The sequence below is a fragment of the Pantoea eucalypti genome (assembly GCF_009646115.1).
Taxonomy (GTDB): Bacteria; Pseudomonadota; Gammaproteobacteria; order Enterobacterales; family Enterobacteriaceae; genus Pantoea; species Pantoea eucalypti.
This window is the reverse complement of record NZ_CP045720.1, coordinates 170,814-401,499: the sequence shown is the minus strand read 5'-3', so window position 1 is coordinate 401,499 and position 230,686 is coordinate 170,814. Positions and strand designations below refer to the sequence as shown.

Here is a 230,686-nt window from a genome sequence, read left to right as displayed (position 1 = left end):
AGTGCCGCGCCGTTTTTTTATCCCGACACGCTGTTGCTGCCGTTGTTGTGGCTCAGCGCCATGCTTTCCACTAACGGCAACCAGGCACGAATACGCAAACCTCCGCGCTCGCTCTCGCCAATCTCCAGCGAGCCCTGATGAGCATCGATAATACGCTGTACAATCGCCAGACCGAGACCGGTACCGCTGGTGCTGCGGGCACTGTCGCCCCGCACAAACGGCTGGAACAGATGCGCCAGCTGATCCGGCTTGATGCCAGGGCCATCATCTTCTACCTGAAACCACGCGCGATGCAGTTCCCGTCCGCTGCTGACCTTGATCCAGCCATTGCCATATCGCGCGGCATTAACCACCAGGTTAGCCAGCGCCCGTTTAATCGACAGCGGGTTGATATCCAGCATAAGCTCTTCCGGCATCACTGCATTTTCGATTTCACGTTCATAGCCACTTTCAGCCGCCACCACTTCGCCCAGCACGCTGTTCAGATCCGCGCGCTCGGTCTGCATCTCCTGACCAGTGCGCAGATAGTCGATGAACTGCTCAATGATGGCGTTGCACTCTTCGATATCTTTATTAATCGATTCGGCAAGATAGCCATCCTGCTCGCTCATCATCTCGGTGGCGAGGCGAATACGGGTCAGCGGCGTTCGCAAATCGTGGCTGACGCCCGCCATTAACAGCGTGCGGTCATCCGCCAGCTGCTTCACCCCCGCTGCCATCTGGTTAAAGGCACGGGTCACCGATCGCACTTCTGACGCGCCATACTCGCGCAGCGGCGGCGGAATAATCCCGCGCCCGACCTGCAGGGCGGCGTGCTCCAGATCCACCAGGGGTCGGTTCTGGATACGGATAAACAGCCAGGCACCGCCTATCGCCAGTAGCATAATCGCCAGGGTATAGCGGAACAGCGGGGAGAAGTCGCCCTGATGAATCTCAGTCAGCGGCACCCGCACCCAGATGTCGGGCGACAGCCAGGTTTTCAGCCAGACCACCGGCGAGTTTTTGTTAACCTCAACCCGGACATCGGTCGGACCGCCAAGCTGCTGTCCCATCTGCTCGCTCAGGAATTCATAATGCTGCGCCCAGCGCAATCCGCTCTCTTCTGCTGCTGCATTGGTGTAGAGCGAGATCCCCAGTTCGCGATAGATTTCCCGGCGAAACGCCGGTGGCACTTCCAGCTGCGTGCCATCCTCCAGCTGCAACCGGTCGGTCATCAGCATACGAACTTCGTAAGCGAGCACCTTATTGAACTGTTGCAGACTGGGAAGAATGGCGAAGTTCAGCACCACCAGATAGGTCGTTACCAGGCTGACGAACAGCAGGGTAACGATCAGCAGCAGGGTGCGGGCAAACGAACTCCGTGGCGAGAAGCGCAGTCGCTTCATGCTTTACTGCCGTCCGGCACAAAGACGTAGCCCAGACCCCAGACGGTCTGAATATAACGCGGATGCGCAGGATCCTCTTCCACCATGCGACGCAGGCGGGAGATCTGAACGTCAATCGAACGTTCCATGGCGCTGTATTCACGGCCACGCGCCAGGTTCATCAGCTTGTCGCGAGACAGCGGCTCACGCGGGTGGCTTACCAGTGCTTTCAGCACGGCAAACTCACCGCTGGTCAGCGGCATCGGCTCATCTTCACGGAACATCTCGCGAGTGCCGAGGTTCAGTTTGAATTTGCCAAAGGCAATAATCGCCTCTTCCTGCGAAGGTGCGCCTGGCAGTTCATTGGCCTGACGACGCAGTACCGCCCGGATACGCGCCAGCAGCTCACGCGGGTTAAACGGTTTGGGAATATAGTCGTCAGCGCCGATCTCCAGCCCCACGATACGATCCACTTCTTCACCCTTAGCCGTCACCATAATGATTGGCATCGGGTTGCTCTGGCTGCGCAGACGACGGCAGATAGAGAGGCCATCTTCACCTGGCAACATCAGGTCGAGCACCATCAGATGGAAGGATTCACGGGTTAACAGGCGATCCATCTGCTCAGCATTAGCGACACTGCGCACCTGAAAGCCCTGCTCGGTGAGATAGCGTTCAAGCAGTGCACGCAGACGCATATCGTCATCGACGACCAGAATTTTGTAGTTCTCTTGCATTTTCAACTCCCAAAGGCGCTATTGCCTGAACCAACATTGTTAAAAAAAGATGCCTTATAGTGACAGTCATTATTGGTTTATATTCTAGCCAAAATTGTTACAAAGCATATTAAACAGGGGCTTATATTTGATTTAAGGCGTTTTGGGGTCAGTTTTAGCGCTTTTAACCCCGCCCGACAGCCGATACGGCAAATCTGAAAAAAAGGCCCTATTTCTCTGAATCGCTGGCGTTGGAAGCGTGCCAGCTTTTAATCAATGTATTAATTCAGTGAGTTAGCAGGCAATTTGACTTAATGATCAGCCATCACTGTGAATATGCTCCAGATAATCTACCTCAACCACAGCCAGACAGCATAATATTCCAGCAACCCCGCATAATGCACGACGCTCCTCTCGGATTAGTTTCAGTCGTGCCATCAGCAAGGCCAGTTGTAATTAAAGTCCTTTAAATCAATCAGTAAAGCCAACTTTTCGCCTTCCCCTTTTTAAACCAGACTGCTCAGGCAACATTCGATGTCTCAACGGGGATTACATACAATGAAAAAAACAATTTTACTGCTGAGCGCGCTGGCCTTAGGCAGCGTCAGCCCAGGTTATGCAGCCACTGCAACCGGTGAAGCGGCCGGCGCAGCAGCGACAACAACAGCACAAGGTAACTCTAACGCCATCGGTGTTGGCGCAGTCGCAGCCCTGCTGGGCGTAGCACTGGCCACCATGGGCGGCGGCGGCGGTGACGGTCACAGCACCGGCACATCGACCACCACGGCGACCCACGCCGGAAAATAAGTTTACGCACGCTTTTTCGCCGGCTTCAGATGACTGGCTCTATTTCAATCACAGCACCAACCCTTTCGCCGCCGGGGAAATCAACGTGGGTTTTTAACCTTTAAAAACCCTTTCCCCGACTCTTTTTTGCCGCGCCCTCTTTGCCTTACACTGTCGCTCTTTAGATCTCTCTGGCCGGTATAGCATGAAAACCCGACTCATTACCCGCGAAGGCTTCGACAAACTGAAAGCGGAACTCGACTATTTATGGCGTGAAGAGCGACCGGAAGTGACAAAGAAAGTCACCTGGGCTGCCAGCCTTGGCGATCGCAGTGAAAATGCAGACTACCAGTACAACAAAAAACGGCTGCGTGAAATTGATCGCCGCGTACGCTATCTGACCAAAAGCCTTGAGCAGCTGCGAATCGTTGATTACTCACCCCAGCAGGATGGCAAAGTATTCTTTGGTGCCTGGGTGGAAATTGAAAACGATGAGGGCGACCTCAAACGCTTCCGCATTGTGGGCTACGACGAGATTTTTGGCCGCAAAGATTACATTTCCATCGACTCACCTATGGCGCGGGCGCTGCTGAAAAAAGAGGTCGGTGATGCCGCCACTGTTGAGACACCCGTGGGTCCGGCGCTGTGGTATGTCAACGCCATTGACTACCCGCAATAACGATTCAGATTATCGCTGAAAGCCGCCCGCTTCTCTGGCAATTTTAACCATCAATCCGTATAACTGTCGGCTATTTCTCAACCCGGAAAGCAAGACAGTCCTGATGATGAAAGTTCTGAGCCAGATAATTGCCAGTGAGCTACAGGCGCGACCAGAGCAGGTTGACGCCGCCGTTCGCCTGTTAGATGAAGGGAATACCGTGCCGTTTATCGCACGCTATCGTAAAGAGGTAACCGGCGGGCTGGATGACACCCAACTGCGTCAGCTGGAAACCCGTCTCAGCTATCTGCGCGAACTTGAAGATCGACGCCAGTCGATTCTGAAGTCGATTGACGATCAGGGAAAACTCACTGACGACCTCGCCCGCGCCATCAACACCACCCTCAGCAAAACCGAGCTTGAAGACCTCTACCTGCCCTACAAACAGAAACGCCGGACGCGTGGACAGATCGCTATTGAAGCCGGTCTGGAACCGCTGGCGGACACGCTCTGGCAGGAGCCCTCTCACATCCCTGAGCAACTTGCTGAACAGTATGTCGATGCGGACAAAGGCGTTGCTGACGTCCGTGCCGCGCTGGATGGTGCCCGCTATATTCTGATGGAGCGTTTCGCCGAGGATGCCGCGCTGCTGGCCAAAGTGCGTAACTATCTGTGGAAAAATGCCCATCTGGTGTCACGTGTGGTGGAAGGCAAAGAGGAAGCGGGCGCGAAGTTCCGTGACTACTTTGACCACCACGAAGCGCTGAGCAGTGTGCCGTCACACCGTGCGCTGGCGATGCTGCGTGGCCGTAACGAAGGCGTACTGCAACTGTCGCTGAATGCTGACCCGCAGTTTGATGAAGCACCACGTGAAAGCCACGGCGAAACGCTGATCGCTGAACACCTGAATCTGCGCCTGAACAACGCGCCAGCCGACAGCTGGCGTAAAGCGGTGGTGAGCTGGACGTGGCGCATCAAGGTGATGCTGCATCTTGAAACGGAGTTGATGGGTACAGTGCGCGAACGCGCAGAAGATGAAGCCATTAACGTCTTTGCCCGCAACCTGCACGATTTGCTGATGGCGGCGCCAGCGGGCATGCGCGCCACTATGGGACTGGATCCCGGCCTGCGCACCGGCGTTAAAGTCGCGGTGGTCGATGCCACCGGTAAAGTCGTGGCGACCGATACCGTCTATCCGCACACCGGCCAGACTGCCAAAGCCGCCGCTGCCGTCGCCGCGCTCTGCATTAAGCATCAGGTTGAGCTGGTGGCGATTGGCAACGGAACCGCCTCACGTGAAACCGAGCGCTTCTTCCTGGATTTGCAGCAGCAGTTCCCGCAGGTGACGGCGCAGAAAGTCATTGTCAGTGAAGCCGGCGCCTCCGTTTACTCGGCCTCTGAACTGGCGGCGCTGGAGTTCCCGGATCTCGATGTTTCACTACGTGGCGCGGTGTCTATCGCACGACGTCTGCAGGATCCGCTGGCTGAGCTGGTGAAAATCGACCCGAAATCCATCGGTGTCGGTCAGTACCAGCATGACGTCAGTCAGAGCCAGCTGGCGAAGAAACTCGACGCCGTGGTAGAGGATTGCGTGAACGCCGTCGGCGTTGACCTCAACACCGCCTCGGTGCCGCTGCTGACCCGCGTCGCGGGCCTGACGCGCATGATGGCGCAGAACATTGTCGGCTGGCGTGACGAGAATGGCCGCTTCCAGAACCGCCAGCAGTTGCTGAAAGTGAGTCGTCTTGGGCCAAAAGCCTTTGAACAGTGTGCGGGCTTCCTGCGCATCAACCACGGTGATAACCCGCTGGATGCCTCAACGGTTCACCCGGAAGCGTATCCGGTCGTCGAACGTATTCTGGCCGCCACCGAGCAGGCCCTCAGCGATCTGATGGGTAATGCTGGCAGCCTGCGTAACCTCAGCCCGCGCGATTTTATTGATGAGCGTTTTGGTCTGCCGACCGTTACCGACATCATGAAAGAGCTGGAGAAACCGGGTCGCGATCCGCGTCCTGAGTTTAAGACTGCGCAGTTTGCGGAAGGCGTTGAAACACTGAACGATCTGACGCCGGGCATGATCCTTGAAGGTGCCGTCACCAACGTCACTAACTTCGGTGCGTTTGTGGATATCGGCGTGCATCAGGATGGCCTGGTGCATATCTCGTCGCTTTCTGATCGCTTCGTGGAAGATCCCCATCAGGTGGTGAAAGCCGGCGATATCGTCAAAGTGAAAGTGATGGAAGTCGATCTCCAGCGTAAACGTATCGCCCTCACCATGCGTCTTGATGAGCAGCCAGGCGAAGGCAATGCACGGGGTGGCGCGAAGAATGCCGCGCCGCGCGAAGAGAAACGTCCGGCTGCAGGTAAAGGCCGTCCGCGTCCAGCCAGCGCATCCGCAGGCAACAGTGCAATGGGTGATGCACTGGCTGCGGCATTCGGTAAAAAACGCTAAGCTTTTCAGGGGGCCGCATCAGGCCCCCTCTTCACACGCTTTCCCCCGGTTGAAAATCCCCATCATCGCGCTACGCTAAAAAGAAGCCTGTCATAAAAACAACACCTGCTGTGGCACCCAATTCACGATGGAAACGATCACCGATCTGATTGATAAGATTTATGCTGGCACATTCCCGGAGGCGACCTTAGCGCGCCTGAAGGCTGACATTGCCACAGCCCGCGAGGCGATTAAGCTGCCGCGCAAGGCCCACTGGGATGAGCAGGATGTGGTGCTCATCACCTACGCCGACCAGTTTCGTGAAACCGATAAACCCACGCTCAATACCTTTTCCCGTTTCTATCAGCAGCACCTGCAATCCACCTTTCCGTTGGTTCACCTGCTACCTTTTTTCCCCTGGTCGTCCGACGACGGATTTTCGGTGATTAATTACCACGAGGTCGATCCGGTGTGTGGCGACTGGCAGGATATTTCGCGTTTGCATCAGGAAACCCGCCTGATGTTCGACTTCGTCTGCAATCATATGTCGGCAAAAAGCGCCTGGTTCAGCCACTTTCTGGCGCAGGATCCCGGCTGGGACGATTTCTTTATCAGCATGCCACCCTCCACGGATCTCAGCGCCGTGACGCGCCCACGCACCTCGCCGCTGCTGACACCGTTTAAGATGGCGGATGGTGATACCCGCTTCATCTGGACCACCTTCAGTGCCGACCAGATTGATCTTAACTTTGCCAATCCTGAGGTATTGTTGCGCATGGTCAACGTGTTGCTCGACTACCTGGTCCGTGGCGCCGACTATGTGCGCCTTGATGCGGTCGGCTATATGTGGAAAACGCCAGGCACGCGCTGTATTCATCTGGAAAAGACCCATCAACTGGTGAAGCTGTTCCGCGCGATTGCCAACCATGTCGCGCCAGGTACGGTGATTATTACCGAGACTAACGTGCCGCATCAGGACAACATCAGCTACCTGGGCAACGGGCACGATGAAGCGCAGATGGTTTATCAGTTTTCGCTGCCGCCACTGGTGCTGCATGCCATTCACACCGGCTCGGCGCGCGCGTTGCGGCAGTGGGCCAGCTCATTGGATCTCAGTAGTAATGACACCACTTTCTTCAACTTCCTGGCGTCACACGATGGTATCGGGCTGAATCCGGCGCGCGGCATCCTGTCTGAAGTGGAGATTGTGTCGCTGGTGCGCGACCTGGCGCTGGAGGGCGCGCTGGTCTCCTATAAAAATAACCCTGACGGTAGCACCAGCCCCTATGAAATTAATGTCACGTTTCTGGATGCGCTGAACCGTGAAGCGGATGATGATGCCACGCGGCTGAAACGCTTCCTGCTGGCCCATGCGATTCTGCTGGTCTTTCCTGGCGTGCCGGCCATCTATATCCAGAGCATTCTGGGCGGTCGTAACCATTATGATGGCGTGCGGGCCGCCGGACATAACCGGGCGATTAACCGTCAGAAGTATGATTTACAGCAGATTGAGGCGGCCCTGGCGGGTGGTGACTGGCTGCGTCAGCAGATTTATACCCGACTCAGCCAGTTGATCCAGCTGCGTCGTCGTCAGCCCGCATTCCATCCTGATAATCCGATGACGATCTATGACAGCGAAAACGCCCTGCTGGTGCTCAGCCGTCATCAGCCAGAAAGCGGCGGCGGATTGCTATGCGTGTTTAATCTGAGTGGCCGGTCAGTGGAAACGCGATTGCCGGTGGCGCATACGTTGCAGGATGTGGTGAGCGGAGAGAAGATTGATGGCACCCAGCCGGTTAAGCTGGATGCCTGGCAGTTCATGTGGCTGCGTTAATTACTTGTAGACTTCAGCCGTTGCACTGAATTTACCGTGTTCGCGACCGGCGATCACCAGGTAGTATTTCCCGCCTTTTTCGTCAGCGAGCTTAGACAGTACTTTTTTAGCATCCATTGGCGAGGTGGTTTCCGCTGTGGTGTTAACGGTGCCAATTTTCTGCAGGTTCATTGTCTTAACTTCTTCTTTGGTGACTTCCTTCGCTGCCATCGCAGAAAATGAAATCGCGCCCATCATCATTGAAGCCACAACCCATTTAAAAACCTTCATTATGTTTACCCTCATTCATGATCCATTGTGAGATGTAAGCAGCCGCTAAACGCGTAAGGCAGTATGGAACGGCATAGTCATTTCCGTGACTAATCACATAAAATTGCAGCGGCCTTGCTCACAAAGAGAAGTATTGATGCTGTTAACGATTTTTGCCAACCCATAGCACGACTATCCCTCTAAACTGCTGATAAAATTAATAATGTGCTGACAAAACATCTCTGGATGAGAAATAAAAGGTGCATGTGCTGCTTTTTCGATAATCACAGAGGGCGAGGCTGGCAACATTTCATCGATCTCCGCAGCAATCCGACGCGGCACCAGACCATCTAATGCCCCGTAGAGTCGCAAAAACGGCAATGTGATCTGCGGTAACGCGTCGCGCAGGTCGACCTGACGCAGAATGTCGAGCCCGCCATCCAGCACCGCCACCGCCGGCACGGGTTGTGACAGTACCACCTCTTTCAGCTGTCGCGCATCGGCACGCGCCGTTTCGGTGCCCAGCGTCTGCAGCGCCAGAAAGCGCTCCACCGTGCGCTGAAAATCATTACTGAGCATCTGCTGAAAGTTCTGCAGCGTTTCCGGTTTAATGCCGGGCCAGTGCTCTGTGGCGGTGAAACAGGGTGATGATGCAACGGTAATCAGGGCGTCCAGCTTTTCTGGCGCGGTCAGCGCAAGCTGCGTCGCGACCAGTCCGCCCAGCGACCAGCCCACCACAATGGCCTGCGGTGGCAGCAAAGGCATTATCTGCTCAGCCATCTGCTCTAGTGTCAGCGCGTCAACGTTCTGGCTGCGACCATAACCGGGCAGGTCGACCAGATGCAGACGGTAATGCGCGCTGAGTCGCGGAATAATGCTTTGCCAGACTTCGGCATTCAGTCCCCATCCGTGCAGCAGCACAAGATCGCGTTTTCCTTCTCCGCAGGTGTGCCAGTAGAGCGACGTCATCAGTTACTATCCCGAAAATGATAAGGAGGTCGCTATGCTAGCAATGCCCGCCCTGTGTTGGCTATGCCGGATGCCGTTGCGGATAGCCCGGCACGGTATCTGCAGCTTATGTTTACGCAAATTACCGCCATTACCGCGGCTCTGCCCACGCTGTGGGTTACCAGCAGGATCAGAAAAGGTCGCCTGTGGCCGCTGCCAGCTTAAACCGCCCGCCTGGCAGGCGCTGGTCTGCGTTAATGACTATTGTCTGCCGTTCAGCCAGTGGGTTAATCAGCTTAAATTTTCTCACATAACCGCACTCAGGGTGATGCTGGCGCGGCTGATTTTGCTAAGCTGGCTTAATGTTTACCGACGCGGTGATGTGCCGCGTCCTGATCTGCTGCTGCCGGTTCCGCTGCACCAGCGACGACGCTGGCAGCGCGGCTTCAACCAGACTGTCCTGCTGGCCGCACCGCTGGCGCACTGGCTGGGATGTGAATGGCGTGAAGGGCTTTCCCGCACGCGCAGAGGCGCATTACAGCATCAGCTCAGCGCCCGCCAGCGCCGCACTAACTTACGCGGTGCTTTCCGCCTTGAAATGGCGGTGCAGGGACGCCATATCGCTTTGCTGGATGACGTCATTACCACCGGCAGTACCGTAGATGAAATCAGTCGTCTTTTACTGGCGCAGGGTGCTGCCAGCGTGCAGGTCTGGTGTCTGTGCCGTACCTTGTAGCGCGTCATTGATGGGCGTATTATAACCAACTAAATTAGTCAACTATTGAGCAATCGACATGATCCGAATTACTGACTCTGCCCAGGAACATTTTTCTAAACTGCTATCCAAACAAGAAGATGGCACCCAGATTCGCGTATTCGTGATTAACCCGGGTACGCCAACAGCCGAGTGTGGCGTCTCTTACTGTCCGCCCGATGCTGTTGAAGCCACCGATACTGAACTGAAGTTCGAGAAGCTCTCAGCGTATGTTGATGAACTGAGCAAACCTTATCTGGAAGATGCGGAAATCGACTTCGTGACTGACAATCTGGGTTCTCAGCTGACGCTGAAAGCGCCGAATGCCAAGATGCGCAAAGTCTCTGATGATGCGCCAATGGTTGAGCGTGTTGAGTACCTGCTGCAGGCGCAGATCAACCCACAGCTCGCTGGCCACGGCGGTCGCGTATCGCTGATGGAGATCACCGAAGATGGCTACGCCATTCTGCAGTTTGGCGGCGGCTGTAACGGCTGTTCGATGATCGACGTGACCCTGAAAGATGGTATCGAGAAAGAGCTGCTGGCTGCCTTCCCGGAACTGAAAGGCGTGCGGGATATTACCGAGCATCAGCGTGGCGAACACTCGTTCTACTGATGATAAAGCGCGGCAGCCTGACTGCCGCGCTATTTTTATTGCCCTTTCTGTCCTGACTGACGCTGCTCACTGACCACCTTCAGCAGCGTATTCACCTCCTTGTCCGCAAAGATCGCCTCCAGCGTTTTGCTCAGCTTGCGTCGCCAGTTAGGGTACTGATCTACCGTGCCCGGCACGTTGACCGGCGTGGTCATACCGAGCCAGTCTTCAGGCTGCAGGCCAAGCAGCGCACTCTCGGTATCCGCCAGGAAGCGATGGATGGCCCGGTTCAGCGCAGGCGTCATGGTCAGCTTCTCCGCCTTCTTCTGACTGCGGGCCGGTAAGGCACCTGCCTGATGCAGCGCATCCAGCAGCGCCTGTTTCTGCGCGGCACGCTGCTGATGCAGCGCTTTCACTGCATCGCCCGGATAAAGGCCCAGCTTCTCACCCAGATCCAGGTCGCCCTGCTCCCAGAAACCGGTCAGCGTCGGCAGATCATGGGTACTGGCGCTGGCGATAGACTGGCGTGGATAGTCCTGCGGCGCGCGATAACGCTGATCTTTCTCCTGCTCAAACCAGAGCACCTTCCATGAAAAGACACCGCTTTTACGCAGCAGGCTGATAATTTCCTGAGGCACGGTGCCCAGGTCTTCACCAATCACCATGCAGCGCAGCCGATGGCTCTCCAGCGCCAGGATGCCCAGCAGGTCATTGACCGGATAGGCGACATAGGCGCCTTTATCCGCTGTCTCCCCGGCCGGTACCCACCACAGACGCAGTAGAGACATCACATGGTCGATACGCAATGCGCCGCAGTCGCGCATGTTGGCGCGCAGCATGTCGATGAACGGCTGATAGCCCCGCGCCTGCATCACATGCGGGTCCATCGGCGGTAAGCCCCAGTTTTGTCCCAGCGGACCCAGACGATCGGGTGGCGCGCCCACTGAGGCTTTAAGGCGATAAAGCTCCGGGTCGTGCCAGGTTTCCGCACTGCCCTCTGCTACGCCCACCGCCAGATCACGATAAAGCCCCACACTCATGCCCAGCGCCTGACTGTGCGTCCAGCAGGCCGAGAACTGCTGCTGTGCCAGCCATTGCAGCCACTGCCAGAACGCGATCTCCTCTTCATGCTGCTCACACCACTGCTGCACCTCGGGCAACTGGCTGTTACGCCACGCTTCCGGCCATGCAGGCCAGCCGCCCTGCTGCGTCTTGTCCGCCTGCCGCTCCAGCTGGATACCGTCGTAGGCCGCCTGATAACGCAGGCTGTCGCCGCCTTGACGTACAAAAGCTGCCCAGGATTGATGCTCTTCGCTCTGGTTATCACGCGCCTGGAAGTGGGCCCAGGCGTGCCGCAGCGCAGTGAGCTTAAGCGCCATCACGGCCTCGTAGTCAACCCACTCTGCCTCTCGCGCTTTGGTCAGCGCCTTCTGGGTTTTGGCACTTTTCCACCACTTCTGTGCTGCCGCGCTTTGCTGAAAATCGGCGACCTGACTGACGTCGATATAAATCACATTCAGCCAGCGGCGGGATGACGGACTGTACGGGCTGGCAAAACCGGCGCTGGCGGGATAGAGCGCATGCAGCGGATTCAGCCCGACAAAATCGCCGCCGCGCTCAGCCAGTTGCACCAGCAGCTGGTCAAGGTCGCCGAAGTCGCCAATGCCCCAGTTCTGTTCAGATCGCACCGTGTAGAGCTGCACCAGCGCGCCCCAGCGTTTCTCTCCCGCCTCCAGCGCTGGCGGCAGATAGCAGCGGCGCGGCGCGACAATAATCCGCGTCTGCCAGCGCTTCTTTCCTTTAGTGAGCGTGAGCTGGTGATAACCCTGTGTCAGCGGCCCCGGCAGCGAAAAAGGCTCTCCGGCGGTTAACTCGCCGCTAAACTGCTTGCCCTTTTCGGTCTGCAACTGCCAGCTGTAGACGCCGCTGCCCTGTGGCGTCAATTGCCGTTTGCCACTGCCGCTGAACACCGCGACCGGCGGCAGCGGTGATTTTTTGGCATCCTGCGGATCGTCCATTACCGCCAGCAGCGCGCGTTTGGTCTCATCGCTGATCGCCGCTTTCTCGCCGTTAACGTTGATGTAATCCAGTGAAATTCCCGCGGCACGGGCGGCCTGATCGAGTGCATTTTGCTTCATTGCTGCTCCTTAGCGCGGTGCCTGCCAGATACGTTGCTGATAGTCACGAATGGAACGGTCCGAACTGAACATGCCGGTTCGGGCCGTATTGAGGATAGCGGCGCGGGTCCAGCCTTCCGGGTCACGCCACAGGGCTTCCACCCGTTGCTGTGCCTCGACATAGGCCTGAAAATCAGCCAGCACCAGCCAGGGATCGCCATTTTTGGTCAGGCTCTCCAGCATCAGGTCAAACGCATGTTTATCCCCGCCGCTGAATTTGCCTTTCTCCAGCGATTTCAGTAAATCGTCCAGCGGCTTGTTCTGCTTACGCACCTTTTTCGGGTTGTAGCCTTTCGCTTTGAGCGCCTTCACCTCATCCACGGTGTGACCGAAGATAAAGATATTCTCCTCACCCACCTGTTCAGCAATTTCGACATTCGCACCATCCAGCGTGCCAATGGTCAGCGCGCCATTCAGCGCCAGCTTCATGTTGCCAGTGCCGGAGGCTTCATAACCGGCTGTAGAGATCTGCTCGGAGAGATCGGCCGCCGGGATCATCAGTTCAGCCACGGTGATGCGGTAGTCCGGGATAAACACCACTTTGAGCCTGTCACCCACCCGCGGGTCGTTGTTCACCACCTCCGCAACCTTGTTAATGGCGTAGATAATATTTTTTGCCAGGTAGTAACCCGGCGCGGCTTTGGCCCCGAACAGGAACACCCGCGGCGTGAAGGTGACATCTTCCGGGTTGTTCAGAAGCTTCTGATAGCAGTAGAGGATATGCAGCAGGCTGAGGTGCTGGCGCTTGTACTCATGCAGACGTTTGATCTGTACATCGAACAGCGCCGCCGGGTTCACGATGATGCCGGTATGGCGGGCGATATACTCTGTGAGCTGCGCTTTGTTCTGCTGTTTGATGCTGCGATAGCGCTGACGAAACGCCTGATCGTCGGCATACGGCTCCAGACCGGTTAACGCATCAAGGTTATTGGCCCACTCCGTTTTCAGCGTCTCATCAATCAGTGCCGCCAGCGCCGGATTACACTGCTTCAGCCAGCGACGCGGCGTAATGCCGTTGGTGACGTTGTGGAATTTTTGCGGCCAGAGCTGGTGATATTCCGGGAAGAGATCGCTGACCACCAGGCGGGAGTGCAGTGCCGCCACGCCGTTGACCGCAAAGCCACTCACCACACAGAGATTGGCCATGCGCACCTGTCCGTCCGCCACCACCGCCAGCTTGTGCCACATCGCTTTGTCATCCGGCCAGTGCTGTTTCACCTGCTTTTTCAGCCGCTGATTAATCTCTTTGATAATCAGCATATGGCGCGGCAGCAGGCTGCGCATCAGCTTCTCATCCCAGCGCTCCAGCGCCTCCGGCATCAGCGTGTGGTTGGTGTAAGCGAACAAGCGGCTGGTGATATGCCACGCCTCATCCCAGCTCAGCTGATGTTCATCCAGCAGCACACGCAGCATCTCGGGGATGGCGATGGTCGGATGGGTATCGTTGAGCTGGATCACCTCAAAGTCCGGCAGACTGTGAATGCTGCGGCCCGCCAGATGGTGACGGCGCAGGATGTCGGCTACGGCGCAGGCACACTGAAAATATTGCTGCATCAAACGCAGCCGCTTGCCGGCCTGATGGTTGTCATTGGGATAGAGCACTTTGGTGAGTTTTGCCGCCTCAATACCAGGCTGCTCCGCCTGAAGGAAATTGCCGTCGTTAAAGGCCGTCAGGTCAAACGGGTGCGCACTCACGGCCTGCCACAGGCGCAGCGGCAGTGTCACGCCGTTGCGGTAGCCGGTCACCGGCAAATCCCAGGCCTCACCACGCAGCGTAAAATCGGGAAGCCAGCGTACACCGCCATCCTCACGCTTTTCCACCCGGCCGCCCATCGCAACGTCCACATCCAGCGCCACATTGTGACGAAACCACGGATAGCGTTCACGCTGCCAGTCATCGGGCGCTTCAATCTGCTTACCCTCCTCGAAAGACTGGCGGAACAGGCCATACTGATAATTCAGCCCGTGGCCGGTGGCGGACTGCCCCACCGTTGCCATCGAATCCATATAGCAGGCGGCGAGTCGCCCCAGCCCGCCGTTGCCGAGTGCCGGGTCGATCTCCTGCTCCAGCAATTCGGTTAAATCAAGTTGCTGCTCAGCCAGCGCCGCTTTGACCTCGTCATACCAGCCGAGATTCAGCAGATTGTTGCCGGTCAGACGACCAATGAGAAACTCCATCGACAGGTAATTTACGTGACGCTGCTGCTTAGCCGGACGCGGTGCCGGCTGGGTATCGAGCAGTTCTGCCAGTGCCGCACTGACCGCCTGCCACGCCTGGTGCGAGGTCATCTGTTGGGCGGAATGGAGACTCAACTGTTGCCACTGTCGGGTCAGGGCAGCGGTAAAACGGGCTTTATTAAATTTTTGCTGCGGCATATCACTCCCTTCTGTTACGCAATGAGGTGAAGCAAAACAAAAATAGAAAGCGCACGGGCTGGCAACCGGGTGCCAGCAACCGTTAAGTTAAGACGTGAGTGGGGGAAAAAGCGACAACAATCAAAGAAAAACGCCAGCCGGGCGGCTGGCGTCGCAGGAATCAGCAGAGTTCGAGGTGAACCTCATGCTGCTCAATCACTTTCATGACGCTGGCTGGCGGCATTTTATCGGTGTAGAGATAATCCAGCAGACTCATGTTGCCAAGGTTAACCATGGCATTTCGGCCAAATTTCGAGTGATCCACCACCAGCATCGCGCAGCGTGAATTTTCTATAATCGCGCGTTTGGTGCGGACTTCGTGATAGTCGAACTCCAGCAGCGACCCATCCATGTCGATGCCGCTGATCCCCAGGATGCCGTAATCGAGCCGGAACTGAGAAATAAAGTCGAGCGTCGCTTCCCCCATCACGGCGCCATCGCGGGTGCGCACTTCACCGCCCGCGATAATCACCCGGAAATCGGGTTTGCCCATTAACAGCATCGCGACGTTAAGGTTATTGGTCACCACACGTAAATTGCTGTGGTTGAGCAGCGCATGCGCCACCGCTTCCGGCGTGGTGCCAATATCAATAAACAGCGTAGCGCCATCCGGGATCTGGCTGGCAACACGCTGCGCAATCCGCGCTTTTTCCGCTGACCACATCATTTTGCGATCGTGCCAGGCGGTATTCTCAGAGCTGGAAGGAAGCGCCGCGCCGCCGTGGTGGCGCTGAATTTTGTTTTGATCGGCCAAATCGTTGAGGTCGCGACGAATGGTCTGCGGGCTGACCTCAAAATGATCTACCAGCTCCTCAGTACTGACATATCCCTGACGACGGACTAAATCGATAATCGCGTCATGACGTTGCGTCTGCTTCACGTTCCTCTCCTGTTAACCCGCTAAACCTGTCTATCGACGCGTGACGTTACGCGTATCGACCAGCGCCATCGCCAGCCCGACCACCAGACCAGCAACGTGCGCCGCGTTGGCAATCGCCAGACCAAAGACGCCGAACCAGCCAATCACCAGCCAGACCACCGCAAAACCGATCAATCCCCGTTCAAGATAGACGCCGCTGTCGGGATCGCGCTCACCGCGTAGCCAGCAGTAACCCATCAGGGCATAGACCACGCCCGACAGACCACCAAACCAGATGCCACTGAACTTCGCCTGCAGCCAGCCGCTGAGCAGCGCCGAAATCAGCATAATTACAAACAGTTTGCCGCTGCCCAGACGCTTTTCAACCGCGCCGCCGAGATACCACCACCACATCAGATTAAACAGGATGTGCAGCAGTGAAAAGTGCAGCAGCGCATGACTGAACCAGCGCCAGACCTGAAGATGCTGGTCGGCATCCGGCCAGGAGAGCCACGCCATCACGGCCTGATCGCCCATGACCTGCATCAGAATAAAGACCGCGATGCAGAGCACCATCAGGGTCATGGTCAGCGGACCGGCACGCTCGCGGATGTTCGCCCAGATATTGCTGCGCTCATAGCGCAAACCGCTGTCAGTCTTGCCGCTGTGCCAGCTGGCGGCCTGATAGCGCGGATGGTTAGGGTCGTGCAGAAACTGCTGAAGTTCGTTTTCGACCACTGCAATCTTGCTCTCATCATCCAGCATGATGACGTAGTGATTTTCATGCTCGATACGCAACGTGATGCCCTGCGTCGCCATGTAGTCAACAAACGCCTGCGCCATGCGCGGCTGATTAAATTGGGTAATGCGCATCATTAACTCTCCATGTGACGAGCAGCAAGCTATTCACTGCCAGAGGCAACCTGCTGAGGGAAGGCGGCACGCCAGGCATCAAAGCCGCCATCAATGCTGTACGCCGCGCTGAAGCCCTGTCCCAGAAGATACTGCGCCGCACTTTTGCTGCTATTACCGTGATAGCACATCACCAGCACGGGCAGGCTTTGATCCGCGCCACTGACAAACTCGCTGAGGTTGGCGTTGGTCAGATGCAGCGCGCCCGCCGCATGGCCAAGGGCATAACTTTGCGGATCACGGATATCCACCAGCAGCGCACCCTGCGCCAGACGCGCCTGCGCCTGCTGCACATCAATACATTCAAACGTTTCCATGGGATCTCTCATAACAGCATCACAATAGCGCGTAGTGTAACCCGATAATCCGCGCCGATAACCTGACAATCGTTACGGCTATCTGTTTTTTTGGTGGGCAGAATGTTAGCTATATCACGCAAAAATGTTTTTACCGGGTTAAAGACTGGCGTAAATGTTGGTTTGCGATTATGATTATGCTCGAAAACGAACATAAGAGAACTATTCCGAACATCGGAGGAGATGACGTGGAAACCAAAGACCTGATCGTGATCGGCGGCGGCATCAACGGTGCCGGCATTGCAGCAGACGCTGCAGGACGCGGACTGTCGGTGTTAATGCTGGAGGCGCGGGATTTGGCTTGCGCGACCTCTTCAGCCAGCTCAAAACTGATTCATGGCGGCTTGCGCTACCTTGAACACTACGAATTCCGCCTGGTCAGTGAAGCACTGGCCGAGCGTGAAGTCCTGCTGAAAATGGCGCCGCATCTGGCGTTTCCGATGCGCTTCCGCTTGCCGCACCGTCCGCATCTGCGTCCGGCGTGGATGATTCGTACCGGCCTGTTCATGTATGACCATCTTGGCAAGCGTACCAGCCTGCCAGGCAGCAAAAGTTTGCGATTTGGCGCGGATTCGGCCCTGAAGCCAGAAATCACGCGCGGATTCGAATACTCCGACTGCTGGGTAGATGATGCCCGCATGGTCGTTCTGAATGCGCAGGAAGTGGTTAAGCATGGTGGCGAAGTGCGTACCCGTACTCGTGTCACCCGCGCCTGGCGTGAAGGTGGCCTGTGGATGGTCGAAGCCGAAGATGTTGATACCGGTAAAACCTTTACCTGGCAGGCGAAAGGTCTGGTCAACGCGGCAGGCCCGTGGGTCAAACAGCTGTTCGACGACAGCCTGAAGCTGAAATCGCCTTACGGTATCCGCCTGATTAAAGGCAGCCATATTGTGGTGCCGCGCGTCCATACCGAGAAACAGGCTTATATCCTGCAGAACGAAGATAACCGCATCGTGTTTGTCATTCCCTGGATGGATGAGTTCTCAATCATCGGCACCACCGATGTGGAATACAAAGGCGATCCGAAAAGCGTCCATATCGATGACAGCGAGACCGAGTACCTGCTAAAAGTGTTCAACGGACACTTTAAAAAGCAGCTGACCGCCGACGATATCGTCTGGTCTTACTCAGGTGTCCGTCCGCTGTGTGATGACGAATCTGATTCGCCGCAGGCGATCACTCGCGATTACACGCTGGATGTGCGCGATGATAACGGTCAGGCACCGCTGCTTTCCGTGTTTGGTGGCAAGCTGACCACTTATCGCAAGCTGGCAGAACATGCGCTGGAGAAACTGGCGAAGTACTATCCGAAAGCCGGCCCAGCCTGGACCAAAAACTGCGTGTTGCCGGGCGGTAATATCAACGGCACCAGCGATGATTACGCGGTCAGCCTGCGTCGTCGTTATCCGTTCATCACTGAAAACATGGCGCGCCACTTCTCACGCACTTACGGCAGCAGCACTGAAACCCTGCTGGCGGGTGCGAAAAGTCTGGACGATCTGGGTGAGAACTTCGGTCACGACTTCTATGAGGCGGAGTTACGCTACCTGGTGCAGCATGAATGGGTACGTGAGCTTGACGATGCTATCTGGCGTCGTACCAAACAGGGTATGTGGCTGACCAAAGAGCAGCAGGCCCGGGTGGCAGAGTGGCTGGCGGCGAAAGCCAAACCGGCACTGTCCCTGGCGTCATAAGCGAGCAATACAACAACAGAAAGCAGGCTTCGGCCTGCTTTTTTATTGGCTGCTTATTCGGTTAATATTCAGGCCAGCCGCATCCTCACACCTCATCAGAAGAAACGCCTGTCAGCGAGCAAACCGGTATGACTGGCTTTGTTCATCATGAATACCGATTCAGGCTTTTGCCCCCCTGCAACCTTTTCTTCATGCTTCCCCGCGTAAACTCGACGCATCCTGACTGCGTATCCCCCTTTTCGCCATTGTTACCTTAAATCTAACGTTCCGTTTTTTTGCTTAATTGAACACCGTTTTAAGAAAGCTCAGACTTCCCTCAGCATAAACGTCAACAGAGCGATTCAAATCCGGAGGTTGAAATGAACACAGGCCAAACGCCTGCCCGGGAGTGGAACACACGCCGCAGTGAAAAAGCGCGTCGTCTGGCCTCCTTTCCCCTTGATGGCAAAGTTATTCCTGCTGAAAGAGCCGTTGAAGCATTTGAACAGTTAATCGCACCAGGCGACCGCGTGGTACTGGAAGGCAACAACCAGAAGCAGGCTGACTTTTTATCCCGCACCCTTGCGGCGGTGAATCCGGCGAAAATTCACGACCTGCATATGATTATGCCCAGCGTCGGCCGCAGCGAACATCTCGATATTTTTGAAAAAGGCATTGCCCGCAAACTCGACTTCTCCTTCTCCGGTCCCCAGAGCCTGCGCATGTCTCAGCTGTTGCAGGATGGTCAGCTGGAAATCGGCGCGATTCACACCTATATCGAACTCTATTCCCGTCTCTACGTTGACCTCAGTCCGAATGTGGCGCTGATTGCCGGCTATAAAGCCGACCGCAAAGGCAACCTTTATACCGGCCCGAGTACCGAAGATACCCCGGCGCTGGTGGAGGCCGCCGCATTTCGTGACGGTATCGTGATAGCCCAGGTCAACGAACTGGTCGATGACGAAACCGACCTGCCGCGCGTCGATATTCCTGGCTCCTGGATTGACTACATCGTGGTGGCAGATAAACCGTTCTTTATCGAACCGCTGTTTACCCGCGATCCGCGCCTGATTAAGCAGGAGCATATCCTGATGGCGATGATGGCGATTAAAGGCATCTACGCCGAGCATCAGGTGCAGTCGCTTAACCACGGTATCGGTTTTAACACCGCCGCGATCGAACTGCTGCTGCCCACCTACGGCGAACAGCTTGGTCTGAAAGGCAAAATCTGTAAGCACTGGGCGCTGAACCCGCATCCGACGCTGATCCCGGCCATCGAGAGCGGCTGGGTGGAGAGCGTGCACTGTTTCGGCGGCGAGCTGGGGATGGAAGAGTATATCCGCGCCCGTCCCGACATCTTCTTTACCGGCAGCGACGGTTCAATGCGCTCTAACCGTGCGTTCTGTCAGCTGGCAGGTCAGTACGCGGTCGATATGTTTATCGGTGCCACCCTGCAGGTTGATGGCCTGGCCAACTCCTCTACCGTCACCCGTGGTCGTCTTTCCGGCTTCGGTGGCGCGCCAAACATGGGTCACGATCCCCACGGCCGCCGCCACGCAACACCCGCCTGGCTGAATATGATCACCGAGCCAGACCCGATGCAGCGCGGTAAAAAACTGGTGGTGCAGATGGTCGAGACCTTCCAGGCCGGTGCAAAACCAACCTTCGTTGAAACCCTCGATGCGGTTGAGGTGGCGAAATCCTCCGGTATGCCACTGGCGCCGGTGATGATCTACGGCGATGACGTGACGCACGTGCTGACCGAGGAAGGTATCGCCTATCTCTATCGGGCAGAAAGCCTTGAGGAACGTCGCGCCATGGTCGCCGCAGTCGCCGGAATTACCGATATCGGTCTGGGTGTGGATGCAGCACGCGTCGCTGCCCTGCGTAAAAGCGGCAAAGTAGTTTACCCGGAGGATATGGGTATTCGTCGCTCCGATGCCACCCGTTCACTGCTTGCCGCTGGCAGCGTCGCTGACCTGGTTGAATGGTCAGATGGCCTGTACAACCCGCCTGCTAAATTCCGGAGCTGGTAATGAAACTCCTGTCACAGACTCATGCCGAGGCGCAGGCCAGTCATCTGGCGACGATTGCGCGCGATTGCCTGATTGATGAAGCACGCCTGAGCCCCAAGCCGGGTCTGGTAGACAGTCGGGGAAACGGCGCACATCGGGATCTGACGCTGGCGCTGATGGAGCGTTCTGCCCACAGCCTGATGCCCACCTTTCTGGCGCTGGCCCGTCACAGCTGGCTTCGTCCCGCCGACATCGCCCTGCGCGAAACAGTCGGTCGGCTCGGCCGCGATGGCGAACAGCAGATGATGGCAGCAACCGGCGGCGTGAACACCCATCGGGGCGCGATCTGGGCGCTGGGATTGCTGGTCAGTGCCGCTGCCATGCAGGGTGGCACAGCCACGGCTGACACGCTGGCCCGCACCGCTGCCGCGCTGGCGAGCCTGCCCGACAGCCACGCCCCCAGAGTGTTCAGCAAAGGGTTAAAAGCGACGCACCGCTATCAGGTACCCGGCGCACGCGAAGAGGTGCAACAGGCATTTCCTCACGTGATGAAGCTGGCGCTGCCGCAGTTGCTGATCAGCCGTGCGGTTGGTGCCAGTGAGAGCGAAGCCCGGCTGGATGCGCTGATGGCAATCATGACTTCACTCAGCGATACCTGCGTGCTGTCACGTGCAGGCATGACCGGACTCGACGCCATGCAACAGGGCGCACGCGCCGTGCTGCTGGCAGGCGGCTGCCGTACAGCGGCGGGTCAGAGGGCGCTTCAGCAGCTTGACCGCCGGATGCTGGCGCTCAACGCCTCGCCGGGCGGAGCCGCCGATTTGCTGGCCGCAACGCTGTTTATCGATCGGGTCTGTTCGCCTGAACATTCTTATTTTTAGAGGCCATTATGGAACACATCACATTATCTCTACCTGCTAACCGCCTGCTCAGTGGCAGAGCGCTGGCCGGGGTCGTTGGTTCCGGTGATATGGAAGTGCTGTACACCGCAACTGAAGGCCAGACACTGAACGTCAATATCACCACCTCACTGGATAACAGCGACGCCCGCTGGAAAGCGCTGTTTGACCGCCTGAACTTAATCAACGGCCTGCCCGCCGGAGAGATGATTATCCACGATTTCGGTGCGACACCCGGCGTGGCGCGTATTCGTATTGAACAGGTTTTTGAGGAGGTGAGTCATGCGTAACGATGCCAGTTTTATTGAATTACGTGCCCGCGAACGTGCGCATGCGCTGCTGGATGCGGGCAGCTACCGCGAACTGCTGGATCCTTTTGAGGGCATCATGTCGCCCTGGCTGGCTCCGCAGGGCGTGGTGCCCCAGTCCGATGATGGCATGGTCGTGGCACGCGGCACGCTGAACGGTCAGTCTGCGGTGGTGATCGCCATCGAAGGCACCTTCCAGGGCGGCAGCATGGGCGAAGTCTCCGGGGCGAAAATGGCGGCGGCGCTGGAGCTGGCGGCAGAAGACAATCGCAACGGCATCCCGACACAGGCGGTGCTCTGCCTTGAGACCGGTGGCGTGAGGTTACAGGAAGCGAACCTGGGGCTGGCAGCGATTGCCGATATTCATGCGGCGATTGTCGACCTGCGTCGCTACACCCCGGTGATCGGCATCGTCAGCGGCACCGTTGGCTGCTTCGGCGGGATGTCTATCGCCGCCGCGCTCTGCAGCTATCTGATTGTGACCCGTGAAGCCCGTCTGGGCCTGAACGGCCCGCAGGTGATTGAGCAGGAAGCGGGAATTGAAGAGTACGACTCTCGCGATCGTCCGTTTATCTGGAGCATGACCGGCGGCGAAATCCGCTACGCCAGTGGCCTGGTCGATGCGCTGGTGAATGACGGTATCAATGCCGTGAAAACCGCGATGCATGACTTTATTGCCAGAGGCGTTCCGGCGCAGAACCGCAGTGATAAGTATGACGACTTCCTGTCACGTCTGACGCAGTTCGATACCCGCCAGCAGGCGGACACCGCGCAGATTAAACAGCTTTTCGCCCAGGAGGAGAAATAATGACGCAGACAAGCAGCCGTGGTGCAACCTGGCTGGAAAAACTTGCACCTGATGCACAGCGCCTGAGCGGTCTGTGCGCCTCTGTTCAGGTGGCTGACGGCCAGCTTAATGGCGAAGATGTCCGCTTTATCGCCGTCGTGCCCGATGCCCAAAACCACTATCCGCGCGCCGCGCAGGGTGAAGTGGGTCTGCTGGAAGGCTGGACGCTGGCGAAAGTGGTGAATGAAACGCGGGAAGCTGACAAAAACAGCGCTGTGAAACGTCCGATTGTGGCGGTGATCGACGTCCCCAGTCAGGCCTACGGTCGCCGCGAAGAGGCGTTTGGCATTCACCAGGCGCTGGCAGGTGCAGCAGGCGCCTATGCGAATGCGCGCCTTGACGGTCATCCGGTGATTGGTCTGATTGTGGGTAAAGCAATGTCCGGTGCGTTCCTGGCACACGGATATCAGGCCAACCGCCTGATTGCGCTCAACGATCAGGGCGTGCTGGTCCATGCCATGGGCAAAGCGTCAGCGGCGCGCATCACACTGCGTTCGGTAGAGGCGCTGGAGAAACTGGCCGCCACCATTCCCCCAATGGCATATGACGTGAATAACTTCGCCACGCTGGGTCTGCTCTCTGATCTGCTGAACGTTGCCAATCCTGATACGCCGTCTGACGCCGATGTGGCGATGGTTGAGATTGCATTACAGAAGGCGATCAGTGACGCGCGTCAGGATCCTACCCTGAAAAACCGCCTTGGCGCCTCTAATCGTCAAAGCTCCTCCCTGGTTCGCGAACGTATGCGCGCGACCTGGTAATGACATAAAAAAAACCAACCTGCCGAAACCGGTCTGACGGGGCGCATAGCGACGTGCGCCCCGGAGCAGTGGCCGTGTTCAGAATTATAAACATCGCTGTTTTTAAAGAATTTTTCTCTTAATTACAGGTGATTTATGATTTACATAATTGTTCATGCCCTTGCTCCAATTTTTATCATTATGCTGTTAGGTTTCTGGGCCGGTAAGGCCGGAATGGTCAATAACAGAGATGTCTCCCTGCTCAATATTTTCGTGATGGATTTTGCGCTGCCCGCTGCGCTGTTCAGTGCCACCGTTCAGACACCCTGGTCGGGTATCGTGGCGCAGTCGCCATTGATTGTCGTCTTAACCGGGGCGATGTGGATAACCTATGTGGCGCTCTATTTCCTGGCGACCCGCCTGTTTAAAAAGTCGCCTCAGGATGCTGCGGTATTAACGCTGACTGTCGCCCTGCCCAATTACGCCGCGCTGGGGCTGCCGATTCTGGGCAGCGTACTGGGAGAAGGTTCATCAACCTCACTTTCTGTTGCGGTTTCAATTGCCTGCGGCTCGGTGCTGATGACACCCTTCTGTCTGCTGATTCTGGAACGGGAAAAAGCGCGCATTGCCGGTGAGAATGTGGGTTCGACAGTGACCATGCTGCCGGTGCTGATGTGGCGCTCGCTCAAAAAGCCGATCGTTCTTGGCCCGCTGCTGGGTGTGGTGTTGTCGGCGCTGGGCTTCAGAATGCCGGAGCTGGTCATCTCAGCGATTAAGCCGCTGGGGCTGGCAGCCACCGCCGCCGCGCTGTTCCTGACCGGCGTGATCCTCTCCGCACGTCAGCTGAAACTCAACGCCATCGTCGGCGTCGGGACGGTTGCCAAACTGCTGATTCAGCCCTTTATCGCTTGGGGTCTGGTGCTTGCGCTGGGACTTCACGGGTCAGTGGCAATCACCGCTATTCTGATGATAGCGCTGTCAGCCGGTTTCTTTGGCGTGGTGTTCGGCAACCGCTTTGGCGTGCAGTCACCCGATGCTGAGGCCGTGCTGCTGCTAAGCTCAATTCTGTGTATTTTATCTTTACCGTTGTTCATTACGCTGACATCAGGAATGTAATATGCGTGCGCCGCGTCCCCACGATTTGCTCTGGCTGCGACACAGCAGTGCTTTAGCCACGATTCAGGAGAGCTGGGTCAGCCCGTTCTGGCATCCCGACATGCCGGTGGTGGTGCGGCGCGATCGCCATGAATCCGGTTTGATCCCGATTGGCGTGCGCGGTGAGCGACGTGAGCAACGCGCCGCTGGCTGGATCACGTCAGACACTATTATCCGCGTGGTGACGCCAGAATGGCTGGCTGAACGCACACGGCTGCTGGATTCGCCCTTTACGGCTTATGCGCCTGTCAGCGCGGCGATTTCGCTCAGCGAGACCGCCTGGCCGTGGCGCTGGGGCATTACCGGCAGCACCGGTTATGCGCTGGCAACGCAATGCCCTGTGTTGCACGCCACCAGCGATCTGGATGTCATCATCCGCGCCCCGCAGCCACTGCCACGCGATGCGCTGCAACGCTGGCAGACAGCAACCGACGCGCTGAGCTGCCGGGTGGATACGCAGGTGGAAACGCCGTCTGGCGCCTTTGCCCTGAACGAGTGGCTACGCGAGGAGCGCGTACTGTTAAAAACCGACACCGGACCGATACTGACCGCTTCACCCTGGAGCAGGGAGAATCCATGAAAATACTCTTTACCTTCCCCGGCCAGGGCACCCAGCGTGCCGGGATGCTGCAACATCTGCCTGAGGGGGATGCGCTGAAAAGCCGCGTGCGTGCGGTGCTGGGCGACGAAGCTGACCGGCTCGACAGTGCCGATGCACTGCGCCACACCCGAGCCGTGCAGCTCTGTCTGCTGATTTCAGGTGTTGCCTGGGCGCGCGAACTGATCCGCCGTGGGGTGAAACCCGATATCGTCAGCGGTTTATCGATTGGCGCGTTTCCTGCGGCGGTGATTTCCGGCGCGCTGGATTTCAGCGACGCCCTGCGGCTGGTTGCGCTGCGCGGCGATCTGATGGAGCAGGCGTATCCGCAGGGATATGGCCTGACCGCGATCACTGGCTTAACGCTGAGCCAGCTGGAGAAACTGCTGCCCGGCAGTAACACCTACATCGCGAACCTCAATGCGGAAACGCAGATTGTGATTGCTGGCCGCGACGAGGATATGGCAGTGGTCGCGCAGAGGGCGCTGGATGCGGGAGCCAGTAAAGCGATTAAGCTCGCGGTGAGCGTGCCGTCGCACTGCGCGCTGCTGGATAAACCCGCCGCCGAACTGGCTCGCGCCTTTGCGTCCGTCACCCTCTCCCGCCCCGATTGTGCCTACCTCAGCGGCTCAACCGCGCGGGTGATTTGGGAGCCGGAGAAAATTGCCGACGATCTTGCCTTTAATATGGCGCGCACAGTGCAGTGGAATGATGCGATGGTTGCAGCGAATCAGCGTGACGCCCGACTGGCCATTGAGATGCCGCCTGGCAGTGTGCTGACCGGTCTGACGCGTCAGGCGAACTGGCAGGGCGAAGCGATTTGTCTGGAACGTAACAGCGTGGAGGTGGCACTGCATCTCGTTAAACGGTTACATCAGTAAGGCTGCGGGCGTACATTCGCCCTTCTGCCGCCAGGGCCAGCAGGTCATTGTCACGTTCGCGGTGATGTGAGTAGACAATCGAGATCTGCTGACGCATCTGGTAAGGCTCAGCCAGCCTCAGCAGCTGGATGTTATTTTCATACACCTTCTTCATCCGTCCCGGAATCAGCGCCAGACCCACGCCCGCCTGCACCAGGCTTATCATCGAGAAGATGTCATTTACCTGAGTAACCATGCGCGGTTCAAATCCGGCAATCTGAAATGCCTCCTGTGAACCGGCATAAGTGGCGAATCCCTCTGCCAGTGAGACAAAATCACGGTCAGCATAATCACGCAGATCCACCGGTCCGGTTTCGCTCTGCGATTCTTCAGCCGGCATGGCCAGAAAGATGCTGTCTGTGAACAGCGGAATCACTTCAAATTGCGCATCACTGAGTTCGCCCTCATCGGTGGCGATCAGAATCGCATCCAGCGCGTCATCTTCCAGCATATTGAGCAGCATCTGATTCGACCCCATAGTCAGGTCAAGCTCCAGTGCTGGACGACGCAGCTTCATGCCCATGATCAGGCGGGGAATGGTTTCAAGCGTCAGCGAGTAGAGTGTGCCAAGCCGCAGGCGACCCCCGCCGATACCCGCCACTTTGCGCGCCTCTTCAATGCCTTTGCCCATCAGTGTGGTCACGTCGCGACAATAGTCCAGCAGCGTCCAGGCAGCCGGCAGCGGCACCAGGTTGCGGCCTTTATGAATAAACAGCGGGCAGTCGATGCCCTCTTCCAGCGTGTGCAGGGCGCGATGCACGCTGACGCTGCTCAGCTCCAGCGCTTCCGCCGTGCGGGCGATATTGCCTTTGCTCATAAACATCATGAAGACGCTGAGCTTACGGAAGGTAATTTCCTGGTTAATGTTGTCACTCATTGGCTGCGGTTGCCTGTAGGGTCGTTTTGCATGTCCGCATAGTAACGATTCTTCACCAGGGTGTAATGATCACGCTCGCACAACGGGCATTTACAGGCCCGGAGTCGATAAGCGGCTGAATTTTTTAGAGGTGTGTGGCGTGGGAGAGAAGCAGAAAGAGGAAGAGTGCGGCCGATCCCTCGGCCGCAGAGAAAACAAAATTTACTGCAGGAGCCTTACAACCTTACCGGCGAGATATTCCAGATCTCGTCAGCGTACTCCTGAATAGTACGGTCCGACGAGAAGTAGCCCATTCCGGCGATGTTTTTCGCCGCGCGGCGCTGCCACTCATCCGGCTTACGGTAGAGCGCATCCACCTTATCCTGGGTATCTACGTAGCTGCGATAATCCGCCAGTAACTGATAGTGATCGCCGAAGTTAACCAGTGAATCGAACAGATTGCGGTAGCGGCCCGGATCCTGCGGACTAAACAGACCTGAAGCAATCTGGGTCAGCACCTGGTGCAGTTCCTCATCGCCTTCGTAATAGTCACGCGGGTTATAGCCGTTCTTACGCAGCGCTTCGACCTGTGGCGTGGTATTCCCGAAGATAAAGATGTTCTCTTCACCAACGTGATCCAGCATCTCAACGTTAGCCCCATCCAGCGTACCGATAGTCAGCGCGCCATTCAGCGCAAACTTCATGTTACTGGTGCCGGAGGCTTCAGTGCCTGCGGTGGAGATCTGTTCAGAAAGATCGGCCGCCGGAATGATGATCTGCGCCAGACTCACGCTGTAGTTCGGGATGAAAACGACCTTCAGCTTGTTCTTCACCTGCGGATCATTGTTGATCACATTCGCGACATCGTTGATCAGGTGAATAATGTGCTTGGCAACGTAATACGCTGATGCCGCTTTACCGGCAAAGATATTCACGCGCGGCACCCAGTTCGCCTGCGGATCGGCCTTGATTCGGTTGTAGCGGGTGATCACATGCAGCACATTGAGTAACTGGCGTTTGTACTCGTGAATACGCTTGATCTGCACATCGAATAGCGCGTTCGGGTCGAGCACCACGTCCAGATTCTTCGCGACCCAGTCAGCCAGGCGGCGCTTATTCTGATGCTTGGCGACCGCCACTTTTTCAATAAACGCCGGATAGTCGATCTGCGCTTTCAGTTCGCTCAGTTGACTGAGATCGGTGCGCCAGTTACGACCAATCTCCTCATCCAGCACCTCTGACAGCGCCGGGTTGGCCAGCGCCAGCCAGCGACGTGGCGTCACGCCGTTGGTTTTATTACAGAAACGGCCCGGGAACAGACGCGAGAAATCGGCAAACAGAGACTGCACCATCAGATTGGAGTGCAGCTCAGACACGCCGTTCACTTTGTGACTGACTACAACCGCCAGCCAGCCCATGCGAATCCGGCGGCCGTCGTTCTCATCAATGATCGAAATGCGCGACAGCAGATCCAAATCATCCGGGTAGTGATCCTGAATGGTCTTGAGGAAGAAGTCGTTAATCTCGAAAATAATGCTGAGGTGACGCGGCAGGATCTTACCGATCATATCAACCGGCCAGGTCTCCAGCGCTTCGGTCATCAGCGTATGGTTGGTATAGGAGAAGACCTGACAGCAGACATCAAAGGCGCTGTCCCAGCTGAACTTATGGTCGTCAATCAGCAGGCGCATCAGTTCAGGGATCGCCAATACCGGATGGGTATCGTTGAGGTGAATGGCGATTTTGTCCGCCAGGTTGTCCCAGGTCTGATGCATCCGCCAGTGACGATTCAGGATGTCCTGCACCGTCGCGGAGACCAGGAAATATTCCTGACGCAGACGCAGTTCACGGCCGGAATAGGTAGAGTCATCCGGATAGAGTACGCGCGACACGTTCTCAGAGTGGTTTTTATCTTCCACTGCCGCAAAATAATCACCCTGGTTAAACTTACCGAGGTTGATTTCGTTGCTGGCCTGCGCACCCCAAAGTCGTAAGGTGTTGGTGGCGTCGGTGTCGAAGCCCGGGATGATCTGGTCATAAGCCATCGCCAGAATCTCTTCGGTCTCCAGCCAGCGCACTTTCGTGCCTTCATGCTGCACGCGACCGCCGAAACGCACTTTGTAACGGGTATTGAAACGCTGGAATTCCCACGGATTACCATACTCAAGCCAGTAATCCGGAGACTCTTTCTGCTCACCTTCCACGATGTTCTGTTTGAACATGCCGTAATCATAGCGGATGCCGTAGCCACGACCCGGCATGCCCAGCGTCGCCAGCGAATCCAGGAAGCAGGCCGCCAGGCGACCGAGACCGCCGTTGCCCAGTCCCGGATCGTTCTCCTCTTCCATCAACTCGGCCAGATCCAGACCCATCTCATCCAGCGCCTGGTTGAGATCGTCATAAATCCCCATCGCCAGCAGCGCATTGCCGAGGGTGCGGCCCATCAGGAACTCCATCGACAGGTAATAAACCTGGCGGACATCCTGAGAGAGCTGGGCACGGCTGGAACGCAGCCAGCGCTCAACCATCCGGTCGCGCACTGCCAGCAGCGAGGCGTTGAGCCACTCGTGCTTGTTGGCAATAGAGGGATCTTTGCCGATGGTAAACATCAGTTTGTAGGCAATCGAATGCTTTAAGGCATCAACCGTCAACGTTGGTGAGGCGTAAGTGAAAGGTGCATTCATATCCAGTTTTCCCAATCCGTTACATCAAACGTTGGTAGAGATCACGGTAGGCTGTTGCTGCCACCTGCCAGCTAAAGTCCATTGCCATCGCCTGGCGCTGAACATAGCGCCATAACGAAGGACGGGACCACAATACGAACGCACGTCGGATGGCCCGTAACAGCGACCAGGCATTGGCATCTTCGAAACTGAATCCACTGGCGATACCGTCGGCCAGATTCTCTAACGAGCTATCATTAACGGTATCGGCCAGTCCACCCGTACGTCGCACTAACGGCAACGTACCATACTTCAGGCCATAAAGTTGTGTCAGACCGCAGGGCTCAAAGCGACTCGGCACCACAATGACGTCCGCGCCACCCACAATGCGGTGTGAAAATGCTTCGTGATAGCCAATCTGCACGCCTACACTTCCGGGATGTTCTGCCGCCGCCGCCAGGAATCCCTGTTGCAGTTCGGCATCGCCCTGACCCAGCAGCACCAGCTGTCCGCCCTGCGCCAGCAAGCCAGGCAGCGCCTCTAAAACCAGGTCCAGACCTTTCTGTTTAGTCAGGCGGCTGATCACGCAGAACACCGGCGCTTTATCATCCACTTTCAGGCCCATCGCAACCTGCAGCTGACGTTTATTTTCTGCTTTTGCTTCCAGCGTGTCGCGGTTATAGCGTGCGCTCAGCAGCAGGTCGTGCGCCGGATCCCAGATAGAGGGATCAACGCCATTAAGAATCCCGCTAAGACGACCTTCCCGCATCCGCTGCGCCAGCAGGGTTTCCATGCCGTAAGCATATTCAGCAGAGGTAATTTCATGGGCGTAAGTCGGACTGACCGCCGTGATATGGTCGGCGTAAAAGAGCCCCGCTTTCAGGAAAGAGATCTGACCGAAGAACTCCAGCCCATGCATGTTAAAGAATGACCATGGCAGGCCAATCTCATCCATATGATGCGCCATGAACAGGCCCTGATACGCCAGGTTGTGCACCGTGAACACCGACTTAGCCGGACGTCCTCGCGCTTCCAGATAGGCGCAGGTCAGGCCTGCATGCCAGTCGTGCGCGTGCACGATATCGGGACGCCACATGGAATCCATGCCACACGCCAGTTCGCAGCCAACCCAGCCCAGCAGCGCAAAGCGCAGATAGTTGTCGACATACGCAAACTGCGACTCATCATGATAAGGACTACCAGGACGATCGTAGAGGCCGGGCGCATCAATTAAGTAGATGCCCACACCGTTAAATTCACCAAATAACAGACGTATATGACCAGCAAATGTCTCTCGCTCCGTCACTACCTGGAGATCAGGTATGCCTTTGCGCAATGCGGGAAAAGCAGGCAACAGCACCCGCGTATCCGTACCGCCCGCAATTTGCGCCTGAGGTAATGCCCCGACTACATCAGCCAGTCCGCCCGTTTTCAGCAGCGGGAAAAGTTCTGAACAGACATGTAAAACCTGCATCCTCGACCTCATTAAGTTATCCGGCACGCTCCGCGTGCCGATTGCGTAAGTTCCGCTTATCGCTTACAGCCCCGCTTTGGCCAGTCTGGCCAGCATGGCGCGGGTTACCAGTACGATCCCTTCATCCGAACGATGAAACCGGCGACTGTCTTCATCGGGGTTTTCGCCAATCACCATGCCTTCCGGCAGTTCGCAGGCGCGATCAATCACGCAGCGACGCAGACGACACGATCGGCCAACGACCACATCAGGCAGCAGTACAGTTGAATCGATATTGCAAAACGAGTTAACGCGTACCCGTGGGAACAGCACCGAGTTGACCACCACCGAACCGGAGATGATGCAGCCGCCTGAAACCAATGAATTCATGGTCATCCCGTGACTGCCGGAACGATCCTGAACAAATTTGGCTGGCGGCAACGGCTCCATATGGGTACGAATCGGCCAGGTGACGTCATACATATCGAGTTCCGGCATCACCGATGCCAGGTCGAGATTGGCGCGCCAGTAAGCTTCCAGCGTCCCGACATCACGCCAGTAAGGTGGCGCGTTGTCGTCGTTCTGAACGCAGGAGAGCGCGAAAGAGTGTGCATAGCCTTCGCCGCTTGCCACAATTTTCGGCAGAATATCTTTGCCAAAGTCATGGTTAGAGCCTGGCGTCTGCAGATCTTCCTCCAGCAGCGCATAGAGATAGTCCGCGTTAAAAACGTAGATCCCCATACTGGCCAGCGCCTGCGTGTCATCACCTGGCATGGTAGGCGGCTTCGCAGGTTTCTCCACGAAGTCGATCACCATGTTCTCTTCGTTCACCGCCATCACACCAAACGCCGTGGCTTCATGTACCGGCACGGGCAAACAGGCAATGGTACATTTCGCCTCGTTGACCACGTGATCCAGCAGCATGCGTGAATAATCCATCTTATAAATGTGGTCCCCGGCAAGGATCACGATGTACTGCGCCTGATAGCGGCGAATCACATCAAGGTTTTGCGTCACGGCATCGGCCGTACCGCGATACCACTGTTCGGTCGAAAAGCGCTGCTGCGCTGGCAGCAAATCGACAAACTCATTCATCTCTTCATTGAAGATGGACCAGCCACGCTGGATATGCTGAGTCAGGGTATGGGACTGATACTGCGTAATTACGCCAATCCGTCGGATACCGGAGTTAACGCAGTTGGAGAGGGCAAAGTCGATAATGCGGAACTTGCCGCCGAAATGCACCGCAGGTTTGGCACGCTTAGCCGTTAAATCGACCAGTCGCGTGCCGCGTCCGCCGGCGAGGATCAGAGCAACCGTCTGTGTAGGGAGCTGGCGGGCCAGCATCAGGTGATCTGTTCTATCTAACTTAACCATGTCTGACTCCTTATGATTGCTTTTGGAACACGCACACACCGTGTGCGGGACCATGCCAGACAGTTAACAGGATGGGGTTGTCGTCCCCGGCGAAAGGAGGAAGGGCACGCCATTCTCCGTCTGGTAACACGATGTCATTCACCGTATCCGTGGCGTTTATTGTTATTAACCAGCGGCCGGACAGCAGGATCTGCAATCTGTGCATTCCCTGTGCCCATTCATCGTGTTGCAGTGGCTGGCCACCGGCATTGAGCCACTGCACATTGCCGTCACCGTCCTGCCACCAGCGATCTGCGGTCAGCGCCGGAATGCGCTGGCGCAGAGCAATCAGTGCTGCGGTGAATCCGACTAATCCTTTCTCATCCGCCTGCCAGTCAAGCCAGCTCAGCGCGTTGTCCTGACAGTAAGCGTTGTTATTACCGCGCTGGGTGTGGCCACGCTCGTCACCTGCCAGCAGCATCGGCGTGCCCTGTGACAGCAGCAGCGTCGTCAGCAGTGCCCGTACGCTGCGGCGACGGCGTTCAATGACGTCAAAGCTGACGTTCAGCCCCTCTTTGCCGTGGTTGTGACTGTAGTTATCACCATGGCCATCGCGGTTATCTTCCCCGTTCGCCTCATTGTGTTTACGTTCAAAGCTCACCACATCCCACAGCGTAAAGCCGTCGTGGGCGGTGATGAGATTAACCGTGGCGTGTGGCGGCCGGTCGTCGTGCTGGTAGAGATCGCTGGAGGCGGCAAAGCGGCGAACGAACTCGCCATTGCTTAAGCCGCCATGGAGCCAGTATTGACGCGCGGTGTCGCGAAACTTATCGTTCCATTCGGCAAACGGTGGCGGAAAGCGGCCAACCTGATAGCCGTCAGGGCCGATATCCCAGGGTTCCGCAATCAGCTTGACCTGAGAGAGCAGCGGACAGGCGCGTATCGCGTCAAAAAAGGGCGCATCACGCTGATAATCGGGCGTGCGGCCCAGCACCGGCGCAAGGTCAAAGCGGAAGCCGTCGACGTGGCAGACCCGCACCCAGTAGCGCAGCGCCTCCAGGGCCCACGTCATCACCTGCGGATGGTGGATATTCAGTGTGTTGCCGCAGCCGGTCCAGTTCTGGTACTCACCCTGCTCATCCAGCCAGTAGTAGCTGGCGTTATCGATGCCGCGCATTGAAATCGTCGGGCCAATCACATCCAGTTCGGCTGTGTGGTTAAACACCACATCCAGCACCACTTCGATACCCGCAGCATGCAGGTTTTTAACCGCCTGCTGGAACTCCTGAAGCGGTGTTACGCCCGGCTGACCGGAGGCGTAGCGGGGATCCACCGCCCAAAGTGCAAAGGGGTTGTAGCCCCAGTAGTTACTCAGGCCAAGCTGCAGCAGTCGCGGTTCACTGGCAAAGTGGGCAACCGGCAGCAGCTCAAGGGTGGTAATCCCCAGATCGCGCAGGTAATTCACCATAACAGGATGACCCAGCGCCGCGTAAGTCCCGCGTAACGTTTCCGGAATTTCCGGATGCTGCTGCGTCAGGCCGCGCACGTGGGCTTCATAAATCACTGTGTTACCCCACGGGATACGTGGTGCGACATCACCCTGCCAGTCAAAATCCTCCGCGACGACCCGGGACTTCGGCGCAATCGCTGCGTTGTCATGCGGATCGGGCTGCGCTTCACCGCCATGAAACAGCAGATCATCAGGCACATCGCCTTCTACGGCGCGGGCGCAGGGGTCAACCAGCACCTTCGCCGGATTAAAACGATGCCCCTGCTGCGGCGCCCAGGGGCCATGCACCCGGTAACCGTAGCGCTGTCCCGGTTTTAACGCCGGAACATAACCGTGCCAGATATCCCCACTGCGGCCAGGCAGGTCAAGACGCTGTTCTGCGCCCTGTTCATCAAACAGGCAGAGCTCTACGCGCTCTGCATGCTGTGAGAACAGGGTGAAGTTAACGCCTTTGCCATCGTAACTGGCACCCAGCGGTTCGGGATCGCCGGCAGTGATGGTCATTCAGCCTCCCGCACCAGCCATACTGTTGCCAGCGGTGGCAGATTGAGACTCAGCGACTGCGGTCGTCCGTGGCTCTCCTGCTCATCGGTATGTACCCGCTGATTTCGCACGTCACTGCCGTGATAATCATGCTGGTCGGTATTCAGCACCTCGCGCCAGTAGCCCGGCTGGTTGACGCCAAAGCGATAACCCGGGCGCGGCACCGGCGTAAAGTTACTGACCACGATCACTTCGTTGCCTTCACGATCGCGGCGCACAAAGGCGAAGACGGAGTGCTCTGCGTCGTCTACCACTAACCACTCAAAGCCTGCCGGATCAAAGTCGAGCTGATGCAGCGGCGTGTAATATTGATAGGTATGGTTGAGATCACGCACCAGACGCTGAACGCCGTTGTGCCAGTTATCCTCCCCTTCCAGCAAATGCCAGTCGAGACTGACGTCATGGTTCCACTCACGGCCCTGGGCAAATTCATTGCCCATGAACAGCAGTTTTTTGCCCGGGAAGGCCCACATCCAGCCGTAGTAAGCACGCAGGTTGGCGAACTTCTGCCAGGCATCGCCCGGCATACGATCCAGAATCGAGCGTTTACCGTGCACAACTTCATCATGCGATAGCGGCAGCACAAAGTTTTCAGTGTAGTTGTACATCATGCCGAAGCTCATCAAATTGTGATGATGCTTGCGGTAAATGGGATCGACTTTCATGTAGTCGAGGGTGTCGTGCATCCAGCCCAGATTCCATTTGAACCAGAAGCCCAGCCCGCCACCTTCGGTTGGACGCGTCACGCCAGGATAGTCTGTAGACTCTTCAGCCATTGTCACCGACCCGGATGCTACCGTGCCGAGCGTGCGGTTGGTGTAGCGCAGGAACTCAATCGCTTCCAGGTTCTCACGGCCACCGTACTGATTTGGCACCCACTCCCCTTCACTGCGGCTGTAGTCGCGGTAAATCATCGACGCGACCGCATCTACACGCAGGCCATCGATGCCAAAGCGCTCCGTCCAGTAGAGCGCATTACCCGACAGGTAGTTGCTCACTTCGCGGCGGCCAAAGTTGTAGATCAGAGTGTTCCAGTCCTGGTGGAAGCCTTCACGCGGATCGCTGTGCTCATAGAGCTCTGTTCCGTCGTACTTCGCCAGACCGAAATCATCGCTGGGGAAGTGGCCTGGCACCCAGTCGAGCAGCACGTTGAGGCCCGCTTCATGGGCAGCATCAATGAAGGCGCGAAACTCGTCACGCGTACCAAAACGGCGGGTCGGCGCATACATGCCCAGCGGCTGATAGCCCCAGCTGCCGTCAAACGGATGTTCGTTAACGGGCAGCAGTTCGATATGGGTAAAGCCCATCTCTTTAACGTAAGGCACCAGCTGTTCAGCCAGCTCTTTGTAGCTCAGCCAGAAGTTGTTGTCGGTGTGACGACGCCAGGAACCCAGGTGGACTTCATAGATTGAGATGGGCGCGTCGAAAGCGTTGGCGGCCTTGCGCTCCTCTTTCATCTCAACCGGCTCCGGCAGACCACAAATCATCGACGCCGTCTGCGGACGCATCTGTGCCTCAAAGGCGTACGGGTCCGCTTTGATGCGCAGCTCACCATTGGCATCGATAATTTCATATTTGTAGAGCTGGCCGTTAACCGCACCTGGCACAAACAGTTCCCAGATACCTAACTCCTGACGCAGACGCATCGGATGACGGCGGCCATCCCAGAAGTTGAAATCGCCAACCACGGAAACGCGACGGGCATTGGGTGCCCAGACGCAGAAGCGGGTGCCGAAGACGCCATCAATCACGTCGCCGTGCGCGCCCAGCGTCTCATAAGGGCGCAGATGCGTCCCTTCCGCCAGCAGCCACAGATCCATCTCCTGCAGCAGTGGCCCGAAACGATAGGCATCATCGACGAGGTTTTGCTGACCATGCCAGTTGACCGCCAGTTGATAACGGAATGGATTTTTACGGCGTGGAATGACGCCACTGAAGAAGCCGCGTGCATCTTCACACACCAGCTGAGCCAGTTTACGCCCGGTGGAGGTTTCAATGACCCACACTTCAAGCGCTTCGGGGAGCAATGCCCTGACCTCAAGGCCTTGCTGAGTTCGGTGCATCCCTAGTAACGAAAAAGGGTCGGCATAATTACCCGCAAACAGGGCATTGATCGCATCGCGATCGGGAAGCTCTGACATGACTTTCTTCCTGTGATAATTGGCAGCCGAAATGAACGCAACATAGCCTGTCGCGCTTCACCTGCGCTGCTCTTCATTGAGCCATACGTACAACGACAAAGCAGTCAGGCCATTCCATGGGAAAAGTGTTTTGTCGCGTACCACAACCATTTAATCCGGAAAGCACAAGGGTTACCTGTGGCACATCATGGTTAAATCATAGCTTGGTCACGGCAGTTGCTATGGACTTAAGCAAAATATTCTTTAACGGCTGGCAAAAAAGGGAAGCTGATCACTGAGTAAGCGAAACGGCAGGTTGTTTTGCATACGACAAAAACAAAAAAGGCCGGGTAAATCCGGCCTTTGGTGCTATTTCTGTTTAGCTGATTAACAACCGCAGCATGCGACGTAGCGGTTCGGCTGCGCCCCATAACAACTGGTCGCCCACCGTGAAGGCCGAGAGATATTCCGGCCCCATATTGAGTTTCCGTAACCGGCCAACGGGTGTGGTGAGCGTGCCGGTGACAGCGGCAGGCGTCAGTTCACGCATCGTCAGCTCACGGTCATTTGGCACCACCTTGACCCACTCATTGTGAGAGGCCAGCAGCTGTTCGATTTCCGCCAGCGGCAGATCGCGTTTCAGTTTCAGCGTAAAGGCCTGGCTGTGACAGCGCAGCGCACCGACACGTACGCACAAGCCATCAACCGGGATGACTTTAGAGGTGGCAAGGATTTTGTTGGTCTCTGCCTGGCCTTTCCACTCTTCGCGGCTCTGGCCGTTGTCCAGCTGCTTATCAATCCACGGAATCAGGCTGCCCGCCAGCGGTACGCCGAAGTTGTCGGTCGGTAACGTGCCGGAACGGGTGAAGTCGGTCACGCTACGCTCAATGTCGAGAATGGCGGAAGCCGGGTTCTGCAATGCAGGCGCAACGTGATCGTGCAGCATGCCCATCTGGGTCAGCAATTCGCGCATGTGGCGCGCACCGCCACCCGAGGCTGCCTGATAGGTGGCAACTGAGGCCCACTCAACCAGATCCTGAGCAAACAAACCGCCCAGTGACATCAGCATCAGGCTGACGGTACAGTTACCGCCAACAAAGGTTTTGATGCCACGGTCGATGCCGTCACGAATAACCGCGTGGTTAACCGGATCGAGGATGATGATGGCATCCTCTTTCATGCGCAGCGTGGAGGCCGCATCAATCCAGTATCCCTGCCAGCCGCTGGCGCGCAGCTTAGGATAGACGTCACTGGTGTAGTCGCCACCCTGGCAGGTAATAATGATATCCAGCGCGCGCAGCGCCTCAATATCAAACGCATCCTGCAGTGTGCCCTGCTGTTTGCCCGCAAACGCGGGTGCCGCCTGACCATGCTGCGACGTCGAGAAGAAGACCGGATTGATTGCATCAAAATCACGCTCTTCACTCATGCGGGACATCAGCACTGAGCCGACCATGCCGCGCCAACCAACAAAACCTACATTCTTCATGTCGTGTCCGTCTAAGGCAGTTACACCTGCTTTTCATTTCAGAGGAGAGAGCGGCGTGCTATTTTCACGCCGCTCTGCGTAATAATAAGATTTACCTGTGTCCCCTCACTCTACAAAATGCAGGCCGGGTAGCAAGTGAATTAATTCGATTACGCTAACTTTTTCAGCAGCGTAACTAATAACTCTGCTTTTTCGCGAACAACATGGCGTAAAACCGATGACTGAAATGATTTCGGCGACAATATTATTGTTGTTAATTATGGATCCGCTGGGCAATCTGCCGATTTTTATGTCGGTTTTAAAGCATCTGGAGCCGAAAAGGCGGCGGGTTGTGCTAATCCGTGAAATGCTGATTGCCCTGATCATCATGCTGCTGTTCCTGTTTACCGGCGAACGCATTCTGGCATTTTTAAATCTGCGCACCGAAACGGTATCGATTTCTGGCGGGATCATTCTGTTTCTGATCGCCATCAAAATGATTTTTCCGTCGGCGGAAAGCAGCAGTTCAGGCTTACCGGCGGGTGAAGAGCCATTCCTGGTACCGCTGGCGATTCCGCTGGTCGCCGGGCCATCGCTGCTGGCAACGCTGATGCTGCTATCGCATCAGTATCCACATCAGATGTCGCATCTGGTCGGTGCGCTGTTGATCGCCTGGGGCGTGACGGTCGGCATTCTGCTGATGTCAGGACTGTTCCTGCGTCTGCTGGGTGATAAAGGCGTGAATGCGCTGGAGCGGCTGATGGGATTGATACTGATTATGCTGGCCACCCAGATGTTCCTGGATGGCATTCGGGCTTATCTGAAGTTGTAAGCGCACCTGTGTCCTTTTATCCTGGCAGGCGAGCAGGCTGCCGCCTTCATTCAGCCGGCTTATCACAACGTTACGGCATTGAAATGAATAATAATATTTATATAATGCCGCAAAAAGAGATATCCATGGCAGGCAGTATCGAAAATTAGATGCAGCGTCTGAAAACGCGGGGGAAATGTAATGAGGTTGGGCCTGACCGTACTATCCTTCCCGGGCCAGAAAGCGGCGCTGAATGACGCGCAGCTGATGCAGGTTGACGTTACTGATTTTGCCTGGGTTTACTTATCTGCCGCCGCCATCACGCTGGTTCTTTTTGCTCTGATAAGAAGAAAATGGGCATGAACAGTCTGCTGCAGATCATCAAAAGCTGTTTTTTGCGCACCTTTAATTATCAAGGGCGTGAAGGCAGGACGAGCTATTTTATTTTCCTGCTGTTCCAGCTGGCCTGGTTCTGCAGTTATCTGCAATGGTTTACCGGGCCATTGCATGAAATTGGCTTAATCGCGCTGCTGCTGTTTATTTTGCCTGTTTTTTCCTGCGGGGTGAGAAGAATAAATGACGCTGGCTATTCATCCGGCGTCATTGTCCTTTTGGTAGTAGCGCCTTATCTGCTGTTCCCTTTTTTACTCTTCCCCCGCTCGCGGGAAAAAAACTGACGGGCAGTTAGCCCGTCAGGTTGGTCAGGAAAGCAGTTCGAAAGCAATCATCCCGACCACCGCGCCAACAGTGCCAAGAATGGTCTCCATCAGCGTCCAGGTCTTCAGCGTTTCCGCTTCGCTGGCCCCGGTGAAGCGGCCAAACAGCCAGAAGCCGGCATCGTTCACATGGCTGATAATGATTGAGCCACCGCCGATGCAGATCGACAGCGCTGCCAGCTGAGCACCGCTGTAGTGCAGCGGTTCAATCACCGGCATGATTAGCCCGACGGTGGTCAGACAGGCGACCGTCGCCGACCCCTGAATAACCCGCACCGCGCCCGACAGGATAAAGCAGGCCAGCGCAATCGGCAGTCCTGCGCCGGTCAGCGCATTGCCCAGCACCGGACCGACGCCAGAATCCACCAGTACCTGCTTAAACACACCGCCCGCGCCAATCACCAGCAGGATAATCCCGGCCGGTTGCAGCGCGCTGCCACACACCTGCATCACCCGCTCTTTATCCATACCCTGACGGTAAGCCAGGCCATAAATCGCCACCAGCAGCGCCAGCAGGATCGCAGTGAAAGGATGGCCGATAAATTCCAGCCATTCATACAGCGTGGTGCCTTCGGTTGTGAAGCGTGCGCCGATGGTTTTCAGGCCAACCAGCACCAGCGGGAAGAGGATCAGTGAGAGGCTGAAACCAAATGACGGCAGCTTGCTCTCATCGACATCCGGCTGATGATCTTCCGGCGGCGCGCTGAACGTGACGTGGTTGCCGATAAAGTTGCCAAACAGTGGCCCGGCAATCAGCATGCCGGGAATCGCCGCACACAGACCCAGCAGGATCATCCAGCCAAAGTCCGCGTGCATCTGCGAGGCCAGCAGCATCGGGGCCGGTCCGGGCAGCAGGAAGGCCGCCGACGCCGCAACGCCCGCAAACAGCGGGATCACCAGTTTCACCAGATTGCCGCCGGTACGCCGCGCCACCGCAAACGCGATGCTGATCAGCAGCACCACGGCAACTTCAAAGAAGAGCGGCAGCGCGCAGATCAGACCGGCAATGCCCATCGCATAATGGGCACGACTCTGACCAAAGGTTTTCAGCATCCGGATAGCAATCTGATCGACGGCGCCGGTTTCATGCAGGATTTTGCCGAACATCGCGCCCAGCGCAACCACAATGGCAAGGAAACCGAGCGTGCCGCCCATCCCCTTTTGCATGGTTTCCGCGATTTTGTTGAGTGGCATGCCGGAGAAAAGTCCGGCACCAATGGAGACTAACATCAGCGCGACAAAAGCGTGCATGCGCGCCTTCATCACCAGAAAAAGCAGCAGCAGGACAGAGCCTGCTGCGGTCAAAACGAGTGTTGCGGTATTCATCTCTAACCCTGGCTGATAGCGTCCTGGATAGTGGCAACCGTAGCTGCCACCACATCGTCCAGTGAATGCGCGATATCCACCACCAGTACATCCGACTCATCGCTGCCTGGCTCTTCCAGCGTGGCAAACTGAGTTACCAGCATCTGCGGCTTGAAGAAGTGGCCTTTACGCGCTTTCAGACGGGCTTCGATAGTGTCGAAATCGCCTTTCAGGTAAACAAAACGCAGGTTGTCATTTCCCTGACGCAGAATGTCGCGATAACTTTTCTTCAGGGCTGAACAGACAATGATAGAGATCGCCTGGGTGCGCTGCATGGCAAACGCGGCATCGTTCAGCGCCTGTAACCACGGCTGACGATCGCTGTCATCCAGTGGATGACCATCGGCCATTTTCAGGATGTTGGCACGCGGGTGGAGAAAATCACCGTCAAGAAAGGCCGTGTTGAGCTGGTGAGAAACCTGGTTGGCGACGGCAGACTTTCCGCTGCCTGAAACGCCCATCAGGATGAAGACGTGATGTGACGGGGATTGCGTTGTCATTTTTCTGCTCCGGCAGGTGAGAATTTGCCAATGTTACCGATAACAATGTCGTTTCTCATTCTCCTGGCCGGTTAACAGCCTGGCAACCTTTTTACCAGGAAAAGCATGAAAGTGTGAGCTGACTCATAAAAACGCCACAATCAGATGCTGCCACCTTCACTGATTTCAAAACCGACATCCAGCAGCCGATTATCGCTGCTTTCACCGGCAATGCGCGCCAGTAGCCGCGTCGCCGCTTCACGCCCCATGCGGTCACGTGGCGTGAGCACGGTCGCCAGTTGTGGCGTCACCACCTGGCTGATGTCATGGCCGTGGAAACCGGCAATGGCCATCTGCGAGGGCACCTGTAATCCCTGCCGCTGGCACTCAAACATCGCCCCGACCGCCAGATCGTCATTGGTACAGAACAGGCTATCCGTTTCAGGATAAAGACGCTGCGCCTCACGCAGCAGATCGCCACCGGCGCTGAATGAAGAAGCCTCTTCCATCATCACGCTGCGTGGCGTCAGTCCCGCTTCGCGCATGGCGATTTCATAACCCTGCTGCTTCTGCAACGTACGTTCATCAAGGCGTGCGCCGAGGTAGACAGTGTGACGATGGCCTTTACTCAGGATAGTCCGCGTCATCTGCCGGGCTGCTTCAACGTTATCAAAGCCGACGGCCATATCCAGGCAGGGTGTGACGCTGTCCATCATCTCTATCACCGGAATACCGGCCACTTCCAGCATGCGCAGCGTGCCTGGCGTATGGGTACGTTCGGTGAGAATCACGCCATCGATGTTCCAGCCCAGCAGCGAGCGCAGTTGCCGCTCCTCTTTTTGCGGGTTGTAACCAAAGTGGGCGACCAGCGTCTGATAGTTCGCTTCGTCGGTGACGGCTTCAATGCCGCGCAATACGTCGGCGAAAACCTGGTTGGTGAGTGACGGCAGCAGCACGCCAATGGCGCGACTGGTGGCGTTAGAAAGCATATCGGGGGCGCGATTGGGGATATAACCCAGCTCATCCAGTGCCACTGCAATCTTGTCCCGCAGGGCAACAGAGACCTGCTCAGGATTACGCAGGTAACGGCTGACGGTCATTTTAGTAATGCCGACGCGATCGGCAACATCCTGTAATACCGGTCTTTTCTTCTTCATCGTAGCGCCTGGGATCGCCCTGAAAGCTAAAGTACGATGAGTCTATCACTTTTCTGTCACAAAATTGCCAACCGGGCGCGATGATGCGCGCCCGTAATCTGCTTAGACCGGTGGCAGATCAAACAGCAGGACTTCTGCAGCCGTGCTGGCTTCAATCGTCAGCGCGCTTTCGTCCCAGATCGCCAGGGCGTCACTGGTTGTCACCGCGTTACCGTTAACAGTCACATTGCCTTTGACCACCTGAATCCAGATACGACGTCCTGCCTCAACGGCGACATTGTCCTGCTCACCAGCAGCCAGTACCCAGCGCGATAAGGTCATGTCCTGATAAACTTTCAGCGACCCTTCACGGGCATCCGGGCTTAACACCAGCTGACGCCCTGTAACATCCGGGAAGCGGCGCTGATCGTAGCGTGGCTCAATGCCGGTACGCTCAGGAATGATCCAGATCTGATAAAGGTGCAATGGCTCGCTTTCACTGGCGTTGTACTCAGAGTGACGTACACCCGTGCCGGCGCTCATGATCTGGAACTCCCCTGCCGGGATCTGCTCTTTGTTACCCATGCTGTCCTGATGCTCAACGGTACCGGAAAGCACGTAGGTCAGGATTTCCATATCTTTATGAGGATGGGTGCCAAACCCCTGACCACCATCGATCACATCTTCATTGATGACACGCAGCGCGGAGAAACCCATGAAGTTCGCATCGTGATAGCTGGCGAAAGAGAAGGTATGCCAGCTATCCAGCCAGCCATGGTTTGCGTGACCGCGTTCTTCAGCTTTGCGTACATAGATCATGTTTAATTCTCCTCAATGTTTTTTATAGTGTGTTCCCGAGGCGGTATGATTGATAGCTGAAAAACTTCACTTCTCTGTTCAAATTCGTTGAACAAAATCGGGCTTCTCACTGAAACAGATCGAAGGAAAAGGAGGTGATGCAGGAATGAAAGATATTAAGGGAAAGCCTGAAATAAAGGTTAATCTGATAAACCCGTAAAATAATGAAAGCCGGATAATCCGCGGTTACTTTATTTTCCGTGTCATCATCCCAGGCTAATTTAGCCTCTGGATTTGACACACACAACGTGATTAACGCATTAAAAATGATACCTTAAAAAATAGAGTCAATAAGGTATTACTTTTGATGCTTTAAAACTTCACCTGTAAATTAAAGAATGTGATCGCCGTAAATAACCCACCTTCATAAATCCCACTAAAATAGCCGATAAATAAAAACCTTTCGTTTTAAACACCCTCCGATTCATTTTATTTTAAATTATTATCAGGAGCCCGATTATGGATGCCGTTCAAAATACGCTGATATCAGATGAAACGCCACGCTGGAGAAGAAGTGATACCGTCTGGATGCTGGGATTATATGGAACTGCAATTGGTGCTGGCGTTTTGTTTTTGCCGATAAATGCAGGCACTGGCGGTTTGCTGCCGTTAATCATTATGGCTGTGCTGGCTTTTCCGATGACATTCTTTGCCCATCGCGGGCTCACCCGTTTTGTTCTTTCCGGCAAAAATCCGGGGGGAGATATTACTGAAGTGGTGGAAGAACATTTTGGTATCGGCGCGGGAAAACTCATCACTCTGCTCTACTTTTTTGCTATATACCCTATCCTGCTGGTGTATAGCGTCGCGATTACCAACACCGTCGACAGTTTTCTCACTCACCAGCTTCATCTGATATCGCCGCCGCGTGCGGTACTGGCTTTCATTCTTATTGTCGGCATGATGGCTATCGTACGCTTCGGCGAAAAAGCTATCGTGAAGGCGATGAGTATTCTGGTGTTTCCGTTCGTGGCCGCACTGATGCTGCTCGCGCTGTATCTGATTCCACAATGGAACGGCGCTATTCTGGATACGCTCTCAATGAGGGGTTCTGAAACGACCGGTAGCGGATTATGGCTCACACTATGGCTGGCTATTCCCGTCATGGTCTTCTCCTTTAATCATTCTCCCATTATTTCATCATTTGCAGTAGCCAAGCGTCAGGAGTACGGCGATCAGGCGGCGTCAAAATGTTCACGCATTCTGGCCTGTGCTCATATCATGATGGTGCTCACCGTCATGTTTTTCGTTTTCAGTTGTGTGCTGAGTCTCTCTCCGGAACACCTGGCGGAGGCAAAGGCGCAGAATATTTCTATCCTTTCCTACCTCGCTAACCATTTTAACGCGCCGTTAATTGCCTGGATGGCCCCCATCATCGCAATTATCGCGATCACCAAATCTTTTCTCGGCCACTATCTGGGGGCGCGTGAAGGTTTCAATGGCATGGTGATCAAATCGCTTCGCAGCAAAGGCAAGTCGATAGAAATCAATAAACTGAACCGCATCACCGCCCTTTTTATGCTGATCACCACCTGGATTGTCGCCACCCTAAACCCCAGCATTCTGGGCATGATTGAAACCCTGGGCGGACCGGTTATCGCCATGATCCTGTTCCTGATGCCGATGTACGCCATTAATAAAGTCCCGGCGATGCGTAAATATAGCGGTCATTTGAGCAATCTTTTCGTCGTCATCATTGGCCTGATTGCTATCTCCGCCATCGCCTTTTCTTTACTTAACTGATGCCGTCGCTTGCCATACTGGTCAGCGCCTCTTTCATATTGCAATCCGCATGGGTGAATCATGATTAGCGTTTTCGATATTTTTAAAATCAGCATCGGGCCATCCAGTTCGCATACGGTGGGCCCCATGAAAGCGGGTAAACATTTTGTTGATACGCTAAAGGAAAAAGGCCTGCTGGATAGTGTGAGCCGGCTGGTCGTGGATATTTATGGCTCTCTTTCCCTGACGGGAAAAGGCCACCATACAGATATTGCGATTATTCTCGGCCTGAGTGGTTATCTGCCTGACACGGTAAATATCGATCAGATCCCCGCCATCATTCGCGATGTGAATACGCAGCAACAGTTACGTATCGAAGAAGGGCACCGGGAGATTGCCTTCCCGGTGGCAGAGTGCATACGCTTTCACAGCGAGTTTCTGCCGTTACATGAAAATGGCATGAGCATAACCGCCTTTTGTGATGGAAAAAGCGTTTACACCCAGACCTATTATTCTGTCGGAGGCGGCTTTATTGTCACCGAAGACGATTTTGGTAAAAGCCTGGATAGCGAAATCGATATTCCCTTCCCCTTCTATTCCGCCCGTAACCTGCTGGCACATTGCCATAGCAATAACCTTTCGGTTTCGGCCGTCATGATGAAGAACGAGATAGCGCGTCATGGTCGCCGTGAGGTCGAAGAGAACATGGCACAACTGTGGCAAACCATGCGCAATGCGATAACACGTGGCATCAGCACTGAGGGCGTCTTACCCGGTCCGCTGAAGGTGCCACGGCGGGCTTCTTCCCTGCATCGCATCCTGGCGCCACTGAGCCAGTCCATTAATCCCCTGAGTGCCATGGATTGGGTGAATATGTTCGCGATGGCAGTGAGTGAAGAGAATGCCGCTGGAGGACGTGTGGTCACCGCACCCACCAATGGCGCATGCGGGATTATTCCGGCGGTACTGACTTATTATGATCGCTTCATCAAGCCGGTAACGCCTGAACTCTATATGCGCTATTTCCTCACAGCAGGCGCAATCGGCATTCTTTATAAGATGAATGCGTCGATTTCTGGCGCTGAAGTCGGCTGTCAGGGAGAGGTCGGCGTGGCCTGTTCCATGGCGGCGGCGGGACTGGCTGAACTGCTGGGGGCCGATGCGGAGAAAGTCTGCATCGCCGCTGAAATTGGCATGGAGCATAATCTTGGTCTGACCTGCGATCCCGTAGCGGGTCAGGTCCAGGTGCCCTGTATTGAGCGGAATGCGATTGCTGCCGTCAAAGCCATTAACTCAACCAGTATGGCGATGTACCGCACCAGCGATCCCAAAGTGTCACTGGATAAGATTATCGAAACCATGTTTGAAACCGGCAAAGACATGAACGCCAAATACCGTGAAACCGCCCGCGGCGGTCTGGCGATCAAAGTGGCGATATGTGAATCGTAACGATCTGAAAACCGCTGGCTGTGAGGCTGGCGGTTTCTTCATTGCTCCGGTTTTGCTGAAGATGGGCTTTGAGCAGGATTATTTTGATTCGTTTTCGCGGGGCAGACTGGACCAGACCATACTCCGCATTTCAGAGGAGGTGTACCACTCATTTATCGTTGCGCTGACAGACTGCTCAGCAACAGCTTCAGTGTTATTCGCCGCCGGTGACTGGCTGCGCTGTTTTTTTCGGATGCGAATACGTGCAGGTGGCGAGTCGGTAAACTGCGCATTAAAGGTTCGCATATGAGAATCGGACAAAATGGACTCCAGCTGATGCAACCGTCCAAGACCCCGCAATATTCCTATTAAGGTGCTCAGCGTAACGGACTCACCTAACTCTGCCCGTTTAATGGTGGCCGTACCAACGCGTGCACGTTCAGCCAGTTCAATCTGAGAGATCCCAAGCTGCATACGGGTTTCTTTAATTCTGCAGCACAATTCAGCAATTATTGCGCCATCGGAAAGAGTATTAAAACGCATAGCAATATCTCATTGCGGGATATACAGAATAAATTATTGAGTAAACCCGCCGGCAAATAAAGAAGATAATTTTAAAATAACAGCACCTGCATCAAAGTAAGTTATTTATTAACAACGTAAGCGATGAAATATAACCTTCAGGCTTTATTTTTATTGAATTATGGCTATGTCTGAAAAGGGGCGAAAAGGGAAACCTGTTCCGCTGTCGGTCAGGCTCATATTACCGGCTTAAAACCAAATGATGAGTGAGCTTACCGCCTCTCTTTTCCAGTCAGTGAGTGGCAGGCAAAAAAAAGCCAGCGGATAAGCTGGCTAAATAATACTGGAAGCAATGTGAGCAATGTCGTGCTTTCTCAGACTGTCGATGACTGCCCGGGAACGCATGACAATAATAATCATTATCATTCGTATCTGTAAAGCTGTTTTCACGTTTTTTTCGCTTGATTATTGTGGTGAATACCTTGATGTTTAAAGGGTTTTTATCGGCAAAAGGAGAGCACATGAGTGACATCGTTATCCGCCACGTTACGCCAGAAGATGCCGCTGCACTGCACAGAATTTATGGTCAGCCAGATACTCAGGCCAGCACATTGCATCTGCCTCACGCATCCCTGCAGATGTGGCATACCCGTCTCGCTACGCCTCAGCCCAATGCGCATCTGCTGGTCGCCTGTATCGACGAAGAGGTTGTTGGTCAGTGTGCGCTGCACACAGAAGAGCGAGCAAGACGCCGTCACGCTGCCTCTTTAGGGATGGGCGTGGATGATCGCTACCGGCAGCGCGGCGTCGGCACGGCGCTGATGCGTGAGATGGTCTCGTTGTGCGACAACTGGCTGCAGGTGAGCCGGATGGAGCTGACGGTGTTTGTCGATAATGGCCCGGCCATCGCCCTTTATCAGCGTTTCGGTTTTGAGATTGAGGGAACGGCTAAAGGCTTCGCTATGCGACACGGTGAACTGATCGACGCGCATTATATGGCGCGGGTTAAAGCCTGACGATTGGAAGCATAAAGGGCACCGAAGGTGCCCTTTATGCTGATAAACCTGCCAGGATTCGCTGTCAGTTAGCGCCTGCGCAGGAAACAGGGTCAGATCGGAAAGACGCAAAAGCTGTCATCCATGACACGCTCGTCCCGCGCCGTCCTGCCGCGGGACGCTTTCCTCTTCTGACCCAGTTCCCTGCACATTGAGCTTATTTATTGCTGTCAGATTCACCTGGGTTTAGGTTTGTCAGCAGTCCTGGAAATTAATAACCCGCACTCAAATCATCAATGCTACGCGGATCAGACGCGCCATACAGCATGCCATCCGGCCCAATCATGATGCTCTGCGTACTGCCCATCGATGGCAGCACCTTCACATGCTGACCTTTGGCTTCCAGCAGACGCAACGTATCAGGACTGAAGCCCTTCTCCACTCGCAGCTGGTCCGGCAGCCACTGATGATGGAAGCGCGGCGCATTAGTGGCTTCCGCCACATTCATCCCGAAATCGATACTATTTACCACCATCTGCAACACCGTAGTGATAATGCGGCTGCCGCCAGGACTGCCGGTGACCAGCCAGGTTTTGCCGCCTTTGGCGACGATGGTCGGTGACATCGATGACAACGGACGCTTCGCCGGTTGCACCGCATTCGCCTCACCGCCCACCAGTCCGTAGACATTTGGCGTGCCTGGCTTGGCAGAGAAGTCATCCATCTCGTTATTCATCAGGATGCCGCTTTTGCCCGCCACAATTCCGCTGCCGAAATAGGTGTTCAGCGTGTAAGTCACCGCAACCGCATTTCCCTGCTTGTCGACCACCGAGAAATGGGTCGTCTGATTGCTTTCATAAGGTTCGAGCTTGCCGGGTTTGATCTCACTGGAAGGCCGCGCTTTCGCCACATCGATCTGCTGTGCCAGGCTTTTAGCATAGGCTTTACTGGTCAGCGCCTGCCACGGTACCTTCACGAAATCGGGATCGCCGAGATATTCCGAGCGGTCCGCGTAGGCATATTTTTCCGCTTCAGCCATCACCTGCATGGCGTCTGCACTGCCAAAGCCCATCTTCGCCAGATCGAAGTTCTCCAGGATATTCAGAATCTGCACGATATGGACACCACCGGATGACGGAGGCGGCATTGAGAAGACTTCATAGCCACGGTATGTCCCGCTGACGGGCTTACGCTCGACCGCGCGATAGGCTGCCAGATCAGCTTTGTTGATCAGGCCGCCGTGTTGCGCCATCTCTCCGGCGATCTCATCTGCAATTTCACCTTTGTAAAAGGCATCCGGTCCCTGACGGGCAATCAATTGCAGGCTGTGCGCCAGGTTCTTCTGCACCAGCCGGTCACCCTTCTGCCACGGCGTGCCGTCCGGTTTATAGAAGATCGCTTTGCTGTTGGGATGGGTAATCAGGACCTCTTTGCCGTAGGTTTTCAGGTCATCCGCCAGTGCGTCATTGACCGGAATACCGTCACGCGCCAGTTTGATCGCCGGTGCCAGCAGAGTGCTCAGCGGCAGGGTGCCATATTTCTGCGCAGCCAGCGCCAGTCCGGCCACAGTGCCCGGCGTACCTGAGGCAAGATGTGATGTCAGCGACAGCTTACTGTCGGCATTACCCTGCTTATCCAGGAACATATCGCGCGACGCGTGGCCCGGTGCCATTTCACGGAAATCAATAGCCGTCGCGCGTCCCGATGCGGTGCGCAGCAGCATAAACCCGCCGCCGCCCAGATTGCCTGCCTGCGGATGGGTCACGGCCAGCGCAAAGCCCACAGCGACCGCGGCATCCACTGCATTCCCGCCCTGACGCAGGATCTCCACGCCGACCTGGGTTGCCATCGCATCCACCGACGCCACCATGCCGTGCTGCGCTTTTACCGGATGAAAGGTGTCACTGTCCACGCCGTAAGAGACCGGCGGTGCCTGAGTGGGTGCGGCGTTCGCCCCTGCCACCACGGTGAAACTCATCACCAGCGACCAGCTAAGCTGACGCACTGTTTGCTGCATTTTCATCCTGCCACCATCCCGTATAGTTATTTACATTTTTTTATCATTTCTGCAAGTCTCTACAAATACAGCAAAATAACCGGGGTTAAGTCAAATCAGGAATACATCTGAAAGTAAGGTCTGTGATATCGGGTAAACTTATGGATGCGACCCTGATATCGGGGTGCGCGATTGTGCACCCAAAACCCTGTCGCGTTTACGGAAGGAGGAGTGATGAAAAAGTGGATAATTGTTTTAGCGGCCCTGCTGCCATTCGCCAGCCAGGCGAACACGCTCAACAGCACCAATGATCCCAATAAACCGGGCTATAACCCGAGCCAGCAGCGGATGCAGTCGCAGATGCAGACCGATCAGCAGCAGCAGCAGCTGAAGCTGCGCCAGGATCAGCAGCGTCAGACGCAGGATATGCAGCGCAAAATGCAGGAACAGCGAAATAGCGCCCAGCAGCGGGTTATTACCTCGCAGCCGGGCCAGCAGAATCAAAACCAGAACTAATGAAAATCGGGGCCAATGATGTCGATGCTGTCAGTACAGATGGCATCGACGCCCCATTTCAGCAATTCCCGCGCCCGATCCGGGTTGTTCACGGTATAAACCAGAATTTTCAGTCCGGCCGCTTTCAGTTCGGCGACCCGCTCAGCGGTCAGCACCTTGTGATTCAGATGGATCGAGACGCAGGCCAGCGCTGTTGTTTTTGCCTGCCACTCGGGATCCCAGCTGTGCGACAACAGACCACGCGGCAGTTGTGGTTCGGCCTGCATTGCTGCCTCCAGCGCCTCAAACGAGAATGAAGAGAGCAACGGCGCGGTCTGTCCCTGCCACAGGATTGCGGCTGCCTGCGCCACCGCACGTCCGGTTTCGGCATCACTGCCGGTGGTCGGTTTGATTTCGATGTTTGCCATCATCTGATGCTGACGGCAGCGTGCTGCCACCTCATCCAGCCGCGCCAGCTTCTCGCCGGTAAACGCCTTGTCAAACCAGCTGCCTGCATCGAGCTGCGACAGCTTCTCCCAGGGCAACTGACCTGCCACGCCCCAGCCGTTGCTGGTGCGATCCAGTGTGTCGTCATGCAGCAGGAAGATTTGGGCATCCATTGATAATTTGGCATCAAACTCAATCATTTGATGGCCATATTTCGCACCCGTGTCGATGGCTGCCAGGGTATTTTCCGGTGCCAGTTTACCGCCGCCGCGATGAGCGACGATGCGGGGATAAGGCCAGTGTTGTGTGCTCATTCCAGACGCTTTCCATGGGTTGAATCGAAGAAGTGTAACGCATCTGACGGCAGATGCAGCCACAGCGTACTGCCTGGCTGCGGCCGTTCGCTGTGGGCTAAGCGTACCACCAGTGGCGTCTCCCCGATGCGACCATGTGCCAGATTATCGGCACCCAGCATCTCCAGTGTATCGACCCGCAAAGGCACGCCGCCCTGCTCGCGGCTACTGAGTTGAATATGCTCTGGCCGGATGCCCAGCACCACCGGGCGGTTAGCCCATTTCGCTTTTGTGTCGCTGAGTGGCAGCGCGTGTGAGGCATCAAGCTGGAAGCGCGAGCCGTCACTGCTGAACTGTCCTTTCAGCAGGTTCATGGCGGGCGCACCGATAAACGAGGCCACAAACTGGCTGGCCGGACGTTCATATACGTCGACCGGCGTGCCAAGCTGCTCGACCACGCCTTTGTTCATCACCATCACCCGCTGTGCCAGCGTCATCGCCTCGACCTGATCGTGCGTCACATAGAGACTGGTGGTCTGTAAGCGGCGGTGCAGCTGCTGCAGCTCCAGCCGCATCTGCACCCGCAGGCGGGCATCAAGATTCGACAGCGGCTCATCGAACAGAAACACCGCCGGTTCACGTACGATGGCGCGTCCCATCGCCACGCGCTGGCGCTGACCGCCCGAGAGTTCGCGAGGCCGACGCATCAGCAGGTGATCCAATTCCAGGCTGCGCGCTGCGTCCAGCACCCGCTGGCGAATCTGCTCTTTGCCCATGCCGCGGATTTTCAGGCCATAGGCCATGTTCTCCTCCACCGACATGTGGGGATAAAGCGCGTAATTCTGGAACACCATCGCAATGCCGCGATCTTTTGGCTCTTCCTGAGTGACGCGCCGGTTGTCGATGTAGATATCACCGGAGCTGACGCGCTCCAGTCCGGCTACCATGCGCAGCAGCGTCGATTTACCGCAGCCGGATGGCCCCACCATCACCATAAACTCGCCGTCATTGATGGTGACGTTCAGCGGCTGAATGATCTGATTTTTGCCATCGTAGGACTTGGTTACTGCCTGAAGGGTTACGCCTGCCATCTTATTTCTCACTCTCAACCAGACCGCGCACAAAGGCACGCTGCATGACTAACACCACCACCAGCGGCGGGATCAGGGTTAATAACATTGCCGCCATCACTTCATTCCACTGGGTCGGCGATCCACTGGTGGAGATCATACTTTTGATCCCCGCCACCGCTGTGCCGAGGCTGGCGTCATTGATGATCAGCAGCGGCCAGAGATACTGGTTCCAGCCGTAGATAAAGGTGATGACAAACAGCGCCGCCAGATTGGTTTTCGACAGCGGCAGAACAATGTCGATAAAGAAGCGCATTGCGCTGGCACCGTCGATACGCGCCGCTTCTACCAGCTCATCCGGCAGCGACATAAAAAACTGACGGAACAGGAAAGTCGCGGTGGCCGACGCCATCAGCGGCAGAGTTAATCCGCTGTAGCTGTCGAGCATATTAAGGTCGGCTATCACCTGCACCGTGGGGAAGATACGCACTTCAACCGGCAACATCAGGGTGATGAAGATCAGCCAGAAAAAGAGCGTGCGCAGCGGAAAGCGAAACCAGACCAGCGCAAACGCCGACAGCATTGAGACGGTAATTTTGCCGAAGGTGATACCCAGCGCCATGATCATGCTGTTGAGCAGCATCAGGCCAAACGCTGGTCCGCTGCCGTTGACGCCCTGCGTCCAGATGCGCGAGATGTTCTCCCACAGGTGCGTGCCGGGCACCAGGGTCATCGGCACCTGATAGACCGCCTCGTTATCCAGCGTTGCCGCCACAAAGGCGACATAGAGCGGAAAGAGGATAGTGAGCACGCCCAGCACCAGCACGATGTGGCTGAAGATATCCAGCCCGCGTCGATTCTCAATCATTGGTATTGCACCTTACGTTCAACAAAGCGGAACTGAAGCACCGTCAGCCCGATCACCAGCAACATCAGCACCACCGACTGCGCCGCGGAAGAGGAGAGATCCAGACCGGTAAAGCCTTCGCGATAGATTTTGTAGATCAGCGTGGTGGTCGCCTGCACCGGCCCGCCGCCGGTTGCGGCATCGATCACCGGGAAGGTATCGAAGAAGGCGTAGATCAGGTTCACCACCAGCAGGAAGAAGCTGACCGGCGTGATCAGCGGCAGTGAGAGGTTGAAGAAGCGACGCACCGGTCCGGCTCCGTCGATGGCAGCGGCTTCCACCAGCGATTTAGGGATAGATTGCAGTGCGGCAAAGAAAAACAGGAAGTTGTAGCTCATCTGCTGCCAGATCGAGGCCAGCACCACCAGGAACATCGCCTGACCGCTGTTCTGCGCGAAGTTCCAGTTGTAGCCGACGTGGTTCAGCAGGTAGCTGAACAGACCCAGGCCAGGGTTAAACAGAAACATCCACAGCACCGCAGCCACCACCGGCGCAACGGCGTAAGGCAGCAGCAGCAGGGTCTGATAGAGGCGGCGGAGTCGTACCACATAATCCACCAGCGCCGCCAGCAGCAGCGAGAAGACCATGCCGAACACCGTGACCATGCCGCTGAATTTGATGGTAGTCCAGAACGAATCGAGATAGTAAGGATCGGCAAATAGCCGTCTGAAATTTTCCAGCCCGACAAAGCTGCTGGAGATGCCAAAGGGATCGAGGCTTTGCAGCGAGTACCACAACGCTTCACCCGCAGGCCAGAGAAAGAAGATGGCGGTAATCAGCAGTTGCGGCAGTACCAGAAGATAGGGCAACAGGCTGGTGCGAAAGACCGGACGGGATGAAGACATGGCATACCTGGCGTCAGAAAGAGCGGGCCAGCCTGAGCGGGCCCGCAGGAAGAGATTACTTCACCTGCTGCTGAAAGCGGCGCAACAGCTCGTTGCCGCGTTTCACGGCGTTATCCAGTGCGCTTTGTGGCGACTGTTTGCCGGTCCAGACACTTTCCAGCTCTTCGTCGATCACGGTACGAATCTGCGGCATGTTGCCCAGACGCATGCCTTTAGTGAAGGGCAATGGCGGCTTGTTCATCATCTGGCGGGTCGCGATATCCGCACCCGGATTTTTGTCGTAGAAGCCCTGCTGTTTCGTCAGCTCGTAGGCGGCGGTCGTAATCGGCAGATAGCCGGTTTTCTGGTGCCATTCCGCAGCGATTTCCGGTTTAGCCAGGAACTGCATGAACTCAGCTACGCCTTTGTACGTTGCTGCATCTTTGCCTTTCATTACCCACAGGCTGGCTCCGCCAATCAGGGCGTTCTGCGGCGCATTCGGTACAGTGTCGTCATACGGCATCATGCCAACGCCGAAGTTGAATTTGGCGTAGTGACGGATATCGGCCAGCGAACCCGATGAGGCAGTGGTGATACCGCAGTCGCCGTTGTAGAACTTGGCGGTGGATTCATCTTTGCGGCCAAAGTAGGTGAAGTCCCCTTTCTTGTTCATCGCTTCCAGCAGTTCGATATGACGAACCTGCACCGGCTTGTTGAACTCCAGCACCGCATCGAGTCCGTCAAATCCGTTGTTTTCCGTCGCGACCGGCAGAGCATGCCAGGCACTGAAGTTTTCAATCTGGATCCAGCCCTGCCAGCCGCTGGCGTAGCCACAGCTCATGCCCGATTTACGCAGTGCGGCGGCATCTGTCGCCAGCTCCTGCCAGGTTTTAGGCGGCTGGTCCGGGTTCAGGCCCGCTTTTTTAAAAGCGTCTTTGTTGTAGTAGAGCACCGGCGTCGAGCTGTTGAACGGCTGAGAGATCAGCTGACCTTTGCTGTCGCTGTAGTAGCCCGCCACCGTTGGCACGAACTGTTTTTCATCGAAGGGAATGCCGGCGTCTTTGAATACCTGATGCACCGGCACAATCGCCTTTGAGGCCATCATGGTCGCCGTACCGACTTCATAGACCTGCAGCACCGCTGGCGCTTTGCCGCTGCGCACGGCCGCAATCCCTGCTGCCAGGCTCTGCTCGTAGTTACCTTTGTAGGTCGGAACAATTTTGTAATCGGGATGCGTCTCGTTAAAACGCTGTGCCAGCGAATCCACTTCTTTGCCAAGCTCGCCTTCCATGGAGTGCCAGAAAGGGATCTCAGTGGCGGCCATGGCATGGCTGCTGAGCATCAGACCGAGCAGCGCGCTCATCAGGCTACGACGAAAGGTAACGACGGACATAGAATTTTCCTGTGCAGGTAAATACGCGTGAAATCACGGATTTCTGTTTCGCGAAGTAACATGACACGGGGAAATGACGGATTAATAACAGGGAGATGACAGCCGGATGACAGGCGAAAAAGAGGAAAAGCGGAGCAGCTAACTATTGTTGAGATTGTTGACAAAGTCTGGCTTGCTTTAAGACTGTGCCCTGCGCAGAGAACACGGTCAGATCGGAAAGACGCAAAATCCGTCATCCATGACACGCTCGGCCCGCACCGTCCATGGCGCGGGACGCTTTCCTCTTCTGCCCGTGTTCCCTGCGCGTTAAGTTTATGTGTTGCGGCCAGATTCACCTGATTTGAGTTTGTCAGCAACCTGAGCTGCTATACATCATTATTACGTCGAATTTATTACCAGAAGCTGCAACGGCCTCTGGCAATGGCAGAACTTGCCCCTACTTTCAGGCAAATTTGAAGGCCGTCGGCACCACCACCCACACCGACACTCAAGGCCGTCGGCGTCGCAGGCAGTTCGGCACCGGCCAGCGCACAGCATCCGGAGCGTACTGAAGTACGTGAGGAATGCGAGCACTGCCCGGTGTCGAAATGGCAAGTAAGCCAGGCCTCTAAACCTTAAGCGCCGAGGTAAGCGCTGCGGACGGCTTCGTTGGAGAGTAGCGCTGCACCTGTGTCTTCGAGCACCACATGCCCGTTCTCCAGCACATAGCCCCTGTCCGCCAGCTTCAGCGCCTGGTTCGCATTCTGCTCCACCAGGAAGATCGTCATCCCCTCGCTACGCAGTTGCTCAATAGTGTCGAAGATCTGCTGAATAATGATCGGTGCCAGCCCCAGTGACGGCTCATCCAGCAGCAGCAGTCGCGGCTGGCTCATCAGTGCACGGCCAATTGCCAGCATCTGCTGTTCGCCGCCTGACATGGTGCCAGCGCGCTGGATTTTACGCTCTTCCAGACGCGGGAAGAGTTCATAAACGCGTTTGATCCGCGTCAGATAATCCGGACGGCTGGCAAAAAAACCGCCCATCGCCAGGTTCTCTTCCACCGTCATGCGTGAAAACACCCGCCGGCCTTCCGGCACGATGGCAATCGCTTCACGCATAATGCGCGCCGTTTGCCAGTCGGTGATGGCTTTGCCATCAAAGGTAATGGTGCCCTGCGTGGCGCGTGGCTCACCGCACAGCGTACCCAGCAGCGTGGTTTTTCCGGCGCCGTTAGCGCCAATCAGGGTAACGATTTCACCCTGATTGATATAGAGGCTGACATTGTGCAGCGCCTGAATTTTGCCGTAGTGGGCGCTGACGTTCTCAATGGTTAACATCGCATTTGCCATCTCAGGCCTCTCCTAAATAGGCACGGATGACATCCGGATTATTACGAATCTCTTCCGGCGTTCCGTTAGCCAGCGGCGTTCCCTGATTAACCACATAAATACGGTCAGAAATGCCCATCACCAGCTTCATATCATGTTCAATCAGCAGCACTGATACCTTATGTTCGCCACGCAGCTCCGCAATCAGCGCATCCAGCTCGTGGGTCTCTTTAGGGTTAAGGCCTGCTGCCGGTTCATCCAGCATCAGGATCTCCGGGCGCGTCACCATGCAGCGTGCAATCTCCAGCCGACGCTGCTGACCATAGGCCAGATTGCCCGCCTGACGGTTAGCCAGCTCCAGCAGACCGACCCGCTCCAGCCAGGTCGCCGCGCGATCCAGCGCCTCGCTCTCACTACGGCGAAACGCAGGTGTTTTCAGCAGGCCGGAAAACACGCCGCTTTTCAGATGCTGATGCTGAGCGACCAGCAGGTTTTCAATTACCGTCATCTCACGGAACAGACGCACATGCTGGAAAGTACGCACAATGCCCATCTGCGCAATCTTCTGACCCGTCAATCCTTCCAGATGCTGTTCACGCAGTTTAATCGTGCCGCCAGTGGGCTTATAAAAACCGGTCAGGCAGTTAAACACGGTGGTTTTACCGGCACCGTTAGGGCCAATCAGCGAAACGATCTCCTGCGGACGCAGCTCCAGCGCCACATTGTTCACGGCTAACAAACCGCCGAAGCGCATCATCAGGCCTTCAACGGCTAATAAAGGCTGGATCATGCCTGCTCTCCTTTTTTACCGGTTCTGAGCTTCAGATGCGGACGCTTCATCGGCAATAATCCCTGCGGACGCCAGATCATCATCAGCACCATCAGGCCACCCAGCACCAGCATGCTGTATTCATTCAGATCACGCATCAGCTCGCGCGACACCACCAGCAGAATGGCCGCCAGAATCACTGCAAACTGCGAACCCATTCCGCCCAAAACCACAATCGCCAGCACAAAAGCCGATTCGACAAAGGTAAAGGACTCCGGGCTGACAAAGCCCTGGCGCGCAGCAAACAGCGTGCCCGCGAAACCAGCAAACGCGGCACTGATGGTAAAGGCGGTCAGCTTGATGCGGGTCGGGCTCAGGCCCAGTGAACGGCAGGCAATCTCATCCTCACGCAATGCTTCCCAGGCACGGCCCAGCGGCATCCGCAGCAGCCGGTTGATCACGAACAGCGTCAGCACCACCAGCAGCAGCGCCACCAGGTAGAGATAAATCACGCGGTCGCTGGGATCGTATTTCAGGCCAAAGAAATCGTGGAAGGTGTTCCAGCCCCCTTCAGAGACTTTGCGGCCAAACTCAAGGCCGAACAGTGACGGTTTGGGGATCTGCGCAATGCCGTTGGGACCGCCGGTAATCGCCGTGTTATTCAGCAGCAAAATACGCACAATCTCGCCGAAGCCCAGCGTGACGATCGCCAGATAGTCTCCGCGCAGGCGCAGCACCGGAAAGCCGAGCAGCAGCCCGAACAGCGCCGAGACAATGCCCGCCAGCGGCAGACACTCCCAGAAGCCGAGACCAAAATAGTGGTTCAGAAGAGCAAAGGTGTAAGCGCCAATGGCATAGAAGCCACCATAGCCGAGCACCAGCAGCCCCGACAGGCCGACCACCACATTCAGGCCCAGACCGAGCATCACGTAGATCAGCGTCAGCGTGGCGATGTCTACCGTGCCGCGCGACACGAAAAAGGGCCAGGCCACAGCGACCAGGATCAGCGCCAGCATAAACAGCTTCTGCTTCGGCGTTGAGCCGTCGATGCCAGGCAGCACCAGCGCCGGACCGGAAATCTTTTTCAGACCGCGCTGCCAGAACGGACGCAGCAGCTGAAACAGAAAGACCACGGCACAGCCGACGAAAATCCAGTTCCAGCGCACGTCACCCGCGCTCTGCACCACCAGTCGGGTGCCGTCGAGGCCGAGACGCATGCCCATAAAGAAGCTGGCCAGCACCAGCAGCATGACAGAAGAGAGCAGCGCGTTGATAAAGGAAGATTTCATACTTTCTCAACCTCCGGGCGACCCAGAATCCCGGTCGGCATTACCAGCAACACCACGATCAGCAGAGCAAACGACACCACATCTTTGTATTCCGTGCTGAGATATGCGGAGGTCAGTGCTTCAGCAATGCCCAGAACCAGGCCGCCAATCATCGCGCCCGGAATACTGCCAATGCCGCCCAGCACGGCAGCGGTAAAGGCTTTCATGCCCGCCATAAAGCCGATGAAGGGGTTGATGGAGCCGTAGAACTGGCCCAGCAGCACGCCCGCTACCGCCGCCATGGCAGCACCAATCACAAAGGTCAGCGAGATGACGCGGTCGGTGTTAATTCCCAGCAGGCTGGCCATTTTCAGGTCTTCAGCGCAGGCGCGACAGGCGCGGCCCATGCGGGAATAACGGATAAAGGTGGTCAGCGCCAGCATCGCCAGGAACGTCACCACCCAGATCACAACCTGCATGGTAGAAATTGTGGCGGCAAAACCGTTGCTCTCGCCTACCGTCCACTGTCCGGTGATCAGGCTCGGCAGCGCCAGGTCGCGTGAACCCTGCGTCAGGCTGACGTAGTTTTGCAGAAAGATCGACATGCCGATGGCGGAGATCAGTGCGATCAGACGCTTCGACGATCGCACCGGCTTATAGGCGACGCGCTCTATGCTCCAGCCGTAGGCGCTGGAGATCAGTATCGCCATCACGAAGCCAGCGGCAATCATCAGCCAGCCCGTGTCGATACCCATCATCATCAGGGCGGCAATCACGATAAAAGAGACATAGCTGCCGATCATATAGACTTCGCCGTGGGCGAAGTTGATCATGCCGATAATGCCGTAAACCATGGTGTAACCAATGGCGATCAGCGCGTAGGTGCTGCCGAGAGTGACCCCGTTAAGCATCTGCTGAATGAAATAAAGAAACTGCTCGGACATAGTGAAGACCTGCATGAGAACGGGAAAATCCTCTGCCGACGCGGCAGAGGATTGGTCTGTCGATGGAACGATTACTTAACTGCGGTAGACGAACCGTCTTTGTGCCATTTGAATACGCCGAACTCGAAGCCTTTCAGATCGCCTTTCTGATCCCAGCTCAGGTTGCCCATCACTGTTGGTACCGGCTCACCGGTTTTCAGGTTTTTCGCGATCGCGTCTGGCTCGTCGCTCTTACTGCGTTCGATACCCGCTACCAGCGACTGGATTGCCGCATAAGTGGTCCAGACGAACGGGCCGGTCGGATCCTTGCGATTCTGTGCGCTGTTGGTTTTGATGGCCTCAACAATCGCCTTGTTCTCCGGCAACTGGTCGTAGCGCTTCGGCAGCGTCACATAGATACCTTCTGATGCATCACCCGCGATATTGGAGAGTGAAGCGTTACCCACGCCTTCCGGTCCCATAAAGCCCGCTTTCAGGCCAGCCGCTTTCGCCTGACGCAGAATCTGACCCATTTCCGGGTAGTAGCCACCGTAATAAACGAAGTCGACGTTCTCTTTCTTCAGGCGCGTAATCAGCGTAGAGAAATCTTTATCGCCTGCAGTGATGCCTTCAAACAGCACCACGTTGCCGCCTTTCGCTTTCAGCGTTTTCTGTACTGATTCCGCCAGACCCTGACCATACTGCTGCTTGTCATGCACCACGGCGATACGCTTAGGCTTGATCTGATCAAGAATATAGTTCGCGGCAGTCGGGCCCTGATCGGAGTCCAGGCCGGTTGTACGCATAATGGTTTCGTAACCGCGTGCCGTCAGCTCCGGTGCCGTGGCTGCCGGGGTAATCATCAGCACACCTTCATCGTTATAGATGTCGGACGCAGGCTGGGTAGAAGAGGAGCAAAGATGGCCGATAACGTATTTAATGCCGTCGTTAACAACCTTGTTTGCCACCGCCACGGCCTGTTTCGGATCGCAGGCATCGTCATACTCTACGCCGACCAGCTTGTTGCCGTTTATGCCGCCTTTGGCGTTAATGTCCTTAATCGCCTGCGCGGCACCAGTGAACTGCATATCACCGTACTGCGCGACCGGGCCAGTTACGGCACCAACGATAGCGATTTTAATGTCGGCAGCCAGGGCGGCGTGGCTCATTGCCAGCGCAACGCAACCCGCCAGTAATGCGCGGCCTTTACTCATTTTCATGCGGACTTCCCCATCTTGTTGTGACTGTGAGTTGTGGTTTGCTGTTGCTACCGGATAAAGCCGAAAAATGATGTTTATGAATGGCTTAGCGCACTTTTCCGGTATTTTTTGATAATAAGGCTTTATTTTTCAGGTTATTAAACAGGAATTTTCTTCTTTAAATCAACTGACATATTCAGAATTGACTGAGTGAAACAGCATAATACACTGGAGGCAATGGCCGGTTTTTCACCATTTTGCCAGCGCGTTGTGCTGGATTGATCGTCTGATTTCCCTGTTTACAACTATCATCCTGGCATCCAGGCCATCTTTTGACCTGTTTTATTGATGAAAATGTGGTGGCACTCTGGTTGTATACTTTCGCTGCACTTTCCCCTATTACAGAGGTTTTTGTTATGAAGCTCACTATTCAGCGTTTAACCACGCTGACCGCGCAGGACCGCATCGATCTGGGCAAAGTCTGGCCGGATCTGGAGATTGAAAAACTGGAGCAGCACCTGGATGAGCGTCATCGTCTTTATGCCGCACGCTTTAACGATCGGCTGCTGGCGGGTCTGCAGCTGGAAATCTCAGGGATGCATGGCAAGGTCCACCGGCTGACGGTGCGCGATGTCACCCGGCGACGCGGTGTGGGACAATATTTGCTTGAGGAGACGATCAGGCAGAACGGGTCGATATCAGACTGGTGGATTGCCGATGATGGCAGTGACGATCAGCAGGTGCGGGCGGCATTTATGCAGGCGTGTGGTTTCAGGGCTCAGAGTGATGGGTGGATACTGGCGGTAGAGTAGCCTGACGCAGAAAACAAAAAGGGCGACATCATCTGTCGCCCCTTGAGGTGTCGAAGTGCGTTACGCTTCGATCGCCATACGCAGTTTCTTCATGGCGTTCTTTTCCAGCTGCCGGACACGTTCCGCTGATACGCCGTATTGATCGGCCAGCTCCTGTAGCGTGGTTTTGTTGTCTTCATCCAGCCAGCGGGCGCGAATGATGTGCTGACTGCGCTCATCCAGACCTTCCATCGCATAGCTCAGCTTGTCAGCGGCATGCGCGTCCCAGTTATCCTCTTCAATGCCGTCAGCAAAGTCAGAGGTTTTATCCTGGAGATAAAGCACCGGCGCCATCGAACGGCCTTCGCTGCTCTCATCGTCGGCAGACATATCAAAGGTCATGTCCTGCGCGGCCATACGCGATTCCATTTCACGCACATCTTTGCTGCTTACGCCCAGCTCACGCGCAACCATCTCGACTTCGTCCTGATTGAACCAGCCCAGACGCTGCTTGGTTTTACGCAGGTTAAAGAACAGCTTACGCTGTGCTTTGGTGGTCGCGACTTTCACGATACGCCAGTTACGCAGCACGTATTCGTGAATCTCCGCTTTAATCCAGTGCACGGCAAATGAAACCAGACGCACGCCCACTTCAGGATTGAAGCGACGCACCGCTTTCATCAGACCGATGTTGCCTTCCTGGACCAGGTCAGCCTGTGGCAGACCGTAGCCGGAGTAATTACGAGCGATATGAACTACAAAGCGTAGGTGAGACAGGATCAGCGTCTTTGCTGCTTCCAGATCGCCCTGGTAATGCAGCCGTTCAGCCAACGCTTTTTCCTCTTCAGCCGAGAGCATCGGCCAGGTATTCGCAGCCCGGACGTAAGACTCCAGGTTGCCAAGAGGAGCAATAGCTAAAGTTTGCATTTCTTTGGTCATTCAAACCCTCACAAATTTAGTGGAATTGCCGCACATTTCCCTGCGCAGACGATACATTACGTCAACGTCGCGCGAAATCCGAAAGCAATCTGTGCTACTTAGAGTGCTAAAGTTATCCACAAGTTCAATTATAGCGGTGAATATTTTACACACAGATGACAGGAAGGGAAGAGGGAGAAATCCTCTGCACCCACCATCGGTAGCAGAGGACCATTATAACAAAAAAATGTTGCAGGCGTTTACTGCGGCGTAAATCGACGTAAATGTTGTACCGTTGCCAGCCACGCAGCCACCCAGCCGATGATTGCTGCAATCAGTAACAGCAGCAGCGCCTCATCCCAGGAGAAGCCTTCCAGCGAGAAAGTGGTACCAAATACGGTCGCCACACTGGCGACGACAGACTGGAGACGCAGCACCAGCACTTCCGACAGCAGCAGCGACAGCACCGCGCCGCTGAACCCCAGCAGCGCCCCGCCGTAGAGGAAAGGACGCAGGATAAAGCCGTCAGTCGCACCAATCAGCTTCTGCACGTTAATCGTGTCGCGTCGGGCAAAGATACTGAGACGAACACTGTTACCGATCACCAGGAACACCGCCACGATCATCAGCACACCAATCATCGACGCGATTTGCCCCACCAGTCCGGTCAGTGCGGCCAGCCGCGCAAACCAGCTGTCATCCATCCGCACTTCATCCACGCCCTGCACTTTGGTGACCCGATCGCGCAGGCTCTGCATGGTGTCAGAGTTCTGGAAATTGAGTTTCGGCGTAATGATGGCTACCGCAGGCAGCGGATTCTGCTCCAGCATATCCATTGCGCCGCCAAAGCCTGACCAGTTGCGGAACTCATTCAGCGCCTCTTCCCGTGTCAGGTAGTTAACGTTATCCACGCCTTCGACCTGCTTGAGCTGCGCCACGACGTTTTCTGCTGCCGTGTCATCAAGCGTTTTGGAGAGATAAACGGTTAACTGCGGCGCCGGATACCATTGCGTGGCCGCCTGGCTAACGTTTTTCCACACCATGTAGCAGACGCTGGGCAGCGTCAGGGAGATGGCAATAACCATCACCGTCAGCAGCGTGGCCAGCGGCTGACGCCACATGTCTGAGAGCGTACCACGCAGTGCATAGCGCCACTGCTCCTGCCAGCCGCCCTTCAGCGCTTTACTCTTCGATGGCTGCTTCGCTTTCGGTGCAGCCGGACGTTTAATGCGTTTATTGACCATCGTGGCCTCCGTGCAGACGTCCCTGATTCAGCGTCATCATCCGGTAATTACGCCGGGCGATCAGGCCGCTGTCATGCGTTGCCATCAGAACGGTGACGCCAACGCGGTTAAACTCTTCGAACAGGCGCAGAATGTCTTCTGACAGCGCGTCATCAAGGTTACCGGTCGGTTCATCTGCCAGCAGCACGGCTGGCTTGTTCACCACCGCCCGGGCGATGCCCACACGCTGCTGTTCACCACCCGAAAGCTGAATCGGATAACTTTTCGCTTTGTCGAGCAGGCCGACTTTATCCAGCGCCGCCGAGACGCGACGACGGATATCTTCGCCGCTGGCACCGGAAATAATCAGTGGGATGGCCACATTGTCGTAAACAGAGCGATCCATCAGCAGGTGGTGATCCTGGAAGATCATGCCAATCTGACGACGCAGGAAAGGCACCTCACTGTTGCGCAGGCGGGAAATGTCATGGCCGCTGAACCAGATTTTTCCGGCACTCGGGCGCTCAATGCCACAAATCAGCTTCAGCAAGGTACTTTTACCGGCACCGGAGTGGCCGGTCAGAAACGCCATTTCGCCAGGACGCAGACGGAAATCTACTCCCTGTAGCGCCTGACGTCCGCCGAGATATGCCTTACTGACCTCTTCAAAGCGAATCATCCTAATTAGTCCTCTCGGGCAAACAATGCCTCAATAAAATCTTCCGCCTTAAACGGCCGTAAATCTTCAATGCCTTCACCGACGCCGATGTAGCGAATCGGAATACCGAACTGATCGGCCACCGAGAAGATGACGCCGCCTTTAGCGGTGCCATCCAGCTTGGTGAGCGCGATACCGGTCACGCCAACCGCTTCGTTAAACAGTCGGGCCTGGCTGACCGCATTCTGTCCGGTGCTGGCATCCAGCGTCAGCATTACTTCGTGTGGCGCTGAATCATCCAGTTTTTTCATCACGCGGGTGATTTTCTTCAGCTCTTCCATCAGGTGCGATTTGTTCTGCAGACGACCGGCCGTATCAGCAATCAGCACGTCAACGCCGCGCGATTTCGCTGCCTGAATGGCATCGAAGATCACCGACGCCGAATCTGCACCCGTGTGCTGAGCAATCACAGGAATGTTATTACGCTGGCCCCACACCTGCAGCTGCTCAACCGCCGCTGCACGGAAGGTATCACCAGCCGCTAACATCACCGTTTTGCCTTCGGCCTGATACTGGCGCGCCAGCTTACCGATGGTCGTAGTTTTACCCACGCCATTGACGCCAACCATCAGGATGACAAACGGCGTTTTGCCTGAGACTTCCAGTGGCGCATCCACTTTTGCCAGAATCGAGGCCATTTCCGCTTTCAGCAGGCCGTAGAGCGCTTCGGCGTCACGCAGCTGCTTGCGGTTTGCCTGCTGAGTAAGATGGGTAATGATGCGGCGCGTGGTATCCACACCGACATCCGCAATCAGCAGCTGCTCTTCCAGCTCATCAAACAGGTCATCATCAATCTTTTTGCCACGGAACAGACTGATAAAACCGGAACCGAGGTTCTGACGGGTTTTGACCAGGCTGCGCTTCAGGCGGGCAAAGAAGCCCTCTTTGCTGGGACGTTCCTGCTCCTGCACGATGAGTGGCGCGGCGGCCAGCGGAAGATCGCTGACGGTGTCGGATAATGTGTCTGCCGGTTCCGCGTCAGTGACGTCGGCTTCGCCCAGTGCCAGCGCGGTCAGCTCTTCTTCGGTCAGCGGTGATTCCGCTTCACTGTGAGAGATTTCAGCGGTGGGTGCGTCATCCCGTGCCAGCGCGGCCAGCCCTTCGTCGTTTAATGGCGCGTCTGCTTCACTGTGTGGCGTTTCAACGATCGGGGCGTCGCCCAGTGCCAGCGCAGTCAGCTCTTCGTCGCTTAATGGCGCGTCTGCTGATGCGTCCGGGATTTCAATGATCGGAGCGTCGCCCAGCGCCAGCGCGGTCAGCTCTTCTTCGCTTAACGGCGCGTCTGCTGATGCGTCGTCCGCGATCGGCGTGACCACGTCGTCGGCATCGATAACCGGCGTCGCGTCATGTTCAGGTGCGGAGACGTCCAGTAATGCTTCAGGATCGGCCTCAATCGGCTCAGCCTCATCCAGCACCGCCGGTGCTGATTCGTGCGGCGCAGCCGCGGTGACGTCCGCCTCACGCTGCTGTTCGGCCACCGTTTCGGTGATAGCGACAGTCTCTTCCGCTTGCGCTTCAGCCTGGCTTAATGCCGGCGCTTCCTGTTCAGTCTGCTGCTGTGCGGGTTCTGCGACCTCGTGTGTCTGCTCCTCCGCTACAGGTTGTTTCTCTTCCTCTTTGCCAAATCCCAGCCAGGAAAAAAAGCCACGTTTTTTCTCTTTTGCCATTGTGTGACGACACTCCTCGATGGCTTTGTCCCGGTCGCGCGTGGTTTCCAGGGGTAAATCAATGAAAGTCGGTCAGCGCCAGACCGGCGTAAACCGCAGAATAATGCATGACTTCAGCAACTCAGTAGTCTAACACTTTCCAGCCAGCTCACCACAGCACCCTTTTTTAACGTTTCTTCTCACCGATTCGCCCGTTAAACTACGCAACAAATTATGACGAGTTGTGAGCAAGATGAATAAAAACCCCCGCAGTACAGGCGGTGCCGGGCAGATTCGCATCATTGGCGGCCAGTGGCGCGGACGTAAATTGCCGGTGCCGGACAGTGCCGGACTCCGCCCGACCACCGATCGGGTGCGTGAGACACTGTTTAACTGGCTGGCCCCGGTGCTGCCAGAGGCGCGATGCCTCGACTGCTTTGCCGGTAGCGGTGCATTAGGACTGGAGGCGCTATCGCGTTACGCGGGATCGGCTACGCTACTGGAGCTGGAACGGCCTGTGGCACAACAGCTGACAAAAAATCTGCAGACGCTGCGCGCGAGCAATGGCACTGTGATTCAGACCAATGCGTTAAACTGGCTGGCACAGCCGGGTACCCCGTTCGATGTGGTGTTTATTGATCCGCCGTTTCGTCAGGGATTGCTGGAGCAGACGTTGCAGTTGCTGGAGCAGAATCACTGGCTGGCCGACCAGGCACTGATTTACGTCGAAAGTGAAGTGGAAAATGGCGCACCGCCGGTGCCGCCCGAGTGGGATCTTTATCGCGAGAAAATAGCCGGACAAGTGGCTTATCGTTTGTATCAACGTCAACAGGAGACGCAGGATGTTACTTAATTTGGGGCGTCTGTTGATGCTATGCGTGTGGGGATTTTTACTGGCTAATCTGGTTCATCCCTACCCGAAACCGCTGACGTATTTTATCAACGTTGCGCTGATTTTCATGATCCTGATGCATGGCCTGCAGCTGGTTTTACTGCGCACCACGCAGACCAAAGATGCGCCGCCAATTGACCGCGTCACCCAGGCCAAAGTGTTTCTGTTCGGGGTGTTCGAACTGGTCGCCTGGCAGAAGAAAAACTTCCCACGCAAGAAATAGTGTCGTGCGGGCGCTATGCCCGCCCGTTACTGCAGGGGCGTGAAGCTGATAAAGCGCGTGCCCTGCATCTTCAGCTCGCCTCTCGCGCCTTTATCCAGCTGATGATATTCCGCCTCCTTCAGCTGCACCTTGATGTCGCTGGCCCCGTTCAGTGGATGAAACAGCACCTCATACCGCATCTCTTCTCCGGCGATCACCTCACGCTGCCGTGAACGGCGATTGGGAGAAGGAAATTCACGTTTAGTTTTGACCTCGGCCTGCAGAGAACGCACCGGTGAGGCATCATTGACCGCCACTTCACGGCGTTGCTTAATGAACTGACGGGTCGCCAGCACGGCGATTATCGCCAGGACAATGATAAAGATTAGCGGCGGTTTGCTCATAGTGCTCTTGTGCCTGCGGGGAAAATTAATCAGGCGGTAAAGCATACAACCAGAGTTGACCGATTGTCACATCTCAGGGGCTTAACCTAAACTGGAAGGGATATTTTGGGATCTTTCACCACTTTGAGTAAAAAAGGGAGAAACAATGCTCTGGTCTTTCCTCGCTGTACTTTTCTCCGGCTGGCTCTATGTCGACGCCACCTATCGCGGCCCTCAGTGGCAACGCTGGCTGTTTAAACCGGTCACACTGCTGCTGCTTGTCGGGCTGGCCTGGCAGGCGCCGGTGCTGCAGACCACGGACTACCTGATTCTGGCCGGTCTGGTCGCGACACTGGTCGGTGATGCGTTAACGCTGCTGCCGCGTCAGCAGATGCTCTATGCCGTCGGGGCTTTCTTCCTGTCGCACCTGCTTTATACGCTCTGCTTCGCCGCCAGCATGACCATGACCTTCTTCTGGCCGATTCCGCTAACGTTGCTCATTATCGGTGCCGCCCTTACTGGCATCATCTGGAGCCGACTGGAAGATCTTCGCTGGCCTGTCTGTACGTTTATCGGCATGACGCTGGTGATGACCTGGATAGCGACCGAGCAGTACTTCTTCCGTCCAACCGATTACAGCTTCTCTATCATGGTCGGTGCCGGCCTGCTGCTGCTGGCAAACGCCGTCTGGTTTATCTCGCACTATCGCCGTCGCTTCACCGCTGACAGCGCGATCGTCGCCGCCTGCTACTTTGCCGGTCATTTTATGATCGTGCGCTCATTGTGGGTCGTCTGAGAAAATAGCCTTGACTCTGGAGTTCACTCCAGAGTGTAGGATAGCGGGATGAGCCGGGTTGCTCATCCCGCTTTTTTTTACACTCTGGAGGTCATATGCATCAACATCACGCCTGTGGCTGCGGCAAACCGCGTGCCAGCCACGCCGCAGCGAAACCGCTGTGCCAGGTTCGTCAGGCCCGTCCCCTCTCCCTTTCTATTCATGCTGCTACACCCGTAACGGCGGATACAGCGGGCTGTTGCTGTGACAGTAACAGCAGCCCTGGCAATGACGCCGACGCCGCTGAGGAAAGTGACCGGCGAGGCTCCTGGCCCTTTAGCTGGCAGGTCAGCGGGATGGATTGCCCGAGCTGCGCCCGCACCATTGAAACCGCCGTCCGTCAGGTAAAAGGCGTGACCGACGCCCGCGTGCTGTTCAGCAGCGAAAAGCTGGTCGTCAACGCCGATCAGGATGTGCAAAACGCCGTTGAACAGGCGGTGAAAAAAGCCGGTTTTCAGCTCGCCATTCCATCAGCCTCGTCACCCGCCACGGCAGCCACTCCGGGCTGGCAACAGAACCGGATGCTGATTTTGCTGGCATTGCTGGTACTCGTCAGCAGCGTCGTCAGCCAGTTCGCGCCCGCCTGGGGCGATCGGCTGTTTGTGCTGACCACGCTGGTCGGCCTGATCCCGGTCGCGCGCGGTGCATGGCAGCGCATTCGCAGCGGATCGCCTTTTACCATTGAGACATTAATGACACTGGCGTCAGCCGGTGCGCTGATTATTGGCGCGCACGCTGAAGCCGCGATGGTGCTGGTGCTGTTTCAACTGGGCGAACAGCTGGAAAGCTATGCCGCTTCCAGGGCGCGCAGCGGCGTCACCAGCCTGATGGCCTTGCGGCCTGAGTCGGCTATTCGCCTTGAACAGGGCAAACGTCGTGAAGTACCGCTGGCGGCGCTGCAACCCGGCGATGTGATTGAAGTCGCGGCGGGCAGCCGCCTGCCGGTCGACGGCCGTTTAATCAGCCCGCTTGCCAGTTTCGATGAGAGCGCGCTGACCGGAGAATCATTACCGGTCACGCGGGCCAGCGGCGAAAAGATTCTCGCCGGCGCCACCAGCGTGGATCGGCAGGTAATGCTGGAAGTGGTGTCGAAGCCGGGTGAAAGCGCGATTGACCGTATCCTGCAGCTGATTGAAGAGGCGGAAACGCACCGTGCGCCGGTAGAACGCTTTATCGATCAGTTCAGTCGCTTCTATACGCCACTGGTGATGCTACTGTCGCTGCTGGTGATGGTGGTGCCGCCCCTGCTTTTCGCAGGCGACTGGCAGCCGTGGATCTACAAAGGTCTGACGCTGCTGCTGATTGGCTGCCCCTGTGCGCTGGTGATCTCCACGCCCGCCGCGATTACCTCCGGGCTGGCGGCGGCGGCGCGACAGGGCGCGCTGATTAAAGGCGGTGCGGCGCTGGAGCGGCTGAGTTCGCTGCGCAGAATGGCGTTTGATAAAACCGGCACACTGACGCTGGGCAAGCCACAACTGACGCAGATCCTGCGATTTGGCGAGGCCAGCGAATCAGAGATGCTGGCGCTGAGCGCCGCTGCGGAACAGGGTGCGACCCATCCACTGGCCAGCGCTATCGTGGCGGCCGCGCAGGCGCGTGAGCTGGTGACTCCTGACGCGCAGGATCAGCAGGTGCAGGCCGGACGTGGTATCCGTGCGCAGGTCTCAGGCCAGCAGATTCAGCTGCTGACGCCAGGCCATGCTCCCGGTCTGACGCCGAAGCAAAATGCGCAGATAGCGCAACAGGAAGCCGAAGGTGAAACGCTGGTAGTGCTGATGCGCGATGGCGAAGCGCTGGGTGCGCTGGCCCTGCGCGATCAACTGCGCGACGACGCCGTGGAGGCGTTAAAGGCGCTGAAAAAGCTGGGCATTGAGAGCCTGATGCTGACGGGTGACAATCCTCGCGCCGCAGCAACCATTGCCCGCCAGCTCGATATCGATTATCGCGCCAGCCTGCTGCCCGCCGATAAGGTGGCGGCCATCCGTGAACTGAGTCAGCAGCAGCCGCTGGCGATGGTCGGAGATGGTATTAACGACGCCCCGGCGATGAAAGCGGCGACGCTGGGCATTGCCATGGGTAGCGGCACTGATGTCGCGCTGGAAGCGGCCGATGCGGCCCTGACGCGAAATCAGCTCAGCAATCTGGCCCCGATGATTGCGCTGGCACGCCGGACACGGCGCATCATCCGCCAGAATATCGGTATTGCGCTGGGTCTGAAGGCGATTTTCCTGGTCACTACCCTGATGGGCCTGACCGGACTGTGGCTGGCGGTGCTGGCAGATTCCGGTGCGACCGCGCTGGTCACTGCCAACGCCTTGCGGTTACTGCGTCGTCGCGCCTGAGTGTGAGGCTTCTGATCGATGAGTAAAGTTAACGACGGCCCGAACGGCTGTCGTTAACCCGCCATGCCTTTACGAATCAGAAACTGATAAGGCAGCGTGTCGGTCTGCTGCGCCAGCAGGCCATGTTCCATAAAGCGGCAGAAGCCGGGAATGTCGCGCGTCGTCGCCGGATCGTCGGCGATAATCAGCAACGTCTCGCCATCCTGCAGGCCGCGTACGGTTTTGCGCACCATCATCACCGGCTCCGGGCAACGCAGGCCACGGGCATCCAGCTGATGATCGGCAGAGGAAAAAGCATCGCTCATAATCAACTCGGTTCAGCAAAAGGGCGCCTATTCTAGCGCGTGCTGGCGGTGAAGCAAGGCGATAACGATTGCGTTAAAATTAACCATTGCATAAAAAGCACAACGCGGTAAGATGCCGCCGCTTTTTGCTCATAAAACTGCCAGGCGCTGCCCGAACGGCGTCCCGCAATGGGTTCCCTCACCCCAACAATAAAAAGGTTGAATATGCTCGCATTTTCTTCACGTCAGCGCATGCATGCGCTTTTCTGGTTGTCGCTGTTTCACCTGCTGGTGATCACATCAAGTAACTATCTGGTACAGCTGCCAATTTCTGTCTTTGGCTTCCACACCACCTGGGGTGCATTCAGCTTTCCCTTTATCTTCCTGGCGACCGATCTCACCGTGCGTATTTTTGGCGCACCGCTGGCCCGACGCATTATTCTGGCTGTGATGATCCCGGCGCTGTTTATCTCTTACGGCGTTTCGGCACTGTTTTATCAGGGTGAATGGCAGGGCTGGCAGGCACTGGAAGTCATGAATCTCTTTGTTGCCCGTATCGCCTGCGCCAGCTTCATGGCTTACGCGCTGGGTCAGATCCTCGACGTTCATGTATTCAACCGTCTGCGTCGTCTGCCACAGTGGTGGATAGCACCCGGCTGTGCCATGTTCCTGGGAAATATCAGCGATACGCTGGCCTTCTTCTTCATCGCCTTCTACAAAAGTCCTGATGCCTTTATGGCGCAGCACTGGGTTGAGATTGCACTGGTGGATTACAGCTTCAAAGTGCTTATCTGCATGGTCTTCTTCCTGCCCGCCTACGGCGTACTGCTCAACGCCGCGCTGAAGCGTCTGGCGGAACGCCAGACCGCCCGCCAGGTCAATTTCGGCTGAGCCGGGTTTATCAGACGTTATTGTTGCAGGCAGTCTGGACACGGACAGCGCGGAACAATCCGTAGTACACGTAGTTCGTGAGGATTACTCGCTGCGCTCGCCCCTTCAGGGCCGCCCTGACGGGCGTTCAGGTTGCTAAAGCAGCCTGTGTGAGCACTGCCCAGGTTCAGAATGACAAAAAAATAGTCTGATTGGCCAGGCGCTAAGAGCCCATACCATTTCCGCCATTACCCGCTAAGATCTTCTGACAATCATCAGGTTGCGTTTGCAGCCTGATTCCTGTTGTATTACTGCCTGACTGGAAACTTAAAAAGGGATTCTGATGCGCAATCTGGTGAAATATGTAGGAATGGGTTTACTGGTATTGGGCTTAGCCGCCTGTGACCAGAAGAAAGATGAAGCGGCGAATGACAACGGCGTCAGCGCCAGTCAGTCGGCGCAGACTGTCACGCTGATGGATGGCAAACTGAGCTTCTCACTGCCACCAGGCATGTCAGATAAAAGCGGTAAACTGGGTTCGCAGACCACGAACATGCACGTTTACGCAGATGAAACCGGTGCCCGCGCCATCATTGTGATTGCCGGCGACCCGACCAGTGATGGGCTGGATGTGCTGTCGAAGCGCATGGAACAGCAGCAGCGTAACCGCGACCCGCAGCTGCAGGTGGTGTCGAACAAATCTGTGACGCTGAAAGATCAGCCCGCACAGCAGCTGGATACGGTGATTTCTGCCAACAATCAGACCTCATGGTCTTCTGTGGTGCTGGCTAAAGTCGATGGCAAGCTGGTGACACTGCAGATTACGCTGCCAGGCGATAATCAGCAGCAGGCGCAGAGCGATGCAGACAACATTGTGAAAAGCATTACGCTGAAGTAAAACAAAAGGCTGGCTTCCCACGGGGAAGCCAGCCTTTATTCAGAGCAGATTATAAACCTGTATTTTCCCGGATATATTTCCGCGCTTTCACGGCATATTCAAAAGGATTGGCCAGCGCCGGATCCTGCTCCGCTTCCACCACCATCCAGCCTTTGTAGCCGTAATCATCCAGAATTTTAAACACCGGTTTGAAGTCGATCACGCCATCGCCAGGCACGGTAAAGGTGCCCTTTTTCACGCCTTCCAGGAATGAGAGATGATTCTCCCGCACCTCAGCGACCACCTCATCACGCACATCCTTGAGATGAACGTGGAAGATGCGCGGCAGATATTTTTCCAGTACCGCCAGCATCTTCTGCTGGGAGCCTTCGGAGTAGTAGACGTGGCCAGTGTCATAGAGCAAACCCACCTGCTCGTCAGTCATCGCCATAAACCGGTCAATCTCTTCCGTGGTCTGAATGCCAGTACCCATGTGGTGATGCAGCGTCACGCGCATCCCTTTCTCCGCTGCAATGCGGGCGAGTTCGTTGTAGCCTTCTGCCGTTAACTGCCACTCTTCATCGCTGAAAATCGCTTTCTCTTCAAACACCGCAAGCCCGGTGCCCTGAATACTTTTACTCTGCTCAGAACAGCCGATCACCCGCGCGCCCATCGCATGCAGGAAGTTCATGTGCTCGATGAACTGTTCGATGGTTTTCTCTTTGTCACCGTTGGCGAAAAAGGTGCTGAACCAGGCGTTGCAGATCTGGATGCCGCGAATGTCGAGCATCGGTTTCAGAATCGCCGGATCGCGCGGGTATTTGCTGCCCACTTCGCTGCCGGTAAAGCCAGCCAGCGCCATCTCACTCACGGTCTGCTGGAAAGTATTTTCACTGCCGAGATCCGGCATGTCATCGTTGGTCCAGCCGATCGGCGCGATAGCCAGTTTTACGTTCTCTTTGTTCATTTTCTCATTCCCAGGCGGAGAGCGGCCAGGCCGCATAGACAGCTGAATCAGTTATAGAAAGCAGGACGTGGCGGCATCTCTACCGGCTCAATCGCACCACTGTTCTGCGCTTTGATACAGGCATCGGCGGCCACGGAGGCGGCAAAGCCATCCCATGCAGAAGGTCCGGTAAGCTGGCCCGCTTTGATGTCGTTGATAAACGCCTGCAGCTCAACGTCATACGCTTCGATAAAGCGATCTTTCCAGTCCACCAGAATGGTGTTCGACAGGCGCGCATCTTTGCGCAGCTGTACTGATGAAGGCTCCGGCAGACGAGCAATCCCCTCTTCACCGACCACTTCACACTGAATGTCATAGCCGTAAGCGCAGTTAACAAAAATCTCAACGTCGATACGCACCCCTTTGTGGGTTTCGAACAGGACGATCTGCGGATCTTTCAGCTGACCATGCGACTTCGACGTCACGCGCGGGAAGATGACCTGCACGGTTTTATAGTCGTCGTTTGTCAGCCAGCGCAGCACATCCAGCTCGTGGATGAGGGTGTTGGTGATCGCCATCGGCGTGGTGTAGTTCTCTGGCACGGTCGGGTTGCGGTGCGCGCAGTGCAGCATCAGCGGCTCACCGATATCGCCATCGGTAATCACTTTTTTCAGGGCGCGATAGCCCGCATCGTAAGGACGCATAAAGCCGACCTGCACCAGGCGTTTACCGGCCTGGATCTCTGCATCCACCACCCGGCGGCAGCCCTCGGCGCTCATCGCCAGCGGCTTCTCACAGAACACCGGTTTACCGGCGGCAATCGCCGCTAAGGTGAACTCTTCATGGGTTGGATCCCATGAGGTGACCAGCACCGCATCAACATTCGGTGACTGAATCACATCGTGGCCATTTTCGAACACCTCCGCCTCAATGTTCAGGCGCTGCAGTGCAGCACGCGCGCCTTCGACATTGATGTCAGAGACGGCAACCACCTGGGCACCCTGCAGCACATGGCTGCAGCGGCGAATATGTTCCTGACCAATTGCACCTGTACCGATGACACCAAGTTTCAAAGTCATAATTACACCTGTGTAGGGTTCGTACGGAGAAGAGGAAAACGGGCCGCAGCACGGCCCGGAAATTAATATTTGCGCGCCTGATCCAGATGGCTGTTGAGCTTGTCCGCCACCGCCTGAGCGCGTTCGGTCTTCGACGCCTGCGCCACACCGACATGCCACCAGCTGAAATATTTGTGGATCATGGTTTTAGGCAGCACTTTGATGTCGATAAGGGTGGAAACCGTCTGGGTGCGGGCATCTTCCAGCGCCGCTTTGAGCTGCTCCAGCGTGGTGACACGATAGGTTTTGCAGCCATAACCGGCAGCAATCGCGGCGAAATCGACCGGGATAAAACCGCCGTCCAGCTTGCCGCCTTCCGGGTTACGGAAGCGGAACTCGGTGGTGAAGCTGTCCATGCCGTGTTCCATCTGCAGGTTATTGATGCAGCCGTTGGTCATGTTATCCAGCAGCACCACGTTAATTTTCGCCCCTTCCTGAATCGAGGTGACCAGCTCTGAGTGCAGCATCATAAAGGAGCCATCACCGACCAGCGCATAGACCTCGCGCTGCGGTTGCGCCAGCTTCACACCCAGCGCGGCATTCACTTCATAGCCCATGCAGGAGTAGCCATATTCAACGTGGTAGGCGTTGTAATCTTTGGTGCGCCAGACGCGCTGCAGGTCACCCGGCAGACTGCCTGCCGCTGCCACGACCACCGCATCTTTTGGCAGTTGCTCGTTCAGCGTGCCGAGTACGCTGCTTTGCGTCAGCAGCGACTGGGTCAGGCGGTTAAATTCAGCGAACACCGCTTCGCGGTCGAGATGGTCAGCAATCTCCGGCACAAAGTCGCCATCGTGATATTCCACCTGGTAGACGCGCTGCGTCTCTTTCAACAGCTGACTCTGCGCCTGCTCAATCTGGTTGCCCCAGTCGTTGCTGTAGTGCTGTGAGGCCAGCGCGGCAGTGAGCGCGGTCAGCCCTTCGCGGGCATCGGCCAGCAGCTGCACGCCATCCAGCTTGTAGCTGTCGAAGTTGCTGACATTGATGTTCAGGAAGCTGACATCGGGATGCTGGAAAATCCATTTCGATGCAGTAGTGAAATCGGTGTAGCGGGTGCCGATGCCGATCACTAAATCGGCCTCTTTTGCCAGCAGGTTAGCGGCCAGACAGCCGGTTTCACCCACGCCGCCGACGTTCAGCGGATGGTCAGAAACCAGCGTGCCTTTGCCCGCCTGCGTCTCGGCAAAGGGAATCTGATAACGCTCAGCAAACTGGCGCAGCGCCTCGCCCGCTTCGGAGTATTTCACACCGCCGCCGCAGATAATCATCGGCTTGCGCTTACGATTAATCAGCGTCAGGGCATCTGCCAGCTGCGCCGCCACCGGCAGACGGCGATCCAGACGGTGCACACGTTTCTGGAAGAAGTAGTCCGGATAATCCCAGGCTTCGCCCTGCACATCCTGCGGAAGAGAGAGCGTGACCGCGCCGGTTTCAGCCGGATCGGTGAGTACGCGCATGGCATTGATACAGGCGGACATCAGTTGCTCCGGGCGGCTGACGCGATCCCAGTATTTGCTGACGGCGCGGAAGGCGTCGTTGGTGCTGATGCTGAGGTCGTAGCTCTGCTCAATCTGTTGCAGTACGGGATCGGGCTGGCGGGTAGCGAAGACGTCGCCGGGCAGCAGCAGCAGCGGAATGCGGTTAGCTGTCGCCGTCGCGGCGGCAGTGATCATATTCGCCGCACCAGGCCCCACGGATGAACTGCAGGCGATAATCTGACGGCGCAGTGACTGGCGGGCAAAGCCGGTGGCAGCATGGGCCATGCCCTGCTCATTACGGCCCTGATAAACCATCAGATCGCCGCTATCCTGTTCCAGCGCCTGGCCCAGCCCCAGCACGTTGCCATGGCCGAAGATCGCGAAGATACCTTTGACGAACTTCGTTTCAACGCCATCGACATCAATGAATTGATTATCCAGAAATTTAACCAGCGCCTGTGCCGTGGTCAGTCTGATAGTGCTCATATTCTTCCTTACATGCTGGTGGACCCCGACTTCCGCGACAGCACGCCAGGCGTTGTCTTGGGCGGAAAAGGCGACCGGAATAACTGAAACGTGAGGCGATTATAAACAAATATTTTTTTCATAAAACACGATTACAGAAGAAACATTTCATTTTGCGAGTGAGATCAAATTTAATGGCGGCTTCAGGTCTGACGGGGGATTGCAGAGGGGAAATCTGGAACGTTTAAAAGAGAGTGGCACATGATGAAAAAATTTATTTCAATGCAGCAGCATGCCTGACTGGCGTGCGGATTCCTGCGATCCCCTTCACAACCCTGGCATACCGGACATCGTGCCGACGAAGACTGCGCAGACGGAAGAGAATCAGGAGTTTTACCTGGTTCACAAAATTGCGATGGATATTTCATTTCGTATTGAATATGGAATTTTTATTCCTCATAATTCTCCCATTGTCAGTCAGACACCCACAGACCCGGATGCAGAGCGAATATAGCGTCGACCTTTTCGCCCGCCAGCCCTGCTAATCACAAGAGGAAACCACAGGTATGAGTACACAACAGAAGCCGCTTGATGTGATTTGTATCGGGCGAATTGCCGTTGATTTTTATGGCCAGCAAATTGGAGCGCGGCTGGAAGATGTCACCTCCTTTGCGAAATATCTGGGCGGTTCCTCAGGCAACGTCGCCTATGGCACCGCGATTCAGGGGCTGAAATCAGCGATGCTGGCGCGGGTGGGAGATGAGCATAATGGTCGCTTTCTGCGTGAAGCGTTGCAGCGCGTCGGCTGTAATACCGATGCGCTGATCACCGATCCGCGGCGTCTGACGGCTCTGGTGATCCTGGGCATCAAAGACGAAGAGACTTTTCCGCTGATTTTCTACCGTGATAACTGCGCTGACATGGGGCTGGTGCCGGAAGATATTGATGAAACCTTTATTACCTCTTCCCGCGCGGTAGCGGTAACCGGTACTCACTTATCGCATCCACAAACCCGTGAAGCTGTGCTGAAAGCGCTGGATATCGCCCGCCGCAACGGTCTGCGAACGGCGCTGGATATTGATTATCGCCCGGTATTGTGGGGGCTGACCTCTCTGGGTGATGGTGAAACGCGTTTCATTGAGTCTTCCCAGGTTACGCAACAGTTGCAGGAAGTGGTGCACTATTTCGATTTGATCGTCGGCACCGAAGAGGAGTTTCACATTGCCGGTGGCAGCACCGATACCCTGACTGCTCTGAAGAACGTTCGCAAGGCGAGCCTGGCAACGCTTGTCTGCAAACGCGGTCCGCTGGGTTGCGTGGTATTTGAAGGGGATATCCCGGATAGCTGGGAAGAGACTCAGCTGCACACCGGCGTGCGCGTTGACGTGCTCAACGTGCTGGGCGCGGGTGATGCCTTTATGTCTGGCCTGCTGCGCGGCTGGCTGAATGATGAAGGCTGGGAGCAGGCGTGCCGTTACGCCAACGCCTGTGGGGCGCTGGTGGTTTCACGCCACGGCTGTGCCCCGGCCATGCCAACCAAAGCGGAACTGGATGATTTCCTGAGCCGCGACAAAGAGGTGAAACGTCCCGATCTCGACAGTCGTCTCAACCACCTGCACCGCGTGACCACCCGCAAGCAGGCGTGGCCGGAGCTGAACGTTTTCGCTTTTGATCATCGCAAACAACTGGCGGACATGGCGGAGGAAGCGGGCGTGGATGAAAGCCGTATTCCACAGCTGAAACTGCTGCTGCTGGAAGCCGCTCAGGAGGCCGCCAGAGAGGCGGGATTAGAGAATAAGAGCGGTATTCTGGCGGATACCACCTATGGTCAGAAAGCGCTGAATGCCATCACCGGGAAGAACTGGTGGATTGGCCGTCCGATTGAGCTGCCGAGCTCACGTCCGCTGCGCCTGGAGCATGGCAACATTGGCTCGCAGCTGATCGACTGGCCCGCCGAGCACGTCGTGAAATGTCTGGTGTTTTATCATCCTCACGACAGTGCTGAACTGCGTAAAGAGCAGGATGACGTGGTGCTCGACGTCTGGAATGGCTGTAACAAAAGCGGGCATGAGCTGCTGCTGGAAGTGATTCTGCCGGAGAGCAACCCGGATAAAAATGAAGCCTATTACCTTAATATGCTGGCGCATTTCTACAGTCTGGGCATCCAGCCTGACTGGTGGAAACTGCCACCGCTGTCCGCGGAAAGCTGGCAGGCGATCAGCACGCTGATTGAGCAGCAGGATCCCCACTGTCGCGGCATTCTGTTGCTCGGTCTGGATGCGCCTGAAGAGAAGCTTAAAGCGGGCTTTGCCGCGGCGGCCAACGCGCCCTGGGTGAAAGGCTTTGCGGTGGGTCGCACCATCTTTGGTCAGCCTTCGCGCCAGTGGCTGCAGGGTGAACTGGACGATCAGGCGCTGATTGAGACCGTTAAAGGCAATTATCTGCGGCTGATTGAGTACTGGCGTGCTGCCCGCGCCTGATTTCATGCTCTGCTATAGACTGTCTCAACCGCGATGGCCTCAGACGGCTGACTTACTCAAGGCAGGGTGAAGGTTGCAGCAACAAATAAGCTCAACGCGCAGGTAACATGGTCAGAGGAGGAAAGCGTCCCGCGCCAGGGACGGGGCGGGCCGAGCGGCCATGGATGGCTTAAGCGACTTTCCGATCTGACCATGTTACCTGAGCCTGCGCGAACTCATAGCACGCAGAGACAGACTCTTTCATCACGCTATCCCAACCGGGATGGCGTTTTTTACTGGTTACCCTCCCAGCCTGCTGGCATTTCATCCCGGTTTTCAGCCTGACATTGCCCGCGAAGAGTCACGCCTCGGGCGCTAAAGCTAATCTGTGAACCATTTCATAAAGCCATGAAATAAACTGCGCCGTTAACGCAAAGAAATGAAATTTTCCATCCATCTGGTAATATAGCGCTCATTATGCAGCCATTATTCTAATTATACGGGCAGAAGTGATGAACAATAATCCCACCCAACTTTCTCTCTTGCAGGACGATATTCGTCGCCGCTATGAAACACTGAGCAAGCGTCTTAAACAGGTTGCGCGCTACATCCTTGATAACAGTAACAGTATTGCTTTCGATACCGTCGCTTCGATTGCCCAGCAGGCCGATGTGCCGCCGTCGACGCTGATCCGTTTTGCGAATGCGTTTGGCTTCAGCGGTTTCAACGAAATGAAACAGGTTTTTCGTCAGCACCTGATGGAGGAGACGGTCAACTATACCGAGCGCGCTCGCCTGTTTCGTCAGACCTCAACGGACGACAGCGCCAGTGCCCCTGAAAGCCCAGCGGAGATCCTCAACGTCTTTACGATGGTGAACAGCCAGGCGTTGCAGCAACTGGCGATGCAGGTTAATCCTGAGCAGCTGAACAAGGCAGTGAAACTGCTGAATGAGGCTGAGAACATCTATGTCATCGGCCTGCGTCGCTCCTTTAGCGTCGCCTCCTATCTGGTTTACGCGCTGCGTCACCTGGAGCGTCGCGCGTTTCTGATTGATGGCCTGGGCGGGATGTTTACTGAGCAGCTCAGCCTGGTAAACCCGAAAGATGTGGTGATTGCGATCAGCTACTCGCCTTATGCGCGTGAAGCGGTCGAAGTGGTCGAAATGGGTGCTAAACGTGGCGCGCATCAGATTGCTATTACCGACAGTCAGGTTAGCCCGCTGGCCGCCTTTAGTGATGTCTGCTTTGTGGTGCGTGAAGCGCAGGTCGATGGCTTCCGTTCGCAGGTTGCCTCACTCTGCCTGGCACAGACGCTTGCGGTGTCACTGGCTTTGAACAACGCCGAGAGTTCCGCTCAGTAACCTGCGTTCCGCACAGTAAAAAGGGCAGCCCAATCGGCTGCCCTTTTTGAGGCTATCCACGCACTATGCACGCCTGATAAAACCGCCGTGATTTACGCGTTGCGCGGATAGCTGTCGCTGTTCACCCAGGCGTGATCTTTCTCCCAGCTGAATTTCCACAACCGCACCGGCCCCGCCATCACGTTCAGATAGTAGTTGTTGTAACCTGCCAGCGTCGCCACCGGATGATAGCCGCGCGGCACCATCACCACGTCGCGATTATAGGGTGCCATGCAGACATCCAGTGAGCGGTCGTCGGTGTAGACGCGTTGCATGGCAAAGCCAGGCTCCGGATCGAAACGGTGATAGTAGGTCTCTTCCAGGTAGGTTTCGTTTTCACTCTCCTCCTGATCGTGCTTGTGGCTGGGATACGAGCTGGTATCGCCCTCGTTGGTATAAACCTCAACCACCAGCAGGCTGTCAGCCGGTTCAGTGTCAGGCAGGATATTATGCACCAGGCGCTGATTGCGCCCTTTTCCGCGATGCTCAACACCCACATCCGCTGGTGCAATCAGTCGTGCAGGCAGATTTCCCTGACCGGGCGCGTTACAGACCGCCAGTTCAAGATCGCTGTCTGCATACACTTCCACTTCATCATCATGCGGCACATAAACGGAATAAGGCGGCACGCGTTCGAAAGGCGACATGCGCTTACCGATACCGGGAAACTCAGCATGGCGGGTTTTCACCGAGGCCAGCCCGGCCACCAGCACCAGACACAGCTCTTTATCACCACTGTTGAGGCGCAGGGTTTCCCCTTTCTTCAGCAGATAAGCATCAAACCCTACATAACGCCAGCCAGCACGCTCAGGTGTGACATGCTGAATACGGCCCTGTGCGTCAGGGGCCTGTGCTTTCGACAGTAAAGACATCCCGATCCTCCTCTCTGTCACGATTAACACGGCGAGAGTCACGCGGACGCAATGCCAGCGAACAAAGCGACCGGCAGACTATCCTGCCGGTCGCACACCGTGATCCGTGATCGACGTTGAAATAAATTAGCCTAAGGTTGGCATACTGAATTCAGACACGGTCTGCTGACCGGATGGCCAGCGCACGGTGGCGGTTTTCATGCGCGTATAGAAGCGCACGCCGTCCGGCCCGTGGACATTAAGCGCGCCAAACACGGAACGCTTCCAGCCGCCAAAGCTGTGAAATGCCATCGGCACCGGAACCGGCACGTTGACACCCACCATGCCCGCTTCAACGTTCTGCACAAACTCACGCGCGGTGTGACCGTTGCTGGTGAAAATCGCACTGCCGTTGCCAAACTCATGGCTGTTAACCAGTTGCAGTGCGCTGTCGTAATCCGGTGCGCGCATGATGCTCAGCACCGGCCCAAAAATCTCTTCACGCCAGATCACCATCTCAGAGGTGACGTTATCAAACAGCGTGCCGCCAACGTAGTAACCTTCTGCGTGACCCGCAACCTGCACGTTACGGCCATCCACCACCAGCTTCGCACCTTCCTGCTCGCCTTTATCGATGTAACCCAGCACCTTCTTCTGGTGCGCAGCGGAGACAACCGGACCCATCTCATTTTCTTCGGCACCCTGACTCATTCCCGGGCCGATACGCAGTGCTTTCACCAGCGGTGTCAGGCGGGCAATCAACTTGTCAGCGGTGTCATCACCCACGGCGACAACAACAGGCAGAGCCATACAGCGTTCACCGGCAGAACCAAACGCACCGCCCATGATGGCGTTGACGGTGGCATCCAGATCGGCATCCGGCATAACGATAGCGTGGTTTTTCGCCGCGCCAAATGCCTGCACTCGCTTGCCGTGGGCGCTGGCGGTCTTATAGATATGCTCAGCTACGCCTGAAGAGCCGACAAAGCTCACCGCGGCAATGCGCGGATCCTTATAGAGCTGCTCAGCATCTTCATTAGAGCTGTGCACCACGTTGAATACGCCATCCGGCAGGCCCGCTTCGGTCAGGAGCTCGGCCATACGCACGGCCGCAGACGGATCCAGCGCCGGTGGCTTCAGGACAAAGGTGTTACCGCAGGCCAGTGCGATCGGGAACATCCACAATGGCACCATCGCCGGGAAGTTGAACGGCGTAATGCCCGCCACGACGCCAACCGGCTGCATCAGCGAGAAGCTGTCAACGCCGCCGCCGACGTTCGGGGAATATTCGCCTTTGAGCAAATGAGGGATCCCGCAGGCAAACTCAATCACTTCAATGCCACGCGTCAGTTCACCCAGTGCATCGGACCAGACTTTGCCATGCTCAGAGACAATCAGCGCTGCCAGCTCATCACGATGCTGCTCCATCAGGGCTTTAAAGTTAAACAGAACGCGGGCGCGACGCAGCGGCGAAGTTTTAGACCAGGCTGAAAATGCGTCATGCGCGACACCAATCGCCTGAGCCACTTCATCAGCGGTACTTTGCGTCAGTTCACGAACCACTTTGCCGGTTGCCGGATCGTAAACAGGAATGGTTTCGTTGCTGGCGCTGAACGTGATTTTACCGCCAATAAAGTTACCTATGGTTGTCATGATGTTGCCTCTTAAGATGGTTAAGTTCCCTGCAGACGGGCCCTGTGGCCTGCCACACTGCCTGACCAGGCAAACCTGAAAGCGTGCTATGAAGCTATTACAGTGGAATAAATTTTTCAAATAGTTATTTTTGGAAAATTTGATTTTAGCGGCACAGATCGCATTTTTATTGTCCACCCCTGTCTGACCGCGTGATGAGAGCAGCAGAGCAATATTACCGGTCAGCCTTAGCGTAACAGGGGAATTACCGCGGCGTGGATTACGTCTGTTTCTGCGAAGTCGATCCAGCGTTGACGCATCAGCGTGAAACGAAATATGAAATTAATGCGAGGCTGATCTAATAAAATATATTTCATAATTCACTAATTATGAAATAAATGTTTTCTTTGGTTGCAACATTCTCATGTTCCGGAGTTAGCGCATGGCCATCGACCCAACCCGTTTCTGTATCAACCGCAAAATTGCGCCCCGGCTCTCGCTGGAAGCCTTCTTTCAGCTGGTTCAGCGTCTGGGCCTGAGCAAGGTTGAACTGCGTAATGATATGCCCGGCGGCAGCGTCACTGACGATCTCAGCACCGATCAACTGCGCGCCCTGGCCGACAGATACCACATTGATATCATCAGCATTAATGCGCTCTATCCGTTTAACCATATTGATGATGCGCTGCTGAGCCGGGCCGAGGCGCTGTTACAGACAGCACAACAGATTGGTGCAAAAGCGCTGGTGATGTGTCCGCTGAATGAGGGGATTACCGTGTCGCCTCAGCAGACACAGGCGGCGATGCAGGCGCTGGCGCCGCGCTTTGCCCACTATGGCATTCTGGGGCTGGTGGAGCCACTGGGTTTCCCGGTCAGCTCACTGCGTTCGATCGTGCAGGCGCAGGCGTTGATCGCTGCGGCAGGTGTGCCTTTTAAGCTGTTGCTGGATACTTTTCATCATCATCTCTATGAGAAGGCTGAACAGGAATTCCCGGTGGGTATCGATATTGACCAGATTGGACTGGTGCACCTTTCAGGCGTGGAAGATCAACGTCCGACCGCCGAACTGACCGACGAAGAACGCATCATGCTGAATGACAATGATGTGCTGAAGAGCGTGGTGCAGGTTAAACGGCTGGAGATGCTTGGCTATAAGGGCGTCTACGCCTTTGAGCCGTTCTCCGGTCAGCTCAACAGCTGGACCCCGGCGGAGATTGAACGCCAGATCCGCCACAGTATTGAACTGCTGCAGGCCTGAATCCTGCTGCATCCCGCATTTATCCGTTTATCTGTGTCTGAAAAGACGTTATGGCCCGCTGCTGGGCCATTTTTTTTATTCTGAAGAACCGTCTGCTGCTGACTGCGATGCCTGACGCTTCAGCAGCCGCAGCGTGCAGAAAAACGCGACACAGACCAGCAGCGCCGTGAGCAGATAGACGCGTGAGACATCCGCATAATTCATGATGAATCCGGCCAGTGGCCCGGTTATCCCCAGCGACAGATCCATAAAGGCGGTATAGGTTGCCAGGGCGCTGCCCTGATTCTGCTGCGGCACCACTTTTACCGCCACCACGCCCAGCGCCGGGAACACCAGAGAAAAACCTGCCCCGGTCAGAAAGGCACCCGCGTTTGCCATCCAGGGATTACCCGCGGCGGCGACCAGAAACAGTCCGGCCGCTTCAACCGCCAGACAAACGCTGGCGACCCGCAGACCGCCGTGGCGGTTAATCGCATTGGGAAACAGCAGGCGTGCGCCAACAAAAGCCATGCTGAACAGGGAAAGCGCAAAAGCGGCTCCCTGCCAGCCTTTATCCTGATAGAACAGCGTGATAAAGGTGGCGATAACGCCAAAACCCGCCGATCCCATCGCCAGAATCGCACCAAAACCGGCGATTTTTCCCAGCACAGCCCGAAACGGCAGCGGTCTGGCGCGGCTGGCTTTTACAGCCGGACGCGGCACGGCGCAGACGATGCCCACGACACAGATGGCAACAATGACCAGTGACAGCCACAGCAAACCGCCTGCCTGGAAGATCACTACGCCGAGCGGTGCGCCAATGGCCATCGCGCCATAGGTGACGATCCCGTTCCAGGATATTACCCGACCAATGTGCAGTGAACCCACCCTTGCCACTCCCCACAACGAGGTGCCGGTGCCGGTAAAACTCTGGCCCACGCCCAGAATCAACCGGCCCACGCAGAGCAGGATCAGGCTCCACATCGGTGATGCGATCAGGGCCGCCAGCAGAATACACAATCCGCTGATCAGACAGCCTACCAGGCCCGTGACCACCACTTTTTTGGGTCCCCAGAGATCGGCATAGCGCCCAGCATGTGGCCGGCTCAGCAGCGTCGCAACATATTGCAGGCTGATCACCAGGCCGGCCCAGAACGCGCTGAAGCCCAGCTGGTCATGCACCCAGCCTGGCAATACCGCCAGCGGCAGACCAATGGTGAGATAGCTGGCAAAGTTGTAGGCCACAATAGAGAGGATCAGCAGAGAGATATTCAGGTTGCCATGTGGGGTAGTCGGTTCCGCTGCAGGCTGTTCAGGCATGCGTCCTCACGATCGTATTTGGCTGAATGATAAGGTTTATCCCTTAACTATACCCGCTTTCGCCTCCTGCGCATCACAATGGCACGGTTATCTGGCGAACACGACAGCGCGGACATGCTGCAGATAACCGGATGAAAACAGCCACAAGGGAGAGTGGCTGTTCTGTTGCTATAGCTGAGTGCTGTGGCGCTAATACTCTCGCCACTTTGCCGCCGCGCTTTACCGTTTCTCTGATAAATCAGATTGTTAATTTTCTTTCAGCTACACTTTCAACAGCCAATTTACGTTATGAGAGAGAGAATGAGCGAGCTGCAACGGGAAAAGATCGGACAAAATATTCTGATAAAACTGGCGATGCTGGTCATCATCCTCGCCGGGGTTCGGGCAGCGTCCGATATTCTGGTTCCGCTTTTGCTGGCGGCGTTCTTTGCAATTGTACTCAACCCACTGGTGACGATGCTGATGCGCCGGGGCTTTCGCCGTGGACTGGCCATTGGCCTGGTTATCACGGTGATCTTCTGCGCACTTGTGCTGCTGGGCGCCATCATCGCCAGCTCAATGAGCGAGTTTTCCGACCTCTACCCGCAACTACGTGCCACGATGGAGCAGAAGATGACGGTGCTGCAACATCTGGCGGCAGGCTTTCATATCAATATCTCAACAGATGCGCTGGTACAGCGTTTCGATCCTAACACTATGATGAACCTGGCAAGCGTGGCGCTGAGCGGCTTTTCCGGTGCGATGACCAATACTGTGCTGCTGGTGCTGACCGTGGTCTTTATGCTGTTTGAGGTTCATCACCTGCCCTATAAAATGCGTAACGCGCTGGTGAATCCTAAAATCCGCATCGCCGGGCTGCATAAAGCGTTGAAAGGGGTCACGCACTATCTGGCGCTGAAAACGCTGGTGAGTCTGATTACCGGCATCGCGGTCTGGCTGAGTCTTTATCTGCTGGATGTGAAGTTCGCGCTGCTCTGGGGTGTCGTGGCATTTATCCTCAATTTCATTCCCAATATTGGTCCGATTATCGCCGGTATCCCGCCCTTACTTCAGGCGCTGTTACTGAACAGTCTGTTTGATGCCGCGATGGTGGCGGCGCTGTTTACCGCGATTCACATGGTGTTCGGCAATATGCTGGAACCGCGACTGATGGGTCGCGGTCTGGGCTTATCAACGCTGGTGGTGTTCCTGTCGCTGGTGTTCTGGGGCTGGCTGCTCGGGCCGGTCGGCATGCTGCTCTCGGTGCCGCTGACCAGCATTACCAAAATCCTGATGGAAACTACGCCAGGCGGCAGTCGTCTGGCGATTATGCTGGGCACCGGACGACCTAAGCGGGCGCGGGGATTAACCAAGTAGCTGCTGCTGCACGTGCTGCAGATGGTTCTCCATCGCCTGACGGGCAGCCGCTTCATCGCCCGCCACGATGGCCTCGGCGATCTGCTGATGGTCAGCATTCATCTCGCGTGCGAAGTTATTATCAGCATAATGGCGCTCCAGTCGCTGCACATGCGGACTGTGCCGCCGGTTCCATAACTGCTCCAGCAGGTCGCGTAACACATCATTGCCGCTCATCTCGCTGATGAGCAGGTGAAAGCGTTTGTCCTGCTCCAGGAAAGCCGCATCGTTTGCATTGTACTGCTGCAGTTCAGCGGTCAGCGCCAGCAGTGCCGCGCGCTGAACGGCGGTGCCGTTACGTGCGGCAAATCCCGCCAGCATCCCTTCAAAGGCTTCCCGCGCCTGCAGCAGGTCCTGCAGACTGCAACTCTCCTGCGGAACGGCGGCCTGCGGCAGTGGCTGCGCGACGTAGACGCCGTTGCCCGTGCGGATATCGACCCAGCCGGTCATTTCCAGCGCAATCAATGCTTCACGCACTGACGAGCGGCTGACACCCAGCTGTTTTGCCAGCTCGCGCTCTGGCGGCAGTAAGCCTCCTGCCGCAAAGTCACCGCGCGTAATGCCGGCCATAATGACGTTGGCGATCTGACGATACAGTCGCTCAGTTTTAATAACGGGTAGCGTCATCACCCTCTCCTCTTCGTCCGCTTAAAACCGATCACATCGCTGATGCAGTTTGTGATGCTGCGATCCGGATCACGGCCCTGTTTTGTCCACTATCATACTCTTGGCCCAGCGGCCTGACCACTGGGCCACATCACACTAAGGAGTAATAATGGAACATACATGGCGATGGTACGGCCCAAACGACCCGGTATCCCTGGATGATGCGCGTCAGGCGGGTGCGACCGGCATTGTAACGGCGCTGCACCATATCCCTAACGGCGAGGTGTGGCCGGTTGAAGAGATTAAAGCACGCCAGGCCCTGCTGGCTGAAAAAGGTCTGGTCTGGTCGGTGGTCGAAAGTATCCCGGTCCATGAGGCGATCAAAACTCAGCGGGGTGACTACCTTCGCTACATTGCCAATTACCAGCAGTCGATACGCAATCTGGCTGCCTGCGGCATTGATACCGTCTGCTACAACTTCATGCCGGTGCTGGACTGGACGCGCACCGACCTCGCCTGGACGCTGCCAGATGGCGCAAAAGCGCTGCGCTTCGACGCTGATGCGTTTGCCGCCTTTGAGCTTTATCTGCTACAGCGCCCGGGCGCGGAGAAGGATTACAGCGCTGCCGAGCAGCAGGCCGCAGCGCAGCGCTTTTCCGCCATGAGCGCAGAAGAGAAAAACACCCTGGTGCGCAATATTATCGCCGGTCTGCCAGGTGCTGAAGAGGGTTACACCCTGGCGCAGTTTCAGGCGCAACTGGCACAGTATGACGGTATTGATAAAGCGAAACTGCGCGAGCATATGGCAACGTTTCTGCGCGCCATCGTGCCGGTTGCGGAAGAGACGGGCGTTAAACTGGCGGTGCATCCGGACGATCCACCGCGTCCTATTCTGGGTCTGCCACGCATTATCTCCACGCAGGAAGATATGCAGTGGCTGAAAGAAACCGTGGACAGCCTGCACAACGGATTCTGCTTCTGTACCGGCTCTTATGGTGTGCGTGCCGATAATGCGCTGGTTGAGATGGCGGAAACCTATGCCGACCGCATCAACTTTGTCCATCTGCGCGCCACGAAGCGCGAAGCTAATCCCGCCAGCTTCCATGAAGCGGCGCATCTGGCGGGCGATGTCGATATGGTCGGCGTGATCAAAGTCATTCTGGCGGAAGAGCAGCGCCGTCGCCGTGCAGGCAACCTGCGGGCAATACCTATGCGTCCCGATCACGGTCATCAGATGCTGGACGACCTGCATAAACGCACGAATCCGGGTTACTCAGCCATTGGACGTCTTAAAGGTCTTGCTGAACTGCGCGGCGTTGAAGTCGCCTTGAAACAGATCTATTTTGCTCATTAAGTCAACGGCTACCCTGTGCCCGATTCTGACGGGCCAGGGTCTCTGCTGGCCGCAATGAGATGTTTTCCTCCGCGTTACTTATCCCTGCCTGATTTCTGCCGAATTCAAATGAAAGCAAAACAACCCCCTCAATTAAGGCTGTGTCGGGTCGATAATTGACCTGAGTCAGTTCTGTTGCTCGCAAAAACGCTAATCTGCCTGGCCCGGAGAAATGCTATGCTGCGCAACTGTTCAGCCCCTGCATAAAACGAATAATACTCAGAGGATTCAGCGGTGCCGCTACTGAAACGAAAACGCGACTATGCCAGGCTGGTGATTATTTTCTCCGGTGTGCTGCCTCTGCTTATTGGCCTTTTTTTTACTGCTCTGGATGCGCGCCACACCGTCCAGCAGCATCAGGTGAATGCAGCCAATACCCTGCTCTCTCAGGCTGAAAGAATGAGTGACAGCGCCTGGGATATGATTAATACGCTGCGCCAGTTTCAGTATCAGCCCTGCAGTCAGATTCAGAATCAGTTACAGCGCATCGGCTCACTGAATCCCTATTTCCGCGCAGTCGGTAAAATTGAAGAAAACAGAATTGGCTGTTCGTCAGCATATGGAACCATGCCGGGTTTACTGAAAGATATGATCATGCGCGATGCGCCGGTCACCGGAAAAGCCTGGTGGAGCCTGTCAATTGCCGGCACCTCCGGTGTGCCGGATCGCCCGGCCGTGATTTTTTTGCGTGACCTGCCTGATGGCGTGGGATTCTGGGCAGTGGTTGATGGCCAGTATCTGCTTGATCTGATGCGCGCTATCAGCAGCACTCACCGCTATCATTTCAGCATGGCATTCAGCGACGGCGCCCCCATCTCGTTTGGTGACCCACAAATTGCTGCATCCGGCTGGTTTGAGCCTCTGATTTATGAGGCCCGTTCAAACCGCTACCCGCTCTCTGTCACTCTGATTGCCTCGCCCACTGAGCTGATCTCTGCCTGGCGCCAGGTGATTTTTATTATCATGCCGATGGCGGCGATCTTTTCTGTTCTGCTGATGATGCTGACGGCGAACTGGCTGCGACGGCGTATTTCATGGCGCGATGAGATTCGCCGGGCCATCATCTGCGGCCAGTTCAGGGCGCACTATCAGCCAGTCTATGATAACCGGCGGCAACGCTGTAGCGGTGCAGAGGTGCTGCTGCGCTGGACAACGTCCGACGGTAACGGCGTTCGGCCTGATATTTTTATTGGTGCAGCAGAAGCGGAAGGGATGATTGTGCCGCTGACCCGCCACCTGCTCGATTTGATTGCAGAGGATGTGCAGAGCTGGCAGGTGGATCCCCATTTTCACCTTGCGATTAACGTGGCGGCGGAGCATCTGCAGCATCCTGATTTTGTTCGCGATATGCTGCAATTCGCCGACAAAATAAAAGATAAGCAGTTTGTCATTACGCTTGAGCTGACTGAGCGCAGTCTGATTAAAGAGGGTGAAGCGGTGGCGCGTAAGCTGGAGCAGTTACGCCATGCGGGTATGAAGGTTGCGATTGATGATTTTGGTACCGGCCACTGCTCACTGAGTTACTTACAGACCTTCACGCTGGATTATCTGAAAATCGATCGTGGATTCATTAACGCTATCGAATCGCTGGAAGGCGAAACGCCAGTGCTGGATGCGATCATCAATCTCAGTCACAGTCTGGCGCTGGAGGTGCTGGGTGAAGGTGTGGAAACGGAGCTGCAATTTTGCTATCTCCAACAGCGCGGCGTCGTGTTTATTCAGGGTTTTTATTACGCCCGCCCGATGGATAACACATCGCTGGCAGAGTGGCTGGCGCGTCAGGGGGATCAGCGTGTGCTGGCTGACCCGTGTCACGTTTGAACCTCCGCAGCACATCGAAAACCGGACGACACCGAAACCGGGATTGCCACCCGCGGCTCTTGCGCCAGCTCGTTCACCGACGAATAATGTCCAGCCCCCGACCCTTCGCACTGAACCGTCGGACAGGGATCCCTCCCGTTAAGCGCAAATAAACATCACTTGCGCAGACAATCTGCTGAAAAAAACGGCTGTCGTCACGCAGCGTGATAATTTTTTTGCGGTGCTAAACAGTCATAAAGATTGCCGGAACAGGTCAGCATTAGCTCAAACATGACAGATATCACACAAAAACGGTATACTCTGTCGCTGTTTGCAATAATCACAACAGTAATTATTGTGTTCGCTGGCGCGTAATGAGCGCTTAATTACGGCTATGCTTAAATTTCTCAACGCAGCGGTCTGAACGATTTACCACGGCTCGCGCCGTTGAGGACTTTCGTGTTCCATTACAGGGTAATTCTATGAAATTGCGTAGGAAGCGTGTAAAACCAATTGGGATCAATGATGTCACCATCATTGATGATGCTCGTTTACGTAAAGCCATCACTGCGGCCTCTCTGGGTAACGCGATGGAATGGTTTGACTTCGGTGTGTATGGCTTCGTGGCCTATGCGCTGGGTAAAGTCTTCTTCCCGGACGTGTCACCCGGCATTCAGATGATTGCTGCACTGGCAACCTTCTCTGTACCCTTCCTGATCCGTCCGCTGGGTGGCCTCTTCTTCGGTATGCTGGGCGACAAATATGGTCGTCAGAAAATCCTCTCCATTACCATTATCATCATGTCGGTCAGTACCTTCTGTATCGGCCTGATACCGTCCTATGCGTCTATCGGCATCTGGGCACCGATTCTGCTGCTGCTTGCGAAGATGGCGCAGGGCTTCTCCGTGGGCGGTGAATATACCGGCGCCTCAATCTTCGTGGCGGAGTATTCGCCTGACCGCAAACGCGGCTTTATGGGAAGCTGGCTCGACTTTGGCTCAATTGCGGGCTTTGTACTCGGTGCGGGTCTGGTCGTGCTGATCTCTTCTGTTATCGGAGAAGCACGTTTCCTTGAGTGGGGCTGGCGTCTGCCGTTCTTCGTGGCGCTGCCGCTGGGCATTATCGGCCTTTATCTGCGTCATGCGCTGGAAGAGACCCCGGCATTCCAGCAGCATGTGGACAAACTGGAACAGGGTGACCGCGAAGGCCTGCAGGATGGTCCGAAAGTCTCGTTTAAGGAAATTGCAACCAAACACTGGCGCAGCCTGCTCTCCTGTATCGGTCTGGTTATCGCCACCAACGTCACCTACTACATGTTACTGACGTATATGCCGAGTTACCTGTCGCATAACCTGCACTACAGCGAAGACCATGGTGTGATGATTATCATCGCTATCATGATCGGTATGCTGTTTGTTCAGCCTGTGATCGGCATGATGAGTGACCGCTTTGGCCGTCGTCCCTTTGTTATCATCGGCAGTATCGCTCTGCTGGTCTTTGCCATTCCCGCCTTTATGATGATTAACAGTGGCGTGCTGGGACTGATTTTTGGTGGTCTGCTGCTGATGGCCGTTATTCTTAACTCGTTTACCGGTGTCATGGCCTCGTCGCTGCCTGCGATGTTCCCGACCCATATCCGTTACAGTGCGCTGGCCAGTGCGTTTAACATCTCTGTACTGGTTGCGGGTCTGACGCCAACGCTGGCCGCCTGGCTGGTTGAAACCACCAACAATCTTTACATGCCAGCCTACTACCTGATGGTGGTGGCGATCATTGGTCTGATTACCGGTCTTTCCATGAAAGAGACGGCAAACAAGCCACTGAAAGGTGCAACGCCAGCTGCGTCCGATATGGAAGAAGCGCGCGAAATCCTGCAGGAACATCACGATAACATCGAGAACAAAATCGAAGATATCGATGCAGAGATCGCCCGCCTGGAAGCGAAACGTAAAAACCTGGTGCAGCAGCATCCGGATATCAACGAGTAATCGTTCTGCTCTCCCGTCGCCCGGCGGGAGAGCGCTTTTCCCTCTCTGTTACCGCACACAAACCTTCATCCCTCGCGGTCAAAGGGAGTAAACTGTTGTTACTTTTTTCACCTGCGTAAGAATGAAAATGTCTGATTATTCCCTTATCCAGCGCCCAAGAAGATTGCGCGCCAGCGCCTCAATGCGTGAAATGTTCCAGGAGTCATCCCTGAGCCTGAACGATCTGGCTCTGCCTATCTTTGTTGAAGAAGAAGTCGACGATTACAAAGCGATTCAGGCGATGCCTGGCGTGATGCGAATTCCGGAAAAGCGTCTCGCCTATGAGATTGAGCGCATCGCCAAAGCGGGCATCCGCTCGGTGATGACCTTCGGTATTTCTCACCACACCGACGCCACCGGCAGCGATGCCTGGAACGAAAACGGTCTGGTGGCGCGCATGTCGCGCATCTGCAAAGATACCGTACCGGAAATGATTGTGATGTCTGACACCTGCTTCTGTGAATACACCAGCCACGGCCACTGTGGTGTGCTCTGTGATCACGGCGTCGATAACGATGCAACCCTGGCAAACCTGGGCAAGCAGGCCGTTGTTGCCGCCGCAGCCGGTGCAGACTTCATCGCCCCGTCAGCGGCGATGGATGGTCAGGTTGAGGCGATTCGCCGCGCACTTGATGCGGCAGGCTTCACCCAGACCGCCATCATGTCTTATTCCACCAAATTCGCTTCATCGTTTTACGGCCCGTTCCGTGAAGCGGCCGGAACGGCGCTGAAAGGCGACCGTAAAACCTACCAGATGAACCCGATGAACCGTCGGGAAGCGATCCGTGAATCGTTGCTTGATGCGGCGCAGGGCGCGGACTCATTGATGGTGAAACCGGCAGGCGCTTATCTGGATATTCTGCGCGATATCCGCGAACGCACCGAACTGCCGCTGGCGGCTTATCAGGTGAGTGGCGAATACGCGATGATTAAATTTGCCGCACAGGCCGGTGCCATTGATGAGCGCAATGTGGTGCTGGAAAGCCTCGGTGCGATTAAACGCGCCGGAGCCGACCTCATTTTCAGCTATTTCGCCCTTGATCTCGCCGAACAAAAAGTGCTCTGATCCCCTCCTCATAAAGAGCGTGGTCGCTGTATCACGCTCTTCTTCGCTGTTAGGCACACACCAGAACCTGGCTTCAGCTAAAAACCAAAGGGCTCTGTGATGAAAGCACCTGAAATCGCCGCCGACGAGGCACAACGTTTATCGCAGTTGCGTGCGCTGAACATAATGAATACGCCAGCGGAAGAACGATTTGATCGTTTAACTCGCCTGGCGCGCCGCCTGTATGACGTGCCTATCGCGTTAGTCAGCCTGCTGGAAGAAGATCACCAGTGGTTTAAATCTGCACAGGGTTATACGCCTACCGGATCGCCACGGAATATCTCGTTTTGCGGCCACGCTATCCTGCAGGATGAAATCATGATCGTTGAAGATGCGTTACAGGATGAACGTTTTCACGATAATCCGCTGGTGACTGGCGAACCACACATTCGCTTTTATGCGGGCTGTCCGCTGCGTGCGCCGGGCGGTGCCAAAATGGGTACGTTCTGTATTATTGGTCGTGAGCCGCGTCAGTTTAATGAAGAGGATCAGGCCACCATGCGCGATCTCGCCGCCATGGCTGAAGCGGAATTGATCGCCTTTCAGACGGCTACCTGTGATGAACTGACGCAGATTACCAATCGCCGCGGTTTTATGACGCTGGGACAGATGGTGCTTAATGAGTGCCAGAGGAAAAACCGTCCCGCCTGTCTGACTTTTCTCGATCTCGATAAGTTTAAGCAGATTAATGACACACTGGGCCATCGCGAAGGCGATCGCGCGCTGATGGACTTTGCCAATGCGATGAAAGTGGCGTTCAAACATTCCGACCTGTTTGCCCGCCTGGGCGGCGATGAGTTTGTGGTGCTGTTTGATGGCCTGCAGCAGCAGCAGAGTGAAGCGCTGCTCATGCAGTTCGACCGTTATCTGCACCAGCAGTCAGTCAGCCTGAACCGACGTTACCGCCTGCAGTTCTCTTCCGGCGTGGTAGAGTTTGACCCGGCCAATCCGCAATCGCTGGAACAGTTACTGCACGACAGCGATAAACAGATGTATCTGACTAAAAATCAGAAACGCATTGCCGTGTAAGGTCAGGCGCCGCAGCGCCTGAGGGGTCAGGGACGGGCCAGATCGTCGAGCAGCGTCTGATTAAACTTAGCCGGATCTTCCATTTGTGGTGCGTGCCCCATGCCAGGAAATTCAATTAAGCGCGCGCCCGGGATACGTTTAGCCGCCTCTTTTCCCAGCACCGCATAATCACCCAACCGGGCTTTCACCTCCGCCGGTGCGATATCACTGCCAATGGCCGTGGTATCTGACGTACCGATTATCAGAGTGGTCGGCACCCTGAGATCGCCGAACTCATAAAACACCGGTTGAGTGAAGATCATGTCGTAGATTAAGGCGGAGTTCCACGCCACCTTCTGATGGCCCGGCCCACTGTTTAGTCCGGCCAGCATATCGACCCACTTATCATATTCAGGTTTCCAGCGCCCGACATAGTAAGTCTGCTGTTCATACTTCTTAATACCCGCCGCGCTGAGTTTGAGTTCGCGCTGATACCACTGATCCACCGAACGCCACGGTGCACCTTTGGCTTTCCAGTCCTCCAGCCCTATCGGGTTAACCAGTACCAGCTTCTGCGTCTGCGCCGGGTACATCAACGCATAACGCGTTGCCAGCATCCCGCCGGTTGAATGACCGACAATGACCGCCTTCTCCACTCCCAGCCGTGCAAGCAGCTGATGGGTGTTCTCTGCCAGTTGCTGAAAACTGTATTGATAGCTGGCGGGCTTGGTCGAGCTGCAGAAGCCAATCTGGTCGGGCGCGATAACGCGATATCCCTGCTGACTCAGTGCGCGAATCGTCTCTTCCCAGGTCGCGCCACAGAAGTTTTTACCGTGCATCAGCACCACGGTTTTGCCGTTGGCACGTTGCACCGGTTTGACATCCATAAAGCCCATGCTCAGCGGTTGCTGCTGAGACTGAAAGTCAAAATGCTGCAGAGGATAGGGATATTGAAACCCCTCCAGCTGTTCGCCATACACAGACGCAGCATGGGCAGGTGCATGAGCCAATAAGGCCAGCGAGGTGAGCAAGGCGGCAAGCGGTTTTTTCAGCGCGTATGTCGGGCTCATCCGGGGGTACTCCATGTTAAAGGTGAGTCGTAAGCCTGGCATGTCATTGTGAAAAATCTATTGCCAGGCGGTGCTATCACGTTAATAACACGGCGGCTGCCAGGATTCATCAGGAGGTGGTCAGCGGCATAGCGCCTGATTTAATTTTTATCTGCCAGATATCAATCATCTATATTTCCCAACAGATTTATCACAATTCATCTAATTTAATAAAAAACGGCTGTTCGGATGAATAATATCAGGAGATAAAAACTCAAAACCTGAAAAATGTTTACGCAAAGAATAAGAACATTAAGGTAGATTTTTCACATTCGTGATGAATTTAACCGTGGAGTCGCTATGAGCGAAAATAAATATAATGAAAGCGTAATCATCTCTGTCACTGAATGGATTAATAATAATCCTGGCCAGCGCCTGAGTGTTGATGATATTGCCATAAAGGCAGGTTATTCCAGATGGTATTTACAGAAACTCTTTGCCCGTTACCATAATGAAACACTGGCGCGTTATATTCGTAAGAGAAAACTTAACGCCAGCATTCATGATTTAAAAAACAGCCAGACACCTGTTATCACTCTGGCACTGAAATACCATTTTGAAAGCCAGCAATCTTTTACCCGCTCTTTTAAACAGATTATGGGTTGCACGCCGAGCACCTGTCGCAAACGTCAGATGAACCACAAGGCGAAACAGCAGCTGGCTGAGGTAGCGCATCCCTGTACCTTATGCAGCTTTGTGCGTGAGGAAAGTATAAAGCCGGATGCTGGCGTAACAGTCCGGCCTGTTACGCACTTCACGCACGAATATACGCAGGCTGAGCCATTCCGCGACAGGGGTTAATCAGGCTTCATCCGGCTGATAATATTGCACGCCAATCTGAATGCGCTCACGCCCCTGGGCGACGCGATGACGATTGGTGTCGCGCAGTGAATAGACGCAGCCACAATATTCCTGCTGATAAAAACTCTCGCGCTTACTGATTTCAATCATGCGCGAAGACCCACCGCCTTTACGCCAGTTAAAATCCCAGTACATCAGATCCGGATATGCTGACGCGGCGCGGACACCACAGCTGTTAATCTGCTTCATATCTTTCCAGCGTGAGATCCCCAGGCAACTGGTCATCACCGGGAAGCCGTTCTCATGGGCATAGAGTGCCGTACGCTCAAAACGCATATCAAAGCACATGGTGCAGCGCTCACCCCGTTCCGGTGACCACTCCAGCCCGCGCGCGCGCTCAAACCAGTTATCCCGGTCATAGTCCGCATCCACAAACGGCACACCAAATTTTTCGGCAAAGCGAATATTCTCCTCTTTTCGCAGCTCATACTCTTTGAGCGGGTGAATATTCGGGTTGTAAAAATAAATGGTGTATTCAATACCGGATGCCAGCATCGCTTCCATCACTTCACCCGAACAGGGCGCGCAACAGGAGTGCAGCAGGACTTTTTTATGACCGCCCGGCAGCGGCAGCGGCTGGCGCTGGAAAGGTTCAGACATAAGCACCTTCAATCAATGGCTGAAAAGCAGCAGTGTAATGCTGCAAGCAGTCAGTTGCAAAACGGGTCTGATATGCCTCGTTTGGTGTAATCGTGCTTCATCCGCCCTTATTCCCTGTAGTGCCAACCCGCTGATCTTCGATGTTTTCTTTTTAGCGTAATGCTGTGCAGCACGGGTTATGGCCAGAAGTGTGATCGTCACCACACTGGCATCAACTATGTTTACATAACATTAACAATATTGACATTGAATCGCCTCAAGGAGACTCGCATGGTCGCGACAAAAAAATCGGGAAGTCAGCAGAACCGTTTTACGTGGTTCGTCTGTTTTATGGCTGCGCTGTCAGGCCTGCTGTTTGGTCTGGATATCGGTGTCATTGCCGGTGCCTTACCGTTTCTGGCAAAGGATTTGCAGATAACTAACCATCAGCAGGAGTGGGTGGTGAGTTCAATGATGTTCGGCGCGGCGCTGGGTGCGCTGGCGGCGGGCTGGATGTCATCAAAGCTGGGACGCAAGAAAAGTATGCTGGCAGGCGCAACGTTGTTTGTAATTGGCTCGCTGTGGTCAGCGTTCTCCCCGGATGTCGAGTCACTGGTCTGCGCCCGCGTGATGCTGGGTCTGGCGGTGGGCATCGCCTCTTATACCGCACCATTGTACCTGGCAGAGATTGCGCCGGAACGTATTCGTGGTTCGATGATTTCCATGTACCAGCTGATGCTGACCACCGGCATCGTGGTGGCTTATCTCTCTGATACCGCGTTCAGCTACAGCGGCAACTGGCGTGGGATGCTCGGTGTTATCGCCATCCCAGCGGTGATCCTGTTTATCGGCGTGCTGTTCCTGCCTAACAGTCCGCGCTGGCTGGCAGCACATGGGCGTTTTAACGAAGCACAGCGGGTACTGGATCGGCTACGGAACAGCAGTGAACAGGCCCGGGAGGAGCTGGAAGAGATCCGTGAAAGCCTGCAGGTGAAGCAGCGTGGCTGGTCGCTTTTCCGCTCTAACGGTAATTTCCGCCGCGCGGTATGGCTGGGCATGCTGCTGCAGGTGATGCAGCAGTTTACCGGCATGAATGTTGTGATGTATTACGCCCCTAAAATCTTCAATATTGCCGGCTTCTCCAGCACCAGTGAGCAGATGTGGGGTACGGTGATTGTCGGGCTGGTCAACATGCTGGCTACGCTGATTGCGATTTTCTTTGTTGATCGCTGGGGTCGCAAGCCGATGCTCACCACCAGTTTTCTGGTGATGGCAGTCGGCATGGGCGTCCTGGGCACACTGCTGCATATTGGCGTTGAAACAGATTTCCGCAAATACTTTGCTATTGCGATGCTGCTGATGTTTATCGTCGGCTTCGCGATGGCGGCCGGACCGGTCATCTGGCTGCTCTGCTCAGAAATTCAGCCGCTGAAAGGACGTGATTTCGGCATTACCGCCTCCACCACCACGAACTGGGTCGGTAATATGATTGTGGGTGCGACCTTCCTGACCATGCTGGATCAGCTGGGGAATGCCAATACCTTCTGGCTCTACGGCGCGCTTAATCTGGTGTTTATCGTGCTGACGATGATGCTGGTTCCCGAGACCAAACATGTGACGCTGGAGCACATTGAACGCAACCTGATGAAAGGCAAAGCACTACGTGACATCGGGGCGTAACCGCCCCGTATCAACTTACCATTGCAGCTGCTGGCCGGCGTAATCGACATAGTGATGACCACCACGACCGCGCCAGTGGGTCAGTTGCCGGACGATACCGGCCGCACTCTCTTCTGCTGTCAGTGGCGCACTCTCGCCACCCATATCTGTTTTCACCCAGCCGGGGTGCAGCGTCAGCAGCGTCCCGCTCTGCGCGTCAACTGCCGGAGTCAGTGTGCGGCTCAGCATATTCAGGGCCGCTTTGCTGGCCGAATAAATCGGCATCTGCGCCTGCGGGTTTTCATTCAGGCTGCCGAGCTGAGATGAGGTCAGCGCCAGCACACCTTCCGGCTTCAACAGCGGCAGCAAAATCTCTGCACTGCGAACCGGCGCTATCGCGTTGGTCAGGAACAGCTGCGCCAGATCCTGATCGTCACTCTGCAAGACCTTCTGGTGTGAAGGCCCGGAAATCCCGGCGTTAATCAGAATCGCATCGAACGTTTTGCCACTGAGCTGGCTGGCAAGCTGCTGAACCGCCGATGAGTGTGTCATATCCAGCGCATGCCAGTGAATGTCTGGCTTATTACCCTGCTCTGGAATGCCACTGCGATGCGTAGCCGTGACCTGCCAGCCCTCACCCGCAAACGCCTGTGCCACCGCCAGCCCGATACCGCGCGAAGCACCAATAATCAGAACCTCTTTTTGCTGAGCCATATTCACTCCTCGTTGATTGTCTCACTACAAGCTTAACGGGTATTCCGCCAGGACAGCGGCCCGCTGTGCTTTTTAGCGTGGCGACAGCACGGTCGGTAAAAACCTTGCGGCACAACGCTGATGATGGTTTTCCATCATTAAATTGCTTTATCTTTTACTTTTAACCGGTTAGAAGAGATAAATAGTCAGGCAGGCAGCAGTTAATCGCCATTTTCCCCGTGGAGTCTGAATGAAAAAGCTCACCTTAGAGGTGGTGGCAAAAATGGCGGGCGTCGGGATTGCGACGGTCGATCGTGTGCTGAATGAACGCGGCGGCGTGTCACTGGAGACCAGCCGTAAAGTCCTGAAAGCTGCGCGCGAAGTGGGATTGAAGCGTCTGCTGCCAGAGGAGTACCAGCATCCCTGGCAAATTGAGGTGTTCCTCAGTAATAACGGCTCCTCCTTTTTTCAGCAGCTTACTACCCATTTCAGCGAAGTCGCCAGCCAGCTTGGCTATCGTCGCCTGAAACTGCATAAAACTCTGGTGGCCGAGGCACAGCCTGAGCAGCTGGCGCAAAGTATTATCGCCCGCAGCAGCACGCGCGACGGCATCATTGTCTTTGCACATGATTCACCGCCCATCTACCGGGCGCTAGCGCTGTGCCGCAGCCGCAATGTGCCGGTGATTACCATCGTTACCGATCTGCCTGATGCCGACCGCTTATGTCATGTCGGCATTGACCAGTATCAGGCCGGACGCACGGCGGGATTACTGATGAGTAAAACGGTGAGTCAGCCCGGCGACATTCTAATGGTCAGTGGCCGCTTCGATTATCGCGCCCACCGTCAGCGCATTGACGGATTCCGGGAGGCCATGGCGCAGCGCGCGCCCCAGCGTCATCTGCGTGAGGTGCTGTCGGGTCAGGATCAGCGGGAGACAATCCGCAGCGTGCTGGCCCGCAACCTGCAACCGTCGCAGATGATTGCAGGGGTCTACAACACTGGCATGGGCAATACTGTTGTCAGCGACACACTACGTGCCCACCAGTTGCTGGGTAAATGCACCTATATCACTCATGAACTTTATGATGTGACACGTAAGCTACTGATGAATGATGAAGTGGCATTTACCCTGGATCAGCATGCTCAACAACATGCCCGGCTGGCGATTGATTTGATGCTAAGTCATCTGGAAACCGGCTCTCAACCGGATGTGTATCAGGCGGGTAAAGTCGCGTTCAGGTTGTTTACGGCGGAAAATATGACGTGAGGGGATCGGTTTCCCCTGATGATGTCACATCATCAGGGGAAACCGATCGAGCTTTTAACCCGCTGCATCGCGGCTTTTATCGTCCGGGCTGTCCGTGTCGTCACCACCCTGACTCTTCTCCACTTCCTGCGGATGTCCCATTGAAAGTGCGGCGGCACTGGCGGGATCGAACAGTGACAGACTCTCTATCTGATCAACCATGATCACTTTACGGAATGACATCGCATCTTTGGGTTTCGAGTCGAGCGTGATGTCATGCTCGGCGTACCACTTGCTGTAGTTATGTTCCACCGCCAGCTTCAGCGTCTTGCTGTCGCGGTATCCGCTGAGCATCGGGATCAGCACGATGTTTTTAGTGCTCTCATATTCAAACGTCGAGGCATGAATCATGCCGATGTAAATGCGGCGCGACTTCATCGTAATCCACGCGAGTTCGCCCTCTTCCATGCACTGAAACAGCAGTTGTTCAACGCCGTTGGAGCGTGACAGTTGCTGATAAAGGTCTTTACGGCCCGATACGTTCAGCCGTGCACTGCCCGCCCAGTTTGAGCGATACAGGCAGAGCAGAATGGCAAAAGCGAGCATGATCACAACTGGTGCCTGAATCCCCAGGAAACTCCAGTTCATAAACTCGACCTGCCACTTCAGATGCACGCCGGGGATCATCTGGACGGCATTCGCGATGCCGGAGATACAGAGCAGTACCAACCAGATGATGCCGGTGGCAAATACGCCCTGCAGAACAAAAATACAGCCGTAGAGCGCCACCAGGAAATAGACATCCCAGCCCGACGAGCGACGGATTTTAAAGCGGCTGTTTAAATCGCGGCTGGTGTACCAGTAACCACTCACCATCAACACCATAAATATTGCGGTACCCACCTTATACTCCCTTTAAGGTATTCACGTGCCGGGCAAAATCTTCGTGGACTTCCTCGCTCAGCGTGTTGACTGAAATATTGCCGTTCTCATCAATAATGATGCGCTCACCTTCAGCAATTGAGTCGTTGATATCCTGACGGGTCATAATCTGCAGAAACTTATCGGGACTGGCAAAGACCGACTTAATAAATTTGAACATAGCGATCCCATTGTTGGCCTGAAAAGTGAAGTATGTGACCGAATCGACACTCTCGCCTGTTTAATTTCGGGTGAAATTTCTTAAAATCAATAAATTAGCGAAGCGGTAATCGCCTGTTTAAAACCGATTTCCGCAGAAATCTTCAACGTAACCAGCAGCCTGCCGTCAAAAACATCCTGTTCAGACTCGTCTGGTCTGCAATAACGCTGGCTCACCTCACCGGCGGAAAGGGCTAAGCTCAATGGTTAGCCCTTTTCTGTCACCCTGTCTGAAACGCATCGAGGAAGGTTTGCATGAAACAACGAACACTGGGCCGTACCGGTCAGCGCGTCTCTGAAATTGGCTTTGGCGCATGGGCCATTGGCGGAACCTGGGGAGAAGTGAGCATGGAGGATGCCAAAGCCGCGCTGAATGCTGCGCTGGATGCAGGCATCACCTTTATTGATACTGCCGATGTCTATGGCGATGGCCGCTCCGAAAAAATTATTGCAGAGGTGCTGAATCAGCGCGGCGGTGAACGCCCGTTTGTGGCCACCAAGCTGGGGCGTCGTCTGTCACCGCACGTGGCTGAGGGCTACAACGCCGAAAACCTCAACGCCTTTATCGATCGCTCACGGGAAAATCTGCAGACCGACACGCTGGATCTGGTGCAGCTGCATTGCCCACCGACGGAGGTCTACTACAACCCGGACGTGTTTGCGGTGATGGATGAGATGGTCGCCGCCGGAAAAATCCGTCACTACGGCGTCTCCGTTGAGAAAGTCGAGGAAGGCCTGAAAGCGCTGGCATTTCCAAACGTCTCGTCGATTCAGCTGATTTACAACATTTTCCGTCAGCGTCCCGCGGAACTGCTGTTGCGTGAAGCGAAACGCCGTGATGTGGCGATCATTGCCCGTGTGCCGCTGGCTTCAGGCCTGCTGACCGGCAAAATGCGCGCCGACAGCGTGTTTGCCGCTGACGACCATCGCACCTTTAACCGTAATGGCGAAGCGTTCGATAAAGGCGAGACCTTCTCCGGTGTGCCTTATGAGGTGGCACTGGAGGCGGTGGAGGAGATTCGCCGCTTTGTTACGGGCGACACCACCATGGCGATGTTTGCACTGCGCTGGATCCTGATGAACGAAGATGTCAGCGTGGTCATTCCTGGCGCGAAAAATCGTGAGCAGGCTGAAGCCAATGCCCGCGCCAGCGACGTCGGTGCACTCTCTGAGGATACGATGGCGGCGCTGAAGCAGATCTATCAGGAGAAGATTGCGCCGCACGTGCATCAGCGCTGGTAAATGCGCGTTACAACGCCTGGGCGCACGCCCAGGCGGAACTCCAGGCCCACTGGAAGTTATATCCCCCCAGCCAGCCGGTGACATCGGCCACTTCACCAATAAAGTACAGCCCCGGCACCGCGCGCGCCTCCATGGTTTTCGAGGAGAGCTGCGTGGTGTCTACGCCGCCCAGTGTCACTTCAGCTGTGCGATACCCCTCGGTGCCGTTTGGCTGAATGCGCCAGGCATGCAGCGTCTGCGCCAGTTCAGTTTGCTGTTTGCTGTTGAGCTGTTTCAGGGTGATATCCGGCACCACTTTGAGTGCCTGCAATACTTCCACCAGACGCTTCGGCAGGATTTTCGCCAGACTGTTTTTCAGGCTGAGATTCGGATGCGCTTCACGCTGCGCCGTCAGAAACGCCTCAAGCGGCGTAGCGGGTAACAGGTCGATGGTGACGAATTCGCCGGGCAGCCAGTAGCTGGAGATTTGCAGTACCGCGGGGCCGGAGAGCCCACGGTGAGTGAACAGCATCGCCTCTTTAAAGCGGGTACCATCCTGCGCATCGATGGTGGTGTCCAGCGCAACGCCTGAGAGCGTCTGTAATTGTTCCAGCAGTGGCTTATGCAGCGTAAAGGGCACCAGAGCCGCCCGGGTCGGATACACATTCAGACCAAATTGCTCTGCAATTTTGTAGCCAAACGGCGTGGCACCCAGGCCTGGCATCGACAGACCACCACTGGCAATCACCAGCTTCTTCGCCTGAACCGTACTGCCGTTGAGTTGCAGGGTGTAGCCGCTTTCATCGCGCTCAACACTGAGCACTTCACTGCGCAGTCGCAGGGTGACATTGCCCTTGTCACATTCGGCCAGCAGCAGATCGACAATTTGCTGAGCAGAGTCATCACAGAAGAGCTGGCCCAGGGTTTTTTCATGCCAGGCGATACCGTGGCGATTAACCAGATCGATAAAATCCCACTGGGTATAACGCGCCAGCGCGGATTTACAGAAATGAGGATTGTGCGACAGATACGCCGCCGGTTCAGTGTAGAGATTGGTGAAGTTGCAGCGGCCACCGCCCGACATCAGAATCTTGCGGCCTGGCTTTTTGCCGTTATCCAGCAGTAACACGCTCAGTCCGCGCTGCCCGGCCTGGGCGGCACAGAACAGCCCTGCGGCTCCGGCACCAATGATGATAACGTCAAACTGTTCCACTGCGTTCACTCACTTAACTGGAAAGGCGCAGATTGTAGTGATCTGCTCACCCGGACGCCAGCGTCAAAAAATTGCCGTAAATGTGTCATATTGTATCTGACTAATATCTAACCCTTTTTCACTGAGTAACCCGTTCGCTCTGCGAAGAAAGGTTAAATTAGCGCTATATTTTCCTTTCCCATACAGCACGTTGTCGCGGATAATGCGCCGCGTTCATGTCCTCCAAAAATGGCGTAACGTTTATGCTACATCTGTTTGCTGGTCTAGACCTCAGTACTAGCCTGTTATTGGTTCTTGCCCTGCTGTTTGTATTGTTTTACGAAGCAATCAACGGTTTCCACGACACGGCCAACGCAGTTGCGACGGTCATCTATACGCGTGCCATGCGTGCCCAGCTTGCTGTGGTTATGGCGGGTGTATTCAACTTCCTTGGCGTACTACTCGGTGGATTGAGTGTTGCCTACGCTATTGTTCATATGCTTCCCACCGATCTGTTGCTGAATGTTGGATCGGCTCACGGTCTCGCCATGGTGTTTTCTATGCTGCTGGCGGCGATTATCTGGAACCTCGGCACCTGGTATCTCGGTCTGCCGGCCTCCAGCTCCCATACACTGATCGGCGCGATTATCGGTATCGGTCTGACCAACGCCCTGATGAGCGGAACCTCGGTAGTTGATGCACTCAACATTCCGAAAGTCCTGAACATCTTCCTTTCTCTGATCCTGTCGCCGATTGTCGGCCTGGTGATGGCGGGCGGGTTAATCTTTATTCTGCGTCGCTACTGGAGTAATACTAAAAAGCGTGCGCGTATTCATATGACGCCTGCTGACCGCGAAAAGATCGACGGCAAGAAAAAGCCGCCGTTCTGGACCCGTATCGCCCTGATTGTTTCGGCAATTGGCGTGAGCTATTCGCACGGTGCGAATGACGGTCAGAAGGGCATTGGCCTGATCATGCTGGTCCTGATTGGCGTGGCGCCGGCTGGTTTCGTCGTGAATATGAATGCCTCCGGTTATGACATCACGCGCACCCGCGATGCCGTCAACCATCTGGAACAGTATTACCAGCAGCACAACGCGTCACTGACACATATCATCCAGATGGCACCGCCTAAGTTGCCAACACCGGAAGAAGTGCCGGCAACCAGCCCGCAGGAGTTTCACTGTGACAGCGCGCGAGCACTGCAGGCAGTGCAGCGTGCGCAGGTGTTGCTGAACAATCTGCAGAGCTACGATCAGCTGACCGTTGATCAGCGTGGTCAGATGCGTCGTCTGCTGCTGTGTATCTCAGACACCGCCGATAAAGCGGCCCGTCTGCAGGAAACCACGCCAGATGACAAACGCTTCCTCAATAAGCTGAAAAGTGACCTGCTTGGCACCATCGAGTACGCGCCTATCTGGATTATTGTGGCCGTGGCGCTGGCGCTGGGCACCGGTACTATGATTGGCTGGCGTCGTGTTGCCACCACCATCGGTGAGAAGATTGGTAAAAAAGGCATGACCTATGCGCAGGGAATGTCAGCCCAGGTGACAGCAGCGCTGTCGATTGGTATTGCCAGCTATACCGGCATGCCCGTCTCTACCACGCATATCCTCTCTTCATCGGTAGCCGGTACCATGCTGGTCGACGGTGGCGGATTGCAGAGCCGGACTATCAAGAATATCGCCATGGCGTGGATCTTCACCCTGCCGGTTTGTATTCTGCTGTCAGGTTCGCTCTACTGGATTGCCTTGAAACTGGTGTGATGCCAGCTGACAAAAGGGCGACGCAAGTCGCCCTTTTTTAATGCCAGATCGCCAGCGCCACCAGACTGATAACCACCAGCCCACACAGCGCACTGGTCAGAACAAACTGTCCCCGCACCCGTTCACAGCGCCGGATAAACTCATCGTCGTGGTGATCAAGATAGCGTTTTGCCCAGATATAAGTGACCAGCCGCACCTGTTTACTCGGCTGACCGTGAGAGGTGAAAAACCCCGCCCCATCGACATACTGATACAGCAGTGGATCACAACCCCGTAATACCGCCAGTAGCGCGCGCAGCGATGAAAAATAGCGTGCCATATTCACGATACACACCACACAAAGAGCCCAGAAAAGCGCAATAGTGCTGATCATATTCCCCCCTCCCAGCTGGAATCGCAGCAACAGACTCAGTGTCTGGCACTGAATCCGCCTGCAGAAAAAACCAGCCACTGAATCTCCGGACTGCGAAAATTTTCGACCCCCTGAGCGGCTGCGAACCGGACCGCCTTTTCTCAGTGTAGGAGAATTCTTTACATTTTTTCCAACGATGATTTTCGTTCAGCGCGAGTAAATCTGGCATAGCCTTGATCTTATTCATAAGCCAGACGGCAACAGCAGCATTTACAATGAGAGAAGGCTATACTCAGACTATAACAACATCATCACCTGCAACGCAGGTTGACACTTTGGTGGCGCTCATCGCCCGCTCGCGCAAGGGACTTCGCTAAGCTGTGACGCGGCAGGAACACCGGATGCCATCCTTAATCTCGTGAAAGGAGTTTTATCATGGCTTATAAACACATCCTGATTGCAGTAGACCTTTCTCCCGAAAGCCAGTTGCTGGTGGATAAGGCTGTCTCGCTGGCGCGTCCCTACGATGCCAGAATTTCCCTGATTCACGTTGATGTGAATTATTCTGACCTCTATACCGGCCTGATTGATGTCAACTTAGGGGATATGCAGAAGCGTATTTCTGAAGAGACGCATGCCGCACTGAAAGGGTTGTCAGATGCGGCGGGCTATCCGATCAGTGAGACACTGAGCGGCAGTGGTGACCTCGGCCAGGTTCTGGTTGATGCCATCAAGAAATATGACGTTGACCTGGTGGTGTGTGGTCATCATCAGGATTTCTGGAGCAAGCTGATGTCCTCAGCCCGTCAGTTGATCAATACCGTGCATATCGACATGCTGATTGTGCCGTTGCGCGATGAAGACGAGGCGTAATTCAGACGCTTAACGAAATGAATAAAGCCGGCGCGACGCCGGCTTTTTTTATACGTTCAGAGCGGGGGATAGATATCAAAGCGATGGCTTTTGGTGACCACAGCCGCCTGTGTCACGACACCCGCCAGCGGCGGTGCATAGTCTGGTCGTTTGACCACAATACGCTTTTTCGCCAGTCGACGAGCCGGTTCCAGTAACGCATCCGCATCTTCATCCGGCCCGACCAGCGACTGAAACACCCGCATCTCCTTTTTCACCAGTGCACTTTTCTGGCGATGGGGATACATCGGATCGAGATAGACCACATCTGGCTGCGGCGTAATATCGCCCAGGGCCTGCGCGCTGGCCGCATGAATCAGCGTCAGACGATCGCGCAGCCAGGGGCCAATTTCCGCATCCTGATAACCGCGCTGAAGACCATCTTCAAGCAGGGCAGCCACTACCGGATGACGTTCCAGCATCCGCACCCGGCAGCCGAGCGCCGCCAGCACAAACGCATCACGCCCCAGTCCTGCCGTCGCATCCACCACATCCGGCAGATAACCGCCTTTAATACCGACCGCTTTGGCGACAGCTTCGCCGCGTCCACCGCCGAAACGACGGCGATGCGCCATTGCGCCGGTGACGAAATCAACAAAAATACCGCCCAGCTTAGGCTCATCACGTTTACGCAATTCCAGGTGCGTTGAGGTCTGCACCAGCGCCAGCAGCGCATCTTCATCGTGCTCCAGCTGCCAGCGCTGCGCTAAACGTGATAAGGCGCCGTCTCCGGCGCCTGATTCATCGAGCAAACAGATTTTCACAAACTGACTTATCCCTGAATGCCGTAGTGTTCCAGCATCGCATCGAGTTGCGGTTCACGACCGCGGAAGCGTTTAAACAGCTCCATCGGCTCTTCAGAACCGCCACGCGTCAGGATGTTATCCAGGAAGGATTGACCGGTTTCACGGTTGAAGATGCCCTCTTCTTCGAAGCGGGAGTAAGCATCCGCCGCCAGCACGTCTGCCCACAGATAGCTGTAGTAGCCCGCCGCATAACCACCGGCAAAGATGTGGCTGAAGGCGTGCGGGAAACGGCCCCATTCCGGACTCGGAACGACCGCTACGCGGCTTTTCACTTCGCGCAGGGTTTCCAGAATCTGCGCGCCCTTCTCCGGATTAAACTCGGTGTGCAGACGGAAATCGAACAGGCCGAATTCCAGCTGACGCAGAATAAACAGCGCGGCCTGGTAATTCTTCGCCGCCAGCATTTTATCCAGCAGTTCTTTCGGCAGCGGTTCGCCAGTCTCAAAGTGACCCGAGATAAACGCCAGCGCATCCGGTTCCCAGCACCAGTTTTCCATAAACTGGCTTGGCAGTTCGACCGCATCCCATGGCACACCGCTGATACCGGAAACGCCAGGCGCTTCGATGCGGGTCAGCATGTGGTGCAGGCCATGACCAAACTCATGGAACAGAGTAATCACTTCGTCATGGGTGAACAGCGCAGGTTTGCCTTTCACCGGGCGGTTAAAGTTACAGGTCAGGTAAGCGACCGGCTTCTGCAGGCTGCCATCGGCTTTACGCATCTGGCCCACGCAGTCATCCATCCACGCCCCGCCACGTTTGTGCTCGCGGGCGTAGAGATCGAGATAGAAGCTGCCGCGCAGTTCGCCGGTTTCATCGAACAGATCGAAGAACTTCACGTCCGGATGGTAAACCTCAACGTCGGTACGCTGCTTCGCACTGATGCCATAAATGCGTTTAACCACTTCAAACAGACCGGCAACCGCACGCTCTTCCGGGAAGTAAGGACGCAGTTGCTCATCGCTGATGGTATAGAGATGCTGCTTCTGCTTTTCGCCGTAATAGGTAAGATCCCACGGATTCAGTTCAGTGACGCCATGCTCTTTTTGGGCGAAGGCGCGCAGTTGCTCCAGCTCTTTTTCACCCTGCGGACGGGCGCGTTCAGCCAGGTCATTCAGGAAGTCGATCACCTGAGACGGGCTTTGCGCCATTTTGGTCGCCAGTGATTTATCGGCGTAGGAGTCGAAGCCCAGCAGCTGTGCCAGCTCGTGACGCAGCGCCAGCTCTTCCGCCATGATAGGTCCGTTATCCCACTTACCGGCATTCGGACCCTGATCGGAGGCACGCGTTGCATAGGCGCGATACATCTCTTCACGCAGCGCCGCGTTGTCGCAGTAGGTCATGACCGGCAGATAGCTTGGGATATCCAGCGTCAGCAGCCAGCCGTCCTGCTCTTTGGCTTCAGCCTGGGCTTTCGCTGCCGCCATGGCGCTTTCCGGCATACCGGCCAGCTCACTTTCATCGGTGATCAGCTTGTTCCAGCCCATGGTGGCATCAAGCACATTGTTGCTGTAAGCCGAACCCAGCTCCGAGAGACGCGCGGCGATTTCGCCATAGCGTTGCTGTTTATCTTTTGGCAGGCCAATACCGGAGAGTTCAAAATCACGCAGGGCGTTATCGACCGCTTTCTTCTGCGCCAGATCCAGAGCCGCGTACTGATCACCCTCTTTGAGATTGCGGTACGCCTGATAGAGGCCTTCATGCTGACCGACCCAGGTGCTGTATTCAGAGAGCAGCGGCAATGTCTGCTCATAGGCTTCACGCAGTTCCGGGCTGTTTTTTACCGCATTCAGATGGCTGACCGGTGAAAAAATGCGGCTCAGACGATCGTCGGTTTCCGCCAGCGGCTGAACCAGATTATCCCAGGTATAGGGCGCACCCTGCGCCACAACTTTTTCGACTTCTGCGCGGCATTGGCTCAGCACTTCCGTCACGGCAGGAACAACATGTTCAGGCTGGATGGCAGAAAAAGGGGGAAGCGTAAAAGATGTCAGTAGCGGATTGGTCATAGCGCAGTCCTTTAGAGATGTATGGGGCGCAGCGGGTCGCGCAACGCAATCTAAGTAACATGCGGCTTAGTGTAGCGAAAATCAATGGCAGCCAGGATGAGGTGGGGAAGAAACGCGCGGATGATCGCACGGAAGATGCCTGCTTTTGTCTGATGCCTGAAATCCTGGCGGGCGCGCCGGGCAGATTTTGCGGCCGGTTTACCCGCCTGAAAACCGCAAACTCAGCTCGTCACCCTGAACCGCACTCTGCAATCCCGATTTGTTATCACGCTTCTGGCCCATCAGCGGGTCATCCCTGATATAATCGCCGATTCTCATGCTTTTCCTGCGTCGGTTGCTGTGCGTCGTTCTGTGGGTAATACGTGGGGTAATAATTGGTATAAATTGATTTTCCATCAATTAAAACCTTATACATTCAACAGGATAAACAATGCTGAGTTATCGCCATAGCTTCCATGCTGGCAACCACGCCGACGTGCTGAAGCACACCGTTCTGAGCCTGATCATCACGGCGCTGAAAGAGAAAGAGAAACCGTTTTTCTACCTGGATACCCATGCAGGCGCAGGTCGCTACCAGCTGAGCGGCGAGCACGCCGAGCGTACCGGTGAATATCTGGAAGGCATCTCACGTATCTGGCAGCAGCCCGATGCGCCGGAATTGCTGCAGCCCTATTTTGATGCGATTCGTGCGCTGAACCGTAGTGGCACGCTGCGCTACTATCCTGGCTCGCCGCTGATCGCCCGTCATCTGCTGCGTGAAGATGACAAGCTGCAACTCACTGAGCTGCACTCCAGCGACTATCCGCTGCTGCGTAACGAATTCAGCAAAGATAACCGCGCGCGCGTCGATCGTGCCGACGGTTATCAGCAGTTAAAATCGAAGCTGCCACCGCCGTCGCGTCGCGGGCTGGTGTTGATTGATCCGCCATATGAAATGAAAAGCGACTACCAGGCGGTAGTGAAAGGCATTCAGGAAGGCCATAAACGCTTTGGCACCGGCGTCTTTGCACTGTGGTATCCGGTGGTGTTACGCCAGCAGATTAAACACATGCTGCGCGACCTGGAAGCAACCGGCATCCGCAATATTCTGCAGATCGAACTGGCGGCCCGTCCGGACAGCGATCAGCGCGGCATGACGGCCTCTGGCATGATCGTGATTAACCCACCGTGGAAGCTGGCCGATCAGATGAATACCCTGTTGCCGTGGCTGCACAAGAAACTGGTTCCGACCGGAACGGGTCACTATGCAGTGAATCAGATCGTTCCTGAATAAGTCCTCATGTGGATTCTGCTGGCAGGTGCGCTGGGCGCCCTGCAACCCGCCCGGCGGCTGGCGCTACTGCTGTTAGCGCTCGCCGCGCTGCTGGGATTTTATCATCAGGTTCTGACCTGGCCGGTCTTGCCGCTGCTGGGCGGGATCGCCGCACTGGTCGCGCTGCGCCGCTTTGACCCGATCCGTTCCCGCCAGCAAATCCTGAGCGAAGCGCTACTGGTGCTGATTTCGCTGGGCTTGTTTCTCCATCTTTTCCCTGGCTTTAACAATCCCCTCCAGGTCGATGAGGTGCAGACGGGTGCCCGGAGCCTGCCGTTCAGTTTCTCCTTCAACGCCGATAAAGCGCTGATCCCCTTTGTGCTGCTGGCCTGCCTGCCGACGCTGTTCCGCGCTCGTGCCTGCCCGCCGCGTTATCCGTGGATTGCCGCACTGACGTTAATCACCGCCGTGCCGCTGCTGCTGTGTAGTGCCGTGCTGCTGGGTGGTCTGGCATTTGAGCTTCACAATCCACCGTGGCTGCCCGCGTTTATGCTGGCGAATCTGTTCTTTGTCTCGCTGGCCGAAGAGGCGCTGTTCCGGGGCTATCTGCAACAGCGGCTGAGAGAGTCGCTGGGAGCGATGCCCGCGCTGCTGATCTGCTCGCTGCTGTTTGGGCTGGCACATATCCAGGGCGGCGTGCTGCTGGTGGTATTCGCCTCCCTGGCCGGGCTGATTTACGGTCTGGCGTGGCACTGGAGCGGCCGGTTATGGCTGGCGACCGCCCTGCACTTTGCCCTTAACCTCACCCATCTGCTTTTCTTTACCTATCCGGCACTGCATCACTAAACAGTGAATACGGCCAGATCCGAGGCCAGCTCAGTGCGGGGAAAAATCGTCTGGCACTCCGCCAGCAGGCGGCTCATGTCCTTTGCCAGATAGCGGGAGCTGAAATGGGTGGCGATCAGCCGCTTTGCCCCGGCGCGTTTTGCCACGTCGGCGGCCTGCAGGGTGGTGGAGTGCCCGCGTCCGTTGGCTTTCTCCATCATCGCCGCCTCCAGCGTGGTTTCATGCACCATCAGGTCAACATCCGCCGCCATTTGCAACGCGACGTCGGTCGGTGCGGTATCGCCAAAAATGGCCAGCTTTTTGCCGGGTGTCGCCGGGCCAAGATAGTCAGCGCCGTTGATTACCCGCCCATCTTCCAGCGTCACACATTCCCCCTGCTTCAGCTGCTGGAACCACGGGCCACGGGGCACGCCTTCCGCTTTCAGCCGCGCGGCATCCAGCAAGCCGGGTTTATCGTGCTGTTCAATGCGATAGCCAAAACACGCCACCGGATGGCTCAGCGGCCAGGCACTGATACGAAACTCACCGTCATCCAGCGTCCAGCCCGCCTCAATCTCAACAAGGCTCAGCGGGTAGTCGGTGTAGGAGCCGCTGATCGACAGCGCCGTCTCAACAAAGGTCTTTAATCCTTTGGGGCCATAGACCGTCATCGGTGAGGTCAGTCCGGCCATCGACCGGCTGGTGAGTAATCCCGGCAGCCCGAAAATATGATCGCCATGCAGATGGGTGATAAAAATCTTGTCCAGCTTGCCCGGTTTCAGGCTCGAGCGCATAAACTGTAATTGCGTGCCTTCCCCGCAGTCAAACAGCCAGGTTTCACCACTCAGCGCGCGGGTAAAAGCAATGGAGGTCACGTTACGTTGCAGGCTGGGAGCACCGCCGCCGGTGCCAAGAAAAGTAAGGTGCATGGTATGCTTCCCTGTAAGCGAGTGAAAAAACAGAACCCTATTACAATCATAGGCGCAAACTTTGCGTCATTTCGACCTCCAGCGTTACACTCAACCCCAATTTTTTATGCAACCGGATGGATACTTCAATGACCCGACATTTCGACTATCTCGCCATTGGCGGCGGCAGCGGCGGCATCGCCTCAATTAACCGTGCAGCTATGTATGGCCAGAAATGTGCCCTGATTGAAGCAAAAGAGCTGGGCGGCACCTGCGTAAACGTGGGTTGCGTGCCGAAAAAAATCATGTGGCACGCTGCACAAATCGCCGAAGCTATCCATCTCTACGGGCCGGATTATGGCTTTGACACCACGGTGAATAGCTTCGACTGGGCCACACTGGTGAAAAACCGCAGCGCCTACATCGACCGCATCCATAACTCTTACGACAACGTGCTGGGTAAGAACAAGGTTGAAGTGATCAAAGGCTTTGCCCGCTTTGTCGATGCGCACAGCGTTGAAGTTAACGGCGAGATTATTACGGCTAACCATATTCTGATCGCCACCGGCGGTCGTCCGGTTCACCCCAATATTCCGGGCGCGGAGTACGGCATTGATTCCGACGGTTTCTTTGAGCTGGATGCCCTGCCAAAACGCACCGCCGTGATCGGCGCGGGCTACATCGCGGTCGAGCTGGCCGGCGTGGTAAATGCGCTGGGCTCAGAAACCCACCTGTTCGTGCGTAAACATGCACCACTGCGCAGCTTCGATCCGCTGCTCACCGAGACGCTGGTCGAAGTGATGAACACGGAAGGCCCGGCGCTGCACACCGAATCCATTCCAAAAGCCGTGATTAAAAACAGCGATGGCAGCCTGACGCTGCAGCTGGAAAACGGCAGTGAATATATTGTCGATTGTCTGGTCTGGGCGATTGGCCGTGAGCCAGCCAACGATAACCTCAACATCGAAGCTGCGGGCGTGGCGCTGAACGACAAAGGCTATATCAATGTCGACAAGTTTCAGAACACCAATGTCTCAGGCATTTATGCTGTGGGTGACAACACCGGTGCGGTTGAGCTGACACCGGTGGCGGTTGCCGCTGGCCGTCGTCTCTCTGAGCGTCTGTTTAACAACAAACCGGACGAGCATCTGGATTACAGCAATATTCCGACCGTTGTCTTCAGCCATCCACCGATTGGTACCGTGGGACTGACTGAGCCACAGGCGCGCGAACAGTATGGCGATGACCAGGTGAAGGTCTACAAATCGTCGTTCACCGCCATGTACACCGCGGTCACCCAGCATCGCCAGCCGTGCCGCATGAAGCTGGTCTGTGTGGGTGCCGATGAGAAGATTGTTGGTATTCACGGCATCGGATTCGGCATGGATGAGATGCTGCAGGGCTTCGCCGTGGCACTGAAAATGGGTGCGACCAAGAAAGACTTCGATAACACCGTGGCGATCCACCCGACCGCAGCGGAAGAGTTTGTGACAATGCGCTAGTAACTCACCTCATGCGCATCCGTTACCCGCTGAAACGTTGTTCTGCGGGTAACGGCCTTAATTAAAATAGGTTTCCCGCAACGGCGTCAGTGCCGCGCCCAGTGCCGAACTGTCTCCCTCAATGGCGCTTAGCAGAATATCCGGATATTCTGCAGAAATGTCCCAGCGTTTACCCGAACACGTCCGCGGCATGGCTAAGAACATTTCGCCCAGCTTACGGGGAATTTCGCCTCCTAATATAATGGCCGCGGGATCGATCACCGCATTCATGGCATCCATTGCCCGATGCAGGTTTGGCGTTACCTCTTCTACCCACTGTTGCGCAATCGGCCAGGCCGGATCGAATTTATGATTGAGATCGCGAATATCTTTAATTTCAATACCGCCGTGACGTAACCGATCGATCAGGATCCCCAGAGCCGGCCGCAGCTTGCCCTCTTCCGGCGTAAAAATACGGCTGATCTCCCCCGCATTACCAAATGCACCCTGGAACGGTTTACCGTTAATCACGATGCCACCGCCGAATCCATAATTAAAAGAGAGATAACCAAACGTATCGTATTTCAGCCCGGCGCCTAAAAAGGCTTCAGCGTGCGCCGCCGTCGTGGCGTTATTTTCAATCCATACCGGCCGATCAAATAACATGGTAATTTCACGACGCAGATCGATCCCCATCCAGTTTTTTAAAGGTTCAGGCGGATTGAAATACTTTCGGGAATCATAAAGAAAGCCCGCCATGCTGTATCCCACACCACAGACTTTTTCTGGCGAAATACCGTATTGTTTTAAGGTATCCAGATAGTGATGTTTGATATTGAGTAAGGTACGGGCAGGGTCGCGCGGATGCGTATCCAGTACGCAGTATTCTGTAATACCGCCCCGGAAATTAATCAGGCTGGCGGCAACACTGTCTGAGTTAATAGAGATACCGTAACCATAACGTGCATTCGCATTCAGTGATAACGACGGGCTGGGCTTGCCTCTTCCCTGGGACGGCGATTCCCCCAGGCTGAGAAAGCCATTTTCGGTCAGCGTATCAACAATACGGTGAACAGATGACTGATTCAGAATGGTTTGCGAAACCAGTGAGGAGCGGGAAATGCCATCGTTACGGCGGACAAGCTCCAGAATGAGTTTTTCACTGCGATTAAGTTCGACATCATGACCAGCGGAATATCCATGAACCACAGCGTTGTCCTCACCATATTTAATAATGGGTTCTGTTAATACCCTAGCATGCTTTTATGCATGACGAATAGTAAAGGGCCCTGCCTTTATGTTTTCGTAAAATGTGCTGATTTTCAGCCTCTCCTGCCCTGCTTATCGCGATCATAAAAGCATCATAATAGTGAAACATAGCAGAGAGACACTCTAATATCATGCAGTAAGCATTATATTAAAAGCGAGCCTGATGTCCGGATGGGTATTTTCGCTGTGCACTGGGTTTTGCCTCCATACACACGCTTCTTTTTATGCATCAGGTAAACAATGGAAACGCGCTTAAAGGTTGCTGAACGTATCGCACAAGAGGCTTCACTTTTGGCTCTGGACTATTTCAGACAGCTGAGTGAATTAGAGGTCTGCGAAAAAAGGCCGCAGGATGTCTTCAGTGAAGCCGATCGGGAAGTGGAAAATCTGATCCGGCAGCGTCTGGGAGATCATTTCCCACAGGATCCTGTTATCGGTGAAGAGTATGGCGGTGAGCTCAGCGCCAGCTACTGGTCTGTTGATCCTATTGATGGGACCAGTAACTTCCTGCGCGGCTCGTCATTGTGGGGGATTTCTGTTGGCTATGTGCAGGATGGCGAGCCGGTTATGGGCGTGATCGTCCATCCCGTTTTAAACCTCATGCTGAGCGGCGGCAAAGAGAGAGGTGTTTATCTGAATGGTGAACCCTTTGAACGGCCTGTGATCGCCGGGGGGCTTAAAACCGTGGCGATTGGAGACAGTCCATCATGGGATTTCACCCATCAGCTCTGTATTGAAAAGGCCTATCGGGACGACGGCTGGAATGTTGTGCGCTATCGCTGTGCCACCGTCGGTTTAACCTTTAGCGTGCTGGGTTACGTCGACGGTTATCAGGAATGTTTTAGCAGCATGTGGGACGTTTCTGCGGGCTATGCCCTCTGTAAAGCGGCGGGACTGGATGCGCATCTTGCCGGCACACAGGAAAAAAGCAGCACACATGTGAGTGTCGGCACGCCCGAAATGAACCGCCTTTCTGCCCGGTTTATCCCTTATCCTCGATTTACGCCTGCCTGACCACGCATTGCCCCGGACTTACCTTATCACTGCATTTCAGGACAGCGTCTCCCCGCTGCCCTGCCCGCTGTGCGCGCTCTGCCAGAGCATCTTAACCCTCTGAACTTAATATTAATCATAATGCATTAAAATAATTAGCGCGTTAAACATACGATTTCAAATAAACCTTACATTAACCTGTTAAATATAGGTTTTAAAAACTTAATAAATTCTTAACCTCTCTGAAATTGCTTAAATTCACTACGCCTGATTATTATGCGCATCGCATTAATTAAGAAATCCCTGGCATTTTATGACGGAGCAGACCACGTGAACACGCTAGAAATCCACAATGCCATGCTGACATTTGACGATTTTGTCGCGCTGAACGGCATTTCACTGCAGGCCAAAAAAGGGCAATTTGTTTCCCTGCTTGGCCCCTCTGGCTGTGGCAAAACCACGCTGCTTAAAGTCATTGCCGGCTTTTACAGTCTTGATAGTGGCGAAGTACTGATCCACCAGCAGGACATGCATCATGTCAAACCTGAACATCGCGACACGGCGATGTGCTTTCAGTCCTATGCGCTTTTTCCTCACCTTTCCGTTGCTGAAAATATCGGTTTTGGCCTCAGGCAGATGAAGATGGCAAAAACGGATATTCACGATCGCGTAGCGCAGACCGCTGCTCAGGTATCACTCAATGCGCATTTGCCTAAACTGCCGGCGCAGTTATCCGGCGGTCAGCAGCAGCGCGTGGCGCTTGCCAGAGCGCTGGCCGTGCGTCCGGAAATCGTGTTGTTTGATGAGCCGCTGTCAAATCTGGATGCCAAATTACGGGACAAGGTACGACTGGAGATCAGACAGCTTCAGCGCTCCCATGGATTTACCGCCATTTATGTTACCCATGACCGTGCAGAAGCCCTGTCGATGTCTGACGTTGTGGTGGTCATGAATGCCGGAAAGATCGAACAAATCGGTACGCCGGATGAGATCTATTATTCCCCGATAAACCGCTTTGTCGCCGGTTTTGTCGGTCAGGCTAACGTGATGGAAGCCCGCGTACTGGACGGAGATAGCAGCAGCGGTATTTATCGTATTGCGTGTGTCATGGGCGAAATGGAAATACACAGTCACCAGCCGCCCGTCTCGGACAAGGTCTATACCTTCTGGCGTCCTGAGGATGCCCTGCTGAGCGAACAGGATACGGGGAAAAACACCCGGGCTTTTGAGATCGGTGCCGTGAGTTTTCTTGGCAATATTTCTGAACTCCAGGTTCATCCGATTGGGCATGAAGAAACAGACTATCAGTGGTGTATCCAGTTAGTCGGCAAAAACACCATACAGGAAGGTGATCGGGTTAACTTCTCCATTGCGCCAGACAGAATCCGTTTTTTACAGGAAAGCTGTTCATGAAAATGCGCAACCGCAACAGGCTTAGCTGGCTGCTGGTTTTGCCTGCCGTCGCGCCGGTCGTGCTGACGCTGGTGCTGATTGTCATCATGGCGCTGGCGCAGTCCGTTGGTCTGTTTAATTTTGGCGCGCCGGCGCATTTCACACTTCAGTACTGGCAAACCATCCTGAACGACAGTCAGCTTTGGCGCGCGACAGGCTATTCACTCAAAATTGGCGTCATCAGTGCCGTTCTGTCCGTCGCGCTGGCGCTCCCGCTGGCACTGTGGCTGAGAAAACCCTTTCCCGGCTCAATGCTGATGGGCGGTTTGCTTAAAGCCCCGCTGATGGTGCACGGACTGGTTGCCGCGCTGCTGTTTATCAATCTGATTTCGTGGCAGGGTTTTATTAACCTGGGGTTACTTAAACTGGGGATCATCTCTCACCCCATCAGGATGCAAAATGACCGCTGGGGAACGGGCGTGATTATTTTGCAGGTCTGGAAACAGCTTCCCTATGCGCTGCTGATTATTACCGGCAGCCTGCGCGCGATTGGTGACGAAATTTTTAATGCCGCGCGGGATTTGGGTGCCGGCAGAGCTGCCCGGCTGTTACAGATCATTCTGCCTTTATCTATCAAGTCCGTTCAGGTGTCGCTGGTGCTGATTTTCATCGGTGCATTAGGTGACTTTTCATTCCAGGTCGTTGCGGGGCCGACCAGCGTGTTCTCTCTTTCGCAATACATGCTGCGCTTCCCCGAAATCAGCGCCCAGGGCTGGAATCTTGCCGCGGTTGTCGCCGTGATTTTAATGCTGGCGGCTTTTGTCGGTGCAGTCGTGCTTGCCGCCCTGGCGAAGTGGCTACAACAAGCCGGAGAACAGCGATCATGAAAGCCAGAGAGACCTTATCCCCGCTGCGAATCGTCATGATGATCATTATCACCGCCCTGTTTATGCTGTGGCTGGTCATTCCCTTTATGTTGACCGTCCTGTGGTCACTGGTCGATAAAACCCATCCGTGGGCATGGCCAGATGCGCTGCCGCCGGTTGTCTCACTGGGCCGTTGGGTGGAAGTCTGGACCACGACCGCGTTACCGCAGGCGCTCAGGAACAGCTATTTACTGGCGGCAACCGTCTCGGTCTGCACGCTGATGCTGTCTCTGCCTGCCGCGTGGGCGTTTGGCAGAATGTCGTTTACGGGCAAACATTTTTTACAGAATGCGATCTTATTGCCGCTTATCGTTCCGGGCTTTGTCGTGGCACTGTTTTTTTCCATGTTGCTTAACGTGGCGGGCATTCACAGCCGGTTTGGCGGCATTTTGCTGGGGCATATTATTATCCTGATGCCTTATGCCGTGCGCATTCTCACCCTGTCGTGTTCGCAGATACGCCAGGACACGCTTGATGCGGCACGGGATATGGGCGCTTCGGTGATAAACCGTTTTTTAGTCGCCTGCCTGCCCACCATCAGGCCGGGAATATTTGCCGCACTAATTATTGTTTTTACGTTATCAATAGAAGAGTTCGCCATAAGTTTCATTGTTGGCTCACCCGATTTTATTACCGTCCCGGCCATTCTCTATTCTTATCTGGGTTATAACTTTATTCGACCCAATGCGGCGGTCATTTCTTTAATGCTGGTTGTGCCAAATGTCATTTTAATGCTGATTGCAGAAAAATTACTGACAAGAAATCCTGTCGCCGCCTTTGCAGGAAAAGGCTGACAGTCTTTAATTCGCGTTATTGGGGAAACATATGTTCAGATTCGTTGCTGCAATATTATTGCTGGCCGGGGCTTTCTGTAGCCAGGCTCAGGATTTAACTACGATGAACTGGGAACAGATTGTCGAACAGGCGAAAAAAGAAGGGGAATTAACCTGGTATCAATGGTATTACCAGGACCGTTTAAAAGAGCAGGTCAGCCTGTTTGAAAAACAGTACGGTATTAACGTTACCCTGTCTGAAGGCACACTACAGGGTAATATTAATAAACTCATGGCAGACCGGGGACGGGATACGGGTGACATTGATCTGTTTTCGATTGGCGGCGGGGCATTCGGGACCGTATCACCTCAGAAAACGTTTTTTGGCCCGATTAATACACTGCTGCCGGCAGGCAAAACCCTGAACTACACCATTGAGGGAACGGACAGTAAAGGCTATGGCGTGGCATTTTGGGGCAACCAGACCGGTCTGGCCTACGATTCGCGCCGCCTGAAAGAAAGTGAGTTACCGCGAACATTGCCGCAGATTACGGCCTTTCTGCAGCGTCATCGTCAGGAGTTTGGCTTCAACGTTGAAAACGGCGGATCCGGCCCGGCCTTTATTGAATCGGTGACGCGCACACGGGTACCGGGTTTTGATTTCACGAAAGGCGATGCGGATCTAAAAAGCCTGACGGCTCTGCAGCCGGCCTGGAACTGGTTCAAACAGCAGCGCCCCAACTACATCATTACGGCCTCCAACGCCGACAGCGTCACCCGGCTGGTCAGCGGTGAATTCCTGCTGGTCCCCGCCTGGGAAGATTATCTGGTGGGATTAGAAAACCACGGTGAAGTCCCGAAAACGATCCGGCTCTATATCCCCGATTTCGGCATGCCCGGCGGCGGAAATATGGTGGCGATACCTGTAAACGCCCCCCATAAAGCGGCAGCGTTGCTGTTTATCCACTGGCTGACGCTGCCCACCACCCAACGGCTGTTTCAGCAGGTTTATGGCATTACGCCTCAAAACAAAGACGTAAATCGTGATGCCGGACTGATTAACAGCAAAGAGCGTATCCATGGCACCCAGTTCATGCCTAAACCGCTGGGTGATGAAGTCAGAACCGAATTTTCTAACCAGGTTTTGCTCAGGTAGACCTGCGATATAACCCTAACAGAAGGTAACGCCAATAATGTCGACCCAAAAACACCCTGCACGTGTAGTGAACTCCCGTCTGATTGCCCATCGGGGAGCACCGCTACTGGCACCGGAAAACACGCTACCTTCGTTTCTGGCGGCGGTGGAACACGGCGCAACGTGGATAGAGGTGGATGTCAAACTCACCAAAGATATGCACCCGGTCATTATTCATGACGATTCCGTAAACAGGACAACGAATGGCAAAGGCTATGTGGCGAATCTGACCCTGGATGAGATCCGGTCGCTGGAGGCTGGCGTATGTTACGGCCACCTTTTCAGGGGCGTTAAAGTGCCTACACTGGCTGAAACAGTCGGCTTTGTACTGGATAAAGGCGTCGGGCTACAACTGGAAATCAAACCCACCTCCGGGCAGGAAGTGGAGACGGCGGAGATTGCGATCGCTCAGTTGAAATCACTGTGGCCAGCAAGCGAGAAGAAATTATTCATCAGCAGTTTTTCTGAGATTTCGCTGCAGGTTGCCGCACGGCTTATGCCTGACGTACCCCGCGGGCTGGCGGTTTGCGTCCCGCCGAAAGACCCCGCGGCGCTTCTCGCCAGAACAGGTTGCCAGATCCTGCATTTCCTGGGTGACTTCGCGACAGACGAAGACCTGGCGCGACTGGCCCGTTCAGGTATTGAATTCGCGATTGCCACGATCAATGACCCGGTTCTTGCCCGAAAATATATTGATGCGGGCGCGCAAACCGTATTAAGCGATATACCTGACTTAGCCTTTTAATAAAAAATCACCAGGAAATACGCTACCAGAATGTAATAACACCAGGGAAAGTCATTATAAAAAATGGCCATAACCTTTATGGCCGATATCACCATTTCATGATTTAGCGATTAAACAATACGAATGTGAGATTGAAATAAATACCGTCCTGAGCGGTAACCTCCTCATGCTTCAGCTAACTGAAAAGGGCAGATGATATGCACAATAAAATAAAAACAGCCGCGCCGTATGCAATGTTTTTTATGGTCTCATTCTCTGCATGCTCCGCTGGAATTTATAATAAAGATGGAAATAAGCTCGACCTGTACGGTAAAGTCGATGCGCGCCATGTTTTCTCAGATAATATTGCAGAAGATGGCGACAACTCTTATGCACGCCTGGGTTTTAAAGGTGAGACGCAAATTAATGATCAGCTTACCGGTTATGGTCAATGGGAATACAATTTCCAGCTGAATCACAGTGAAGGCGGTAGCGACGCGCAAACGGGGAATGCCACACGTTTAGGCTTTGCAGGTCTGAAAATGGTCGACTTCGGCTCGTTCGATTATGGCCGTAGCTTTGGGGTACTGTATACCGCCTCCGCCTATACGGATATGGCACCGGTCTACGGTTCCGGCACCATGACCACTAACGATAACTTCCTGTCAAAACGCTCAACCGGCCTCGCGACCTGGCACTCTCCGGAGTGGGGTGGATTAAATCTAACCCTGCAGTATCAAGGGAAAAATGACCGCGCAACCGCCAGACTGGCTAACGGGGATGGTTACGGTGCTGGCCTGACTTACAACATTACCGATGGACTGAGCATTGCGGCGGCAGGGATGAAAGCAAAACGGACGCTGACTCAGCAAGCTGACGGTCAGGGAGACGATGCCACCGCCTGGGTAACCTCTGCAAAATATGATGCCAGCCAGATCTATCTGGCCGCCATGTATGGCGAAGCCAGTGACGTTACGCCTTATGGACAGCTGGCACAGGTCGCTGACAAAACCCATAACGTTGAGGCAATTGCGCAGTACCAGTTCCTGAACGGTTTGCGCCCTTCAGTCGGTTTTGTCACGCAGCGTGGCGAAAACCTGCAGGGCGCAGGAAATTTTGCCGGGGGCAGTCAGACGATGCAGAAATATATTGCGGTGGGCACCTATTACTATTTCAACAAGAACATGCTGACCTACGTGGACTATCGCATTAACCTGCTGAAGGAAAACGACTTTACGCGTGCCACCGGCATTTCGACGAAAGACAGTATCGCTATGGGCCTGACCTATCAGTTTTAATCAGGCGGCCTCTGCCTGCACACAAGCTTTAACCTGTGTCGCTTCAATCCTGAAAATCGCTACTGTCGCGAGGCCGGCGAATGCCGGCTTTTTTTACGTCAGTCGCAAGGGGAAGGGTTACAGGGATGAGTCGTGCATGCCCAGGTATGCAACCTGACGGAGGTTTTCCAGCCACTTAACATACGCCTGATCCCATAACGCCGCGGGCGTGCCCGCCTTGCCAAGACCAAATCCATGTCCGCCTTTGCTGATTTGAATCAGCTCAACCGGCACGCGGTTGCGGCGACAGGTGTCGCGCATCAGCTCGGTGTTAAACGGATTTGAGGTGTGATCGTCCTCGGCCTGCGCCAGAAACGTGGGCGGATATTGCCGGGTGACATAGTTCTGCACTGACCAGTTCGCCTCATCCTGCGGCGTGGCATTTTTGCCGACCATCATCAGATGGGTATTAGTGTGCTGATAAGGCGCTTCCAGGGTAATAACCGGATAGATCAGGCCAACACTGTCGACTTTCGGCACCACTTCATCCAGCGGATCGATGGCCGGATACGATGCAAAATCTGGCCGCGCTGCCGCCAATCCCAGCAGATGTCCACCTGCCGAGAAGCCCAGTGCATGCACTTTGCGCTCAAAAGATCGCACCAGCCGGATGGCACGCTGCGCATCCTGCAGCGGTGCCAGCCGTCCCGCCTGCCACTTCTCATGCGGCAACCGGTAGCTGAGCACATAGGCGGTATAGCCACTGGCATTGAGCCAGCGCGCCACCGGCCAGGCTTCGCGGCCCATACCGATCCAGCGATAACCGCCGCCTGCAGCGATTAATACGGCTTCACCATTGGGGTTTTCCGGTTTAAAGCGCTGAATGGCCGGACTGACGATATTTGACCAGGAACCGGTGCTGTTAATATTTAACTGGCCGGATGGGCCGCCGCCGCCGGGCGGATCATCCGGCCAGAGGGGAATAATGTCATCGCGGGCAAATAATTTGCCGGTGGTCATGGAGAGCCCGAGCGCTCCCGTGCCGAGAATAAAGCGTCGACGCGTAATCATAATGCCTGTTGTGTGAAGCCCGAAATGTCAGCAAACCGTTGCGGTAGGCTAAAGAAGTATGAACAAATGCAAGTCTGGTGCACTGGCTGGCGATTATGTACGCAACAGCCCCTGAAAAGCCATAAAAAAACGCGCCCGGCAGGCGCGTTTTATTTCATTCCGTCTGGTTAATCTTCCTGCTGGAACTGCGCCATCACGGCCTGTTCACACTGCTGTTCGTTGACGCGCAGTTTGGCACGCTCATCGTCCCCCAGTTGCAGCCAGGCACTGGCCACTTCACGCGCAGACTCTTCGTCGAATTCGGGCTGATTCATCGCCGACGGTGACTGGCCGCCCGCCACGGTCGATTTCATCTGCTCAACGTAATGATCTGCAGTGGCGACCTTTTTCTCGCCGCTGACGATGTGGCATAACTGACTGGCGTAAACATTCTGCTCAGTGTCAGTGTCATCCGCCGCCAGCGCGCTGCCGGTGGCGAGGATACTCAGCAGCACTATCTGAGTTACTTTCATTCTTAACTCCTGTTCGTTCGGGTTAAACCTTGCGCTGAAGGGCTTCGAGGCGCTTCTGACGCCAGTTCAGCAGCGGCGTCACGGTGGTGCCGTGAACCACCACGCTGCAGACCACCAGCGTTAACGCCATATTGGTCATAATTTCCATCTGCGGGCCTTGCATCCCGTGCGTCCAGGCATAGGCGATGTAGTTCAGACTGCCAATCCCCCGGATGCCCAGCCAGCCAATCAGCAGACGCTGCCCCAGCGGCAGTCCGGCTCGCATTGTTACCAGCCAGACGGCCAGCGGTCGCACCACCGCAAACAGCACCAGGCCAATCAGCACGCCGTAGATGTTCCAGTGCTGCGCCAGTGTGACGCCCAGCACCACCATCATGCCAGCCGCCAGTAAACGTTCAATAGTATCGCCAAAAGAGAGGGCGTCGCCTACTACAAACCCAATCGATTTGACCATATTCGTGCCGCCCTGATGCGCCAGACGCATGTTAGGATTCACCAGCGCCTCAGAGGGCAATATCCGCTCGTCGTCAGAGAGATCATCCGGCTGATGACGACGGAACACGCCCAGTTCTGCGCGGCGTAATCCCAGCCCGGCGGCAAAGGCAGCCAGGAAGCCGGAAGCACCCAGCCACTCCACCAGTGAATAACTCAGTGCTATCAGCGCCAGCGCCAGAAAATCATTGGGTGCGACATCGCCATTGGCATTGCGCAGTCGGGTCGCCAGCATGCCGATCAACTGCCCCAGCACAAAACCGATGATAAGACCGCCGCCAATCGCCCAGAGCACTTCGACCGCGCCCCAGTGCGCCAGCATCGCGCCATTCAGGCTTTCGCCATTGAACAGCAGCAGCGCCAGCATCAGCAGTGGTAATGCGGAGCCGTCGTTCATGCCCGCCTCGCTGGATATTGCCACACGCAGCGAGTCATCATCCTGCGCATCATTGACCGAGATTAAGCTCGCCAGCACCGGATCGGTGGGTGCGACAATCGCCCCAAACGCCAGCGCAATCGGCCAGTCTAATCCCACAAGGAAGTGTGCCAGCAGGGTCATCGCGGCGACGGTGAGCAGCATGGCGGGAAAGGCCAGCTTCAGCCCGGTGTGCCAGCAGTTGTTCTGCAGCGGCTGACGCAGCTTGAGACCGGTGATAAACAGCGAGGCTGCCATGGTGATTTCAGTGATGTGGGCCACGGCTTCGGAATGGGTAACGATATCAAGGTGGATAACATCAAATCCCCACGGGCCGCACAGCATACCCGCGATCAGAAACAGGCCAAATGAGGTGACTGGCCCCCGGTGAATCCAACCGGAAGCCAGCGACATCAGCAGCAGGAGGCCGCCCGTCGCTGCTGTCCAGGCTAAAAAGTTCATAACACTCCAGAATATTTCGGGTTTATGAATAAGCCTGGCACATTTTTTGACGGGCGAGGTGTCAGTTTTTCAGGTGACGACTGGCGAAGCGGACCGCGACAGCGGCTGCACCAGCTATGGTGGCGAGTGCAACCACGCCATTCCAGCCCCAGTGTGCCAGCGCCAGACTGCCCAGCGCCGCACCGGTCGCCATACCGATAAACACCACGGTAAACAGCAGCGCATTAAGGCGACTACGTGCTTCCGGGGCCAGGCCGTAGACCAGCGTCTGATGCGCCACCAGCGTGGCCTGTACGCCTAAATCAAAGCCGATAGTACAGACGACTATCAGCGCCAGCTGCGCCGGCATGGGCAGTAATGGCAGCAGGAACATCAGCGCAAAAGAGATCGTTACCAGCGCGGCACCCGCCTGCGTGACCCTTGCCGGACCAATGCGGTCAGCAAAACTGCCCGCCAGCGGTGCCGCCATGGCGCCCGCTGCACCGGCTAAACCAAAGGCTCCGGCAACGGCACTGTCCAGATGAAAGCGGTCGCTAAGCATTAACGCCAGTGTCGACCAGAAGGCGCTGAAGGCCACTGACAGCAGACCCTGCGCCAGCGCGGCCCGGCGCAGCGTCTGGTGGTGACGCCACAGATGCACCAGCGACAGCAGCAGGCGCGGGTAGCTTACCGAGGTACCCGGTGTGAAGCGCGGCAGCACACGCCACAGCGTCAGCGTAATCAGCAGCACCGCCAGCGCGGCAATCATATACATGGTGCGCCAGCCGAAATACTCCGCCACCACCCCACTGACCACCCGCGACAAGAGGATGCCAACCAGCAGCCCGGTCATCACCGTGCCGACCGTTTTACCCCGGCTGCGTTCCGGGGCCAGCGCCGCCGATGCAGGCACAATATCCTGCGCCACCGTAGCCGTCAGGCCGGTGATAAAACTGGCAATCAGCAGCGCGCTGAGCCCACCGGAAAAACCACACAGCAGCAGCGCTGCCACCAGCAGTAAGCCCTTGATAAAGATAATGGTGCGACGGTCATGACGATCGCCCAGTGGCGCCAGCAGCAGAATACCCAGTGCATAGCCCGCCTGGGTCAGCATCGGCACCATACCGACTGCGCCAATGCCTGCGTTAAACTGTTTGCTGATGATATCCAGCATCGGCTGGCTGTAGTAAATCGACGCAACGCTGAGTCCGGCACCCGCGGCCAGGGTAAACACCAGCGGTGTGGAGAGCGATTCATTTTGAGTCTGGGTTGATATGGCTGACATGCTGTAATCCTCTTCATTTCGTACAACCATTAAAGCGCATCGCGGTTATACGCGGTAGACTGATATCAGGCAAAACCGTTATGCGTGGTACGTATGAACAATCCTAACAGTAGCGATCGCATCGACCTGATGCAGACCTTTATCCGTATCGTCGAGAGTGGCAGCTTATCGGCCGCCGCGGCCCAGCTGGGTACGACACAACCTACCGTCAGTCGTCGGCTGCAGACCCTTGAGCAGCGGCTGGGGCTGAAGCTGATCCTGCGCACCACGCATGCGCTGAAACTCACCGATGATGGTGAACGCTGCTACGCCCAGGCACGGCAGTTGCTGGCGACCTGGCATACGCTGGAAGATGAGCTGACCGGCGCCAGTGCCGATCCGGTCGGTACACTGCGGGTTCGTGCCCCGCACGCCTTTGGCCAGGATCAGCTGATCGCCCCACTGGTGGACTATCTGCATCGCTATCCCCGGCTCAATATTGAGTGGATGCTGAACGATCGCACGCCCGACTTTATGGCCGAGAATGTCGACTGCGCCATTCAGGTCGGTGCGCCAACCGATCCCTCGGTGGTGGCGGTTCTGCTGGCCGAAGTGCCGCGCATTGTGGTGGCGGCCCCGCACCTGCTGGCACAGTATCCGCCCATAGCGCAGATTGAACAGCTGCGTGATCTGCCATGGCTGGCCCTCACCAGTTTTTACCGTAACGAAGTGGCATTGCAAAAGATTGACGATGGCCAGCCGGTGAATCTGGCGATTACGCCACGGCTGAGCAGTGACAGTTTATATGCGGTGCGCAAAGCGGCGCTGGCGGGCATGGGTGCGGCAATTGTCTCCTCCTGGGCGGTACAGGAAGATTTAGCCGATGGCGACCTGGTTCAGCTGGTGCCTGCGTGGCAGGCACCACCGCTGCCGGTGTGGCTGACTTATCCCTGGGCGAGTTACTACCCGGCCAGGCTGCAACACTTTTTTGCGATGATTAAAGAGGTGATGCCGCAACTGGCGGGCACGCGTCCGGCGTCGCAGCCAGCAGGTCGTTCAGGGAAAACAGATCGGAAAGGATAACGCAGAGGCCCGCGTCAGCGGGCCACCAGGGGGATATTTTACTTTTTATCGTAGCGCGACATTTTGTCCAGCCAGCCCATCACAAAGGCAGAGAGCACAAAGGTCAGGTGGATAATCACGTACCACATGAGTTTGTCGTTTTCGACATTACGCGCTTCCATGAACACCCGCAGCAGGTGAATCGACGAGATGGCAACGATGGAGGCAGCGACTTTGTTTTTCAGCGAGCCGGAGTCCATCTTGCCCAGCCAGCTCAGCTTCTCTTTGTCTTCGTCGATGTCGAGTTTAGAGATGAAGTTCTCATAACCCGACAGCATTACCATCACCAGCAGGCCGCCAACCAGCGTCATATCCACCAGTGAGAGCAGCAGAAGAATCAGATCGTTTTCCGCAATGCTGAAAATGTTGGGCAGCAGGTGGAAAATTTCCTGGAAAAATTTAATGGTCAGCGCCAGTAATCCCAGCGAAAGTCCAATGTAAACCGGAGCCAGCAACCAGCGCGATGCATACATCAGGTTTTCGGTAAAACGTTCCATACAATCCCACGAATAATCAAACAGGACCGGCAGTATAACTGATCCACTGTGAAGTTATTTCAGCCCTTCGTCAGAAATTTCAGGGGCGGGCGGCAGCGGCAGCGAGAGACGAAATGCCGCGCCACCTTCGGGCCGGTTTTCGGCCCAGATCTGGCCGCCATGGCTTTCGATAATGGTTTTACAGATCGCCAGACCCAGCCCGACGCCCGGCACCGCCGACTCTTTATTGCCGCGCCAGAACTTATCGAATATCCGGGTTAAATCCTCTTCGGCAATGCCGGGTCCGCCATCCCAGACCGCAATTTCCAGTCGTGATGCTGCACGCCAGGCGCGGATGCCGCGTGGCGCGCTATTACCGGCATACTTCAGGCTGTTCTCTATCAGGTTAGTGAAAACCCGCTCCAGCAGCGTGCTGTCCCCTTTGATCAGCACGATGTCATCCGGCAGGTCGAGCTGGACCTCATGCCCCTTGAGCGAGGGTGCCATGCTGCTCAATGCCCCACCAATCACCTCTTCCAGCGCCAGCCACTCTTCCCGCAGATTGAGGCCGCCCGACTGAATGCGCGCCATATCCAGCATGTTGCTCACCAGCCGGATGGTGCTGAGCGTCTGCTCGCGAATCTGGCTGGCCTGCGGCACATATTTTGAGTTGTCACTGGCCAGGTCAAGCATCAGCATTTCTGCCTGACCAAACAGTACGGTCAGCGGGGTGCGCAGGTCGTGTGACAGCGCCGACAGCAACGCATTGCGCAGCTGTTCACGCTCCGCTGAGAGACGGGACGCTGCCTCGCTGTGAGACAGCGCCATCCGCTCCAGGGCATTGGCGATCAGCACCGTAAAGGTTTCCACCAGCCGCTGCTGCTCAGGAATCATCAGCTGACGCAGGTTCTGCGGCTCCACCACCAGTAATCCCCGGCACTGCGCGCCGCTTTTCAGCGGCAGGATCTGATAAGGCACTGCCGGTAAGGTATCGGTGCCCGCGCCTGCAGGCTGGCCTTTGCTGTAACTCCATTTAGCAATCGCGCGATCCGGCTCGCTGGCCGGTAACGCATCGCCCACCGCTTTCAGCTCGCCCTGCTCATCGGGCAGCAGCAGCAGGCAGCGCGCCTGTAGCGTGGCGTCGAGCACACGCTGGCTGGTGGCGGCGATATCCTGCGGTGTCAACGCACTGCCCAGCGATTTCGCCATCTCATAGAGCTGACGCGCCCGCTGCTCGCGGTAGCGCGCCACCCGCGCCTGATAGCGCACGCCTGCCGTAAGATTCCCGACAATCACGCCGACCGCCAGCATCACGCCAAAGGTCACCAGGTATTGCAGGTCGGAGACCGCCACCGTGCCGGTGGGGGCCACAAAGAAGAGGTCGAAGGCGAAGATATTTATCACCGTGGCGATCACCGACGGCCAGCGGCCATAGCGTAGTGCCACGATCACCACCGCCAGCAGGTAGATCATCACGCAGTTGGCGGGATCGAAATTGATCAGCACCGATTGCCCGGCTGCGGTCACCAGGATGCAGAGCACCAGCGCCATCATCACGCCGCGCAGCTGAATGCGCCATTTTTCGCTGTTAACACGACCATCCGGCAGCGGATGCGGCGCATCTTTCAGTGGCTCATCCAGCGCCACGACCAGCAAATCGAGATCCGGGCCAAGCTGGCCCAGTCGTTCAGCAAAACTGTCACGCCGCCAGCGCCGGAGTGGGCGACGGCCCGTGACGATTTTGCCCAGATTGTGTTCGCGGGCATAACCCAGCACCGCTTCCGCTTCATCCGGTTCAGAAAGGGTGGCGGTTTCCGCGCCCAGCTCCTGTGCCAGCTGTAATGTGCGCAGGATGGCCCGTCGCCGTGCTTCCGGCAGCCGGTTGAGCCGGGGCGTTTCAACATAGACCGCGTGCCATTCGCTGCCCAGTCGCGCCGCCAGGCGGGCTGCGGTGCGCACCAGCTTTTCACTGCCGCTGTCGTCGCCAATACAGAGCAGAATAGCGTCGCGGGTGTGCCAGACGCGCTCCCGTCCCTGCTGATCGCGCCAGGCGCGCATCTGATCGTCTACCCGATCGGCGGTGCGGCGCAGCGCCAGCTCACGCAGGGCGAAGAGATTACCTTTACGGAAAAAGTTTTCGATGGCGCGCTCAGCACGATCGCCAATATAAACTTTGCCCTCTTTCAATCGCTGGCGCAGATCGTCAGGCGGCAGATCGACCAGCACCACTTCGTCGGCACTGTCAAAAAAGGGATCGGGCACGGTTTCGCGCACCTGAATGCCGGTGACGCCGCCGACCACATCGTTGAGGCTCTCAAGATGCTGCACGTTGACGGTGGTCAGGACGTCGATGCCCGCTTCCAGCAGCTCCTCAATATCCTGCCAGCGCTTGGGATGGCGCGAGCCCTTAACGTTGGTGTGCGCCAGCTCATCCATCAGGATGACGGCAGGATGGCGGGCCAGCGCGGCATCGAGATCAAACTCTGCATGACGCGAACGGCCGGTGGCGCGACGCGGCAGCAGGGTTAATCCTGTCAGCAGCTGTGCGGTTTCCGGCCGTTCGTGGGTCTCTACCACGCCGATCAGCACATCCAGACCCTGCGCACGCAGCCGCTGTGCCTCCTGCAGCATGGCGTAGGTTTTGCCCACGCCAGCACAGGCACCAAAGTAAATTTTCAGCTGTCCGCGATGCGTTTCGCGATTAGCCTGCAGCAGCGCGTCGGGATCGGGACGCTGGGGTTCGTGGTTCATCGCTTCCTTAACACCATTACAGTTCGTTGAGCGCCATATTCAGCTGCAACACGTTGATCGTCGGTGTGCCGAGGAATGGCATCAGTTGACGATGCGTCATCTTTTCAATCAGCGCCTCGACCTGCGCCACCGGCACTTTGCGGCTGGCGGCGACACGCGGCGCCTGCCAGCGCGCGGCCTCCGGCGAAATATCCGGGTCCAGCCCGCTGGCTGAGGCAGTGACCAGCTCGACCGGCACGGCAGCCGGTGCCTGCGGGTTCGCGGCCCGCAGCGCAGCGACGCGATCGGCTACCGCTTTATCCAGCGCCGGATTGCTGGCGGCCAGGTTGCTGCCGCCTGAGGAGAGCGGGTTATAGGGTTTATCGCCTGTGGCTGAAGGGCGGCCCCAGAAATAGTTGGGCTGGGTAAAATTCTGGCCAATCAGTGCTGACCCGCGCGCCACGCCATCTTCCTCCAGTAGCGAGCCGCTGGACTGGGACGGAAACAGCCATTGCGCCAGACCAGTAGTAAGCAAAGGATAAACCACGCCGGTGACAAGCGTAAGCAGCAACAACAGTAAAATTGCCGGACGTAACTGACTCATTTTTCTCTCCTCAGGCCATGCCTGAAAACACTAACAGCAGATCGATCGCTTTGATGCCGACAAACGGCACCAGCAGGCCACCCAGACCATAAATCAGCAGGTTGCGGCGCAGCAGCGCAGCGGCGCTCAGTGGGCGGTAGCTGACGCCTTTCAGGGCCAGCGGGATCAGGAAGACAATCACCAGGGCGTTAAAGATCACCGCCGACAGGATTGCGCTGGCGGGCGAGTGCAGCTGCATCACGTTAAGCATGTTGAGCTGCGGATAGGTCGCCGCAAACGCCGCCGGGATAATGGCGAAATATTTCGCCACGTCGTTGGCAATACTGAAGGTGGTCAGCGAACCGCGCGTCATCAGCATCTGTTTACCGATGTGCACCACTTCCAGCAGCTTGGTCGGGTTAGAGTCGAGGTCGACCATGTTGCCCGCCTCTTTCGCCGCCTGGGTCCCGGAGTTCATCGCCACCGCCACATCCGCCTGCGCCAGTGCTGGTGCATCGTTGGTGCCGTCGCCGGTCATCGCCACTAAACGGCCTTCGGCCTGATACTGGCGGATCAGCGCCAGTTTGGCTTCTGGTGTGGCCTCTGACAGGAAGTCATCCACGCCCGCTTCTGCGGCAATCGCTGCGGCGGTCAGCGGGTTATCACCGGTGATCATCACCGTTTTGATACCCATTTTGCGCAGCTCGGCAAAACGCTCTTTGATGCCGCCTTTCACGATATCTTTCAGCGCCACCACGCCCAGCACGTTCGCGCCCTCTGACACCACCAGCGGCGTACCGCCACTGCGTGCTACCTCTTCCACCTGCGCATTCACTTCCGCAGGGAAACGGCCATGGTTCGCTTCGATATGGCGACGTACCGCATCGACCGCACCTTTGCGGATCAGCCGGTCCTGCACATTCACGCCACTCATGCGGGTCTGGGCTGAGAACGGAATAAAGCTGGCGTCCATGCTGCTGAGATCGCGTTCACGCAGGTTAAATCGCTGTTTCGCCAGTACCACGATGCTGCGGCCTTCCGGCGTCTCATCGGCCAGCGAGGCGAGCTGCGCGGCGTCCGCCAGCTGCTCTTCGCTGACGCCTGGCGCGGGCAGGAACTGGGTCGCCTGACGGTTACCCAGCGTGATGGTGCCGGTTTTGTCCAGCATCAGCACATCCACATCCCCTGCGGCTTCCACCGCACGACCGCTGGTCGCGATGACGTTTGCACCCAGCATCCGGCTCATCCCCGCCACGCCAATCGCCGACAGCAGGCCGCCGATAGTGGTCGGGATCAGACAGACCAGCAGTGCCACCAGTACCGTGACGCTGACCGGTGTGCCGCCCCATGCCGAGAACGGCCAGAGCGTCACGGTCGCCAGCAGGAACACGATGGTCAGTGATACCAGCAGGATGGTCAGGGCGATCTCATTTGGCGTTTTGCGGCGTTTTGCGCCTTCCACCATGGCGATCATCCGGTCAAGGAAGGTTTCGCCCGGGTTGGCGCTACAGGTGATCACCAGCCAGTCAGAGAGAATACGCGTACCGCCCGTCACGGAAGCAAAGTCACCCCCTGACTCACGAATAACCGGTGCAGATTCACCGGTAATGGCGCTCTCATCCACTGAGGCACCGCCCTCCATCACTTCACCGTCACAGGGAATGATATCGCCCGCTTCTACCAGCACCGCATCGCCTTTGCGCAGCGCATCGGCACTGACCTGCTGCCACTCGGCACCATAGCGCGCCGCTGAGAGTTTTTTGGCAAAGCTGGTCTTTTTGACGCCTTTCAGGCTGCTTGCCTGGGCCTTACTGCGCCCTTCTGCCAGTGCCTCCGCCAGGTTGGCGAACAGCACGGTGAACCAGAGCCAGACCGCAATCGATCCGGTAAAGCTGGCGCTGCCGCTGATGCGTCCGGTCAGCATGGCCAGCGCCAGCAGCGTGGTCAGGATGCTGCCGAGGTAGACCACAAACATCACCGGGTTACGGAACTGCACCCGGGGATCGAGCTTTTTTACCGCATCCCAGGCCGAGGTACGCAGCAGGGCTGCGTCAAATAACGCCTGTTGTTGACGACTCATGAGGATTGTCCCTGAACAAGTTGCAGATGCTCAGCCACCGGGCCCAGCGCCAGAGCAGGAATAAAGGTCAGTGCACCCACCAGCAGCACCGTGCCGATCAGCAGTGCAATAAACAGCGGACCGTGGGTTGGCAGCGTGCCGTTACCCACCGGCTGCACTTTTTTCACCGCCATCGCACCGGCGATTGCCATCACCGGAATGATGATGCCGAAGCGACCCAGCAGCATGCAGACAGCCAGTAACAGGTTCCAGAACGGCGTGTTGGCACTCAGTCCGGCAAAGGCACTGCCGTTGTTATTGGAAGCCGAAGAGACCGCATAGAGCACTTCACTGAAGCCGTGGATGCCCGGGTTTGCCATCGCGCTGCGCCCGGCGTCGGTCATCATCGCCAGTGCAGTGCCAATCAGCACCAGCGCCGGGGTAACCAGAATCGCCAGTGCGGTCATTTTCATTTCCCACACATCGACTTTTTTACCCAGGAACTCCGGGGTACGGCCAATCATCAGTCCGGCAATAAAGACCGCCAGCAGTACAAACAGCAGCATGCCGTAGAGGCCGGCACCAACACCGCCAAATACCACCTCGCCCAGCTGCATCAGCCACATCGGCACCATGCCGCCCAGCGCGGTAAAGGAGTCATGCATGGCATTCACCGCACCGCAGGAGGCAGAAGTGGTAATGACCGCGAACAGGCTGCTGTTAAGGATGCCAAAGCGTGTCTCTTTACCTTCCATGTTGATGGCGCTGTCGGCACCCAGCTGGAGGAAGTGCGGGTTGCCCTGCAGCTCGGCCCACATCACGACCGATACCGCCGCCACAAACATCAGCGTCATCGCCCACAGCAGCATGTGGCCCTGACGACGGTCACGCACGCTTTCGCCAAATGCGAAGCAGAGCGCTGCCGGGATCAGGAAGATGCTCAGCATCTGCACCAGATTCGTCAGCACCGTCGGGTTCTCAAACGGATGGGAGGAGTTGGCGTTAAAGAAGCCACCGCCGTTGGTGCCCAGCATTTTGATCGCTTCCTGCGACGCCACCGGTCCCATCGACAGCGTCTGCTGCACGCCTTCCAGCGTGGAGAAGCTGTGATAAGGCGAGAAGTTCTGGATGCTGCCCTGACTGACAAAAAACAGCGCCATCAGCAGGCTGATCGGCAGTAAGACGTAGAGCGTGATGCGGGTCAGATCGCGCCAGGCGTTACCCAGGGTCGCAGAGCTGCGATTGGCGAAGCCACGGATCAGCGCAAAGGCCACGGCGATACCGGTCGCGGCAGAGAGGAAGTTCTGCACCGTCAGGCCCACCATCTGACTGAAATAGCTCAGGGTGCTTTCGCCACTGTAAGCCTGCCAGTTGGTGTTGGTCACGAAGCTCACGGCAGTGTTCAGCGCCAGATGCCAGCTCAGGCCAGGCAGCTGCTGAGGATTCAGCGGCAGCGAGCCCTGCAGCAGCAGCATAGCCAGCAGCACCACGAAACCCAGCGCGTTGAACAGCAGAATCGCCAGCAGGTAGTGCGGCCAGCGCATGTCCGACGCCTGCGCGCCCAGCAGTCGCCACAGTGGCGTTTCCAGGCGGGTAAACACCGGCTTGTCCGCCACTAACGAGGCCAGACCCCGTCCGAGCGGCTGCGCCAGTACCATCAGCAGCACCAGATAAAATGCGATGAGTAAAAAAGCATTGGCCGCCATCAGAAGGCCTCCGCATTTAACAGGGCATAGATCAGATAGCCCAGTAACAACACCACCAGCACAATGCCGGTTATTACGCCCACGCTCACAGGAACCTCCAGAGGATTGGATTTATGGCTTAGCTTGCGCGGAGGCGTATAAAGACGGGGTTAAAATGCAGCGGGCGGGCGTAAAAATAGTGTAAAAATGGCGAAAAATCAGGCGACTTCCAGCGCCCAGATACGATTAAGATCGACGTTACCCCACAGCTTGCTGTCTTCTGCACCGACAATGCTGTCGGTGCAGAAGCTGTCGCCGAGGTCGAGCTCTTCCGGTTTCACTTCACGCTGAGCGTGCAGCGACCAGAAAACGTGCACACAGGGACGCATCAGCGATTTCTCACCCGCTTTCACCACTAACGCCACCCGGCCAGAGGCCAGACGCACCAGCGATCCCACCGGATAGATACCAATGGTTCTGACGAAGGTGTGCAGTAGTGCAGGGTCGAAATGCCCGCGCCAGCTCAGCATCTGATGCATCGCCTCTGCTGGCGTCCAGCCGTTGCGATAGGAGCGGGTCGAGGTGACGGCATCATAGACATCACACACCGCCGCCATTCGGGCGTAGAACGAAATCGCCTCGCCTTTCAGGCGGTGCGGATAGCCGCTGCCATCATATTTTTCATGATGATGAAGAGCGATATCGAGCAGATCGTCGTCAGCGTTGGCCTCTATCAGCATCTGCGTGCCGACCACCGGATGCTCACGCATCACCCTGAACTCCTCTTCAGTCAGCTTGCCCGCTTTGTTCAGGATCGCCAGTGGCACAGCCGCTTTGCCGACATCATGCAGTAAACCGCCCATGCCCACCCGGCGCAGCTGCTGCTCATCCAGCCCGAGTTTTTTACCCAGCGCAATCATCAGCCCGCAGACCGCCATAGAGTGCAGATAGGTGTAGTCATCATGATTTTTCAGCCGCGCCACGCTCAGCATGGCGGAGGGTTCACGCGTGATCGATCCGGCGATTTCATCCACCAGGTCCATCATATAATCGAGCTTCAGGCCGTTACCCAGCCGCGCTTCGTTGAACATCGCCCGCACTTTCGGTTTGCCCTGCTGAAAGATCTGCTGCGCCTGATCCATTTCCTGAAAAAACGGAGTGCGGCCAATGGTTCTTTTTGCGACCGTGGTGGCGATCGGCGTCTGAACCGATCGATCGAGGTCGATCCAGAGCTGGCGGATCCCTTCGCTGCGTAGCGTGGCAATTTGTCGTGGATCGGTGATCAGCATCTGATTATGAATGCGCTGCTCTTTTATCCACCAGACTTCCAGCTTGTGGATAAACATCCCCGGGCGCAACTCATCAATGGTAATCAGCTTAATCACGCTATCACTCCTTAACATTAACGGTTGGGATAAGGTGATATCGGCAGCCGGGCTGATTTTCTTCAGGCTGTTTTGTGCGAAGTCTGGGGTCGGGAGAGCGGTCAGAGGAGAGGCGAACTCTTCAGACAGAACGATAAATCGTTGTTCAGGTCCAGACTGAGCGGGACAACAAATCCATAATCATCCATGGAAGATTATGGATTTTCCCTTAACAGCCAGATCGTTAAACGGATTATTTATGACTTGATGGATCGTCTTGAGTGCAAGAGTAAAGATTCGAACACTCTCAGTCAGTGTAACGAAACCACTCGTAACCCTAAACAATAGTTTTTGCGTAACTCAATAGAATTATTTATATTTATGACGCATATTTTTTACTTACCAATGGTACTAATAATAGGATCATAACCCTGTTTTAAATGACGGAGAATGGATGCATGGCGAAGAACTTAGCCCCCCGGATATTGTGTAGTGGAATGTCCCGGAACACTTGAATATCAGGCGCGGGAACTGTTCAGAGATACACGTTCACCCGCTACCAGCCTGTTTATGAAACTTAATGCAGATACGCCGTATCTTAAGCCAGGGCAAATCCTGATTGTGGCTGACTCCGATACATCCCCTCAGCTTACAATGCAGTTGCTAACAACGCTCCGTCAGGCTAAGAATAAAACTAATGCGGCATTGATTGGTGTGAACGACGATGACGCCAGTTTTATGCAAAAACATTATGGAACGATTGCCGCACTGACAGGTGCTGGAGACAAGATTTTTAGCACTCCAGGAGATGCGGGTGAAAAATATTTTAATGCTATTGAACAAACTCTGAAAAAAATCGAAGTCAGCTTCCAGAATCAGTTCCGCACGCAGGGTTCTCTGATAGGCCAGCAGTTCTTTGTTGAACGCAATCAGCTATTACAGCAGCTTAAAGAGCTGGTCAATAAGCCGCTGTTAAAATCCCTTGCACGGTATACTGTAAAATTCCAGCAGTATGACAATATGAAGCGCGCATTAAATCTCTCCAGCCGCTCGATAGTGCATGAATGGTCTACTGTTGGAATAGGTGGCATTCCAGGGTATTCATACTATGTCGGTAATGCAGCCAGAGCTGCGCGTTATTTAAAGACTGGCGGACTCATCGGGATTGGATTCGCTTTTGCAGGCACGACTAATGATGTGGTTGATGCATGCAGCAAAGGGCGCGAGGATGAATGTGGGAAGATTGCCGTTAAAGACTACTCAAAGTTTGCTCTCACTACAGGTGGAGGGATGTTGGGTGGTGTTTGGGGCAGCTCTGCCGCGTTAGCTGGCTGTGCGGCTATTGGAATAGCAACAGCGGGCGCTGGTGGTGTTGCATGTGCAGTTGTAGGGTCGGTCGCCGGTGGTATTGCAGGTAGTTCAGGCGTCGAAACTATAATTAATAAAGTTGCAGAATATTATGATAACTAATAAATTGCTGGCTGGTACTTCATTATTTTTTGGTGGGCTGGGATGCGGCCTTCTGATTCTGTCGCTTATAATATATTTAATCAAACGACAGGATTATTATAACCTGGTCTCTTCTTACAGAGAGAAATATAATTTCCCCGGCCCCTGCTCCTTTTATTATACGACTGGCTTCTTCGGAGTTTTTCCGGTTTTACGGTTTTTCATAAAATTAAGTCGCAGACAGAAAATAAGCTACCTTGCCATCAATGATTCTGGCTATGATTTCTTTGAAAATAATAAACAGAAGATATCTCCCTGGATGAAGATTTATTCTTTTTTTTGGTTTGCCGCTACCTCATGCTATATCTTATTTGCTATCTTTGGACTGCTTTTACCTTAACAGTTAATGGCCCAACTAAGGGCCTTTCTTTAGATCCCGCCAGCCCAACCGAAACACAGTAAACGTTTTTTCGATATTCTCAATCAGCTGCGGTGGCAGAAATTTCCCTTTGTTCAGCACTTTACATTGCTTTAATGCCATCTTCTTTCTCCTGATTGTTAAATGATGCCGGGCGTCCGGTCTCTTCGCCGACGCGTTCAATCGGCCCCATCACCAGCAGGAACAGCAGCGCCGCGACCACGCAGTGTGCCGCCACAAACGCCAGTCCAATGCTGTAGCTACCGGTCAGCCCAACGATGATGCCGAACAGCAGCGGCGTGGTGAAACCGGCAATATTGCCGATGCCGTTAAAAATGGACCCCGCCAGACCCACCGCCTCTTTGGGTGCGGTATCACTGATCACCGTCCAGGTGCCTGCGCCAGCCGCGATGCCTTTGCCAAAAAAGGCGAAGGACATAATGGCGATGATGCCGCCGTTACCAGGAATGATCGCTGCCAGCACCAGGCTGGACGCCATCAGCATGCCGACGATATAGGGCGTTTTACGCGCCCAGGAGACGCTCCAGCCTCGGGCGATTAACTTGTCTGACAGGTAACCGCCACTGATGCCGCCCAGAAAACCGAACAGCGCTGGCGCAATAGTGGCGAATCCCGCTTCCATGATGTTCATGCCGCGCGCCTGCACCAGATAGATTGGAAACCAGGTAATAAAGAAGTAGCTGAGCGCAATGATGCAGTACTGACCGAGATAGGCGCACCAGAGCATGCGATTGGTGAGCAGCTTTCTGAACATCGCTTTGCTGACCGGTGGTCGTGCTTTCAGCGTCTGCGCCGCATCGATATCCACCAGCGCGCCACCGTCGACAATGTGGCGCAATTCACTTTCCGATACGCCGGGGTGGTTACGTGGCTCGCGCATCCAGGCCGCCCAGACCAGGACCGCCACCAGACCGATGCCGCCCAGCACAAAGAATGGCCATTCCCAGCCAAAGCGCGAGACCAGCCAGCCTGAAAGCGGCGAGAAGATAGCGACAGCAAAATATTGCGCCGAGCTGAACAGCGATGATGCCCGTCCCCGTTCTGCGCCCGGAAACCACATAATGACCACGCGCGCATTAGCGGGAAAGCTGGGTGCCTCTATGAGTCCCAGCATAAAGCGCAGTCCAAACATCAGCATCAGCGCGCCGGTCATGCCGCTGGAGAACTCGCCCACAAATCCCATCGCCAGCGTTGAAACTGACCAGAGCGCCAGTGTAACGCCATACACTTTTTTGGCCCCGAAGCGGTCAAGCAACAGTCCGCCAGGAATCTGACCGATGACATAGGCCCAGCTGAAAGCAGAGAGGATCAATCCCAGCTGGATCGCTGACAGACCGAACTCCTCTTTGATTGCCGACCCGGAGATCGAGAGGATCGAACGGTCGGCGTAAGCCACAACCGACAGAAACAGGATCAGGCAGAGGATCCCGATGCGGACATGGGTCGTCCGTTGAGGCGTTTGTTCTTTAGGCATGAGCTGAATTCCTTAAAAAGCGGCAGGTTGCACCACGAGGTTTTTTTCAGGAATAACGCTGAGAATTCCCGCTTCTGGAAATATAGATAGGAGGCTAACGATGGGTCACTGTGCAGATGTCAGGATCGTCTGGCCCGATTAAACGGTTTTCTGACAATCCTCACAACTGCCCGTGCGGCACTGCACAAAAGCGCGAAAAGCTGCGGCTCACTACTGCAGAGTGTGCACCAGGTCGGGGATTTCCCTCGCGCTGACCGCTATGAGGAGGCGATTTCACGACAAAATGTGGCGGCGCTAGCAAGAGTGAAAAGGACCGGTTGTCAAACCTGATAGCAGTTTCTAATCTGCAAATGATCCTGCTTTTCCATTTTTATAATAAATGAAAATTCCATTCCATCCCATCCGGTAACCTCGGGAGCCTCTAATGAAAAAACATGCATGGGCATTACTCTGTCTGCTCTCTCTTTCAACACCGGCGCTGGCTGAGAAGATAGGTGTCTCGATGGCCTATTTCGACCAGAACTTCCTGACTATCATCCGCCAGTCGATTGAGAAAGAGGCTAAAGTGCGCCAGCTGGAGGCGCAGTTCGAAGATGCACGTGGCGACGTAGGGCGTCAGACCGATCAGGTGCAGAGCTTTATCAGCGCCGGGGTGGATGCGATTATTGTCGACCCGGTGGACTCTGCCAGTACGCCAGCCCTGACAAAACTGGCGCAGCAGGCCCATATTCCACTGGTCTATGTTAACCGCTCACCGGGCGATAAAACCCTGCCGCCAGGCGTGGTGTTTGTTGGCTCTGACGAGCGCGAGTCAGGCACGTTGCAGATGGAAGCGCTGGCAAAGCAGGCCGGTTACCGTGGCAACGTCGCCATCATGATCGGCAACCTCAGCGATGCGGGCGCGCTTCAGCGCACCAAAGATGTGGAGCAGGTGGTGGCGAAGTATCCCAATATGAAAGTGGTGCTGAAGCAGACCGCTAACTATGCGCGCAATGAGGGGATGGATTTAATGCTCAACTGGCTGTCGAACGGTGAGGATATCGATATTGTCGCCGCGAACAACGACGAAATGGCAATTGGCGCCACGATGGCCATTGCTCAGGCGAAGCCGAAGAAAACCATTCTGGTGGGCGGGATTGATGCCACGCCGGATGGCCTGAAAGCGCTGGCCAGCGGTAAACTGGCCGTAACCGTGTTCCAGGATGCCGTGGGTCAGGGCAAAAAATCGGTTGAAGTGGCGCAGCAGATGATCAAAGGCCAGAAGGTAGATTCTCACCAGTGGATCCCGTTTGAGCTGGTAACGAAGCAGAATATGCAGCACTACAGCAATAAAAATCCGTAATGCAACACGGAGCGGCCGTGATGCCGCTCCGGTTATCACTTCTCGTGCAGCAGCTTCGCCATCATCACCACGTCGCGCAGCTGACCGTCGCGGAGTGCCGCCTGCCGCATCACCCCTTCACGCTCAAAGCCCAGCCGCTCATAGAGCCGCAGCGCCCGTTCGTTGTCGTGAAACACCTCCAGCTCCATACGGGTAATGCCCAGCCAGTTGCGGGAGTAGTCCATTGCGGTGCGAATCAGCCGCTCACCGACCCCGCGACCGCCGAAATCGGGATGCACGCCCAGTCCAAAACTGATGCAGTGGCGGGTGCGCGGCTTGTTATCGACAAACAGCGTCAGCTCACCCACCAGCTCACCATCAATTTCTGCCACAAAGGCGATAAACCCCTCGGCGTCCATTCGGGCAATTTTTTTCTCCCAGGTCGCAACGCTGGGAAACGGCAGTTGCAGTGTCCAGGGATAGACATCGGGATGACTGTAGAGGCGCTGATAGGCGGCGGCATCCTGCGGTTCCCGTGCCCGAATAATGATTTCCATATTTTCTCCTTTTAGCCGAACGGGGTTCATGCACTAAGCTGTAGCTCTTTACCGGACGGAAAGAGTATCGCTATGTTGTATCGTCGTTTTGAGCGTTTTATCAATATATTTCATGATGCACCCACCGATTCACCGCCCTCAACGGTCTGGTCGTTTTACCTCTACTACCTGCGCCAGGTCTGGCCCAGTTTCGCAGCACTGCTGGTGGTGGGGCTGGCGTCAGCGCTGATCGAAGTGTCGCTGTTCAGCTATCTGAGCCGGATTATCGATATGGTGAACCACTCCACACCCGCCAGCCTGTTTCAGGATAACTGGCCGATACTCCTGTGGATGGGAGCAGTGGCGCTGATTCTGCGGCCGATTTTTATCGCCCTGCACGACATGCTGGTTCACCAGAGCATCAGCCCGGGCATGACCAACCTGATCCGCTGGCAGAATCACAACTATGTGCTGCGCCAGAGCCTTAACTTCTTCCAGAACGATTTTGCAGGTCGTATCGCCCAGCGCATCATGCTGACCGGCAGTTCACTGCGTGATTCCGCGGTGCAGCTGGTGGACGCTATCTGGCACGTGCTGATCTACGCCGTGACGTCGCTGGTGTTGTTTGCGGATGCCGACTGGCGGCTGATGATCCCACTGATTATATGGATGGTCGCTTACAGCGCCTCGCTGCGTTTCTTTGTGCCCCGCGTCAAAGCCCGTTCGGTGGTCTCTTCAGAATCGCGTTCGAAGCTGATGGGCACCATTGTTGATGGCTATACCAATATTGCCACCATCAAGCTGTTCGCCCACAGCGATCTGGAGCGTAAGTATGCGCGTGAGGCGATGCAGGAGCAGACGGAAAAAACTCAGCACGCTGGTCGCATGGTCACCAGCATGGATCTGACGCTGTCAGCACTGAACGGCCTGCTGATTGTCTCTACATCCGCGCTGGCGCTGTGGTTGTGGAGCCAGTCGCTGATTAGCGTCGGCGCTATTGCGCTGTCGACCGGTCTGGTCATCCGCCTGGTCAATATGTCTGGCTGGATCATGTGGGTGGTCAACGGCATTTTCGAAAATATCGGTACGGTTCAGGATGGCCTGAAAACCATTGCGCAGCCGCTGAGCGTGCAGGATGCGCCGCAGGCTAAACAGCTTAAGGTGACGCGCGGCAACATCCGATTCGAGGATGTGCGCTTTGACTATGGCGGTGGCCGTCAGGTGATTAACGGCTTTAATCTCGACATTAAGCCGGGCGAGAAGATTGGTCTGATTGGTCCTTCGGGGGCCGGTAAATCGACGTTAGTGAACCTGCTGCTGCGTCTTTATGACCTGAACGGTGGGCGGATTGTGATCGACGATCAGGATATCGCCGCGGTGACGCAGGAGAGCCTCCGTAGCCAGATTGGCATGATTACGCAGGACACCTCGCTGCTGCACCGTTCGATTCGGGAAAACCTGCTCTATGGTCGCCCTGACGCCAGCGAGGAGGAATTACAGCTTGCGATTCACCGCGCCCGCGCCGATGAGTTTATTCCGCTACTCTCCGATTCACTGGGCCGCACCGGGCTGGATGCACACGTGGGGGAGCGTGGCGTGAAACTGTCGGGTGGTCAGCGTCAGCGTGTGGCGATTGCCCGCGTGCTACTGAAAGATGCGCCGGTGCTGATCATGGATGAGGCCACCTCGGCGCTGGACTCCGAAGTGGAAGCGGCGATTCAGGAGAGCCTGGAGTCACTGATGCAGGGCAAAACCGTTATTGCGATTGCACACCGCCTGTCGACCATCGCGAAGATGGATCGACTGGTGGTGCTGGATAAAGGCGGTATTGCTGAGATGGGCAGCCATCACGAGCTGCTGGCGCAGAACGGTCTGTATGCCCGTCTGTGGCAGCATCAGACCGGTGGCTTTGTCGGCATCGATTAATCGCCGCGTCGATAGGGTAAGGCGTCGCGTGCTTCTTCCGCCCAGCCGCGCACGCCTTCCCGCTCCTGCACCAGAAAATCGGCCACGGCATCGCGCAGGCCGGGATGCAGCAGATAGTGCCAGGAGTGGGTAATCTGCGGCTCAAAGCCGCGCACCAGCTTGTGCTCGCCCTGCGCACCCGCATCAAATCGCGTCAGCCCTTCATCCAGGGCTAAATCCATTCCCTGATAGAAACAGGTTTCGAAGTGCAGCCGGTCGAACTCCGCCAGGCAGCCCCAGTAGCGGCCATAGAGCGAGTGGCTGTCCCGCAGATAAAAAGCCATTGCCGCCGGTTGCTGCTGTAAGCGGGCGATCACCACCACAATATTCTGCGGCATTCGTTCCGCCAGCAGACTGAAGAAGTCGCGCGTCAGATAGGGCCGCTGACCGCGCACCGCATAAGTGTTAGCGTAACAGGTGTAGACAAAATCCCACTGATCTTCGCGCAGCTCATCACCGCGATAGCGGTCAAACACAAAACCGCTCTGCGCCACCTGTTCACGCTCTTTACGCAGCTGTTTGCGCTTGCGCGACATCAGCGTGTCCAGGAAATCCTGAAAATCACGGTAGCCACGGTTATGCCAGTGATACTGACAACCGAGCCGCAAGAGCCAGTCGGGCTGATCGGCCAGCAGCGCGTTAGCCTGTGCATCGGTAAAGTTGATGTGCGCGCCGCTTAGGCCCTGCTGCAACAGGCTTTCAGGCAGGGCTGAAACCAGCTGAGACGCGGCAGAGGCTTCTCCCAGCAGGCGTGCACCGGTGACCGGGCTGAAGGGTATCGCGCCCAGCCATTTCGGGTAGTAGCGGATGCCGGCGCGCTGGCTGGCATCCGCCCAGGCATGATCAAAGACATATTCGCCCTGTGAATGTCGTTTACGGTAGCCCGGCAGCGCGGCGCGGGTCACGCCCTCTTCCCGCCACAGCAGATGGTCAGGCTGCCAGCCCGCCTCAAACCGTACGCTGCCACTCTCTTCCAGCGTCAGCAGAAAGGCGTGGCGCAAAAATGGCTGGTCATCAGGCAACAGCGCATCCCACTCGGCGGCCGGAATCTCCGCCAGTGACGTCAGGTGAATCAGCGACATGAAATACTCCAGTGAACGTCGGGCAGAGAATCAGTCAAGCAGGTTTTCCGCGCCAGCGAAAGGGTTAAGGCACGCAAAGTGAAGGCTGCATCGCCTGGCCACAGCCCCTATACTGCGACTTTACCTCCTCAGGACTTCGCCATGGATCGACTCGATTGTGACCGGATGTTTGTCACGGTGCTGGAAACCGGCAGCTTTTCTGCCGCGGCGTTGCGTCTCGGCACCAGCAGCAGTCAGGCATCAAAACTGGTTTCAAAGCTGGAGCAGCAGCTCGGCGTGCAGCTGTTTAAGCGCAGCACGCGCGCGCTGTCGCCCACCGATGTCGGACGCAGCTATTATGAGCGGGTGAAGAATCTGCTCGATGCCTTTGAGGCGCTGGATGCCAGCGTGCGTGAAAGTGCGACGACGCCCACCGGCAGGCTGAAAATCAGCGCACCCGGCTCCTTTGGCACGGCGGTATTGTCTCAGGTGCTGGTGGCGTTTGCCCGCCGCTATCCGTTGATTGAGCTGGATGTCAGCTTTTCAGACCGGGCCGTGAACATCGTCGATGAAGGTTTTGATATGGCGATCCGCATCGGCACGCTCAGCGACAGCAGCCTGGTGGCGCGCAAGCTGAGCGAAGTACATGTGCGTATCGCCGCATCACCGGTCTATCTGGAGCAGTTCGGCACGCCGCAGCACTGGCGTGACATGGCACAGCATCAGTGCATTATCGACACCAATTTTCGCGATCCCTGGCACTGGCCGTTTACCAGCGGGGACGGCAGCAGTGAAATTGTGACCGTGCCGGTGCGTGGACGTTTGCGCTTCGCCAATACTGAAGCCTGTCTGCAGGCCACCATCGCCGGTCTGGGCATTGCGCGTTTGCCCGGTTTTATTGCGGCCCCGGCGTTGCAACGTGGGGAGATTGTCCGGCTGCTGGAAAACTTTGAGACGCCACCGCTAGGCTTGTTTGCGGTTTATCCGCCGGCCCGTCATCTGCCACATCGGGCACGCCTGCTCATCGACTTCCTGGTGACGCACTTCACGCACGCTCCACTGGCGTGATTTCTTCCATATTGGAAGAAATCATTGTCTTACAGACCCGATTATCAGTCGTTTAGTCATCAGTTAAGCTACTTCTCTCACCACAGAGGAGTTGCGCGATGTTAGTAGAAGGCAAATGGAGTAGTGACTGGCATCCGGTGCAGGCTACCGATAAACAGGGCGGATTTGTTCGCCAGACATCCGGTTTCCGGCACTTTATCAGTAGCGATGGCTCGACTGAATTCGCCGCCGAACCGGATCGTTACCACCTCTATGTGGCGCTGATCTGCCCGTGGGCGTCACGTGCGCTGATGGCCCGCAAACTCAAAGGGCTGGAGTCAATGATTAGTGTCACGGTGGTTGAGCCGCAGCTCGGGGCTCAGGGCTGGCGCTTCGGCACGTTTCCCGGCGCACAGCAGGACCCGCTGAATAACGCGCAATATCTGCATGAAATCTATACCCGTGTCGCGCCCGATTACACCGGCCGCGCCACCGTGCCGGTGCTGTGGGACAAGAAGACCGGCACCATCGTCAATAATGAGTCCGCTGACATTGTGCGCATGTTCAACAGCGGCTTTGGCGATCTGGCCGATAACCGCATCGATCTCTATCCCGCCGCGCTGCGCCAGGAGATTGACGCGCTGAATGAGAATCTCTATCCGCGCCTGAATAACGGTGTTTATCGTGCTGGCTTCGCCACCACCGCCCTCAGCTATCAGCAGGCATTTAATGACGTCTTTAGCCAGCTCGATGAACTGGAAGCCCTGCTCAGCGATGGTCGCACCTTCCTGCTGGGAGAACGGCTGACTGAATCCGATATTCGCCTGTTCGTGACGCTGATTCGCTTTGACGCCGCCTACCATGGCCTGTTCAAATGCAACCTGCGCCGGATACGCGACTATACGCTGCTGAATCGCTATCTTAAGAGCATGTTATCGGTCTCCGGCGTACGTGAGACGGTCAGTATCGATCACATCAAACAGGGTTATTACTCGATCAAGGCGCTGAATCCGAACGGGATTGTTCCGGCTGGCCCGGATATGAGTGAATACAATTTGTAAGGGCATAAGCTAAAGGAGCAATGATGGCAAAAGCACTGGTAATTTTTCTGCATGGCGTGGGCAGTAACGGCGACGATCTGGCACCGATTGGCCGTCACTGGGCGACGCTGTTGCCGGATGTGATTTTTGCCTCTCCCAATGCGCCTGAACGTTTTCCCGGTGGTTTTGGCTGGCAGTGGTTCAGCCTGGCGGACATCACACCTGAGAACAGGCCTGCCCGTGTTCGGGCAGCGCGGGCGGCATTTGATGCAACCCTTAGCGAGATTATCGCGCAGCACGGCTTCGCGGAACGCTGGCAGGATGTGGTGCTGGTCGGCTTCTCGCAGGGGTCGATCATGGCACTGGATGCCCTGGCGTCAGGCCGTTATCCGCTGGCTGGCGTGGTCGCCTTTTCCGGGCGTCTGGCGGTTGACGGTGAATTAACCCCGCAGGCTCATGTGCCCGCGCTGCTGATTCACGGTCAGGCCGATGAGGTGATCCCGTGGCAGGAGAGCGAATCTGCCGCAGCACGACTCCGGGCCGCACTGGTGCCGGTCGACGCGCGCTTTGAACCCGCCACCGGCCACACTATTTCCGCTCAGGGTGCTATGCACGCCGCCGGATTTATCGGCCAGTGTTTACAGGATTAACCCCAGTAGCGGTTTAACGCCTGCCAGGCATGACGTGCTGCGACGTCGGGCGGCAGGCGTTTCAGCGTATCATTAAAGACTTCGATGCCCACCGGCCCCTGATAGCCCGCACTTTTCAGCTTATCGACGAAGCGTTCAACATCAATAATGCCATCGCCGGGCAACTGACGATGGTGTTTTGCCATCGCCATCAGGCTCTGCTTATCCTGCGCGGGAACCGCGGCCATATCACACAGCTGCACTTCATAAATACGGTCGGCAGGAATGCCGTCCAGCTGCGAGGCGTCACCGCCCAGTGCGCAGATATGGAAAAGATCCACCACCAGCCCGATATTGGGCTGATCGAGCCGCTGCAATCGCTGCCACGCCAGCGGCAGCGTATTGTCCACGCTGCACCAGGCCATCGGCTCATACATAATGCGCATGTTGTAGCGTGCAGCTTCAGAGGCCATCCAGCGCAGGTCATCATCAATCTGGTCGGCGCAGCAATCTTCACGGGTGCTGGCCGGTGCCTGAATCGTGTCGCAGCCCAGCGTCCGGGCAATCTGTATAAACTGGCGCAGCTCTTCGCGCTTCTGGCACCGTAGCGCACCCGGTGCGCCGGTAAAATCGCGCAGCACCTGCAGATTAGTAAAGCCAGGTCCCTTCAGTGCGCTGATCTCAGCCAGTGCTGCCGCACCGCCCTCGTATGCGTCAACATCCTCGCGCCAGATCTCGACCTGATCAAAACCGGCGTCGCGCGCCGCCTGCAGTTTCTGGTCGGGTTCACCGTTTAACAACACCAGGTTAAGGAAGGTAGGATTGGTTCGCATGGCTCGGCTCCTTAATCGTCCGGAATAATCGGTGACGTTCAGCGTTACGCCCGCAATAGCCATGCGGGCGTAAAACCTGAAACAGTATCTACCTCTTAAGCGTTAAGACAAGCGCCGATTAGCCAGATCAGCCCAGCAGCGTGACCAGCGCAAAACCCGCAAACGCCATCAGCAGTGAGCCAATCACATGCACCAGCGCGCTGGCCATCGCCCACATATATTTTCCGGTCTGAAGCAGACCCATTAATTCCGCAGTAAACGAGGAGAATGTTGTCAGGCCGCCACAGAGTCCGGTGACGATCAGCAGTTTCCAGATCGGGTCCACGTCGGGATGGCGCACAAACCAGGCCATTGCGCCGCCGATCACCAGCCCGCCGATCAGATTCACCAGCAGCGTGCCGGGCGGCAGATTAGGAAAGAGCGCATTAAAACGCATCGAGAACAGCCAGCGCAGTACACAGCCGGCAGAGCCGCCGATCATCACAGCCAGTAACGGTTTAAACATGTGTTGCTCCTGATAACAGAGTAATGCCGGGCTGAGGGGGGAAAGGCAGAGATAAACTGCGCCTGACACCTCAGCTCCCGCGAAAGGATTGAGTGTCAGGCGTCATCAGCCGGTGTAAAGCCCACCGGCGGTTGGGAAAGGTGGCACGCCATCACCTTGAGCCGGTGATAATACGACGCCCGTTTCAGGCTGGCAAGCCTGTGCGCATGGCGGATGAATCGCTTGACGCCCTGCCCGCTGGCGGGGTAATGCTGAGAGTTAACAGCCTGTTGCGGAGAGCCTATGCGTACCCTGATTTTTGATACTGATATCGGCGTGGATGATGCCTTTGCACTGGCTTATGCGGCGCGGACGCAGCATCTGCTGGGAATTACCACGGTGTCTGGCAACGTGGCGGTGGGGCAGGCGGTGAAAAATGCCCGGCTGTTCTGCGACAAAATGGCGATTAATGCGGAGGTCTATCGCGGCTGTTCACGGCCGCTGGCGCTGGCGCCCTCTGCGCCCGCCCGGCTGCACGGTGAAGATGGACTGGGCGATGCGTTTGATAACACCTGCAGCGATGAGGCGCCAGGCGCGGTGCAGTTTATTATCGACAGCGTGCGGGCGCAGCCGCATCAGATCACCTTGGTGGCGATTGGTCCGCTGACCAACATCGCCACGGCCATTAATCAGGCGCCGGATATTATTCCGCTGGTGAAAGAGCTGGTGATCATGGGCGGCGCGTTTGGCACCGATGGCCACAGCGGCAACGTGACGCCCTTCAGCGAATTTAATATCTGGAAAGATCCGCATGCCGCCGATCAGGTGCTCGCCTCGGCACTGAACGTGGTGGTCATCCCGCTGGATGTCACGCACAAGGTGTTAATCAGCAGTGATGAGGTTCAGCGTCTGAACCAGCCGGTGCTGAGCGCTATCTGTCGTCCTTATCTGGCTTACAGCCTGGCAAAGGAGGGTTTTGCCGGTATGGCGCTGCACGATACCCTGGCAGTGGCGTGGCTGACACTGCCGCAGGCCTTTACCCTCACTGAAAGTCCGCTGCGGGTCATCACCGAGGGCATCGCCTGCGGTCAGACTGTGCGTAAGCTCGGCGCACTGGCGTCGCGCAATGATCCCTTTGCCGGTCTGCCCGCCCAGCGTATCGCGCTCGGCGTGGATGCCGACGCGGTGCGGGCGCACTTCTTTGAAACCCTCACCGCGCCCTGAAACGCCGCGTTAGCGGTCGAAGTGAATCACGCCTTTGATCAGTTCGCGATTATTGATGACTTGCGACTCAAAGGTTTCATCCAGCGTGGAGAAAGCCAGGTGATGATTCAGCATCATTTCAGCACGCAGCTGGCCGCTGGCCATCAGTGCACTTACCCGATCAAAATCTTCGCGGGTGGCATTGCGGCTGCCCATCAGCGTGGTCTCTTTTTTGTGGAATTCACTGTCAGGGATAACCAGATCGCCTTTGTGCAGGCCGACATAGACGATTGTGCCGCCGTGTCGCATCAGGTTAACCGCATTGTTCATCGCCGCCGGGCTGCCGGTGGCGTCGATCACTTTCAGCGCCAGACGACCACCAAACTGATCCCGTAGCGCGCTGTAAAACGCCTCATCCGCCGGATTCAGTGCCGCCAGACCCAGCTGATCAGCGACATGCTGGCGACGGAATTCGCTGGTGTCCGCCACCACGACCTGCGCGCCACTGGCGGCGGCAATGGCGGCGACACCCAGCCCAATCGGTCCGGCACCCACCACCAGAACCTGCTCATCCGCCACAATGCCTGCACGACGCACCGCATGGGCGCTGATGGCAAAGGGCTCAATCAGCGCGGCCGCTTCCGGGGCCACCTCATCCACCGCCAGCAACGTGCTGACCGGCACGCTTAAGTAGTCGCAGAAACCGCCATCCTGATGCACGCCTATCACCGAGATCTGTTCACAGCAGTTGGTCTTGCCACTCTGGCAGGCGTCGCAGCGCAGACAGGAGATGTAGGGCATTAACGCCACCCGCTGGCCTGCCTGAAAGCCCTCGGCGCCACTACCCAGCGCCACCACTTCCGCACAGATTTCATGGCCCAGCACCCGTGGATAGCTGAAGAACGGCTGATTGCCGGACCAGGCGTGGATATCCGTGCCGCAGATTCCGGCGGTGAGAATTTTAATCAGCGCCTCGCCAGCGGCAGGCGTGGGGGTGTCGCGGGTGGCCCAGACCATCTTACGTGGTTCAGCGATGACCAGTGCTTTCATTGTTGTCATGGTGATTCTCCGGTTGTCCTGCAGGCAGTTACGGCGAATCCTGCCTGATGCGCAGCGTTCGTTTACGGGAAGTGTGAAGCACGGCGATTTTTTTGGGCTTTGAATGGTTTTTAATGCATTAAAAACCGGAGAGTCAGATGAGCCGCAGCCAGAATTTGCGCCAGAACGTCATCAACCAGATGCTGGAGAGTATCGCTCAGCGACATATTCGTTCGCCCCTGCCACCGCAGGCGGCGCTGGCGGAGATGTTCAATATCAGCCGGACCACGGTGCGACATACCCTGCACTATCTGCATCAGTGCGGCGTGCTGGATAAAGTGGATCAAACCTACGTTATCGTGCGTGATCCCCGCGAAGAGGACAGTTTTAGCGCCTTAACGCCGCCGATTGAGCAGCAGGCCAGTCACTTTGAGCAGATGTTTTTTAATATGATCAATCAGCGGCAGCTGGTGCCCGGCGACACCTTCAGCGAGCTGCAACTGGCGCAGCAGGTGAAAGTCAGTCCGGTTGTGGTGCGCGAATTTCTGCTGCGCTTTATGCGCTATGACCTGCTGGAGCCGGTGAGACGCGGTCAGTGGCGCATGAAAAAATTCACTCAGGATTATGCCGAGAAGCTGTTTGAACTGCGCGAGATGCTGGAAACCCACGCCCTGAGCCGCTTCCTGAATCTGCCCGCCAGCGATGAGCGCTGGATGCAGGCGCGGGATCTGCTGGATCGTCACCGATCCATGCGCGACACCATCGCCAGCAACTATCGCCACTTTGCTGCGCTGGACCGTCAGATGCATTCGCTGATTTTATCCGCCGCCAATAATCCGTTTTTTAATCAGTCGCTGGAGATCATCTCAGTCATCTTTCACTCGCATTATCAGTGGGATGAAAGCGATCTTAAGCAGCGTAACATTGTCGCGCTGGAGGAGCATATGGCGATACTGACCGCGCTGATTGGCCGTCAGGATATTGATGCGCTCTGTGCATTACATAACCATCTGGCGACCGCCAAAACCTCAATGGTGCGCTCAATCGGTCAGTACAATTAAAAACCGATTAAAAACCACAAAGCATTAGCTCCCGCACGATTCAGAAACATCTTTGCAACATCCTTAACCCTTTGCTCTTAGTCTCGACTGCAACGTCACGGCGGCCTTTTGCCGCTGCGCGCAGACCCCTTCTCACCATAACGATAAGTACCCAGTTTCGGGAGAGTGCAATGGAAAAGACCTCAGTAACCGGTCGCGACAGCGTGACCGGCGACACGCCACCAGGCCAGGATTTCGTGCCAATGCGCAGCGATGTGGTGCGTTCACCGCGTATCCGCAAAGTGCAGATTACGGCGATGCTGCTGTTGCTGTTCGCCGCCATCATCAACTATCTGGATCGCAGCTCGCTGTCGGTCGCGAACATGACCATCCGCGATGAGATGGGGCTAAGCGCCACCGAAATCGGCTTCCTGCTTTCTGCTTTTTCGCTGGCGTATGGCCTGGCGCAGTTGCCGTGTGGCGCGCTGCTGGATCGTAAAGGGCCGCGCATTATGCTCGGCATCGGCATGTTTATCTGGTCGCTGTTCCAGGCCGCCTCGGGTCTGGTGCATAACTTTACCCAGTTCATCCTGGTGCGTATCGGCCTGGGTATTGGCGAAGCGCCGATGAACCCGTGCGGCGTGAAAGTGATCAACGACTGGTTCAACATTAAAGATCGCGGCATGCCGATGGGGATGTTCAATGCCGCCTCAATGATTGGACTGTCGGTAGCGCCGCCGATTCTGGCTGCGATGATGCTGGTGATGGGCTGGCGTGGCATGTTCGTCACCATCGGTATCCTCGGCATGTTCCTCGCTATCGGCTGGTATATGATTTACCGCGACCGCGACAATAACACCCTGAGCGCCGAAGAGATCCACTATCTGCAGGCCGGCAGCGTGGCGTCGCGGAAAGAGCCGATCAGCTTCAAAGAGTGGCGTGGCCTGTTTAAGCAGCGCACCATGTGGGGCATGATGATTGGCTTCAGCGGCATCAACTACACCGCGTGGCTCTATATCGCCTGGCTGCCGGGCTACCTGCAGTCCACCTATCATCTCGATCTGAAAAGTACTGGCCTGCTGGCGGCGATTCCGTTCCTGTTTGGTGCAGCGGGCATGCTGCTGAATGGCTATGTGGTTGACTCGCTGGTGCGTCGTGGCTTTAACGCCGTAAAAACCCGCAAAGTCTGCATCGTCAGTGGGATGCTGCTGTCAGCCGGATTCACCGCCGTGGTGACCCGCGCGACCGATACCACCAGCGCCGTGACGCTGATTGGCATGGCGCTGTTCTGTATCCATTTCGCCGGCACCTCATGCTGGGGATTGATCCACGCCAACGTCACCGCCCGCATGACCGCTTCGGTCGGCAGCATCCAGAACTTTGCCAGCTTTATCTTCGCCTCGTTCGCGCCAGTGATCACCGGCTGGGTGCTCGACACCACCAAATCGTTCAGCCTGGCGCTAATGATCTGTGCCTGCGTCACGCTGGTTGGCGCACTCGCCTACCTGCTGCTGGTGCGCCAGCCCATCACCGACGGCGAATAATCGCAGGACGGCGCGGCGGCTACGTCAGCGCCGTCAGCGTGACGCCATGTTTTGCACCGTAACGTTTAATACCTGCCATCACCTTCTCTGAATTAAGCGGAGGCGGCGGTGGCAACAGCGGTGCCCGTTCACGCAGCGCCGAGTCGAAGCGGGCAAACGTCGCGAAGTCACGCGGGTAACGCTCCTCATCCACACCGATTAATACGCCCTCGTCACGCGCATGGGACAGCAGCGCCCGCCAGCGATCAATCTCCGCCAGCCCGATACTGTCGGTGCCATGAGAAAAGAGCATCATATCGATGTTACGGAATGGCGGCTGTTTTTCCAGGAAACGTTGCAGCGCTAATGCCGAGGATTCGCTGCTAAAGCTCAGCCAGAACGGAATCGACTGCTGCTGCTGCGTACACCACGGATCCATCAGCAGGAAACTGTCCACCGTCAGCCGGGTCGGTAAGATTCCCGCCGCCAGATACCAGTCGCGGTAGATCTCCGCCACCACATAACTCATTGCTTCCGGATTCTCGTAGCGAATCTCCATCAGCTTCCAGCTCTGCGCTTCGGCAAGCTTTTTCAGCGGTGCGATCAGATAACCATCCAGCCCCCACTCCGCTTCCGGCACCCGGTCGGTAATGGCTGGCGGCGTCCAGCGCTCACGATCCACGCCGTAACGTGCCAGATATTCCGCTACGCGCGGACCGCCCTGCATAAACTCTTTTTCGCTGGCTCCGCCCGGCGCACCAAACTGAAAGAAAGAGCGATCGCTGGTGCGCGTTACCGGCCATTGCTGGGTGCAGTGATTGATAAACAGCGTGGAACCGGCGGGCAGACTGCCCATCAGGAATTCGTTAAAAGCCAGCGGCAGTTCGCGCAGTTTCAGCCGGAAATAGCGCATCTGGTCGAGCATCAGGCGATCCTGATTCGGGTCGTGCATGTGGTGAACCGCCAGCCGTGGCCAGGCAGCCAGCAGCGCGGCGGCCACCTCTTTACCTTGCTCGAAATTCGCTTCTGCATCATCCGGATCGTTACTGGCGGCGCGCACCGGACAGAGAAACGTCTGCGGCAGCCAGGGCACGTTCATTGCCGACGCCAGATGCACCAGCGCGCCGTTCGACGAACCGATAAAGGCCGCCGGATAATCCTGCTGTGGGTACTCACTCACCATCCATTCAGCAATGCCTTCTATATCCAGCTCACCCGCCTGGCGCAGGCTGATGCCTTCTGCCATGCCGCCCAGCGCATAACCCCACTCACGTAGCCCGGTCGGCAGACGATTCAGCGAGGGCAGTAACCGGTCAAGCGTCGGTGACTGGCTCGGACTGGCGAAGGGACGATCGTGAAGCGCATTTGCCAGCGCCAGAAGCATGGCGGCAGCAGAGTCAAAACGGGCGATGCCCTTGGGCGGTTTACTCATGCTGATTCTCCTGCTGAATGCGCGCCACGAACGGGCGGATGGCGTTGCAGAAACTCCACGGATAGACGTAGTGCAGCGTGTGGGTACCATCGCGCAGCGTCAGACGTTCGCTGCGCGGCATCAGCGCGGCGAGCTCATCCAGCCAGCGTGCCGGGCAGACTGGATCACGCGAGCCACGCAGCAGCAGCGTTGGCGCGTTGATGTAAGTGAGGCGATGCTCAATATGGTCGCGCATCATGACGCGTAATGTGCCGAACGCGCGCCATAGCCCGGCCTTGGCGTAGTCGATGCACGCCAGCGAACCCGGCGAGCGATGCGCCTCCAGACCACGATTGCGCCAGTTGCGCCAGAACTGGCGTGTCAGACTGCGCGCATGGCGATCCACCGTCGGCCCTTGCAAGACCAGCCCCGCTACCGCCTGCGGATATTTCACCGCCAGCGCAGCCAGAATCTGGCAGCCAAACGCATTGCCCACCCAGATGGCACGCTGAAACCCGTTGTGCTGCAGCCAGAGCCAGAGCGCATCAGCCTGCTGATCCACCGTCATGATGGGTGCGGAAGGTGGCAGCGTGCTGGCCCCAAAACCAGGCAGATCCGGCACCAGTACGTGATAGTCGCGGCCCAGTGCCAGTGCGAGCGGCTCCATCGCCCGGCCCGACATCACCAGCCCGTGAATCAGCACCACCGGCAGTCCCTGATCCTCATTAGGTGTGACACGCGTAAACATGCGCCAGTCGCCCACCTGCTGGAAATAACCCGCCAGCCCGGCGTGGTGACTGCGCGGCAACACCGGCGGCGTCTGCTTCAGTTGCTGCCAGCGTTTCATACCCCAAAGCGTAGCCGCTACACCTAATCCCACGCCTGCCACAATCGCTGCCTGTTTTCGTCGATGCTTCTGGATCATCCGCTGCTCCTGATTTGGGGAGGATAATTCAGTGTAGGACGGGATTGGGTGGGCGGCGGGTTAATGGTGGGTTGAAGGTTTGGCGTAAGAGGTAATTTCTTAGAGAATGGCAAAATTTGCTGTGTAGCGTCGCTTGCTGTTTTGCGGACAACATGACCCCGACCGTACACTATATTGCAGATGGCAAGTAGCGCACTGCTGCATAATCCTGTTTACGAGTGCTTCGCGCTTTAGAGCTGGATATCAGACATAAAGAGTAGTTATCAGAAAGAGTGCCCTTTGCGGGATTTTTAGTGCCATTATCAGGTAAAGTTATTTAAGCTACACAGGTAATTTTAAGGATAAAAGTCTATGAAATTGAACGAAAAGGCGCTGCTGGATTCCGGCTTTAACTATGCAGATCTTCAGAAGCTTAAAAACAACATTGCTAACTATGGCGGCTCTCTGGATTCGGTTATCCATGACCTTGCTAACCGCTTTATTGCTGCAAAGTGGATTACTATCGTTGCCTTAGCCATTCTCGTTCTCACGTTAGTGCTGGCATCCTCAGATACCAGCATCACGCTCACAGGTACACTTGCAATTGTATTACCTTTTATATGGTATCTAACGCCAGCAACACTTGCCTATAAGGCATGGCGCTATCGTAAATTAACAACTAATTCTGAACAGCGCCCTTAACAGATATAAGGTCAAATATGACTTTGGCCGTAACACCATAACCGACTATGTGCATTGTGAGTTTGGCGCGGCTCATTGTGTTAACTTTTCGGAAATAATCGGATGGCATGTATCTGAATAAACGCCAGGTTCCGGGGCGCCTGAAGAGGCCAAATACGGTATAAGCATTTGCGACCAGCGAGACTGATTTATAGACTGCCAGCCCGCTGTTTGGACTGAACCCCATAAATTGAGCGGAAGACATGGCAGCATCAGCCACTAAACCTTCGGTGTTTTTTATACCCATAACGTAGTTCGAAAATTCTTTGCTTATGCCGTTAGCGCCGTCAATAACCAGCACTGCACCGGCCAGAATACCCATAGGCGTCATAGAACCTATAAGGGTTAGGCCAGTAGCTATTTCGGCACCGGCCATAACAACATTTACAGCAGAAATCACATACCCAACGATTTTATTGTTTTCCTTAACAAACTCCACTTTGGCGTAGAGTTTCGCAGCTTTCATGCGCAGCATTCTGTCCTGCTCCTGAAGGTTTTCCATTTCTATCCGCAAATTTCTAATACATGCCACGCACTCTTCGTCAGATTTTGCACGTCGTGCAGCGGCAAATTCCTTCTCAATGAGATCTCTAATCTCCTGAACGAACTTTACCTGAGTCATGCCATTTGAAAGATGGGCCGAGGACACATGATTAGCCGTATTGATCAGCTTTCTGGCCTCAAGATTAATCGTTGTTTCAGCCCAGTGCTTATTTCGGCCTGAGCGCATCATATCGAGCAATGCTGCATCCATTTATATTCTCCCTGAACATTATATCGCCGATAAGACCTCATATATTCAGCTATAAGCCGTCGATTACGAAAGAATTAAGCTACATGAGATAGCATATTAAAGGATGACCTATCAGAAAAAATTTACAACTTAGAGCGGCACTAAATCATGAGACTTTTGCCATGATTCTCACGTTGACGCAGAGACAATCAGCATGAAATCGAAAACCAGGTTACATAAACAAGGAATTACAACCAGCACATAACGCACGGCTGCAAAGGCGTCATTTTGTCGCCAGAAAGTGTTTTTAGCGGAAAGACAACAAGAAGAGTGGCAGAAGCAGATTAGACGCACCAGGAAGTGCAAAACGCGGGTTTACTCAGAAGAAAGCAAAAGCAAAAGGTGATAATCACAGGTCGATCCCTGACCGCGATTATCGAGGGTTTCTTGCGGGGTGCTTAGTACATGGCACCCGGCGGTACGTGTTTGAACGTCTCAACATAAGCGCGGAACACGTGTTTAATGATGCGTTTCATAAAATGCCTGATTCAAATTTAGTTGAACATATACTGAAAAAGTATAGCCGCTGTGCGTTTTAACAGCAAATAAATTTGAAGCAGATCACAAAAATGCCGCTTTTATGTGCAAAGGCCCTAGGCGGTGTAGCCAAGATGCTGCAACAGAATGGTGGAGCCGACGGCGATTAACACCACGCCACCCAGCACTTCCGCCCATTTGCCCAGTACCGGACCGATAAAGCGTCCGACTAATACGCCGGTCGTCGCCATCACTGTGGTGGCGGCACCAATGGTCAGCGCGGTGGTGATGATATTCACCTGTAAAAAGGCCAGACCAACGCCGACCGCCAGTGCATCCAGGCTGGTCGCGACGGCAGTGGTCGCCAGGACCATAAAGCCATGACTTTGCGGGGCTTCACAAGGTTCTGCGACGGCTGTCTGACGAAAACCCTCCATCATCATACGGCCACCCAGAAAGGCCAGCAGGGTGAAGGCAACCCAGTGATCCCACGCCATGATGTAACGACTGGCCGCCAGGCCAAGTGCCCAGCCAATCAGCGGGGTCAGCGCTTCAATAGAGCCGAAGATCAGACCGGTACGCAGCGCTTCTTTAAAACCAGGACGATGCAATGTGGCACCTTTGCCCAGCGCAGCGGCAAACGCGTCCATCGACATACCCAGCGCAAGAATTAAAGTGGCAATAAAGGTCATGATTTATTCACCTGGGGCGAAAAAGCGGCAATTCACGCTGAATTCACCACACAAAGTGTTCAGTTATGAAAAAGTGGGCGCAGTCTACCACGCAAACCTCAAGATAAAAAGACAGTAAAATCAGGGATTTAAGTATAGCAAAGGCTATAACTCTTATCATTCGCTATGAATGGCGCTAAGTCGATGGTGGCAAAGCATTTTCTGGCCGTTTTCCCTGCCCTGCACTACGCCATGTGGGCGTATTGCGGCACACCACCATTGAACCCTGTCGCCGATTACCGGAAAATGCCGGGCTGATAAATATGGGAAACCGGTTATGAATAGCCCTTTTGAAACGTTGGTTGTGCCTGGTGGCATTTTGCTGCTGGGCTTTCTCTCGGCGCTGCTGCTGCCCGCGCCCGCTTTTAGCGTGACAGTAGCGCAGCATCTGTTGCAGATGTTCCATTTACAGGATCTGAATCAGCTCTATACGGTGGTGTTTTGCATCTGGTTTTTGCTACTGGGCGCCATAGAGTTTTTTGTTATCCGCTTTGTCTGGCGTCGCTGGTTCAGGGGCTGACCGCCTGCGCATCGACCAGCGCTTTTAGCCGTTCAGCGCTGCGCGCGTAACCTTCACGCGGCAGATGTGCCGCACCCAGTACCAGACCCGCACCGCGCTGCCCGGCCTGCTGATACCAGACCGACAGCGGCGAGGGGGCCATGCCCCACTCCACCGCCTGCTGCGCAATGGCCTCATCCGGAGTACCGGCGGGTAAGCGGACAATCACCGCCAGCCCGGCGCGTTGCAGGTCGGGAAAGTAAGGATGGAGCGCCGCGATCATCTGCTCCAGTCGCTCATGATAAACGCGCTTCATGCGCCGCAGATGCCGCATAAAGTGGCCTTCCCGCAGAAACTCCGCCACCGCGTTGTGTAACAATCCTGAGGATGCAGGCGAAAGCAACGCGCAGACCTCACCGAACCGGGTCGTCAGCGCCGGCGGAACCACCATAAAACCGAGCCGCAGTTGCGGCGTCAGCGTCTTGCTGAAGGTGCCGATGTGCAGAACCCGCCCTTCACTGTCGAGCGCGGCAAGTGCAGGAGCCGCGCGATTACCGGGCTGAAGCTCGCCGAGATAATCATCTTCGATAATCCAGCGCTGCTCCCGGCTGGCCCAGTTCAGCAATTCATGACGGCGTACCAGGCTCATGGTCATGCCCAGCGGCGCCTGCTGTCCCGGTGTGACCAGCGCGAAAGCGGCATCCGGCGCGCGGGCAATCCCGGTCGCCACCTGCAACCCTTCGGCATCAACCGGCACGGCAACCGGCGTGACGTGTAGCGCTTCAACCGCGCGACGTGCCACCCAGAATCCGGGGTCCTCCAGCCAGGCCTTTTTGCCCTGAAAATTCATCGCCAGCCCAATCAGGCCCATCGCGCCCGCATAACCGCTGGTGATAATGATCTGATCCGCCTGACAGCGCAGGCCGCGTGCCACCGCGAGGTAGGCCACCAGCGCCTGACGCAGCGCTAAGCTGCCGCGTGGATCGGGATAACTCGCCGGTCTGCTGACCTGCATGCGCGTCTGACGCTGCAGGATGCGCAGCCAGACTTTTGCCGGAAACGCATCGCTGGCCGGAATGCCCATCTGAAAGGTCAGCGGTGGCGCTTCATACTCTTCAATTCCATCAGGATGGAGTGACTTGCAGTTGGCATCATTGCCGGCCGGTTTTAACGGTGGTAATGGACTGACGAAGGTGCCTGCTGCGCCTCTGGCCTGCAGAAACTGACCATCAACCAGCATGTCATAGCTGGCACGCACGGTGCCACGTGCCACGCCGAGCTGCGCCGCCAGATCGCGGCAGGAAGGTAAACGCGTACCAGGCTGTAAACGCCCTTCACTAATCGCCTGTTCAATCAGTAGTCGCAGCTGCTCGCTGAGCCCCCGTGATGCACCGCGTTGCAGTGTCAGCGTAGAAAGCGGCGATGGGCCAGTCAGACTCTCATTTTTTGGCACTTTATCTGCTCCATTGAAAGGCCGAAAATCACCTCATCAATCCCAGGAGGCAATAAGATGAGCGAACGTATCGATTTTCACCTTGCAGCACCGGCAGGCATGAAAGCGCTGGGCGGCGTATACAGTTATCTGGCACAAACCGATCTGCCACTCACTTTACTGGAACTGCTGTTCCTGCGCATTTCCCAGATTAACGGCTGCGCCTACTGCATTGATATGCATACTAAAGCGCTGAATAAATCGGGTATGAGCTGGGATAAGATCGTGCTAACCCCGGTCTGGCATGAATCGGGGACGCTGTTCAGTGAGAAAGAGAAGGCCGCTCTCCACTGGGCTGAATGCCTGACGCTGATTGCTCAGCAGGGTGCGCCAGACGCCTGCTATGCGGCACTGACAGCCGAGTTCAGTGAGAAAGAGATTGTCGATCTGAACATCGCGATTGGCCTGATGAACACCTATAACCGCATGGCGATAAGTCTGAAAAAGCTGCCTGCCAGCGCGAATCAGTCATAGGTGAATCCGATGCGTGGGCCGATGCGCACGCATTTTCACACTCACAAAAATGTAACATTATTTTTACACAAGCGGCTGTTAAGGCCCTGCCATTCTGATTCCTGTTATTCCTTACTGCGCAATAAATCGCTAAATTTCAGCTAATTAAATAATTCCGCACTGTTCACATCGTTTCCGGCACTGCACCAGCATGGGGCTTTCCCGCAACATCCTTTTTTAGTTAACTCACTGACTTCACTCTAAAAAATCACTAATACGCCGCGTATCGTGATGATTAATTCTTATGCTGAATCATTTCTGCATTTAAAAAATAAACTAATGTTTAATTCAGATGCGAGAATGTTATATTCGGATGACTAAGCATAACGTTCAGTTAACGCGTTATCACCGCTTTAACCCTATACCTGAGACTTAACCTTTGAGAAATAGCGCAACGCGCTCGTAAGAAGCGTGACTATTTCGCCTGCGAAACTGTTGGGCTTCAGGTCAACAGAAGAGGAGATGTCGCCTCATGAGCAATTCAGCTGTAAACCTTGCGCTCGCGATGAGTGCCATGGCAAAGGACACCACTACTGCGCAGGAGCGCAAAGACGTTGACGTGCTGCTGATTGGTGCTGGTGTGATGAGCGCTACCCTCGGTGCATGGCTGCAGGATTTAGAGCCGGACTGGTCCATCGAAATGGTGGAGCGGCTCGATAGCGTGGCCGAAGAATCCTCCAACGGCTGGAATAACGCGGGCACCGGTCATGCGGCGCTGGCGGAGCTGAACTATACGCCTCAGCAGGCGGATGGCAGCATCGACATCTCTAAAGCGATAACGATCAACGAATCGTTTCAGATTTCCCGCCAGTTCTGGGCTTATCAGGTTCAGAAAGGCAACCTGCGCAATCCCAAAAGCTTTATTCATAGCACGCCGCACATGAGCTTTGTCTGGGGCGACGACAATGTCGACTTCCTGCGCAAGCGCTTCAAAGCGTTGCAGAAAAGCACTCTGTTCCGCGGCATGGCCTACTCCGAAGATCCGCAGCAGATTGCTCGCTGGATCCCGCTGGTAATGAATGGCCGTGACCGTCGACAGAAAGTGGCCGCGACCTGGACGGAGATGGGCACCGATGTGAACTTCGGTGAAATCACCCGTCAGTTAATCGCCACGTTAGAGAAGAAAGAAAATTTCCAGCTGCGTCTCCGTCAGGAAGTGCGTGAGCTGAAACAGCTGGCTGATGGTCGCTGGCAGGTCACGCTGCAGTGTCTGAACAGCGGCACGCGTCGCACGCTGACCGCAGGCAAAATTTTTATCGGTGCGGGTGGTGCGGCGTTACCGCTGCTGCAGAAGGCCGGCATTCCTGAAGCCAACGGCTACGCCGGTTTCCCTGTGGGTGGTTCGTTCCTGGTCACGGAAAACCCGCAGGTCGTCGAGCAGCACATGGCCAAAGTCTACGGCAAAGCCAGCGTGGGTGCGCCACCCATGTCCGTGCCACACGTCGACACCCGCGTGCTGGATGGCAAGCAGGTGTTGCTGTTTGGCCCATTTGCCACCTTCTCGACCCGATTCCTGAAGCAGGGTTCGCTGATGGATATGTTCACTTCACTGAACAGCAGCAATATGCTGCCGATGGTTAAAGTCGGGCTGAAAAGCTTTGATCTGGTGAAATACCTGATGGATCAGGTACTGCAAAGCGACCGCGACCGCATGGACGCGCTGCGTGCCTATGTGCCGCAGGCGAAACAGGAGGACTGGCGCCTTGTCACAGCCGGTCAGCGTGTGCAGATCATCAAAAAAGATGAGAAAGAGGGCGCTGTGTTGCGTCTGGGCACCGAAGTGGTCGCTTCACAGGATGGTACGATTTCAGCTCTGCTGGGTGCCTCGCCGGGCGCGTCTACGGCAGCACCGATCATGCTGGAGCTGCTGCACAAGGTCTGTCCTGAGCAGATGGCTTCGCCGGAATGGCAGAACAAAATCCGTGCGGTGGTCCCCTCCTGGGGTCGTAAGCTGAACGGCGACGTGGCGCTGACAGAAAAAGTGTTAGCTGAAACCAGCCGTATTCTCCAGCTCGACTACTCGCCGGTCACCCCGATGGCGGCCAACGATGAAGGACGGGAAACCGCATTCGTCGTCGGCAAGTAATTCAGCGCCATTGATAAAAAGGCTCCGCATGGCGGAGCCTTTTTTATTGGGCGGTTGCCTGGTCGTCCTGAGGATTTTCTATTAGGGTTAAGACATCTTTTAGCTGAACGATCAGGAGGAACCCGCATGTCTTACTCCCCTGCGTCACCCGAATTTACCCTGCTCGACCGCTACTGGCGGGCGGCGAATTACCTCTCCGTCGGACAGATTTACCTGATGGATAACCCGCTGTTGCGCGAGCCACTCAGGCCGGAACATATTAAACCGCGTCTGCTGGGTCACTGGGGCACGACGCCCGGACTGAATTTTATCTACGCCCACCTCAACCGTGTTATCCGCAAACAGAACCTGGATATGATCTATATCTGCGGGCCAGGCCATGGCGGTCCCGGCATGGTGGCGAATACCTGGCTGGAGGGCAGCTACAGCGAAATTTATCCGCTCATCTCTCAGGATGCGGCGGGCATGCAGCGCCTGTTTAAACAGTTCTCCTTTCCTGGCGGCATTCCCAGCCACGCGGCACCGGAAACGCCGGGCTCGATTAATGAAGGCGGTGAACTGGGCTACTCACTCTCTCATGCCTTTGGTGCAGCCTTCGATAATCCCGATCTGCTGGTGCCGTGCGTGATTGGCGACGGCGAAGCGGAAACCGGGCCGCTGGCTTCCAGCTGGCACGGCATCAAATTCCTCAATCCTGAACGTGACGGCGCGGTGCTGCCGATTCTGCATCTTAACGGCTACAAAATTGCCAACCCGACGCTACTGGGTCGAAGCAGCGATGAGGATCTGCACCAGCTATTCAGCGGCTATGGTTATGAGCCCATATTCGTCTGCGGGCATGAGCCGGAAAAAATGCATCCTCTGATGGCGGAGGCACTGGATAACGCCTTCAGTAAGATCGCTGAGTATCAGCGTGAGGCACGCAGCGGCAATGCCAGCACCGACGTGCCGCGCTGGCCGATGATTATCCTGCGTAGCCCCAAAGGCTGGACCGGCCCTGAAACGGTCGATGGCAAGAAAGTGGAGAATTTCTGGCGCGCGCATCAGGTGCCGGTCGCGGCCTGTCGTGAAGATGAAGGTCATCGCCAGATCCTTGAGACGTGGATGCGCAGCTATCAGCCCGACGACCTGTTTGATGAACAGGGTCGCCTGAAGCCGGAACTGCAGGCGCTGGCACCGGAAGGCGATAAACGCATGGGCGCTTCACCTTATGCTAATGGTGGCCTGCTGCGCCGTGAGCTGGATGCACCCGGCATTGCGGAGTTTGCCTGCGATGTCAGCGAGCCAGGCGCACAGATGGCGCAGGCCACTGAGCATCTGGGTCGCTATCTCAGCGTACTGTTCCAGCGTAACCGCGATAATTTCCGCCTGTTTGGCCCGGATGAAACGGCCTCTAACCGCCTGACGCCGGTCTTTGACGTGACCAGCCGCACCTGGCTGGAACGAATCGAGCCGTACGATGAGCAGCTGGCGCGAGATGGCCGGGTGATGGAAATCCTCAGTGAGCATCAGTGTCAGGGCTGGCTTGAAGGCTATCTGCTGACCGGCCGCCACGGGCTGTTCAACTGCTATGAAGCTTTTATTCACATCGTCGATTCGATGTTTAACCAGCACGCTAAGTGGCTGAAAGTGACGCGCAAGCTGGGCTGGCGTAAACCGATTTCGTCGCTGAATTACCTGCTCTCTTCGCACGTCTGGCGTCAGGACCACAATGGCTACAGTCATCAGGATCCGGGCTTTATCGATCATGTTGCCAACAAGAAAGCAGACATCGTGCGCATCTATCTGCCGCCCGATGCCAATACGCTGCTTTGGGTGGGCGATCACTGCCTGCGCACCTGGGACCGCATCAATGTGATTGTGGCGGGCAAACAGCCTGCGCCGCAGTGGCTGGATATGGCCAGTGCCGTGACCCATTGTGAAGCGGGTATGGGCGAGTGGCGCTGGGCGGGCACCACGCCGGCACATGACCAGCCAGATGTGGTGATGGCCTGCGCCGGTGATGTCCCAACTATGGAGACGATGGCGGCGGTCGATCTGCTGCGTGAGATGCTGCCTGAACTGCGCATCCGCGTGGTGAACGTGGTCGATCTGCTGGCACTGCAGCCGGAAGATCAGCATCCGCATGGCAAATCTGATGCGGAGTTCGACGCGCTGTTTACCCAGGATAAACCGGTGATTTTTGCTTTCCACGGCTATCCGACGCTGATACATCGCCTGACCTATTCCCGAACCAACCACCGCAACTTCCATGTGCGCGGCTTTAACGAAGAGGGAACCACCACCACGCCATTTGATATGACGGTACTGAACGAGCTTGACCGCTATCATCTGGCGCAGGAGGCGATTCTGCGCGTGCCGGGCCTGGCCGACGCGCATCCTGAGCTGCTGGAGGATTTACAGCAGCGTCTGGCGGAACATCATCGCTATGTCCGTGAGCATGGCGAAGATTTGCCGGAGGTGCAGAACTGGAAATGGCCGTCGGCCACTGCACCGGGTGTGCCCGATTAAGCGGCCAGCAGCGCGTCGGTCAGCATCCAGACGGTGGTCGCCACCAGCGACAGCGCCATCAGGCTGTTAAACAGCTGGCGCTTCCAGGCAATCTGCAGATGGCTGCGCAGGCGATCGCCCAGTGCTGCCCAGATCAGGATGCAGGGCAGATTGAGCAGCATAAAGCCGATCATCACCGTCAGGACGCCGCTGCTGCCGCTATAGAGCAGCGCGACGTTGGTGGCCATCAGCCAGGCCTTGGGATTGATCGCCTGGAAGCAGGCGCCGCCCACTATCGTCATTGGCTGAGGACGGGTGCGCGCTTCGGGTGCGGCAGCGCGAAAAATTTTCCAGGATAACCACATCAGATAGGTACAGCCTGCCAGCGTCAGCGGCAGGCGAATCGCCGCCATCCAGTGCAATAACACCTCCAGCGCCATACCGGCAATCACCGTCTGCACCGCACAGCCCACCAGAATACCGAACACCATTGGCAGAGTGCGCCGCATGCCAAAATTGACCCCGGAGGTCGCCAGCAGCAGATTGTTCGGGCCTGGCGTAATTGACATCACAGTAACGTAACTGAAGAAAGAGGGATCAAGCATGGTGACTCTCCTGAAGGTAGACAGAGTTCTATGCTAAGGCGGGAATTAAGATGGTAACAGGGACACAAAATCACTATTGTTATGGTTACAGTTATCGTTAACAGAAATTGTACCCATTCAGGCCGGAGGCTATTGTGTCCCTTGCTCCCACGACCGAACAACCCCTCTATCAGCAGCTGGCAGAGAGCTTCGCTGAAGCCATCCATCAGGGAACGCTGAAACCCGGTAAACGCCTGCCGGCGATCCGCCGTGTTGCGCAGTCACATCAGGTCAGCGTCAATACCGTGCTGAATGCCTGGCAGATGCTGGAAGATCGCGGGCTGATTGAGGCGCGTCCGCAGTCGGGCTATTACGTGCGCGGCGTGTTGCCCGCCGTCACCCGCCACGGTCAGCATAAGACCCGGGTACGCGATCCCAGCAGCGGTAAACTCGACCTGATCGATAAGGTGTTTGCGGCGCAGAATCATCCCGACTACACCAATATTTCGCTGGCCTGCCCGCAGGACAGTGAGCTGTTTCCTGCGGCACGCATCGCCCGGATTACCGCCTCATTGTTGCGTCGTGATCCCAACATGATCGGTCGCTATGCGCTTCCGCCCGGTAGTGAGCGCTTACGGGAGGAGATAGCGCGACGGGCGCTGCACGCCGGACAGACAATTACCGCCGATGAGATCACCCTGACCCACGGCTGCATGGAGGCGCTTCAGCTGGCGCTTCGTGCCGTCACGCAGCCTGGCGACTGCGTCGGGCTGGAGTCGCCGACCTACTTCTTCCTCTTTCCGCTTCTGGCCTCGCTCGGTCTGAAAGCACTGGAAATCCCCACTGACCCACAGCACGGGCTCTCGCTGGATGCACTGGAGATGCTGCTGCAGGAGCAGCGTATCAAGGCGCTGATTGCGATGCCGAGCGCGCAGAACCCGCTGGGCTGCGGTATGTCGCTGGAGAATAAGAAACGGCTGGCAAAGTTAGTGAACACTTACCACGTTCCGCTGATAGAAGATGGGCTGTATGACGAGTTGCAGTTCGACTGGCCGCTCTCACCCGCCGTGAAAGCCTTTGATCGCGATGGCTGGGTGATCTACTGCACCAGTTTCACTAAAACCGTGGCACCCGATTTTCGTATTGGCTGGACCGCCGCAGGCCGTTTTCATGATGCGATTGCCCGACTGAAAGCCGTCTCCTCAATGGCTGAATCTGCCCTGCTCTCCGAAACGCTGGCGGAGTTTCTGGCTTCCGGCGGTTACGACCACCATCTGCGCACGCTGCGCCGTCGCTATGCAGCTAATCTGGATGAGGCGCGGGGTCTTATCGCCCGCTACTTCCCGGAAGGCACGCGCGCAACACTGCCGCGCGGTGGCTTCGTTTTCTGGGTTGAGCTACCGGGCGGCGTGAATACCACCGAGATGTTTGATCGGCTGCTGCAGGAGCAAATTTGCGTTACGCCTGGCGCACTCTACTCACTGAGCGAGCGCTACAACCATGCGCTGCGACTCTCCTGCTGCTATCCGTTTGATGCGCGCTACAGCCGGGCGATTCAGCGTGCAGGCGAAATCGCCTGTGAGCTGGCAGGAATACCGTGCGGTGAGGCTCAGGGTGTACCGTTGCGGCCCCAGACGGTATAGCCGCGACGTTCAGTCAGGCGCTCGTAATAAGTCCGCACCGCAGGGTAATCGGGATGGTCGAGCGGGGTCTCAAACCAGCGGTTCACCGCCAGGCCAATCGGAATGTCTGCCAGCGTGAAATTACGTCCGGCAACATAGCGGCCGGTTTTTTCCAGCTGCTGATTGAGAATGCTCATGGTGTGCGCCCAGCCTTTACTGGCCGCAGCCAGCAGACGCGGATCCTGATGAGCCGGGGAGTTTCGCACCAGCGACATAAATGCGTAGCGCCATGAGGTGTTGAGTTCGGTAGCTTGCCAGTCTATCCACTGATCGACAGGCGCTCGCGTTTGCGGATCATGAGGATAGAGCCACTCGCCGCCATAGGCGTTCGCCAGATAGCGCAGAATGGTATTGGATTCCCACAACACAAAGTCATCATCTTTCAGAACCGGCACCATCGCATTGGGATTCAGTGCCATGAATTCGGGTAGGTGGGTTGAGCGGAAGCCATCGCCCCACTCTTCGCGCTCAAAATCAAGGTCAAGTTCGTCACACAGCCATAGTACTTTGCGCACGTTGATTGAGGAGGCGCGTCCCAGGATCGTTAGCATTCAGAGTCTCCGGTAAAATCTTTAACTTATTGATAACGCTGTTAGCTGTTATAAGCAATCATCCGGCAGAGAAAAGGCCACACTGAACCCAGAGCAAGGAGTCACAATGAAGGTCGCGTTTAAGCAAGTCGATGTGTTTACCTCATCCGCCTTTAATGGCAATCCGCTGGCGGTGATCATGGATGCTCAGGGGCTAAACGACAGCCAGCTGGCGGCAATTGCCCGCTGGACGAACCTGTCGGAAACTACCTTTGTGCTGCCGCCGCAGCACGAAGAGGCGGATTATCGGGTGCGTATTTTTACCGTGGAAGGCGAACTGCCGTTTGCCGGTCATCCGACGCTGGGCACCGCACATGCGCTGCTGGAGGCGGGCTGGCCTACCCGAACGCCGGGTGAAATCGTGCAGGAGTGTGGCGTCGGAAACGTGACGGTGAAGATAGGTGAGGCGGGCGAACTGGCATTTGCCGCGCCGGCGGCCACCCTGATGCCGTGGCAGGATGCGCTGATGGGGAACGCTTTAAACAGCGACGCGTTCGATCTGACGCAAAGCCCGACGGTGGTCGATATGGGGATTCGCTGGCTGCTGGTACCGATGGTCAGTGCCGACGCTGTGCTGGCGCTGCAGCCCAATGTCAGCGATTTGCAGCGTCTGGTTAAGCATGCGGGTGTTTCGGGAGTGATGCCGTTTGGCCGGTTGCCTGAGGGCGAGCCTGAGCAGTATGAAGTGCGTGGCCTGCTAGTAGAAAATGGCAGCCTGACCGAGGATCCGGTGACCGGCAGCGCCAACGCCTGTCTGGCGCGTTACTTCGCAGCCGCAGGCCATACCACCGCCTATCGCGTTCGCCAGGGAACGGCCCTGCAGCGTGCAGGCCGGGTGAACGTATCTTTCGCTGGTGAGACCATCTGGATTGGCGGCAATACGGTTACCGTCATCGATGGCACCATTACACTGTGAAAGACGGCGGCGTCGTGTTTTCAACGACGCCGCCCGCGGTTAAATCCCCTGCCCGCCTGAAGCCTCAATCCGCTGCGCGGTGATCCAGCCGGTTTCGTCACTGAGGATCGCGCTGATGGCGTCGCCGATATCATCCGGCAGTCCGACCCGACCCAGCGCCGTCAGTCCGGCAATCTGATCGTTAATCTCGCGGGTATCACGCACCCGGCCACCACCAAAGTCAGTCTCTATCGCGCCAGGTGCCAGAATATTGACGCGAATGCGCCGTTCGCCCAGCTCTTTCGCCTGATAGCGCGTCAGGACTTCCATCGCCCCTTTCATCGACGCATAGGTCGAGGAGCCAGGGTAGACCAGTCGGGTCAGCCCGCTGGAGATGTTCAGGATGCGGCCACCGTCATTGATCAGCGGCAGCAGCTTCTGAGTGAGAAAGTAAGGCCCTTTCAAATGCACATTGACCAGCGCATCAAATTCCGCCTCGGTGGTGTCGGTAAACGGCTTGTAGTGTCCATGACCCGCGTTGTTCACTAAATAGTCAAATCGCTCCCGTTGCCATTGCTGCTGCAGTGCCTGTTTCACCTCTCCAACAAAGCGGTCGAACTGACCGGTTTCGCCTACATCCAGTGCCAGCGCCACGGCGCGCCTCCCCATCGCCGCAATTTCCTTTACGACCGCCTGCGCCTCATCGGCATGGCTGCGGTACGTCAGAATGATATCGGTGCCTCTGGCAGCCAGTTTTAAGGCTCCATTCCGGCCTAACCCACGGTTTCCACCGGTAATTAACGCCACTTTCTGATTCATCGCTCACACCTGTTGAAAAATTGAACACGGGTTAAGGATATTCGCGAATTATTGATCTATAAACAGGGGTAAACGCGCATCACTGTTTCAATAAAAACAACAATCGGTGAACAACATGGACAAAATTCACGCAATGCAGGTCTTCGTGCGGGTGGCAGAAATGGGCAGTTTTACCCGCGCAGCAGAAAGTTTAGGTGTGCCGAAAGGCAGTGTATCCCGGCAGATCCAGGCGCTGGAGAATCAAATGGCAACACGTTTGTTGCATCGCACCACGCGCCGGGTGCAACTCACCCAGGATGGATTAGTCTATTACGATCGCTGTCTTGATTTATTGTCGATGATTGACGATATGGACAGCCTGTTTCAGCACGAACCCGCCTCGCTCAGCGGTAAACTCCGGGTGGATATGTCGGTGGCGATGGCCACCGGTTTTATCCTGCCACGGCTGCCCGAATTTTTGCAGCACTATCCCGGCATAGAGATTGAGCTGAGCAGCAGCGATCGTCAGGTGGATGTGATCCGCGAAGGGTTTGATTGTGTGCTTCGGGTGGGCGAACTCAAAGATTCGGGGCTGATTGCGCGAAAAATTGGTACCCATACCTTGATTAACTGCGCCAGCCCTGGCTACCTTTCGCGGTTCGGGATGCCAATCCGGCTGGAAGAGCTGTCGCAGCATGCGATGGTGCATTACAGCCAGCAGCTCGGTCAGGCCTCACCCGGGTTTGAATATTTTGATGGCAGGCAGTGCCATTACGTTCATACCGGCGGCGTGGTGACGGTGAACAGCACCGAAACCTATCGCGCCGCCTGTCTGGCGGGCTTAGGCATTATTCAGGTGCCTGCCGCCGGCATTCAGACATTGCTGGAAAGGGGTGAGCTGGTGGAAGTGCTGCATCGCTTTCCCGCCAGGCCGATGCCGATCCATCTGCTCTATCCGCACCGGCGCAATGTGGCACGTCGCGTGCGGGTATTTATGGAGTGGCTGAGTCAGGTGTTACAGGAGTACGTCACCTGAGCGGCTATACTTTGATTTTAATGATAAACAGGACAGTGAAGGTCTATGACAGACAAGCAGGAAAATCCGCAGGATTTGCAGCCACAAAAGCCGCTTATCGATATTAAAACCGGCAACCACACCGTAGACGAATCTATTGTTCGCGTGTCTCGTTTCGCCACCTGGTTTCAGGCTATTCCGGCGGTGGCGCATTTCATTCGCGCCCTTGACCGCTTTAACGATCGGCTCGGCAGCCAGTTTGGCGCGGCGATTACCTATTTTTCGTTTTTATCGCTGATTCCCATTCTGATGGTGTCGTTCGCCGCCGTGGGTTTTGTGCTGGCATCGAATCCGGATTTGCTGACCGATATCATCAACAAAATCGTCAGCAGCATCAGCGACCCGACACTGGCAACCACGCTGAAAAATACTGTGAATACCGCGATTCAGCAGCGTGCCACCGTGGGGATTACCGGTTTACTGCTGGCGCTCTACTCCGGCCTTAACTGGATGGGTAACCTGCGTGAAGCGATTCGTGCCCAGTCGCGCGACGTATGGGAACGCAAACCGGATGACAAGGAGAAGATCTGGAAGCGTTATATTCGCGATCTGCTGTCGCTGGCGGGTCTGATGCTGGCGCTGGTGATTACGCTGTCGCTGACCTCGGTAGCCGGCTCTGCGCAGGCCTCTATCGTGAGTGCGCTGGGCCTGGATGGCATTGACTGGTTGCGGCCTGCGCTGACCATTATCGCCACCTCGATTTCCGTTATGGCGAACTATCTGCTTTTCCTGTGGATTTTCTGGATTCTGCCGCGTCATAAGCCACGTAAGAAAGCGTTGTTCCGCGGGACACTGCTGGCGGCAATCGGCTTTGAGGTGATTAAGTTTGTGATGACGCTGACACTGCCGAAGATGGCGACCTCGCCTTCCGGTGCCGCCTTTGGTTCAGTGCTCGGCCTGATGGCATTCTTCTACTTCTTCGCTCGTCTGACGCTGTTCTGTGCAGCGTGGATCGCCACTGCCAAATATAAAGACGACCCACAGATGCCTGAAGCGGGCAGCGCGTCACGACACAAATCATCGTAATCCGTTAACAACAGCGGAAAATATTTCCCCTCGGCTATTTTTTAATCAGATAACAGGATGAATAGCTGAGGGGTCACTTTTATTTAGCCCTTTCTTAGAGTATCCCGCCATATATCGTCCGGTTTACCCCGGTATCACCCGGTATTCACAGCACCACAGAAATTATCCTCTTTTTGCCCTCTGAAGCCAGACGCGGCGCGGGTTTTCATCATTGAATGCGCCCTGGCAGATGCGTAAGATTCTTTATCTGTATTTACAAATAAGAAACAGTTATGCAAGCCTCCCTCACAGACACACTCGACAAACAGCAGGATCCCACGCCGGTTAACTCACGCAGTAAAGTGGTGATTGCCTCGCTGGTCGGTACGGCCATCGAATTCTTCGACTTTTATATTTATGCCACGGCTGCGGTAATTGTTTTCCCGCACATTTTCTTCCCGCAGGGTGATGCCACGGTCGCAACGCTACAGTCGCTGGCCACTTTCGCTATCGCCTTTATCGCGCGTCCGATTGGCTCAGCGGTGTTTGGTCACTTTGGCGATCGCGTCGGGCGTAAAGCCACGCTGGTTGCCTCGCTGCTGACCATGGGTATTTCCACCGTGGTGATTGGTCTGCTACCCAGCTATGAGACGATTGGCGTGATGGCGCCGCTGCTGCTGGCGCTGGCGCGTTTTGGTCAGGGACTGGGGCTGGGTGGAGAATGGGGTGGTGCGGCGCTGCTGGCGACGGAAAATGCGCCAGCGAAGAAGCGTGCGCTTTACGGTTCGTTCCCTCAGTTGGGTGCGCCGATTGGCTTTTTCTTCGCTAACGGGACTTTCCTGCTGCTTTCATGGCTGCTGACCGACGAGCAGTTTATGCAGTGGGGCTGGCGCGTGCCGTTTATTCTCTCTGCCGTGCTGGTGCTGGTTGGTCTGTATGTGCGCGTTTCGCTGCATGAGAGTCCGGTGTTTGCCAAAGTGCAGAAAGAGAAGAAGCAGGTTCGGGTGCCGATTGCGGCGCTGCTGAGCAAGCATCTGACCGCCACGATTCTCGGCACTTTTATCATGCTGGCGACCTATACGCTGTTCTATATCATGACCGTCTATTCGATGAGTTATGGCACCACGGCAGCACCGGCGGGTCTGGGCATTCCGCGTAACAGTATGCTGTGGATGCTGATGCTGGCGGTGATTGGCTTTGGGGTGATGGTACCGATTGCTGGTTTGCTGGCTGACCGTTTTGGTCGTCGCAAGACGATGATTACCATTACGCTGATGATTATCGGGTTTTCGTTCCTGTTCCCGGCAATGCTTGGTTCAGGTTCACAGGCGCTGGTGATGGCGTTTCTGCTGCTGGGTCTGAGCATTATGGGGCTGACGTTTGGCCCGATGGGCGCGCTGCTGCCGGAGCTGTTCCCGACTGAAGTGCGTTATACCGGCGCATCGTTCTCCTATAACCTCTCCTCGATTCTGGGTGCCTCCGTTGCGCCTTATATTGCGACCTGGCTAAATGCCCATTATGGTTTGCAGGCGGTGGGGCTGTATCTGGCGTCAATGGCAGTACTGACGCTGATCGCGTTGCTGGCCTGTAAAGAGACGCGTCACCAGACGCTTTATGACGTGTAATCCGGTTGGATGAAGGTCAGTGAAACCCGGCAGATGCCGGGTTTTTTATGGGTTGGGTTGAGTAAATAAAGGGCGTTTGAGGGAGCATACATCTACTCCGCAGGGTTTAAAGTGTCGCCTTGAGGTCAGGTAGCAGGCTCAGGGCGCATACGCCTGAAGCAAAGACGTAAAAGACGCCATCCCTGGCAGGCTCAGCGCGGCCGATTACGCACCTCATCCCTGAGGTGCGCCCGTAGCCGGGCCAACGCATTGCGTTGTTCAAAAACGCTCCCGGCGTTGTTGTCCCTGGCCCGCGATGCTTTGCTACAGGCGTATGCTCCCATCGCCTGAAGCAGGTTAGCTGTCAGTTTGAAGATCTTGCATAGTGCTAATGAGGCAGGGTGATTCGGGCAGCAATGAAGAAGCTTGAGGGCACTGGCAATACGGGCAGAGGAGGAAAGCGTCCCGCGCCAGGGATGGCGGGTTTTGCGTCTTTCCGATCTGACCGTATTGCCTGTACAGGCTCGATCTTACAGCAAAGCAGGCAGTGCAGGCACCGTTCCTACAGTGAACCTTCCAGGCAGTGTTCACAAATAAAAAACCCCGGCGAGCCGGGGTTTGTTTTGCTGAAAACGGTGAAGAGGTTTATTAGCCCGCGACAGCGATACGCTTCATGTCGGTCATGTAGCCACGCAGCTTGCGGCCAACGGTTTCAATCGGATGCTGGCGAACGGCTTCGTTAACGTCACGCAGCTGCGCGTTGTCGACCTGCGTGCCTTCAACCGCTTTACCCAGATCGCCTGGCTGCAATGTGGTCATGAACTCTTTCAGCAGCGGAACTGCGGCGAAGGAGAACAGGTAGTTACCATATTCGGCAGTATCAGAGATAACCACGTTCATTTCATACAGACGCTTACGGGCGATGGTGTTCGCGATCAGCGGCAGCTCATGCAGTGATTCATAGTAAGCAGACTCTTCAATGATGCCGGCGTCTACCATGGTTTCAAACGCCAGCTCAACGCCCGCTTTAACCATCGCTACCATCACAACACCTTTGTCGTAGTACTCCTGCTCTTCAATTTTGCCTTCATACTGTGCGGCGGTTTCGAACGCGGTCTGGCCGGTCTCTTCACGCCAGGTCAGCAGGTTTTTATCATCATTTGCCCAGTCAGCCATCATACCGGAAGAGAATTCACCGGAGATGATGTCATCCATGTGCTTCTGGAACAGCGGCGCCATGATGGTTTTCAGCTGCTCTGACAGCGCATAGGCGCGCAGTTTCGCCGGGTTAGAAAGACGATCCATCATCAGGGTGATGCCACCAAACTTCAGTGACTCGGTGATGGTTTCCCAGCCGAACTGAATCAGTTTTTCTGCGTAAGCCGGATCGGTACCTTCAGCCACCAGCTTGTCGAAGCAGAGCAGTGAACCCGCCTGCAACATGCCACACAGAATAGTCTGCTCACCCATCAGGTCAGATTTCACTTCTGCAACGAAGGAGGATTCCAGCACGCCAGCACGATCGCCGCCAGTCGCAGCTGCCCAGGCTTTAGCAATCGCCATGCCTTCGCCTTTTGGATCATTTTCAGGGTGAACCGCGATCAGCGTCGGCACACCAAAGCCACGTTTGTACTCTTCACGCACTTCAGTACCCGGGCACTTCGGCGCCACCATCACAACAGTGATGTCTTTACGGATGCTTTCGCCCACTTCAACGATGTTGAAACCGTGTGAGTAGCCCAGTGCAGCGCCATCTTTCATCAGCGGCTGAACAGCCTGAACTACAGCAGAGTGCTGCTTGTCTGGCGTCAGGTTAACCACCAGGTCAGCCTGCGGGATCAGCTCTTCGTAAGTACCCACTTTGAAACCGTTATCGGTCGCTTTGCGCCATGAAGGGCGTTTCTCCGCAATCGCTTCAGCACGCAGTGCATAAGCAACGTCCAGACCGGAATCACGCATGTTCAGACCCTGGTTCAGGCCCTGCGCACCACAGCCAACGATAACGACTTTTTTGCCTTTCAGGAAACTGGCACCATCCGCGAATTCATCACGCGCCATGAAACGGCATTTGCCTAATTGCGCCAGCTGGTTGCGCAGGTTCAATGTGTTGAAATAGTTAGCCATGGGTACTCCAGTAAGGTTGTGTTTGCTTTTTTTGTTCAGGAACGGCGAATCGTGCAGCGCCGCGAATGACCCCATCATATGACAGGAATTCTGTTGCTTAAATTGATATATTAACAACGTCACATTGCAATAAATGCAACACCACCCAGAGGCGACGCGCACATGGATTTACGGGATCTGAAACTGTTTCTTCATCTGGCAGAAAGCTGCCACTTCGGGCGCACTGCGCGTGCGATGCACGTCAGCCCTTCCACGCTGTCACGCCAGATCCAGCGGCTTGAAGAAGATGTCGGCCATGCGCTGTTTCTGCGCGATAACCGCACCGTGACGCTGACGGAAGCGGGCGAACGCCTGCGCCAGTTTGCCCAGCAGACGCTGTTGCAGTATCAGCAACTGCGCCATGTGATGGATCTTAACGGCCCGTCACTCAGCGGCGAACTGCGACTGTTCTGTTCTGTGACGGCGGCCTACAGTCATCTGCCGCCCATCCTTGACCGCTTTCGCGCTGAACATCCGCAGGTCGAAATCAAACTGGATACCGGCGATGCCGCGGATGCGGTGGAAAAAGTGCACTCCGGTGATGCCGATCTGGCGATTGCCGGACGGCCTGAAACTCTGCCCGCCAGCATTGATTTTATGCCACTGGGGCTGATCCCGCTGGTGCTGATTGCGCCTGCACTGCCCTGTGCTGTTCGCACTCAGGCCACACAGCCGCAGCCCGACTGGTCAAAAATTCCCTTCATTCTGCCGGTGCAGGGACCCGCACGGCGGCGTATCGATCTCTGGTTCCGTCGTCAGCGCATCCCGAATCCGGTCATTTACGCCACCGTATCGGGGCATGAAGCGATTGTCTCAATGGTGGCGCTGGGTTGCGGTATTGCACTGTTGCCGGATGTGGTGCTGGAGAACAGCCCGGACCCGGTGCGAAACCGCGTGCTGCTGCTGGAGAATATTGACTCGGTTGCGCCGTTCGAACTCGGCATCTGCGTGCAAAAAAAGCGGCTCGGAGAGCCGCTGATCAGTGCTTTCTGGAGCCAGCTGTAATCAGTGGCCTGACAGGAAGAAGCGGAACGCCGGGTTCTGGCTTTCGTCATGAAAGTCGTAACCCAGATCGGTGAGATGCTCCTCGAAACGTGGCTCATCGCTGCCGAGTTCAAACGCCGCCAGCACACGACCATAGTCGGTGCCGTGGCTGCGGTAGTGAAACAGCGAGATATTCCAGTGAGTGCCCAGCGTCTGCAGGAACTTCAGCAACGCGCCAGGTGCCTCCGGGAATTCAAAGCTGAAGAGCCGCTCACGCAGTGGCTTGGAGGGCCGTCCGCCCACCATGTAGCGCACGTGCAGTTTCGCCATCTCATCATCTGAGAGATCGACTACCTGATAGCCGCCGCTGGTGAGTTCGCTGATGATCTCACTGCGCTCTTCCACGCCACGGGTCAGACGTACACCCACAAAGATGCAGGCTTTGTCCGCATCGGCGTAGCGGTAATTGAACTCGGTGATTGAACGTCCGCCCAGCGTCTGGCAGAAGCGCAGGAAACTGCCCTGCTGTTCCGGGATGGTGACGGCCAGCAGCGCTTCACGCTGTTCGCCCAGCTCACAACGCTCGGAGACGTAACGCAGACCGTGGAAGTTGACGTTGGCACCTGATAACACATGCGCCAGCCGCTCGCCTTTGATCTCATGCTGCTGGATATACTTTTTCATGCCCGCTAGCGCCAGTGCGCCAGACGGCTCCGCCACAGCACGCACATCTTCGAACAGATCCTTCATCGCCGCGCAAATCGCATCGCTGTCGACGGTAATGATGTCATCGAGGTAGGCCTGACAGAGCCGGAAGGTTTCGCTGCCAATCCGTTTGACCGCGACGCCTTCGGCAAACAGCCCGACGCGCGGCAGATCGACCGGATGACCCGCTTCCAGTGCGGCTTTCAGGCAGGCTGAATCTTCTGACTCCACCGCAATCACTTTGATTTGCGGCATCAGCTGCTTGATCAGCACCGCCACGCCGGCCGCCAGACCGCCGCCGCCAACCGGGACAAAGACCCGGTCAAGGTGCGCATCCTGCTGCAACAGCTCCATCGCCAGCGTGCCCTGTCCGGCAATGACAGCCGGATGGTCAAACGGCGGCACGAAGGTGTAGCCGCGCTGTTCAGCGAGCTCTATCGCTTTGGCTTTCGCCTCATCAAAGTTGGCACCAAACAGGAAAGCCTCACCGCCAAATGCGCGCACTGCATCGACCTTGATGTCTGCGGTCGCTAGCGGCATCACAATCAGTGACTTGATGCCCAGTTTCGTCGCGGAGAGCGCCACGCCCTGCGCATGGTTACCGGCTGACGCCGTCACCACGCCGCGCGCTTTCTGCTCTTCATTCAGACCGGCAATCATCGCGTAAGCACCGCGCACCTTGAAACTGTGCACCGGCTGGCGATCTTCCCGCTTCACCAGAATGGTGTTGCCGAGCCGCGCCGAAATTTTTTCCATAATCTGCAGCGGCGTCACCTGTGCCACTTCATACACCGGTGAACGCAGCACTGCGCGCAAATATTCGGCGCCGCCAGGCGCGTCAGGTAGCGGTTGAGACTCGGCCATTTTTAGCCTCCCAGCTTGCTCTTATCGCGGACAGCGCCTTTGTCAGCACTGGTCGCGAGTAATGCGTAAGCACGCAGCGCAAAGGAGACTTCACGCTGACGATTGACTGGCGTATAGGCCGCATCGCCACGTGCCTGCTGCTCTTCACGGCGGGCGTGCAGTTCGTTATCCGGCACAGCGAGTTTGATGCCGCGATTAGGGATATCGATTTCAATGGTATCGCCATCTTTGACCAGCGCAATGGTGCCGCCGTTAGCCGCTTCCGGCGAAGCGTGGCCGATAGAGAGGCCCGACGTACCGCCGGAGAACCGACCGTCGGTGATCAGTGCGCAGCTTTTGCCCAGGCCCATCGATTTCAGATAGGTGGTCGGATAGAGCATTTCCTGCATGCCCGGCCCGCCTTTTGGTCCTTCGTAGCGGATGACGACCACGTCGCCTGCCACAACTTTGCCGCCCAGAATCGCTTCTACCGCGTCATCCTGGCTTTCATAGACTTTAGCCGGACCCGTGAAGGTCAGGATCTCTTTGTCTACGCCCGCCGTTTTAACGATACAGCCATCTTCGGCGATGTTGCCGTAAAGCACGGCCAGACCGCCGTCCTGCGAGTAAGCGTTTTCGCGGGTGCGGATACAGCCTTCGGCACGATCATCATCCAGCGTGTCCCAGCGGCAGTTCTGTGAGAACGCCTGGGTAGTACGGATGCCTGCCGGGCCAGCGCGGAACATATCTTTCACCGCCTGATCTTTGGTCAGCATGATGTCGTACTGATCCAGCGTTTCACGCATCGTCTGCTGCAGAATATTACGGGCGCTGCTGTCGAACAGGCCTGCGCGATCCAGCTCGCCCAGAATCGCAAAAACCCCACCCGCGCGATGCACATCTTCCATGTGATATTTCGGGGTACTTGGCGCGACTTTACAAAGCTGAGGCACTTTACGTGACAGGCGATCGATGTCGGAGATATTAAAGTCGATGTCGCCTTCCTGTGCCGCCGCCAGCAGGTGCAATACGGTGTTGGTGGAACCGCCCATGGCGATATCCAGCATCATGGCGTTCTCGAAAGCGGCCTTGTTAGCGATGTTACGTGGCAGCATGTTGACGTCATCCTGCTCGTAGTAGCGCTTGGTCAGACTGACGATGCGCTTACCGGCATTGATGAACAGCTCTTTGCGATCGGCGTGCGTGGCCAGCAGTGATCCGTTGCCAGGCTGCGACAGGCCCAGAGCTTCGGTCAGACAGTTCATCGAGTTGGCGGTGAACATACCGGAGCAGGAGCCACAGGTCGGGCAGGCAGAGCGTTCGATCTGATCGCTGTCGGCATCGCTGACGTTCGGGTTGGCACCCTGAATCATCGCATCCACCAGATCCAGCTTGATGATTTTGTCAGAAAGCTTGGTTTTACCCGCTTCCATCGGTCCACCGGAAACAAAGATCACCGGAATATTCAGGCGCAGTGACGCCATCAGCATTCCCGGCGTGATTTTATCGCAGTTAGAGATGCAGACCATGGCGTCTGCGCAGTGCGCGTTGACCATGTACTCGACCGAATCGGCAATCAGTTCGCGCGAAGGCAGTGAATACAGCATGCCGCCATGACCCATGGCAATACCGTCATCCACCGCGATGGTGTTGAACTCTTTAGCCACACCACCTGACGCTTCAATCTGCTCAGCGACGAGTTTACCCAGGTCGCGGAGGTGAACGTGGCCAGGGACAAATTGGGTGAATGAGTTAACCACAGCGATAATCGGCTTGCCGAAATCGTCGTCGGTCATTCCTGTCGCGCGCCATAAGGCACGGGCACCTGCCATATTGCGGCCGTGGGTGGTAGTGGCGGAACGGTACTTAGGCATGCTCTATTTACTCCAGTAAGAATAAGCTCGCGGACGTCAGATGACGCCCGCGCTGTATCTGATTATGGGTTAACCGGATCTAACCAGCCCCACTTGTCTTCTGTTTCGCCAGTGAACAGACCAAAGAAGGCCTCCTGGATGCGTTTGGTGACCGGACCACGTTTGCCTTCGCCCACCTGAATGCGATCCACGCTGCGTACCGGCGTGATTTCTGCGGCGGTGCCAGACATAAAGACTTCGTCAGCCAGATAGAGCGACTCACGCGACAGCGTCTGCTCACGCACTTCAATGCCCATATCGCGCGCCAGCGTGATGATGGCATCGCGGGTGATACCTGGCAGTGCAGAGGAGGTGAATGGCGGCGTAAACAGCACACCATCTTTAACTTCAAACAGGTTCTCGCCAGCACCTTCTGAAATCAGGCCATTGGTGTCCAGCGCGATACCTTCCTGATAACCGTGACGACGGGCTTCGCTGCCCACCAGCAGTGAGGAGAGGTAGTTACCACCCGCTTTCGCGGCGGTTGGCAGGGTATTTGGCGCAACGCGGTTCCATGAGGAGACCATCGCATCGATGCCGTTTTCCAGCGCTTCTGCGCCCAGGTATGCGCCCCACGGGAAGGCAGCAATGATCACATCGGTGGTGAAGCCGTCTGGCGGGTTCACGCCCAGGCCCACATCGCCAACAAAGGCCAGCGGACGGATATAAGCACTTTTCAGTTTGTTCAGGCGGATGACTTCGCGGCACGCTTCCATCAGCTCATCAACGCTGCTTTTAATCGGGAAGCGGTAGATTTTGGCGGAGTCGTGCAGACGTTGCATGTGTTCGCGATGACGGAACACAACCGGTCCTTTGTGAGAGTCGTAGCAACGCACGCCTTCAAATACCGACGTACCGTAGTGCAACGCGTGAGACATGACGCTGACCTTCGCATCTTCCCACTTAACCATCTCGCCATTGAACCAAATAAAGTCTGCTTTCTTCGTGCTCATTGTTATTTCCTCTCGCGGCTACGCGCGGATTTGTTGTGTTGTCTGTTGTTGAATCTGAACGCATGCAACGTCGATCAATTTACTTAACTGCGAAGACAGTAAATCGACGGAGCGCTGGCTGGCAACGGTCATTTCAATATTAATGTTTTCTGCGTTAGCGACTGAGGCCATGTTCATAGAACAGACCTGAAAACCGCGGTGACGCACGACGCGTAAAATGCGCTCTAATATTTCAGGGCGGAAACGGGCTTCGATAGACAATTGATGCTGGTTCATACGGTTTTCTCCATCATGTTTGCATTGCTGGCACCCGGCGGTACCAGTGGCCAGACGTTTTCATGCTCATCTATTGCAACATGCAGGAAGTAAGGACCTTCGCTGTTCAGCAGAGCATCAAGGGCGGCGTCGACCTGATCTTTACGGGTAATGCGCTGGCCAGGAATGTTGAACGCGCTGGCCAGCGTGAGGAAGTCGGGATTATCGGACAGATTGGTTTCGCTGTAGCGACCGTCAAAAAAGAGCTGCTGCCACTGGCGCACCATGCCCAGACGCTGGTTATCCATCAGTACGATTTTAACCGGCAGCTTGCCGCGCTTGATGGTGCCCAGTTCCTGAATGTTCATCATGATGGAGCCATCACCCGAGACACAGATAACCGTATCTTCCGGGCGTGCAACCTGTGCGCCGATAGCGGCAGGCAAACCAAAGCCCATGGTGCCTAAACCACTGGAGGTGATGAAGTTTTCCGGTGCGCTAAATGCCATGTGCTGTGCCGTCCACATCTGATGCTGACCAACGTCGGTGGTCACAACAGTATTGGCCGGTTTGCGATCGGAAAGCTGCTTCAGCAACAGCGGCGCATAGATCGCTTCGCCTGGATGGTCATAGCGCCATGAGTGACTGGCTTTAAGCGCTTTCACCTCATCACGCCAGGCGTTGATATGCAGCGGCTGACTCAGAGCAGGCAGCAATTCGTTGAGATCACCCTGCAGAGAGACGTGTGCGCGACGTAATTTGTTTAACTCAGCGGGATCGATGTCGAGATGAATCACGCTGGCGTGGGGTGCAAAGGTATCCAGCTTGCCGGTGACGCGGTCGTCGAAGCGCGCACCGACCGCGATCAGCAGGTCACATGCCTGTACGGCCAGGTTAGCGGCTTTGGTGCCGTGCATCCCCAGCATGCCCAGATAGACCTCACTGCGTGGATCCACGCTGCCTAAGCCTTTCAGGGTAGCCACTGCCGGAATACCGGTTTCTTCTGCCAGCGCACGCAGTGCCGGAACAGCCTGCGCCAGACCGACGCCACCGCCAACGTAGAGCATGGGTTTTCTGGCCTGCGCCATCAGTGCACGTGCTTCGTGAATTGCCTGATGTGGCAGCGCGCTTCCCTCTTCTACCGGCACCAGATGCGGTGCGGGCTCACCCTGCGCAATCTGAATGTCTTTCGGGATATCAACCAGCACCGGACCCGGACGACCCGACTGCGCCAGCGCAAAGGCTTCCGCCATGATAGCGGGCAGCTCATCCAGCGACTCGACCAGGAAACTGTGCTTGGTACAGGCCAGCGAGAGTCCCAGTACGTCGATCTCCTGGAAAGCATCGGTGCCGATGAAGGCAGAGGTTACCTGACCGGTGATTGCCACAACCGGAACCGAATCCATCATGGCATCCGCCAGGCCCGTAATCAGGTTAGTCGCGCCAGGGCCTGAAGTGGCGATACAGACGCCAGTTTTGCCGGTTGAGCGGGCATAGCCAATCGCCGCCATCACTGCGCCCTGCTCATGACGACACAGTAGGTGTTCCACGCCGCCATCATAGAGCGCGTCGTATACCGGCATAATTGCGCCGCCAGGGTAACCAAATACGGTATTAACCCCCTGCGCGCGTAAAGCCTGAACTACCCACTGTGCACCTGTCATCGCTATTCTCCTGTGTCCTGACCGGAACAACAGAATTTTATGCTACTGTTCATTGTTTGTTCCTTGTGGATTTACTGATATTTCCTCGGGTCGAAAAAAAACCCCCGGACCTTTCGGTGCGGGGGTTTTTTCGGATTCGAGGCTTGATTTTTAAGCCTTTCTTTCTCCAAGCGTTGCCCCGCACGGTAGGTTAATAACCACCACCACGCTAATCACGACCAGGCTAATCACTTGTAGAAGGGCTTTCATGTGTTGTTCAATTCTTTTACGTGTTCGAAGTAATGCCTACAGAGTTATCATAGTCAGGGGTTATGGCACAACTTTTTTTACAGACTTTTTTTAACCACAGGCGCTGGATAACGACCTATCAACCTGTATTACAAGAAATAATTACGTGATGATAATTATTCATCACTTTAGTGGCGTAATCATGTTTTGATGAATTTGCGCGCAGTCGCACAAGGTTTCAATACGGCATGAAAAAAACGCTGATGAGCTGGACGATGGCCCGAACAGTGCTGATCATCCCCTCGCTTTCATTTGACGCTGTCACCAGACTGGCGGCAACAAGGAGCGAGTATGTCATTATCAAAAGTTCTGACCCGGGCAGCATTAGGCGTAGAAGCCCCGCTGGTGACCATTGAGGCGCATATCAGTAACGGCCTGCCAGCGTTAACACTGGTGGGTTTGCCTGAAACCACCGTGAAAGAGGCACGTGAGCGGGTCCGCAGCGCCATTATCAACAGTGGTTTTACCTTTCCGGCTAAGCGCGTCACCATCAATCTGGCCCCGGCAGATTTACCCAAAGAGGGTGGGCGGTATGACTTACCTATGGCGATCGCCATTCTGGTCGCCTCTGAGCAGCTTCCTGCCGATAAGCTGACGCACTATGAGTTTCTGGGTGAGCTGGCACTCGACGGCGCAGTGTGCGGTGTACAGGGCGCGATTCCAGCGGCTATGGTGGCGATACAGGCGGGAAGGCAGCTGGTGCTCTCCGTTGAAAATCAGGGTGATGCCGGACTCATCCGTCAGGGGTTGTCGCTGGTCGCCTCTCACCTCAGCGAGGTATGCGCCTTTCTGCGTAATGCGCTCACATTACCGACCGCCCAATACCCTGAACAGCAGGGCGACGTGCCGGCTGATGATCTCACTGATATCATTGGTCAGGAGCAGGGGCGCAGAGCACTGGAGATCACAGCGGCAGGCGGTCATAACCTGCTGCTGATTGGGCCACCGGGCACGGGTAAAACCATGCTCGCCACCCGACTGCCTGGCATAATGCCTTCTCTTAGCGATCAGGAAGCTCTGGAGTGCGCGGCAATCGACAGCCTGGTGAACAACAATACCCTGCACCGACAGTGGCGCACGCGGCCTTTCAGGTCACCTCACCATAGCGCATCTCTCTATGCTTTGATTGGTGGCGGATCATTGCCACGGCCCGGTGAGATATCACTCGCGCACAATGGCGTACTGTTTCTGGATGAGTTACCGGAATTTGATCGCAAGGTACTGGACTCCCTGCGCGAGCCATTAGAGTCGGGCGTCATCGCTATTTCCCGTGCCCGGGCAAAAGTTACCTATCCGGCACGGTTTCAGCTGATCGCTGCGATGAATCCCAGTCCAACCGGGCATTATCAGGGACAACACAACCGCTGCTCACCCCAACAGGTTTTGCGGTATCTCAGCAAGCTATCAGGCCCTTTTTTGGATCGTTTTGATCTTTCGCTGGAGGTGCCGCTACTGCCGGGTGGGATGCTCAGCGGTCAGCGCACCAGAGCGGAAGCGTCTGAGCAGGTACGTCATCGGGTGGTCGCGGCACGTAACATTCAGCTGGCCCGCACAGGCAAGATCAATGCGCATTTAAACAATGCAGAGATTATGCGCTGGTGTCAGCCTGCCAAAGAAGACGCGGAGTGGCTGGAGTCCGTGCTGGAGAAACTGGGTTTGTCTGTGCGGGCATGGCAGCGGATTTTGAAAGTGGCGCGTACCGTTGCCGATCTCGCGGGGGATACGGATATTAGCCGGTCACATCTGCAGGAAGCGGTCAGTTACCGTACAATAGATCGATTAATGATTCATCTGCACAACAGCCTGCAATAAAAAAAGGGGCTTTCGCCCCTTCTCTGTTAATCGTCGCTGTCGGTAAAGTCTTCAACGGTGTCCATCTGCGGTTTACCGCCAGAGAGCGTATGAAAACGCTTAGGACGCTTAATGCGGGTCATATACTTAGACCACACGCGCTCAGCTTCCGTTTGCGGCTCACGCACGCCACGACACACTTCAATAAACAAACGTTCTTCTTCAGTTACAGGCTCACGCTTTGATAAATCCAGCTCATTAAAAGCAAAACCGTGGCGTTCAAGAAGCTGAGCCTCTTTAATAGTAAAGTCACCGTGGCGTGAGAAACCACGCGGGTAATGTTTGTTATCAAAGAAACGATTCTCTGTTGAGAAGCTTTCCGCCATGTTACACGCTCCTGATTTTCTAATGCCGTGCTGTTAATGGCGCGGAGTATTAGATAGGCTTGACAGAGTGTAAAACAAAACATTTAAATCTATACGACAAACATTTTTTGGGAGAACGCTGTGGATACGGAATTACTGAAAACTTTCCTGGAAGTGAGCAGGACACGTCATTTTGGGCGTGCTGCAGAAGCACTTTACCTTACGCAATCTGCTGTCAGTTTTCGCATCCGTCAGTTAGAGAATCAGCTTGGCGTTAATCTTTTTACACGGCATCGCAATAACATACGTCTGACAGCGGCAGGAGAGCGACTGCTTCCCTATGCTGAAAGCCTGATGAGCACCTGGATGATGGCGAAGAAGGAGGTTTCTCATACTCAGCAGCATCATGAGCTTTCTATTGGTGCCAGTGCATCTCTATGGGAAGCCTATCTGACGCCATGGCTACAGACGCTGTATGAGAATCGGGAGAGCCTGCATTTAGAAGCGCGCGTGGCACAGCGGCATCTGCTGGTTAAACAGCTTCATGAGCGCCAGCTGGATCTGTTGATTACCACTGAAGCGCCTAAGATGGATGAGTTAACCAGTCAGCAGATTGGTCATATTTCACTGGCGCTGTTCTGCGCCCGGCAGAGTGAAAAGCGCGAGAAATATGATTACATTAAGCTGGAATGGGGAGCTGATTTTCATCAGCATCAGAGCTATCTCTCGGGGGCTGATGATGTGCCGGTCCTCTCCACAACGTCAGCGCATGTCACCCGTGAACTGCTGCATACCACCGGCGCATGCGCGTTTCTGCCGGACTTCTGGCAAAGTGTTTACAGTGAGTTGATGATGATTCCGGATACACCCGTTGCCGTTCGTCCGCTCTATGCTGTCTGGTTGCAGAACAGCGATCAGCAGGCACATATCCGCCAGTTGCTTAAATTCCCGATTCTGGTCAGGCAAAACAGCTGAATTTACGGGAAAAAGAGGTGAGCAGGGAAGATCAGAGGCCAGTTAGCGTTAGCTGGTTTTTCTTTTTTGCTTTTTTAAAGGCAAAAAAAATCCTTTGCCGAAGCAAAGGATCGTTTTCTGGCAGGGGCGGAGGGACTCGAACCCCCAACACCCGGTTTTGGAGACCGGTGCTCTACCAATTGAACTACGCCCCTAATAGGGTGGCGGAACGGACGGGGCTCGAACCCGCGACCCCCTGCGTGACAGGCAGGTATTCTAACCAACTGAACTACCGCTCCACCGATTCTTTCACGGTTCTCAGCAACCGGCTGAGAGCCGTCTGTTCCTGTTGCTTTCCTTGTCAGGGGAAAAGGAACGAATTTAATGCCTGGCAGTTCCCTACTCTCGCATGGGGAGACCCCACACTACCATCGGCGCTACGGCGTTTCACTTCTGAGTTCGGCATGGGGTCAGGTGGGACCACCGCGCTAAAGCCGCCAGGCAGATTCTGTCTCCGCGCCGCCCCTTAAGGCCGCGCAGATATATCCGGTACAGGCTGAAAATCGTGTCTCTCAAAAACGCCTCTGGCGTTGTAAGGTTAAGCCTCACGGGTCATTAGTACCGGTTAGCTCAACGCATCGCTGCGCTTACACACCCGGCCTATCAACGTCGTAGTCTTCAACGTCCCTTCAGGACTCTCAAGGAGTCAGGAGAACTCATCTCGGGGCAAGTTTCGTGCTTAGATGCTTTCAGCACTTATCTTTTCCGCACTTAGCTACCGGGCAATGCCATTGGCATGACAACCCGAACACCAGTGGTGCGTTCACTCCGGTCCTCTCGTACTAGGAGCAACCCCCCTCAATTCTCCAGCGCCCACGGCAGATAGGGACCGAACTGTCTCACGACGTTCTAAACCCAGCTCGCGTACCACTTTAAACGGCGAACAGCCGTACCCTTGGGACCTACTTCAGCCCCAGGATGTGATGAGCCGACATCGAGGTGCCAAACACCGCCGTCGATATGAACTCTTGGGCGGTATCAGCCTGTTATCCCCGGAGTACCTTTTTATCCGTTGAGCGATGGCCCTTCCATTCAGAACCACCGGATCACTATGACCTGCTTTCGCACCTGCTCGAGCCGTCACTCTCGCAGTCAAGCCAGCTTATGCCATTGCACTAACCTCACGATGTCCGACCGTGATTAGCTGACCTTCGTGCTCCTCCGTTACTCTTTAGGAGGAGACCGCCCCAGTCAAACTACCCACCAGACACTGTCCGCAGCCCGGATTACGGGCCTACGTTAGAACATCAAACATTAAAGGGTGGTATTTCAAGGTTGGCTCCACGCGAACTGGCGTCCGCGCTTCAAAGCCTCCCACCTATCCTACACATCAAGGCTCAATGTTCAGTGTCAAGCTGTAGTAAAGGTTCACGGGGTCTTTCCGTCTTGCCGCGGGTACACTGCATCTTCACAGCGAGTTCAATTTCACTGAGTCTCGGGTGGAGACAGCCTGGCCATCATTACGCCATTCGTGCAGGTCGGAACTTACCCGACAAGGAATTTCGCTACCTTAGGACCGTTATAGTTACGGCCGCCGTTTACCGGGGCTTCGATCAAGAGCTTCTCCTTGCGGATAACCCCATCAATTAACCTTCCGGCACCGGGCAGGCGTCACACCGTATACGTCCACTTTCGTGTTTGCACAGTGCTGTGTTTTTAATAAACAGTTGCAGCCAGCTGGTATCTTCGACTGGCTTCGGCTCGGGGAGCAAGTCCCTCCACCTACGCGCCAGCGTGCCTTCTCCCGAAGTTACGGCACCATTTTGCCTAGTTCCTTCACCCGAGTTCTCTCAAGCGCCTTGGTATTCTCTACCTGACCACCTGTGTCGGTTTGGGGTACGATTCTGTGTTACCTGATGCTTAGAGGCTTTTCCTGGAAGCTGGGCATTTATCACTTCAGCACCGTAGTGCCTCGTCGTCACGCCTCAGCGTTAATAAGGGACCGGATTTACCTGGACCCTCCGCCTACACGCTTAAACCGGGACAACCGTCGCCCGGCTGATATAGCCTTCTCCGTCCCCCCTTCGCAGTAACACCGAGTACAGGAATATTAACCTGTTTCCCATCGACTACGCCTTTCGGCCTCGCCTTAGGGGTCGACTCACCCTGCTCCGATTAACGTTGAACAGGAACCCTTGGTCTTCCGGCGAGCGGGCTTTTCACCCGCTTTATCGTTACTTATGTCAGCATTCGCACTTCTGATACCTCCAGCATGCCTCACAGCACACCTTCGACGGCTTACAGAACGCTCCCCTACCCAACAACACATAGTGTCGCTGCCGCAGCTTCGGTGCATGGTTTAGCCCCGTTACATCTTCCGCGCAGGCCGACTCGACCAGTGAGCTATTACGCTTTCTTTAAATGATGGCTGCTTCTAAGCCAACATCCCCGGCTGTCTGTGCCTTCCCACATCGTTTCCCACTTAACCATGACTTTGGGACCTTAGCTGGCGGTCTGGGTTGTTTCCCTCTTCACGACGGACGTTAGCACCCGCCGTGTGTCTCCCGTGATAACATTCTCCGGTATTCGCAGTTTGCATCGGGTTGGTAAGCCGGGATGGCCCCCTAGCCGAAACAGTGCTCTACCCCCGGAGATGAGTTCACGAGGCGCTACCTAAATAGCTTTCGGGGAGAACCAGCTATCTCCCGGTTTGATTGGCCTTTCACCCCCAGCCACAGGTCATCCGCTAATTTTTCAACATTAGTCGGTTCGGTCCTCCAGTTAGTGTTACCCAACCTTCAACCTGCCCATGGCTAGATCACCGGGTTTCGGGTCTATACCCTGCAACTTAACGCCCAGTTAAGACTCGGTTTCCCTGCGGCTCCCCTATACGGTTAACCTTGCTACAGAATATAAGTCGCTGACCCATTATACAAAAGGTACGCAGTCACCCCCATAAAGAGGGCTCCCACTGCTTGTACGTACACGGTTTCAGGTTCTGTTTCACTCCCCTCGCCGGGGTTCTTTTCGCCTTTCCCTCACGGTACTGGTTCACTATCGGTCAGTCAGGAGTATTTAGCCTTGGAGGATGGTCCCCCCATATTCAGACAGGATACCACGTGTCCCGCCTTACTCATCGAGCTCACAGCACATGCGCTTTTGTGTACGGGAGTATCACCCTGTACCCTGCGACTTTCCAGACGCTTCCACTAACACACATGCTGATTCAGGCTCTGGGCTGCTCCCCGTTCGCTCGCCGCTACTGGGGGAATCTCGGTTGATTTCTTTTCCTCGGGGTACTTAGATGTTTCAGTTCCCCCGGTTCGCCTTGCAGCACTATGTATTCATGCTGCAATGATGCACAGAGTGCACCGGGTTTCCCCATTCGGACATCGACGGCTGTAGCGGTTCATATCACCTTACCGTCGCTTTACGCAGATTAGCACGTCCTTCATCGCCTCTGACTGCCTGGGCATCCACCGTGTACGCTTAGTCGCTTAACCTCACAACCCACAGGCGTTTTACAACGCTGCGAGCTGCAAGCATTTGAGAGACTCGAACGTGTCGCGCTTTTCATTCTTATTACGGAGAATGAAAACGACACGTCGTTTCAATTTTCAGCTTGTTCCGGATTGTTAAAGAGCATAATACTTCGCAGCACACCGTTGCCGGTACGCTCTGAAGTATTCAGAAAAAACAGATAAACGGTATGGTGGAGCTAAGCGGGATCGAACCGCTGACCTCCTGCGTGCAAGGCAGGCGCTCTCCCAGCTGAGCTATAGCCCCATACAGTTACTGCAGAGACCACTACTACCACTCAACCGAGTACACTTCGTGAGAAATGCAATTCGTGCTCAGGCAAGGCATGTTTCCGCGAAGCATAGTGAACTATGCGAGCCGGAGACATAACGCAGCGTGAGTGCGAATTTGGTAGGCCTGAGTGGACTTGAACCACCGACCTCACCCTTATCAGGGGTGCGCTCTAACCACCTGAGCTACAAGCCTGTAGAGGTTTTTTCTGCTCGTTACTTTTTATCAGACAATCTGTGTGGGCACTGCGCGGGAAGGTATCTTCAGGTAAGGAGGTGATCCAACCGCAGGTTCCCCTACGGTTACCTTGTTACGACTTCACCCCAGTCATGAATCACAAAGTGGTAAGCGCCCTCCCGAAGGTTAAGCTACCTACTTCTTTTGCAACCCACTCCCATGGTGTGACGGGCGGTGTGTACAAGGCCCGGGAACGTATTCACCGTGGCATTCTGATCCACGATTACTAGCGATTCCGACTTCACGGAGTCGAGTTGCAGACTCCGATCCGGACTACGACGCACTTTGTGAGGTCCGCTTGCTCTCGCGAGGTCGCTTCTCTTTGTATGCGCCATTGTAGCACGTGTGTAGCCCTACTCGTAAGGGCCATGATGACTTGACGTCATCCCCACCTTCCTCCGGTTTATCACCGGCAGTCTCCTTTGAGTTCCCGCCATCACGCGCTGGCAACAAAGGATAAGGGTTGCGCTCGTTGCGGGACTTAACCCAACATTTCACAACACGAGCTGACGACAGCCATGCAGCACCTGTCTCAGAGTTCCCGAAGGCACCAAAGCATCTCTGCTAAGTTCTCTGGATGTCAAGAGTAGGTAAGGTTCTTCGCGTTGCATCGAATTAAACCACATGCTCCACCGCTTGTGCGGGCCCCCGTCAATTCATTTGAGTTTTAACCTTGCGGCCGTACTCCCCAGGCGGTCGACTTAACGCGTTAGCTCCGGAAGCCACTCCTCAAGGGAACAACCTCCAAGTCGACATCGTTTACGGCGTGGACTACCAGGGTATCTAATCCTGTTTGCTCCCCACGCTTTCGCACCTGAGCGTCAGTCTTTGTCCAGGGGGCCGCCTTCGCCACCGGTATTCCTCCAGATCTCTACGCATTTCACCGCTACACCCGGAATTCTACCCCCTCTACAAGACTCAAGCCTGCCAGTTTCAAATGCAGTTCCCAGGTTAAGCCCGGGGATTTCACATCTGACTTAACAGACCGCCTGCGTGCGCTTTACGCCCAGTAATTCCGATTAACGCTTGCACCCTCCGTATTACCGCGGCTGCTGGCACGGAGTTAGCCGGTGCTTCTTCTGCGGGTAACGTCAATCGATGCGGTTATTAACCACATCGCCTTCCTCCCCGCTGAAAGTACTTTACAACCCGAAGGCCTTCTTCATACACGCGGCATGGCTGCATCAGGCTTGCGCCCATTGTGCAATATTCCCCACTGCTGCCTCCCGTAGGAGTCTGGACCGTGTCTCAGTTCCAGTGTGGCTGGTCATCCTCTCAGACCAGCTAGGGATCGTCGCCTAGGTGGGCCATTACCCCGCCTACTAGCTAATCCCATCTGGGTTCATCCGATAGTGAGAGGCCCGAAGGTCCCCCTCTTTGGTCTTGCGACATTATGCGGTATTAGCCACCGTTTCCAGTGGTTATCCCCCTCTATCGGGCAGATCCCCAGACATTACTCACCCGTCCGCCACTCGTCACCCAAGGAGCAAGCTCCTCTGTGCTACCGTCCGACTTGCATGTGTTAGGCCTGCCGCCAGCGTTCAATCTGAGCCATGATCAAACTCTTCAATTTAAGTTTGATTTGCTTAAACAAGTTAAGCGGTGCTCATCTGTAAAACGTCATAATGAATTTCATTATGTGTTCACTCGTGAGGCTTTGATATTTTTTTGCGTCCTAAGACGCTGATATCAATCCTGCGAGTGCCCACACAGATTGTCTGATAAATTGTTAAAGAGCATGCCGCGATTTACTGCGGCGCGGGCTGCGTATATTACGCTTTCCGCATTGTCAGTCAAGCATTTATTTTCGCTTAACTCACTGGTTCGTATGATTTCGAACCTACTCAACCCGGCGCTTCGTAAGCCGTTGTGCCGTGTCAGTGGAGGCGCATTATAGGGAGTTCTCGGAGGCTGACAAGTGCTAATTTCAAATAAAATTTCGAGTGCTTCTTTTTTCAGCGAAAAGCCGCTAAAACGCCAGTTTTTCAAGCAACGGGAAGCCATAACGCTGTAAAACGGGTGATAATTGTACCGCTTCACCATCCAGCTCCGTGCAGAATGCGACGTTCTGTTGCGAAGAATTTACTTCAGGCGCTTCATGTTCCAGTAGCCAGGCTGTTCGTCGGGCAATTGCCGCACCGGAATCAATCAGACGCGTCCCTTCAGGTAACACCTGCTGCAGCTCTTCGCGCAGTAAAGGGAAGTGCGTACAGCCTAAAACAACCGTGTCCGGTGGTTCAGCCATCCGCTGCCACGGCTGAACAATACGGCGCACCTCATCCAGTGCAACCTCAGCACCGTGTAGCTTAGCTTCTGCCAGTTCCACCAGCTCCGCCGATCCCAGCATTTCGATGTTGCAGGACCCGGCGAATTGCGCCACCAGCTCGTGAGTATAAGGACGGCGTACTGTAGCCCGCGTCGCCAGCAACCCGACCACACCATTTCGCGTCAGGCGCGCGGCAGGTTTAATCGCCGGAACCACACCCACGACAGGAAACGCAAAGCGTTCACGTAAAGCAGGCAATGAAACCGTGCTGGCTGTATTGCAGGCGATGATGACTAATGAGAGAGGATAACGCTGTGTAATGGCCTCAACGATAGCGACCACCCGTTCCACGATGAAGGTTTCGCTTTTCTCGCCGTAAGGGAATCCAGCGTTATCGAAGGCGTAGAGATAATGAAGATCCGGCAACAGCTGACGGACCTCATCATAGACAGAAAGCCCACCGACGCCGGAATCAAACACCAGCACGGTGGGACGCAAATCAGAAGTTGTAGCTGCCGCTGAGGTAATACTCTCGTCCTGGAGTCTGATAGCCATACACTGTCTCGTAATCTTTATCGAACAGGTTGGCAATTCTACCACGAACCGTGAGTTGTGAAGTGACAGGATATGAGACGGCGAGATCCCACAGGCTGACACCGCCTAATTTCACACGACGGCTGGGCGTGCTGTTGAAGTCGGTATCATAACGGTCGCCCAGATAGTGATAAGTCACGGACCAGTCAAACTCATGCAGTGTCCAGTCAAGCTGATACTTGACCTGCTGCTTAGCCCGGCGAACGAGCGGTTGATCGGTGTTGCCATCCCGCGCATCGACATAATCATATGAGAGCTGATGCGTCAGCGGCCCGGTATCGAATCCAGCGGTGGCTTCAACACCTTTAATACGTGCCTTCTCAATGTTGTAGTAGCGGAAGGTCTGCGGATCGCCTTCAATCAGGTCATCAATGTCATTGCGATAGCCCGACACGCGCCAGTTCACCGGCCCGGTCAGCCCCTCAAAGCCGCCTTCCCACTGCTTACTTTTTTCAGGATCGAGGTCGCGGTTGCCATAAAATGGGCTGTATACCTGCGACAGATTAGGCGCTTTGAAAGCAGTACCATACGAAGCGAACGCGCGGTACCCGGAAATAAACTCCCATGACGCCGCCGTCTGCCAGGTGTTATGCCAGCCGAACTGATTGTTATCGTCACCACGTACCGCACCCTCAAGAGTGACGCTGCCAAACTGTTGCTGCCCGGTCACGTAGAGGCCGGTATTACGCTGTTCATAGCCATCTGATAAATAGTTCGTGCCCGGTTCCGTTGTCTCTTTCTGCCAGTCAACACCCGCACTGACGGCGCCCTGCCCCACCTGCACGGTATTGCCCCACTGCAGATTGTACTGGGTGACATCATCAAAGGTGGATGCAGCGCCGTAGCGGCCATTGCGCGGATCGTAGTTAATGTCTTTGGTATGGCCATAACTGGCAATAAGCTGGGTGGAGTAGACGTCGCGGTTGAAGCGTAAACCGGTGTCCCAGGTCTGGCTGTAGAGCTGACGGGTATCCGCCAGGCCGATGATATTCGTGAAGCTGTCATCATACGTGTAAGACCCGTCATAGGCAGTGCGGTTATCAAAGCCATAGCTGCGCACAAAACCACTGAGTTCATCGCTGAACTGATGCTCAAGGTTGCCATACAGGGTTTTGCTCATGAAGCCGTCGCGATCGTGCTGCGCCGGGCCATAGTCATTGGGATAGCCCGCCACCACGTCATACCCTTTGGTGTAGGTATAGTTGCCTGCCAGGGTAAGCTTTGTCGCGTCGCCCAGCATCTGCTGGGTTGAGCCGTCATACGATTGATAGCCGTTGGATCCCATGCCCGCCGTCAGCGTCGTGCCCGGTTGCGAACGGCCCGTAATAATATTCACCACGCCGCCAATGGCATCAGAACCGTAAACCGCGGAACGTGCGCCGCGAATATATTCGATGCGTTGCACCAGCGACAGGGGGATCTGGCTGAGGTCGGACGAACCGGTAATACCCGCCTGATTAAGCCGGATACCATCAATCAGGATCAGCACATGTCTGGACTCAGTACCCCGAATAAACAGCGAACTCTGCTGCCCTAGCCCGCCGCTTTGCGCGACATCGACACCCGGCAGACGGCGCATCACATCTGTCAGACTTTTGGCCTGCCAGCGATCAATCTCATCACGCGTGACGACGGTTGTCGGCGCCAGCACCCCGGAAACAGGTTCGGCAAAACGGTTGGCAGTAACGATTTGCGTATCATCATTCCCCTGCGCAAAACCGTTTTGCGCCCAGAGAGAAATCGCCGTTGCGCTCAGAGCGAACAGCGATGCAGTTTTTTTTGTCATTTTAATCGCATCCATAAGACGAAGCAGGATGCCGCAGGCCGACAATCAATAGAACGCGATGATTGTACGAGTAGCGACGTTACACCGGCAGGTCTTCGGGCTGGGAACCATAAATGATGATGACTTCCCATCCCGGAGGACAGTGTCTGCAATTGCACTCATCACGACATTCCTTACCGCTGCGCGTCAGCTCCAGATTCACACTGGATTCCCTATTAACTCGGGCTTGAGGCCGGCGTCTGCAGTCTACGGAGTGGAGATACGGAAGTCCAGACTGCTAAATATCTTATCGCTGTGGGACTGGACATCAGCAAGTGAATGCCTACAATCGCCCGCTGGTAAGCTATTAATCAGGATTACTCATGACACCCGAACATCTCCCCATTGAAGACTATGACGCACAGCTGGCGGAAAAAGTCAGTCGTTTAGAGACGATGATGACGCCGTTTGCTGCGCCCGACGTGGAGGTGTTCCGTTCGCCGGTCAGCCACTATCGGATGCGCGCCGAATTCCGCCTGTGGCACGACGGTGATGATATCTATCACATCATCTTTGATCAGCAGACGCGCGAGCGGATCCGGGTCGATCAGTTCCCGGCAGCCAGCCAGCTGATCAATCAGCTGATGCCAAAGATGATCGCCGCGATCCGTGATAACCGCACCCTGCGTCACAAGCTGTTCCAGATCGACTATCTGTCAACCATGAGCAATCAGATTGTGATTTCACTGCTCTATCATCGCAAGCTGGATGATGAGTGGCAGCAGGCCGCCGCCGCGCTGCGTGATCAACTGCGTGCGGAAGGTCTGGATGTGCAGTTAATTGGCCGTGCGACCAAAACCAAAATCTGTCTGGATCGCGACTATGTGGATGAGTGTCTGCCGGTTGCAGGTCGCGAGATTATCTATCGTCAGGTCGAGAACAGTTTTACCCAGCCTAACGCGGCAATGAATATTCAGATGCTGGAGTGGGCGCTGGATGTGACGCAGGATTCACAGGGTGACCTGCTGGAACTGTACTGCGGTAACGGCAACTTCTCGCTGGCGCTGGCGCGCAATTTCCGCCGCGTTCTGGCAACGGAAATCGCCAAGCCTTCTGTTGCGTCGGCGCAATACAACATTGCCGTGAACCAGATTGATAACGTGCAGATCATTCGCATGGCGGCGGAGGAGTTTACTCAGGCGATGAATGGCGTGCGCAGCTTTAATCGTCTGGAAGGGATTGATCTGACCAGCTACGAATGCGAGACGATTTTTGTCGATCCGCCACGTAGCGGCCTGGATGAAGAGACGGTGAAAATGGTGCAGGCGTATCCGCGCATCCTTTATATCTCCTGCAACCCACAAACCCTGAGCGACAATCTGCAAACGTTGTCAGAAACGCACGACGTGACGCGGCTGGCGCTGTTTGATCAGTTCCCCTACACCCACCACATGGAATGCGGTGTGCTGCTGACGCGTAAAGCGTAAACAAAAACGGGAACCCTCAGGTTCCCGTTTTTTTTCCCTGCCGATATCCCTACTGATTACGCTTGCGCTTAAACCGCGTCGCAATCCAGAACACCAGCGCGACCATCAGAACGGTGGGAACGAAATTAGAGCCAATGTCCGGGTATTCTGCCCGCACCAGCGCGCTATAAACCAGAATCCCCAGCAGGAAAAACGCCGCCGCCAGGCCTGGCATGCCGTCAGGCATGTTGGTGTTGAGATACCGCTGATGCAGACACCAGGCCGCCAGACCCAGCGCAATCAGCGGAAAAATCGAAAAGGGAACAAAGGCGCTGAACAGCACAGAAAACGAACCGTTAATCGCTAAGCCGGTAATAAAAGCCAGTGCCAGAGTGCTTTTATCGCGGGTACCTGGGTGGGTCATGAACTGATCCTTACTCATTGCTCTTCGGGTTTTTCCAGGGTGACCGCCAGTCGTTCCTGCTCACGGCGGTACCAGTAATAAGCGCCTTTGGCGATCATCCGCAACTGTAACACCAGCCGATCCTCAAGCTTACGTCGCTGCTCAGCATCAACGTCCAGTGCTTCTGCACCGGCGCTGAAGACAATGGTCACCATCGCTTCAGCCTGCGCTTCGGTAAAACTGCGCGGCATGCGATTTTCGACCTCAAGATAGTCAGCCAGTTCAGCGATAAAGTGCTGAATTTCACGCGCCACGGCGGCACGGAAAGCAGCAGAGGTGCCGGAACGTTCACGCAGTAACAGGCGGAAAGCGTTGGGGTTGTTGCCGATGAACTCCATAAAGGTCGACACCGACGTTTTAATGATGCTGCCGCCTTTGGCGATACGCTGTCGTGCCTGACGCATCAGCTGTCGCAGCATCAGCCCACTTTCGTCCACCATCGTCAGGCCAAGCTCATCAACATCCTTGAAATGACGATAAAAGGAGGTGGGGGCAATCCCCGCTTCACGGGCAACTTCCCGCAAACTCAAACTGGCAAAACTGCGTTCGGCGCTGAGCTGACTGAACGCTGCTTCAATCAGTGTACGTCGTGTACGTTCTTTTTGTTGCGCTCTGACGCCCATTCTCTCTGCCTTTAGCGGTGTTGAGCGGGCACTATAGCAAAATTTTCAGCGTACAGATTGGCATTCTTTGTCACTGCCTGTGAACCTCACACTTTGTCAAAATGTGATGAAAATCGCTGATAGAATTCAGAAGTGCGCGACGAGATGTTAGAATCTCGTTGTAAAAATGTATAAATAATAGGACGTATCGGTATGCAAAAGTCTTACGATTACGATGCCATTGTGATTGGCTCAGGGCCCGGCGGTGAAGGGGCGGCGATGGGGCTGGTAAAACAGGGAGCGCGCATCGCCGTGGTCGAACGCTACCACAACATCGGCGGCGGCTGTACACACTGGGGAACCATCCCTTCCAAAGCCCTTCGCCACGCCGTCAGTCGCATTATCGAATTCAACCAAAACCCGCTCTACAGCGATCATACCCGACTGCTTCGCTCCTCTTTCGCCGACATTCTTAATCACACTGAAAGCGTGATCAGCCAGCAGACAGCCATGCGCCAGGGCTTCTACGAGCGTAACCGCTGTGAGCTTTATCAGGGCGATGCCCATTTTGTTGATGCCAATACGATTGAGATTGAACAACCTGATGGCACGCGTGAGACGCTGACGGCAGAGAAGTTTGTTATCGCCTGTGGTTCACGGCCTTACCATCCTGATAATGTCGACTTTACGCATCCCCGCGTCTACGACTCCGACTCTATCCTTAATCTGCACCACGAACCGGGTCACGTCATTATTTACGGCGCTGGCGTCATCGGCTGTGAATATGCATCGATTTTCCGTGGTCTCAACGTCAAAGTTGACCTGATTAATACCCGCGATCGCCTGCTGGCGTTTCTCGATCAGGAGATGTCGGATTCTCTCTCATACCACTTCTGGAATAGCGGCGTAGTGATTCGTCACAATGAAGAGTTTGAGAAGATCGAAGGCGTGGAAGATGGCGTCATCATGCATCTGAAGTCGGGCAAGAAAGTGAAAGCGGATTGCCTGCTGTACGCCAACGGCCGTACCGGTAACACCGATTCCCTTTCGCTGGAAAACGTCGGTCTGGAAGCCGATGGGCGTGGCCTGCTGAAAGTGAACAGCATGTATCAGACAGCGCAGCCGCACATTTATGCCGTCGGTGACGTGATTGGCTATCCAAGCCTGGCCTCAGCCGCCTACGATCAGGGCCGTATTGCCGCACAGGCGATTATCAAAGGGGAAGCGTCAGCACACCTGATTGAAGATATCCCAACCGGTATCTACACCATTCCGGAAATCAGCTCCGTGGGTAAAACCGAGCAGCAGCTGACGGCAATGAAGGTGCCTTACGAAGTGGGCCGCGCGCAGTTTAAACATCTGGCACGCGCGCAGATTGTGGGCATGAACGTTGGCAGTCTGAAGATTCTGTTCCATCGGGAAACCAAAGAGATTCTGGGGATCCACTGCTTTGGCGAGCGTGCCGCTGAGATCATTCACATCGGTCAGGCGATCATGGAGCAAAAAAATGGTGGCAACACGATTGAGTACTTCGTGAATACCACCTTTAACTATCCGACGATGGCCGAAGCCTATCGCGTTGCGGCGTTAAACGGCTTAAACCGCCTGTTTTAACGCAGCGTCGAAATAGTGTGCCATGTGGGTTTTAATTGCCTCTGCCAGCTGTTCATAACGGCTGCGCAGAGGTGAACCCGGACGATATACCAGCGCGATCGTGCGCTGTGGCACCGGTTTGTAGCAGGTGAGATAGCAGACACCGTCGCGAATACGCTCTGGTGGAACTGCCAGCGCCGGTAACAGCGTAATGCCACTGCCTGCCGCCACCATATTGCGCAGTGTCTCAAGACTGGTCGCCCGGAAATGGGTATCTTCATCGGCACCCGCCTCAAAGCAGAATCCCATCGCCTGGTCACGCAGACAGTGTCCATCTTCCAGCATCAGCAATTTCTCGCCGGCCAGATCGGACATTGGCACACGATCGCGATCGCACCACGGATGATCGGCATAGACAGCCAGCTTCATTGGCTCATCAAACAGCGGCACTTCGATAAAGGCCTGACTCTCTTTGACCAGTGCAACAATCGCACAGTCGAGCTTGCCACTGTCGAGCTGTGACAGCAGCTGTTGCGTCTGCGCTTCGTGCAGATACATCTCCAGTTTCGGGAAGGTCTGGTGCAGCGTCGGGATAATCTGTGGCAGTAAATACGGCGCGGTGGTCGGGATGAGGCCGATATGCAGCGGACCTGACATCGCTTCCCCTTGCTGACTGGCCATCTCTTTCAGCACTTTCACTTCACGCAGCACCGTACGCGCCTGATCCACCAGCAGTAAACCTGCCTGCGTGAACAGCACTTTACGGCTGGTGCGCTCCAGCAGCATCACACCCAGCTCATCTTCCAGCTTACGGATCTGCCCGCTTAACGTGGGCTGACTGACATGACATGCATCCGCCGCACGGCGGAAATGACGGTGTTCAGCAAGCGAAACCAGATATTCAAGATCACGAATATTCATTATTACCCTCCAAACCACGATAGCCCGTGGCGATAGATAGAATAGCAATGAACGATTGGCCCTATCAAGGGTGGTTGGGAATAATGCGCGCAACAAAAAGCTCAGGAGTCTGTCTTCATCTCTATAAAGCCAGCTGCGGCTTCTGTGCGCAGGCCATACAGAGGCTGAGTGAGCATGTCATTGAGTACGAAAATTGTGATGGGACAGGATTCGACAACCGTCAGTTCAGGAGCCGTTTCAGGCCTGGCGACGGTACTGCAGGTCTTCATGGGCGGTCGTCATGCTGGCGGCAGTGAAGATCTGCGTCAATACTTGCTGTCAGCGTAAGAGAGTCTGAGCGTCGGCCGGGAGAGCGGGCGCTTTGATGATGTGCCTATAAAAAATAGTAGTTCTGAAGCTAGAGGTTGGCGGGCATTTTAATGTGCCCGCTTTTTTTTACCTGCTGATCACGCCAGACGCTGTTTAGCGTCACCGATAGCGCGGGCAACCTGCTGCGGAGAAACACCGCCCTGCGCATTACGCTTATCCAGACACGATTGCAGCGCCAGAATCGGATAGACATCCTCGCCAATCACCGCGCTGAACTGCTGAAGTTGTGCCAGCGACAGCGCTTCAAGTGCTACGCCCTGCCCGATAGCCGCCACGACAACTTCGCCAACGATATGGTGTGCTTCACGGAACGGCACGCCTTTGGCGACCAGATAGTCGGCCAGCTCAGTAGAGTTTGCGTAGCCCTGTTCAGCGGCTTCCTGGCAACGCGGACGTTTAACCTGCAGGCCATCCAGCACCAGCACTGACATATGCAGACAGTCGAGCCAGGTATCCAGCGCGTCAAACAGCCCTTCTTTGTCTTCCTGCATATCTTTGTTGTAGGCCAGCGGCAGACCTTTTAGCGTCATCATCATGCCGGTCAGTGCACCCTGCACACGACCACATTTGCCGCGAATCAGCTCCAGCGCATCCGGATTTTTCTTCTGCGGCATCAGTGATGAGCCTGAGGTCACTTTATCTGACAGCTCAATAAAGCCTGCTTCTCCGGTGTTGAAGAAAATCATATCTTCCGCAAAGCGCGACAGATGCACCATGCCAATGGCCGCGTCAGAGAGCAGTTCCAGCACGTGATCGCGGTCTGATACGGTATCCAGACTGTTACGTGTGGCGGAAGCGAAGCCCAGCCAGCCTGCCAGCTGCTGACGATCAATCTCGTAAGCGGTACCGGCCAGTGCGCCACAGCCCAGCGGGCTGACATCAAGACGCTTCAGGGTATCCTGCAGACGGCTCTCGTCACGCGCCAGCATTTCAACGTAGGCCAGACACCAGTGCGCAAACGTCACCGGCTGCGCACGCTGCAAGTGGGTGTAGCCTGGCATCACTGCATCCTGATTGGCTTCAGCGGTAACCACTAACGCCTGCTGCAGCTCACGTGTGGCGCCCAGCAGGGCTTCGATCTGTACCTTGCACCACAGTTTCAGATCGGTCGCGACCTGATCGTTGCGGCTACGGCCGGTGTGCAGCTTTTTGCCCAGCGAGCCGACTTTGTCGATCAGCTTACCTTCAACCCAGCTGTGAATATCTTCGGCATCGCTCTGCAGAATCTGTTCAGGATTTTCACGCACTTCATTCAATAGCGAATTCAGGGCCGCTTCAAGTTGCTGCTGCTCATCCTGAGTCAGCACATTGACCGTCACCAGCGCTTTGGACCAGGCAACAGAGCCAATGATGTCCTGCTCTGCCAGGCGGTAATCGAAGCGCAGCGAGTCATTGAACTGTTTAAAACGTTGATCCGCTGCCTGAGTAAACCGTCCACCCCAAAGTGCCATGTGAAAACTCCTCTGAATCGTTAAACAAGAGGCGGCATAAATGCCGCCCCTGAATCAAAACTGTGAGGCGAGGCGCACCCCGCCTGAAAAATTACTTCTTCTGCTCGTTCAGGGCGCGGATACGCGAAGAGAGCGAGAACAGACGGATAAAGCCGCCCGCGTGACGGTGATCGTAAACTTCATCTTCACCGAAGGTAGCGAACTCTTCCGAGTAGAGGCTGTTCGCAGAACGCTTCTGAGTGGCTGTCGCCTGGCCTTTGTAGAGCTGCAGCACCACTTCACCGTTAACTTCTTCCGCCAGCGATTCGGCAGCAGCCTGAATCGACTTACGCAGCGGAGCGAACCAGCGACCATCATAAACGACGTAAGACATCTCGTGGCCCAGCTGCTCACGCCATTTGAAGCTATCGCGATCCAGGACCAGCTGCTCAACCGCACGCAGCGCATTCACCATGATGGTGCCGCCAGGGGTTTCGTAGCAGCCGCGGGATTTAATGCCTACCAGACGGTTTTCAACGATATCGATACGGCCGACGCCATGTTTTGCGCCCAGCACGTTCAGTTTTTCCAGACACTGGAACGGACTCAGTTTTTCGCCGTTAACCGCCACAACACGGCCTTTCTCAACGGTTACAGTCACGTCTTCAGGCTGGTCAGGCGCTTCCAGCGGATCGACAGTCCAGACCCAGCAATCTTTATTTGGTGCATTGGCCGGGCTTTCCAGCACGCCGCCTTCGGTGGAGATATGCCAGGCGTTTTCGTCACGGCTGTAGATTTTTTCCAGCGAAGCGGTGGTCGGAATGTTGCGCTCTTTCAGATAGTCCAGCAGTGCTTCACGTGAACGCAGGTTCCATTCACGCCACGGTGCCACGACTTTCAGCTGTGGTGCCAGCGCGGTGTAGGTGGTTTCGAAACGCACCTGGTCATTGCCTTTACCGGTTGCACCATGACACAGCGCATCCGCGCCTACTTTCAGTGCCAGCTCAACCTGCGCTTTTGCGATGATAGGACGCGCCATAGAGGTGCCCAGCAGATAGGTCCCTTCATACAACGCGCCGGTCTGCAGTACCGGATAAACGTAGTCGCTGATGAACTCTTCACGCAGGTCAACCACGTGACATTCAGAGGCGCCAGACTGCAGGGCTTTCTTCTCAACACCTTCCAGATCGCCGCGCTCCTGACCAATATCCGCTACAAATGCGACCACTTCACAGCCGCCGTAGTTCTCTTTCAGCCATGGAATGATGGCCGAAGTATCAAGACCACCGGAGTAAGCCAGAACGATTTTTTTGATGTTTTGCGTTTGCATTTCGTAATCCTTGAATCAGAGTCGTTAAGCGAGAATCCGGGTGCCAATCGACACGCCGTTAAAAAGATCAGTCAGCCGCTCAGCGTGACGCCAGCTGGCAATATCGACCGGGCGACCCAGTGTACGCGCCGCATCAAGTGCCGCGTGGACTTTAACAATCATGCCATCGGTAATAATGCCCTGGGAAATCAGCTGCTCAGCTTTGTCGGCGGTCATCTCTTCGATGCGCTGACCTTTGCCGTCGAGAATACCACTGACGTCGGACAACAGAACCAGATCGGCACCCAGCGTCGAGGCCAGCGCGGTTGCCGCCTGGTCAGCGTTGACGTTCATCAGGTCGCCGCTGTCAGTAATACCAATTGAGCTCACCACCGGCATGTAACCCGCCGCCAGCAGCGTGTTCAGCAAGGCCGGATTACCCGGCGTTGCGTGGCCAACATGGCCAAGTTCTTCATCAAACGGAGCGACATTCACAATGCCCGCATCACCCAGGCAGAGGCCGACCGCGTTGATGCCCGATTTTTTTGCCCAGGCCAGCAGCGTTTTGTTTGCGGTTCCCGCCAGTGCACCAGTAATGATGTCGATCTGATCGGGTGGGGTGACGCGCAGGCCATTTTTCTTCATGACTGGCAGCGCCAGCTTTTTCATCAGTTCATCGACCAGGCAACCGCCGCCGTGGACAATGAGCAGCGGACGCTGATGGGCGCTGCGATATTTCAGCAGCGCTTCAAACAAACGGGCCAGCGCTTCTTCGCTGTCTAACAGCACACCGCCCAGCTTAATAATCAATGGATTGGTCATGGTCTAGTTGTCCGTTAAATCAGTGACTGCGTTTCAGGGAAGCCGAACCGGATGTTCAGGCACTGTACCGCCTGCGATGCCGCGCCTTTCAGCAGATTATCTTCGGCGGCGACGACAATCAGATGTTCGCCCTGTACTTCAAAACCGATATCACAGTAAGGCAGGCCCACAACGGCTTTCAGCGCCGGCACGCCCTTATCATAGAGCCGCACCAGTGGCTTATTGTCATAGGCGCGATGGAAAACAGCGGCGATATCTTCGCGGCTGACACCCGCTTTCAGACGGCAGGTAATCGTTGCCAGAATACCGCGCGGGAAACTGCCCAGATGCGGCGTAAAGATCACGGGTGTACCGAGGTGCGCAACAATTTCCGGATGGTGACGATGGTTAAACAGGCCATAAGGCTGCAGGCTTACTTCGCAGAAACTGGTGCCGACATTGGCTTTACGTCCGGCACCGCTTACGCCGCTGGTGGCGTTAATGACTGGCCACTGCGCATCGTTCAACAGTCCGGCATCCACCAGGGGTTTCAGTGCCAGTTGCGCAGCGGTCGGGTAGCAACCCGGTACCGCTACCAGCTGCGCCTGCTGAATTTTCTCATGCTGATATTCCGCCAGGCCGTACACCGCTTTGTCCAGCCAGTCACCATGCTGATGGGTAAAGCCATAGAAACGCGTATAAAAATCAGCGTCATTAACGCGGAACGCGCCTGACAGGTCGAACACGACACAACCGGCCTTAAGGAATTCCGGCGCCAGATCGTGGCTGACTTCATGCGCCGTCGCCAGGAACACCACATCCACTTTGTCTGCCCACTCAGCTGCGCTGCTTAGCGGCTGTAGCGGCAAATCCACTACGCCTTTCAGCTGTGGATGCAGGTCAGAGAGGCGCTTGCCAGCATCAGGGCTTTGCGCAGAAACCGCCAAAGCGGTTATGTTGATATGTGGATGGCGATTCAGGAAGGTGGCAAGCTCTACACCGGCATAACCACTGGCACCAACGATCAGCGTATTCAACATCAGGCTGTAACCCTTTTTACAGTCGCACGTTCCGGGTCGCGGCCTTGCCCCGTTACCCACCCTGTCATCTGCAGTGATTTATGGTTCCCTTGCAGAGGACGTTAATGTATTTTTATTCACTATTACTGCATGAATATGGATACATCCTAACCCAAGGACCGCCAACAGTGAAGACAAAATTACCGCCTTTTATTGAACTGTACCGCCAGTTAATCGCCACACCGTCGATCAGCGCAACCGATGCCGCACTGGATCAGAGTAATGAAACTTTAATCAATTTGCTGGCCGGCTGGTTCCGCGACCTTGGCTTCAGCGTTGAAGTGCAGCCGGTGCCCGGCACCCGCAATAAATTTAATATGCTGGCGCGAACCGGCACCGGTGCGGGCGGCCTGCTGTTAGCCGGTCATACGGATACCGTTCCCTTTGATGATGGCCGCTGGACGCGCGATCCCTTTACTCTGACTGAGCATGACAACAAGCTCTACGGCCTGGGCACAGCAGACATGAAAGGCTTCTTCGCCTTTATTCTCGACACGCTGCGCGATGTGGATGTCAGCACGCTGAGCAAACCGCTCTATATCCTTGCCACGGCCGATGAAGAGACCACCATGGCTGGCGCCAAATATTTCTCTGAATCGACGCAGCTGCGTCCCGACTGTGCCATCATCGGTGAACCGACTTCGCTTAAACCGGTGCGCGCGCACAAAGGCCATCTGTCGAATGTGATTCGCATCGAGGGGAAATCGGGCCATTCCAGCGATCCGGCACGCGGTGTCAACGCCATTGAACTGATGCATGAGTCGATCACTCATCTGATGCAACTGCGCACGACGCTGCAGGAGCGTTATCACCATGACGGCTTCGCTATCCCTTATCCGACCATGAATTTCGGCCATATTCATGGCGGAGACGCCGCGAACCGTATCTGCGCCTGCTGTGAACTGCATATGGATATTCGTCCGTTGCCGGGCCTGTCGCTGAGCGATCTGGATGGGTTGCTGAACGAGGCGCTGGCACCGGTGAGTGCACGCTGGCCGGGCCGGGTCACCGTGGCCGAACTGCATCCGCCGATTCCGGGCTATGAGTGTCCGGTAAATCATGAACTGGTGAGTGTGGTTGAGAAATTACTGGGTACGCCAACCGAGGTGGTGAATTACTGTACCGAGGCGCCGTTTATTCAAACACTCTGTCCAACGCTGGTCCTGGGCCCGGGCTCAATCAATCAGGCGCATCAGCCCGACGAATTTATTGATACGGCATTTATTAAGCCGACACGGGCGCTAATCAGTCAGGTTGTGCAGCATTTTTGTCACTGATTCACAGCAAATGGGGCATTTCACTGTATTAACAGCAAAATGCCCCCGCAATCTGCGGGATTTAACAATAAGAATAACTTATCCCGCTTCTTTCTCTATAAATTCTACGAATTTCCGTTAGTTAGCCACATCTTCAGTGCACTTTAACGCATTTGACGAACGCAGCATTACGTGGCTAGATAAAAGACGATGTTATGCCCACCGGGTGATTATCCAGAACGTTTCAGAATGTGGACAGGCGGCAACGGAGCCGGTTCCCTGTAGATTATCGGGGACACAATGTTGCTGATTTTTCTGCTGCCTGAAAGGTCGGGTGTATGAGTTTTTCAAGACGATAAGGGTGTCAGGGTCCAATGAACGAACAATATTCCGCAATGCGAAGTAATGTCAGTATGCTCGGCAAACTGCTCGGGGATACGATTAAGGATGCACTGGGAGAGAACATCCTCGACCAGGTTGAAACCATCCGTAAGCTCTCCAAGTCATCCCGTGCAGGAAATGACACTCATCGTAAAGAACTGCTCAATACGCTGCAGAACCTCTCCAACGAGGAGCTTCTGCCGGTTGCACGCGCTTTCAGCCAGTTTCTGAACCTCACTAACGTGGCTGAACAGTATCAGACCATCTCGCAAAGTGGTGAGGGTGAGAACCATCCTGAACTGCTGAAAAAGACCTTTGATACCCTGAAACAGCAGAAAGATATCAGCGAAAGCGACATCCTTGCGGCCATTGAATCACTGTCTCTGGAGCTGGTGCTGACTGCGCACCCGACCGAAATCACCCGTCGTACACTGATTCACAAGCTGGTTGAAGTTAACAGCTGCCTGAAGCAGCTTGATCACAGCGATGTCTCCGACTACGAACGCAACCAGATTATGCGCCGTTTGCGCCAGCTGGTGGCGCAGGCGTGGCACACCGATGAGATCCGTAAATATCGTCCGACCCCAGTAGACGAAGCCAAATGGGGCTTTGCCGTCGTAGAAAACAGCCTGTGGGAAGGCGTTCCTGCTTTCCTGCGTGAGCTGAACGAGCAGGTCGAAGAGGCGTTTGGCATCAGGCTGCCGGTCGATTTCGTGCCGGTTCAGTTCACCTCGTGGATGGGTGGCGACCGCGACGGTAACCCGAACGTCACGGCGTCGATTACCCGCCATGTGATGCAGCTGAGCCGCTGGAAAGCCACTGACCTGTTCCTGCGCGATATCGGCGTGTTGATCTCCGAGCTGTCGATGTCCGAGTGCAGTGAAGAGATCCGCGAACTCAGCGGCGAGCCGGAAGCGCTGGAACCTTACCGTGTGATCCTGAAACGTCTGCGCAGTCAGCTGATGACGACCCAGTCGTTCCTGGAACGCCGCCTGAAAGGCGAACGCCTGCCGCGTCCGGCCGATCTGCTGGTCTCCAACGATCAACTGTGGGACCCGCTGTTTGCCATCTATCAGTCACTGCAACAGTGCGGCATGGGCATTATCGCTAACGGTCAGTTGCTTGATACGCTGCGCCGCGTGAAATGCTTCGGCGTGCCGCTGGTGCGTATCGATCTGCGCCAGGAGAGCACCCGTCACACAGAGGCGATTGCCGAAGTGACCCGTTATCTGGGCCTCGGCGATTATGAAAGCTGGTCTGAAGCGGACAAGCAGGCGTTCCTGATCCGTGAACTGAATTCCAAGCGCCCGCTGCTGCCTCGTACCTGGGAACCCAGCGATGAGACGCGTGAAGTGCTGGAGACGTGTCGTGTCGCGGCGGAAGCCCCGCAGGGTTCTATCGCCGCCTATGTTATTTCGATGGCGAAAACCCCTTCCGACGTGCTGGCCGTGCATCTGCTGCTGAAAGAAGCGGGCATCGGTTATGCCATGCCGGTTGCACCGCTGTTTGAAACGCTTGATGATCTGAATAACGCGAACGACGTGATGAGCCAGCTGCTGAGCATCGACTGGTATCGCGGCTTTATTCAGGGCAAACAGATGGTGATGATTGGCTATTCTGACTCGGCGAAAGATGCCGGTGTCATGGCCGCCAGCTGGGCGCAATATCAGGCACAGGATGCCCTGATTAAAACCTGCGAGAAAGCCGGTATTTCACTGACGCTGTTCCACGGACGCGGCGGCAGCATTGGTCGTGGCGGCGCGCCCGCCCATGCCGCACTGCTGTCACAACCGCCAGGCAGCCTGCGCGGCGGTCTGCGTGTAACTGAACAGGGTGAGATGATCCGCTTTAAATATGGCTTACCGGCCGTGACCATCGCCAGCCTGTCGCTCTACACCGGCGCAATTCTGGAAGCAAACCTGATGCCACCGCCAGAGCCAAAACGCGAATGGCGCGACATTATGGATCAGCTCTCAGCTGACTCCTGTGCGATGTATCGTGGTTATGTGCGTGAAAACGCTGACTTCGTCCCTTATTTCCGTTCGGCGACGCCGGAGCAGGAGCTGGGTAAATTACCGCTGGGATCACGTCCGGCCAAACGCCGTCCTACCGGTGGCGTAGAGTCGCTGCGTGCGATTCCATGGATTTTCGCCTGGACGCAGAACCGTCTGATGCTGCCTGCCTGGCTGGGTGCCGGTGCTGCATTGCAGCAGGCGATGGCAGCCGGTCATCAGGATCAGCTGGAAGCGATGTGCCGCGACTGGCCATTCTTCTCCACCCGTCTGGGGATGCTGGAGATGGTCTTCTCGAAAGCCGACCTGTGGCTGGCGGAATATTACGATCAGCGTCTGGTCGATAAATCACTCTGGCCGCTGGGTAAACAACTGCGCGAACAGCTTGCTGCGGATATCAAAGCGGTACTGACCATCGCCAATGACTCACACCTGATGGCTGACCAGCCGTGGATTGCCGAGTCGATTGCGCTGCGTAACGTCTATACCGATCCGCTCAACGTACTCCAGGCAGAACTGCTACATCGTTCACGTGCGCAGGAAGCCCGTGGTGAGGAGCCGGATGCCCGCGTAGAGCAGGCGCTGATGGTGACGATTGCAGGTGTGGCGGCAGGTATGCGCAATACCGGTTAATCGTGGCCGGGCGCTGACAACGGTCAGCGCTACCCGCCAGAAAAACAAAAAAGTCGGGACGTTCCCGACTTTTTTATTGGCTGAAACAAGAGGGTTAAGCCGCAGCGGCAGGACGCACACCTAACGTGTGACAGATGGCGTAACTCATTTCGGCACGGTTTAGCGTGTAAAAATGGAAATCTTTCACCCCTTCGCGTGACAGGATTTTTACCATGTCCATCGCGATATTGGCGCCCACCATTTTGCGCGTTTCCGGATCATCATCCAGACCGGCAAACATCGCATTCATCCAGCCCGGCACACGCACATTGGTCAGCGTGGCAAAGCGCTGGAGCTGTTTAAAGTTAGAGACCGGCAGAATGCCCGGCACAATTTCTACATCAATGCCGGTCGAAACACAGCGATCGCGAAAACGTAAATAGCTTTCAACGTCAAAGAAGAACTGGGTAATCGCGCGATTTGCGCCGGCATCAATTTTTCGCTTCAGGTTAATCAGATCGGCCTGGGCGCTTTTCGCTTCGGGATGGACTTCAGGATAGGCGGCGACGGAAATATCAAAATCGCCGACCTCTTTCAGCAGCGACACCAGATCGCTGCCGTACATCTCAGGCTTGCCGCTGCCGGGAGGCAGGTCACCGCGCAGCGCCACAATATGGCGAATGCCATTGTTCCAGTAATCCTGTGCAATGGTGCGCAGTTCATCCCGCGTGGCATCAACACAGGTCAGATGGGGTGCAGCCTCCAGCCCGGTTCTATCTTTAATGCCTTTGATAATGCTGTGGGTGCGGTCGCGTTCCCCTGAGTTCGCGCCGTAGGTAACGGAAACGAATTTTGGTTTCAGGCTGCTCAGACGATCGATGGAGCTCCAGAGGGTCTCTTCCATTTGGCTGGTACGCGGCGGGAAGAACTCAAATGAAACATTAATTTGCCCGTTCAGCTCAGCCAGGCTCTGGTTTAGCGCTTCGCGCTGATTGGCATGAAAGAAACTCATCCTGCACCCTCATCGATTAACAATCGGCCTGCGAACATCTACACGTTTAGACGTCCAGATGTTCAAAATGACGTAATCTGCGGATGCCGTCAACTTAAAAATGATCAACAGCCGTGATCAATTTTCAATCAACTTGAAGAAGTTTCAACAGAGGAGAGATAACGCATTGAAAACAGGCGCCGAAGCGCCTGTTAAAGAGAAATTACAGCAACTGTGCGAGGCGATTAATATCTGACTGTATTGCACCTGCGGTAACATCACGGCCTGCACCGGGTCCGCGGATGACCAGCGGATTGTCGCGATACCAGCGACTTTCAATCGCAAAGACGTTGTCGCACGGCAGCAGCGAAGCCAGCGGATGTTCCGGACGCACCGCTTCGACCCCGACACGTGCTTTACCGTTGGCATCAAACCGGGCAACGTAACGCAGCACCAGGTCCATCTCCTGCGCGGCTTCCAGACGCTGCAGCATCTGCTCATTCAGCTCTTCACCATTTTCAAAGAAGTGGTCTACTGAGCCCTGCTGACAGTTGTCTGGCACCAGCGATTCCACCCGTACCTGATCCGGCTCGATGTTGTAGCCTGCTTCACGCGCCAGGATCACCAGCTTACGCATCACATCCTGACCCGAGAGATCGGCGCGCGGATCCGGCTCGGTTAAGCCCTGCTGCCAGGCCTGATCCACCAGCTCGGTAAACGGCACCGTGCCATCAAACTGCAGGAACAGCCAGGACAACGTACCGGAGAAGATCCCGCTGATTGCCAGGATGGTATCGCCGCTGTCGCGCAGGTCGCGTACCGTGTAGTTGATCGGCAGGCCTGCGCCTACGGTGGCGTTATAGAGCCAGTGACGCCCGGTTTTGGTAAAGGCATCACGAATCTGCCGCCAGGTCTGACTGTCTGACGCACCCGCGACCTTATTGGCGCTGATCACGTGAAAGCCGTGGCTGGCAAAGTCGAGATACTGCTGTGCCAGCGGTGTGCTGGCTGTGACATCCAGCACTACCAGGTCATCAAACGGATGCGCGCACATCCACAGGAACAGCGACTCTTCATCGCGTTCCACCGCTTCATCATCAAAGAAAGCGAGTGCCCGACTGGCATCCAGCCCTTCATAGCTCAGCAGACTGCGACGGCTATCCGCGACACCCGCCAGCACAAATTCAAAGCCGGTCCGCGCTGACAGCGTTTCCTGATCGCGGGCAAACAGCTCCAGCCAGCGTGAACCGATATTCCCTTTGCCAAACAGCATCAGGCCGATGCGCTTTTCTGCACGGAACAGCGACTGATGGAGTCCCTGAATCAGATGCTGCGTCGGGCCGACGCGCAGCACCGCGACCACGCTGATGTGCTCTTCTGACTGCCAGATGAACTCAACCGGCTGATCTTTTAACTGCTGCCAGAAGCGATGGGTATGCAGCGGATTGCGGGTAACGCCTGCGCCAACCAGCGCCACCAGCGCAAGGCCATCGCGCAGCTGCAGATGGCCCGGTAAACCGGCATCCTGTAGCAGCGTAAAGGCACTGTTAACCACTTCGGAGGTATAACAGAGCTGCAGCAGTTGACGGTCAGGATGAACGCCAAACGCCAGCGGTCGCAGCTGCGCGCGCTTCAGCAACAGGTCGATCTCTTTGTGAAGGATGGCAAAGTCATGCTGCTCTGGCAGCTGAATCTCAATCAGGCAAACATCGTCATGGCTGGTGACAATGCGCGCGCCTGTTCCGGAGGCCAGCACGCGTTCAATTCGGGTTGAGCCCTGCTCCGGCTGATAACTGCAGCGCAATTGCAAATCGATATCACTGCCGGAAACCGGCTGCAGCGTACGGGTATGCAGCACCGGTGCCGCCAGACGCGCCAGCTCACTGGCCTCATCCAGCCTTAACAGCGGCAGCAGACAGGCATCAGAGACTTTGCGGGGATCGGCGCTATAAACGCCCGCCACATCGCTCCAGATCGTCACACGTCCGACACCCGCCAGCGCACCGATCTGCGTAGCGGAATAGTCGGAGCCGTTACGGCCAAGCAGGACGGTTTCACCGGCATCGTTACGGCTGATAAAGCCGGTGACCACGATGCGCTTATGGGGATGCTGCGCCAGCAAAGTCTGCAGCAGTGGCCAGGATTTACCCTCATCCACCTGTGGCTGAGCGGCACGTTCAGCACGCAAAAACTCACGCGCATCCAGCCAGCAGGCCTGCAGATCACGCTGGCTCAGGACCGCTGACATCAGGCGTGCTGACCAGACTTCACCGTGCCCGACCACTTCGGCATAGACCGCATCGGTAATCGGCGCATCCAGCAGGGCCGCCAGCTTTTCCAGATCGCGAATAAACGCAGTAATTAAAGGTTCGGCGATCTCAGCAGGCAGCAGCGCACCGATCAGTTCGCTCTGGTAGCGACGCAAGGCCTGTTGCACCTGGTGCGCAGAGAGGCGATCGCTCTGGCTCAGCTTCAGCCAGCTAATCAGCTGGTTGGTGGTTGAACCTGCCGCAGAGACCACCATCAGGTCGCCCGGCTGGCTGTAATCCGCCATAATGCTGGCAACGCGCTGATAGCAACGCGCATCGGCCAGACTGCTGCCACCAAACTTATGCAACTGCCTGATAGTCGGCGTTCCCGCGCCTGCTGAAATCGTCATACTTAACCCTCGGCTGCGATCCGGAATGCATTATCCAGATCGGCAATTAAATCTTCGTGATCTTCAATACCAACAGAAACCCGTAGCAGCGTATCGGAAATGCCCGCTGCCGCGCGTGCTTCTGCTGACATACCCGCGTGCGTCATGGTGGCGGTATGGGAGATCAGACTTTCCACGCCACCCAGCGATTCCGCCAGCGTAAAGAGCCGCAACGCTTTCAGGAAGCGGCGCAGCAGTGCCTCATCACCGTCGATTTCAAAACTCAGCATGGCACCAAAGCCGCGCTGCTGACGTACGGCATGTTCGTGTCCGGCGTTTTCCGGCAGCGAAGGATGATACAACTTTTTCACCCGCTTCTGCTGCTTCAGATACTCAACAATCGCGAGTGCGTTGCGTTGTGCGGCCGCAATGCGTGGCGACAGGGTACGAATTCCGCGCAGCAGCAGATAGCTGTCAAATGCCGCGCCGGTTACACCAATATTATTCGCCCACCAGGCCAGGTCGGTTGCCAGTTGCGGATCTTTGGCAATCACTGCGCCCGCTACCACATCGGAGTGGCCATTGAGGTATTTGGTACAGGAATGGATCACCAGATCGGCACCCAACGCCAGAGGGTTCTGCAGCGCCGGACTCATAAAGGTGTTGTCCACCACGCTGATAGCACCTGCTGCGCGGGCAGCGGCGCAAATCGCGCTGATATCCACTACGCGCAGCAGCGGATTGCTGGGGCTTTCAATCAGCACCAGTTTAGGGTTTTCATCCAGTGCCGCCTGCAGCGCCACCGGGTCGCCCTGATCGACAAATTTAACCCGATACGCGCCGCGCTTGCTCAGGCTGTCAAACAGCCGATAGCTGCCGCCATAACAGTCGTGTGGCGCAACCAGCAGATCGCCAGGCTTCAGGAACACCGTCGTCACCAGGTGAATCGCCGACATCCCGGTATTAGTTAAAACCGCGCCCGCTCCTCCCTCCAGTTCGGCCAGGGTACGCTGTACGACATCACGCGTGGGGTTGCCACGACGGGAGTAGTCATGCGCACGAGGCTCATTAAAATCCAGGAAGTTGTAGGTCGTAGAGAGGTGGATTGGCGGGACAACGCAGCCATATTGCTCGTCATCATTCAAACCGCTGCGCACTGCGATGGTTGCCGGTTTACGCGTCATGAGCGAATTGTTCCTGAAGAGTGAATAAAATGTAGGCCACAGGATATCACCCTCTAATTAGACGTCAATACATCTGGACATCTAAATGTCTTTGCGTATAGATTGAGCAAAAACGCAATAACCGCTAAAATTATGCGTCATCGCCTGGCGTTCCCCTCTGTGATGCAGAGGCAGTGAGCGAAGAAAACCCGCCATATCAGGGGTCAGGCAGGAAAAAATCAGGCATAATTCGCTGATTTCCTCACATTTAACGTTTATTAATTAAGGTAACCCATGGCTGAATGGAACGGCGAATATATCAGCCCGTACGCTGAGCACGGTAAGAAGAGCGAGCAGGTCAAGAAGATTACAGTATCTATCCCATTGAGCGTGCTGAAGATTTTAACGGATGAGCGTACCCGTCGTCAGGTGAACAACCTGCGTCACGCCACCAACAGTGAGCTGCTTTGCGAAGCCTTTTTGCATGCCTTTACCGGGCAACCGTTGCCAGACGACGTGGACCTGCGTAAAGAACGCAGCGATGAAATTCCTGAAGAAGCGAAAAAGATCATGCGCGATATGGGCATCGATCCCGACACCTGGGAATATTGATTCGTCAGCGCATAAAAAAACCCAGCCGAAGCTGGGTTTTTTCTTGCCGCCGAACCCGCAGGTTCAGGTGCCTTTTAATCTTATTTTTTAGCGCCTGGCACGCTGAAACGCTTGTTAAAGCGGTCAACACGGCCACCAGTTGCCACTTCACGCTGCTTACCGGTATAGAACGGGTGGCATTTGCCACAAACGTCCAGGTTCAGTTCGTGAGTCAGTGTTGAACGGGTGTGGATCTCGTTGCCGCAGGTACATTTGATAGTAACTGCTTCGTATTTCGGGTGAATACCTTGTTTCATGGGAAACCTCATAGAAGGCCGTGTCGCTCTCCGTGCCAGGCTTTGACCTGCACAGCACCACACGCGGTTGAACATTATAGGGTGTACTCCGGCCAGATATTTCTCACCGAAGGCGGCATATTATACAGGTAAGTTTCGATTGCTGCAAATATCTGCTGAGATACCCGCCATCAGGGTCAGCGTGTACACTAGCTTCCCCGATGATGATGCCGGAAAGAGAGAGTTATGCCCGTAGTCCAGGTCGCCCTGCCCGTCCCCTTGCCCCGCCTGTTTGACTATCTGCCGCCACAGGGTGCGCAACCGGTCATCGGCGGTCGCGTAAGTGTGCCCTTTGGCAATCGCAGGATGATCGGGATTGTGGTCGCCTTTCGTGACAGCAGCGATCTGCCGGAAGCACAACTCAGGCAAGTGATCGAGGTGCTGGATAGTGAGTCACTCTATCCGCCGTCGCTGTGGCGCATCCTTAACTGGGCCGCCAGCTACTATCATTCGCCGCAGGGAGAAGTGCTGAGCCATGCCATTCCAGTGCTGCTGCGCCAGGGCAAAGCGGCGCAGGATAATCCCTTATGGCGGTGGGAAATCACCGAGCAGGGCCGGGCAACGGCACCCGAAAGTTTAAAGCGGGCCCCGAAACAGCAGCAGGCACTGGCAGCACTGCGTCAGCAACCCCTCTATCGTCATCAGGTCAGTGAACATGATCTTACGGAAGCCACGCTGCAGGCTCTGCGGGCCAAAGGGTTGTGCGAACTGCATGAGCATCAGCCGCAGATGCACGACTGGCGTACTACCTATGCCGTGAAAGGCGAGCGTCTGCGACTGAATACGGATCAGGCGATGGCAGTAGGTGCGATTCGGGCAGATGATGAGCATTATGCTGCGTGGCTGCTGGCGGGCATTACCGGTTCCGGCAAAACCGAGGTTTACCTCAGCGTGCTGGAAAATGTGCTGGCTCGCGGTAAACAGGCGCTGGTGCTGGTGCCGGAGATTGGCTTAACTCCGCAGACTATCGCCCGCTTTCGCGAACGTTTCGATGCGCCCATCGATGTGCTGCACTCCGCCTTAAATGACAGTGAGCGGCTGGCGGTGTGGTTACGTGCACGGCGCGGTGAAACGGCGATTGTGATTGGCACGCGATCGGCGCTGTTTACGCCGCTGGCCCGTCCTGGCGTCATCATCATTGATGAAGAGCATGACAGCTCTTATAAACAGCAGGAAGGCTGGCGTTATCAGGCGCGCGATCTAGCCGTTTTCCGCGCGCATGAAGAGGATATCCCGATTGTTATGGGATCGGCGACCCCCGCTCTGGAGACGCTGCACAATGTCCGCAGCGGCAAGTATCGCCAGCTCGACCTGACAAAGCGCGCCGGCAATGCCAGACCGGCGCTGCAACAGCTTATCGACTTAAAAGGTGTGCAGCTGATCGGCGGCCTGGCACCGGGCCTGATTGGTAAAATGCGCCAGCATCTGCAGGCCGATAATCAGGTGCTGCTGTTTCTTAACCGCCGCGGCTTTTCGCCCGCCCTGCTCTGTCACGACTGCGGCTGGATTGCCGAATGTACCCGCTGCGATCGCTATTACACGCTGCACCAGCATCATCGCCAGTTACGCTGCCACCATTGCGACAGCCAGCGTCCGCTGCCTAATCAATGCCCGCAGTGTGGTTCAACGCATCTGCTGCCGGTAGGTGTCGGAACCGAACAGCTGGAGCAGCAGCTCGGTACACTCTTCCCTGGCGTGCCGGTGTCGCGAATTGACCGTGATACCACCAGCCGCAAAGGGGCGCTGGAGCAGCATCTGGCTGACGTTCATCGTGGCGGCGCACGCATTCTGGTCGGCACCCAGATGCTGGCCAAGGGGCATCATTTCCCGGATGTCACCCTGGTGTCGCTGCTGGATGTTGATGGCGCACTGTTCTCAGCCGATTTTCGCGCGGCAGAACGCTTTGCGCAGCTCTATACTCAGGTCGCCGGTCGTGCTGGCCGCGCTGGCAAGCAGGGCGAGGTGTTATTACAGACGCATCATCCGGAACATCCTCTGCTTCAGACACTGCTGCACCAGGGATATTCGGCATTTGCGCAGCAGGCGCTGCTGGAGCGACAGGCAGTTCACCTGCCGCCCTGGAGCCGCCATGCGCTGTTCCGCGCGGAAGATATGGACAATCAGCAGGCGGCGGAATTTCTGCAACAACTCCGTAACTTGCTGGAGGCGAGCCCGCTCAATGACAAGGCGATGTGGTTTATGGGTCCATTGCCGGCTCTGCAGCCAAAACGCAGCGGACGCTGGCGCTGGCAACTGCTGCTGCAGCATCCTTCCCGACAGCGTTTGCAACAGCTGCTGAGCAGTTCATTGCCGCTGGTTTCCACGCTACCCGCCGCGCGCAAAGTGAAATGGACGCTGGATATTGACCCGACAGAGAGCTGATTTTTTCTGACACTGCGAGCCAGATCGAAAAATGTCGCATAAGTCACAATTTTTATGCAAATTAAGTAACAACCAGCCGGGCAATCGTTAACAATGTTGCCCGGTTTGCTTTCAGGTCAGGCAAAAACAAAATCGAACGCGCCATAACGCGTCAGGAGCATGTGTTGGAGCAGAATCAACAACCGCCCGCCGCCACGATGAAGGATGTCGCGGAACACGCGGGCGTCTCAACCGCCACCGTATCGCGTGCGCTGATGAATCCAGAGAAGGTTTCTGCGGCTACCCGCCATAAAGTCGAGAAGGCGGTTGCCGCCGTCGGCTATGCGGCCCATGGCCCCACACGCAACGCGCGTCGTAATGAGACGCGTACCATCCTGGTCATTGTCCCTGACATCTGCGATCCCTTCTTTAGTGAAATCATTCGTGGCGTCGAAGTCACAGCCGCCGAAGAGGGCTATCTGGTGCTGATCGGCGATTGCGCCCATCAGAATCAGCAGGAGAGAACCTTTCTTAACCTGATGGTCACACGACAGATCGATGGCATGGTGCTGCTTGGCTCACAACTGCCTTTTGATGCCAGCATTGATGAGCAACGCAACTTGCCACCCATGGTGATGGCGAATGAGTTTGCACCGGAAATGTCGCTGCCCACGGTTCACATTGATAACCTGACTGCCGCGTTTGAAGCGGTAAATCATCTGCTGCAGTTAGGTCATACGCAGATCGCCTGTATCGCCGGGCCGGAAGAGATGCCACTCTGTCAGTATCGTTTACAGGGTTATGTCCAGGCGATGCGTCGCAGCGGGCTGACGGTCGATCCCACCTATATTGTGCGCGGTGACTTCACCTTTGAAGCAGGCGTTGCCGCCATGAATCAGCTGATGACTCTGCCGCAACCGCCGCGCGCGTTGTTCTGTCACAGCGACATTATGGCGCTGGGCGCGATGAATCAGGCCAGACGCTGCGGGCTGCGGATACCGGAAGATCTCTCTGTGGTGGGATTTGATGACATTGAGTTATCACGTTACTGCGAGCCACCGCTGACGACGGTCACACAACCACGCTATCAGATAGGCCGGGAAGCGATGCTTCTGCTGCTGGATGAGTTAAATGGCAAACGGGTGATCAGCGGCTCGCGGCTGCTGGATGCCGGTTTAACGATTCGGGGCAGTACGGCGCGCGCAAAAAAGCGTGAAAAATAAGCGTATTCGTCTGGTTTTTTCAGTAGATTCTTAAGGCGAACACAGCTGGTCAAAGTTCCGGCCCTTAAGTAACATGGCGGACTCCTTGCCGGGCGCGTAAAAATCATCATTTCGCCCAACTGGCACTATTTTTGAAGGGTATAAGAACGAGAGTGGCACAAAAAGATTATGTAGGCCGCGGGCGTTCAACAGGGACGCGTCGCAAAAAAAGCCCCAGCCGTGGCAAGAAGAGCAAAGGCGGTTCGGGAACTTCTAAATTGATGATTGTACTGGCGGTCGCTGTGTTGGTGACCTTTGCCGGTGGTTTATGGTTCCTGGCGCATCATAAGAAAGAAGACGTGCCGGTCATTACGGATCATAAAGCCAACGGCAATGGCTTACCGCCGAAGCCTGAAGAACGCTGGAAATACATTAAAGAGCTGGAAAACCGTCAGGTTACTGTGCCGACACCGATCGAACCCTCTTCGGGTGGCGAAGTGAAGTCGCAGACCCAATTGACCGATGAACAGCGCCAGTTGCTGGAGCAGATGCAGGCTGATATGCGTCAGCAGCCAACACAGCTCAATGAAGTGCCGTGGAATGAACAGACGCCGGCGCAACGTCAGCAGACGCTGCAGCATCAGCAGCAATTGCAACAGCTGCAACGTCAACAGCAGCAGGTTCAGCAACAGCAGCAGGTTCAGCAGCAGCAACAGGTTCAGCAACAACGTCAGCAGTTGCAGGCTCAGCAACAACAGCAACGCCAGCTGCAGTTGCAGCAACAACAACAGCGTCAACAACAGCAGCAGTTGCAACGTCAGCAGCAGCAGCAGCAGCAGCAGCAGCAGCAGCAGCAAAACGTACAGCGCCAGTCGCAACCTGCGCCAGTAACGCGGGAACCAGACGTGCAGACAAAGCCACAGGAGACCGCGAAGGCGAAACCGGCGGAGAAAGCCTCTTCGCAGCGCTGGATGGTGCAGTGTGGTTCGTTCAAAGGCACTGACCAGGCTGAGTCGGTACGTGCGGGCTTAGCCTTTGAAGGCTTTGAAAGCCGCATTACCACCGGTGGCGGCTGGAATCGTGTGGTGATCGGTCCGTATAAAGATCGCGCATCCGCTGACAGCACCCTGAAACGTCTTCGCAGTTCCGGACACTCCAGCTGTATTCCGCTCTCCGTTGGGGGTTGAAACCCGTCAAACCCGCCCCATATCTGTTGCATGATACTCCGCGCCCCGTGCGCGGAGTCCTTTTCCGACAGCAACAAGGGGTCTGCCCGTGACAACAATAGTAAGTGTACGACGCAACGGCCAGGTAGTGATTGGCGGTGATGGCCAGGCTACGCTCGGCAATACCGTGATGAAAGGCAACGTTAAAAAAGTGCGTCGTTTATACAACGATAAGGTGATTGCCGGATTTGCTGGCGGCACCGCAGACGCCTTCACCCTGTTTGAACTTTTCGAACGTAAACTGGAAATGCATCAGGGCCACCTGGTGAAAGCAGCGGTGGAGCTGGCCAAAGACTGGCGTACCGACCGTATGCTGCGCCGCCTTGAAGCTTTACTGGCCGTCGCGGATGAGTCAGCCTCACTGATCATCAGCGGTAACGGTGATGTCATCCAGCCTGAAAACGATCTGATCGCCATCGGCTCCGGTGGGCCTTTCGCCCAGGCAGCGGCACGTGCGCTGCTGGAGAATACCGAAATGGGCGCACGCGACATCGTCGAGAAGTCGCTGAATATCGCGGGTGATATCTGCATCTACACTAACCACAACGTTAATTTCGAAGAATTAACGTCTAAGGCGTAAGGGTATAAATATGTCTGAGATGACTCCACGCGAAATCGTTAGCGAACTGAACCGCTTTATCATCGGCCAGGACAGCGCCAAGCGCGCCGTGGCTATTGCACTGCGCAACCGCTGGCGCCGCATGCAGCTCGACGAAGAGCTGCGCCATGAAGTGACCCCAAAAAATATCCTGATGATCGGTCCGACCGGTGTCGGTAAAACCGAGATCGCACGTCGTCTGGCAAAGCTGGCGAATGCACCGTTCATCAAAGTCGAGGCGACCAAGTTTACCGAAGTCGGTTATGTCGGTAAGGAAGTGGACTCTATCATTCGTGATCTGACTGATTCCGCCATCAAGATGGTGCGCAGTCAGGCGATTGAAAAGAATAAATACCGTGCCGAAGAGATGGCAGAAGAGCGCATTCTTGATGTGCTGATTCCACCCGCGAAAAACAACTGGGGTCAGGCTGAGCAGAGTGCTGAACCCTCTGCAGCGCGTCAGTCATTCCGCAAGAAGCTGCGCGAAGGCCAGCTGGATGATAAAGAGATTGAAATCGATCTGGCGGCCAGCAGCCCAGGCGTCGAAATCATGGCGCCTCCGGGCATGGAAGAGATGACCAGCCAGCTGCAGTCGATGTTCCAGAACCTCGGCGGCCAGAAGCAGAAAGCCCGCAAGCTGAAGATCAAAGAAGCGATGAAGCTCCTGATCGAAGAAGAAGCGGCAAAACTGGTTAACCCGGAAGAGCTTAAGCAGGATGCGATTGAAGCGGTCGAGCAGCACGGTATCGTGTTCATCGATGAGATCGATAAAATCTGTAAGCGCGGCGGCCAGAATGCGGGCGGACCCGATGTCTCTCGCGAAGGCGTTCAGCGCGACCTGCTGCCGCTGGTTGAAGGCTGCACCGTCTCCACCAAGCACGGCATGGTCAAAACCGACCATATCCTGTTTATCGCCTCAGGCGCGTTTCAGGTTGCCAGCCCTTCCGATCTGATTCCGGAACTTCAGGGTCGTCTGCCGATTCGTGTTGAGCTACAGGCGCTGACCGTCAATGATTTCCAGCGCATCCTGACCGAACCGAATGCCTCGATTACCGTGCAGTACAAAGCACTGATGAATACCGAAGGCGTGAACATTGAGTTCACCGAAGAGGGTATTCGCCGGATCGCTGAAGCCGCATGGCAGGTTAACGAAACCACCGAGAACATCGGTGCGCGCCGCCTGCATACCGTGCTGGAGCGCCTGATGGAAGATATCTCGTATGACGCCAGCGATCGTCACGGTGAATCCTTTACCATTGATGCTGACTATGTGGCTAAACACCTGGATGAACTGGTGGCTGACGAAGACCTTAGCCGCTTCATTCTCTGATTCACTGATTCAGCGCTTTTCCGAAGCCCAGCCCACCCGGCTGGGCTTTTTTATGCATGTTCTTGATCGAACGATGCTTTTTTCATACTGATGATTTTGCCAACAATCTGCATATAGCGATATACTTACCCTTCCTGTGGCAAACAGACGAAACCCTTATGAAATACGATACATCTGAACTCTGCGATATCTACCATGAAGAAGTGAATGTTGTTGAACCGCTTTTTTCAAACTTTGGTGGGCGCACTTCATTCGGTGGTCAGATTACCACAGTGAAATGCTTTGAAGACAACGGCTTACTCTACGATCTGCTGGAAGAGAATGGCCGTGGTCGCGTACTGGTGATTGATGGCGGCGGCTCAGTGCGCCGTGCGCTGGTCGATGCCCAACTGGCACGCCTGGCGGCAACTAACGAATGGGAAGGCCTGGTGGTTTACGGTTCGGTACGTCAGGTTGATGAGCTGGAAGAGCTGGAGATTGGCATTCAGGCCATTGCCGCGATTCCGGCTGGCGCTGCGGGTGAAGGGATTGGCGAAAGCGATGTGCGCGTCAACTTCGGCGGCGTCACCTTCTTCTCTGGTGACCATCTCTATGCCGACAACACCGGTATCATTCTGTCAGAGGATGCGCTGGACCTCGAATAGGCCAGACATGAAAACGGGTGCCAGAGCACCCGTTTTTCACATCAGCTGAGGCTTCAAACCTCTTCCATTTTTCCCAGCAATGCACGCAGACGTTCCTGCCACACGTGTTGCTCTTCTTTCAGATGCTGATTTTCGCGCATCAGCGCATCGTGGTTACCCGCGACTTGTTGCGCATCGTTACGCAGTGAGTTGTTCTGCTCTTTCAGCTCTTCGATTTCCATCTGCAACAGCGTGATGGTATCAATCGCCTGCTGTACTTTCGCTTCAAGTTTCTCAAATACTTCAAATGACATCTTTCTGACCTCTCCTAAATTCCTGCAAGGCGTTGATGATGCCAGCTTAAGCCAGCAACGTTGTCCCGATTGTATGTAGCCTCACCCCTCAAGTCCAGCAACGCGGCCGCTGCGAGCGCAGTCTGTAACACTTTTCAGCCAATCCCTGAATTTGCGCTGCGCTTACTGCGTCTGCTTTCCAGCACGTGTCCACCCTCTCTGTCATCAGGCGCGAATATGGGCTAAGGAAAGCCAGAATACGCGAAAACGCGCATTTTTATGACGCAGTACACAAAAAATGATTTCGCTATTTCTCGTTTATGTTCGTTAACGATAAATTCACATCAGCCCTACATTAAAGCTGGGTGCCTCATGGACTGAGAACAAAAACTGATAAAATTTAACCTCGCTTCAGGAACCACTATTATGAGTCAGACAACTAACACGCTCAAAGGTCAGTGTATTGCCGAATTTCTGGGGACAGGCTTGATTATTTTCTTTGGCGCAGGCTGTGTAGCTGCGCTGAAACTTGCCGGTGCCGCCTTCGGTCAGTGGGAAATCTGCATCATCTGGGGCTTAGCCGTCTCAATGGCTGTCTATCTTACCGCTGGGGTATCTGGCGCGCATCTGAACCCTGCCGTTACCGTTGCACTCTGCCTGTTCGCCAACTTTGAAGGCCGTAAAGTGGTGCCGTATATTCTGGCGCAAATCGCCGGGGCATTCTGCGCGGCCGCGCTGGTTTATGGTCTCTACTACAGCCTGTTTTTCGATTACGAACAGAGTCATCAGATGGTACGCGGTACGGTTCAGAGTCTGGACCTGGCGGGTATCTTCTCAACCTATCCTAATCCGCACATCAGCGTAGGCCAGGCGTTCCTGGTTGAAATGGTTATTACCGCAGTGCTTATGGCGGTGATTATGGCGCTGACCGACGATGGCAACGGTGTCCCACGTGGACCGATGGCGCCGCTGTTGATCGGTCTGCTGGTCGCAGTCATTGGTGGCTCAATGGGTCCGCTGACCGGCTTTGCGCTTAACCCGGCACGTGATTTCGGACCTAAGCTGTTCGCCTTCTTCGCTGGCTGGGGTAACGTTGCCTTCACGGGTGGTAAAGATATCCCTTACTTCCTGGTACCAATTTTTGGCCCGCTGGTGGGTGCCTGCCTGGGTGCAGTAGGTTACCGCACACTGATTGGCCGCTACCTGCCAGGTGCCGCACAGGAACCGAGTGTTCCAGCAGACAAACCGGTTGCACGCGCTCAGCAGCGTAAAGCGTAAGTTTCACTTTTTATCATCAGGAATGAATTTATGACTACCACAGATAAAAAATACATTGTCGCACTCGATCAGGGTACAACCAGTTCACGCGCCGTCATTCTCGACCACGACTCCAACATCGTCGCGGTATCGCAGCGCGAATTCACCCAGATCTACCCGAAAGCGGGCTGGGTTGAACATGACCCGATGGATATCTGGGCTTCACAAAGCTCTACGCTGGTTGAAGTGCTGGCACATGCCGATATCCGCTCTGATGAGATTGCGGCAATCGGTATCACCAACCAGCGCGAAACCGCTATCGTCTGGGAAAAAGAGACCGGTAAGCCGATCTACAACGCCATCGTCTGGCAGGATCCCCGCACCGCTGACTATTGTCACAAACTGAAGAAAGAGGGTCTGGAAGAGTACATCCAGCACACCACGGGTCTGGTGATTAACCCTTACTTCTCCGGTACGAAAGTGAAGTGGATTCTGGATCACGTTGAAGGTGCGCGTGAGCGTGCAAAACGTGGCGAGCTGCTGTTCGGTACCGTCGATACCTGGCTGGTCTGGAAAATGACTCAGGGACGCGTGCACATCACCGACTACACCAACGCCTCCCGTACTATGATGTTCAACATTCACAAGCTGGAGTGGGATCAGCGCATGCTGGATATCCTGGATATCCCGCGTGAAATGCTGCCAGAAGTGAAGTCCTCTTCTGAAGTTTACGGTCAGACCAACATTGGTGGTAAAGGCGGTACACGTATTCCTATCGCCGGTATCGCCGGTGACCAGCAGGCCGCGCTGTATGGCCAGTTGTGTGTACAGCCTGGCATGGCGAAAAATACCTACGGCACCGGCTGCTTCATGCTGATGAACACCGGTACTGAAGCGGTGACCTCAACCCACGGCCTGCTGACCACCATCGCCTGTGGCCCGCGCGGTGAAGTGAACTATGCGCTGGAAGGTGCCGTGTTTATCGGTGGTGCCTCTATTCAGTGGCTGCGTGATGAGATGAAGCTGATCAGTGAAGCGGCTGACTCTGAATACTTCGCGATGAAAGTGAAAGATACCAACGGCGTTTACATGGTGCCTGCTTTCACCGGCCTGGGCGCACCTTACTGGGACCCGTATGCCCGTGGCGCGATCTTCGGTCTGACCCGTGGCGCAAACTCTAACCACATCATCCGCGCGACGCTGGAGTCGATCGCTTATCAGACACGTGACGTTCTGGAAGCGATGCAGAATGATGCCAATACCCGCCTGCAGGCGCTGCGTGTAGACGGCGGTGCGGTGTCCAACAACTTCCTGATGCAGTTCCAGGCTGACATCCTCGGCACCCGTGTTGAGCGTCCGGAAGTGCGTGAAGTGACCGCGCTGGGTTCTGCGTATCTGGCGGGTCTGGCTGTTGGCTTCTGGCAGGATCTGGATGAAGTGCGCTCTAAAGCCGTTATTGAGCGTGAGTTCCGTCCAAGCCTGGAAACCACCGAGCGTAACTTCCGTTATGCTGGCTGGAAAAAAGCGGTTGCCCGCGCACAGGCGTGGGAAGAACAGGAGTAATATCAACGCCCGCGACATTGCCGTCGCGGGCCTTTTCCCCGCCCCACTCCCCCGCTGTGTTACACTGCCTGCCGGTTTTTTGTCAGGTAGATGCCATGAAACGAGAACTTGCCATTGAATTTTCCCGCGTAACCGAAGCTGCCGCCCTGGCAGGCTATCACTGGTTAGGACGCGGTGACAAAAATGCGGCTGACGGTGCGGCTGTCCATGCCATGCGTCATGTCCTGAACTCCATTGAAATTGACGGTCAGATTGTGATCGGTGAGGGCGAAATCGACGAAGCCCCGATGCTCTATATCGGTGAAAAAGTCGGTACCGGTCACGGCGATGCCGTTGATATTGCCGTCGATCCGATTGAGGGTACCCGCATGACGGCACTGGGCCAGGCGAATGCGCTGGCTGTGATGGCCGTGGGCGATAAAGGCAGCTTTCTGCACGCTCCAGACATGTATATGGAAAAACTGATTGTGGGTCCTGCAGCACAGGGCGCGATCGACCTTGACCTGCCGCTTGAAACTAACCTGCGTAATATCGCAATAGCGATGAACAAGCCGTTGTCACAGCTGACCGTATCCATCCTGGCTAAGCCACGTCATGATGTGGTGATTAGCGAGTTACAGCAGCTGGGCGTGCGGGTATTTACCTTCCCGGATGGTGACGTTGCCGCCTCAATTCTGACCTGCATGCCAGACAGCGAAGTCGATGTGATGTATGGCATCGGCGGCGCACCGGAAGGCGTCGTTTCAGCAGCGGTGATCCGTGCGCTGGACGGTGATATGCAGGGTCGGCTGCTGGCGCGTCATCACGTCAAAGGCGATAGTGCTGAAAACCGTCGCCTCGGCGAGCAGGAGCTGCAGCGCTGTGCGGAGATGGGGATTGAAGCGGGTAAGAAGCTGACGCTAGGTGAGATGGCGCGCAATGACAACGTAGTGTTTGCCGCCACCGGCATTACCAGTGGCGAACTACTGAAAGGCATTACGCGTCAGGGTAATGTCGCCACCAGCGAAACCCTGCTGATTCGCGGTAAATCTCGCACTATTCGCCGCATCCAGTCGATTCATTATCTTGACCGTAAGGATCCGGCGCTCCATCCGTTTATCCTGTAACCGGCTGGTTGCCGCGCTCCGGCTGACGTGAGAGTGGCAACCAGCAGAGCAGCATCACCAGTGCCGTAAAGAACATCAGCATGCCAAGGCTGAACTGATCGCGCTGCGGCATCATGGCTGAAAGCCACGCGACAAGACCCGATCCCAGGTTCTGCATTCCGCCAATCAGTGCACCCGCGCTGCCAGCCAGCCAGGCATACGGCTCCATTGCCCCTGAAGTCGCCAGCGGGAACAGCATGCCAGCCCCAAAGAAGAACAGCGCGGCCGGAACCAGCAGCGTCCAGATATTCATTACGCCAAACCATGCCGGGATCCACATCAGGATGCCCGCCAGCAGACAGCTATTCACGCCCCACCACATCAGACTGTGCCATGAACCCTGCTCGCGTCCCGCGAACCAGGCACCGAAGAACGCCGCCGGAATGGGCAGAATGAACAGGATACTGACGGTCAGGCTGTGCAGGCCGAGCACGCCGCCCAGCAGCACGCCACAGCTCGACTCAAATACCGCAATACCCGCCAGCGCACCAATCAGCAGGACAATGTAGCGAACGAAATTTGCGTCGCTGAGCAGCCGGGCATAGCGTTTGAAGAACGGGGTCACTTCAGCACTCTGTGGCCGGGTTTCCGGCAGCCAGCGCGCCATAGACAAAGTAACCGCCAGACAGAGCAGCAGCAGAAAGGCGAAACAGGCGTGCCAGCCAAAGAGCTGGGTCAATAGTGCACCAATCACCGGTGCCAGCAACGGGCTGACCAGAATGCCCATATTAAGCAGGCTGTTGGCACGGCGCAGTGCGTGCCCCTCATAGAGATCACGCGGCATGGTGCGGGCCATTACGCCAGCTACGCCGGTTCCCAGTCCCTGAATCGCGCTGCCGAGCACCAGCATATCGAGTGAGGTCGCCATCAATGCCGTGATTGCGCCGATCATAAAGATCATCATGCCTGCAAGGATCACCGGACGCCGACCGACACTGTCTGACAGCGGGCCGTAGATCAGCTGGGATCCGCCATAGGTCATCAGATAGGCCGCCATCACACGCTGCAGCGCGCCATCCCGCACATTCAGCGCGTCCGCCATCACCGACATCGCCGGGACGTAGATGGTCTGCGCCATCTGCCCGACAGCCACCAGCACAATGAGCATCACCAGCAGCGGGCGATTTTCCAGTTTACTAATCATGATTATGTAAAATTTCTTTCTGTGAAAGGAGGTTAAAACAGCGGTTCACCCGCCAGTCATCTTGTTATGGCGGGCAAAATATCAGGATTAGATGACAAAGCGAGAGGCAGGCCGAAAGGTCCCGGCTTGCGCCTGTCAAGTTTATGCACCAGCCTGTAAAGACAAAGCAACAGTTTGTCGATTAGAGCCTTTGCCCGGCCACAAGCTGGCAATCTCATCGGGCAGCCGCGAAAATAGAAACCTGCCGGAATAATCAACAACCAGGGAGTGATTATGGCTGAGTGGGTCAATGCTGAAGTAAAGGAAGTGAAAAACTGGACGGATGCGCTGTTCAGTCTGCGGGTAACAGCGCCCATCGATCCCTTTATCGCGGGGCAATTTGCCAAACTGGCTCTGGAAATTGACGGCGAGCGGGTGCAGCGCGCTTACTCTTTCGTCAATGCGCCAAAGGATGACCTGCTGGAGTTTTACCTGGTTACCGTGCCCGATGGCAAGCTGAGTCCGCATCTGCAGGCCCTTCAGCCTGGCGATCAGGTGATGGTCACGAAAGAAGCCGCAGGATTCTTTGTGCTTGATGAAGTTCCGGCGTGCAGAACATTATGGATGCTGGCAACCGGCACCGCTATTGGCCCTTACCTTTCTATGCTTCAGCAGGGCGAAGGACTGGATCGCTTTGAAAACATCGTGCTGGTCCATGCCGCACGCTATGCGGACGACCTGAGCTTTCTGCCACTGATGCAGCAGCTGCAACAGCGTTATCAGGGCAAGCTGCACATCCAGACGGTGGTGAGCCGCGAAACGATCCCCGGT

At 55.7% G+C, this 230,686-nt stretch carries 198 protein-coding genes, 4 tRNA genes, 3 rRNA genes and 2 riboswitches (1 of these 207 running past the window's edge); of the genes, 93 read left to right on the top strand and 112 right to left on the bottom strand.

What is annotated here, in order from left to right:
* Positions 1-17 precede the first annotated feature (17 nt).
* Positions 18-1,385 (bottom strand): two-component system sensor histidine kinase EnvZ, encoded by a 1,368-nt coding sequence (gene envZ, locus EE896_RS01830; protein WP_003853013.1) that lies wholly within the window; start codon positions 1,383-1,385, stop codon positions 18-20.
* Positions 1,382-2,101, bottom strand: a complete 720-nt coding sequence (gene ompR, locus EE896_RS01825; protein WP_003853014.1) for an osmolarity response regulator transcription factor OmpR — start codon at positions 2,099-2,101, stop codon at positions 1,382-1,384. The genes envZ and ompR overlap by 4 nt, the downstream gene beginning before the upstream one ends.
* A 537-nt stretch (positions 2,102-2,638) precedes the next feature.
* Here ompR and yjbE point away from each other — a divergent pair.
* The 4 genes from yjbE to EE896_RS01805 all read left to right on the top strand — a co-directional run bounded on the left by yjbE (position 2,639) and on the right by EE896_RS01805 (position 7,789).
* Positions 2,639-2,887 carry an exopolysaccharide production protein YjbE gene (yjbE, locus tag EE896_RS01820; RefSeq protein WP_003853015.1) on the top strand — a complete coding sequence of 83 codons (249 nt, stop codon included), beginning with the start codon at positions 2,639-2,641 and terminating at the stop codon, positions 2,885-2,887.
* Positions 2,888-3,071: 184 nt separating this feature from the next.
* Complete coding sequence (greB, locus tag EE896_RS01815; RefSeq protein ID WP_003853016.1) at positions 3,072-3,545, top strand: transcription elongation factor GreB; 474 nt, start codon at positions 3,072-3,074, stop codon at positions 3,543-3,545.
* Between the two features lie 103 nt (positions 3,546-3,648).
* Positions 3,649-5,976, top strand: a complete 2,328-nt coding sequence (locus tag EE896_RS01810; RefSeq protein ID WP_008926271.1) for a Tex family protein — start codon at positions 3,649-3,651, stop codon at positions 5,974-5,976.
* Between the two features lie 127 nt (positions 5,977-6,103).
* A complete protein-coding gene (locus EE896_RS01805) occupies positions 6,104-7,789 on the top strand; it encodes an alpha-amylase family glycosyl hydrolase (RefSeq protein WP_008926272.1) in 1,686 nt (561 codons plus the stop codon).
* On the opposite strand, the gene EE896_RS01800 is transcribed toward EE896_RS01805, so the two are convergent.
* Positions 7,790-8,059, bottom strand: a complete 270-nt coding sequence (locus EE896_RS01800; protein ID WP_003853019.1) for a YdgH/BhsA/McbA-like domain containing protein — start codon at positions 8,057-8,059, stop codon at positions 7,790-7,792.
* A gap of 171 nt (positions 8,060-8,230) precedes the next feature.
* Positions 8,231-9,007: a pimeloyl-ACP methyl ester esterase BioH gene (gene bioH, locus EE896_RS01795; protein WP_078805138.1), complete on the bottom strand. Its 777-nt coding sequence runs from the start codon at positions 9,005-9,007 to the stop codon at positions 8,231-8,233.
* A gap of 34 nt (positions 9,008-9,041) precedes the next feature.
* Here bioH and gntX point away from each other — a divergent pair, with 34 nt between their 5' ends.
* Together gntX and nfuA are read left to right on the top strand one after the other, a co-directional pair.
* The gene (gntX, locus tag EE896_RS01790; protein WP_003853023.1) at positions 9,042-9,722 is read left to right on the top strand and encodes a DNA utilization protein GntX; all 681 of its coding nucleotides are present in this window, start codon (positions 9,042-9,044) and stop codon (positions 9,720-9,722) included.
* 58 nt (positions 9,723-9,780) lie between these two features.
* On the top strand, positions 9,781-10,356 hold the full coding sequence (gene nfuA / locus EE896_RS01785; RefSeq protein WP_003853024.1) for a Fe-S biogenesis protein NfuA: 576 nt from the start codon (positions 9,781-9,783) through the stop codon (positions 10,354-10,356).
* 35 nt (positions 10,357-10,391) lie between these two features.
* Here the strand turns inward: nfuA and malQ are convergent, their stop codons facing one another.
* The 5 genes from malQ to glpE all read right to left on the bottom strand — a co-directional run bounded on the left by malQ (position 10,392) and on the right by glpE (position 17,015).
* Positions 10,392-12,473, bottom strand: a complete 2,082-nt coding sequence (malQ, locus tag EE896_RS01780) for a 4-alpha-glucanotransferase (RefSeq protein WP_039660829.1) — start codon at positions 12,471-12,473, stop codon at positions 10,392-10,394.
* A gap of 9 nt (positions 12,474-12,482) precedes the next feature.
* Positions 12,483-14,888, bottom strand: coding sequence for a maltodextrin phosphorylase (malP, locus tag EE896_RS01775; RefSeq protein WP_140916365.1), 2,406 nt, complete (start codon positions 14,886-14,888; stop codon positions 12,483-12,485).
* 160 nt (positions 14,889-15,048) lie between these two features.
* A complete protein-coding gene (locus EE896_RS01770; RefSeq protein ID WP_003853028.1) occupies positions 15,049-15,807 on the bottom strand; it encodes a DeoR/GlpR family transcriptional regulator in 759 nt (252 codons plus the stop codon).
* Positions 15,808-15,837: 30 nt separating this feature from the next.
* Positions 15,838-16,659 carry a rhomboid family intramembrane serine protease GlpG gene (gene glpG / locus EE896_RS01765; protein ID WP_033743324.1) on the bottom strand — a complete coding sequence of 274 codons (822 nt, stop codon included), beginning with the start codon at positions 16,657-16,659 and terminating at the stop codon, positions 15,838-15,840.
* A 29-nt stretch (positions 16,660-16,688) separates the two neighbouring features.
* A complete protein-coding gene (glpE, locus tag EE896_RS01760; protein ID WP_003853030.1) occupies positions 16,689-17,015 on the bottom strand; it encodes a thiosulfate sulfurtransferase GlpE in 327 nt (108 codons plus the stop codon).
* A gap of 227 nt (positions 17,016-17,242) precedes the next feature.
* Between glpE and glpD the strand changes: the two genes are divergently transcribed.
* The 9 genes from glpD to mdcH all read left to right on the top strand — a co-directional run bounded on the left by glpD (position 17,243) and on the right by mdcH (position 26,170).
* Entirely contained in the window at positions 17,243-18,748 is a 1,506-nt protein-coding gene (gene glpD / locus EE896_RS01755; protein ID WP_003853033.1) for a glycerol-3-phosphate dehydrogenase, read from the top strand.
* Between the two features lie 359 nt (positions 18,749-19,107).
* Positions 19,108-20,763 (top strand): malonate decarboxylase subunit alpha, encoded by a 1,656-nt coding sequence (mdcA, locus tag EE896_RS01750; RefSeq protein ID WP_003853034.1) that lies wholly within the window; start codon positions 19,108-19,110, stop codon positions 20,761-20,763.
* Positions 20,763-21,623, top strand: coding sequence for a triphosphoribosyl-dephospho-CoA synthase (locus EE896_RS01745; RefSeq protein WP_140916363.1), 861 nt, complete (start codon positions 20,763-20,765; stop codon positions 21,621-21,623). Before mdcA ends, EE896_RS01745 begins: the two co-directional genes overlap by 1 nt.
* 8 nt (positions 21,624-21,631) lie before the next feature.
* Positions 21,632-21,931: a malonate decarboxylase acyl carrier protein gene (gene mdcC, locus EE896_RS01740; protein WP_008926277.1), complete on the top strand. Its 300-nt coding sequence runs from the start codon at positions 21,632-21,634 to the stop codon at positions 21,929-21,931.
* Positions 21,924-22,757, top strand: coding sequence for a biotin-independent malonate decarboxylase subunit beta (locus tag EE896_RS01735; protein WP_003853038.1), 834 nt, complete (start codon positions 21,924-21,926; stop codon positions 22,755-22,757). The genes mdcC and EE896_RS01735 overlap by 8 nt, the downstream gene beginning before the upstream one ends.
* Positions 22,757-23,557, top strand: coding sequence for a biotin-independent malonate decarboxylase subunit gamma (mdcE, locus tag EE896_RS01730; protein WP_140916361.1), 801 nt, complete (start codon positions 22,757-22,759; stop codon positions 23,555-23,557). Before EE896_RS01735 ends, mdcE begins: the two co-directional genes overlap by 1 nt.
* A 135-nt stretch (positions 23,558-23,692) precedes the next feature.
* Positions 23,693-24,652: an AEC family transporter gene (locus tag EE896_RS01725; RefSeq protein WP_039660834.1), complete on the top strand. Its 960-nt coding sequence runs from the start codon at positions 23,693-23,695 to the stop codon at positions 24,650-24,652.
* Between the two features lies 1 nt (position 24,653).
* Positions 24,654-25,271: a malonate decarboxylase holo-ACP synthase gene (locus EE896_RS01720; protein WP_140916359.1), complete on the top strand. Its 618-nt coding sequence runs from the start codon at positions 24,654-24,656 to the stop codon at positions 25,269-25,271.
* Complete coding sequence (mdcH, locus tag EE896_RS01715; RefSeq protein WP_008926281.1) at positions 25,268-26,170, top strand: malonate decarboxylase subunit epsilon; 903 nt, start codon at positions 25,268-25,270, stop codon at positions 26,168-26,170. The genes EE896_RS01720 and mdcH overlap by 4 nt, the downstream gene beginning before the upstream one ends.
* Here the strand turns inward: mdcH and EE896_RS01710 are convergent.
* The 7 genes from EE896_RS01710 to asd all read right to left on the bottom strand — a co-directional run bounded on the left by EE896_RS01710 (position 26,151) and on the right by asd (position 38,199).
* On the bottom strand, positions 26,151-27,086 hold the full coding sequence (locus EE896_RS01710) for a LysR family transcriptional regulator (protein WP_003853044.1): 936 nt from the start codon (positions 27,084-27,086) through the stop codon (positions 26,151-26,153). The genes mdcH and EE896_RS01710 overlap by 20 nt on opposite strands.
* A 215-nt stretch (positions 27,087-27,301) precedes the next feature.
* Positions 27,302-29,749, bottom strand: coding sequence for a glycogen phosphorylase (gene glgP / locus EE896_RS01705; protein WP_008926283.1), 2,448 nt, complete (start codon positions 29,747-29,749; stop codon positions 27,302-27,304).
* Between the two features lie 19 nt (positions 29,750-29,768).
* Positions 29,769-31,202 carry a glycogen synthase GlgA gene (glgA, locus tag EE896_RS01700; protein ID WP_003853048.1) on the bottom strand — a complete coding sequence of 478 codons (1,434 nt, stop codon included), beginning with the start codon at positions 31,200-31,202 and terminating at the stop codon, positions 29,769-29,771.
* A gap of 63 nt (positions 31,203-31,265) precedes the next feature.
* Positions 31,266-32,558 (bottom strand): glucose-1-phosphate adenylyltransferase, encoded by a 1,293-nt coding sequence (gene glgC / locus EE896_RS01695; RefSeq protein WP_003853050.1) that lies wholly within the window; start codon positions 32,556-32,558, stop codon positions 31,266-31,268.
* A gap of 10 nt (positions 32,559-32,568) precedes the next feature.
* Positions 32,569-34,551, bottom strand: coding sequence for a glycogen debranching protein GlgX (glgX, locus tag EE896_RS01690; RefSeq protein WP_140916358.1), 1,983 nt, complete (start codon positions 34,549-34,551; stop codon positions 32,569-32,571).
* Positions 34,548-36,731, bottom strand: a complete 2,184-nt coding sequence (gene glgB / locus EE896_RS01685) for a 1,4-alpha-glucan branching enzyme (RefSeq protein WP_003853052.1) — start codon at positions 36,729-36,731, stop codon at positions 34,548-34,550. Before glgB ends, glgX begins: the two co-directional genes overlap by 4 nt.
* Positions 36,732-37,089: 358 nt before the next feature.
* Positions 37,090-38,199, bottom strand: a complete 1,110-nt coding sequence (gene asd / locus EE896_RS01680; RefSeq protein ID WP_003853053.1) for an aspartate-semialdehyde dehydrogenase — start codon at positions 38,197-38,199, stop codon at positions 37,090-37,092.
* 217 nt (positions 38,200-38,416) lie between these two features.
* On the opposite strand from asd, the gene EE896_RS01675 reads away from it, so the two are divergent.
* From EE896_RS01675 to EE896_RS01665, 3 genes are all read left to right on the top strand, one after another.
* Positions 38,417-39,010 (top strand): YhgN family NAAT transporter, encoded by a 594-nt coding sequence (locus EE896_RS01675; RefSeq protein WP_003853054.1) that lies wholly within the window; start codon positions 38,417-38,419, stop codon positions 39,008-39,010.
* A gap of 180 nt (positions 39,011-39,190) precedes the next feature.
* A complete protein-coding gene (locus tag EE896_RS01670) occupies positions 39,191-39,352 on the top strand; it encodes a hypothetical protein (RefSeq protein WP_003853055.1) in 162 nt (53 codons plus the stop codon).
* Positions 39,349-39,666, top strand: a complete 318-nt coding sequence (locus EE896_RS01665; RefSeq protein WP_003853056.1) for a DUF805 domain-containing protein — start codon at positions 39,349-39,351, stop codon at positions 39,664-39,666. Before EE896_RS01670 ends, EE896_RS01665 begins: the two co-directional genes overlap by 4 nt.
* Before the next feature lie 24 nt (positions 39,667-39,690).
* Here EE896_RS01665 and gntU read toward each other — a convergent pair whose 3' ends face one another.
* The 4 genes from gntU to EE896_RS01645 form a co-directional block, all read right to left on the bottom strand.
* Positions 39,691-41,031 carry a gluconate transporter gene (gene gntU / locus EE896_RS01660; RefSeq protein WP_008926287.1) on the bottom strand — a complete coding sequence of 447 codons (1,341 nt, stop codon included), beginning with the start codon at positions 41,029-41,031 and terminating at the stop codon, positions 39,691-39,693.
* Between the two features lie 2 nt (positions 41,032-41,033).
* Entirely contained in the window at positions 41,034-41,570 is a 537-nt protein-coding gene (gene gntK, locus EE896_RS01655) for a gluconokinase (RefSeq protein ID WP_003853059.1), read from the bottom strand.
* A 140-nt stretch (positions 41,571-41,710) separates the two neighbouring features.
* The gene (gntR, locus tag EE896_RS01650) at positions 41,711-42,706 is read right to left on the bottom strand and encodes a gluconate operon transcriptional repressor GntR (protein ID WP_003853061.1); all 996 of its coding nucleotides are present in this window, start codon (positions 42,704-42,706) and stop codon (positions 41,711-41,713) included.
* Positions 42,707-42,808: 102 nt separating this feature from the next.
* On the bottom strand, positions 42,809-43,504 hold the full coding sequence (locus tag EE896_RS01645; protein ID WP_003853063.1) for a pirin family protein: 696 nt from the start codon (positions 43,502-43,504) through the stop codon (positions 42,809-42,811).
* A gap of 498 nt (positions 43,505-44,002) precedes the next feature.
* Between EE896_RS01645 and EE896_RS01640 the strand changes: the two genes are divergently transcribed.
* Positions 44,003-45,286 (top strand): HAAAP family serine/threonine permease, encoded by a 1,284-nt coding sequence (locus tag EE896_RS01640; RefSeq protein WP_003853066.1) that lies wholly within the window; start codon positions 44,003-44,005, stop codon positions 45,284-45,286.
* A 60-nt stretch (positions 45,287-45,346) separates the two neighbouring features.
* A complete protein-coding gene (locus EE896_RS01635; RefSeq protein ID WP_140916356.1) occupies positions 45,347-46,714 on the top strand; it encodes an L-serine ammonia-lyase in 1,368 nt (455 codons plus the stop codon).
* A 78-nt stretch (positions 46,715-46,792) separates the two neighbouring features.
* Here the strand turns inward: EE896_RS01635 and EE896_RS01630 are convergent, their stop codons facing one another.
* Positions 46,793-47,236, bottom strand: coding sequence for a helix-turn-helix domain-containing protein (locus EE896_RS01630; protein WP_003853070.1), 444 nt, complete (start codon positions 47,234-47,236; stop codon positions 46,793-46,795).
* A 500-nt stretch (positions 47,237-47,736) separates the two neighbouring features.
* On the opposite strand from EE896_RS01630, the gene EE896_RS01625 reads away from it, so the two are divergent.
* Complete coding sequence (locus EE896_RS01625) at positions 47,737-48,231, top strand: GNAT family N-acetyltransferase (RefSeq protein WP_140916354.1); 495 nt, start codon at positions 47,737-47,739, stop codon at positions 48,229-48,231.
* Positions 48,232-48,481: 250 nt separating this feature from the next.
* Here the strand turns inward: EE896_RS01625 and ggt are convergent, their stop codons facing one another.
* Positions 48,482-50,233 carry a gamma-glutamyltransferase gene (gene ggt / locus EE896_RS01620; RefSeq protein WP_140916352.1) on the bottom strand — a complete coding sequence of 584 codons (1,752 nt, stop codon included), beginning with the start codon at positions 50,231-50,233 and terminating at the stop codon, positions 48,482-48,484.
* A 207-nt stretch (positions 50,234-50,440) separates the two neighbouring features.
* Between ggt and EE896_RS01615 the strand changes: the two genes are divergently transcribed.
* Positions 50,441-50,722 (top strand): DUF2756 domain-containing protein, encoded by a 282-nt coding sequence (locus EE896_RS01615; RefSeq protein ID WP_003852222.1) that lies wholly within the window; start codon positions 50,441-50,443, stop codon positions 50,720-50,722.
* Here the strand turns inward: EE896_RS01615 and ugpQ are convergent.
* From ugpQ to EE896_RS01565, 10 genes are all read right to left on the bottom strand, one after another.
* Positions 50,719-51,462 (bottom strand): glycerophosphodiester phosphodiesterase, encoded by a 744-nt coding sequence (ugpQ, locus tag EE896_RS01610; RefSeq protein ID WP_003852221.1) that lies wholly within the window; start codon positions 51,460-51,462, stop codon positions 50,719-50,721. The two genes, EE896_RS01615 and ugpQ, sit on opposite strands and share 4 nt — an antisense overlap.
* Positions 51,459-52,532 carry a sn-glycerol-3-phosphate import ATP-binding protein UgpC gene (locus EE896_RS01605; RefSeq protein WP_003852219.1) on the bottom strand — a complete coding sequence of 358 codons (1,074 nt, stop codon included), beginning with the start codon at positions 52,530-52,532 and terminating at the stop codon, positions 51,459-51,461. Before EE896_RS01605 ends, ugpQ begins: the two co-directional genes overlap by 4 nt.
* Before the next feature lies 1 nt (position 52,533).
* Positions 52,534-53,379, bottom strand: a complete 846-nt coding sequence (gene ugpE, locus EE896_RS01600; RefSeq protein WP_003852217.1) for a sn-glycerol-3-phosphate ABC transporter permease UgpE — start codon at positions 53,377-53,379, stop codon at positions 52,534-52,536.
* Positions 53,376-54,263: a sn-glycerol-3-phosphate ABC transporter permease UgpA gene (ugpA, locus tag EE896_RS01595; protein ID WP_003852215.1), complete on the bottom strand. Its 888-nt coding sequence runs from the start codon at positions 54,261-54,263 to the stop codon at positions 53,376-53,378. The genes ugpE and ugpA overlap by 4 nt, the downstream gene beginning before the upstream one ends.
* Positions 54,264-54,318: 55 nt before the next feature.
* Positions 54,319-55,635 carry a sn-glycerol-3-phosphate ABC transporter substrate-binding protein UgpB gene (gene ugpB / locus EE896_RS01590; protein WP_105099963.1) on the bottom strand — a complete coding sequence of 439 codons (1,317 nt, stop codon included), beginning with the start codon at positions 55,633-55,635 and terminating at the stop codon, positions 54,319-54,321.
* 614 nt (positions 55,636-56,249) lie between these two features.
* Positions 56,250-56,963 (bottom strand): high-affinity branched-chain amino acid ABC transporter ATP-binding protein LivF, encoded by a 714-nt coding sequence (livF, locus tag EE896_RS01585; RefSeq protein WP_008926291.1) that lies wholly within the window; start codon positions 56,961-56,963, stop codon positions 56,250-56,252.
* 1 nt (position 56,964) lies between these two features.
* Positions 56,965-57,732, bottom strand: a complete 768-nt coding sequence (gene livG, locus EE896_RS01580) for a high-affinity branched-chain amino acid ABC transporter ATP-binding protein LivG (protein WP_003852209.1) — start codon at positions 57,730-57,732, stop codon at positions 56,965-56,967.
* On the bottom strand, positions 57,729-59,000 hold the full coding sequence (locus tag EE896_RS01575) for a high-affinity branched-chain amino acid ABC transporter permease LivM (RefSeq protein WP_003852208.1): 1,272 nt from the start codon (positions 58,998-59,000) through the stop codon (positions 57,729-57,731). Before EE896_RS01575 ends, livG begins: the two co-directional genes overlap by 4 nt.
* Positions 58,997-59,923: a high-affinity branched-chain amino acid ABC transporter permease LivH gene (gene livH, locus EE896_RS01570; RefSeq protein WP_008926292.1), complete on the bottom strand. Its 927-nt coding sequence runs from the start codon at positions 59,921-59,923 to the stop codon at positions 58,997-58,999. The genes EE896_RS01575 and livH overlap by 4 nt, the downstream gene beginning before the upstream one ends.
* Positions 59,924-59,994: 71 nt before the next feature.
* The gene (locus tag EE896_RS01565) at positions 59,995-61,122 is read right to left on the bottom strand and encodes a branched-chain amino acid ABC transporter substrate-binding protein (RefSeq protein WP_003852205.1); all 1,128 of its coding nucleotides are present in this window, start codon (positions 61,120-61,122) and stop codon (positions 59,995-59,997) included.
* Between the two features lie 395 nt (positions 61,123-61,517).
* On the opposite strand from EE896_RS01565, the gene panM reads away from it, so the two are divergent.
* The gene (gene panM, locus EE896_RS01560; RefSeq protein ID WP_008926293.1) at positions 61,518-61,913 is read left to right on the top strand and encodes an aspartate 1-decarboxylase autocleavage activator PanM; all 396 of its coding nucleotides are present in this window, start codon (positions 61,518-61,520) and stop codon (positions 61,911-61,913) included.
* Between the two features lie 60 nt (positions 61,914-61,973).
* Here the strand turns inward: panM and rpoH are convergent, their stop codons facing one another.
* From rpoH to ftsY, 4 genes are all read right to left on the bottom strand, one after another.
* A complete protein-coding gene (gene rpoH / locus EE896_RS01555) occupies positions 61,974-62,831 on the bottom strand; it encodes an RNA polymerase sigma factor RpoH (RefSeq protein ID WP_003852201.1) in 858 nt (285 codons plus the stop codon).
* Positions 62,832-63,070: 239 nt separating this feature from the next.
* Positions 63,071-64,054, bottom strand: coding sequence for a permease-like cell division protein FtsX (gene ftsX, locus EE896_RS01550; protein WP_003852199.1), 984 nt, complete (start codon positions 64,052-64,054; stop codon positions 63,071-63,073).
* Positions 64,044-64,712: a cell division ATP-binding protein FtsE gene (gene ftsE / locus EE896_RS01545; RefSeq protein ID WP_003852197.1), complete on the bottom strand. Its 669-nt coding sequence runs from the start codon at positions 64,710-64,712 to the stop codon at positions 64,044-64,046. Before ftsE ends, ftsX begins: the two co-directional genes overlap by 11 nt.
* 5 nt (positions 64,713-64,717) lie before the next feature.
* The gene (ftsY, locus tag EE896_RS01540; RefSeq protein WP_140034151.1) at positions 64,718-66,418 is read right to left on the bottom strand and encodes a signal recognition particle-docking protein FtsY; all 1,701 of its coding nucleotides are present in this window, start codon (positions 66,416-66,418) and stop codon (positions 64,718-64,720) included.
* 232 nt (positions 66,419-66,650) lie between these two features.
* Here ftsY and rsmD point away from each other — a divergent pair, with 232 nt between their 5' ends.
* Together rsmD and EE896_RS01530 are read left to right on the top strand one after the other, a co-directional pair.
* Entirely contained in the window at positions 66,651-67,250 is a 600-nt protein-coding gene (rsmD, locus tag EE896_RS01535) for a 16S rRNA (guanine(966)-N(2))-methyltransferase (protein ID WP_003852194.1), read from the top strand.
* Positions 67,240-67,512, top strand: a complete 273-nt coding sequence (locus EE896_RS01530; RefSeq protein WP_003852192.1) for a DUF1145 family protein — start codon at positions 67,240-67,242, stop codon at positions 67,510-67,512. Before rsmD ends, EE896_RS01530 begins: the two co-directional genes overlap by 11 nt.
* Before the next feature lie 26 nt (positions 67,513-67,538).
* On the opposite strand, the gene EE896_RS01525 is transcribed toward EE896_RS01530, so the two are convergent.
* Entirely contained in the window at positions 67,539-67,895 is a 357-nt protein-coding gene (locus EE896_RS01525; RefSeq protein WP_039660845.1) for a DUF2500 domain-containing protein, read from the bottom strand.
* 145 nt (positions 67,896-68,040) lie between these two features.
* Between EE896_RS01525 and EE896_RS01520 the strand changes: the two genes are divergently transcribed.
* Positions 68,041-68,670 (top strand): lysoplasmalogenase, encoded by a 630-nt coding sequence (locus EE896_RS01520; protein WP_003852187.1) that lies wholly within the window; start codon positions 68,041-68,043, stop codon positions 68,668-68,670.
* 95 nt (positions 68,671-68,765) lie between these two features.
* Positions 68,766-71,051, top strand: a complete 2,286-nt coding sequence (locus EE896_RS01515) for a zinc/cadmium/mercury/lead-transporting ATPase (RefSeq protein ID WP_140916350.1) — start codon at positions 68,766-68,768, stop codon at positions 71,049-71,051.
* A gap of 53 nt (positions 71,052-71,104) precedes the next feature.
* Here EE896_RS01515 and tusA read toward each other — a convergent pair whose 3' ends face one another.
* Positions 71,105-71,356, bottom strand: coding sequence for a sulfurtransferase TusA (gene tusA, locus EE896_RS01510; RefSeq protein WP_003852184.1), 252 nt, complete (start codon positions 71,354-71,356; stop codon positions 71,105-71,107).
* Between the two features lie 204 nt (positions 71,357-71,560).
* Between tusA and EE896_RS01505 the strand changes: the two genes are divergently transcribed.
* Both EE896_RS01505 and EE896_RS01500 read left to right on the top strand, forming a co-directional pair.
* Positions 71,561-72,226 carry a 7-cyano-7-deazaguanine/7-aminomethyl-7-deazaguanine transporter gene (locus EE896_RS01505; RefSeq protein ID WP_003852182.1) on the top strand — a complete coding sequence of 222 codons (666 nt, stop codon included), beginning with the start codon at positions 71,561-71,563 and terminating at the stop codon, positions 72,224-72,226.
* Positions 72,227-72,548: 322 nt separating this feature from the next.
* Positions 72,549-73,103, top strand: coding sequence for a DcrB family lipoprotein (locus EE896_RS01500; RefSeq protein ID WP_003852180.1), 555 nt, complete (start codon positions 72,549-72,551; stop codon positions 73,101-73,103).
* A gap of 49 nt (positions 73,104-73,152) precedes the next feature.
* On the opposite strand, the gene iolE is transcribed toward EE896_RS01500, so the two are convergent.
* From iolE to iolD, 3 genes are all read right to left on the bottom strand, one after another.
* On the bottom strand, positions 73,153-74,049 hold the full coding sequence (gene iolE / locus EE896_RS01495; protein WP_140916348.1) for a myo-inosose-2 dehydratase: 897 nt from the start codon (positions 74,047-74,049) through the stop codon (positions 73,153-73,155).
* 47 nt (positions 74,050-74,096) lie between these two features.
* A complete protein-coding gene (gene iolG / locus EE896_RS01490; protein WP_003852177.1) occupies positions 74,097-75,107 on the bottom strand; it encodes a bifunctional inositol 2-dehydrogenase/D-chiro-inositol 1-dehydrogenase in 1,011 nt (336 codons plus the stop codon).
* A 62-nt stretch (positions 75,108-75,169) separates the two neighbouring features.
* Positions 75,170-77,110 (bottom strand): 3D-(3,5/4)-trihydroxycyclohexane-1,2-dione acylhydrolase (decyclizing), encoded by a 1,941-nt coding sequence (gene iolD / locus EE896_RS01485; protein ID WP_008926298.1) that lies wholly within the window; start codon positions 77,108-77,110, stop codon positions 75,170-75,172.
* A gap of 545 nt (positions 77,111-77,655) precedes the next feature.
* On the opposite strand from iolD, the gene EE896_RS01480 reads away from it, so the two are divergent.
* Positions 77,656-79,569 carry a bifunctional 5-dehydro-2-deoxygluconokinase/5-dehydro-2-deoxyphosphogluconate aldolase gene (locus EE896_RS01480; protein WP_033762672.1) on the top strand — a complete coding sequence of 638 codons (1,914 nt, stop codon included), beginning with the start codon at positions 77,656-77,658 and terminating at the stop codon, positions 79,567-79,569.
* A gap of 491 nt (positions 79,570-80,060) precedes the next feature.
* Positions 80,061-80,909 carry a MurR/RpiR family transcriptional regulator gene (locus tag EE896_RS01475; RefSeq protein ID WP_003852174.1) on the top strand — a complete coding sequence of 283 codons (849 nt, stop codon included), beginning with the start codon at positions 80,061-80,063 and terminating at the stop codon, positions 80,907-80,909.
* Between the two features lie 92 nt (positions 80,910-81,001).
* Here the strand turns inward: EE896_RS01475 and iolB are convergent, their stop codons facing one another.
* A complete protein-coding gene (iolB, locus tag EE896_RS01470; RefSeq protein ID WP_039660847.1) occupies positions 81,002-81,820 on the bottom strand; it encodes a 5-deoxy-glucuronate isomerase in 819 nt (272 codons plus the stop codon).
* 126 nt (positions 81,821-81,946) lie between these two features.
* Positions 81,947-83,452, bottom strand: coding sequence for a CoA-acylating methylmalonate-semialdehyde dehydrogenase (locus EE896_RS01465; RefSeq protein ID WP_003852171.1), 1,506 nt, complete (start codon positions 83,450-83,452; stop codon positions 81,947-81,949).
* A 421-nt stretch (positions 83,453-83,873) separates the two neighbouring features.
* Here EE896_RS01465 and EE896_RS01460 point away from each other — a divergent pair, with 421 nt between their 5' ends.
* Positions 83,874-84,689: a TIM barrel protein gene (locus tag EE896_RS01460; RefSeq protein WP_003852169.1), complete on the top strand. Its 816-nt coding sequence runs from the start codon at positions 83,874-83,876 to the stop codon at positions 84,687-84,689.
* 75 nt (positions 84,690-84,764) lie between these two features.
* Here the strand turns inward: EE896_RS01460 and EE896_RS01455 are convergent, their stop codons facing one another.
* Positions 84,765-85,988, bottom strand: a complete 1,224-nt coding sequence (locus EE896_RS01455; RefSeq protein ID WP_110410945.1) for an MFS transporter — start codon at positions 85,986-85,988, stop codon at positions 84,765-84,767.
* 300 nt (positions 85,989-86,288) lie between these two features.
* On the opposite strand from EE896_RS01455, the gene EE896_RS01450 reads away from it, so the two are divergent.
* Positions 86,289-87,344 (top strand): AI-2E family transporter, encoded by a 1,056-nt coding sequence (locus tag EE896_RS01450; protein WP_003852166.1) that lies wholly within the window; start codon positions 86,289-86,291, stop codon positions 87,342-87,344.
* Here the strand turns inward: EE896_RS01450 and EE896_RS01445 are convergent.
* Positions 87,333-88,010: a FadR/GntR family transcriptional regulator gene (locus tag EE896_RS01445; RefSeq protein WP_078805116.1), complete on the bottom strand. Its 678-nt coding sequence runs from the start codon at positions 88,008-88,010 to the stop codon at positions 87,333-87,335. The genes EE896_RS01450 and EE896_RS01445 overlap by 12 nt on opposite strands.
* A 148-nt stretch (positions 88,011-88,158) precedes the next feature.
* Here EE896_RS01445 and uxuA point away from each other — a divergent pair, with 148 nt between their 5' ends.
* From uxuA to EE896_RS01420, 5 genes are all read left to right on the top strand, one after another.
* The gene (gene uxuA / locus EE896_RS01440; RefSeq protein WP_008926304.1) at positions 88,159-89,343 is read left to right on the top strand and encodes a mannonate dehydratase; all 1,185 of its coding nucleotides are present in this window, start codon (positions 88,159-88,161) and stop codon (positions 89,341-89,343) included.
* A gap of 273 nt (positions 89,344-89,616) precedes the next feature.
* A complete protein-coding gene (locus EE896_RS01435) occupies positions 89,617-91,203 on the top strand; it encodes an EAL domain-containing protein (RefSeq protein ID WP_140916346.1) in 1,587 nt (528 codons plus the stop codon).
* Between the two features lie 461 nt (positions 91,204-91,664).
* Positions 91,665-93,170: a glycine betaine/L-proline transporter ProP gene (proP, locus tag EE896_RS01430; protein ID WP_003852158.1), complete on the top strand. Its 1,506-nt coding sequence runs from the start codon at positions 91,665-91,667 to the stop codon at positions 93,168-93,170.
* Between the two features lie 127 nt (positions 93,171-93,297).
* Positions 93,298-94,275, top strand: coding sequence for a porphobilinogen synthase (gene hemB, locus EE896_RS01425; RefSeq protein WP_033734324.1), 978 nt, complete (start codon positions 93,298-93,300; stop codon positions 94,273-94,275).
* 99 nt (positions 94,276-94,374) lie between these two features.
* Complete coding sequence (locus EE896_RS01420; protein WP_140034149.1) at positions 94,375-95,343, top strand: GGDEF domain-containing protein; 969 nt, start codon at positions 94,375-94,377, stop codon at positions 95,341-95,343.
* Positions 95,344-95,369: 26 nt separating this feature from the next.
* Here EE896_RS01420 and EE896_RS01415 read toward each other — a convergent pair whose 3' ends face one another.
* Complete coding sequence (locus EE896_RS01415) at positions 95,370-96,392, bottom strand: alpha/beta fold hydrolase (protein WP_003852152.1); 1,023 nt, start codon at positions 96,390-96,392, stop codon at positions 95,370-95,372.
* 339 nt (positions 96,393-96,731) lie between these two features.
* Between EE896_RS01415 and EE896_RS01410 the strand changes: the two genes are divergently transcribed.
* Positions 96,732-97,232, top strand: a complete 501-nt coding sequence (locus tag EE896_RS01410) for a helix-turn-helix domain-containing protein (RefSeq protein WP_003852149.1) — start codon at positions 96,732-96,734, stop codon at positions 97,230-97,232.
* Here the strand turns inward: EE896_RS01410 and EE896_RS01405 are convergent, their stop codons facing one another.
* Positions 97,233-97,892 carry an epoxyqueuosine reductase QueH gene (locus tag EE896_RS01405; RefSeq protein ID WP_003852147.1) on the bottom strand — a complete coding sequence of 220 codons (660 nt, stop codon included), beginning with the start codon at positions 97,890-97,892 and terminating at the stop codon, positions 97,233-97,235.
* 270 nt (positions 97,893-98,162) lie between these two features.
* Between EE896_RS01405 and EE896_RS01400 the strand changes: the two genes are divergently transcribed.
* Entirely contained in the window at positions 98,163-99,551 is a 1,389-nt protein-coding gene (locus EE896_RS01400) for a sugar porter family MFS transporter (protein ID WP_003852145.1), read from the top strand.
* A 15-nt stretch (positions 99,552-99,566) separates the two neighbouring features.
* Here EE896_RS01400 and EE896_RS01395 read toward each other — a convergent pair whose 3' ends face one another.
* Entirely contained in the window at positions 99,567-100,244 is a 678-nt protein-coding gene (locus tag EE896_RS01395; RefSeq protein WP_039660857.1) for an SDR family oxidoreductase, read from the bottom strand.
* A 229-nt stretch (positions 100,245-100,473) separates the two neighbouring features.
* On the opposite strand from EE896_RS01395, the gene EE896_RS01390 reads away from it, so the two are divergent.
* A complete protein-coding gene (locus EE896_RS01390) occupies positions 100,474-101,493 on the top strand; it encodes a LacI family DNA-binding transcriptional regulator (RefSeq protein ID WP_039660859.1) in 1,020 nt (339 codons plus the stop codon).
* Positions 101,494-101,547: 54 nt separating this feature from the next.
* Here EE896_RS01390 and EE896_RS01385 read toward each other — a convergent pair whose 3' ends face one another.
* Entirely contained in the window at positions 101,548-102,375 is an 828-nt protein-coding gene (locus EE896_RS01385; RefSeq protein ID WP_003852139.1) for a hypothetical protein, read from the bottom strand.
* Position 102,376: 1 nt separating this feature from the next.
* Complete coding sequence (locus tag EE896_RS01380; protein WP_003852137.1) at positions 102,377-102,574, bottom strand: hypothetical protein; 198 nt, start codon at positions 102,572-102,574, stop codon at positions 102,377-102,379.
* Positions 102,575-102,867: 293 nt separating this feature from the next.
* On the opposite strand from EE896_RS01380, the gene EE896_RS01375 reads away from it, so the two are divergent.
* On the top strand, positions 102,868-103,854 hold the full coding sequence (locus tag EE896_RS01375; protein ID WP_008926310.1) for an aldo/keto reductase: 987 nt from the start codon (positions 102,868-102,870) through the stop codon (positions 103,852-103,854).
* Positions 103,855-103,861: 7 nt separating this feature from the next.
* On the opposite strand, the gene EE896_RS01370 is transcribed toward EE896_RS01375, so the two are convergent.
* Positions 103,862-105,046: a BaiN/RdsA family NAD(P)/FAD-dependent oxidoreductase gene (locus EE896_RS01370; RefSeq protein WP_072040370.1), complete on the bottom strand. Its 1,185-nt coding sequence runs from the start codon at positions 105,044-105,046 to the stop codon at positions 103,862-103,864.
* A gap of 242 nt (positions 105,047-105,288) precedes the next feature.
* Here EE896_RS01370 and pitA point away from each other — a divergent pair, with 242 nt between their 5' ends.
* Positions 105,289-106,791 (top strand): inorganic phosphate transporter PitA, encoded by a 1,503-nt coding sequence (gene pitA / locus EE896_RS01365; RefSeq protein ID WP_139364727.1) that lies wholly within the window; start codon positions 105,289-105,291, stop codon positions 106,789-106,791.
* 37 nt (positions 106,792-106,828) lie between these two features.
* On the opposite strand, the gene uspB is transcribed toward pitA, so the two are convergent.
* Entirely contained in the window at positions 106,829-107,164 is a 336-nt protein-coding gene (gene uspB, locus EE896_RS01360; RefSeq protein ID WP_003852126.1) for a universal stress protein UspB, read from the bottom strand.
* Between the two features lie 414 nt (positions 107,165-107,578).
* Here uspB and uspA point away from each other — a divergent pair, with 414 nt between their 5' ends.
* Positions 107,579-108,016 carry a universal stress protein UspA gene (uspA, locus tag EE896_RS01355; RefSeq protein WP_003852123.1) on the top strand — a complete coding sequence of 146 codons (438 nt, stop codon included), beginning with the start codon at positions 107,579-107,581 and terminating at the stop codon, positions 108,014-108,016.
* Between the two features lie 56 nt (positions 108,017-108,072).
* On the opposite strand, the gene rsmJ is transcribed toward uspA, so the two are convergent.
* Together rsmJ and prlC are read right to left on the bottom strand one after the other, a co-directional pair.
* The gene (gene rsmJ, locus EE896_RS01350) at positions 108,073-108,819 is read right to left on the bottom strand and encodes a 16S rRNA (guanine(1516)-N(2))-methyltransferase RsmJ (protein ID WP_003852121.1); all 747 of its coding nucleotides are present in this window, start codon (positions 108,817-108,819) and stop codon (positions 108,073-108,075) included.
* A gap of 8 nt (positions 108,820-108,827) precedes the next feature.
* Positions 108,828-110,870, bottom strand: coding sequence for an oligopeptidase A (gene prlC, locus EE896_RS01345; RefSeq protein ID WP_039661157.1), 2,043 nt, complete (start codon positions 110,868-110,870; stop codon positions 108,828-108,830).
* 430 nt (positions 110,871-111,300) lie between these two features.
* On the opposite strand from prlC, the gene EE896_RS01340 reads away from it, so the two are divergent.
* Complete coding sequence (locus EE896_RS01340; RefSeq protein WP_140916345.1) at positions 111,301-112,143, top strand: 23S rRNA (adenine(2030)-N(6))-methyltransferase RlmJ; 843 nt, start codon at positions 111,301-111,303, stop codon at positions 112,141-112,143.
* A gap of 6 nt (positions 112,144-112,149) precedes the next feature.
* Entirely contained in the window at positions 112,150-112,968 is an 819-nt protein-coding gene (locus EE896_RS01335) for a CPBP family intramembrane glutamic endopeptidase (RefSeq protein WP_140916343.1), read from the top strand.
* Here EE896_RS01335 and rnz read toward each other — a convergent pair.
* The gene (gene rnz, locus EE896_RS01330; RefSeq protein ID WP_003852112.1) at positions 112,965-113,876 is read right to left on the bottom strand and encodes a ribonuclease Z; all 912 of its coding nucleotides are present in this window, start codon (positions 113,874-113,876) and stop codon (positions 112,965-112,967) included. The genes EE896_RS01335 and rnz overlap by 4 nt on opposite strands.
* A 128-nt stretch (positions 113,877-114,004) precedes the next feature.
* Between rnz and gorA the strand changes: the two genes are divergently transcribed.
* Positions 114,005-115,357 carry a glutathione-disulfide reductase gene (gene gorA / locus EE896_RS01325; RefSeq protein ID WP_140916342.1) on the top strand — a complete coding sequence of 451 codons (1,353 nt, stop codon included), beginning with the start codon at positions 114,005-114,007 and terminating at the stop codon, positions 115,355-115,357.
* A 57-nt stretch (positions 115,358-115,414) separates the two neighbouring features.
* On the opposite strand, the gene EE896_RS01320 is transcribed toward gorA, so the two are convergent.
* Complete coding sequence (locus EE896_RS01320) at positions 115,415-116,545, bottom strand: ROK family transcriptional regulator (protein ID WP_003852110.1); 1,131 nt, start codon at positions 116,543-116,545, stop codon at positions 115,415-115,417.
* A 300-nt stretch (positions 116,546-116,845) separates the two neighbouring features.
* Between EE896_RS01320 and EE896_RS01315 the strand changes: the two genes are divergently transcribed.
* The 7 genes from EE896_RS01315 to EE896_RS01285 all read left to right on the top strand — a co-directional run bounded on the left by EE896_RS01315 (position 116,846) and on the right by EE896_RS01285 (position 123,906).
* Positions 116,846-117,619, top strand: a complete 774-nt coding sequence (locus EE896_RS01315) for an inositol monophosphatase family protein (RefSeq protein WP_008926320.1) — start codon at positions 116,846-116,848, stop codon at positions 117,617-117,619.
* A 255-nt stretch (positions 117,620-117,874) separates the two neighbouring features.
* Complete coding sequence (locus EE896_RS01310; protein ID WP_050556837.1) at positions 117,875-119,011, top strand: ABC transporter ATP-binding protein; 1,137 nt, start codon at positions 117,875-117,877, stop codon at positions 119,009-119,011.
* Positions 119,008-119,877: an ABC transporter permease gene (locus EE896_RS01305; RefSeq protein ID WP_008926322.1), complete on the top strand. Its 870-nt coding sequence runs from the start codon at positions 119,008-119,010 to the stop codon at positions 119,875-119,877. The genes EE896_RS01310 and EE896_RS01305 overlap by 4 nt, the downstream gene beginning before the upstream one ends.
* Positions 119,874-120,710, top strand: coding sequence for an ABC transporter permease (locus EE896_RS01300; protein ID WP_105099948.1), 837 nt, complete (start codon positions 119,874-119,876; stop codon positions 120,708-120,710). The genes EE896_RS01305 and EE896_RS01300 overlap by 4 nt, the downstream gene beginning before the upstream one ends.
* A gap of 31 nt (positions 120,711-120,741) precedes the next feature.
* Positions 120,742-121,845, top strand: a complete 1,104-nt coding sequence (locus EE896_RS01295; protein WP_033743318.1) for an extracellular solute-binding protein — start codon at positions 120,742-120,744, stop codon at positions 121,843-121,845.
* Positions 121,846-121,882: 37 nt separating this feature from the next.
* Positions 121,883-122,629, top strand: a complete 747-nt coding sequence (locus EE896_RS01290) for a glycerophosphodiester phosphodiesterase family protein (RefSeq protein WP_003852105.1) — start codon at positions 121,883-121,885, stop codon at positions 122,627-122,629.
* A 197-nt stretch (positions 122,630-122,826) separates the two neighbouring features.
* Positions 122,827-123,906 carry a porin gene (locus EE896_RS01285; RefSeq protein WP_052250662.1) on the top strand — a complete coding sequence of 360 codons (1,080 nt, stop codon included), beginning with the start codon at positions 122,827-122,829 and terminating at the stop codon, positions 123,904-123,906.
* Between the two features lie 117 nt (positions 123,907-124,023).
* Here EE896_RS01285 and EE896_RS01280 read toward each other — a convergent pair whose 3' ends face one another.
* From EE896_RS01280 to EE896_RS01265, 4 genes are all read right to left on the bottom strand, one after another.
* Positions 124,024-124,956 carry an alpha/beta hydrolase gene (locus tag EE896_RS01280; protein WP_003852102.1) on the bottom strand — a complete coding sequence of 311 codons (933 nt, stop codon included), beginning with the start codon at positions 124,954-124,956 and terminating at the stop codon, positions 124,024-124,026.
* 167 nt (positions 124,957-125,123) lie between these two features.
* The gene (locus EE896_RS01275) at positions 125,124-125,468 is read right to left on the bottom strand and encodes a hypothetical protein (protein ID WP_008926325.1); all 345 of its coding nucleotides are present in this window, start codon (positions 125,466-125,468) and stop codon (positions 125,124-125,126) included.
* 22 nt (positions 125,469-125,490) lie between these two features.
* Complete coding sequence (locus EE896_RS01270; protein ID WP_078805108.1) at positions 125,491-126,837, bottom strand: cation:proton antiporter; 1,347 nt, start codon at positions 126,835-126,837, stop codon at positions 125,491-125,493.
* 61 nt (positions 126,838-126,898) lie between these two features.
* Positions 126,899-128,101 carry an MFS transporter gene (locus EE896_RS01265; protein WP_008926326.1) on the bottom strand — a complete coding sequence of 401 codons (1,203 nt, stop codon included), beginning with the start codon at positions 128,099-128,101 and terminating at the stop codon, positions 126,899-126,901.
* Positions 128,102-128,194: 93 nt separating this feature from the next.
* Between EE896_RS01265 and EE896_RS01260 the strand changes: the two genes are divergently transcribed.
* Positions 128,195-129,163 carry a LysR family transcriptional regulator gene (locus EE896_RS01260; RefSeq protein WP_105099945.1) on the top strand — a complete coding sequence of 323 codons (969 nt, stop codon included), beginning with the start codon at positions 128,195-128,197 and terminating at the stop codon, positions 129,161-129,163.
* Positions 129,164-129,201: 38 nt separating this feature from the next.
* Here the strand turns inward: EE896_RS01260 and EE896_RS01255 are convergent, their stop codons facing one another.
* The 7 genes from EE896_RS01255 to EE896_RS01225 all read right to left on the bottom strand — a co-directional run bounded on the left by EE896_RS01255 (position 129,202) and on the right by EE896_RS01225 (position 138,120).
* Positions 129,202-129,699 (bottom strand): TIGR00645 family protein, encoded by a 498-nt coding sequence (locus EE896_RS01255; protein ID WP_003852093.1) that lies wholly within the window; start codon positions 129,697-129,699, stop codon positions 129,202-129,204.
* A 54-nt stretch (positions 129,700-129,753) separates the two neighbouring features.
* The gene (kdpD, locus tag EE896_RS01250) at positions 129,754-132,429 is read right to left on the bottom strand and encodes a two-component system sensor histidine kinase KdpD (RefSeq protein WP_140916340.1); all 2,676 of its coding nucleotides are present in this window, start codon (positions 132,427-132,429) and stop codon (positions 129,754-129,756) included.
* A gap of 16 nt (positions 132,430-132,445) precedes the next feature.
* Positions 132,446-133,012, bottom strand: coding sequence for a potassium-transporting ATPase subunit KdpC (kdpC, locus tag EE896_RS01245; RefSeq protein WP_140916338.1), 567 nt, complete (start codon positions 133,010-133,012; stop codon positions 132,446-132,448).
* A 10-nt stretch (positions 133,013-133,022) separates the two neighbouring features.
* Positions 133,023-135,071 (bottom strand): potassium-transporting ATPase subunit KdpB, encoded by a 2,049-nt coding sequence (kdpB, locus tag EE896_RS01240; protein WP_140916336.1) that lies wholly within the window; start codon positions 135,069-135,071, stop codon positions 133,023-133,025.
* Positions 135,068-136,756 (bottom strand): potassium-transporting ATPase subunit KdpA, encoded by a 1,689-nt coding sequence (kdpA, locus tag EE896_RS01235; RefSeq protein WP_140916335.1) that lies wholly within the window; start codon positions 136,754-136,756, stop codon positions 135,068-135,070. Before kdpA ends, kdpB begins: the two co-directional genes overlap by 4 nt.
* The gene (kdpF, locus tag EE896_RS01230; protein WP_010253443.1) at positions 136,756-136,845 is read right to left on the bottom strand and encodes a K(+)-transporting ATPase subunit F; all 90 of its coding nucleotides are present in this window, start codon (positions 136,843-136,845) and stop codon (positions 136,756-136,758) included. The genes kdpA and kdpF overlap by 1 nt, the downstream gene beginning before the upstream one ends.
* Positions 136,846-136,953: 108 nt before the next feature.
* Complete coding sequence (locus EE896_RS01225) at positions 136,954-138,120, bottom strand: HD-GYP domain-containing protein (RefSeq protein WP_008926329.1); 1,167 nt, start codon at positions 138,118-138,120, stop codon at positions 136,954-136,956.
* Between the two features lie 471 nt (positions 138,121-138,591).
* Here EE896_RS01225 and EE896_RS01220 point away from each other — a divergent pair, with 471 nt between their 5' ends.
* Complete coding sequence (locus tag EE896_RS01220) at positions 138,592-139,569, top strand: hypothetical protein (protein ID WP_140916333.1); 978 nt, start codon at positions 138,592-138,594, stop codon at positions 139,567-139,569.
* A gap of 500 nt (positions 139,570-140,069) precedes the next feature.
* On the opposite strand, the gene EE896_RS01215 is transcribed toward EE896_RS01220, so the two are convergent.
* Complete coding sequence (locus tag EE896_RS01215; RefSeq protein WP_003852073.1) at positions 140,070-141,461, bottom strand: MFS transporter; 1,392 nt, start codon at positions 141,459-141,461, stop codon at positions 140,070-140,072.
* A gap of 424 nt (positions 141,462-141,885) precedes the next feature.
* Here EE896_RS01215 and EE896_RS01210 point away from each other — a divergent pair, with 424 nt between their 5' ends.
* Positions 141,886-142,803, top strand: coding sequence for a sugar ABC transporter substrate-binding protein (locus EE896_RS01210; RefSeq protein WP_140916329.1), 918 nt, complete (start codon positions 141,886-141,888; stop codon positions 142,801-142,803).
* 35 nt (positions 142,804-142,838) lie between these two features.
* On the opposite strand, the gene EE896_RS01205 is transcribed toward EE896_RS01210, so the two are convergent.
* Positions 142,839-143,339 (bottom strand): GNAT family N-acetyltransferase, encoded by a 501-nt coding sequence (locus tag EE896_RS01205; protein WP_078805101.1) that lies wholly within the window; start codon positions 143,337-143,339, stop codon positions 142,839-142,841.
* A 72-nt stretch (positions 143,340-143,411) separates the two neighbouring features.
* On the opposite strand from EE896_RS01205, the gene EE896_RS01200 reads away from it, so the two are divergent.
* On the top strand, positions 143,412-145,244 hold the full coding sequence (locus EE896_RS01200; protein WP_008926335.1) for an ABC transporter ATP-binding protein: 1,833 nt from the start codon (positions 143,412-143,414) through the stop codon (positions 145,242-145,244).
* Here EE896_RS01200 and EE896_RS01195 read toward each other — a convergent pair.
* A complete protein-coding gene (locus tag EE896_RS01195) occupies positions 145,241-146,365 on the bottom strand; it encodes a GNAT family N-acetyltransferase (RefSeq protein WP_078805100.1) in 1,125 nt (374 codons plus the stop codon). The two genes, EE896_RS01200 and EE896_RS01195, sit on opposite strands and share 4 nt — an antisense overlap.
* Before the next feature lie 141 nt (positions 146,366-146,506).
* On the opposite strand from EE896_RS01195, the gene EE896_RS01190 reads away from it, so the two are divergent.
* From EE896_RS01190 to EE896_RS01180, 3 genes are all read left to right on the top strand, one after another.
* Positions 146,507-147,412, top strand: a complete 906-nt coding sequence (locus EE896_RS01190; RefSeq protein ID WP_140916327.1) for a LysR family transcriptional regulator — start codon at positions 146,507-146,509, stop codon at positions 147,410-147,412.
* Between the two features lie 98 nt (positions 147,413-147,510).
* A complete protein-coding gene (locus EE896_RS01185; protein WP_140916325.1) occupies positions 147,511-148,452 on the top strand; it encodes a glutathione S-transferase family protein in 942 nt (313 codons plus the stop codon).
* 23 nt (positions 148,453-148,475) lie between these two features.
* Entirely contained in the window at positions 148,476-149,081 is a 606-nt protein-coding gene (locus EE896_RS01180) for an alpha/beta hydrolase (protein ID WP_078805098.1), read from the top strand.
* Here the strand turns inward: EE896_RS01180 and EE896_RS01175 are convergent.
* Together EE896_RS01175 and crcB are read right to left on the bottom strand one after the other, a co-directional pair.
* Positions 149,078-149,893 (bottom strand): sugar phosphate isomerase/epimerase family protein, encoded by an 816-nt coding sequence (locus EE896_RS01175; protein ID WP_039661130.1) that lies wholly within the window; start codon positions 149,891-149,893, stop codon positions 149,078-149,080. The genes EE896_RS01180 and EE896_RS01175 overlap by 4 nt on opposite strands.
* A 127-nt stretch (positions 149,894-150,020) precedes the next feature.
* Entirely contained in the window at positions 150,021-150,398 is a 378-nt protein-coding gene (crcB, locus tag EE896_RS01170) for a fluoride efflux transporter CrcB (protein WP_003852055.1), read from the bottom strand.
* 89 nt (positions 150,399-150,487) lie between these two features.
* A riboswitch (Fluoride riboswitch) is annotated at positions 150,488-150,563 on the bottom strand.
* Between the two features lie 117 nt (positions 150,564-150,680).
* On the opposite strand from crcB, the gene EE896_RS01165 reads away from it, so the two are divergent.
* Positions 150,681-151,601 (top strand): nucleoside hydrolase, encoded by a 921-nt coding sequence (locus EE896_RS01165; protein WP_140916324.1) that lies wholly within the window; start codon positions 150,681-150,683, stop codon positions 151,599-151,601.
* 9 nt (positions 151,602-151,610) lie between these two features.
* On the opposite strand, the gene EE896_RS01160 is transcribed toward EE896_RS01165, so the two are convergent.
* Complete coding sequence (locus EE896_RS01160; RefSeq protein WP_110410928.1) at positions 151,611-152,639, bottom strand: zinc-binding alcohol dehydrogenase family protein; 1,029 nt, start codon at positions 152,637-152,639, stop codon at positions 151,611-151,613.
* Between the two features lie 137 nt (positions 152,640-152,776).
* Here EE896_RS01160 and EE896_RS01155 point away from each other — a divergent pair, with 137 nt between their 5' ends.
* Together EE896_RS01155 and EE896_RS01150 are read left to right on the top strand one after the other, a co-directional pair.
* Positions 152,777-153,679, top strand: coding sequence for a GntR family transcriptional regulator (locus tag EE896_RS01155; RefSeq protein ID WP_140916322.1), 903 nt, complete (start codon positions 152,777-152,779; stop codon positions 153,677-153,679).
* Positions 153,680-153,849: 170 nt separating this feature from the next.
* A complete protein-coding gene (locus EE896_RS01150; protein WP_003852047.1) occupies positions 153,850-155,202 on the top strand; it encodes an MFS transporter in 1,353 nt (450 codons plus the stop codon).
* A gap of 19 nt (positions 155,203-155,221) precedes the next feature.
* Here the strand turns inward: EE896_RS01150 and EE896_RS01145 are convergent, their stop codons facing one another.
* Together EE896_RS01145 and EE896_RS01140 are read right to left on the bottom strand one after the other, a co-directional pair.
* Positions 155,222-156,613, bottom strand: coding sequence for a hypothetical protein (locus EE896_RS01145; RefSeq protein WP_140916320.1), 1,392 nt, complete (start codon positions 156,611-156,613; stop codon positions 155,222-155,224).
* Positions 156,606-157,517: an alpha/beta fold hydrolase gene (locus EE896_RS01140; RefSeq protein WP_110410926.1), complete on the bottom strand. Its 912-nt coding sequence runs from the start codon at positions 157,515-157,517 to the stop codon at positions 156,606-156,608. Before EE896_RS01140 ends, EE896_RS01145 begins: the two co-directional genes overlap by 8 nt.
* Before the next feature lie 351 nt (positions 157,518-157,868).
* On the opposite strand from EE896_RS01140, the gene EE896_RS01135 reads away from it, so the two are divergent.
* Positions 157,869-158,198: a hypothetical protein gene (locus EE896_RS01135; RefSeq protein ID WP_003852044.1), complete on the top strand. Its 330-nt coding sequence runs from the start codon at positions 157,869-157,871 to the stop codon at positions 158,196-158,198.
* Here the strand turns inward: EE896_RS01135 and EE896_RS01130 are convergent.
* The 3 genes from EE896_RS01130 to mntP all read right to left on the bottom strand — a co-directional run bounded on the left by EE896_RS01130 (position 158,176) and on the right by mntP (position 160,199).
* Positions 158,176-158,991: a DUF4225 domain-containing protein gene (locus EE896_RS01130; RefSeq protein ID WP_140916318.1), complete on the bottom strand. Its 816-nt coding sequence runs from the start codon at positions 158,989-158,991 to the stop codon at positions 158,176-158,178. The genes EE896_RS01135 and EE896_RS01130 overlap by 23 nt on opposite strands.
* 437 nt (positions 158,992-159,428) lie before the next feature.
* Positions 159,429-159,506 carry a stress response protein AzuC gene (gene azuC / locus EE896_RS22860; protein ID WP_123809971.1) on the bottom strand — a complete coding sequence of 26 codons (78 nt, stop codon included), beginning with the start codon at positions 159,504-159,506 and terminating at the stop codon, positions 159,429-159,431.
* Positions 159,507-159,623: 117 nt separating this feature from the next.
* On the bottom strand, positions 159,624-160,199 hold the full coding sequence (gene mntP / locus EE896_RS01120) for a manganese efflux pump MntP (RefSeq protein WP_003852038.1): 576 nt from the start codon (positions 160,197-160,199) through the stop codon (positions 159,624-159,626).
* A gap of 316 nt (positions 160,200-160,515) precedes the next feature.
* On the opposite strand from mntP, the gene EE896_RS01115 reads away from it, so the two are divergent.
* Positions 160,516-160,758 carry a DUF1158 domain-containing protein gene (locus EE896_RS01115; RefSeq protein WP_008926345.1) on the top strand — a complete coding sequence of 81 codons (243 nt, stop codon included), beginning with the start codon at positions 160,516-160,518 and terminating at the stop codon, positions 160,756-160,758.
* Here EE896_RS01115 and pdxR read toward each other — a convergent pair.
* Positions 160,748-162,190, bottom strand: coding sequence for a MocR-like pyridoxine biosynthesis transcription factor PdxR (pdxR, locus tag EE896_RS01110; RefSeq protein ID WP_140916316.1), 1,443 nt, complete (start codon positions 162,188-162,190; stop codon positions 160,748-160,750). The genes EE896_RS01115 and pdxR overlap by 11 nt on opposite strands.
* Positions 162,191-162,247: 57 nt before the next feature.
* On the opposite strand from pdxR, the gene EE896_RS01105 reads away from it, so the two are divergent.
* From EE896_RS01105 to EE896_RS01095, 3 genes are all read left to right on the top strand, one after another.
* Entirely contained in the window at positions 162,248-162,703 is a 456-nt protein-coding gene (locus EE896_RS01105) for a carboxymuconolactone decarboxylase family protein (protein WP_008926347.1), read from the top strand.
* A 511-nt stretch (positions 162,704-163,214) separates the two neighbouring features.
* Entirely contained in the window at positions 163,215-164,828 is a 1,614-nt protein-coding gene (gene mqo / locus EE896_RS01100; RefSeq protein ID WP_140916314.1) for a malate dehydrogenase (quinone), read from the top strand.
* A gap of 126 nt (positions 164,829-164,954) precedes the next feature.
* Complete coding sequence (locus EE896_RS01095) at positions 164,955-167,339, top strand: phosphoketolase family protein (protein ID WP_140916313.1); 2,385 nt, start codon at positions 164,955-164,957, stop codon at positions 167,337-167,339.
* On the opposite strand, the gene EE896_RS01090 is transcribed toward EE896_RS01095, so the two are convergent.
* Positions 167,336-167,923 carry a LysE family translocator gene (locus tag EE896_RS01090; RefSeq protein WP_003852024.1) on the bottom strand — a complete coding sequence of 196 codons (588 nt, stop codon included), beginning with the start codon at positions 167,921-167,923 and terminating at the stop codon, positions 167,336-167,338. The genes EE896_RS01095 and EE896_RS01090 overlap by 4 nt on opposite strands.
* 134 nt (positions 167,924-168,057) lie before the next feature.
* Between EE896_RS01090 and EE896_RS01085 the strand changes: the two genes are divergently transcribed.
* The gene (locus EE896_RS01085) at positions 168,058-169,545 is read left to right on the top strand and encodes an aminotransferase-like domain-containing protein (RefSeq protein WP_078805091.1); all 1,488 of its coding nucleotides are present in this window, start codon (positions 168,058-168,060) and stop codon (positions 169,543-169,545) included.
* On the opposite strand, the gene EE896_RS01080 is transcribed toward EE896_RS01085, so the two are convergent.
* The gene (locus tag EE896_RS01080; protein ID WP_003852022.1) at positions 169,512-170,135 is read right to left on the bottom strand and encodes a glutathione S-transferase family protein; all 624 of its coding nucleotides are present in this window, start codon (positions 170,133-170,135) and stop codon (positions 169,512-169,514) included. The genes EE896_RS01085 and EE896_RS01080 overlap by 34 nt on opposite strands.
* Positions 170,136-170,241: 106 nt before the next feature.
* Here EE896_RS01080 and EE896_RS01075 point away from each other — a divergent pair, with 106 nt between their 5' ends.
* Positions 170,242-171,090 carry a PhzF family phenazine biosynthesis protein gene (locus EE896_RS01075; protein WP_008926350.1) on the top strand — a complete coding sequence of 283 codons (849 nt, stop codon included), beginning with the start codon at positions 170,242-170,244 and terminating at the stop codon, positions 171,088-171,090.
* A 39-nt stretch (positions 171,091-171,129) separates the two neighbouring features.
* On the opposite strand, the gene EE896_RS01070 is transcribed toward EE896_RS01075, so the two are convergent.
* Positions 171,130-171,888: an SDR family NAD(P)-dependent oxidoreductase gene (locus EE896_RS01070; RefSeq protein ID WP_140916311.1), complete on the bottom strand. Its 759-nt coding sequence runs from the start codon at positions 171,886-171,888 to the stop codon at positions 171,130-171,132.
* A 115-nt stretch (positions 171,889-172,003) separates the two neighbouring features.
* On the opposite strand from EE896_RS01070, the gene EE896_RS01065 reads away from it, so the two are divergent.
* The 3 genes from EE896_RS01065 (at position 172,004) to EE896_RS01055 (ending at position 175,572) form a co-directional block, all read left to right on the top strand.
* Positions 172,004-172,903: a LysR family transcriptional regulator gene (locus EE896_RS01065; protein ID WP_008926352.1), complete on the top strand. Its 900-nt coding sequence runs from the start codon at positions 172,004-172,006 to the stop codon at positions 172,901-172,903.
* 45 nt (positions 172,904-172,948) lie between these two features.
* Positions 172,949-173,968, top strand: a complete 1,020-nt coding sequence (gene yhjD / locus EE896_RS01060; protein WP_003852018.1) for an inner membrane protein YhjD — start codon at positions 172,949-172,951, stop codon at positions 173,966-173,968.
* 272 nt (positions 173,969-174,240) lie between these two features.
* Positions 174,241-175,572, top strand: coding sequence for an MFS transporter (locus EE896_RS01055; protein WP_003852017.1), 1,332 nt, complete (start codon positions 174,241-174,243; stop codon positions 175,570-175,572).
* 627 nt (positions 175,573-176,199) lie between these two features.
* On the opposite strand, the gene ilvC is transcribed toward EE896_RS01055, so the two are convergent.
* Positions 176,200-177,675, bottom strand: coding sequence for a ketol-acid reductoisomerase (ilvC, locus tag EE896_RS01050; protein WP_008926354.1), 1,476 nt, complete (start codon positions 177,673-177,675; stop codon positions 176,200-176,202).
* Between the two features lie 162 nt (positions 177,676-177,837).
* Here ilvC and ilvY point away from each other — a divergent pair, with 162 nt between their 5' ends.
* Complete coding sequence (gene ilvY, locus EE896_RS01045) at positions 177,838-178,719, top strand: HTH-type transcriptional activator IlvY (protein WP_008926355.1); 882 nt, start codon at positions 177,838-177,840, stop codon at positions 178,717-178,719.
* Here the strand turns inward: ilvY and ilvA are convergent, their stop codons facing one another.
* The 6 genes from ilvA to ilvL all read right to left on the bottom strand — a co-directional run bounded on the left by ilvA (position 178,720) and on the right by ilvL (position 185,280).
* Positions 178,720-180,267 carry a threonine ammonia-lyase, biosynthetic gene (ilvA, locus tag EE896_RS01040; protein ID WP_140916309.1) on the bottom strand — a complete coding sequence of 516 codons (1,548 nt, stop codon included), beginning with the start codon at positions 180,265-180,267 and terminating at the stop codon, positions 178,720-178,722. It lies immediately after the preceding gene.
* A gap of 2 nt (positions 180,268-180,269) precedes the next feature.
* A complete protein-coding gene (gene ilvD / locus EE896_RS01035) occupies positions 180,270-182,120 on the bottom strand; it encodes a dihydroxy-acid dehydratase (RefSeq protein ID WP_008926357.1) in 1,851 nt (616 codons plus the stop codon).
* Positions 182,121-182,182: 62 nt separating this feature from the next.
* Positions 182,183-183,112 (bottom strand): branched-chain amino acid transaminase, encoded by a 930-nt coding sequence (locus EE896_RS01030; RefSeq protein WP_008926358.1) that lies wholly within the window; start codon positions 183,110-183,112, stop codon positions 182,183-182,185.
* Between the two features lie 18 nt (positions 183,113-183,130).
* On the bottom strand, positions 183,131-183,388 hold the full coding sequence (gene ilvM, locus EE896_RS01025; protein ID WP_008926359.1) for an acetolactate synthase 2 small subunit: 258 nt from the start codon (positions 183,386-183,388) through the stop codon (positions 183,131-183,133).
* Entirely contained in the window at positions 183,385-185,031 is a 1,647-nt protein-coding gene (gene ilvG, locus EE896_RS01020) for an acetolactate synthase 2 catalytic subunit (protein WP_039661108.1), read from the bottom strand. Before ilvG ends, ilvM begins: the two co-directional genes overlap by 4 nt.
* Before the next feature lie 150 nt (positions 185,032-185,181).
* Positions 185,182-185,280, bottom strand: coding sequence for an ilv operon leader peptide (gene ilvL, locus EE896_RS01015; RefSeq protein ID WP_072101316.1), 99 nt, complete (start codon positions 185,278-185,280; stop codon positions 185,182-185,184).
* Positions 185,281-185,610: 330 nt separating this feature from the next.
* On the opposite strand from ilvL, the gene EE896_RS01010 reads away from it, so the two are divergent.
* Entirely contained in the window at positions 185,611-187,131 is a 1,521-nt protein-coding gene (locus EE896_RS01010) for a YifB family Mg chelatase-like AAA ATPase (protein ID WP_140916307.1), read from the top strand.
* Positions 187,132-187,157: 26 nt separating this feature from the next.
* Here the strand turns inward: EE896_RS01010 and EE896_RS01005 are convergent, their stop codons facing one another.
* A complete protein-coding gene (locus EE896_RS01005; RefSeq protein WP_008926362.1) occupies positions 187,158-187,496 on the bottom strand; it encodes a MaoP family protein in 339 nt (112 codons plus the stop codon).
* A 120-nt stretch (positions 187,497-187,616) separates the two neighbouring features.
* On the opposite strand from EE896_RS01005, the gene hdfR reads away from it, so the two are divergent.
* A complete protein-coding gene (hdfR, locus tag EE896_RS01000) occupies positions 187,617-188,450 on the top strand; it encodes an HTH-type transcriptional regulator HdfR (protein ID WP_008926363.1) in 834 nt (277 codons plus the stop codon).
* A gap of 118 nt (positions 188,451-188,568) precedes the next feature.
* Here hdfR and EE896_RS00995 read toward each other — a convergent pair.
* The 9 genes from EE896_RS00995 to btuB form a co-directional block, all read right to left on the bottom strand.
* Positions 188,569-188,644: transfer RNA gene (locus EE896_RS00995), tRNA-Trp, on the bottom strand.
* Positions 188,645-188,651: 7 nt separating this feature from the next.
* A tRNA-Asp gene (locus tag EE896_RS00990) sits at positions 188,652-188,728 on the bottom strand.
* Between the two features lie 87 nt (positions 188,729-188,815).
* Positions 188,816-188,931 (bottom strand): 5S ribosomal RNA (rrf, locus tag EE896_RS00985).
* A gap of 92 nt (positions 188,932-189,023) precedes the next feature.
* Positions 189,024-191,932: ribosomal RNA gene (locus EE896_RS00980) — 23S ribosomal RNA — on the bottom strand.
* Positions 191,933-192,139: 207 nt separating this feature from the next.
* Positions 192,140-192,215, bottom strand: a tRNA-Ala gene (locus EE896_RS00975).
* Between the two features lie 142 nt (positions 192,216-192,357).
* A tRNA-Ile gene (locus tag EE896_RS00970) sits at positions 192,358-192,434 on the bottom strand.
* 73 nt (positions 192,435-192,507) lie between these two features.
* Positions 192,508-194,049: ribosomal RNA gene (locus EE896_RS00965) — 16S ribosomal RNA — on the bottom strand.
* Together the 16S, 23S and 5S rRNA genes with 4 tRNA genes alongside form the textbook arrangement of a ribosomal RNA operon.
* A 396-nt stretch (positions 194,050-194,445) precedes the next feature.
* Positions 194,446-195,297 (bottom strand): glutamate racemase, encoded by an 852-nt coding sequence (gene murI, locus EE896_RS00960; protein ID WP_140916490.1) that lies wholly within the window; start codon positions 195,295-195,297, stop codon positions 194,446-194,448.
* Entirely contained in the window at positions 195,242-197,122 is a 1,881-nt protein-coding gene (gene btuB, locus EE896_RS00955; RefSeq protein WP_140916491.1) for a TonB-dependent vitamin B12 receptor BtuB, read from the bottom strand. The genes murI and btuB overlap by 56 nt, the downstream gene beginning before the upstream one ends.
* Positions 197,123-197,191: 69 nt before the next feature.
* A riboswitch (cobalamin riboswitch) is annotated at positions 197,192-197,374 on the bottom strand.
* A 110-nt stretch (positions 197,375-197,484) separates the two neighbouring features.
* On the opposite strand from btuB, the gene trmA reads away from it, so the two are divergent.
* On the top strand, positions 197,485-198,588 hold the full coding sequence (gene trmA / locus EE896_RS00950; protein ID WP_008926930.1) for a tRNA (uridine(54)-C5)-methyltransferase TrmA: 1,104 nt from the start codon (positions 197,485-197,487) through the stop codon (positions 198,586-198,588).
* A gap of 49 nt (positions 198,589-198,637) precedes the next feature.
* On the opposite strand, the gene EE896_RS00945 is transcribed toward trmA, so the two are convergent.
* Together EE896_RS00945 and fabR are read right to left on the bottom strand one after the other, a co-directional pair.
* The gene (locus EE896_RS00945) at positions 198,638-198,991 is read right to left on the bottom strand and encodes a YijD family membrane protein (RefSeq protein WP_003851197.1); all 354 of its coding nucleotides are present in this window, start codon (positions 198,989-198,991) and stop codon (positions 198,638-198,640) included.
* A gap of 14 nt (positions 198,992-199,005) precedes the next feature.
* Complete coding sequence (fabR, locus tag EE896_RS00940; RefSeq protein WP_003851200.1) at positions 199,006-199,653, bottom strand: HTH-type transcriptional repressor FabR; 648 nt, start codon at positions 199,651-199,653, stop codon at positions 199,006-199,008.
* 192 nt (positions 199,654-199,845) lie between these two features.
* Here fabR and sthA point away from each other — a divergent pair, with 192 nt between their 5' ends.
* Complete coding sequence (sthA, locus tag EE896_RS00935) at positions 199,846-201,246, top strand: Si-specific NAD(P)(+) transhydrogenase (RefSeq protein ID WP_003851201.1); 1,401 nt, start codon at positions 199,846-199,848, stop codon at positions 201,244-201,246.
* Here sthA and oxyR read toward each other — a convergent pair.
* Complete coding sequence (gene oxyR, locus EE896_RS00930; RefSeq protein WP_003851204.1) at positions 201,229-202,146, bottom strand: DNA-binding transcriptional regulator OxyR; 918 nt, start codon at positions 202,144-202,146, stop codon at positions 201,229-201,231. The two genes, sthA and oxyR, sit on opposite strands and share 18 nt — an antisense overlap.
* Before the next feature lie 180 nt (positions 202,147-202,326).
* On the opposite strand from oxyR, the gene EE896_RS00925 reads away from it, so the two are divergent.
* Complete coding sequence (locus EE896_RS00925) at positions 202,327-202,473, top strand: thioredoxin domain-containing protein (protein WP_153574532.1); 147 nt, start codon at positions 202,327-202,329, stop codon at positions 202,471-202,473.
* A 119-nt stretch (positions 202,474-202,592) separates the two neighbouring features.
* On the opposite strand, the gene argH is transcribed toward EE896_RS00925, so the two are convergent.
* From argH to argC, 4 genes are all read right to left on the bottom strand, one after another.
* Complete coding sequence (gene argH / locus EE896_RS00920; protein WP_003851207.1) at positions 202,593-203,966, bottom strand: argininosuccinate lyase; 1,374 nt, start codon at positions 203,964-203,966, stop codon at positions 202,593-202,595.
* A 91-nt stretch (positions 203,967-204,057) separates the two neighbouring features.
* Complete coding sequence (locus tag EE896_RS00915; RefSeq protein ID WP_003851209.1) at positions 204,058-205,275, bottom strand: argininosuccinate synthase; 1,218 nt, start codon at positions 205,273-205,275, stop codon at positions 204,058-204,060.
* A 24-nt stretch (positions 205,276-205,299) separates the two neighbouring features.
* Positions 205,300-206,076 (bottom strand): acetylglutamate kinase, encoded by a 777-nt coding sequence (gene argB / locus EE896_RS00910; RefSeq protein WP_140916492.1) that lies wholly within the window; start codon positions 206,074-206,076, stop codon positions 205,300-205,302.
* Between the two features lie 14 nt (positions 206,077-206,090).
* The gene (gene argC, locus EE896_RS00905) at positions 206,091-207,095 is read right to left on the bottom strand and encodes an N-acetyl-gamma-glutamyl-phosphate reductase (protein WP_008926933.1); all 1,005 of its coding nucleotides are present in this window, start codon (positions 207,093-207,095) and stop codon (positions 206,091-206,093) included.
* A 167-nt stretch (positions 207,096-207,262) separates the two neighbouring features.
* On the opposite strand from argC, the gene argE reads away from it, so the two are divergent.
* Both argE and ppc read left to right on the top strand, forming a co-directional pair.
* The gene (gene argE, locus EE896_RS00900) at positions 207,263-208,411 is read left to right on the top strand and encodes an acetylornithine deacetylase (RefSeq protein ID WP_003851216.1); all 1,149 of its coding nucleotides are present in this window, start codon (positions 207,263-207,265) and stop codon (positions 208,409-208,411) included.
* Between the two features lie 353 nt (positions 208,412-208,764).
* Positions 208,765-211,416, top strand: a complete 2,652-nt coding sequence (gene ppc, locus EE896_RS00895) for a phosphoenolpyruvate carboxylase (protein ID WP_008926935.1) — start codon at positions 208,765-208,767, stop codon at positions 211,414-211,416.
* Between the two features lie 94 nt (positions 211,417-211,510).
* Here the strand turns inward: ppc and metF are convergent, their stop codons facing one another.
* The 3 genes from metF to metB form a co-directional block, all read right to left on the bottom strand.
* Positions 211,511-212,407: a methylenetetrahydrofolate reductase gene (metF, locus tag EE896_RS00890; protein ID WP_140916493.1), complete on the bottom strand. Its 897-nt coding sequence runs from the start codon at positions 212,405-212,407 to the stop codon at positions 211,511-211,513.
* Positions 212,408-212,609: 202 nt separating this feature from the next.
* Entirely contained in the window at positions 212,610-215,045 is a 2,436-nt protein-coding gene (locus tag EE896_RS00885) for a bifunctional aspartate kinase/homoserine dehydrogenase II (protein WP_003851221.1), read from the bottom strand.
* Positions 215,046-215,047: 2 nt separating this feature from the next.
* A complete protein-coding gene (metB, locus tag EE896_RS00880; RefSeq protein ID WP_003851223.1) occupies positions 215,048-216,208 on the bottom strand; it encodes a cystathionine gamma-synthase in 1,161 nt (386 codons plus the stop codon).
* 273 nt (positions 216,209-216,481) lie between these two features.
* On the opposite strand from metB, the gene metJ reads away from it, so the two are divergent.
* Entirely contained in the window at positions 216,482-216,799 is a 318-nt protein-coding gene (gene metJ / locus EE896_RS00875) for a met regulon transcriptional regulator MetJ (protein ID WP_003851225.1), read from the top strand.
* 80 nt (positions 216,800-216,879) lie between these two features.
* Here the strand turns inward: metJ and rpmE are convergent, their stop codons facing one another.
* Positions 216,880-217,095, bottom strand: a complete 216-nt coding sequence (gene rpmE, locus EE896_RS00870) for a 50S ribosomal protein L31 (RefSeq protein ID WP_003851227.1) — start codon at positions 217,093-217,095, stop codon at positions 216,880-216,882.
* A 225-nt stretch (positions 217,096-217,320) separates the two neighbouring features.
* On the opposite strand from rpmE, the gene priA reads away from it, so the two are divergent.
* From priA to rraA, 6 genes are all read left to right on the top strand, one after another.
* Positions 217,321-219,516 (top strand): primosomal protein N', encoded by a 2,196-nt coding sequence (priA, locus tag EE896_RS00865; protein WP_003851229.1) that lies wholly within the window; start codon positions 217,321-217,323, stop codon positions 219,514-219,516.
* Between the two features lie 164 nt (positions 219,517-219,680).
* Positions 219,681-220,718, top strand: coding sequence for a DNA-binding transcriptional regulator CytR (gene cytR / locus EE896_RS00860; protein WP_008926938.1), 1,038 nt, complete (start codon positions 219,681-219,683; stop codon positions 220,716-220,718).
* Between the two features lie 152 nt (positions 220,719-220,870).
* Entirely contained in the window at positions 220,871-221,884 is a 1,014-nt protein-coding gene (gene ftsN / locus EE896_RS00855) for a cell division protein FtsN (protein WP_110410916.1), read from the top strand.
* Between the two features lie 88 nt (positions 221,885-221,972).
* The gene (hslV, locus tag EE896_RS00850) at positions 221,973-222,503 is read left to right on the top strand and encodes an ATP-dependent protease subunit HslV (protein WP_003851234.1); all 531 of its coding nucleotides are present in this window, start codon (positions 221,973-221,975) and stop codon (positions 222,501-222,503) included.
* Between the two features lie 10 nt (positions 222,504-222,513).
* Entirely contained in the window at positions 222,514-223,851 is a 1,338-nt protein-coding gene (gene hslU / locus EE896_RS00845; RefSeq protein WP_003851236.1) for an HslU--HslV peptidase ATPase subunit, read from the top strand.
* A gap of 158 nt (positions 223,852-224,009) precedes the next feature.
* Positions 224,010-224,495: a ribonuclease E activity regulator RraA gene (gene rraA / locus EE896_RS00840; RefSeq protein ID WP_003851240.1), complete on the top strand. Its 486-nt coding sequence runs from the start codon at positions 224,010-224,012 to the stop codon at positions 224,493-224,495.
* A 53-nt stretch (positions 224,496-224,548) separates the two neighbouring features.
* Here rraA and zapB read toward each other — a convergent pair whose 3' ends face one another.
* Positions 224,549-224,788 (bottom strand): cell division protein ZapB, encoded by a 240-nt coding sequence (gene zapB, locus EE896_RS00835; RefSeq protein ID WP_003851242.1) that lies wholly within the window; start codon positions 224,786-224,788, stop codon positions 224,549-224,551.
* 405 nt (positions 224,789-225,193) lie between these two features.
* Here zapB and EE896_RS00830 point away from each other — a divergent pair, with 405 nt between their 5' ends.
* The 3 genes from EE896_RS00830 (at position 225,194) to glpX (ending at position 228,693) form a co-directional block, all read left to right on the top strand.
* Positions 225,194-226,045, top strand: coding sequence for an MIP/aquaporin family protein (locus EE896_RS00830; protein WP_003851244.1), 852 nt, complete (start codon positions 225,194-225,196; stop codon positions 226,043-226,045).
* Between the two features lie 30 nt (positions 226,046-226,075).
* Complete coding sequence (glpK, locus tag EE896_RS00825; protein ID WP_003851245.1) at positions 226,076-227,587, top strand: glycerol kinase GlpK; 1,512 nt, start codon at positions 226,076-226,078, stop codon at positions 227,585-227,587.
* 95 nt (positions 227,588-227,682) lie between these two features.
* Entirely contained in the window at positions 227,683-228,693 is a 1,011-nt protein-coding gene (gene glpX / locus EE896_RS00820) for a class II fructose-bisphosphatase (protein WP_003851247.1), read from the top strand.
* Here the strand turns inward: glpX and emrD are convergent.
* Positions 228,683-229,876, bottom strand: coding sequence for a multidrug efflux MFS transporter EmrD (emrD, locus tag EE896_RS00815; protein WP_003851249.1), 1,194 nt, complete (start codon positions 229,874-229,876; stop codon positions 228,683-228,685). The two genes, glpX and emrD, sit on opposite strands and share 11 nt — an antisense overlap.
* Positions 229,877-230,149: 273 nt before the next feature.
* Between emrD and fpr the strand changes: the two genes are divergently transcribed.
* Positions 230,150-230,686, top strand: partial view of a ferredoxin--NADP(+) reductase gene (gene fpr, locus EE896_RS00810; protein ID WP_003851251.1) — the 5' portion only. Its footprint extends 210 nt past the window's final position; 537 of the gene's 747 nt are visible here — the first part of the coding sequence; it begins with the start codon at positions 230,150-230,152; the stop codon falls past the right edge of the window.

What these genes read in the sequence shown, in the direction of transcription:
- envZ (WP_003853013.1), bottom strand. Translation starts at nt 1,385, where the DNA reads ATGAAGCGACTGCGCTTCTCGCCACGGAGTTCGTTTGCCCGCACCCTG.
- ompR (WP_003853014.1), bottom strand. Translation starts at nt 2,101, where the DNA reads ATGCAAGAGAACTACAAAATTCTGGTCGTCGATGACGATATGCGTCTG.
- yjbE (WP_003853015.1), top strand. Translation starts at nt 2,639, where the DNA reads ATGAAAAAAACAATTTTACTGCTGAGCGCGCTGGCCTTAGGCAGCGTC.
- greB (WP_003853016.1), top strand. Translation starts at nt 3,072, where the DNA reads ATGAAAACCCGACTCATTACCCGCGAAGGCTTCGACAAACTGAAAGCG.
- EE896_RS01810 (WP_008926271.1), top strand. Translation starts at nt 3,649, where the DNA reads ATGATGAAAGTTCTGAGCCAGATAATTGCCAGTGAGCTACAGGCGCGA.
- EE896_RS01805 (WP_008926272.1), top strand. Translation starts at nt 6,104, where the DNA reads ATGGAAACGATCACCGATCTGATTGATAAGATTTATGCTGGCACATTC.
- EE896_RS01800 (WP_003853019.1), bottom strand. Translation starts at nt 8,059, where the DNA reads ATGAAGGTTTTTAAATGGGTTGTGGCTTCAATGATGATGGGCGCGATT.
- bioH (WP_078805138.1), bottom strand. Translation starts at nt 9,007, where the DNA reads ATGACGTCGCTCTACTGGCACACCTGCGGAGAAGGAAAACGCGATCTT.
- gntX (WP_003853023.1), top strand. Translation starts at nt 9,042, where the DNA reads ATGCTAGCAATGCCCGCCCTGTGTTGGCTATGCCGGATGCCGTTGCGG.
- nfuA (WP_003853024.1), top strand. Translation starts at nt 9,781, where the DNA reads ATGATCCGAATTACTGACTCTGCCCAGGAACATTTTTCTAAACTGCTA.
- malQ (WP_039660829.1), bottom strand. Translation starts at nt 12,473, where the DNA reads ATGAAGCAAAATGCACTCGATCAGGCCGCCCGTGCCGCGGGAATTTCA.
- malP (WP_140916365.1), bottom strand. Translation starts at nt 14,888, where the DNA reads ATGCCGCAGCAAAAATTTAATAAAGCCCGTTTTACCGCTGCCCTGACC.
- glpG (WP_033743324.1), bottom strand. Translation starts at nt 16,659, where the DNA reads ATGCGCATTACCCAATTTAATCAGCCGCGCATGGCGCAGGCGTTTGTT.
- glpE (WP_003853030.1), bottom strand. Translation starts at nt 17,015, where the DNA reads ATGGAAACGTTTGAATGTATTGATGTGCAGCAGGCGCAGGCGCGTCTG.
- mdcA (WP_003853034.1), top strand. Translation starts at nt 19,108, where the DNA reads ATGAACACAGGCCAAACGCCTGCCCGGGAGTGGAACACACGCCGCAGT.
- EE896_RS01745 (WP_140916363.1), top strand. Translation starts at nt 20,763, where the DNA reads ATGAAACTCCTGTCACAGACTCATGCCGAGGCGCAGGCCAGTCATCTG.
- mdcC (WP_008926277.1), top strand. Translation starts at nt 21,632, where the DNA reads ATGGAACACATCACATTATCTCTACCTGCTAACCGCCTGCTCAGTGGC.
- EE896_RS01735 (WP_003853038.1), top strand. Translation starts at nt 21,924, where the DNA reads ATGCGTAACGATGCCAGTTTTATTGAATTACGTGCCCGCGAACGTGCG.
- mdcE (WP_140916361.1), top strand. Translation starts at nt 22,757, where the DNA reads ATGACGCAGACAAGCAGCCGTGGTGCAACCTGGCTGGAAAAACTTGCA.
- EE896_RS01725 (WP_039660834.1), top strand. Translation starts at nt 23,693, where the DNA reads ATGATTTACATAATTGTTCATGCCCTTGCTCCAATTTTTATCATTATG.
- EE896_RS01720 (WP_140916359.1), top strand. Translation starts at nt 24,654, where the DNA reads ATGCGTGCGCCGCGTCCCCACGATTTGCTCTGGCTGCGACACAGCAGT.
- mdcH (WP_008926281.1), top strand. Translation starts at nt 25,268, where the DNA reads ATGAAAATACTCTTTACCTTCCCCGGCCAGGGCACCCAGCGTGCCGGG.
- EE896_RS01710 (WP_003853044.1), bottom strand. Translation starts at nt 27,086, where the DNA reads ATGAGTGACAACATTAACCAGGAAATTACCTTCCGTAAGCTCAGCGTC.
- glgP (WP_008926283.1), bottom strand. Translation starts at nt 29,749, where the DNA reads ATGAATGCACCTTTCACTTACGCCTCACCAACGTTGACGGTTGATGCC.
- glgA (WP_003853048.1), bottom strand. Translation starts at nt 31,202, where the DNA reads ATGCAGGTTTTACATGTCTGTTCAGAACTTTTCCCGCTGCTGAAAACG.
- glgC (WP_003853050.1), bottom strand. Translation starts at nt 32,558, where the DNA reads ATGGTTAAGTTAGATAGAACAGATCACCTGATGCTGGCCCGCCAGCTC.
- glgX (WP_140916358.1), bottom strand. Translation starts at nt 34,551, where the DNA reads ATGACCATCACTGCCGGCGATCCCGAACCGCTGGGTGCCAGTTACGAT.
- glgB (WP_003853052.1), bottom strand. Translation starts at nt 36,731, where the DNA reads ATGTCAGAGCTTCCCGATCGCGATGCGATCAATGCCCTGTTTGCGGGT.
- asd (WP_003853053.1), bottom strand. Translation starts at nt 38,199, where the DNA reads ATGAAGAATGTAGGTTTTGTTGGTTGGCGCGGCATGGTCGGCTCAGTG.
- EE896_RS01675 (WP_003853054.1), top strand. Translation starts at nt 38,417, where the DNA reads ATGACTGAAATGATTTCGGCGACAATATTATTGTTGTTAATTATGGAT.
- EE896_RS01670 (WP_003853055.1), top strand. Translation starts at nt 39,191, where the DNA reads ATGAGGTTGGGCCTGACCGTACTATCCTTCCCGGGCCAGAAAGCGGCG.
- EE896_RS01665 (WP_003853056.1), top strand. Translation starts at nt 39,349, where the DNA reads ATGAACAGTCTGCTGCAGATCATCAAAAGCTGTTTTTTGCGCACCTTT.
- gntU (WP_008926287.1), bottom strand. Translation starts at nt 41,031, where the DNA reads ATGAATACCGCAACACTCGTTTTGACCGCAGCAGGCTCTGTCCTGCTG.
- gntK (WP_003853059.1), bottom strand. Translation starts at nt 41,570, where the DNA reads ATGACAACGCAATCCCCGTCACATCACGTCTTCATCCTGATGGGCGTT.
- gntR (WP_003853061.1), bottom strand. Translation starts at nt 42,706, where the DNA reads ATGAAGAAGAAAAGACCGGTATTACAGGATGTTGCCGATCGCGTCGGC.
- EE896_RS01645 (WP_003853063.1), bottom strand. Translation starts at nt 43,504, where the DNA reads ATGATCTATGTACGCAAAGCTGAAGAACGCGGTCACGCAAACCATGGC.
- EE896_RS01640 (WP_003853066.1), top strand. Translation starts at nt 44,003, where the DNA reads ATGGATGCCGTTCAAAATACGCTGATATCAGATGAAACGCCACGCTGG.
- EE896_RS01635 (WP_140916356.1), top strand. Translation starts at nt 45,347, where the DNA reads ATGATTAGCGTTTTCGATATTTTTAAAATCAGCATCGGGCCATCCAGT.
- EE896_RS01630 (WP_003853070.1), bottom strand. Translation starts at nt 47,236, where the DNA reads ATGCGTTTTAATACTCTTTCCGATGGCGCAATAATTGCTGAATTGTGC.
- EE896_RS01625 (WP_140916354.1), top strand. Translation starts at nt 47,737, where the DNA reads ATGAGTGACATCGTTATCCGCCACGTTACGCCAGAAGATGCCGCTGCA.
- ggt (WP_140916352.1), bottom strand. Translation starts at nt 50,233, where the DNA reads ATGAAAATGCAGCAAACAGTGCGTCAGCTTAGCTGGTCGCTGGTGATG.
- EE896_RS01615 (WP_003852222.1), top strand. Translation starts at nt 50,441, where the DNA reads ATGAAAAAGTGGATAATTGTTTTAGCGGCCCTGCTGCCATTCGCCAGC.
- ugpQ (WP_003852221.1), bottom strand. Translation starts at nt 51,462, where the DNA reads ATGAGCACACAACACTGGCCTTATCCCCGCATCGTCGCTCATCGCGGC.
- EE896_RS01605 (WP_003852219.1), bottom strand. Translation starts at nt 52,532, where the DNA reads ATGGCAGGCGTAACCCTTCAGGCAGTAACCAAGTCCTACGATGGCAAA.
- ugpE (WP_003852217.1), bottom strand. Translation starts at nt 53,379, where the DNA reads ATGATTGAGAATCGACGCGGGCTGGATATCTTCAGCCACATCGTGCTG.
- ugpA (WP_003852215.1), bottom strand. Translation starts at nt 54,263, where the DNA reads ATGTCTTCATCCCGTCCGGTCTTTCGCACCAGCCTGTTGCCCTATCTT.
- ugpB (WP_105099963.1), bottom strand. Translation starts at nt 55,635, where the DNA reads ATGTCCGTCGTTACCTTTCGTCGTAGCCTGATGAGCGCGCTGCTCGGT.
- livF (WP_008926291.1), bottom strand. Translation starts at nt 56,963, where the DNA reads ATGGCAAATGCGATGTTAACCATTGAGAACGTCAGCGCCCACTACGGC.
- livG (WP_003852209.1), bottom strand. Translation starts at nt 57,732, where the DNA reads ATGATCCAGCCTTTATTAGCCGTTGAAGGCCTGATGATGCGCTTCGGC.
- EE896_RS01575 (WP_003852208.1), bottom strand. Translation starts at nt 59,000, where the DNA reads ATGAAATCTTCCTTTATCAACGCGCTGCTCTCTTCTGTCATGCTGCTG.
- livH (WP_008926292.1), bottom strand. Translation starts at nt 59,923, where the DNA reads ATGTCCGAGCAGTTTCTTTATTTCATTCAGCAGATGCTTAACGGGGTC.
- EE896_RS01565 (WP_003852205.1), bottom strand. Translation starts at nt 61,122, where the DNA reads ATGAAAATGAGTAAAGGCCGCGCATTACTGGCGGGTTGCGTTGCGCTG.
- panM (WP_008926293.1), top strand. Translation starts at nt 61,518, where the DNA reads ATGAAGCTCACTATTCAGCGTTTAACCACGCTGACCGCGCAGGACCGC.
- rpoH (WP_003852201.1), bottom strand. Translation starts at nt 62,831, where the DNA reads ATGACCAAAGAAATGCAAACTTTAGCTATTGCTCCTCTTGGCAACCTG.
- ftsX (WP_003852199.1), bottom strand. Translation starts at nt 64,054, where the DNA reads ATGGTCAATAAACGCATTAAACGTCCGGCTGCACCGAAAGCGAAGCAG.
- ftsE (WP_003852197.1), bottom strand. Translation starts at nt 64,712, where the DNA reads ATGATTCGCTTTGAAGAGGTCAGTAAGGCATATCTCGGCGGACGTCAG.
- ftsY (WP_140034151.1), bottom strand. Translation starts at nt 66,418, where the DNA reads ATGGCAAAAGAGAAAAAACGTGGCTTTTTTTCCTGGCTGGGATTTGGC.
- rsmD (WP_003852194.1), top strand. Translation starts at nt 66,651, where the DNA reads ATGAATAAAAACCCCCGCAGTACAGGCGGTGCCGGGCAGATTCGCATC.
- EE896_RS01530 (WP_003852192.1), top strand. Translation starts at nt 67,240, where the DNA reads ATGTTACTTAATTTGGGGCGTCTGTTGATGCTATGCGTGTGGGGATTT.
- EE896_RS01525 (WP_039660845.1), bottom strand. Translation starts at nt 67,895, where the DNA reads ATGAGCAAACCGCCGCTAATCTTTATCATTGTCCTGGCGATAATCGCC.
- EE896_RS01520 (WP_003852187.1), top strand. Translation starts at nt 68,041, where the DNA reads ATGCTCTGGTCTTTCCTCGCTGTACTTTTCTCCGGCTGGCTCTATGTC.
- EE896_RS01515 (WP_140916350.1), top strand. Translation starts at nt 68,766, where the DNA reads ATGCATCAACATCACGCCTGTGGCTGCGGCAAACCGCGTGCCAGCCAC.
- tusA (WP_003852184.1), bottom strand. Translation starts at nt 71,356, where the DNA reads ATGAGCGATGCTTTTTCCTCTGCCGATCATCAGCTGGATGCCCGTGGC.
- EE896_RS01505 (WP_003852182.1), top strand. Translation starts at nt 71,561, where the DNA reads ATGCTCGCATTTTCTTCACGTCAGCGCATGCATGCGCTTTTCTGGTTG.
- EE896_RS01500 (WP_003852180.1), top strand. Translation starts at nt 72,549, where the DNA reads ATGCGCAATCTGGTGAAATATGTAGGAATGGGTTTACTGGTATTGGGC.
- iolE (WP_140916348.1), bottom strand. Translation starts at nt 74,049, where the DNA reads ATGAACAAAGAGAACGTAAAACTGGCTATCGCGCCGATCGGCTGGACC.
- iolG (WP_003852177.1), bottom strand. Translation starts at nt 75,107, where the DNA reads ATGACTTTGAAACTTGGTGTCATCGGTACAGGTGCAATTGGTCAGGAA.
- iolD (WP_008926298.1), bottom strand. Translation starts at nt 77,110, where the DNA reads ATGAGCACTATCAGACTGACCACGGCACAGGCGCTGGTTAAATTTCTG.
- EE896_RS01480 (WP_033762672.1), top strand. Translation starts at nt 77,656, where the DNA reads ATGAGTACACAACAGAAGCCGCTTGATGTGATTTGTATCGGGCGAATT.
- EE896_RS01475 (WP_003852174.1), top strand. Translation starts at nt 80,061, where the DNA reads ATGAACAATAATCCCACCCAACTTTCTCTCTTGCAGGACGATATTCGT.
- iolB (WP_039660847.1), bottom strand. Translation starts at nt 81,820, where the DNA reads ATGTCTTTACTGTCGAAAGCACAGGCCCCTGACGCACAGGGCCGTATT.
- EE896_RS01465 (WP_003852171.1), bottom strand. Translation starts at nt 83,452, where the DNA reads ATGACAACCATAGGTAACTTTATTGGCGGTAAAATCACGTTCAGCGCC.
- EE896_RS01460 (WP_003852169.1), top strand. Translation starts at nt 83,874, where the DNA reads ATGGCCATCGACCCAACCCGTTTCTGTATCAACCGCAAAATTGCGCCC.
- EE896_RS01455 (WP_110410945.1), bottom strand. Translation starts at nt 85,988, where the DNA reads ATGCCTGAACAGCCTGCAGCGGAACCGACTACCCCACATGGCAACCTG.
- EE896_RS01450 (WP_003852166.1), top strand. Translation starts at nt 86,289, where the DNA reads ATGAGCGAGCTGCAACGGGAAAAGATCGGACAAAATATTCTGATAAAA.
- EE896_RS01445 (WP_078805116.1), bottom strand. Translation starts at nt 88,010, where the DNA reads ATGACGCTACCCGTTATTAAAACTGAGCGACTGTATCGTCAGATCGCC.
- uxuA (WP_008926304.1), top strand. Translation starts at nt 88,159, where the DNA reads ATGGAACATACATGGCGATGGTACGGCCCAAACGACCCGGTATCCCTG.
- proP (WP_003852158.1), top strand. Translation starts at nt 91,665, where the DNA reads ATGAAATTGCGTAGGAAGCGTGTAAAACCAATTGGGATCAATGATGTC.
- hemB (WP_033734324.1), top strand. Translation starts at nt 93,298, where the DNA reads ATGTCTGATTATTCCCTTATCCAGCGCCCAAGAAGATTGCGCGCCAGC.
- EE896_RS01420 (WP_140034149.1), top strand. Translation starts at nt 94,375, where the DNA reads ATGAAAGCACCTGAAATCGCCGCCGACGAGGCACAACGTTTATCGCAG.
- EE896_RS01415 (WP_003852152.1), bottom strand. Translation starts at nt 96,392, where the DNA reads ATGAGCCCGACATACGCGCTGAAAAAACCGCTTGCCGCCTTGCTCACC.
- EE896_RS01410 (WP_003852149.1), top strand. Translation starts at nt 96,732, where the DNA reads ATGAGCGAAAATAAATATAATGAAAGCGTAATCATCTCTGTCACTGAA.
- EE896_RS01405 (WP_003852147.1), bottom strand. Translation starts at nt 97,892, where the DNA reads ATGTCTGAACCTTTCCAGCGCCAGCCGCTGCCGCTGCCGGGCGGTCAT.
- EE896_RS01400 (WP_003852145.1), top strand. Translation starts at nt 98,163, where the DNA reads ATGGTCGCGACAAAAAAATCGGGAAGTCAGCAGAACCGTTTTACGTGG.
- EE896_RS01395 (WP_039660857.1), bottom strand. Translation starts at nt 100,244, where the DNA reads ATGGCTCAGCAAAAAGAGGTTCTGATTATTGGTGCTTCGCGCGGTATC.
- EE896_RS01390 (WP_039660859.1), top strand. Translation starts at nt 100,474, where the DNA reads ATGAAAAAGCTCACCTTAGAGGTGGTGGCAAAAATGGCGGGCGTCGGG.
- EE896_RS01380 (WP_003852137.1), bottom strand. Translation starts at nt 102,574, where the DNA reads ATGTTCAAATTTATTAAGTCGGTCTTTGCCAGTCCCGATAAGTTTCTG.
- EE896_RS01375 (WP_008926310.1), top strand. Translation starts at nt 102,868, where the DNA reads ATGAAACAACGAACACTGGGCCGTACCGGTCAGCGCGTCTCTGAAATT.
- pitA (WP_139364727.1), top strand. Translation starts at nt 105,289, where the DNA reads ATGCTACATCTGTTTGCTGGTCTAGACCTCAGTACTAGCCTGTTATTG.
- uspB (WP_003852126.1), bottom strand. Translation starts at nt 107,164, where the DNA reads ATGATCAGCACTATTGCGCTTTTCTGGGCTCTTTGTGTGGTGTGTATC.
- uspA (WP_003852123.1), top strand. Translation starts at nt 107,579, where the DNA reads ATGGCTTATAAACACATCCTGATTGCAGTAGACCTTTCTCCCGAAAGC.
- prlC (WP_039661157.1), bottom strand. Translation starts at nt 110,870, where the DNA reads ATGACCAATCCGCTACTGACATCTTTTACGCTTCCCCCTTTTTCTGCC.
- EE896_RS01340 (WP_140916345.1), top strand. Translation starts at nt 111,301, where the DNA reads ATGCTGAGTTATCGCCATAGCTTCCATGCTGGCAACCACGCCGACGTG.
- EE896_RS01335 (WP_140916343.1), top strand. Translation starts at nt 112,150, where the DNA reads ATGTGGATTCTGCTGGCAGGTGCGCTGGGCGCCCTGCAACCCGCCCGG.
- rnz (WP_003852112.1), bottom strand. Translation starts at nt 113,876, where the DNA reads ATGCACCTTACTTTTCTTGGCACCGGCGGCGGTGCTCCCAGCCTGCAA.
- gorA (WP_140916342.1), top strand. Translation starts at nt 114,005, where the DNA reads ATGACCCGACATTTCGACTATCTCGCCATTGGCGGCGGCAGCGGCGGC.
- EE896_RS01315 (WP_008926320.1), top strand. Translation starts at nt 116,846, where the DNA reads ATGGAAACGCGCTTAAAGGTTGCTGAACGTATCGCACAAGAGGCTTCA.
- EE896_RS01310 (WP_050556837.1), top strand. Translation starts at nt 117,875, where the DNA reads ATGCGCATCGCATTAATTAAGAAATCCCTGGCATTTTATGACGGAGCA.
- EE896_RS01305 (WP_008926322.1), top strand. Translation starts at nt 119,008, where the DNA reads ATGAAAATGCGCAACCGCAACAGGCTTAGCTGGCTGCTGGTTTTGCCT.
- EE896_RS01300 (WP_105099948.1), top strand. Translation starts at nt 119,874, where the DNA reads ATGAAAGCCAGAGAGACCTTATCCCCGCTGCGAATCGTCATGATGATC.
- EE896_RS01295 (WP_033743318.1), top strand. Translation starts at nt 120,742, where the DNA reads ATGTTCAGATTCGTTGCTGCAATATTATTGCTGGCCGGGGCTTTCTGT.
- EE896_RS01290 (WP_003852105.1), top strand. Translation starts at nt 121,883, where the DNA reads ATGTCGACCCAAAAACACCCTGCACGTGTAGTGAACTCCCGTCTGATT.
- EE896_RS01285 (WP_052250662.1), top strand. Translation starts at nt 122,827, where the DNA reads ATGCACAATAAAATAAAAACAGCCGCGCCGTATGCAATGTTTTTTATG.
- EE896_RS01280 (WP_003852102.1), bottom strand. Translation starts at nt 124,956, where the DNA reads ATGATTACGCGTCGACGCTTTATTCTCGGCACGGGAGCGCTCGGGCTC.
- EE896_RS01275 (WP_008926325.1), bottom strand. Translation starts at nt 125,468, where the DNA reads ATGAAAGTAACTCAGATAGTGCTGCTGAGTATCCTCGCCACCGGCAGC.
- EE896_RS01270 (WP_078805108.1), bottom strand. Translation starts at nt 126,837, where the DNA reads ATGAACTTTTTAGCCTGGACAGCAGCGACGGGCGGCCTCCTGCTGCTG.
- EE896_RS01265 (WP_008926326.1), bottom strand. Translation starts at nt 128,101, where the DNA reads ATGTCAGCCATATCAACCCAGACTCAAAATGAATCGCTCTCCACACCG.
- EE896_RS01260 (WP_105099945.1), top strand. Translation starts at nt 128,195, where the DNA reads ATGAACAATCCTAACAGTAGCGATCGCATCGACCTGATGCAGACCTTT.
- EE896_RS01255 (WP_003852093.1), bottom strand. Translation starts at nt 129,699, where the DNA reads ATGGAACGTTTTACCGAAAACCTGATGTATGCATCGCGCTGGTTGCTG.
- kdpD (WP_140916340.1), bottom strand. Translation starts at nt 132,429, where the DNA reads ATGAACCACGAACCCCAGCGTCCCGATCCCGACGCGCTGCTGCAGGCT.
- kdpC (WP_140916338.1), bottom strand. Translation starts at nt 133,012, where the DNA reads ATGAGTCAGTTACGTCCGGCAATTTTACTGTTGTTGCTGCTTACGCTT.
- kdpB (WP_140916336.1), bottom strand. Translation starts at nt 135,071, where the DNA reads ATGAGTCGTCAACAACAGGCGTTATTTGACGCAGCCCTGCTGCGTACC.
- kdpA (WP_140916335.1), bottom strand. Translation starts at nt 136,756, where the DNA reads ATGGCGGCCAATGCTTTTTTACTCATCGCATTTTATCTGGTGCTGCTG.
- EE896_RS01215 (WP_003852073.1), bottom strand. Translation starts at nt 141,461, where the DNA reads ATGCCTAAAGAACAAACGCCTCAACGGACGACCCATGTCCGCATCGGG.
- EE896_RS01210 (WP_140916329.1), top strand. Translation starts at nt 141,886, where the DNA reads ATGAAAAAACATGCATGGGCATTACTCTGTCTGCTCTCTCTTTCAACA.
- EE896_RS01205 (WP_078805101.1), bottom strand. Translation starts at nt 143,339, where the DNA reads ATGGAAATCATTATTCGGGCACGGGAACCGCAGGATGCCGCCGCCTAT.
- EE896_RS01200 (WP_008926335.1), top strand. Translation starts at nt 143,412, where the DNA reads ATGTTGTATCGTCGTTTTGAGCGTTTTATCAATATATTTCATGATGCA.
- EE896_RS01195 (WP_078805100.1), bottom strand. Translation starts at nt 146,365, where the DNA reads ATGTCGCTGATTCACCTGACGTCACTGGCGGAGATTCCGGCCGCCGAG.
- EE896_RS01190 (WP_140916327.1), top strand. Translation starts at nt 146,507, where the DNA reads ATGGATCGACTCGATTGTGACCGGATGTTTGTCACGGTGCTGGAAACC.
- EE896_RS01185 (WP_140916325.1), top strand. Translation starts at nt 147,511, where the DNA reads ATGTTAGTAGAAGGCAAATGGAGTAGTGACTGGCATCCGGTGCAGGCT.
- EE896_RS01180 (WP_078805098.1), top strand. Translation starts at nt 148,476, where the DNA reads ATGGCAAAAGCACTGGTAATTTTTCTGCATGGCGTGGGCAGTAACGGC.
- EE896_RS01175 (WP_039661130.1), bottom strand. Translation starts at nt 149,893, where the DNA reads ATGCGAACCAATCCTACCTTCCTTAACCTGGTGTTGTTAAACGGTGAA.
- crcB (WP_003852055.1), bottom strand. Translation starts at nt 150,398, where the DNA reads ATGTTTAAACCGTTACTGGCTGTGATGATCGGCGGCTCTGCCGGCTGT.
- EE896_RS01165 (WP_140916324.1), top strand. Translation starts at nt 150,681, where the DNA reads ATGCGTACCCTGATTTTTGATACTGATATCGGCGTGGATGATGCCTTT.
- EE896_RS01160 (WP_110410928.1), bottom strand. Translation starts at nt 152,639, where the DNA reads ATGACAACAATGAAAGCACTGGTCATCGCTGAACCACGTAAGATGGTC.
- EE896_RS01155 (WP_140916322.1), top strand. Translation starts at nt 152,777, where the DNA reads ATGAGCCGCAGCCAGAATTTGCGCCAGAACGTCATCAACCAGATGCTG.
- EE896_RS01150 (WP_003852047.1), top strand. Translation starts at nt 153,850, where the DNA reads ATGGAAAAGACCTCAGTAACCGGTCGCGACAGCGTGACCGGCGACACG.
- EE896_RS01145 (WP_140916320.1), bottom strand. Translation starts at nt 156,613, where the DNA reads ATGAGTAAACCGCCCAAGGGCATCGCCCGTTTTGACTCTGCTGCCGCC.
- EE896_RS01140 (WP_110410926.1), bottom strand. Translation starts at nt 157,517, where the DNA reads ATGATCCAGAAGCATCGACGAAAACAGGCAGCGATTGTGGCAGGCGTG.
- EE896_RS01135 (WP_003852044.1), top strand. Translation starts at nt 157,869, where the DNA reads ATGAAATTGAACGAAAAGGCGCTGCTGGATTCCGGCTTTAACTATGCA.
- EE896_RS01130 (WP_140916318.1), bottom strand. Translation starts at nt 158,991, where the DNA reads ATGGATGCAGCATTGCTCGATATGATGCGCTCAGGCCGAAATAAGCAC.
- azuC (WP_123809971.1), bottom strand. Translation starts at nt 159,506, where the DNA reads ATGAAACGCATCATTAAACACGTGTTCCGCGCTTATGTTGAGACGTTC.
- mntP (WP_003852038.1), bottom strand. Translation starts at nt 160,199, where the DNA reads ATGACCTTTATTGCCACTTTAATTCTTGCGCTGGGTATGTCGATGGAC.
- EE896_RS01115 (WP_008926345.1), top strand. Translation starts at nt 160,516, where the DNA reads ATGAATAGCCCTTTTGAAACGTTGGTTGTGCCTGGTGGCATTTTGCTG.
- EE896_RS01105 (WP_008926347.1), top strand. Translation starts at nt 162,248, where the DNA reads ATGAGCGAACGTATCGATTTTCACCTTGCAGCACCGGCAGGCATGAAA.
- mqo (WP_140916314.1), top strand. Translation starts at nt 163,215, where the DNA reads ATGAGCAATTCAGCTGTAAACCTTGCGCTCGCGATGAGTGCCATGGCA.
- EE896_RS01095 (WP_140916313.1), top strand. Translation starts at nt 164,955, where the DNA reads ATGTCTTACTCCCCTGCGTCACCCGAATTTACCCTGCTCGACCGCTAC.
- EE896_RS01090 (WP_003852024.1), bottom strand. Translation starts at nt 167,923, where the DNA reads ATGCTTGATCCCTCTTTCTTCAGTTACGTTACTGTGATGTCAATTACG.
- EE896_RS01080 (WP_003852022.1), bottom strand. Translation starts at nt 170,135, where the DNA reads ATGCTAACGATCCTGGGACGCGCCTCCTCAATCAACGTGCGCAAAGTA.
- EE896_RS01075 (WP_008926350.1), top strand. Translation starts at nt 170,242, where the DNA reads ATGAAGGTCGCGTTTAAGCAAGTCGATGTGTTTACCTCATCCGCCTTT.
- EE896_RS01070 (WP_140916311.1), bottom strand. Translation starts at nt 171,888, where the DNA reads ATGAATCAGAAAGTGGCGTTAATTACCGGTGGAAACCGTGGGTTAGGC.
- EE896_RS01065 (WP_008926352.1), top strand. Translation starts at nt 172,004, where the DNA reads ATGGACAAAATTCACGCAATGCAGGTCTTCGTGCGGGTGGCAGAAATG.
- yhjD (WP_003852018.1), top strand. Translation starts at nt 172,949, where the DNA reads ATGACAGACAAGCAGGAAAATCCGCAGGATTTGCAGCCACAAAAGCCG.
- EE896_RS01055 (WP_003852017.1), top strand. Translation starts at nt 174,241, where the DNA reads ATGCAAGCCTCCCTCACAGACACACTCGACAAACAGCAGGATCCCACG.
- ilvC (WP_008926354.1), bottom strand. Translation starts at nt 177,675, where the DNA reads ATGGCTAACTATTTCAACACATTGAACCTGCGCAACCAGCTGGCGCAA.
- ilvY (WP_008926355.1), top strand. Translation starts at nt 177,838, where the DNA reads ATGGATTTACGGGATCTGAAACTGTTTCTTCATCTGGCAGAAAGCTGC.
- ilvA (WP_140916309.1), bottom strand. Translation starts at nt 180,267, where the DNA reads ATGGCCGAGTCTCAACCGCTACCTGACGCGCCTGGCGGCGCCGAATAT.
- ilvD (WP_008926357.1), bottom strand. Translation starts at nt 182,120, where the DNA reads ATGCCTAAGTACCGTTCCGCCACTACCACCCACGGCCGCAATATGGCA.
- EE896_RS01030 (WP_008926358.1), bottom strand. Translation starts at nt 183,112, where the DNA reads ATGAGCACGAAGAAAGCAGACTTTATTTGGTTCAATGGCGAGATGGTT.
- ilvM (WP_008926359.1), bottom strand. Translation starts at nt 183,388, where the DNA reads ATGAACCAGCATCAATTGTCTATCGAAGCCCGTTTCCGCCCTGAAATA.
- ilvG (WP_039661108.1), bottom strand. Translation starts at nt 185,031, where the DNA reads ATGACAGGTGCACAGTGGGTAGTTCAGGCTTTACGCGCGCAGGGGGTT.
- ilvL (WP_072101316.1), bottom strand. Translation starts at nt 185,280, where the DNA reads ATGAAAGCCCTTCTACAAGTGATTAGCCTGGTCGTGATTAGCGTGGTG.
- EE896_RS01010 (WP_140916307.1), top strand. Translation starts at nt 185,611, where the DNA reads ATGTCATTATCAAAAGTTCTGACCCGGGCAGCATTAGGCGTAGAAGCC.
- EE896_RS01005 (WP_008926362.1), bottom strand. Translation starts at nt 187,496, where the DNA reads ATGGCGGAAAGCTTCTCAACAGAGAATCGTTTCTTTGATAACAAACAT.
- murI (WP_140916490.1), bottom strand. Translation starts at nt 195,297, where the DNA reads ATGGCTATCAGACTCCAGGACGAGAGTATTACCTCAGCGGCAGCTACA.
- btuB (WP_140916491.1), bottom strand. Translation starts at nt 197,122, where the DNA reads ATGACAAAAAAAACTGCATCGCTGTTCGCTCTGAGCGCAACGGCGATT.
- trmA (WP_008926930.1), top strand. Translation starts at nt 197,485, where the DNA reads ATGACACCCGAACATCTCCCCATTGAAGACTATGACGCACAGCTGGCG.
- EE896_RS00945 (WP_003851197.1), bottom strand. Translation starts at nt 198,991, where the DNA reads ATGACCCACCCAGGTACCCGCGATAAAAGCACTCTGGCACTGGCTTTT.
- fabR (WP_003851200.1), bottom strand. Translation starts at nt 199,653, where the DNA reads ATGGGCGTCAGAGCGCAACAAAAAGAACGTACACGACGTACACTGATT.
- sthA (WP_003851201.1), top strand. Translation starts at nt 199,846, where the DNA reads ATGCAAAAGTCTTACGATTACGATGCCATTGTGATTGGCTCAGGGCCC.
- oxyR (WP_003851204.1), bottom strand. Translation starts at nt 202,146, where the DNA reads ATGAATATTCGTGATCTTGAATATCTGGTTTCGCTTGCTGAACACCGT.
- argH (WP_003851207.1), bottom strand. Translation starts at nt 203,966, where the DNA reads ATGGCACTTTGGGGTGGACGGTTTACTCAGGCAGCGGATCAACGTTTT.
- EE896_RS00915 (WP_003851209.1), bottom strand. Translation starts at nt 205,275, where the DNA reads ATGCAAACGCAAAACATCAAAAAAATCGTTCTGGCTTACTCCGGTGGT.
- argB (WP_140916492.1), bottom strand. Translation starts at nt 206,076, where the DNA reads ATGACCAATCCATTGATTATTAAGCTGGGCGGTGTGCTGTTAGACAGC.
- argC (WP_008926933.1), bottom strand. Translation starts at nt 207,095, where the DNA reads ATGTTGAATACGCTGATCGTTGGTGCCAGTGGTTATGCCGGTGTAGAG.
- ppc (WP_008926935.1), top strand. Translation starts at nt 208,765, where the DNA reads ATGAACGAACAATATTCCGCAATGCGAAGTAATGTCAGTATGCTCGGC.
- metF (WP_140916493.1), bottom strand. Translation starts at nt 212,407, where the DNA reads ATGAGTTTCTTTCATGCCAATCAGCGCGAAGCGCTAAACCAGAGCCTG.
- EE896_RS00885 (WP_003851221.1), bottom strand. Translation starts at nt 215,045, where the DNA reads ATGACGATTTCAGCAGGCGCGGGAACGCCGACTATCAGGCAGTTGCAT.
- metB (WP_003851223.1), bottom strand. Translation starts at nt 216,208, where the DNA reads ATGACGCGTAAACCGGCAACCATCGCAGTGCGCAGCGGTTTGAATGAT.
- metJ (WP_003851225.1), top strand. Translation starts at nt 216,482, where the DNA reads ATGGCTGAATGGAACGGCGAATATATCAGCCCGTACGCTGAGCACGGT.
- rpmE (WP_003851227.1), bottom strand. Translation starts at nt 217,095, where the DNA reads ATGAAACAAGGTATTCACCCGAAATACGAAGCAGTTACTATCAAATGT.
- priA (WP_003851229.1), top strand. Translation starts at nt 217,321, where the DNA reads ATGCCCGTAGTCCAGGTCGCCCTGCCCGTCCCCTTGCCCCGCCTGTTT.
- hslU (WP_003851236.1), top strand. Translation starts at nt 222,514, where the DNA reads ATGTCTGAGATGACTCCACGCGAAATCGTTAGCGAACTGAACCGCTTT.
- rraA (WP_003851240.1), top strand. Translation starts at nt 224,010, where the DNA reads ATGAAATACGATACATCTGAACTCTGCGATATCTACCATGAAGAAGTG.
- zapB (WP_003851242.1), bottom strand. Translation starts at nt 224,788, where the DNA reads ATGTCATTTGAAGTATTTGAGAAACTTGAAGCGAAAGTACAGCAGGCG.
- EE896_RS00830 (WP_003851244.1), top strand. Translation starts at nt 225,194, where the DNA reads ATGAGTCAGACAACTAACACGCTCAAAGGTCAGTGTATTGCCGAATTT.
- glpK (WP_003851245.1), top strand. Translation starts at nt 226,076, where the DNA reads ATGACTACCACAGATAAAAAATACATTGTCGCACTCGATCAGGGTACA.
- glpX (WP_003851247.1), top strand. Translation starts at nt 227,683, where the DNA reads ATGAAACGAGAACTTGCCATTGAATTTTCCCGCGTAACCGAAGCTGCC.
- emrD (WP_003851249.1), bottom strand. Translation starts at nt 229,876, where the DNA reads ATGATTAGTAAACTGGAAAATCGCCCGCTGCTGGTGATGCTCATTGTG.